Consider the following 230,686-nt stretch of genomic DNA (forward strand, 5'->3'; position numbering starts at 1 on the left):
ATTTACCGCCCAGTCTAGCGAAGGTCATGGGTCGGTAACGCTGGAGTTTGATCCTGGCTTTGATCCGGATACAGCGCTTTCTGATGTACGCGAACGCGTGGATATCGCCCGCAGTAGCTTACCGGATGAAGCGGACGAGCCTCGGGTCATGGAGGTTAACGTCTCTGAGTTTCCAGTGTTGAGCATCGGCCTTTCCGGCGAGTTGGATACTCGAGAACGGGTAACCATTGCGCGTCGCTTAAAAGAGGAAATAGAGGGCATTGCCGACGTTCTAGAGGTCGATATTGCTGGCGACCGCGAGGACTTACTCGAAATTGTCGTTGATCCACTGGTACTGGAAAGTTACGGCGTTGATTTTGATACGCTGTTTAATCAAATCTCACGCAATAATCGCCTAGTTGCTGCGGGCAGCTTGGATACCGGCGCCGGACGGCTAGCACTAAAAGTACCGGGCATTATCGAATCGTTAAACGATGTCATGGACATGCCGGTGAAAGTTGACGGCGACCAGGTGGTTACGTTTGGCGATGTTGCGTGGATTTTACCGACCTACAAAGATCCCGAAGGATTTGCCCGCATCGACGGCCAACCTGCGGTAGTGCTGGAAATTTCCAAGCGCGCTGGGGCAAATATCATCGCCACCATTGACGCCGTCAAAGAGCGCTTTGCCCAGGCAGGCGACCTGCTGCCGGAACAGCTGCGTATTACCACGATTTTGGACGAGTCGGTTACCGTTCAAAACATGCTCTCTGAGCTGTTAAATAACGTGCTCACCGCAGTGGTGCTGGTATTAATTGTTGTCGTAGCCGTGATGGGTTGGCGCATGGCGCTGCTGGTGGGCCTGACCATACCCGGCGCGTTTTTAACCGGCATTCTACTGGTTTGGGCATTTGGTTTTACGCTCAACATTGTGGTGTTATTTGCGCTGATCTTAGTGGCTGGCATGCTAGTGGATGGTGCGATTGTAGTCAGCGAGCTCGCTGACCGAAACCTGCACGAGGGGCAGTCTCCCCACCAGGCTTGGCTGAATGCCGCAACACGCATGAGCTGGCCGGTTATTGCCTCTACCGCGACAACGCTTGCGGTATTTATACCGCTGCTGTTTTGGCCAGGCGTGGTAGGCCAGTTTATGAAGTACCTGCCTGCCACCGTCATCTTGTGCCTTCTTGCGTCGCTAGCCATGGCTCTGGTGTTTTTGCCTACCCTGGGGCGATTGTTTACCCGCACATCCCATACAGCAACTGCGGGTGCTGGCCCGGTCGACGAAAGCACGTCGCTTGGGCGCGCCTATCGCCGCGTACTCGGACGTTTACTGCAGCATCCCACCTGGGTGCTCGTGTTTGCGGTGCTGTTAATTGGGTTGATTTATACCGGCTATGCTCGTTTTAATCATGGCGTTGATTTCTTCCCCAGCGTAGAGCCGGACAGCGCGCAAGTGCTGGTACGTGCCCGAGGCGATTTTTCCGCTGAAGAAACCGACACCATCCTGAAGCGGGTGGAAAGCCGGCTGGGCAGCATGGGAGAAGTCGAAGCCCTTTATGCACGCTCTTTTGCGGTGCCTAACCAGCAAATGGGCAATGATGTGATCGGGATGTTGCAGTTTCAGTTTGTCGACTGGTACCAGCGCCGCCCTGCCCGCACGATTTTGGCTGACATGGCCAAGCGCACTCAAGATCTACCGGGGATAACGCTAGAGTTTCGCGAGCAGGAGATGGGGCCTGGCGGCGGCAAACCTATTGTGCTCGAAATCAGCGCCACAGATCCAGACATCGCAAACGCCGGCGTTGACCAGATTACGGCACTAATGCACGAGCTAGGCGGCTTTACCGACATCCAGGATAATCGCAGCCTGCCCGGGGTCGAATGGCAGGTAAAAGTTAACCGTGAAGCCGCTGCCCGCATGAGCACCGATATCACCACCATTGGTAGTGCTGTACAGCTACTGACCACTGGCCTTCAAGTGGCCAACTACCGTCCCCCCACCGTTACTGATGAGGTGGATATTCGCGTGCGCTTACCGGAACACTGGCGCACGCTCAACCAGCTTGAACGACTGACGATCAACACCCCACGAGGCCAAGTGCCTATTGCTCACTTTGTAGACATTACGCCCGCCCCCAAAGTAGGCACCCTGAATCGTATTGATGGACGCCGTGCGATTACCGTTGAGGCAGATTTAGCACCAGGCTATTTAGCGGACGAGCGATTGCGAGCGCTACTAGATGCAGGCCAAAGCCAACTTGACGATAGTTTGATGGTTAATGTGGCGGGTGAACAAGAAGATCAGCAGGAATCCATGCAGTTCTTGATCAGCGCTTTCTTGATCGCGATTGGGCTAATGGCACTGATTCTGGTGACACAGTTCAATAGCTACTATCAAGCAGCGCTAGTGCTATCGGCCATTGTGTTCTCCACTGCGGGCGTTTTGATGGGGCTGCTCATTACTGGCCAAGCGTTTGGTATTGTCATGGTGGGCATGGGCATTATCGCCCTGGCAGGTATTGTCGTTAACAATAATATCGTTTTGATCGACACTTACAACGAGTTGCGCGGCCAAGGCATGCCCCCAACCGAAGCGGCACTAGAAGCAGGCACCCTGCGCTTACGCCCAGTGCTTCTCACCGCCATTACCACCGTGCTGGGGTTAATGCCGATGGTGCTGGGAATCAACGTTAATCTTTTTGCACCCGCGCTAGGGTTTGACGCCCCTTCCGCCCAATGGTGGACACAAATGTCCAGCGCGATTGCAGGTGGCTTAACCTTTGCCACTGCCCTAACGCTCTTGCTAACGCCTTGCATGTTAGTAATAGGCGGCAAGGTGAGGCGTGAGAAGTAATAGGTGAGGTGTGAGACTGCATAGCAGGGGCGGCTGGGGCACCGTTCGCGGGTGCCTCATTTGCTCGTGCCTCGCAAGATTCGTTACGCCGCGCTACAAAACATACTGAACTCACAGGGGTTGTAGCGCGTGGTAAGCGAAGCGCACCCGCGGGGCAGCGAAAAGCGCTACGCTGGTGACTTCATCTGCTGTGGGCTGTGGGCGGCGTGCAGGCGGGCGATTAGCTGGTCTTCAAGGGCAAAGCGCTCTGCCAACCCTTTCGCTAAGCGGTCAATCCAGGCGGGCAAACGCACTAGATTCTGCTGACAGCGTACCGGTGAGGCGAAGTCTTCATCGAATTCCAGCACCATGGCCGTTGACAATTCTAAGCGCTCAAGAAGCTTTGCCGCGATTTGTAATGCACTCTCATCGTCGAATGCCTTCGCTTCCTCAGCAAGCTGGGGGTAAATCTCGAAGTGCCCAGCGCTGATGTAGTCCATCAACAACTCACTAAAGGTGTCAATGCGCGCTTTACTAATCGCCTCTAATTCGGCGTCACAAGCTTCTTTCAGCTCAATGAAGCTGACTAACAGCGAGCGGCGCTGATCAAGCCAGCGATCAATCAAACTGTGCACGCCCCCCCAGCGCTCCAGGGCATTTTTGCAATCTTCGAGCATGGGGCTTTCTCCTTACAGATAGCCGTCTTCAACTGAGCTAGACTCGCGCGTCCGTGGACACCTGTCAATCCTAGCGGGTACGGTTTACTTAATTAAATGAGGCCAATCAATTAACGTAAACCATACCACTTATTTAACTCTTTTTTACAGACCATGTTTTTACAGACCATGTTTTTAAAGACTATGTTTTTAAAGACCACAGAATACGCAGAGGCGCAATCGCGAGCAATAAAAAGCCGATCAAGGTCCATGCAGGCAGCGACAGGCCTAAGAACATGAAATCGATGTCAGCACACTCACCAGAGCCGGTAAGCACCATGGCAACCACTTCTTGCATCGGCAAGATATCCATCATGTACTCAAGGCCTGGGCCACAGGTTGGCACTTCGTCAGCGGGCAAGCCTTGAAGCCATACATGCCTTCCGGCAACAAAAGCACCGGTACCTACTGCGGCTAAGCTCAGCAAACCGTAGATAGCTTTGCCTACTTTGCCACTTGGGTTATGAAGTGCAGCGATACCTAGCACCAGCCCTGCGGCAATCACCGCGACCCGCTGAAAAATACACAACGGGCAGGGTTCCAACCCCATAATATGCTCAAGCCCCAAGGCTACCGCCATCATCAAAACACAAAAGGCGAAGCCCGCTAACGCGATAGGGCGAACTGCTAATGATGTCATTGACCATCCTCTGGTGAAATAGCAGACAGCGCTCTGGACTCACGCGCTTTGGCAAAGTAAGTGCTTAGGAACTCACTAAAGCTCTCTTGATCGGCTTCTTCAATATCGTGCTGTTGTTGGTGCGAGGTCTCGATCAACTGAGCAAGCAGTGCTTCACGAGAACGTAGCATGGGCGTGGACTTAAGCTTGTCGGCTTGCTCTTGAGCCAATTGCAACAGCGTATCGCTGAGCGAGCCATTACCAGCTTCCAGGCGCGCCAGTAGTTGCGCTGAGGGAGTTAGAGAAGGATCTTTCAGCCGCGGCGATAGCTCAGCGAGTGCCGACGCATGAGGAGTACTCTCTTCTACAGCATCCAATAGGCGTGCCACTTCAGCCATTTCCGCAAAAATCTGCTCGCCCCACTCCTTCACAGTCGTCGTTTTGCCGTTATGGATCAGCTTCAGCGCTGGGTCACGCCCACGCTCAACGACGAAACGGCGATTGTCGTCTAAGCGGTCGCACTCTTCGTCTGAAATCCACGGGCTATCGCTTAATAGACACCACATTAAGAAGGTATCAACAAAACGCATCTGAGCCTCGGTGACACCTAGCGGGTCGAATGGATTAAGATCCAAACAGCGTACTTCGATGTACTCCACCCCACGCGCTTCCAGGGCTTGACTGGGCGTTTCGTTGTGCTTGGCGACTCGTTTAGGGCGAATATCGCTGTAGTATTCGTTTTCAATCTGCAAAATATTGGCGTTTAACTGCTGCCACTCGTCGCCGTTCTTCACGCCCAGCTTTTCGTAGTCTGGCCACGGAGTGGAAATAGCGTGCCGTAGCGTGTTGACGTAGTTGGACAACGAGTTAAAGCAGATTTTAAGCTGCGACTGCACTTTATTCTGATAGCCCAAATCCGACATACGTAGCGTGGTCGCATAGGGGGCGTAATAGGTGTCGTCGCTCAGCGACTGCAGTTTTTCAGGCACTGTACCAGTTGGCAGGAAGCTTTTGTCGATGGCGGGTGATGCGCCAAATAGGTAGAGCAGCAGCCAGCTATGACGACGAAAATGCCGAATCATGCCGAAATAACGCGTAGAGCGATAATCGTTAAAAGGAATATTGGTGGCTTTTTCAAGCTCACGCAGGGCATGCCACATATCATCGGGTAGCGATACGTTGTAATGCACCCCGGCGATAGCCTGCATAATACGCCCGTAGCGCACATCCAACCCTTTACGATAGACATGCTTCATGGTGCCCACATTGGAGCTGCCGTAGTCGGCAATCGGTACGCTATCGTTACCGGAAAGCCGGGACGGCATGCTGCCTGGCCAAATCCACTCATTTTCCAAGTGGTGATAGGTAAACGTGTGCAGGTCTGATAAAAATGCCAACGCCTCTTTTGGCTCTGAATACACCGGTGTGATGTACTCCAATAGCGCTTCGGAGTAGTCAGTGGTGATATGCGGGTGGGTTAGTTTTGAACCCAACGCGTAAGGGTGCGGCGTTTGAGCAATATGGCCATTGGCGTCAACGCGCAGGCCCTCTTTTTCCACCCCGCGACGCAGGCGACCTAGACGCCCTAAACGCGCGCTAGGGAGCAAACGCTCAACCTGGGCGGTCAGTGTGGATGGCACAGTGAGAGGTTCAGACAAGGTGAACACTCCTTGTTAGTAAGGCCTGCTTAAAGCAGGCCTTGTTGAAATCAGCTGGCATCGCCATGCGGTTTATCACGTTTTTTTACCGAGAATAGACAGCAGGATATGGCGGCAACCATTAAATATTCAAGACGCGCGACTATTTGCCCTGCTTTGCTTTAAGCAGTGCTGCGCCGAGCGCGCCCATTGGTGCCGCTGCTTCGCTGGACTTTCCTCCCTGGCGTTGACCACGACCATTCTGTCCAGAACTAGCCGACCGCTGGCTACGTGCAGGCTTACGAGACTCGTCGTTAGTGGAGTTTGCAGCGGCTTGCGCCTGTTCTGGCTCATCATCCAAACGCATTGAAAGCCCTACCCGCTTGCGGGGGATATCCACGCTCATCACCTTAACGGTAACGATATCGCCTGCTTTGACTACACTGCGGGGGTCATCGATAAAGCGGTCAGAGAGCGCTGAAATATGCACGAGCCCGTCTTGATGAACGCCAATATCTACAAAGGCACCGAAGTGGGTCACGTTGGTGACGGTACCTTCCAGCACCATGCCCAGCTTCAGGTCTTTGAGTGTTTCGACGCCTTCACGGAATTCAGCCGCCTTAAACTCAGGGCGCGGGTCGCGTCCTGGCTTATCCAGCTCTTTGAGAATATCGCTGACGGTAGGAACACCAAAACGCTCATCAGCGAAGTCAGCGGGCTTCAGTGCTTTTAGCGTTGCACTATCACCAATCAGGCCTTTTATATCTCGACTATTCTGCTTGGCAATACGCTCTACCAGCGTATAAGCCTCTGGGTGAACAGCACTGGCATCCAGCGGATTTTCGGCGTTGCTAATGCGTAAAAAACCAGCACACTGCTCAAACGTCTTTGGTCCAAGGCGGCTAACTTCTAACAGCTCTTTACGGCTCTTGAAGGCACCTTGAACGTTGCGTTGGGCAACAATATTTTCAGCAATGGCAGCACTTAGCCCAGCAACACGTGAAAGCAATGCGCTAGATGCCGTATTGAGATCCACACCGACGGCGTTAACGCAGTCTTCTATCACGACTTCTAGACTACGTGACAGCTGCACCTGGGAGACATCGTGCTGATACTGACCAACACCGATAGATTTCGGCTCGATTTTCACCAGCTCTGCAAGCGGGTCTTGCAGGCGGCGAGCAATAGAGACAGCACCGCGCACAGTGACATCAAGATCCGGCAGCTCGCGGGAAGCGTATTCCGACGCGGAGTAAACCGACGCACCAGCCTCAGACACCATGACTTTACTTAAACGATGCTCGGGTGCTAACGCCTTCAGCAGATCACCTGCCAGCTTGTCGGTTTCACGACTGGCGGTGCCATTGCCAACGGCAACGAGTTGAACGCCGTGCTGTTTAACCAGCTTAGCGAGCACATTGAGCGATTCGTCCCAGCGATTCTGCGGCGCATGGGGGTAAATCGTCGCTTGGTCGATAAATTGACCGGTAGCATCCACCACCGCAACCTTGCAGCCGGTTCTTAGACCCGGGTCAATCGCGAGAGTCACTTTTTGCCCTGCAGGCGCTGCCAGCAAAAGGTCTTTCAGGTTGGCGGCAAACACCTCGATAGCAGTCAACTCTGCCTGCTCGCGCAGGCGACCCAACAACTCGGTTTCAAGCGCGGTATAGAGCTTCACACGCCACGTCCAACGCACTACTTCGCTCAACCATTTGTCGGCGGGGCGGCCTTCATCGCTAATACCCACTTGTTTGGCAATAGCGACCTGGGCCGGATGAATTGGCGCGTCCTCTTCGCCAGGCAGACGAATCGCCAGACTTAGAATGCCTTCGTTGCGACCACGGAACATAGCCAGCGCACGGTGAGATGGCACCTTGGCAAGTTTCTCGTCATGTTCGAAGTAGTCAGAGAACTTTGCGCCCTCCTGCTGCTTGCCATCTAGCACGCGGGCACTTAGTTCGCCCTCTTGCCATAACCGTTCACGCAATCGGCCAATAAGTTCAGGGTCTTCGGCGAAGCGTTCCATGAGAATTTGCTTAGCACCATCAAGGGCGGCTTTGGCATCTTCAATGGCTGGAATATCGCCTTCTGCAGGGCGCAGGTACTGCGCTGCTTCGCTTTCGGGATTAAGCTGCGGATTGGCCAACAGGGCATCAGCCAGTGGCTCTAGGCCCGCTTCACGGGCAATTTGAGCTTTCGTGCGGCGCTTTTTCTTAAACGGTAGGTATAAGTCTTCTAGGCGCTGCTTCGTCTCAGCTGCCTGAATCGTTGCTTTTAGCGTGGCATCCAGCTTGCCTTGCTCATCGATAGCCGCTAGTACGGCTTCACGGCGCTCTTCCAGCTCGCGCAAATAGCGCAGGCGCTCATCCAGTTGGCGCAGCTGAATATCATCGAGGGCACCCGTTACCTCTTTACGATAACGAGCAATAAACGGCACGGTAGCGCCACCATCCAGAAGCTCTACCGTTGCGGAGACCTGTTCAGGCCGTACGTTTAGCTCAGTGGCTAAGCGTGAAATAATGCGTTGTTTGACATCCATAACGTGCAACTAACTCATGCAGCATTCGAGGTGCCGACAAGGTACCACAATCGCACGATGCTGGCATGAATTGGCCACGATGGGGAAGCTGCCCTCGCGGGTGCGCTTCGCTTACCACGCGCTACAACACCACTGAGTTCAATGGCTGCATCCCTGTAGCGCGGTGTAACGAGTCTTGCGAGGGACGAGCAAACGAGGCACCCGCGACACTCCATGGGCACATGATCAACTCCAGCACCGCTTCGCACTACCCTCGCGGGTGCGCTTCGCTTACCACGCGCTACAATCCCACTGAGCTCAATGTTTGCGTCCCTGTAGCGCGGTGTAACGAGTCTTGCGAGGGACGAGCAAGCGAGGCACCCGCGACACTCCATGGGCACATGATCAACTCCAGCCTTCGCACTACCCTCGCGGGTGCGCTTCGCTTACCACGCGCTACAATCCCACTGAGCTCAATGTTTGCGTCCCTGTAGCGCGGTGTAACGAGTCTTGCGAGGGACGAGCAAGCGAGGCACCCGCGACACTCCATGGGCACATGATCAACTCCAGCCTTCGCACTACCCTCGCGGGTGCGCTTCGCTTACCACGCGCTACAATCCCACTGAGCTCAATGGTTGCATCCCTGTAGCGCGGTGTAACGAGTCTTGCGAGGGACGAGCAAACGAGGCACCCGCGGATAGTGTTTTATGCAGGCACAAACCGCAGTGCTACACCGTTGTTGCACCAGCGCAAGCCGGTAGGCTCTGGACCATCACCAAAGACATGACCTTGATGACCGCCGCAGCGCGCGCAGTGATATTCTGTGCGTGGCCACACCAGTTTGAAATCCAACTTGCTTAACAAATGGCCCTCAACATGCTCGAAAAAACTGGGCCAACCGGTGCCAGAGTCATACTTCATCGCGCTGGTGAAAAGTACAAGATCGCACCCAGCACAGCGGTACTCACCTTCCCCAACCTCTCCGTCCAGTGGGCTTGAAAAGGCGCGCTCAGTTCCCTCTTCGCGGAGCACGTAAAAGGCTTCATCAGTCAGGCGTTCACGCCATTCGTCTTCGCTTAATTCAAGCTTTTCAAGGCCAGGAGCTGCTTTAAGGTCTAATCGCGGAAAGCCAAACGAGACGCCAGGAAGAACACCTGCCAATCCCGTTAGCCCCGCAAGACCCAAAAAGTGACGACGCTTCATTTGCGCACCCCTTTAACACGTCAAGGACATAGACACAAAAACGGGACGGCGCCTTAGCACCGTCCCGTTTTGACTACTTGACTGCCTAAACGTTCGATTAGTTATTCAAACGTTTGACAACCTTTACCCTATCGTACATATCAGGTTAACTGCGGACCTGCCTTGATAATTGCCTCGTTAACACCTTCAAACTTCTTAAAGTTATCAACGAATTTGGTGGCAAGATCTTGCAGGTGACGATCGTAGGCATCTTGGTCAGCCCACGTTTCGCGAGGATTGAGCAGGCTAGAGTCGACACCCGGCACGGCTACAGGCACTTGAAGGTTAAGGCCGTCGATGTGCTGGGTTTCAACATCACGCAGCACGCCGGACTGAATAGCACTGATTATGGCGCGAGTAGTTGGGATAGAGAAACGTGAGCCACCTTCACCGTAGGCACCACCTGTCCAACCGGTGTTGACGAGATAAACCTGAGCATCTTTTTTGTCTACCCGCTTGATCAGCAGGTCGGCGTATTCACGCGCAGGACGCGGGAAGAACGGCGCACCGAAGCAGGTAGAGAATGTGGCAGCCAAGCCTTCAGATGAACCCATTTCGGTAGAGCCCACTTTCGCAGTGTAGCCTGACAAGAAATGGTACGCGGCGGCTTCTTTGGAAAGAATCGATACGGGCGGCAATACGCCAGACATATCGCAGGTCAGGAAGACGATAGCGTTAGGCTCACCAGCCAGGTTCTCCGGTACACGCTTTTCAACGTGCTCTAGCGGATAGGCGGCACGAGAGTTTTGAGTCAGGCTGTCGTCGGCGTAATCCGGCTCGCGACGATCGTCAAGAACAACGTTCTCCAGCACGGTACCAAACTTAATCGCGTTCCAGATAACTGGCTCGTTCTTCTCAGAAAGGTCGATACACTTAGCGTAGCAGCCACCTTCCATGTTGAAGACGATACCGTCGCCCCAGGCGTGCTCATCATCGCCAATCAGGTAGCGCGCTTGGTCAGCGGAAAGCGTGGTTTTACCCGTACCTGAAAGACCGAAGAACAGGCAGGTTTCGCCGTCTTCACCAACGTTTGCAGAACAGTGCATCGGCAGAACGTCAGCTTCTGGCAACAAGTAGTTCTGCACAGAGAACATTGCTTTCTTCATTTCACCGGCATAGCGCATACCAGCAATCAATACTTTGCGCTCGGCAAAGTTAATAATGACACAGCCATCAGAGTTGGTGCCGTCGCGGCTTGGGTCGCACTCAAAGCCCGCAGCGTTCAGAATCGTCCACTCATCTTTAACCGCTGTGTTGTATGCCTGCGGGCGCACAAACATGGTGCGGCCAAACAGGTTTTGCCAAGCCGTTTCTGTGGTAACACGAACGGGTAAGTAGTGTGTGTTATCACTGCCGACATGCAGTTCGGCTACGAAGTGCTCACCGCTACCCAGATAGTCTTCTACACGTGCCCACAGCGCTGAAAATTTCTCAGCATCAAACGGGCGGTTCACGCTTCCCCAGTCGATGCTATCGCGAGTAGAGGGCTCGTCGACGATATAGCGATCTTTCGGTGAACGCCCTGTGCGCAGACCGGTGTTTACCACCAGCGCACCGTTAGCCGACAGGCGGCCTTCACCACGGGCCACGGCGCGCTCGATCAGTTCGGCGCTGCTAAGATTAACGTGGGCTTGGGGAGCGGCTTGAGTCGTGGTCATGTCGATTCCTGGGTCTCGAATTTACCGGGCGTCAACGACGCCTTGAGAAATCATCTCAGCCGCTTATTGTTTCCAATACCATGGGCTGAGTGCGCTGAAGTCCGGCGCATTATGGCAAAAAGAAAGCCCCCAGGAAACGGGGGCTTTCATCAAATATCTTGTAGTTAAACTACTACAATGACACTACATTTTGTGTTGCAGCGCAGTATATTTTCAAACAACCGTTCGGCAGACATCCTATAGGCTTTGCTATGACTAGCGCGGTATCTATACGACTTCAATACTCATGCCATCATCTGCGACTACACAATCAATGAATCACCGGGGGTGGCGCGTCCGGATTTTCTAATAAAATTTCAATATCTGCGGCTGTGTAGTGATATTTCGTGTGGCAAAAGTGGCATTGCGTATCGATTGCGCCTTCTTCACGCAAAATATCGCGCAGTTCCTGTTCGCCAAGCGTGTATAACGCATGACTCATTCGCTCCCGCGAGCAGGTGCAACCAAAGCGTAGTGCTTTCGGCTCGAACACTCTAACCGTCTCTTCGTGATAGAGCCGATACAGCACTTCGCGCTGCTCCAGCCCCAGCAGCTCTTCAGCCTTAATGGTTTCAGCGAGATGAACGCTGCGCTCCCAAGCATCAACATCTTGATTTTGTGAGGCGTCAGGCAGGCGCTGAAGCAGCAGCCCACCTGCACGCTCGCCGTCAGCCGCGAGCCAAAGGCGTGTTGGCAACTGTTCTGATTGGCCAAAGTAGGCTTCTAGGCAGCCCCCCAAGGTAGCGTGATCAAGCGCAACAATACCTTGATATCGATGCCCTTCCCTTGGATCTAGGGTAATCACAATTTGGCCTTCCCCCACCAGTTCTCGGAAACTGGCATGTTCGCTGGGCAGCACAGCGTCTTCCGCGATTCGCGCGATCGCACGCAGCTCACCACCGGGGTTGGACTCGGCCATTAAGAGTGCAAGCGAGCCTCGTCCACGCACTTCAATGCTTAAGGTGCCGTCTAGTTTTACCGTGTCCGTTAGCAAAGCGACCGCCGCCAGCAGCTCACCCAGCAATTCATTAACCGCTGGTGGATAGGCGTGACGGTCTAACACCTCATGATAGGCAGTGCTGAGCGTGACAATTTCACCACGCACGTTGGTTTGGTCAAACATAAAACGTTGGATTTGATCAGACATAAGGAAACCGCCGGAGAAGTAGAGAGAAGGCTTACCGCCATGACGAATAAATGCGTGTTCAATCGCCCTGTTGGCGCTGGAAGCGCTGGATATCACGCCGCTGTTTTTTATCAGGGCGTTTGAGTGGGTGCTGCATGGCTTCATTGGTGAGACGACGAGCTTCAGCTTCTTTGGCTCGACGTTGCACGCTTTCCTCGGTTTCAGCGTAGAGCTTACGCGCTTCTGGCGCGCCGCGACGCTGGTCGGAAAGCGAAATCACTTCCACCTCAAAAATATCCCACCCTTGGGGAACGCGAATAAGCGCCCCCAGCTCGACATTTTTGCTGGTTTTTACGCGGCCACCGTCATAGTGGACCTTACCGCCTTCTATCGCTTTTTTAGCCAGGGCACGGGTTTTGAAAAACCGTGCGGCCCATAGCCACTTATCCAAGCGAACGCTGTCGCTCATTAACGCTCTCCTCGCTGCCCTGGCAGGTTATCTGGCAGCAGTTGGGCAAACCGGTCTAGGGCAATAAACTCCTGCAGTTCTTTTTCAGGCCGCTGGCTATTTGGCTGCTTAATACCCAGTAAGTGTTTAATACCAAACTCACGGGCACTTTCGAGTACGCGTGCGTTATCATCGATAAACAGCGTACGCGCTGAATCAAACGGTTCTCGCTCTTGAAGCGCAAACCAGAAAGCCTGCTCCTCTTTAGCAGCCCCCACATCTTCTGATGAGATGATGGCGTCGAGGTAGTTTTCCAACCCTGTCAGCGGTAATTTTAGCGCGAGGCTGGCACGGTCTGCGTTGGTCGCTAGAATGACACGGGGGTGGGCTTGCTTAAGCCAGGTTAAAAAGTCTAACGCGTCGCTACGCAGGCCTATCAAGTGTTGTACTTCGCGTTTCAGCGCCACGATATCCACACCGAGCTCGCGGCTCCAGTACGCAAGGCTGTACCAGTTCAGCGTGCCCTGTTCACCGATAATTCGCGCACGCAGCGCTTCTTGGCTCGCTGCGTCTAGCTGATGAAGCTCAACATAGCGTTTTGGCAGGTGCTCTAGCCAGAAATGGCTATCGAAGTGCAGATCCAGCAGCGTGCCATCCATATCGAGTAGGACAGTATCAATCTCGCGCCAATCAATCATTGCCGCTCCAGTATGAAAGAGTAAGCATGCTATTGTAGCGTAACCCGTTTTTTGCAGCCACGGAGGCATGATGTCACTCCACGACGCTTCAACAGGCAATACCCCACATGACTACCTGAAAAAGCCGCAAATCTTGGCGCGAACCAACGTCGCCAAAAGCCGTTTATTCCAGATTGAGTCGCTTGACTTGCGCTTTTCTAATGGTGAAGAGCGCCAGTTTGAACGTTTAACCGGCGCAGACCGAGGCGCGGTAATGATTATTGCCATGCCCGATCCAGAGCATGTACTGCTTATTCGTGAATATGCGGCGGGCTTTGAAGATTATGTGCTGACGCTGCCAAAGGGGCTAGTTGATCCCGGCGAAGATATTGTCACTGCAGCCAACCGCGAGCTAATGGAAGAGTGCGGCTTTGGCGCGCATCGCATTGAACCGCTGGTGGAGTTATCGCTTGCGCCTAACTATATGCGCCACCGCATGCAGGTACTCATCGCCACCGATCTTTATCCCAAGCGCCTGCCGGGCGACGAGCCAGAGCCGTTGATTGTCGAAACCCATGCCATTGAAGAACTGCCGGCACTGCTATTACGTGACGACTTCCACGAAGCCCGCGCCATAGCCGCGCTCTATATCGCAAGGGATAAGCTACGCGAAGAGAAGCGCAATAGCGCAATGGATTTACTGTAAAGCGTTAACGGTCAACTCCGTTAGCGCGGTCGCGGGTGCGCTGACGCTTACGCCGCGCTACAAAACCCGTCAACTCAATAAGTTATGTAGCGCGTGGTAACGAATCTCGCGAGGAACGAGCGAATGAGGCACCCGCGGAAGGTAGCGGAACGACGCCCAGAGGCAGCCGTCCCAACTGCTTACAAATGGTGTTTTAGCGGTATCCAGCGGCGTTGGCGGTGGCTGTCTAGGCCAGCTTCCAAGAGCGTCATGCTCCGTAGCGCATCGTCAATATCAACAGGCAGTGGCGTTTTATCGCGGATCGCGACGGCCACGCCTTGATAGTAAGCCAGGTAGTCACCCGCCTGGGTAGCATGCTCATGACGCACTAGCGGTGCTTCTTCTCCGTCGCCCTCGCGAAGGGTCAGCGTACCAGGGGCGTCAGCACCCCAGGCAGGCGTTGGCACCTCTCCCGCTTTTAAGCGATCCTCTTGAGGGTCTAGACCGTATTTAAGGTAGCTACCTTTCGTTCCATTAATGCGGAAGCGCGGTGTTGATTCGGCAACCAGCGTGCCAGCGCTGAGGCTAACGCGACAGCCGTCGTACTCCAGCAGCGCTAAAAAGTCATCATCGGCTTTAGCGTCATCTCTGCGCACACCCAGATCTAGCATGATGGCATTTGGCATCCCAAACAGCTCACAGGCTTGGTCAAGCAAGTGAGGGCCTAGGTCATACCAAATTCCCCCACCTGGTGTGGCTTTTTCGCGCCAGCGGTCACGAACTTCAGGACGAAAACGATCAAAACGCGACTCAAGCCCAGTGACACGGCCTAACGTGCCGGCTTCAAGCAGCGCTTTAATAGTAAGGAAGTCACTATCCCAACGGCGGTTATGAAATACCGACACCAAACGCTCTTTATCAATCGCCAGCGCTTTTAGCTGCTTGGCTTCTGAAAGTGTAACGGTAAACGGCTTATCGACGACTACGTGTTTACCCGCCATCAACGCTGCTTTGGCGAGTGGAAAATGCGTGTCATTAGGTGTCGGGATAACGATGAGGTCAATATCGCTGCGCTGACATAACGCCAGTGCTTGGCGCTCAACCTCAACATCCAAGTCAGCATGCACTTTGGCGGCATCGCTAGAGGATACTGCGACTAAATCCAGGCCTGCCGTTGCCTGAATGAGTGGCGCATGAAACGTTTTACTCGCAAATCCATAGCCAACGAGGCCAACGTTGATAATCGCCTTCATTACATTCCTTAGTCGTTTTGACGGTTTGCATTGGGCATAAAGCAGCTCACATAAAGCAATCCACATAAAACAGCCCGCTTTGCACGGGCTGTTTTACATAGTACCTACACCTAGTCGAGCTTGGAAAGGTCGCGAACCGCACCTTTGTCTGCTGACGTGGCCAGCAATGCGTAGGCTTTCAGTGCGGGAGTTACCTTACGAGGCCGCTGCTCGACGGGCTTCCAGGCGTCTTTGCCTTTAGCTTCCATCGCCTCGCGACGCTTCGCTAATACTGAATCAGGTAGTTGCACGTTAATCGTACGGTTGGGAATATCAATCAGAATGGTATCGCCCTGCTCAACCAAACCAATCGCGCCACCTGCCGCCGCTTCGGGGGAAACATGGCCAATGGAAAGCCCAGAAGTCCCGCCAGAGAAGCGGCCATCCGTCAACAATGCACAGGCCTTACCCAGCCCTTTGGATTTTAAGTACGAGGTCGGATAGAGCATTTCCTGCATGCCAGGACCGCCTTTAGGGCCTTCGTAGCGAATGACCACTACATCGCCCTCTTTGACCTTACCGTCCAATACATTGGCCACTGCTTGATCTTGGGACTCAACGACGTGGGCTTTGCCTTCGAACACGAGAATCGAATCGTCAACGCCTGCCGTTTTAACCACGCAACCATCGAGGGCGATGTTGCCGTAAAGCACAGCCAAACCGCCTTCTGTTGAGAACGCATGCGCTAGGTCGCGAATACAACCGGTAGCACGATCGCCATCTAGGCTTGGCCAGCGGGCGCTTTGTGAGAAAGCGGTTTGGGTTGGAATACCACCAGGGCCTGCTTTAAAGAACTCGACCACCTCAGCGTTTGGCGAGCGCATAATATCCCACTCTTCCAGCGCCGCTTTTAGGCTATCGCCGTAAACAGTTGGCACTGACGTGTCCAGCACTCCCGCACGATCCAGTTCGCCCAGAATAGCCATAATGCCACCCGCACGGTGAACATCTTCGATATGGTATTTCTGGGTATTGGGTGCCACCTTACATAGCTGCGGCACTTCCCTAGAGAGCCGATCAATCTCCGCCATGGAGAAGTCGACTTCCGCTTCTTGGGCCGCCGCCAGCAAATGCAAAATTGTATTCGTAGATCCGCCCATGGCGATATCTAACGTCATGGCATTTTTGAACGCTGCTTTGTTACCAATCGCACGGGGCAGCAGGTGGGCTTCTTCGCCTTCATAGTAGCGCTTGGCCAGCTCTACAATGCGATGGCCAGCGGTTTCAAACAGGCGCCGACGGTCTGAATGGGTCGCCAGCACGGTACCATTACCAGGTAGCGCTAAGCCTAATGCTTCCATTAGACAGTTCATCGAGTTAGCGGTAAACATACCCGAGCAACTGCCGCAGGTGGGGCAAGCACTGCGCTCGACTTCAGCCAGAGTTTCATCATCAACGCTATCGTCAGCCGCCATAACCATGGCGTCGACCAGATCTAGGCCGTGATCTAGCAGCTTGGTTTTGCCCGCTTCCATGGGCCCACCCGAAACAAAAATGACCGGAATATTGAGGCGCATAGCAGCCATCAACATCCCAGGGGTAATTTTGTCGCAGTTGGAAATACACACTAGCGCGTCGGCACAGTGGGCATTACACATGTACTCAACGCTATCAGCGATAATATCGCGGCTGGGCAGCGAATAGAGCATGCCGTCGTGCCCCATAGCGATGCCATCATCTACCGCTATGGTGTTGAACTCTTTAGCCACACCGCCGGCTTTTTCAATTTCACGGGCGACCAATTGGCCCATGTCTTTTAAGTGAACATGGCCCGGTACAAACTGGGTAAACGAGTTCGCAACCGCAATAATAGGCTTATGGAAGTCGTCGTCTTTCATACCTGTAGCGCGCCAAAGGGCGCGGGCGCCGGCCATATTACGGCCGGCGGTGGTCGTACGGGAGCGATACTCGGGCATGGTGTCCTCTTCTACGTCTTTATCGTGGCCTACCGCATTCTTGGCGACAGGCAAGTGAATCCAGCGGCCTTAGATTGTGGCATGAGCGCACCGTGGAGACTAGATGGTGAGAGCAACCTCCCTTGCCAATTTGTCAGAGTTAAAACGTCTCCCACTGTGCAGAGTGATCTTGACTAGCCACTTCTCTTGCCGCAGCGCCTGAAGGCAGTTTCAGTGATGCTTTACGCTGCGCTTGATTAACCTGCTGTAGCTTTTCCCGGGCAGAGTGAATATTTTCTTCCTGGGCGCCTTCCAGACGGAAGGCATCCACTACATTCGCTAGCTCAAACGTCTCTAGCGCTAAATTATCCGCAGAGGCCGCGATGGTTTGTACTTTGGTGGCGTTTTGCTGAGTCACATTATCCATTTCAGCAATCGCGGAATTAATTTGGCCAATACCGCTGCTTTGCTCGCTTGAGGCGGTGCTAATCGACTCCATCAGCTCACTGACACGGCTGACCTGCTGCATCACATTATCGATGGCTCGCTCAGCTTGCTCGACCGCGCCACGGCCGCCACTGACCTCTTGCGTCGTACTTTCAATCATCTTGCGAATTTCTTGGGCCGCATCAGCACTACGGCTCGCCAAGTTACGCACTTCACTAGCTACTACCGCAAAGCCTCGACCATGCTCTCCAGCACGTGCAGCTTCGACCGATGCATTGAGTGCCAGGATATTCGTTTGGAAAGCGATTCCGTCAATGACGCCAATCATCTCCGCCATTTTTTCAGCACTTTGGGCAATACGCTGCATTCTTGCGACCAACTGCTGCATTTGCTCTCGGGTATCGCGGGTGCTTGAGGCATTCTGCACCGCCAGCTCCGTCGCTTGGCGAGCATTCTCAGTATTTTGCTGCACCGTGGACGTCATTTCTTCCATACTAGAGGCCGTTTGCTGCAGTGATGACGCCTGCTGCTCGGTGCGAGAAGCAAGCTCTTCATTTTCAGCGGCAATTTGCTGAACAGCAGGCGTGACAACCGACACTCGATGTTCTACATCACCGACAATACTCGCCAAGCTAAAGCGCATGGTGTCCAACGAATAGAGCAACTCGCCCAGTTCGTCTTTCGTTTCACGACGTTCGCGAGCAGCCAAATTACCTGCTGCAATCTGAAAAGTAATATGTCGCGCCCCTTCTACGCTGCGCAACACTGACCTTAGAATTACGGTACTGAGACCTACCATCAACAGCAAACCAATGACCATCAACACCACTTGAGCAATCAACATTTGCTGGCGTCCCTGCTGAGCCTGACCAACCAGCGCTTCAGCATTTGCTCGCTCATCGCTAACTAACTGGCTACTGCTCTCTCTTAGCTGCTCTGTGGTAGGTTGTACACCGTCGTTAAAGGCTTCGAAAGCGGCAAAGCCATTTGCGTCACTGACCGCCGTCATCGTGGTATCGACACTGTTTACCCAGGTCGCTAATCTTGCACTAAAAGCTTGCAGACGCTCAGAATCGGCATTGCTGTCAGTAAGATACTCGTTCCAAAGCGTTTGTATTGATTGAGAATATTCGCTAATTGATGCGGCAACTGCATCAACATCAACCCGCCGAGGGTTACGAACAGCAGGTTCCAACTGAGTTACAACCTGTCCGATTTGGCGGTCTATTCGCTGAAGATTGGCGACGGCTTCTAGCCCTGAGCGATTTAACGTATCGAGACGCTCACCAGAAACCATTAAGCCGTACATCCCTAGGCCGCCTGCCAATCCCATTAGAATAATGGAGGCTACGACCATACCCGTTAACTTAGCTTTTAGGCTATTAAACTGAAAGCGAGCAAAAAAGCCTCCCACACCACGGCGCCTTAGCGCCCCTTGCGCTAGCGTGTAGCGGCGAGATTTACCTTTTTCGCGTATTTCTTTATAGACGGTTTCTGCCAGCGCAATACTTTGAGCTGGGGCTTTGCGCCGCAACGAGGTATACCCTACGATGCGATCGCCATCCCTGAGCGGTGCTACGCTAGCTGTGACCCAATAATGATCACCATTTTTACGACGATTTTTGACCGTACCCTGCCAGCTCGCACCTGACTTAATCGTCTTCCAGAAATCTGCATAAGCTGCTTCCGGCATATCCGGGTGGCGAATTAGATTGTGAGGGCTTCCCATCAATTCATCACGGGTATAGCCGCTGACCTCGACAAACGCTGCGTTAGCGTAGGTCACATTGCCCTTCAAATCGGAACGTGAAATCAGCACAGTCTCATCGTCAAGCGTGTACTCACGCTGAGTGACGGGTTGGTTGTTGCGCATGCAGAGGCTCCCTAGGGGACTTTTAATTTTGATTTGCCTCTATTATCACTTGCTGCAAGGGAATTTAACCTCTGAATAACCCTAAAAAAACGCCGCACTCTTTGGTGCGGCGGCTTAACTAAACGGTTGTTTAACGATCGATTGAAGCGCCTACGTGAAGACCACATTGGCCACATCACGATAGCGGTTTGCAAAATGCACCGTCATTCCCTCTTTCAAGTAATCGGGAAGCTCTTCGTAATCACGCTTATTAGCTTCTGGTAGTATCACCTCAAAAATATCGCTGCGGCGTGCGGCAATAATTTTCTCTCGAATTCCCCCCACCGGTAAGACTTGCCCGGTTAAGGTCAATTCACCGGTCATTGCCAAGGGTCGGTTAATCGCCTGATGCTTGGCCAGCGAAAGCAACGCCGTAGTCATTGTGACCCCTGCCGACGGGCCGTCTTTGGGTGTCGCCCCTTCGGGCACGTGCAGATGCACAAATGCTGAATCAAAGAAGTCGGCATCGGCACCATACTCTTGCAAGTGACCCAGCGTGTAGCTATAGGCAATATTGGCGGACTCCTTCATCACATCGCCAAGCTTGCCGGTGAGTTTAAAACCGCGATCCAGAGCATGAACTTTGCCCGCCTCAATAGGCAGTGTTGCGCCTCCCATGGAGGTCCAGGCAAGCCCGGTAACAACGCCTTCGCCTTTCAGCACTTTCTCTTTGCGGAATAGCGGTGCTCCCAGGAACTCTTCCAGGTTTTTAACCGATATTTTTACCGTTTCCAGCTGCTCTTCCAGCAGCTTTACGGCTGCCTTGCGAACAATACGATGCAGCTGTTTTTCAAGCTGACGAACACCTGCCTCACGGGCATAGCCGTCAATAACCTGCTTGAGCGCGGCATCCGTTAAGTTGATACGCTTCTTAGGCAGGTTGTCGCGTTTCAACAGCTTCGGCCATAGGTGGTGCTTAGCGATCTGTAGCTTCTCTTCCGCGATATACCCAGAAAGGCGAATCTGCTCCATACGGTCAAGCAACGGCCCTGGGATAGAGTCCAGAGTATTCGCGGTGCACAAGAACAGCACTTTGGATAGGTCCATGCGCACATCGAGATAGTGATCCAGGAAATCGACGTTTTGCTCTGGGTCTAACACTTCAAGCAGCGCTGACGCGGGGTCGCCCTGGAATGATTGGCCCAGCTTATCAATCTCATCGAGCATAATCACAGGGTTCTCGACTTCGACTTCTTTAAAGGCCTGGACTAGTTTGCCGGGCATTGCGCCAACGTAAGTACGACGATGACCTTTAATTTCAGCCTCATCGCGCATCCCGCCCACAGAAAAACGATAAAACTCACGGCCCAGTGCTTCAGCAATAGAGCGCCCAATCGAAGTTTTACCGACCCCGGGAGGGCCGACCAGCAGCACAATCGAGCCACCTACATCGCCTTTGAAAGTACCTTCGGCAAGAAACTCAATAATCCGCTCTTTCACATCTTGTAAGCCGTCGTGATCGCGGTTGAGAACTTCCCTGGCATGAGCCAAGTCAAGCTTGTCCTGGCTGGTAACGCCCCAAGGCAACGAGGTGAGCCAATCAAGATAGTTACGAGTAGTGCCGTACTCTGGCGAGCCGGTTTCTAGCACGCTGAGCTTATTGAGTTCATCGTCAATACGCGCTTGGACGCGTTCTGGCACCACCAGTGACTCTAGGCGGTTCCTAAACGTATCGACGTCGTTTTCACGGTCGTCTTTGGAAATACCCAGTTCACGCTGAATAACCTTAAGCTGCTCACGCAAGAAAAATTCTCGCTGCCGCTCCTGCATCTGAGCATTTACCTGCTCACTGATCTCGCTTTGCAACTGTGCAACATCGATTTCTTTGCGTAGCAGAGGGAGAACTTTATGCATACGCTCAGCCACCGACAGCGTGGCGAGTACATCCTGCAGCTCAGGGCCTTTGGCAGATGTGATAGCGGCTGCAAAGTCAGTTAGCGGACCGGGCTCATGAGGACTAAAGCGATTGAGGTAATGTTTAAGCTCTTCGCCATAAAGTGGGTTAATCGGCAGCAACTCTTTGATGCCGTTAATAATGGCCATCGCATAAGCGCGGGTTTCTTCGTTTTCAGCGTCGACTGGTTCTTTGGGATAACTTACTTCCACCAGATAAGGCGGCTCTTTAGACAGCCAGCGCTGAATTTTAAAACGCCTAACCCCCTGAGCGATAAACTGGATCTGTTGATCTTCGCTCTGGAGTTTATGTACTTTGACCGCCGTGCCAATCTCAGGAAAATCGTTGTGATCCAACGACTCAACACCTTGCTCACCAACAAAGGCAACGCCTATGGTGTGGTGCGGGGTATTACCTACCCGACGCATAGTTTCTTCCCAGCGCTCGCGGTTGATGACCAGCGGCTGTACCTGAGCGGGAAAGAATGGCCGATTATGAATCGGTAATAGATAGATGCGCTCTGGGAGCATATCGCTAGCAGGCACTAACGAATTAACTTTCTCACCGTCTGAACGGTGCTCTTCACTGTTCGAGGTATCGTCTTGCGGTGCATCGGACTCATCGTCCGTCTGCCAATCGAGGTGTTCGTGATCGCGGTCGTAATCCTGGTCGCTCATGCGCCCTCCCATAACAGTGACTAGCGGATTGATCCGCTTAGCAATGTCTAAGGAATGTGGGCACAGGGGGTGAACTTCAACCCTTGGCACCATTTGTAGCAGTGTATTCGAAGAGTGGTAACAGCTTCAGAGCTCGTCGCTGTTTAGTAGAAAGCATTGATGCTCAAAACAGTGATACTCAAAACGATAATGCTCAAAACACTTATGGCCAAAGCTGGGGCATCGGGCGTCCATTAACACGCAACTCGCCACGAACAACATCAAACTCCAACTCTCGCGTACCAAGAGGGAGGCCTAGCCAAAGCGCTGCCACGGTTGGTGCATCGTACCAAGTGAAATCACCATCAACTCGATCCAACCAGCGAGCGCGCTCTTCTGGCTTATCCAGCCTCGTCATCATAAGCTCATCAAGCCCACGCGCATCAAAAAACAGCGCACCATCTGCATTAACATTGATACCTAGCAGCGGACTTTCAATCGCGATCGTTGTAATGTCTAAACGAGGTGAGTCACTCAACACACCTTTTAAATCAGGGGCTAAACGCACCAGCAGCCCTTCTGCCATTGGTAGGCTAGCGTCGCCCCATGAGGCTTCTTGCCGCAAACGCAAGATTGTTGCGCGAACAGCATCCGCATTTAAGCGTGAAAGCTCGGCCTCAATCCGACCACTTAACAAAGGTGTATCGGGCGCTTCGCTTGGGACGCTCACCTCGCCAATGATCAGTTCGCCATTCAAGCGAAGCTCTTGCTCGTCGAGTACCATGTGGCTGTGAACATCAAGCGGCGACACACGAATATCATAGGCAGGATAGTGAAGCGATAACGACTCAACATGCAGATGGTCACGCTGAGCAAAATGATAGGCATCGTCAATGTAGGTATAACGGCTTTCAAGAGACGAAGGCCCCATCGTTAATTGAGCGGGACCATCCGTTAGCGTGAGCTGGTCGAGCAGCGCACGCAACCGCCAATCACCAAATACGCCTTCTAAGCGCATACGGGCACCACGAACCGATAGCTCACGACCATTTTGCTGGATCACAAAAGGGGCAAGTGCCAGACGCAGTTCACTGTGCCCACTTAGCGTATGGTAGCGTCCTTGCCAGCGCGGTATAGACGGGGCAGAGACCTCTCCCACGGCTTTTTGCAAAACGCTATCTAAGCGGGGCAGTAGCGTTCCTTCAACGTCAGTACTTAACGCACCATGACGAGCACGGTAAGTAAGCTCTAACCGCCATGGCCGCCCTAATAAGGGCGATAAAAGCAGTTTTCCCTGAGACGTCAACCACCCTTGGCGGCTCTCCGTCCGACTAACCCGCCACTCCCCTCGCGCTTCCAAATCTTCTAATGCTTGACGAAGGCTGCGTTCAAACAAAATGCTTGATAGCAGTTGTGCCGCCACCCACGCCACCACTAAGGCCGCGAGAATAGGCACGATTAGTCGTTCCTTGCGCATGCGATCTCCTTGAACACCCCCACGATTGGAGCCATTCGCCAACGACATTGCGTGATCAGTTCCCAGTAATTAGCTAAGTCCATTTATTATATAGGTGACCCACCTGCCGGTTTGTGCAGATAGGTTATTAGTGTAGCCAAAACCATAAATGCATCGTACTCCACGCGTAGATGCCCGCCATAACGTCATCAATCATAATGCCAAATCCCCCGGCAACACGCCGGTCTGCCCACCGGATAGGCCACGGTTTGAAGACATCGAAAATACGAAAAACAATGAATCCCCAGAGAGCGGCCTCCCACGAGAAGGGCACTGCCGCCATGGTTATCCAGTAGCCAACAAACTCATCCCAAACAATACCGGAGTGATCATGCACGCCTAAGTCATGGGAAGTTTTGTCACACAACCACACCCCAACCACAAACGCCACAAAAACAATGCTGAGATACCAGACCAAAGGGAGGTCGGCCATCATCCAGTAGAATGGGATTGCTGCTAGCGTCCCGAAGGTGCCAGGCGCCCAGGGCACCGCACCACTGCCTAGGCCAAAGGCAAAAAAATGGGTTGGCCGACGCCAAACGCTCGCTGGTGCTCGGTTCATGGCGCTTCCCCGCTAAAATGCTGCCACCCTTCGTAGTCACTGGCGGCAACGCCAGTGACACCTAGCGTTTCGGTACAGTGACCTATCACCGTCAGCGAGAGACCGAGATCGGCGAGCCGCTGTTGGGCAATAGCGAGACTTTTGGGTGATAGCGTCACCAGCAGCTCATAGTCATCACCACCCGATAGCGCGGCTTTAATCGCGTCATCGTGGCCTAACGTTTCTTGCAATCCTATAGCCAACGGTAGCGCGTCGACGTCTAGTGCACAGCCTATACCAGATGCCTTACGCAAGTGCGACAAATCTGCCAGCAAGCCATCTGAAATATCTAATGCCGCCGTTGCAATGCCGCGCAGTGCAACACCCGCGGCTAAGCGAGGTTGCGGCAACAAATAGCGAGCCAGCAGAGGGTGCGACAATTCGCGTTCGCCCTGACGCCAAAGTGCTAGGCCACCGGCACCACCACCCAAGGCACCGGTCACGGCGATAACATCGCCGACCTGCGCACCTGAGCGAGTTAGCGCTTGGCCAGATGGCACTTCGCCCATCACCGTAACACCGATGGTCAGCATCCCAGAGGTGACATCGCCACCAACCAGCGCGGTGGAGTGCTGCTGGCAAAGCGCGTGAAACCCTTCAGCGTATCCTGCTAACCAGTGTTCAGCAGCTTCGCGGTCATTAAAGATGCTCTTATCCAGCGTCATTGCCATCAGGCACCAACGAGACTTAGCACCCATGGCTGCTAAGTCGCTGAGCGCCACCGCCAGCGCGCGATGTCCTACCGCGTGCGCTGGGGCATCGTGAGGAAAATGCACGTTACTCACCGACGTATCAACGCTGACCACAAGCTGCTGACCTGCTCGGGGCACCAAAAGCGCTGCATCGTCGCCATTTTCAAGCGCTATGCCAGCTGTCGCGTGCGCCTCCTGCGGCGACATGAAGTAGCGCTGAATCAGTTCAAATTCGCCAAGCACAAAGGCCCCTTAAACGCATTATCAGGAGGCTCGCCTTACAGACGGCGAGCGCTGACCTCAGCACTTCGTAAGCGATTTGCTAACTTATCGAGAATGCCGTTCACGTATTTATGGCCGTCGGTGGCACCAAATGATTTGGCCAGCTCAACGCCTTCGTTAATCACTACTCGGTAGGGTACTTCCATCCGCCGAGAAAGCTCATAGGCACCCAAGCGCAGGATGGCTAGCTCAACAGCATCAAGATCTTCGAGGCGTCGGTCGAGCAGCGGCGCAATTTCACGATCTAACTCCGCTTTGAACCGGACCGTGTTATGCAGCAGTTCATGGAAAAGCGCCTTATCAGCGATTTCCATTACTTTCACCCAATTTTCGTAATCTTCCAGGTCATCATCTGCCACCTGGCTACGAAACTCAGCTTCGATAGTGGTGATCGATTTCCCTGTCATTTGCCACTGGTAAATCCCCTGAACCGCTAACTCACGCGCGGCGTGGCGCCCTAGCTGCGCGGCAGAGGGCTTACGCTCACGACGTTCGCTCATTGGTTGTCTCCTAGCGGCAATGCTCGCAGTAATGAGACCATCTCCATCGCTGCCATTGCGGCTTCCGTACCTTTATTACCCGCTTTGGTGCCCGCCCGCTCAATCGCCTGTTCGATAGACTCAACGGTCAACACGCCGTTTGCGACCGGCGTATCGAACTCAAGCTGGAGGTGGTTGATGGCGGTGTTGCAGCCGCCAGCTACATATTCAAAATGCGGCGTGCCACCACGAATAACAGCGCCCAGCGCGATAACAGCGTCGGGCTTCATGACGTTAAGTACACGCTTTACTGCCAGCGGTAGCTCCCAAGCACCAGGTACATGGACAAGATGAATATTGTCCGCATCAACGCCGTGGCGTGTCAGGCTATCAATAGCACCTTCCACCAGGCTATCCACTACATGGTGGTTAAAACGGCCTACAACGATGACATAACGGCCATCGACATCCACAAAAGTGCCTTCAACTTGCGAAAGGGATTGCATCAATTTATTCCTGCTGAGAAGTTGGCTCATACGCCGTGTCATTTGGCCCTAGACGCTCGACAACTTCGAGATCAAAACCGGAGAGCGCCGAGAATTTCCACGGTGAGCTGAGTAGCCGCATTTTGCCCACCCCTAAATGGCGTAGGATTTGCGAGCCAGTACCAATCGTTAAGTAGTTACCTGAACCGTCCGAATCGCTGGTGCGCGGTTGACGCACGCGATCCAGAAAAATATCGAGCTGATCTTTCAAGTCTTGGTGAGGACGACCATCGTCAATCAGCACAAAGACCCCCGCAGACGCATTAGCGATCTCTTTCAGCGCACGATGGGCATCCCAACGGCACTGCTCATCTTTCATTAACCCTACGATATCACGCAGCGTATCCGCCAAGTGAACACGCACCGTTGTCGCCTGCTCTGGCGTCGGTTGCCCCTTAACTAACGCCAAATGATGGGCACCTTGTATACGGTCCCGGAACACATGCAGCGCCAGTTCCCCATGGGCCGTCATCACACTGGTCGTTTCAACCGCATCAACCGTTTGTTCATTGACGATACGGTAGTGAATCAAGTCGGCAATCGTGCCAATTTTAATACCATGCTTTTTAGCAAACACTTCAAGCTCAGGCCGACGCGCCATACTGCCATCATCATTCATGATTTCACAGATGACGCCGCTGGGGTCGCAGCCCGCTAAAGAGGCTAAATCACAGGCTGCTTCAGTATGCCCAGCACGACGTAGAACACCACCAGGTTCAGCCATTAGCGGAAATATATGCCCTGGCTGTACGATATCCGTCGGCTTGGCATTCGCCGCCACTGCCGCTTGAACAGTACGCGCACGATCAGCTGCTGAGATGCCGGTGGTCACACCTTCGGTCGCTTCAATGGAGAGCGTAAACTTAGTGCCAAAACCAGAGCCGTTATCACGCACCATCAGCGGTAGGTTTAGCTGCTCGCAACGCTCGCGAGTCATGGGCATACAAATAAGCCCACAGGCATAACGCGCCATGAAGTTGATATGCTCGGCCTGAACTTTTTCGGCCGCCATGATGATATCACCTTCGTTTTCGCGATCCTCATCATCCATGAGAATCACCATTTTGCCCTGGCGGATATCTTCCACCAGCTCAGCGATAGGGGACAAACCCTCTGAAGAGGAATGCGCCATGGAATCTCCAAAATAAGTGGTCGCAACACATGCGATTTCGCGCGTCAGGGTACCTTGCTCTGGCCCGGCGCGCTAGTCAGTGCACGGTTTAGCGATGATGCGCCAGTCACTCCCAACGGCTCGAATTTCTTTAATAGTTAAACGCTTTTGGTCGGCCATGCGGGTCATCCCGGGCAACGCAAATAGTGGTCGAGCCTCGCCACCCAAAAGCGTGGGAGCAACAAATAACTGCAGTTCATCCACCGCATTTGCATCTAGCAGCGCGCCTGCCAGCGTAGCGCCGGTTTCCACCAGCAGCTCATTTACCAGCTCATGCTCAGCCAACCAGTTCAGCATGTCTGCAAGGTCGATTCGGCCTTCTTGAGCCGCGGGCAGTACCTTAATGTCAGCGCCTGCAGCTTCCAGCTTTTGGCGTTTTTCTTCACTGTGGTGTTCAGTGGTAATAATCAATGTGCGGCCGGGTTCACGAAGACAAGCTGCCGCTAACGGTAACCGCAGACGCGAATCCAAAATAACGCGTAGTGGCTGCCGCTGACTAATTGTATCCGCGTTATCGAGCCCCAACTGGTCTGCGCGCACTGTTAGCCGTGAATCATCCATAATGACGGACTCAACGCCGCTCAAAATAGCGCTTGAACGCGCTCGCAGACGCTGCACTTGGCTACGAGCTTCTGGGCCAGTAATCCATTGCGACTCTCCAGAGCCCATGGCAGTGCGGCCATCCAGGCTCATGGCCATTTTTAAGCGTACAAAGGGACGTTTGTGCTGCATACGGGAAATAAAGCCAGGATTTAACGCACGGGCATCCTCTTCCAACAGTCCAACATCTACCTGAATTCCTGATTCCCGAAGCCGCGTGATACCGCGTCCACTAACGCAAGGGTTAGGGTCAACCATTGCGACCACCACGCGGGCAACGTTGGCATCCGCTAACGCAACGGCACAAGGGCCAGTGCGTCCTGTATGGGAACAAGGTTCCAGCGTGACATAAGCCGTTGCGCCTTCTGCCTTTGCACCAGCGGCGTTAAGCGCGTGGATTTCTGCATGAGGTTCGCCAGCACGGAGGTGAAAGCCCTCGCCAACCACTTGCCCTTCCGCGTGTTGATCGTAGCGGACAATAACACAGCCTACCCGGGGGTTGGGGTCTGTTGTATACAGCCCTTTCGCCGCCAATTGCAGAGCACGCGCCATAAATTGATGATCAGCGCTGGTAAAGCCTCTCTCCATCAACTCGTTCATCAAGCCTCTCCGCGATGTGGATCGCTGTGGGCTGATGCAGGGTGATCGCCAGGATCTTGAGAAAGACGGTCTATCTCAGCGCGAAATTCGTCTAAATCCTGAAACTTACGATATACCGATGCAAAGCGAATATACGCCACCTGATCCAGGTTGCTTAATGCCTTCATAACGGCCTCACCGATATCCCGCGCATTTACTTCGCGGTCCCCGCGGGCACGAAGCGATTGGCGAATACGCTCAACGGCGGCTTCTATTGCCTCGGCACTTACCGGACGCTTCTCCAGCGCTCGCAACATGCCTGCACGCAGCTTGCTCTCGTTAAAGGTTTCGCGTGAGCCGTCGGATTTTACGACCCTCGGCATAATCAGTTCTGCGGTTTCATACGTGGTGAAGCGCTCTTGGCAGCTAGCGCATTGGCGACGACGGCGCACCTGGTCACCGTCGGCTACCAGCCGCGAGTCGGTCACTCGAGTATCATTAGCACCACAAAAAGGGCAATGCATGGCAGTCAACCTGTTGTCAGTACGTGCAGCGTGTCAGCTTGTGCGGATAACGGCACATATAAGCATATTGTGAACTTTTATTAGCAGCGGAGTAGCCACGCGCTACAACGACATGCAGTTTAAGGGCGCTTGCAAGCAAAAATAGTCGCTTCTTTAAACGCGGCGTTAACCTAGCATTGTAACGATTTGGCACACAAGCTGCAGCGTTTGTCGTAGGTTGTTTAAGAGGAAACCCCTATGACCCCATTTGAGCAGACAGTCCACCATTTCCTTTCGCACCTCTACGGCCCCCGCGCCAGCGAGGTACAACGCCGTCTTGGACAACACATTGACCACTTTCGCAGTGCATCACAGGCGCCAGCCATAACAGAAAATACCGCGGCTGAAGGCGATAATGCACCAACGTGGAGCGAAAAAGATCAATGGGTCATTAGCTACGGTGATTCCATTGTGGCAGAGGAAACGCCTCCTCTTGCTGTGCTGAATGAGTTTCTTCAACGCTATTTGGGGGAGCGTATTAGCGGCGTGCATGTGCTGCCTTTTTTTCCTTGGAGTAGCGATGATGGCTTTTCAGTCATTCATTACCGCGAGGTTAATCCAGAGCTAGGTGATTGGCAGCACATCCGTGAGCTAGCAAGCCACTATGACGTGATGGGCGATTTAGTGCTAAACCACGTGTCTCGCGAATCCCTGTGGTTTGTGGATTATTTAACCGGAAGTTTGCCAGGTCGTGATTACTTTATAGAAATAGACCCAGAAACCGATGTTTCTGACGTGGTTCGACCACGTAGCAGCCCATTGCTAGTGCCCATTTCCACGCGCCGGGGCACGCGCCATGTATGGGCAACCTTCTCAGAAGATCAGATCGATTTAAACTTTGAAAACCCTGACGTATTGCTCGAGTTTGTTGGCATCCTGCTGTTTTACCTCCAACAGGGCGTGCGTATCATTCGCCTGGATGCAGTGGCATTTTTATGGAAGCGTCTGGGAACGCCATGCATCCACCTTCCCGAAACCCATACGGTGGTCCGTTTACTGCGCGCCATTGTGGATGAAATAGCGCCGGGCACGCTGATAATTACCGAGACCAATGTCCCTCACGCAGAAAACATCAGTTACTTTGGCCTAGAGCGGTTAGCCAACGGGGCACCAGACGAAGCTCACATGGTCTATCAATTCGCCCTGCCCCCTTTGTTATTGCACACGCTCACCCGCGGTGAAGCCACTACCCTTCAAACATGGCTTTCCAGCCTGCCGATATTGCCCAGACACTGCACCTATTTAAACTTCACCGCGAGCCATGATGGTATTGGCGTGCGCCCTTTAGAAGGGGTGCTACCCGATCATGAGCGAGATGCACTGCTAGAACTGATGCATCGCTTTGGTGGCTTTGTCAGCATGCGCAGCAATCCCGATGGCAGTGACTCGCCCTACGAAATCAATATTACTTGGTTTGAGGCCATGCGCGGCACGCGCAGAGGACCAGACCCCTGGCAAATTGCCCGCTTCCTGTGCAGCCAAGCTATTATGCTGACGCTCCAGGGCATTCCCGCCCTCTATATTCATACATTGACCGGCACGCTTAACGATGTCGAAGGAGTGGAGCGCAGCGGCCGATTGCGCTCAATTAATCGACGCCGCTGGCAGCGTGATGAGCTAGCACTGTTACTCGAAAGCCCCTCAACGCCGACTCACGATGTGTTTCATGCGCTTAGCCGCTTGCTGGAACTTCGGCGCACAGAGCCCTGCTTCCACCCCAACGCCACACAACGCGTACTGACCACGCCGCCTGACGTGTTAGCCATTGAGCGAGGCCCGCTAAGCGACGGCCGCCGCCTGCTTGCCCTGTTTAATGTCACCGATACGCTACTGCCATTAGATAATGTAGGAGAAGCACTTGAGCAGGCACTTAGCCAACATGCTTGGCGTGCTTTAGATCTGCAAAACGCCCTGGAGGAAACCGCGCTTCCTCCCTATGCAATAAGATGGATGGTGACAGACACGTGAAAGGTGCATTGCGGCATAATGTCTCAGCAATTAGGCAATATAATCGTCAAATAATCGACTGCTGAGATACTGCAGCATTCAACATTGACTGAGATAATAGTTAATTATGCTGCAACAAAGCATTGCAATTGGCCCTTTGGGCTTCAGCCTCCATCAGCTAGTTTTAATAGTGACATTTCTGATAGCGCTTTTGGTGGGGGCGTTACTAGGGCGGCGACATAGCGTAGCGGTCAGCGATACGCTTATAACGATATTTTTTATTGCTCTCCTGGCTGCGCGAGTAGTATTTGTAGTGCGTTACTGGGAAGCGTATGACGGTATTATTTCCCGATTAGATATTCGTGACGGTGGCTTTGATTTAGCAGCCGGTCTTATTGCTGGACTCGGTTACGCGAGTTGGGTTCTATGGCGCTCTTCTCGCCAACGCTGGCCTTTAAGCGGTGCTTTACTTGCGGGAATTTTCACATGGGGGATGCTAGTTGGTAGCACTCTATTAATTGAACAACAATCGCGCCCACTACCACACACTGCTTTATTAGATCGGAACGGCCACTCTGCCAACCTGCCACAACTTGCCAAGCAAACGCAGCAGCCTCTTGTTGTTAATCTTTGGGCGAGCTGGTGCCCCCCTTGTATTCGTGAAATGCCTATTTTTGAGGAAGCTCAAAATACCGAGCAGGACATCACATTTGTGTTTGTTAATCAGGGGGAAAGCGCCCAGCACATTGAGACATTTATGAATCAACATGACCTCTCACTCGATAATGTGTGGCTTGACCAAAGCAATGCATTAGGGAGCGCAACGGGTGCTCACGCCATGCCCACTACCCTTTTTTATAACGCAGAAGGAAAACTCGTGAACACGCATTTTGGCGAACTTTCTAGAGCAACTCTTCAACAAGGCTTGGAACGTTTGCGCTGAGACAGCCTCCTACCTTTGCCCATAACATCAACGAATTACAGTGCTCATCTTTTACATATAAGGATTTACTTATGAAACACTTTTCCCTGTCTCGTTTAAGCACTTTGTTACTATTAACGAGCATTGGCAACATCTCCACAAGCTATGCCGAAGAACTGCCTGCACCAGTTCAAGCGCTCACCAACCAGGGGATAACGATTCACGGTCAGTTTGAGGCGCCAGGGGGCATGCGTGGTTACGGTGCTAGCGTACAGGGCCAAGAGTTGGCGATTTATTTAACTCCTGATGGCCAACACACCATTATCGGCACGCTAATGGATGATCAAGGCAACGACCTCACCGAAGCACAGATAGAGGAGCATGTTCGGGTTCCGCTTGAAGCGCAAACCTGGGCGTTACTGGAAGAGAGCCACTGGATTCAAGATGGCGATGAAAACGCGCCGCGGGTTATCTATACCTTTACCGATGCTAACTGCCCCTACTGTCGCCAACTGTGGCAACAAAGTCGCCCTTGGGTAGAGGCTGGAGAGGTACAGCTGCGCCATATTATGGTGGGCATCTTGGCACCGAACAGTCCCGCCCTGGCGGCCACCCTGCTGGGAGCAGACGATCCTGCTGCCGCGCTACATGACCACAGCAACGGCGATTCGCTTTCAGCAAGCGCCCAGCCTCGAGATATTGAAGAACAGGTATATGCCAACAATCAGCTTTTTGAGGAGCTAGGCCTGTACGCTACGCCCACCAGCGCCTTCCAGCGCGAGACAGACAGTGGCAATTTACGTATCGACAGGATTCAAGGCTTACCGAGCGAGGAGCGTTTAATTGAAATGATGGGCGGTGAAGCGCCTTAAAGCAGACAATATAAGCAAGTTTTAAAGCGCCCATCCAGCATCCTCAAACCAATCAGTAGCCCGTGGGGTTATACCACCACGGGCTACTGTTTTTTCCGGATACGTTGGTTGCGATGCTTCTATCGCTGCTCCTTAGCTAGTTACTCGTCTGTCAGATTTTCAAAACGAGGCATACCGACGTTCCATGGTTCGATATCGCCTTTTTCGCCAAAGTTCGCATGGTCACCAAGTACATGGCCGTCATGCTCACGGACCTGCCCATAAAGCGAACGTTTATGGAAAGTAGGGCCAAAGCGCTCTAGTGTCTCAGCAACGTCACCCGTGTAACGGGGGTCTTGCGGTCGCTCTTGGCTACTCATGTAATAGGCAATGTCCCAGGCATCCTGGTCACTTAACGAGCGTGGCTGTCCTAGCGGCATATTGTTGTAAATAAATCCTGCGGCGGTATCGACTCTGACAATGCCTGCGCCCCAGTTATTAGAGCCATCCCCCCAGGGGGCGGGGAACACATACTCGCCGTTCTCATAGTGTCCAGCGCCGTTGTCTTGATGACAAATAGCGCAGTTTTCTTGGTACGCCGCTTCACCACGGGCGTAATCGGGGGATTCATCTGGCTCGTCTGGCGCAGGAAAACCGCGGCCATAAATAGGCTGACTGGGGTACATTGGCGCACCGGTAGCTAGCCATTGGTGGTAAGCGCTGAGTGCGAGCATCTCATCACTGCCATAGGCAGGCGGCGTTCCATTCATCGAGTAAGCAAAGCAGCCAGCAATGCGCTCTTCAAGATTGTTAACGTGCTGATTTTTACCCCTGAAGTCAGGAAGCGTGACCGCCGCTGCCCAGACCGGTGCACTAAACGGTTGACGCCCTTCGCCTAAGTGGCAGCTTGAGCAGTTCATGTCATTGAAAACGTTTTCACCGCGGAGCTGCTGCGTGTTGGTAAATAGGTCGTAGCCATACCGAATGACCTTTTTTAGCTCTGGATGGATATCAGCGTCTTCCAGGTCTGCCATGGTCGGTGGAACATGAACTAGCTCGCCCTCTTGCGGTGCAGGAAAACCAAGTTCCACTAACTGCTGATAGGGCGCTTCGTTAGAGGGATCGGCAACATTGTCAGCAAAAGCGCTGACGGCTAGTCCGGTAGCTAATGAACAGCCTGTTAGTGCTAGCACGAGACGTTTTTTATGCATAATCATTGCGCTGCCTCCTCTTCACTGCCGGTTTGGGCGCTAACGTCCTGGCCGGCATACCATGCTGACACCGCCTGGATATCCTCATCGCTCATACGCTTAGCAATAGCCCCCATCAAATTTTGGGGATCATTACTGCGCTGATCATTTTGCCAAGCATGCAACTGGTTGCTTATATAACCTGCGTGCTGGCTTGCAATACCAGGGAACGTCTCCCCAACGCCAGTGCCGCCCGGGCCATGACAGCTCTTGCATGACACAATGTAGGCATCCCAATCTCCGCGCTCAGCCAACTGTTCGCCACGGGCTAATAGCGCCTCGTCCACGTCATCGCCACCTTGGCCAGGGGTGATAGGCATTTCGCTATAATAGGCGGCAACGTCCACTATTTGCTGGTCATTAAGCATATTAGCAAAGGGCATCATGGTGGCGTTTTGGCGACGTCCCTCTTTAAAATCGTGTAGCTGCTTAACGATATAATCGGCATTAAGCCCAGCCAAACGCGGCCACGATTCGCCTCCAGGTATGTTCATCCCACTGCCGTTAGCTTGATGACACGCTGTACAGGTTGCCGCGGCGGCCTGGCCACGCTCGGCATCGCCTGTTTCGGCAAAGGCCGTGCCTGCGAGCGTGCTGGCCCCTATAAGGCTGGCGCCCATCAACAAGCTGAACTTGCTCCATTGTTTTTTATTCATATATCCCCCTGACTGCTGTTCGTTATTTACTTACCTGCCCGTTATTTACTAGTCGTAGCCCATTTACTGCGATGATGCAGCGAGAGCTATCGAATAGCCTCAGGTCTTTCTCGTTGCTCATCCCCTACCGTAGGAATGGTTAAATGGGCGCTAAACCCGCCGGCCTGGACATTTTCAAAATTTACCCAGCCCCCAAAACGCTCAACAATTGCCGCCACAATCGCTAAGCCCAAACCGCTACCTTGCTGCTTGCTCACGCGCCAGAAACGCTGAGTTAACTGCTTTAGTGTAGCGTCATCGACGCCGCTACCCTGGTCATGCACTGTGAACGTTACGTGACGCTGATCAGGGGTACACTGCACGCTTAGCGCGACAGGCTGCTCACTCGCCCCATGATGCAATGCGTTATCCAGTAAATTACGTAGTGCGGTTATTGCCAGCTCTCTAGGCATGGCAACGCACACTTGGGGTAATTGAGAGGGAAGCTGGCACTGCCCTGCAGTTGCCATGCTATCGGCGATCGCAACATCAACAATCTCACCTACCTGACTTAGCTCGCCATCATCAAAGCGCATGCGCCCTTCAACTCTTGCTAACGTCAGTAACTGGTCTAGCGTATGCGCTAGTCGAACCACCCCCGCCTCTGCGTATCTGAGTGATTCTTTCGCCGTTTCGCCGTCGGCTCGCTGCGCTACTTGAAGATGGGTTTTAATCGCCGTTAAGGGAGTGCGTAACTCATGAGCGGCATCGTTGGTAAAACGCTGTTCACGGACAATGGTTTGTTGGATTCTTACGAGTAACCCATTGAGCGTCTCAATCAACGGTTTAATCTCTTTCGGCACACCATAGGTAGATACGGGTGCCAGCGCTTCCGGATGACGACTGGCAAGCGACGCGCGCAGCCTGGTTAGCGGCGCAAAACCAAGCCAAACAACCACCCAGAGCGCAATTAAACTGCCCGTTAATGCCACCACAAACGGCACGACAGCGACGCGAAACACATCGCTAAGCAATATGTCCCGCTCATCCATCCGGTCGGCGGTGGTAATGACCAGATTGCCACGTTCATAGGTAAAGACACGCCAGGTAGTATCGCCTTCCTGCCGGTAAGCATGACCACGCTCACCCGGTGCCAGTATGGTTTCCATGTTGGCATGAGTACGGGCAATGATATCGCCACGCGGGGAGTGCACCTGGCAGGCCAACCCCTCGATGGGCGGGATAGACAAAGCGCGAGCTTGGCTCTGTTCCCAGACATCTTCAGGCAGTTGAAGCACGAGCCCGGCGACCATGCGTGCCGACTGAGCAAGGCGCTGATCGAGTGTTTCTACGAATTTTTTTTCTAAATCATTGAGCAACCAAGCCGCAGCAACACCCCATAGCAATGCCAATGTCACCCCCAGGGTAAGCAATAGGCGGGCTCGTAAACTCATTGCTGCCCCTTATGAGGCGTGCCTGGAATGTGGACAGCCTCAGGCTTGCCTAACCGATATCCCAACCCACGAACCGTCTCAATGATGCCACTGCCTAGTTTTCGACGTAGATGGTGGATATGCACATTCAGTGCATTGCTCTCTACATCGTCACTCAAACCATAGAGGCTATCTTTTAGCTGGTCGGCAGAAAGCACGCTGCGCGGCGAATGCAGAAAGGCCTCTAAAAGCACCAGTTCTCGGCGCGATAGCGTTACCAACTGACCGGAGACTCTCACTTCACGCGCATGAGGATCCAGCGTTAGCGCCCCATGTACCGTCATACCCTGGCTACGGCCCGATACTCGCCGAAGCAGTGCATGAAGACGGGCCACTAACTCGTCAAGGTCAAAGGGTTTCACCAGATAGTCGTCGGCTCCGCACTGCAGGCCGTCAACACGGTCTCGTACCGCATCCCGCGCTGTTAGCATTAACACTGGGGTAGCGTTACCTTGGTCACGCCACGATTGCAGCAGTTGCAAGCCGTCGCCATCGGGAAGACCGCGATCAAGTATCACAACGTCACTTACCACTGACTGCATGATTTGTCCCGCTGCTTGAATCGTGGACACATGATCGACGACAAAGTCGTACATCATTAAACCGGAGCGTATTCCTGATGCGACCAATGGATCATCTTCAATGAGCAAGACGTGCATGACGGTTTTCCTTTTATTGCTACCAGCATGGCAAACGCACATTAACCCAACATTAAGCTAGCGGGCTGTGCCATAAACTCATTTACCAAAGCTCATTTACCAAAGCTTATTTACAAAAGCTCATTTACAAAAACGCCCTTGCCTAAAGAGACAAGGGCGATAACAGTGGTTTATACATTAACGCTACTGGCTAATACGTTTTGCGATAAACCAGCCTGCCACCATCGCGGCCAACAACGCCAATAACGGCAATGAGATCCCACCGATGGAGGCGATGGCAGGGCCAGGACAGTAGCCAGAAAGCCCCCATCCAATGCCAAATAGCGCTGCCCCCCCAGCAGCTTACCGTCTAACGCTTGCTTAGTTGGAAGCTGAAAATTAGCGCTAAACAGCGGCTCGCCACGTGCAAATACCAACCGATAGCCCACAAACGTTGTGCCTACCGCACTGCCTAGCACGAACATCAGCGTTGGATCCCAAGCGCCGGCTACATCAAGGAAGCCAAGTACACGGGCAGGATCAGTCATACCCGAGATAGCTAACCCAAGCCCGAATAGCAAACCAGCGATATAGCCAGCAGCGGTTTTTACTGTTGCACTATTCATATCACGCGCCTCATACACCACCTCCAATCATATGACGCATCACATAGACCGTGGCCACCGCTGTGAGTAGAAACACCCCAGTGGCGGCCATAGAGCGGGGGGATAAGCGTGCCAAACCGCAAACGCCATGGCCGCTGGTACAGCCGCTGCCAAGCCCAGTGCCTAACCCAACTAACAGACCGGCTATCAACATTAGCGGCACACCGCCAGCTGGCGCACCGATCACCGCCCCGGGAGCATCGGCAACGTTGCCTAGCCCGCCTCCCATTGCCATGACCAATAACGGGCCACTCACCAGCCCGAACAAAAAGGCTATGCGCCAAGCACTGTCGCCTTTAGGTCGCTGGGTTATTAAGTTCCCAATAATGCCGCTAATACCGGCGATGCGCCCCAAGGCTCCCATCAACCACACAGCGGATAAGCCTATCAATACACCACCAACGAGCCCTTGCAGGCTTGCTATCCAGTCCACAGGTGTCTCCTTGCTGTGTTAATGCTTGTTTTTACAGGTTGAGATGCCCAGCAGAGGATACAATGGGCAAAAATTAAACAGCCCAGTGGCGAGTGGTACGACGCCAATCCATCCCCATGCGCCAATGGTGCCGGTAAGCGCCAGTATGATCAGAATAAGACCAACTACGATTCGTGCCACTTTGTCGATACCGCCGACGTTTGCTTTCATTTTCTGCTCCTCGATAATCAATATCAGTTAAAAACGGTTGATAGGGACTTTTAGATAGACAACGCCATTGTCGTCGGCAGGCGGCATCTCGCCCGCGCGCATGTTGACCTGTACAGAGGGAATAATGAGCTTAGGCATGCCTAGCGTGGCATCACGCTCCGTGCGCATTTTCACGAACTCATCTTCTGAAATGCCTTCATGCACATGGACGTTCGCATCACGCTGCTCTGCCACACTGGTCTCGTGCTGATAAACGTCTCGGCCTGGCGCTTTATAGTCATGACACAAAAACAGCCGCGTTTGCGTCGGCAGTGCCAACACCTTTTGGATAGAGCGGTACAGCGTACGTGCATCGCCACCGGGGAAGTCACAGCGTGCGGTGCCGTAATCTGGCATAAACAGTGTGTCGCCAACGAAGGCCGCGTCGCCTATCACATAAGTAAGGCAGGCAGGCGTATGGCCTGGCGTATGAAGCACGCGCGCTTGAAGACTGCCAATGGTGAACGTATCGCCTTCATTAAACAGAGCATCAAATTGGCTACCGTCCCGAGCAAACTCAGTCCCTGCATTGAATGCTTTACCAAAAATTTCCTGTACGTCGACAATGTGCGCGCCAATCCCAGTTTTTCCACCTAGCATTTGGTGTAAATAAGGCGCCGCAGAGAGGTGATCAGCATGTACATGGGTTTCTAAAATCCACGTTACTTCAAGGCGGTTATCGCGAATGAATTCAATGATCTCGTCAGCAGAACGTACATCCGTATGCCCCGCGGCATAATCAAAATCCAGTACCGAATCTAGAATAGCGCAGGCATTACTATCTGGATCCTGCACCACATAGCTAAAGGTGTTAGTGGGCTCATCAAAGAAGTGAGTGACAATCGGGTGTTGCATTCTGTGCCTCCCGCTAATGGCAAGTAATGATGTTGCTATGCAACCATCATAGACCATAAAATGTTATATGTTTATACTTATTTGGAATTTAAAACGATTTCTTGAGCATGATCAATATTGCTCGTCGGCCAATAGCCGCGAAACAAAAAAGCACCTCGCTGCCAACGAGGTGCTGTGAAGAGAATGACATGGTCGGTTAAGCGAAATTCATCAGCTTCTATCGACTTAAAGCCTTATACACTTTGAGACTTGATACGCTTAAAGGCCCGATAAACTCAAAGCACTTATAAACTTAAAGCACTGATAAACTTAAAATTTATAGAAACAAACAAGCATTGAGCGTTAAACCTTACCCTGATTATCAAGCTCTACCGCTTCATGCATACGGGCTAGCACATCAGGCATCGCCGCTTGTACACGGTTCCAACTGGGAATAAAGGGGCGTTCACGAGGGTTATCTAAAAACAGATTGCCAGCTTCTAGCAAATTGCTGGCAAATAGCTCAACTGCCTGTTCTTCACAGTGGCGATCTAAACTTAGTCCATTCATCGTCGCGTCGTGATCATAGGCTTCAATGAGGTCTAAGGCTAAACGGTAGTAGGTTGCTTTGAGCGTCCGGAAATCTTCGCTGCTAAAGCTAACCCCTTGGGTAGCCAGCTTACGATAAAGCGCTTTTGCGATATCCAGACTCATTCGGTTCAAGCCACTGGTCGCATCCTCTTCACTAACGGGCTGATGCTTATGGTCATAGGCGTCGGCAATATCGACCTGACATAGCTGACGGTGTGAGTAGTTGCGCTGCAACTCGGACAGTACGCCGATTTCCAACCCCCAATCAGCGGGAATTCGAATGCCCTCTAGCACATCACTGCGCATGGCAAATTCACCAGATAACGGGTAACGGAAGCTGTCTAGATAATCCAAATAAGGTAACGGACCACAGACAGTTTTCAAGGCACGTAGCAGCGGCGTCACCATCAACCGAGAAACACGCCCATTGAGCTTTCCTTCGGCGATACGCGGGTAATAGCCTTTACAAAAACTGTAATTAAAACGGGGATTCGCGACAGGATACATAAGGCGCGCTAGAAGGCCACGGTCGTAGGTAAGAATATCGCAATCGTGAAGACCAACGGTGGTGGAGCGACCTGAACTAAGCACATAGCCAGCGCAATACCATACGTTTCTTCCTTTTCCTGGCTCTAAAGCCCCTAAACCATGACTTTCTAATTCTTGGTCGATAGCACGTAAACGCGGGCCGTCATTCCATAGAATTCGAGTGTGCTGGGGCAAGCGTGAAAAGAATTCCCGTGCATATAAAAATTGACCGCGGTCTGCTCTGTCCAAACCAACGACAATTTCATTGAGGTAAGGCACTTTCACCAGCTCATCAACAATCGCCGACAGCGCAGGCCCTTCCAGTTCAGAAAAAAGCGAGGGTAAAATTAGTCCCATTGGGCGACGTTTGGCAAACTGGCAAAGCTCTTGTTCAAGGGCTTCAACTGGCCGGCGCGTTAAGTTGTGAAAATCGGTTATCACACCATTTTGATGGAAATCACTCATACGCTAGCCTCCCGTGGCTTGTAATCTGATGCAGCGGCGTCATTCACTGGCGCCATTTCTAGACGCCCGTCATCTCGCCCCCACCAGTGGGCTACCCCCTCAGCCCAGCCAGTTGGCCCAGTTGCATTTGTTCGATATAACGCGCTGTTGTGCGGCTCAACGTTAAGTGCGTGGCAACCTCGAATCACCACAGCTTGATCGACAGTTTCCAGCATAGTGATATCGTTTGGGCCATCGCCCAAGCCCAATGAAAGTGGCGAACTGCCTCGTAATGCAGTAAATCGCCTGATTAGCCACTCTACCGCTCCACCTTTGTCAGATAAGCGCCCAATCACATGCCAAAAGCGCCCCCCTTGCGTAAGTTCAAGGCCATCGCCTTCAAGCGCAATACGAAACGTTTCAAGTGCGGCTGCATTATCTTCCCAAATAAGCGGCTCACTCCCCTCCCGCTGACGCGCTGCTTTCGCACGGGTTTCATCAAGCCCAGTTAACGCCATTACCTGTTGAAGGCTTAAGTCGCCCATTCGAGTAAACCGAATCCCCAGGCGCTTACGCCAAACGTTTAGTCGCGCTTTAATGAAACCACTATCAACTCCGGTGTGTTTAATAACGACGCCATCTCGGCCATTACCAGGGCGATCTAAACGCGCATGACACCAACCTGGCGGCAGACCAATAACAGCACCATTCTCGGCAATAAAGGGGGTCGCCGTTAGCCCAAGGGCTTCTCGTAGGGGAATGAGTTCAGCGCGAGTTTTACTGGTAACCGGAATGACCGGAACCCCTAGCTGTTTAAGGCGGGCAAGCCAGGGCTTGGCAGGTGAGAAATCATAACTGTGGTGATCTAGTAATGAACCGTCCAAGTCGGTGACTACCAAACGCGGTTGAAGCACTGGGTCTAAGTCGCTTGGTGACTGAGCATCACTGGGCAACGCAGTACGCTTGTATTCGGTCATAGCACCACCCTTTTGCAATCTTAAAAGTCGTTACACACGTCCACTTTTAGATGAGCAACCAAGCAGTTTGTATGCCAATACAATTTTATTTTTAATAATCAAAAATTTAACTCATAAAAAGCAGCCACTTTCTTATGAGCCCCAAAACAACGCAACTTCGGCGCACCAAAATAGCGCGCGAATAAATTGAAAAAAATTCGACAAGCCCTTGGAAAAAGCTCATAAATAGCTATACTGAAATTGTACCCACTGGCAACCTTGTACACCCCTCACCTGATGCCAGTGGGCTGCAGTGAGCCAAGCCCTTTCATACCCGCCTCCCCCGGCGGGTTTTTTTTGACTTATCCCCTAGTCCACATGAATAACCACCTCAACGCGACGATTTCGCGCTCGCCCTTCGACAGTATCGTTATCTTCTAGCGGCTGAGTTGCGGCTAGTCCAACGGCTCGCAAACGCTCCGGAGCAACCCCTGCGGCTTCAAGTGCCTCAACGATCGCAATCGCCCGCGCACTTGAAAGCGCCCAGTTGGACGAAAACTCTGGGGTATTGATAGATTGGCTATCGGAGTGTCCCTCTACCCACACTTCCCCCTCGAAGCGCTGGATGGTATCCATCAATGACCCTACTAACGATGAGCCACCTTCTGTCAACTGAGCATCGGCAGAGGGAAATAGCAACCGATCTTGTACACGCAGGCTGATACCTTCAGCGACTCGGGAAACTTCAACGCCTTCCAGGTTAGGTAGGTACGTCGAAGCCTCCACACGCTCAGACAATCTCTCATCAAGTGCTAATGCGCTATTAATCGCCACGTCAGATACTTTTTGTACATTGATAGGTGGACGGTCGGTGAGCACTACCATGTAATCGGCCAACGGCGAAACAGACTGACGCTCATCGGTGGGCAGTAGCAACTGCGGAAGCCTACTATTGGCAGTCAATGGCTGGGTATCTATCGATACTTCTTCAATCCGCGCCAATAAAGGAGGCACCTCCACAACAGCAGTGCGAGCTTTAGGCAACCCTGCCACACCCAACGCAGCGCTAATCGCAAACGGGCTGAGCGTATCACTGCTAGGTGATACGCCGAGTACTGTGCGCTGCTGACGGGCTTCAGCAAGCGCATCCGGCAAGGGTATTTCTCTAGCAGGTGACGACTCATAGCCGTACTCATCGGCTGTTTCTTGCTGAAACAATGATGGGCTTGTCACATTAGCCGCAGCAATAATAATGACGAACAGGGCTACCAGTAGCGTCATGATGTCAATATAGCTAATCATCCAACCGCTATTACTTTCATCTTCTGGATAAGCGGTTAGCAATGAATCATGACGCGGACCAGCGCGGTGGTCTTCAAGCATGGGTGTTTTCACTCATTCAAGTTTTTAACCTCGTGGCCGATCTAGGGTAAGCGTGGCAAACTAGTCTATCAAAAGCCGTTTCGTAGCGAGAAGGAACAATCAGGTGCGCACCCGACCTATGTCATCAAGAGCTCATTTATTAAGAACTGAGCCATCATCGACCCAATCGTCCATTGGCCGACTATTTCGCCCTGTCGGCATTGGACTGGCGAGCCTGATGCTAAGCGGCTGCTTTTATGCCAATACATCGCAGGCTCCCATTGCGACTACCTATCCTTATAGTGAGCAGCAGCGCATGCAAGCGGCCCAGCACTGGGAAGTGCTAGCCCAACACGAAGCGGCTGGCATTCTTCGCAATGAACGGGTTCGCTTTAGGGATCTCCATATCCCAGCACAAGAGCATACGTCAGTTAGCGCCTATTACGGTGGCGAATTTGAACGTGGCTTTCGCACGCTATTAACAAGCGAACTGGTGTCACGCGGGGGAAGCGTGATGACGCAACCCAACACTGGCGGTGCCACCGTTCAAGTGGACGTAGAAGTTGTTGAGCATCGTGACCGCGGCTATATACGCCCACCGTTTGGTGCATACACCGCCCTTGCCGGTGGCGTGACCGTGGCTAGCATGGCACTAGGAAACTGGAGCGAGCCTGCGCTTGCATTAATTCCCGCTGCGATGGTGGCAGATACGACCAGCGGCAGTTGGACTTATGAGGGCAAAGAGGAGGTTATCATCACTACCCAGATCGTTGATAGTGAACGCATTCTCTACTCCTCTTCTAATATTTATTACATAAATGCTGGTGACCGACGTCACTATGCGCCACATCGCGTTCCTCAAGCGCCTGCAACCCCAACTGTTTCTATCACCGATACTTGGTAATTACATGCTTTCACTCTCCCACTCTCTGGCTCCACTGCGCGGCTTAGCAGTTGGTGCACGTCTGCTTATCGTTGCGTTGTTTATGCTGTTTTTGGCTGGCTGCACTGCACTTGGCAATAACAATAGCATGCGAAATGCCGAGCCTCAGCCAGACCTTTCCGAACTAGCCCATGAAGCCGCCGCACAAATGGTGGCCAGCAATCCAGATCTTACACGCCATAGCCCGATGATTGCGGCTACCTTTGTAAGTATTGATAACTTAAGCCAGTCGTCTACGTTTGGCCGTATTAGCTCTGAAATTATGGCGTCCGCCCTCGCACGGCAAGGCATGCAGGTACGCGAAGTCAAAATGCGTGACAGTATGTTTATTGAAGAAACCGTTGGCGAATTAATTTTATCCCGCCAAGTCCAACGTCTTAGCGCCCAGCACAACGCACGCTCGATACTGATGGGTACTTATGCACAAGGCCAGGACTATCTCTATGTGAGTGCACGGGTAGTTCGCGCTGGTGATGCGATGGTGCTTGGCAGCGCTGACTTTAAGCTGCCGCTGGATAATAACACCCGAAGCTTATTGGAAGGCCAAGGCGGTTGGTAATCGATTCACCTCTTGCCGCGACACGAATGAAAAGGATGAACATGCCCACCCGCACAAGCAAACCACTTATCGTGGCCACTAGTCGCTTGATAAAGCTATGCGCAAACATTACCAAGCTGCTTAGCTATATTTTTCATGCCGTGCTGCCGAACAAGCGCTTCACGCTGCCAGCCTATGCCGCGCCTTGGCTGGCACCTAAAAATGATTCGACTATTCCACAGATTATTTGGCAGACCAACTTCACTAATAGAGTGACCCTTCCGGTTTACCTGAACTACTTGTTTAATCGTCTCATGGCTCCTCGTTTCGAATATCGTTTCATGATTACCGAGGCGCGGAGTGACTTCATTAAAGAAAATTTCGACGACACCCTATTCACCAGCTATTCAAAGTTACAAATTGGTGCGGCGCAGGCTGATTTTTGGCGCCTCATGGTGCTTTACAAATACGGCGGCGTCTACCTCGATATTGACGCACATGCCATCTGGCCGCTTTCCCGCGTTGTTCCTGCCAACATTGACGAACTCTATGTCACGACACGCAAGGGTGAGCTGAGCAATTACTTCATCGCCAGCAAACCAGGCAACCCCAACCTACGCAGACTGATTGATCAAGTGCAGCAAAACATTGAAGAGAACACGCTCACCAATGTGTTTGAGCTCACAGGTCCTGGTGTATTTATTCAGCTATTAGATCAACACACTGTACCCACGGTGTCTTACCGCCACGCCTGCAATCAAGGTAATTTCACGAACGAGCACTTCCAATACATTGATAAAAAAGCGGGCAAATGGACCAGAGAGCAGAAAAAAGTCAGCATCATTCGCCAAGAAGAGCCTTGATCTTCAGATCGACTTGATGCCAATAAAAAAGCGCTAACCTATATGGTTAGCGCTTTTTTTATCGCTTCTTGCTTTATCTCTATTTGCCATGCCATGCCACTACTATTCGGCCTGGCAAATTAAGCACATGTTACTTGTAAACAGGGAAGCGGCCACATACTTGGGCCACTTTATCGAGCACTTGGGCTTCGATTGAACTGGTGTCCTCACCTTTAGCAAGTACATCTAAGATGTCACAAATCCAACCGGCCAGTTGACTGCACTCATCTTCACCGAAACCACGGGTAGTAACGGCAGGCGTACCAATACGCAAACCAGAGGTCACGAATGGGCTTTGCGGATCGTTAGGCACCGCGTTTTTGTTCACAGTGATGTGAGCGCGGCCCAGAGCGGCGTCTGCATCTTTACCGGTCACGCCCTGCTTGATCAAAGACAGCAGGAACAGGTGATCTTCAGTACCACCAGACACGATATCGTAACCGCGGTCGATAAACACCTTGGCCATCGCCTGGGCGTTTTTAACCACCTGCTGCTGGTAAGCTTTGAATTCAGGCGCCATGGCTTCTTTGAAGCAGACTGCCTTGGCGGCAATAACATGCATCAACGGGCCGCCCTGGCCACCAGGGAAGACAGCAGACTGCAGCTTTTTCTCGATATCCGCATCGTTTTCAGCGGAGAGAATAACGCCGCTGCGTGGGCCACGCAGGGTTTTGTGAGTGGTAGATGTTACGACGTGAGCATGGGGCAGCGGGCTTGGGTAAACGCCTGCAGCAACCAAGCCAGACACGTGCGCCATATCAACCAGCAAGTAAGCACCTACTTCATCAGCGATCTCACGGAACTTAGCCCAATCGACAATTTGCGAGTAGGCAGAGAAACCAGCAATAATCATTTTGGGCTTGTGCTCGCGAGCAAGCTCAGCCACCTGATCATAATCGATCAAGCCCTGCTCGTTCAGCCCATACTGAATAGCGTTATAGTGCTTGCCAGAGAAGTTAGGCTTGGCACCATGGGTTAAGTGACCACCGGCATCCAGGCTCATCCCCAAGATGGTGTCGCCCGGCTTTACCAGCGCTTGGAAAACCGCGCTGTTGGCCTGGGAACCAGAATGAGGCTGAACATTCACGTAGGTCGCGCCGAACAGCTGCTTGGCATAGTCGATCGCAAGATTTTCAGCGATATCAACAAATTCACAGCCACCATAGTAGCGCTTACCTGGATAGCCTTCGGCGTATTTATTGGTCAGCTGGCTGCCTTGCGCTTCCAGTACGCGGGGGCTGGCGTAGTTTTCAGAAGCAATCAATTCAATGTGAGCTTCCTGGCGTGCAACTTCTTTTTGCATCGCGTCAAAAAGCACATCATCGAATCCGGCAATTGTCATATCGCGGCTGAACATCGGCGGGAACCTCGTTACAAAAGGATCATCATGGGGAAACTAGGGCGCTATCATAACGCAGCCTGACGCGACTTTCATCGCATCCGCGTCAGGTCGTGCATGAGCGTATTTCATGTTGCAGTCGTCATTAAAAAACTGACTAACTGGTCAACCGCGCTACTTTAGCTCAAAGGTGAGCGTAAACCGCTCAGCGCTCCCCATCGGGTTCATCATGAATTGGTTAAAAGTAAACGGATTAGGCAATGCGACATTGACCGTTAAGGCTTGGGAATGGCCAGCCATAATGTCGATCATCCCGGTCATTAATTTGGTTACTTGCGAGCCTAACAAGGGCTCAAGCTGACGAGCCTGCCCCACCGCCATAGAGACTGCTTGCGCTTCGGTAATATTCTCGTGCGCGGCGATCTCGGTAGTTAATCGCGGTAGCAATCCGTCATCGGTATAAGCCACAACGACCTCACCACCATGCAACGTGGCTGATTCAAACAATGCAGGGTTTTGCATTGCCTGCTCAATGGAAACGCTTTTTGGCAAACTGATCGGCAAATCAAGGCTGTATTCAATTCCTGCAGCACTACTCAAGCGCACATAGCCATCAGCGATCAAGCGGTCGGTTTCCCCCCCTTCCTCCCAGCGGGAATGACTGCGCCCGTCAGCCTGTAACTGACCACTTCCCCCTGTGAGTATTTTGTTAAAGGTTTCGAACTCTCGTCGTTGCTCGAGTGGCAATAAAGGCAGCAGCCCTCCAATATCAAAAAATGCGCCTTCGAAGCCTGCATCACCCACATAGGAATTGCCTTCTACCCAGGCGCTATCCAACGCTACGCGCCAACCATCCCCGGACAGATCCATGCCATTCAACGCGGCATGTTCCACGCTCTCTTCCCCAGGCGTATCAATTCCGGTTAGCTGCTCAATGCGCAAATTAGCGAGCGAAAGAACCGAACTAATCCCACTTTCCAAGTCATTAAAATCGGCACTGACGCCCTGCATATCGAACAAGCCAATGGCGCTACTGCTGACCTCTTCAAGCATGAGCGTTTCAATGTGCAACTGCCCCTCAAGCGGGGGAGAGTCTAGCTCACTAAAAAACTCATCCGCTGCCTCACCCTGTAGGTTTAGCGTGATGTCACGCGCATTCAGCGCCTTCCATACCATGCCTGGCGCACTCATTTCATCAATCGACGGCACTGCTTGCGAAGCGTTAGGCAATTCAATGGAGGCAACGCTGAGAAAAGGCAATGAGTTACCTGCCTCGCTAATGGCCATACCGTCAATGACTACATTGTCTGGACGATGATAGTCACCCTCAACGAGGTAACGTTCGATAGTAAACACATCGCCATTGGCATAAGTGATAGCAATATCCTCAGCGACAACAGCGTCAGGCTGCTCATACACTTGGGCAACTGTGAATGCGCTCGACTCACTACCTAGCCGCTCACGAAGCTCTGCTTCAAGCTGCTGAGGTGAAGCATTCACCGTACCGGAAAGTAGCAGCAACAAAACCCCAGCAGTAAGCTGGCGATGACCTACAGACACAGACATGTCATGACCTCCTTGTGAGAAGCGCTAAGCATAGCACTTGGTAAAGTTTTGTTAAGCCTCACCAAGCAACCCCAAGCTCGCCGCAGGCGCTTGACGCCGCAGGCTATAAGAAAGGGCATGTCCGATAATGCCAATCAGTAATGCGCCCCCTAAGGGCAGAACTAGCCATAAGCTCACATGCAGGCGCGGTGTTAAATCAAGCCAATAGAGATAAAGCGCGGCAGTGGCAAACTCTGCAAGGAAAGCCCCCATCAAACCGCTGGCAAAACCGAGCAGCGCATATTCAGCACCTTGTACCCGTGAAATCATTCGGTTACCTGCACCAAATACACGCAGCAAGCCGCTCTCATGGGCGCGTACCGGCCGACTAGCCGTCAGTGCTGCATAAAGCACGCTAACGCCAGCCATCAGAACCAGAATAAGCACTAGCTCTACCGCTCGGGTGACCTGGGTAAGCACCTCGCGCACTTGGCCTAAGATGGCATCCACGTTGAGCAGTGATACGCCTGGAAAATCATTAACTAATTGTCGGATTAAGCTCTGCTCTTGTTCTGGCAAGTGAAACGCGGTGATAAAACTATGGCCAAACGATTCAAGCACGCCCGGTGGAAAAATAACGAAGAAATTTGGGTTAAAACTATCCCAGTTAAGGCTGCGCAGGCTCTCAATACGGGTGGTGATGGTATCACCGCCTACAGAGAACGTTAGCTCGTCCCCTAACCCAAGGCCAAGACGCTCTGCTAGTCCATCTTCCACAGAGATGGGCACAACGTTAGAGGCTTCCTGAGGCGTGGCCTCCACCTCACTCAACCATCCCTGTGGCTCACGCGGTTGTGAAAACCACTCTCCAGCGACGACCTGATTACCTTCGGGCAACGCTGATTGCCAGGTAAGATTCAGTTCACGGCGCAGCGAGTTATCGCCTCTGGCATCAGGAGGAACGGCTTCTATCGGCGGCTGACCGTTAATAGCACTGATTCTTCCGCGCACCATTGGGTATAGAGTGCTTTGAGTCTCCACCCGCGGAGCAACCGCATCTTCGAAAGCATCTCGCTCACTGGGCTGAATATTGATAGCAAAGTAATTAGGGGTATTCGCCGGCAACTGATCTTGCCAGGTGGACAATAAATCCCCCCGCACTAGTACGATCATCGCCATCGCAAAAAACGTGACCGAAAACGCCAGCAGTTGTCCAAGCCCTGCTTGCTTTCGACGGGCCAGCTGCCTGCCGCCCAACCGAAACGCTTGGCCCCACTCACTTCCACCGGAAAGCCGTTGAACAGCTTTCAACAGGCCGTTTAGCAACAGCGTGCTAGCCATCCATAGAAGCCCTAACAGGGCCGCACCGCCAATGAGTAGCGCCAGTGCAAGCGAAAAACTGCCTGAGTAAAGCCACAACAGGCCACCAAACACTAGACTCGCCACTCCCACTACTAACCAAGCAGACGGTGGTAGTGGGTCAAGCTCACGACGCAACACTTTCAGCGCACTAACACGCTTAATGCGTAACAGTGTGGGGCCAGCAAAACCAACCAGCACCGCAAGCGCAGTAAAAATGCCCAGCCAAAGCGGCATAATGCCGGGGGGTGGTAAAGTCATAGGCAGAAAACTTGTTAACAGCCACAGCAGCACAGCCTGACCAATAAGCCCTAACAGCGCGCCAATAATTGCGGCCATCAGTGCGAGTCCCATTAGTTGCAGGGTAAAAATAGTCACCAGTTGATATTGACTAGCGCCGAAGCAGCGCAGCAACGCCGCGGTGTCCAGATGGCGTTCAACGTAACGACGAGTCGACATAGCCACCGCGACGCCCGCTAATAATACCGCCGCCAATCCGGCAAGCCCAAGATAACTCTCAGCGCGTTGAAGCGCGTTGCCTAACTGAGGACGGTCAACACGTACATCACGTACGTCTACCCCATTACGTTTTAGTTCGGCCAGCAAGCCCTGTACTTGCTCCAGTGCTGTAGGAGGCCCAGCAGCAAGCAGTTCAAACTCGAGCCGTGACCCTAACTGCACCAATCCTGTTGCTTCCAAGTCGGCGGTATTAAGCATTAAACGAGGATTAAAATTACTAAAACCAGCCGACTGATCCGCCTCGCGCTCGATAATCCCACTAATAAGCAGTTCTGCTTGGCCTACTTGAACACGGTCGCCTATCGCAATGTCAATCAGCTGCGCTAACCGTGGGTCTGCCCAGGCTTCCCCAGGCGGTGGGCCTGATGCAATCTGCTCAACCCCGTTACCACGATCTACATGAGAAACGCCATAGTGAGGATAGACATCATCCACCGCTTTCAAGCTAGCTGGCTGGAAGCGCTCACCACGACTAATCATTGACACTAGATCAACCTGATCACTCAGCGTAAAACCCGCTTGCTCTAGCGTCGTGCGTAGCTCCTCAGAGAATGGCTCGCGCTGCTCGAGGACTAGATCTCCTCCCAGCATCTGGCCTGCTTGGCGCTCTAACCCACGCTCTAGGCGGTCTAAAAAAAAGGCGATCATGGTAGAAGCGGCAACTGCCAACACCAGCGCGACAAACAGAGCGCGAACATCAGCGGCACGTAGGTCACGTTTCAAACTACGTGCCGCAAGCCGCCAGTTTATATCACTCATCGCCACCCCCGCTGACAGCAGCGGTTGGCTCGAATGGCATCAACTGCCCGTTAGCCAGGCGCAAACACCGGTCGCAGCGGCGGGCAAGTGCGTGGTCGTGGGTCACTAAAATTAGCGTCGTGCCCGCTTCACGGTTCAGCGTGAAAAGCAGGTCAATAATCTGTGCGCCCGTATCGGGATCAAGGTTACCTGTTGGTTCGTCGGCAAAGACTAGTTCAGGGTCGGTAACGAACGCACGTGCTATAGCTACGCGCTGCTGCTCACCTCCCGAAAGCTGCTTAGGCAGATGTTCTGTGCGCTCACCAAGCCCGACTCGCTCAAGCCATTGAGCCGCGGCCTGAGTTTCTCCTGCTCGGGGAGACAGCTCTAACGGCAATAGCACATTTTCCAATGCACTTAACGTCGGTAGCAGCTGAAAGTTTTGAAATACAAAACCGACTCTTCCAGCCCGCAACGCAGCACGCCCATCTTCATCCATTTGGCTTAGCGGCTGGCCAAATAGCGTGAGTTCACCATCACTGGGCGTATCCAACCCTGCCAACAGCCCTAGCAAGGTCGACTTACCAGCACCGCTTTTACCAAGAATGGCAACACTTTCTCCCGCTGCTACGCTAAGCGCAAGGTCGTGTAAGATAGTTAGCGAACGTTCACCGCTTTTCACCTGTTTAGAAAGTTTCTCAGCATGCAGGACTGGCTGGTGAGCTTGCTTGTGAGGAACATTACTAGCGGTGATGGTGTCGGTGGTGGGCTGATGCGAAGAGGCAGCATCGGTTGGCAAATTAGCGGTTGGGTCCAAGTGGGCTTTTGGATCCAAATTGGCTTGTGGATCAGAGGAGTAAGACATGAAGCATGGCATCCCTATAGCGAGGCAAAGACTGAACCGCATGGTAACCGGAGGGTTGCTGGCACTGATAGTCATCTTTAGCGCGCCGGCACTCAACGCCGACCAACCCCCAACACTTTTAGTCATGGGCGATAGTCTTAGTGCCGCCTATGGTATAGAGCAAGAACGGGGCTGGGTCACGTTATTGGCTGAGCGGCTAGAAGGTGAAGCCCAGGTTATAAATGCCAGTATCAGCGGTGAAACGACGTCCGGCGGTGCACAACGATTGGCTAACATCATCGGACAGCGACAGCCTGATATCGTTCTGTTAGAGCTCGGTGGCAACGATGGATTACGTGGCCTTCCGCCTACTCAAATGCGTTCCAATCTAGCTAGTATGATTGAACAAAGCCAACAGGCAGGTGCTGACGTACTGCTTCTCGGCATTGATATTCCGCCCAACTATGGCCAAGCCTACCGTGATGCCTTCACAGGCGTTTTCCATTCGTTAGCTGATGAGTATGACGTGTCTCTCGTCCCTTTCTTGTTGGAAGACGTAGCACTTAACGAACAACTGATGCAAGACGACGGCATTCACCCCACCGCCGAGGCTCAGCCAATTATTTTAGACAACGTTTGGCCAGCACTGGAACCACTGCTCGACAGCGTGTTTCAAGCATCCGCCAAATGAGGTGACGACAGTCCTCCCTCCGCGTTTAAAGCTAGTACTTTCTAATGAGAAGATATTACTGAGGAGATAGTGCACTTCAACGCAGTAGCTTGTAGGCTTAACGCTTATTAACTATTACTCATGGGGTTTATGCCTGCCTCCTCTCGCTCCCAACTTAAGCAACTTTCGCGTCGACAGTTTTTAGCTACTGTCGGCGCTGTTGTGCTGAGCTCAGGATTAGGTTTTCACGCCTCGCCTGCAACAGCCTTCAACCCCCAACGATTACGGCAGAGCATGCAACAACAGTATGGCCAAAGCGGTCTTGCTGTTTTAGAAGAGTGGTTTGCCATGCTGGAGCGTTTGCGTGGGCAAGAGGTGCAAATGCAACTTCGCGAGGTCAACGACTTCTTTAATCGCCGAGTACGTTGGATTGATGATATCCACGTATGGGGACAAGAGGACTACTGGGCGACGCCATTAGAGGCCATGGGTAAAGCACAAGGCGACTGCGAAGATTACTCCATTGCCAAGTACATCACCCTGAAGCAACTAGGTGTTCCCGGTGAACGCCTGCGCATGATTTATGTTCGGGCACGCATTGGCCGCAGCCAGATCACCCAGGCACATATGGTACTTGGCTACTACTCAACGCCCAGTGCCGAGCCGTTAGTACTTGATAATATTGCGCCTTCTATTACCCCTGCTTCTCAGCGCACTGACCTAGACCCAGTATTCAGTTTTAATAGCGATGGGTTATGGGCTGGTAGCACAACGCAATCACGTGCCGACCCGTTAGCGCGACTATCACGCTGGCGCAATGTCGTTGAACGGATGCAATCACAAGGTTTTATTTAAGAGGATTAAGCACTATGTCGCTGATTAAACAGCTCTGGCTGGCCATTATTGCGCTACTGTTGCTTTCGTTTATCGGCAGCCTTGCGATCAGCATCACCTCGAGCCGTGACTATATCGAGCAGGAAGTGCGCATTAAAAACGAAGACAATGCAACGGCATTGGCACTTTCCATGAGCCAGCTCGATAAGGACGTGGTAACACTAGAACTGTTAATCTCCGCACAGTTTGATACTGGCTATTATCGCCGCATTACCCTGCGAGACACCGAAGGCCAGGTGCTCATTGAGCGTTCGGCCAACGAATATAGTGGCGATGTACCCGCCTGGTTCCGCAACGTTATTCACTTTGATGTACCGATTGGCACGGCAACGATTCAAGACGGCTGGCGGCAATTCGGTACGCTTGAACTCGAAAGCCAGCACAGTTTCGCCTATACCTCTTTGTGGCGCATTATGCTTGAGCTTGCAGGCTGGTTCTTGCTGGCCGGCGCTATCAGTCTCGCCATTGCCACCGTTGTGGTGCGCGGTATCAAGCATCCTCTGGTACGGGTTGTCGCCCAGGCAAAAGATATCAGCGCCCGACGCTTTACCACCATTAAAGAACCCCGCACGTTAGAGCTACGCGAAGTGGCCCAAGCAATGAACGTTCTGTCTGCTAGTGTGCACCAAATGCTCAGCCAGGAAAGCCAAAAACTGGATGAGCTACGTCGCCACCTGCAACACGATCGTGTCACAGGGGCGCTCAATCGCGATGTGTTTATGAGCCGTTTATCATCGTTACTGGGGAGTGAAGACGCCCGTGCCACGGGGCTGATGATAATGACCAGAGTGGAGTCGCTTGAAATCCTCAATGAACAGCTAGGCCACCAAGCTACTGATCAGTTACTCAGTGAGTTAGTGACACAACTCTCTCAGTTGGCCCCCACGCCAGAAGAAGCACTGGTTGGGCGATTAAACGGTAGTGACTTTATCCTCATGCTGCCTTTAGAAGCAGAGACTAGCGCACTCATACCGCGTCTTCGTCAAGCACTTGATAGCATCGCGCTCAAGGCGCCCAATATCGGCATGCGTTTACCAACCGCTGTGGTTGCCTACACACCTCATGATGATCGAGGTGGTTTATTGGCTACGTTAGACGACGCCCTTGCCGAAGCCGAAAGTGCGAGCGCCCACACCACAGTTGCTATACGAGAGCATCAGCATAACTCTCTCTTTGGCAATCATGCCGAATGGCGTTCGGCGCTAAATGCCGCGATTGCGCTGGGCCCCCAGCTCGCTTATTTCCCAGTTATTGATGCCCACCACGACGTACTACATTACGAATGTCCTGCTCGCCTAGAGCTTGCCAATCACTGGCAAACAGCTGGCACGTTTATTCCCTGGATCTCGCGCTTTAACTTAGAGCCCGCGCTCGATATTGCCGTGGTTAAGAAAGCCCTTGAGCAACTCGCTTACAATCCAGCGCACGCCATTGGCATTAATCTTTCAATTGCCTCAATTACTAATGCTGAGTTTGTTATTGAGCTAAGAATGTTGCTCGAAAAACAACCGCAACTTGCCAAACAGCTGTGCTTCGAAGTGCCCGCTATGTTGAACAGCCACGCTATTGGTAGCCTTCGCGGCTTATGTGCCGCGCTAAGGCCATTAGGTTGTCAGTTTGGAATTGAACATGTCGGGGCAGAATTCACCAAACTTGCCGATTTACACGACATCGGGCTTGCCTATCTAAAAATAGACAGCAGCTTGATTGGAGGGATTCATACCTCTCACGAACAGCAAACCATCGTGCGAGGTATGGCCACGCTATGCCACTCCCTTGGCATTCAGGTGATCGCAGAAGGGGTGACTGAACAAGCTGAATTGGAAAGCCTCTTCAGCGTAGGCGTTGACGGAGCTACCGGCCCAGGCGTACGCGCATAAGCACCTTCGATAAGGAAGCCATGAACAACAAGGCGTTACAGAGTAACGCCTTGTTAGATAATACCGCCATCATCACTAATCAAATTGACATCATTCTTCGCACGCAACGATTTACGTTCCATGATTTTACTCTGCGCCGCCGAAGGCAAGTCAGTAAAACTAAGCACGCCCTTCTCTAGCAGCACTTCCAGCATATCTTCCACCACCCGCACAAAAGCCAAGTCGGATGCAATAAACTGCGCCGACTGCCCTGTTTGCTCAGCTAAAAAAGCGAACACTTCTGGTGAATCATCATTGATAGTGTCATTACACTCAGGCGATGGCTCTTTGCTGAGCATCACAATCTCCCCTTGGGCGTTGCGTTTGATGTAAAGCATGGATTACTCCCTTACGGATTCACTGGCTACGAAGGATGGTTGGATCGAGTCTTTATTTTTTTGCTGAACGACTATTTATTTCAATTGCTAAATTTTTAAGATAACCTTCGTAGGTTTCATTATGGGTAATTTTTCTTACTTCTTTTCCCACCTGACACGCCCATTTATTTCCTCCACATATTAAAGCAGCCTGCGTAATTAGATCCACGTAGGAGGAACGTAGTATAAATGCAATGCTTTTTTCGTAGTCTTCTCCCTCTCTTTCCAGCTGGGTTGCCACTTGCCAATTAGAGATTGCATTCATTAGCACTGAGTTCAAATGATCAAAATTCTTACGATAAAAGGTATTTCTTGGGAGCTTAATCAGCACATCAAAAAAAAGCTTATTAATAGCATCATCACTGATCACTTTATCTTTATCAATCAAATCATCCCACTTATGGGCAACATCGCAGATAATCTCTATATATTCAACAGCTAATTTATCACCTTTCATCCAACGTAAAAGCTGTATCTCATCAAAATACATACTGCCTCCCTTCACAATTGAAAAACCCCACACATAGCGTATGGGGCATTTCTTTTTTGCTAAAACAGTTCTGATTATTGATCTATCTTAAGTTGGCCATCATCCAGCATGCTTTGAATAAAGTCTGAAGAATTACTACCTTGTGGAATTTCCACACCCTTCAACACGATACGTTGATCCGCATTACTGCCATCTGATGCTAAGCCTCCATCCGATTTGACATGCAATACCGCATCAGCACCCTGCTGCTCCGCCACAATATACTGATCGAGGTTCTCTGCATTTTCTCCCTGCAGAAGGTCAGCAATATCTAGCCGATCCGCAGAGGCATCTGAACCGAACGTTCCTACGTTAAAGTCCATTACCTGATCAACTGCCGGAGAGAGGCTTTCTCCTTGGTCGCCCGACTCCCATACGAAGTTATTTGCGCCACTACCTCCATACATAATGTCATCTCCAGCCCCACCAATTAGCGTGTCATTCCCACCTTGTGCAAACAGAATATCATCGCCATCCCCTCCAGTCAGGATATCGTTACCGCCCGTCCCTGTGGAGTTATTAAACTCCCCATGATTATTGCTAATGTATTGATGGATCTGCTCAGCAGAAATTTGATTAGGATCTGCGATACCCAACTGACCTGCAATGTAAGCCTTAATCGCAGGTAAGCCGTTACCTTCTATCCCTCCGAAGGTAACCTGATCTCCAAACAAGATATCATTGCCATCACCACCGGAAATAATGTCATCACCAGACGGCAGCTCGACATCTTGCCCAAGTATGGCGTCAGCAAGTTGCTCCGGATCGATATTCGACTGGACAATGCCATCAGAGTCATATGCCTGAAGGCTATTTTCATTTAGCTCGTTGCCCAAACCTATTGCATTGACCGACGACATACCGTCTAGCTGTGCAAATGCTTCCTGTGAGTTCTGGACTACCGTTTGTGTGGTGCTACTGCCATTGCCACCAAGAACAGAAATCTCGTATGTGCCGTCTCCTTCGGGTTTTACTTGTCCAACAATTCCATCTTTAGACCAGCCACGACCAATCCAACCCACAATGGGCAACCATATCCCAGAGTTATAGTTCCAATTAGAAACATTACCGTTCACATCGATGACCTCTCTGTCTTGGCCATCAATATTCATCGAATAAGCTTGTCCAGGAACGTAATCAATGTCATCAATAGTCAAGTTCCAAAGACTATTTCCTCTGGAGCCTACAACCACACTCTCCTGTTCGTTGGCTTGATAATACGTCGGTAAACCATCGGTAATAAAGTAGGTCTGGTTGGTACCAGAATTGGCTTGTACGGCGTCTGTATAGAACCAGTTGGCAGTGGTTTTAAATACATCTTCATAGTTGGTGCCCCCACCACGCTGGAATCCATCCAAAACTGCTTGTAGCTTGGGCAGTGCTTGTGGATCCGACAAATCAACACTAACACTTCTTCCTGCCTGAGTATCAAACTCTACCAAGAAGATGTTCACCGTGCCGGCGTTATCCTCACCTACACTCTCTTTAAGTGTATTGAATACTTCAGTCAATGATGCCTTAGCATTGGCGATATCGGCATTCGACATACTGCCCGATGTATCCACCATAAACGCCAGGTTGTAGTTTTCACCTGGTACTAACTGCAGACCAGCGACATCACTAATAATAATGTCGTTTGCACTGGTACCGTCAATGGTGTCGCCACCAGGCGAACCAACCACAATATTGTATTGCTCAACGTCGGTGGTATCAGTGCTGGTTTTACTGTCTGTAACTTGCTGGTCTCCAGCTGCATCCTGGTAGACCTCGCTTGAAGTTACCGTAGCAGTAATATCAAAAGCTCCGGCGTTCACAGGCACTTTCATCGTTAACATCAACTGATCGATGCTATCCCCTGTAGGATTAGTCACCAGCCAACTGCCATCCGACTGGCTAACCACACCCTCTCCGGTCAGCACCACTCCCGCAGGAATGTCTGTCAAGATAACATCCGACAGTACCTCACTGCCGTCAGTGTCGGTTAATAGAGCAGAGAGCTCGACCTCGATAATGTCATAGCCAGTCTGGGTAATAGTGGTAGTAGCATCACTGGGCAACATAGTGGAGCCATCGCCATAGATGATCCCACGAATATTATTAACACTAATAGTCACACCAGTGTCCAAATCGGTGATGGTTCCATCATAGCCCGAGTTTTGATGCTGGTCGCCTAGGTTAAATGCATAGCTTGTTAACGGCTTGTTTAAGTAGATATAGTCTTTGTCATCACCATTGATCGAATTAACTGGCTGGTTACCATTCACCAACTTATTGAAGTCACCGATGAGCGCAATAACATCAACACCGTTGGTATTATTGGCACTCCCAGGGTTTAGGTTGCCATCACTAAACGGTGGTTTGATTACCTCACCGCTGATTCCGGCAGCGCTGATTTCAGTACCCTCAATGGTGATAGTAACGCTGCCATGCTCAACCGTAATGACTGATGCTCGTACCGACTCAAGTGTGTCACCCAGCGATACAGAGATAGTGGGTGCATCGGCAACAGGCTTGATATCGATTTTGAGGGTAGCTTCCACTCCTTCATTGCGAGCATCAGTGGGTACGAACTGCAACTGAGCATAGTCAACTTGCTGGTTACCTACACCCTCACCACCATAGCTATCGAAGCCTGACTCATTAGCTTCTGGCATAAAGCGCAGTTGCCCAGCATCTATTTCCGCTCTGGTGAAGTTTGCATCCACTGCCACGCTCTGCCACTGCCCACTGGCATCTTTGAATTCCAATGTTCCAGAGGAAGGCAAATCGGTAATCACAATTCCCTGTTCAGCAGCAGGTGAATCGTCAGTGATATTAAAATCACTCCATTTCAGTATTAAAGCGGTGTCTTCCTCACCTGTTACTTGTCCACCCGCAGCCTCTGGGGCGGCGTCGACGTTGTATTCCTTCTCGGCGGTGACGTCGCCCACGTTGCCGGCTTCGTCCGTCGCGGCGATCACGCCGTCGATGGTTTGGTCGGCGTCGGCGACCAGGTCACTGCCCTGTACGTTGACGCTCCACTCGCCCGCTGCGTTAACGGTGGTGGTGTAGCTGTCATTGCCGTTGATGGTCAGGGTGACCACGTCGCCTTCCGCGTATTCGCCGGTCACGCGGCCGGTCACGGTCACGTCGCCGTCGGCTTCCTCGGCGTTAACGGTGTTGTCGTCCGTCACGTCGTCGATGATCAGCGTGGTGCTGCTGTCAGTCGGGGCGTCTACGTCGACGTTGTAGACTTTCTCGGCGGTGACGTCGCCCACGTTGCCGGCTTCGTCCGTCGCGGCGATCACGCCGTCGATGGTTTGGTCGGCGTCGGCGACCAGGTCACTGCCCTGTACGTTGACGCTCCACTCGCCCGCTGCGTTAACGGTGGTGGTGTAGCTGTCATTGCCGTTGATGGTCAGGGTGACCACGTCGCCTTCCGCGTATTCGCCGGTCACGCGGCCGGTCACGGTCACGTCGCCGTCGGCTTCCTCGGCGTTAACGGTGTTGTCGTCCGTCACGTCGTCGATGATCAGCGTGGTGCTGCTGTCAGTCGGGGCGTCTACGTCGACGTTGTAGACTTTCTCGGCGGTGACGTCGCCCACGTTGCCGGCTTCGTCCGTCGCGGCGATCACGCCGTCGATGGTTTGGTCGGCGTCGGCGACCAGGTCACTGCCCTGTACGTTGACGCTCCACTCGCCCGCTGCGTTAACGGTGGTGGTGTAGCTGTCATTGCCGTTGATGGTCAGGGTGACCACGTCGCCTTCCGCGTATTCGCCGGTCACGCGACCGGTCACGGTCACGTCGCCGTCGGCTTCCTCGGCGTTGACGGTGTTGTCGTCCGTCACGTCGTCGATGATCAGCGTGGTCGTGTCGCTCGTCGGAGCCTCCGCGTCGACGTTGTAGACTTTCTCGGCGGTGACGTCGCCCACGTTGCCGGCTTCGTCCGTCGCGGCGATCACGCCGTCGATGGTTTGGTCGGCGTCGGCGACCAGGTCACTGCCCTGTACGTTGACGCTCCACTCGCCCGCTGCGTTAACGGTGGTGGTGTAGCTGTCATTGCCGTTGATGGTCAGGGTGACCACGTCGCCTTCCGCGTATTCGCCGGTCACGCGGCCGGTCACGGTCACGTCGCCGTCGGCTTCCTCGGCGTTAACGGTGTTGTCGTCCGTCACGTCGTCGATGATCAGCGTGGTGCTGCTGTCAGTCGGGGCGTCTACGTCGACGTTGTAGACTTTCTCGGCGGTGACGTCGCCCACGTTGCCGGCTTCGTCCGTCGCGGCGATCACGCCGTCGATGGTTTGGTCGGCGTCGGCGACCAGGTCACTGCCCTGTACGTTGACGCTCCACTCGCCCGCTGCGTTAACGGTGGTGGTGTAGCTGTCATTGCCGTTGATGGTCAGGGTGACCACGTCGCCTTCCGCGTATTCGCCGGTCACGCGGCCGGTCACGGTCACGTCGCCGTCGGCTTCCTCGGCGTTAACGGTGTTGTCGTCCGTCACGTCGTCGATGATCAGCGTGGTGCTGCTGTCAGTCGGGGCGTCTACGTCGACGTTGTAGACTTTCTCGGCGGTGACGTCGCCCACGTTGCCGGCTTCGTCCGTCGCGGCGATCACGCCGTCGATGGTTTGGTCGGCGTCGGCGACCAGGTCACTGCCCTGTACGTTGACGCTCCACTCGCCCGCTGCGTTAACGGTGGTGGTGTAGCTGTCATTGCCGTTGATGGTCAGGGTGACCACGTCGCCTTCCGCGTATTCGCCGGTCACGCGGCCGGTCACGGTCACGTCGCCGTCGGCTTCCTCGGCGTTGACGGTGTTGTCGTCCGTCACGTCGTCGATGATCAGCGTGGTGCTGCTGTCAGTCGGGGCGTCTACGTCGACGTTGTAGACTTTCTCGGCGGTGACGTCGCCCACGTTGCCGGCTTCGTCCGTCGCGGCGATCACGCCGTCGATGGTTTGGTCGGCGTCGGCGACCAGGTCACTGCCCTGTACGTTGACGCTCCACTCGCCCGCTGCGTTAACGGTGGTGGTGTAGCTGTCATTGCCGTTGATGGTCAGGGTGACCACGTCGCCTTCCGCGTATTCGCCGGTCACGCGGCCGGTCACGGTCACGTCGCCGTCGGCTTCCTCGGCGTTAACGGTGTTGTCGTCCGTCACGTCGTCGATGATCAGCGTGGTGCTGCTGTCAGTCGGGGCGTCTACGTCGACGTTGTAGACTTTCTCGGCGGTGACGTCGCCCACGTTGCCGGCTTCGTCCGTCGCGGCGATCACGCCGTCGATGGTTTGGTCGGCGTCGGCGACCAGGTCACTGCCCTGTACGTTGACGCTCCACTCGCCCGCTGCGTTAACGGTGGTGGTGTAGCTGTCATTGCCGTTGATGGTCAGGGTGACCACGTCGCCTTCCGCGTATTCGCCGGTCACGCGGCCGGTCACGGTCACGTCGCCGTCGGCTTCCTCGGCGTTAACGGTGTTGTCGTCCGTCACGTCGTCGATGATCAGCGTGGTGCTGCTGTCAGTCGGGGCGTCTACGTCGACGTTGTAGACTTTCTCGGCGGTGACGTCGCCCACGTTGCCGGCTTCGTCCGTCGCGGCGATCACGCCGTCGATGGTTTGGTCGGCGTCGGCGACCAGGTCACTGCCCTGTACGTTGACGCTCCACTCGCCCGCTGCGTTAACGGTGGTGGTGTAGCTGTCATTGCCGTTGATGGTCAGGGTGACCACGTCGCCTTCCGCGTATTCGCCGGTCACGCGACCGGTCACGGTCACGTCGCCGTCGGCTTCCTCGGCGTTAACGGTGTTGTCGTCCGTCACGTCGTCGATGATCAGCGTGGTGCTGCTGTCAGTCGGGGCGTCTACGTCGACGTTGTAGACTTTCTCGGCGGTGACGTCGCCCACGTTGCCGGCTTCGTCCGTCGCGGCGATCACGCCGTCGATGGTTTGGTCGGCGTCGGCGACCAGGTCACTGCCCTGTACGTTGACGCTCCACTCGCCCGCTGCGTTAACGGTGGTGGTGTAGCTGTCATTGCCGTTGATGGTCAGGGTGACCACGTCGCCTTCCGCGTATTCGCCGGTCACGCGGCCGGTCACGGTCACGTCGCCGTCGGCTTCCTCGGCGTTAACGGTGTTGTCGTCCGTCACGTCGTCGATGATCAGCGTGGTGGCTGCTGTCAGTCGGGGCGTCTACGTCGACGTTGTAGACTTTCTCGGCGGTGACGTCGCCCACGTTGCCGGCTTCGTCCGTCGCGGCGATCACGCCGTCGATGGTTTGGTCGGCGTCGGCGACCAGGTCACTGCCCTGTACGTTGACGCTCCACTCGCCCGCTGCGTTAACGGTGGTGGTGTAGCTGTCATTGCCGTTGATGGTCAGGGTGACCACGTCGCCTTCCGCGTATTCGCCGGTCACGCGGCCGGTCCGGTCACGTCGCCGTCGGCTTCCTCGGCGTTAACGGTGTTGTCGTCCGTCACGTCGTCGATGATCAGCGTGGTGCTGCTGTCAGTCGGGGCGTCTACGTCGACGTTGTAGACTTTCTCGGCGGTGACGTCGCCCACGTTGCCGGCTTCGTCCGTCGCGGCGATCACGCCGTCGATGGTTTGGTCGGCGTCGGCGACCAGGTCACTGCCCTGTACGTTGACGCTCCACTCGCCCGCTGCGTTAACGGTGGTGGTGTAGCTGTCATTGCCGTTGATGGTCAGGGTGACCACGTCGCCTTCCGCGTATTCGCCGGTCACGCGGCCGGTCACGGTCACGTCGCCGTCGGCTTCCTCGGCGTTAACGGTGTTGTCGTCCGTCACGTCGTCGATGATCAGCGTGGTGCTGCTGTCAGTCGGGGCGTCTACGTCGACGTTGTAGACTTTCTCGGCGGTGACGTCGCCCACGTTGCCGGCTTCGTCCGTCGCGGCGATCACGCCGTCGATGGTTTGGTCGGCGTCGGCGACCAGGTCACTGCCCTGTACGTTGACGCTCCACTCGCCCGCTGCGTTAACGGTGGTGGTGTAGCTGTCATTGCCGTTGATGGTCAGGGTGACCACGTCGCCTTCCGCGTATTCGCCGGTCACGCGGCCGGTCACGGTCACGTCGCCGTCGGCTTCCTCGGCGTTAACGGTGTTGTCGTCCGTCACGTCGTCGATGATCAGCGTGGTGCTGCTGTCAGTCGGGGCGTCTACGTCGACGTTGTAGACTTTCTCGGCGGTGACGTCGCCCACGTTGCCGGCTTCGTCCGTCGCGGCGATCACGCCGTCGATGGTTTGGTCGGCGTCGGCGACCAGGTCACTGCCCTGTACGTTGACGCTCCACTCGCCCGCTGCGTTAACGGTGGTGGTGTAGCTGTCATTGCCGTTGATGGTCAGGGTGACCACGTCGCCTTCCGCGTATTCGCCGGTCACGCGGCCGGTCACGGTCACGTCGCCGTCGGCTTCCTCGGCGTTAACGGTGTTGTCGTCCGTCACGTCGTCGATGATCAGCGTGGTCGTGCGCTCGTCGGAGCCTCCGCGTCGACGTTGTAGACTTTCTCGGCGGTGACGTCGCCCACGTTGCCGGCTTCGTCCGTCGCGGCGATCACGCCGTCGATGGTTTGGTCGGCGTCGGCGACCAGGTCACTGCCCTGTACGTTGACGCTCCACTCGCCCGCTGCGTTAACGGTGGTGGTGTAGCTGTCATTGCCGTTGATGGTCAGGGTGACCACGTCGCCTTCCGCGTATTCGCCGGTCACGCGGCCGGTCACGGTCACGTCGCCGTCGGCTTCCTCGGCGTTAACGGTGTTGTCGTCCGTCACGTCGTCGATGATCAGCGTGGTGCTGCTGTCAGTCGGGGCGTCTACGTCGACGTTGTAGACTTTCTCGGCGGTGACGTCGCCCACGTTGCCGGCTTCGTCCGTCGCGGCGATCACGCCGTCGATGGTTTGGTCGGCGTCGGCGACCAGGTCACTGCCCTGTACGTTGACGCTCCACTCGCCCGCTGCGTTAACGGTGGTGGTGTAGCTGTCATTGCCGTTGATGGTCAGGGTGACCACGTCGCCTTCCGCGTATTCGCCGGTCACGCGGCCGGTCACGTCACGGTCGACCGCCGTCGGCTTCCTCGGCGTTAACGGTGTTGTCGTCCGTCACGTCGTCGATGATCAGCGTGGTGCTGCTGTCAGTCGGGGCGTCTACGTCGACGTTGTAGACTTTCTCGGCGGTGACGTCGCCCACGTTGCCGGCTTCGTCCGTCGCGGCGATCACGCCGTCGATGGTTTGGTCGGCGTCGGCGACCAGGTCACTGCCCTGTACGTTGACGCTCCACTCGCCCGCTGCGTTAACGGTGGTGGTGTAGCTGTCATTGCCGTTGATGGTCAGGGTGACCACGTCGCCTTCCGCGTATTCGCCGGTCACGCGGCCGGTCACGGTCACGTCGCCGTCGGCTTCCTCGGCGTTAACGGTGTTGTCGTCCGTCACGTCGTCGATGATCAGCGTGGTGCTGCTGTCAGTCGGGGCGTCTACGTCGACGTTGTAGACTTTCTCGGCGGTGACGTCGCCCACGTTGCCGGCTTCGTCCGTCGCGGCGATCACGCCGTCGATGGTTTGGTCGGCGTCGGCGACCAGGTCACTGCCCTGTACGTTGACGCTCCACTCGCCCGCTGCGTTAACGGTGGTGGTGTAGCTGTCATTGCCGTTGATGGTCAGGGTGACCACGTCGCCTTCCGCGTATTCGCCGGTCACGCGGCCGGTCACGGTCACGTCGCCGTCGGCTTCCTCGGCGTTAACGGTGTTGTCGTCCGTCACGTCGTCGATGATCAGCGTGGTGCTGCTGTCAGTCGGGGCGTCTACGTCGACGTTGTAGACTTTCTCGGCGGTGACGTCGCCCACGTTGCCGGCTTCGTCCGTCGCGGCGATCACGCCGTCGATGGTTTGGTCGGCGTCGGCGACCAGGTCACTGCCCTGTACGTTGACGCTCCACTCGCCCGCTGCGTTAACGGTGGTGGTGTAGCTGTCATTGCCGTTGATGGTCAGGGTGACCACGTCGCCTTCCGCGTATTCGCCGGTCACGCGGCCGGTCACGGTCACGTCGCCGTCGGCTTCCTCGGCGTTAACGGTGTTGTCGTCCGTCACGTCGTCGATGATCAGCGTGGTGCTGCTGTCAGTCGGGGCGTCTACGTCGACGTTGTAGACTTTCTCGGCGGTGACGTCGCCCACGTTGCCGGCTTCGTCCGTCGCGGCGATCACGCCGTCGATGGTTTGGTCGGCGTCGGCGACCAGGTCACTGCCCTGTACGTTGACGCTCCACTCGCCCGCTGCGTTAACGGTGGTGGTGTAGCTGTCATTGCCGTTGATGGTCAGGGTGACCACGTCGCCTTCCGCGTATTCGCCGGTCACGCGGCCGGTCACGGTCACGTCGCCGTCGGCTTCCTCGGCGTTAACGGTGTTGTCGTCCGTCACGTCGTCGATGATCAGCGTGGTGCTGCTGTCAGTCGGGGCGTCTACGTCGACGTTGTAGACTTTCTCGGCGGTGACGTCGCCCACGTTGCCGGCTTCGTCCGTCGCGGCGATCACGCCGTCGATGGTTTGGTCGGCGTCGGCGACCAGGTCACTGCCCTGTACGTTGACGCTCCACTCGCCCGCTGCGTTAACGGTGGTGGTGTAGCTGTCATTGCCGTTGATGGTCAGGGTGACCACGTCGCCTTCCGCGTATTCGCCGGTCACGCGGCCGGTCACGGTCACGTCGCCGTCGGCTTCCTCGGCGTTAACGGTGTTGTCGTCCGTCACGTCGTCGATGATCAGCGTGGTGCTGTCGTCGTCGGGGCGTCTACGTCGACGTTGTAGACTTTCTCGGCGGTGACGTCGCCCACGTTGCCGGCTTCGTCCGTCGCGGCGATCACGCCGTCGATGGTTTGGTCGGCGTCGGCGACCAGGTCACTGCCCTGTACGTTGACGCTCCACTCGCCCGCTGCGTTAACGGTGGTGGTGTAGCTGTCATTGCCGTTGATGGTCAGGGTGACCACGTCGCCTTCCGCGTATTCGCCGGTCACGCGGCCGGTCACGGTCACGTCGCCGTCGGCTTCCTCGGCGTTAACGGTGTTGTCGTCCGTCACGTCGTCGATGATCAGCGTGGTGCTGCTGTCAGTCGGGGCGTCTACGTCGACGTTGTAGACTTTCTCGGCGGTGACGTCGCCCACGTTGCCGGCTTCGTCCGTCGCGGCGATCACGCCGTCGATGGTTTGGTCGGCGTCGGCGACCAGGTCACTGCCCTGTACGTTGACGCTCCACTCGCCCGCTGCGTTAACGGTGGTGGTGTAGCTGTCATTGCCGTTGATGGTCAGGGTGACCACGTCGCCTTCCGCGTATTCGCCGGTCACGCGGCCGGTCACGGTCACGTCGCCGTCGGCTTCCTCGGCGTTAACGGTGTTGTCGTCCGTCACGTCGTCGATGATCAGCGTGGTGCTGCGTCAGTCGGGGCGTCTACGTCGACGTTGTAGACTTTCTCGGCGGTGACGTCGCCCACGTTGCCGGCTTCGTCCGTCGCGGCGATCACGCCGTCGATGGTTTGGTCGGCGTCGGCGACCAGGTCACTGCCCTGTACGTTGACGCTCCACTCGCCCGCTGCGTTAACGGTGGTGGTGTAGCTGTCATTGCCGTTGATGGTCAGGGTGACCACGTCGCCTTCCGCGTATTCGCCGGTCACGCGGCCGGTCACGGTCACGTCGCCGTCGGCTTCCTCGGCGTTAACGGTGTTGTCGTCCGTCACGTCGTCGATGATCAGCGTGGTGCTGCTGTCAGTCGGGGCGTCTACGTCGACGTTGTAGACTTTCTCGGCGGTGACGTCGCCCACGTTGCCGGCTTCGTCCGTCGCGGCGATCACGCCGTCGATGGTTTGGTCGGCGTCGGCGACCAGGTCACTGCCCTGTACGTTGACGCTCCACTCGCCCGCTGCGTTAACGGTGGTGGTGTAGCTGTCATTGCCGTTGATGGTCAGGGTGACCACGTCGCCTTCCGCGTATTCGCCGGTCACGCGGCCGGTCACGGTCACGTCGCCGTCGGCTTCCTCGGCGTTAACGGTGTTGTCGTCCGTCACGTCGTCGATGATCAGCGTGGTGCTGCTGTCAGTCGGGGCGTCTACGTCGACGTTGTAGACTTTCTCGGCGGTGACGTCGCCCACGTTGCCGGCTTCGTCCGTCGCGGCGATCACGCCGTCGATGGTTTGGTCGGCGTCGGCGACCAGGTCACTGCCCTGTACGTTGACGCTCCACTCGCCCGCTGCGTTAACGGTGGTGGTGTAGCTGTCATTGCCGTTGATGGTCAGGGTGACCACGTCGCCTTCCGCGTATTCGCCGGTCACGCGGCCGGTCACGGTCACGTCGCCGTCGGCTTCCTCGGCGTTAACGGTGTTGTCGTCCGTCACGTCGTCGATGATCAGCGTGGTGCTGCTGTCAGTCGGGGCGTCTACGTCGACGTTGTAGACTTTCTCGGCGGTGACGTCGCCCACGTTGCCGGCTTCGTCCGTCGCGGCGATCACGCCGTCGATGGTTTGGTCGGCGTCGGCGACCAGGTCACTGCCCTGTACGTTGACGCTCCACTCGCCCGCTGCGTTAACGGTGGTGGTGTAGCTGTCATTGCCGTTGATGGTCAGGGTGACCACGTCGCCTTCCGCGTATTCGCCGGTCACGCGGCCGGTCACGGTCACGTCGCCGTCGGCTTCCTCGGCGTTAACGGTGTTGTCGTCCGTCACGTCGTCGATGATCAGCGTGGTGCTGCTGTCAGTCGGGGCGTCTACGTCGACGTTGTAGACTTTCTCGGCGGTGACGTCGCCCACGTTGCCGGCTTCGTCCGTCGCGGCGATCACGCCGTCGATGGTTTGGTCGGCGTCGGCGACCAGGTCACTGCCCTGTACGTTGACGCTCCACTCGCCCGCTGCGTTAACGGTGGTGGTGTAGCTGTCATTGCCGTTGATGGTCAGGGTGACCACGTCGCCTTCCGCGTATTCGCCGGTCACGCGGCCGGTCACGGTCACGTCGCCGTCGGCTTCCTCGGCGTTAACGGTGTTGTCGTCCGTCACGTCGTCGATGATCAGCGTGGTGCTGCTGTCAGTCGGGGTCTACGTCGACGTTGTAGACTTTCTCGGCGGTGACGTCGCCCACGTTGCCGGCTTCGTCCGTCGCGGCGATCACGCCGTCGATGGTTTGGTCGGCGTCGGCGACCAGGTCACTGCCCTGTACGTTGACGCTCCACTCGCCCGCTGCGTTAACGGTGGTGGTGTAGCTGTCATTGCCGTTGATGGTCAGGGTGACCACGTCGCCTTCCGCGTATTCGCCGGTCACGCGGCCGGTCACGGTCACGTCGCCGTCGGCTTCCTCGGCGTTAACGGTGTTGTCGTCCGTCACGTCGTCGATGATCAGCGTGGTGCTGCTGTCAGTCGGGGCGTCTACGTCGACGTTGTAGACTTTCTCGGCGGTGACGTCGCCCACGTTGCCGGCTTCGTCCGTCGCGGCGATCACGCCGTCGATGGTTTGGTCGGCGTCGGCGACCAGGTCACTGCCCTGTACGTTGACGCTCCACTCGCCCGCTGCGTTAACGGTGGTGGTGTAGCTGTCATTGCCGTTGATGGTCAGGGTGACCACGTCGCCTTCCGCGTATTCGCCGGTCACGCGGCCGGTCACGGTCACGTCGCCGTCGGCTTCCTCGGCGTTAACGGTGTTGTCGTCCGTCACGTCGTCGATGATCAGCGTGGTGCTGCTGTCAGTCGGGGCGTCTACGTCGACGTTGTAGACTTTCTCGGCGGTGACGTCGCCCACGTTGCCGGCTTCGTCCGTCGCGGCGATCACGCCGTCGATGGTTTGGTCGGCGTCGGCGACCAGGTCACTGCCCTGTACGTTGACGCTCCACTCGCCCGCTGCGTTAACGGTGGTGGTGTAGCTGTCATTGCCGTTGATGGTCAGGGTGACCACGTCGCCTTCCGCGTATTCGCCGGTCACGCGGCCGGTCACGGTCACGTCGCCGTCGGCTTCCTCGGCGTTAACGGTGTTGTCGTCCGTCACGTCGTCGATGATCAGCGTGGTGCTGCTGTCAGTCGGGGCGTCTACGTCGACGTTGTAGACTTTCTCGGCGGTGACGTCGCCCACGTTGCCGGCTTCGTCCGTCGCGGCGATCACGCCGTCGATGGTTTGGTCGGCGTCGGCGACCAGGTCACTGCCCTGTACGTTGACGCTCCACTCGCCCGCTGCGTTAACGGTGGTGGTGTAGCTGTCATTGCCGTTGATGGTCAGGGTGACCACGTCGCCTTCCGCGTATTCGCCGGTCACGCGGCCGGTCACGGTCACGTCGCCGTCGGCTTCCTCGGCGTTAACGGTGTTGTCGTCCGTCACGTCGTCGATGATCAGCGTGGTGCTGCTGTCAGTCGGGGCGTCTACGTCGACGTTGTAGACTTTCTCGGCGGTGACGTCGCCCACGTTGCCGGCTTCGTCCGTCGCGGCGATCACGCCGTCGATGGTTTGGTCGGCGTCGGCGACCAGGTCACTGCCCTGTACGTTGACGCTCCACTCGCCCGCTGCGTTAACGGTGGTGGTGTAGCTGTCATTGCCGTTGATGGTCAGGGTGACCACGTCGCCTTCCGCGTATTCGCCGGTCACGCGGCCGGTCACGGTCACGTCGCCGTCGGCTTCCTCGGCGTTAACGGTGTTGTCGTCCGTCACGTCGTCGATGATCAGCGTGGTGCTGCTGTCAGTCGGGGCGTCTACGTCGACGTTGTAGACTTTCTCGGCGGTGACGTCGCCCACGTTGCCGGCTTCGTCCGTCGCGGCGATCACGCCGTCGATGGTTTGGTCGGCGTCGGCGACCAGGTCACTGCCCTGTACGTTGACGCTCCACTCGCCCGCTGCGTTAACGGTGGTGGTGTAGCTGTCATTGCCGTTGATGGTCAGGGTGACCACGTCGCCTTCCGCGTATTCGCCGGTCACGCGGCCGGTCACGGTCACGTCGCCGTCGGCTTCCTCGGCGTTAACGGTGTTGTCGTCCGTCACGTCGTCGATGATCAGCGTGGTGCTGCTGTCAGTCGGGGCGTCTACGTCGACGTTGTAGACTTTCTCGGCGGTGACGTCGCCCACGTTGCCGGCTTCGTCCGTCGCGGCGATCACGCCGTCGATGGTTTGGTCGGCGTCGGCGACCAGGTCACTGCCCTGTACGTTGACGCTCCACTCGCCCGCTGCGTTAACGGTGGTGGTGTAGCTGTCATTGCCGTTGATGGTCAGGGTGACCACGTCGCCTTCCGCGTATTCGCCGGTCACGCGGCCGGTCACGGTCACGTCGCCGTCGGCTTCCTCGGCGTTAACGGTGTTGTCGTCCGTCACGTCGTCGATGATCAGCGTGGTGCTGCTGTCAGTCGGGGCGTCTACGTCGACGTTGTAGACTTTCTCGGCGGTGACGTCGCCCACGTTGCCGGCTTCGTCCGTCGCGGCGATCACGCCGTCGATGGTTTGGTCGGCGTCGGCGACCAGGTCACTGCCCTGTACGTTGACGCTCCACTCGCCCGCTGCGTTAACGGTGGTGGTGTAGCTGTCATTGCCGTTGATGGTCAGGGTGACCACGTCGCCTTCCGCGTATTCGCCGGTCACGCGGCCGGTCACGGTCACGTCGCCGTCGGCTTCCTCGGCGTTAACGGTGTTGTCGTCCGTCACGTCGTCGATGATCAGCGTGGTGCTGCTGTCAGTCGGGGCGTCTACGTCGACGTTGTAGACTTTCTCGGCGGTGACGTCGCCCACGTTGCCGGCTTCGTCCGTCGCGGCGATCACGCCGTCGATGGTTTGGTCGGCGTCGGCGACCAGGTCACTGCCCTGTACGTTGACGCTCCACTCGCCCGCTGCGTTAACGGTGGTGGTGTAGCTGTCATTGCCGTTGATGGTCAGGGTGACCACGTCGCCTTCCGCGTATTCGCCGGTCACGCGGCCGGTCACGGTCACGTCGCCGTCGGCTTCCTCGGCGTTAACGGTGTTGTCGTCCGTCACGTCGTCGATGATCAGCGTGGTGCTGCTGTCAGTCGGGGCGTCTACGTCGACGTTGTAGACTTTCTCGGCGGTGACGTCGCCCACGTTGCCGGCTTCGTCCGTCGCGGCGATCACGCCGTCGATGGTTTGGTCGGCGTCGGCGACCAGGTCACTGCCCTGTACGTTGACGCTCCACTCGCCCGCTGCGTTAACGGTGGTGGTGTAGCTGTCATTGCCGTTGATGGTCAGGGTGACCACGTCGCCTTCCGCGTATTCGCCGGTCACGCGGCCGGTCACGGTCACGTCGCCGTCGGCTTCCTCGGCGTTAACGGTGTTGTCGTCCGTCACGTCGTCGATGATCAGCGTGGTGCTGTCGCTCAGTCGGGGCGTCTACGTCGACGTTGTAGACTTTCTCGGCGGTGACGTCGCCCACGTTGCCGGCTTCGTCCGTCGCGGCGATCACGCCGTCGATGGTTTGGTCGGCGTCGGCGACCAGGTCACTGCCCTGTACGTTGACGCTCCACTCGCCCGCTGCGTTAACGGTGGTGGTGTAGCTGTCATTGCCGTTGATGGTCAGGGTGACCACGTCGCCTTCCGCGTATTCGCCGGTCACGCGGCCGGTCACGGTCACGTCGCCGTCGGCTTCCTCGGCGTTAACGGTGTTGTCGTCCGTCACGTCGTCGATGATCAGCGTGGTGCTGCTGTCAGTCGGGGCGTCTACGTCGACGTTGTAGACTTTCTCGGCGGTGACGTCGCCCACGTTGCCGGCTTCGTCCGTCGCGGCGATCACGCCGTCGATGGTTTGGTCGGCGTCGGCGACCAGGTCACTGCCCTGTACGTTGACGCTCCACTCGCCCGCTGCGTTAACGGTGGTGGTGTAGCTGTCATTGCCGTTGATGGTCAGGGTGACCACGTCGCCTTCCGCGTATTCGCCGGTCACGCGGCCGGTCACGGTCACGTCGCCGTCGGCTTCCTCGGCGTTAACGGTGTTGTCGTCCGTCACGTCGTCGATGATCAGCGTGGTGCTGCTGTCAGTCGGGGCGTCTACGTCGACGTTGTAGACTTTCTCGGCGGTGACGTCGCCCACGTTGCCGGCTTCGTCCGTCGCGGCGATCACGCCGTCGATGGTTTGGTCGGCGTCGGCGACCAGGTCACTGCCCTGTACGTTGACGCTCCACTCGCCCGCTGCGTTAACGGTGGTGGTGTAGCTGTCATTGCCGTTGATGGTCAGGGTGACCACGTCGCCTTCCGCGTATTCGCCGGTCACGCGGCCGGTCACGGTCACGTCGCCGTCGGCTTCCTCGGCGTTAACGGTGTTGTCGTCCGTCACGTCGTCGATGATCAGCGTGGTGCTGCTGTCAGTCGGGGCGTCTACGTCGACGTTGTAGACTTTCTCGGCGGTGACGTCGCCCACGTTGCCGGCTTCGTCCGTCGCGGCGATCACGCCGTCGATGGTTTGGTCGGCGTCGGCGACCAGGTCACTGCCCTGTACGTTGACGCTCCACTCGCCCGCTGCGTTAACGGTGGTGGTGTAGCTGTCATTGCCGTTGATGGTCAGGGTGACCACGTCGCCTTCCGCGTATTCGCCGGTCACGCGGCCGGTCACGGTCACGTCGCCGTCGGCTTCCTCGGCGTTAACGGTGTTGTCGTCCGTCACGTCGTCGATGATCAGCGTGGTGCTGCTGTCAGTCGGGGCGTCTACGTCGACGTTGTAGACTTTCTCGGCGGTGACGTCGCCCACGTTGCCGGCTTCGTCCGTCGCGGCGATCACGCCGTCGATGGTTTGGTCGGCGTCGGCGACCAGGTCACTGCCCTGTACGTTGACGCTCCACTCGCCCGCTGCGTTAACGGTGGTGGTGTAGCTGTCATTGCCGTTGATGGTCAGGGTGACCACGTCGCCTTCCGCGTATTCGCCGGTCACGCGGCCGGTCACGGTCACGTCGCCGTCGGCTTCCTCGGCGTTAACGGTGTTGTCGTCCGTCACGTCGTCGATGATCAGCGTGGTGCTGCTGTCAGTCGGGGCGTCTACGTCGACGTTGTAGACTTTCTCGGCGGTGACGTCGCCCACGTTGCCGGCTTCGTCCGTCGCGGCGATCACGCCGTCGATGGTTTGGTCGGCGTCGGCGACCAGGTCACTGCCCTGTACGTTGACGCTCCACTCGCCCGCTGCGTTAACGGTGGTGGTGTAGCTGTCATTGCCGTTGATGGTCAGGGTGACCACGTCGCCTTCCGCGTATTCGCCGGTCACGCGGCCGGTCACGGTCACGTCGCCGTCGGCTTCCTCGGCGTTAACGGTGTTGTCGTCCGTCACGTCGTCGATGATCAGCGTGGTGCTGCTGTCAGTCGGGGCGTCTACGTCGACGTTGTAGACTTTCTCGGCGGTGACGTCGCCCACGTTGCCGGCTTCGTCCGTCGCGGCGATCACGCCGTCGATGGTTTGGTCGGCGTCGGCGACCAGGTCACTGCCCTGTACGTTGACGCTCCACTCGCCCGCTGCGTTAACGGTGGTGGTGTAGCTGTCATTGCCGTTGATGGTCAGGGTGACCACGTCGCCTTCCGCGTATTCGCCGGTCACGCGGCCGGTCACGGTCACGTCGCCGTCGGCTTCCTCGGCGTTAACGGTGTTGTCGTCCGTCACGTCGTCGATGATCAGCGTGGTGCTGCTGTCAGTCGGGGCGTCTACGTCGACGTTGTAGACTTTCTCGGCGGTGACGTCGCCCACGTTGCCGGCTTCGTCCGTCGCGGCGATCACGCCGTCGATGGTTTGGTCGGCGTCGGCGACCAGGTCACTGCCCTGTACGTTGACGCTCCACTCGCCCGCTGCGTTAACGGTGGTGGTGTAGCTGTCATTGCCGTTGATGGTCAGGGTGACCACGTCGCCTTCCGCGTATTCGCCGGTCACGCGGCCGGTCACGGTCACGTCGCCGTCGGCTTCCTCGGCGTTAACGGTGTTGTCGTCCGTCACGTCGTCGATGATCAGCGTGGTGCTGCTGTCAGTCGGGGCGTCTACGTCGACGTTGTAGACTTTCTCGGCGGTGACGTCGCCCACGTTGCCGGCTTCGTCCGTCGCGGCGATCACGCCGTCGATGGTTTGGTCGGCGTCGGCGACCAGGTCACTGCCCTGTACGTTGACGCTCCACTCGCCCGCTGCGTTAACGGTGGTGGTGTAGCTGTCATTGCCGTTGATGGTCAGGGTGACCACGTCGCCTTCCGCGTATTCGCCGGTCACGCGGCCGGTCACGGTCACGTCGCCGTCGGCTTCCTCGGCGTTAACGGTGTTGTCGTCCGTCACGTCGTCGATGATCAGCGTGGTGCTGCTGTCAGTCGGGGCGTCTACGTCGACGTTGTAGACTTTCTCGGCGGTGACGTCGCCCACGTTGCCGGCTTCGTCCGTCGCGGCGATCACGCCGTCGATGGTTTGGTCGGCGTCGGCGACCAGGTCACTGCCCTGTACGTTGACGCTCCACTCGCCCGCTGCGTTAACGGTGGTGGTGTAGCTGTCATTGCCGTTGATGGTCAGGGTGACCACGTCGCCTTCCGCGTATTCGCCGGTCACGCGGCCGGTCACGGTCACGTCGCCGTCGGCTTCCTCGGCGTTAACGGTGTTGTCGTCCGTCACGTCGTCGATGATCAGCGTGGTGCTGCTGTCAGTCGGGGCGTCTACGTCGACGTTGTAGACTTTCTCGGCGGTGACGTCGCCCACGTTGCCGGCTTCGTCCGTCGCGGCGATCACGCCGTCGATGGTTTGGTCGGCGTCGGCGACCAGGTCACTGCCCTGTACGTTGACGCTCCACTCGCCCGCTGCGTTAACGGTGGTGGTGTAGCTGTCATTGCCGTTGATGGTCAGGGTGACCACGTCGCCTTCCGCGTATTCGCCGGTCACGCGGCCGGTCACGGTCACGTCGCCGTCGGCTTCCTCGGCGTTAACGGTGTTGTCGTCCGTCACGTCGTCGATGATCAGCGTGGTGCTGCTGTCAGTCGGGGCGTCTACGTCGACGTTGTAGACTTTCTCGGCGGTGACGTCGCCCACGTTGCCGGCTTCGTCCGTCGCGGCGATCACGCCGTCGATGGTTTGGTCGGCGTCGGCGACCAGGTCACTGCCCTGTACGTTGACGCTCCACTCGCCCGCTGCGTTAACGGTGGTGGTGTAGCTGTCATTGCCGTTGATGGTCAGGGTGACCACGTCGCCTTCCGCGTATTCGCCGGTCACGCGGCCGGTCACGGTCACGTCGCCGTCGGCTTCCTCGGCGTTAACGGTGTTGTCGTCCGTCACGTCGTCGATGATCAGCGTGGTGCTGCTGTCAGTCGGGGCGTCTACGTCGACGTTGTAGACTTTCTCGGCGGTGACGTCGCCCACGTTGCCGGCTTCGTCCGTCGCGGCGATCACGCCGTCGATGGTTTGGTCGGCGTCGGCGACCAGGTCACTGCCCTGTACGTTGACGCTCCACTCGCCCGCTGCGTTAACGGTGGTGGTGTAGCTGTCATTGCCGTTGATGGTCAGGGTGACCACGTCGCCTTCCGCGTATTCGCCGGTCACGCGGCCGGTCACGGTCACGTCGCCGTCGGCTTCCTCGGCGTTAACGGTGTTGTCGTCCGTCACGTCGTCGATGATCAGCGTGGTGCTGCTGTCAGTCGGGGCGTCTACGTCGACGTTGTAGACTTTCTCGGCGGTGACGTCGCCCACGTTGCCGGCTTCGTCCGTCGCGGCGATCACGCCGTCGATGGTTTGGTCGGCGTCGGCGACCAGGTCACTGCCCTGTACGTTGACGCTCCACTCGCCCGCTGCGTTAACGGTGGTGGTGTAGCTGTCATTGCCGTTGATGGTCAGGGTGACCACGTCGCCTTCCGCGTATTCGCCGGTCACGCGGCCGGTCACGGTCACGTCGCCGTCGGCTTCCTCGGCGTTAACGGTGTTGTCGTCCGTCACGTCGTCGATGATCAGCGTGGTGCTGCTGTCAGTCGGGGCGTCTACGTCGACGTTGTAGACTTTCTCGGCGGTGACGTCGCCCACGTTGCCGGCTTCGTCCGTCGCGGCGATCACGCCGTCGATGGTTTGGTCGGCGTCGGCGACCAGGTCACTGCCCTGTACGTTGACGCTCCACTCGCCCGCTGCGTTAACGGTGGTGGTGTAGCTGTCATTGCCGTTGATGGTCAGGGTGACCACGTCGCCTTCCGCGTATTCGCCGGTCACGCGGCCGGTCACGGTCACGTCGCCGTCGGCTTCCTCGGCGTTAACGGTGTTGTCGTCCGTCACGTCGTCGATGATCAGCGTGGTGCTGCTGTCAGTCGGGGCGTCTACGTCGACGTTGTAGACTTTCTCGGCGGTGACGTCGCCCACGTTGCCGGCTTCGTCCGTCGCGGCGATCACGCCGTCGATGGTTTGGTCGGCGTCGGCGACCAGGTCACTGCCCTGTACGTTGACGCTCCACTCGCCCGCTGCGTTAACGGTGGTGGTGTAGCTGTCATTGCCGTTGATGGTCAGGGTGACCACGTCGCCTTCCGCGTATTCGCCGGTCACGCGGCCGGTCACGGTCACGTCGCCGTCGGCTTCCTCGGCGTTAACGGTGTTGTCGTCCGTCACGTCGTCGATGATCAGCGTGGTGCTGCTGTCAGTCGGGGCGTCTACGTCGACGTTGTAGACTTTCTCGGCGGTGACGTCGCCCACGTTGCCGGCTTCGTCCGTCGCGGCGATCACGCCGTCGATGGTTTGGTCGGCGTCGGCGACCAGGTCACTGCCCTGTACGTTGACGCTCCACTCGCCCGCTGCGTTAACGGTGGTGGTGTAGCTGTCATTGCCGTTGATGGTCAGGGTGACCACGTCGCCTTCCGCGTATTCGCCGGTCACGCGGCCGGTCACGGTCACGTCGCCGTCGGCTTCCTCGGCGTTAACGGTGTTGTCGTCCGTCACGTCGTCGATGATCAGCGTGGTGCTGCTGTCAGTCGGGGCGTCTACGTCGACGTTGTAGACTTTCTCGGCGGTGACGTCGCCCACGTTGCCGGCTTCGTCCGTCGCGGCGATCACGCCGTCGATGGTTTGGTCGGCGTCGGCGACCAGGTCACTGCCCTGTACGTTGACGCTCCACTCGCCCGCTGCGTTAACGGTGGTGGTGTAGCTGTCATTGCCGTTGATGGTCAGGGTGACCACGTCGCCTTCCGCGTATTCGCCGGTCACGCGGCCGGTCACGGTCACGTCGCCGTCGGCTTCCTCGGCGTTAACGGTGTTGTCGTCCGTCACGTCGTCGATGATCAGCGTGGTGCTGCTGTCAGTCGGGGCGTCTACGTCGACGTTGTAGACTTTCTCGGCGGTGACGTCGCCCACGTTGCCGGCTTCGTCCGTCGCGGCGATCACGCCGTCGATGGTTTGGTCGGCGTCGGCGACCAGGTCACTGCCCTGTACGTTGACGCTCCACTCGCCCGCTGCGTTAACGGTGGTGGTGTAGCTGTCATTGCCGTTGATGGTCAGGGTGACCACGTCGCCTTCCGCGTATTCGCCGGTCACGCGGCCGGTCACGGTCACGTCGCCGTCGGCTTCCTCGGCGTTAACGGTGTTGTCGTCCGTCACGTCGTCGATGATCAGCGTGGTGCTGCTGTCAGTCGGGGCGTCTACGTCGACGTTGTAGACTTTCTCGGCGGTGACGTCGCCCACGTTGCCGGCTTCGTCCGTCGCGGCGATCACGCCGTCGATGGTTTGGTCGGCGTCGGCGACCAGGTCACTGCCCTGTACGTTGACGCTCCACTCGCCCGCTGCGTTAACGGTGGTGGTGTAGCTGTCATTGCCGTTGATGGTCAGGGTGACCACGTCGCCTTCCGCGTATTCGCCGGTCACGCGGCCGGTCACGGTCACGTCGCCGTCGGCTTCCTCGGCGTTAACGGTGTTGTCGTCCGTCACGTCGTCGATGATCAGCGTGGTGCTGCTGTCAGTCGGGGCGTCTACGTCGACGTTGTAGACTTTCTCGGCGGTGACGTCGCCCACGTTGCCGGCTTCGTCCGTCGCGGCGATCACGCCGTCGATGGTTTGGTCGGCGTCGGCGACCAGGTCACTGCCCTGTACGTTGACGCTCCACTCGCCCGCTGCGTTAACGGTGGTGGTGTAGCTGTCATTGCCGTTGATGGTCAGGGTGACCACGTCGCCTTCCGCGTATTCGCCGGTCACGCGGCCGGTCACGGTCACGTCGCCGTCGGCTTCCTCGGCGTTAACGGTGTTGTCGTCCGTCACGTCGTCGATGATCAGCGTGGTGCTGCTGTCAGTCGGGGCGTCTACGTCGACGTTGTAGACTTTCTCGGCGGTGACGTCGCCCACGTTGCCGGCTTCGTCCGTCGCGGCGATCACGCCGTCGATGGTTTGGTCGGCGTCGGCGACCAGGTCACTGCCCTGTACGTTGACGCTCCACTCGCCCGCTGCGTTAACGGTGGTGGTGTAGCTGTCATTGCCGTTGATGGTCAGGGTGACCACGTCGCCTTCCGCGTATTCGCCGGTCACGCGGCCGGTCACGGTCACGTCGCCGTCGGCTTCCTCGGCGTTAACGGTGTTGTCGTCCGTCACGTCGTCGATGATCAGCGTGGTGCTGCTGTCAGTCGGGGCGTCTACGTCGACGTTGTAGACTTTCTCGGCGGTGACGTCGCCCACGTTGCCGGCTTCGTCCGTCGCGGCGATCACGCCGTCGATGGTTTGGTCGGCGTCGGCGACCAGGTCACTGCCCTGTACGTTGACGCTCCACTCGCCCGCTGCGTTAACGGTGGTGGTGTAGCTGTCATTGCCGTTGATGGTCAGGGTGACCACGTCGCCTTCCGCGTATTCGCCGGTCACGCGGCCGGTCACGGTCACGTCGCCGTCGGCTTCCTCGGCGTTAACGGTGTTGTCGTCCGTCACGTCGTCGATGATCAGCGTGGTGCTGCTGTCAGTCGGGGCGTCTACGTCGACGTTGTAGACTTTCTCGGCGGTGACGTCGCCCACGTTGCCGGCTTCGTCCGTCGCGGCGATCACGCCGTCGATGGTTTGGTCGGCGTCGGCGACCAGGTCACTGCCCTGTACGTTGACGCTCCACTCGCCCGCTGCGTTAACGGTGGTGGTGTAGCTGTCATTGCCGTTGATGGTCAGGGTGACCACGTCGCCTTCCGCGTATTCGCCGGTCACGCGGCCGGTCACGGTCACGTCGCCGTCGGCTTCCTCGGCGTTAACGGTGTTGTCGTCCGTCACGTCGTCGATGATCAGCGTGGTGCTGCTGTCAGTCGGGGCGTCTACGTCGACGTTGTAGACTTTCTCGGCGGTGACGTCGCCCACGTTGCCGGCTTCGTCCGTCGCGGCGATCACGCCGTCGATGGTTTGGTCGGCGTCGGCGACCAGGTCACTGCCCTGTACGTTGACGCTCCACTCGCCCGCTGCGTTAACGGTGGTGGTGTAGCTGTCATTGCCGTTGATGGTCAGGGTGACCACGTCGCCTTCCGCGTATTCGCCGGTCACGCGGCCGGTCACGGTCACGTCGCCGTCGGCTTCCTCGGCGTTAACGGTGTTGTCGTCCGTCACGTCGTCGATGATCAGCGTGGTGCTGCTGTCAGTCGGGGCGTCTACGTCGACGTTGTAGACTTTCTCGGCGGTGACGTCGCCCACGTTGCCGGCTTCGTCCGTCGCGGCGATCACGCCGTCGATGGTTTGGTCGGCGTCGGCGACCAGGTCACTGCCCTGTACGTTGACGCTCCACTCGCCCGCTGCGTTAACGGTGGTGGTGTAGCTGTCATTGCCGTTGATGGTCAGGGTGACCACGTCGCCTTCCGCGTATTCGCCGGTCACGCGGCCGGTCACGGTCACGTCGCCGTCGGCTTCCTCGGCGTTAACGGTGTTGTCGTCCGTCACGTCGTCGATGATCAGCGTGGTGCTGCTGTCAGTCGGGGCGTCTACGTCGACGTTGTAGACTTTCTCGGCGGTGACGTCGCCCACGTTGCCGGCTTCGTCCGTCGCGGCGATCACGCCGTCGATGGTTTGGTCGGCGTCGGCGACCAGGTCACTGCCCTGTACGTTGACGCTCCACTCGCCCGCTGCGTTAACGGTGGTGGTGTAGCTGTCATTGCCGTTGATGGTCAGGGTGACCACGTCGCCTTCCGCGTATTCGCCGGTCACGCGGCCGGTCACGGTCACGTCGCCGTCGGCTTCCTCGGCGTTAACGGTGTTGTCGTCCGTCACGTCGTCGATGATCAGCGTGGTGCTGCTGTCAGTCGGGGCGTCTACGTCGACGTTGTAGACTTTCTCGGCGGTGACGTCGCCCACGTTGCCGGCTTCGTCCGTCGCGGCGATCACGCCGTCGATGGTTTGGTCGGCGTCGGCGACCAGGTCACTGCCCTGTACGTTGACGCTCCACTCGCCCGCTGCGTTAACGGTGGTGGTGTAGCTGTCATTGCCGTTGATGGTCAGGGTGACCACGTCGCCTTCCGCGTATTCGCCGGTCACGCGGCCGGTCACGGTCACGTCGCCGTCGGCTTCCTCGGCGTTAACGGTGTTGTCGTCCGTCACGTCGTCGATGATCAGCGTGGTGCTGCTGTCAGTCGGGGCGTCTACGTCGACGTTGTAGACTTTCTCGGCGGTGACGTCGCCCACGTTGCCGGCTTCGTCCGTCGCGGCGATCACGCCGTCGATGGTTTGGTCGGCGTCGGCGACCAGGTCACTGCCCTGTACGTTGACGCTCCACTCGCCCGCTGCGTTAACGGTGGTGGTGTAGCTGTCATTGCCGTTGATGGTCAGGGTGACCACGTCGCCTTCCGCGTATTCGCCGGTCACGCGGCCGGTCACGGTCACGTCGCCGTCGGCTTCCTCGGCGTTAACGGTGTTGTCGTCCGTCACGTCGTCGATGATCAGCGTGGTGCTGCTGTCAGTCGGGGCGTCTACGTCGACGTTGTAGACTTTCTCGGCGGTGACGTCGCCCACGTTGCCGGCTTCGTCCGTCGCGGCGATCACGCCGTCGATGGTTTGGTCGGCGTCGGCGACCAGGTCACTGCCCTGTACGTTGACGCTCCACTCGCCCGCTGCGTTAACGGTGGTGGTGTAGCTGTCATTGCCGTTGATGGTCAGGGTGACCACGTCGCCTTCCGCGTATTCGCCGGTCACGCGGCCGGTCACGGTCACGTCGCCGTCGGCTTCCTCGGCGTTAACGGTGTTGTCGTCCGTCACGTCGTCGATGATCAGCGTGGTGCTGCTGTCAGTCGGGGCGTCTACGTCGACGTTGTAGACTTTCTCGGCGGTGACGTCGCCCACGTTGCCGGCTTCGTCCGTCGCGGCGATCACGCCGTCGATGGTTTGGTCGGCGTCGGCGACCAGGTCACTGCCCTGTACGTTGACGCTCCACTCGCCCGCTGCGTTAACGGTGGTGGTGTAGCTGTCATTGCCGTTGATGGTCAGGGTGACCACGTCGCCTTCCGCGTATTCGCCGGTCACGCGGCCGGTCACGGTCACGTCGCCGTCGGCTTCCTCGGCGTTAACGGTGTTGTCGTCCGTCACGTCGTCGATGATCAGCGTGGTGCTGCTGTCAGTCGGGGCGTCTACGTCGACGTTGTAGACTTTCTCGGCGGTGACGTCGCCCACGTTGCCGGCTTCGTCCGTCGCGGCGATCACGCCGTCGATGGTTTGGTCGGCGTCGGCGACCAGGTCACTGCCCTGTACGTTGACGCTCCACTCGCCCGCTGCGTTAACGGTGGTGGTGTAGCTGTCATTGCCGTTGATGGTCAGGGTGACCACGTCGCCTTCCGCGTATTCGCCGGTCACGCGACCGGTCACGGTCACGTCGCCGTCGGCTTCCTCGGCGTTAACGGTGTTGTCGTCCGTCACGTCGTCGATGATCAGCGTGGTGCTGCTGTCAGTCGGGGCGTCTACGTCGACGTTGTAGACTTTCTCGGCGGTGACGTCGCCCACGTTGCCGGCTTCGTCCGTCGCGGCGATCACGCCGTCGATGGTTTGGTCGGCGTCGGCGACCAGGTCACTGCCCTGTACGTTGACGCTCCACTCGCCCGCTGCGTTAACGGTGGTGGTGTAGCTGTCATTGCCGTTGATGGTCAGGGTGACCACGTCGCCTTCCGCGTATTCGCCGGTCACGCGGCCGGTCACGGTCACGTCGCCGTCGGCTTCCTCGGCGTTAACGGTGTTGTCGTCCGTCACGTCGTCGATGATCAGCGTGGTGCTGCTGTCAGTCGGGGCGTCTACGTCGACGTTGTAGACTTTCTCGGCGGTGACGTCGCCCACGTTGCCGGCTTCGTCCGTCGCGGCGATCACGCCGTCGATGGTTTGGTCGGCGTCGGCGGCTAGGTCGCTGCCCTGTACGTTGACGCTCCACTCGCCCGCCGCGTTAACGGTGGTGGTGTAGCTGTCATTGCCGTTGATGGTCAGGGTGACCACGTCGCCTTCCGCGTATTCGCCGGTCACGCGGCCGGTCACGGTCACGTCGCCGTCGGCTTCGTCGGCGTTGACGGTGTTGTCGGCGGTGACGTCGTCGATGATCAGCGTGGTGCTGCCGTCAGTCGGGGCAGTAGCATCGATGCTGCCAGTATCAGTCGCCGTGGCTTCATTGCCGGCCGGATCGGTAATGCTGGCGTCAGCGGTGTAGTCGCCGTCAGCCAGTGGCGTCGTGACGTCAACGCTCCAGTTGCCATCATCACCTACTGTCGCATCAAGCTCTTGGCGATCACCATTGGCATCGGTAACGATCACTGTGACCGTGCCGCCAACTTCATTTGAAGTGCCGGTGATGGTGGGCGTGGTGTCATTGCCGTCCGGTGCGTCTACCGTCAGCGTTGGCGCGGTGGCGTCAATGCTGCCAGTATCAGTCGCCGTGGCTTCATTGCCGGCCGGATCGGTAATGCTGGCGTCAACAGTGTAGTCACCGTCAGCCAGTGGCGTCGTGACGTCAACGCTCCAGTTGCCATCATCACCTACTGTCGCATCAAGCTCTTGGCGATCACCATTGGCATCGGTAACGATCACCGTGACCGTGCCGCCAACTTCATTTGAAGTGCCGGTGATGGTGGGCGTGGTGTCATTACCGTCCGGTGCGTCTACTGTCAGCGTTGGCGCGGTGGCGTCGATGCTGCCAGTATCAGTCGCCGTGGCTTCATTGCCGGCCGGATCGGTAATGCTGGCGTCAACAGTGTAGTCGCCGTCAGCCAGTGGCGTCGTGACGTCAACGCTCCAGTTGCCATCATCACCTACTGTCGCATCAAGCTCTTGGCGATCACCATTGGCATCGGTAACGATCACCGTGACCGTACCGCCAACTTCATTTGAAGTGCCGGTGATGGTGGGCGTGGTGTCATTACCGTCCGGTGCGTCTACCGTCAGCGTTGGCGCGGTGGCGTCGATGCTGCCAGTATCAGTCGCCGTGGCTTCATTGCCGGCCGGATCGGTAATGCTGGCGTCAACAGTGTAGTCGCCGTCAGCCAGCGGCGTCGTGACGTCAACGCTCCAGTTGCCATCATCACCTACTGTCGTATCAAGCTCTTGGCGATCACCATTGGCATCGGTAACGATCACCGTGACCGTGCCGCCAACTTCATTTGAAGTGCCGGTGATGGTGGGCGTGGTGTCATTACCGTCCGGTGCGTCTACTGTCAGCGTTGGCGCGGTGGCGTCGATGCTGCCAGTATCAGTCGCCGTGGCTTCATTGCCGGCCGGATCGGTAATGCTGGCGTCAACAGTGTAGTCGCCGTCAGCCAGTGGCGTCGTGACGTCAACGCTCCAGTTGCCATCATCACCTACTGTCGCATCAAGCTCTTGGCGATCACCATTGGCATCGGTAACGATCACCGTGACCGTGCCGCCAACTTCATTTGAAGTGCCGGTGATGGTGGGCGTGGTGTCATTACCGTCCGGTGCGTCTACCGTCAGCGTTGGCGCGGTGGCGTCGATGCTGCCAGTATCAGTCGCCGTGGCTTCATTGCCAGCTGGATCAGTAATGCTGGCGTCAGCGGTGTAGTCGCCGTCAGCCAGCGGCGTCGTGACGTCAACGCTCCAGTTGCCATCATCATCTACTGTCGCATCAAGCTCTTGGCGATCACCATTGGCATCGGTAACGATCACCGTGACCGTGCCGCCAACTTCATTTGAAGTGCCGGTGATGGTGGGCGTGGTGTCATTACCATCCGTTGCGTCTACCGTCAGCGTCGGCGCGGTAGTATCGACTGGGTCATTCACTGCCGAAACAGCGGCTACGCCACCATCAAACTCGACGAACTCTGCTCCTTCAAGGCCTCCTTCAGTGCTAAAACTAAGCGGGTCGGTTTCTTCGGCGATACGGGCAAGGCGCACAAAGCTGTTACCGCCACCACCACCGCCGCCAGCGCCGCCGGCTGCGGTAGCATCTAGCAATTCAAGTAAATCGCCATCTTCATCATCAAGAGCGGCGAGCAGTGCTTCTAAATCGTCATCTTGGGCGCTAGCATCAGTGGCTACAATCGCGTCAAGGTCAAGCTCAGGAGTAACAGCAACTTCTTGGCCACCTTCGATAACATTGGCACCGCTTCCGTCTGCAAAATCTAGCTCAACACGACCATTGGAAGAGGTAATAAGTGTTTCACCCTCTTGAAGCACATCGCCAATACGCAATTCGCGTAGGTTGCCTGCTTCATCGCGCGCCCAAGCTTGGCCTGAAATTGCAATAACGGTTGCAGTTGCCATGTATGCATCACTCCTAGGATCAATAGGTAGCCGCTGATCTAGCCTGTTTACGCTAGATTAAAATGGCGGCATATACCTTAATCATAGGAGGATGGAAAGTTAAAAAGTATTGTACCGATGGTCAAAAAGTATTTCTTTACACGGTTATTTGCTGGGGTAATCACCTTCCAGCTCGGAAATAGAAGTTAACTTTAGAATTAACTGCAGGCGATCACGAACGGATAACTTCTTAAATATCGCGCTTAGATGAGCTTTTACCGTGCGCTCAGTAATATCTAATTGACGAGCAACTTCTTTGTTGGTTGCACCGCGGGCAACCGCTAGCGCCACGCCTCGCTCGCGCTCTGTGAGCAGGTTCAAATATTCGCCGTGCTGATGACCTTCACTGCTCTGGCGATTTTGCAGAGCCTTAAAGGCCCCACCCATCACTTTGGCAAGCAGCTCTTGACCTACCCATACGCCTTGATTGGTCACCACAAGGGCAACTTGGTTAAGTACATCTGGTGCCGCCAGTGTGTGCGCGTATCCACGCGCCCCAAGATCAAGCGCCTTTAATGCCTCGCGATCATTAGGTGCATAGCTGAGCAACACCGCAATTGCTTTTTTTGCGGCTATCGTCGAAATCAACTCATCCCAGTTTTCGACCATCGTTGTCAGCCATACCACATCACCCGACCGCACCTGATCCAACACTTTATTTGGCGTAGTGGCTACGCTTTTAGGAAAAGCTCTTTCCCAGCGTGCTTTCAGGCTACCATCCGTTGTTACAAACCAATGTTTCATTAGCGCTCCCCCATGGAATCTCGCCACGCCCTTAAAACAGGTTTTAGTAAGAACTGCATGACCGTTCTTTTGCCTGTCACAATATCTACCTGTGCTGTCATCCCTGGAATCACCTGAAGGCGCTCAGCAATACTTTCATCTTGTAAACTGCGAACCCGAACCAAATAAAACGTATTGCCATCATCATCAGTAATCGTATCTGCGCTGATGTGATCAAGCTCAGCCTGCAAGCCACCATAAATGGCATAGTCGTAGGCAGTGAGCTTAATCGTCGCGGGCTGACCGGGGTGGAGAAAAGCAATATCCTGGGGAGCAATGCGCGCTTCAACCAGTAGTTGGTCATCGCTGGGCACGATATCCAACACTTCTTGTCCTGGCTGGAGTACTCCGCCAATCGTATTAACATGAAGACGCTGAATCACACCATCGACAGGCGAGCGTATTTCGGTAAGTCGCACTCTATCTTGAAGGCCCGTACCTGACTGCTGAAGCGCATTTAAGTCGCCTAACGTCTGAGCAAGCTCATTTCGCCACTCACTTCTACGTTCGGCACCTAACTCTAGTAGCTGCCCCTCTGCTTCTTCTACTCCCGCTTCCAGACGTGAGACAGCAGCAGCAGCTTGGTTGCGCTCACCTGTGGCACGCGATACTTCACGCTGTAAGCGCAATACCTCAACTTCTGAAACAGCACCTGAGGCAAGTAGCGGGCGCGTCAAATTAAGCTCTTGCCCTGCCATACTTGCTTCGCGTTGGGCAGTATCAAGTCGAGACTGCGCTTCTCGGAGTTCTTCTTGACGCTGTCGGATACGATCGTTGAGCACATTTTCCTGCTCGCGCAGCTCTTCACGGCGACTTTCGTACACTTCTCGTTCCTGCATTACGATATCGGGCACTTCTTGACGCAACTCTTCAGAAGGCTCAAAAGTAGTGCCAGTGGCCAACGCCCGTAGCCGCTCAGCGCGCGCTTCAAGTGCAAAACGCTGTGCACGGTTTTCGCGAAAATCAGAAACGAACCGCGTTGGGTCAATTTGCATTAACACTTCACCAGCACTGACCACCTGCCCTTCTCGCACCATGATCTGTTCTATCGCACCGCCGTCAAACGATTGAATGCGCTGCAATTGGCTTGCCGGAATAACGCGTCCCGCGCCACGGGTTACTTCGTCGATGGCAGCAACTGATGCCCAAACCACCAGCACGATGATGGTTAATAAAACAGTGTAGAGAAATAGACGCGCACGAATCGGCTCTTGCTGCATACGCGCCCAATCAGTGTCGCTTGCCCAGTCACGATTAAGATGCGCAGAGGTGACACGGCGAGCAAAGAGTCGATCCATAAAAGGACGAAACGGCTTCTTCCCTTTCTCAGAAAATCGCCCAATGGCCTCAAAGCCTTTTTGCTCACTCGTGGAGGTGGTTTTTTTCGCCATTATGACGCCCTCCCGATCTGGCCTTTACGTAATGCCTCTACAACCGTATCGCGAGGACCATCTGCCACCACTTTTCCAGCATCCATAACGATAATGCGGTCAACGAGGGATAGCAGCGATGTACGATGAGTAACAACCAAGATGGTTTTTCCTGGCGCAACACTCGTTAGATTCGCTTTAAACGTTTCCTCACTGGCGTTATCCATTGAGCTGGTTGGCTCATCAAGCAGCAATATTGGTGGATCTTGGACAACGGCCCTTGCGATGGCTACGGCTTGTTTTTGCCCGCCTGAAAGCGCCTGCCCTCGTTCACCTACTTCAAGATCAACGCCTTTGGGGTGGCTATTAACCAGTGAATCAAGACCAGCAATTTCGATTGCTCGGAGTAACGCCTCATCATCAACTCGGTCGTTTCCACCACCAGCAACAATATTATCCCGTAGCGTGCCAGCGAATAGGCTGACGTCCTGAGGCACATAACCAATATGACGACGAAGTTGCAGAGGGTCTAACTGACGAATATCAACGCCATCCACCAGCACCGCGCCGGATGTGGGCTGATAAAAACCAAGTACAAGCTTATTCAGCGATGATTTTCCGCAGCCAATACGGCCGAGCAACGCTACTTTTTCACCGGCTTTGATAGAAATCGAGACATCACGCAATGCCTCTCTTTCTTCATTGGGATAGCGCAAGGTGACTTTCTCTAAGCGGATGCTGCCGGTAAAACTGGGCTTTTCTACGTAAGCCTTGCCTTCATGGCGCTCCACGCTCTTGGCCATCACGCCATTTAAAGATTCCAGGGCAGTTGAGGACTGATGATATTGAGCCAGTAAAGCAGCCGCTTGGCTAACAGGCGCCATCGCTCGAGAAGAAAGCATATAGGCAGCAATCAACCCACCTTGGGTCAAGTTGCCTTCAATAATTTGATAGACCCCGATGATAATGACGCATACAGCTACGCTATGCTGAGCCCACTGAGCAACGCTTGAGACCGATGAACTCACCATTTTGAGCTGAGCACCGGTTCTCGATAAAAAGGCAGATGCTTTTTCCCAGTGACGTTGAATACGGCTTTCCGCCCGCAATGCCTTGACGTTTTCTAATTGGGAGACAGACTCCACCAGTAAAGCGTTACGCTGTGCACCTACCTCCCAAGTCGTTTGTGAAAGCTCATGCAGTTTCCCTTGTGCTGCAAGGGCATATAACAGCACGAAAACGATACCAACGAGCACAGGTAACACAAGCCAAGGATTGATCAACGCAATGATGGCCGCGAAAAGCAGTACAAAGGGTAAATCGACGATACCAAGAATGGTTGCAGAGCCAATAAATGCTCGCACCGATTCGAAAGATTGAAGCGTTGAGGTAAAAGACCCTGTCGATACTGGCCGCTCCTCTAAACGCAACCCTAACGTTCTCGCCATAATAGACGATGAAAGCTTTACGTCTGCCCGGCTGGCTGCTAAATCAACAAAGCTGCTACGCATTAAGCGCAGCGCCAAGTCAAAACACAGCACGATGAAAATACCGATTGCCAGCACCCAAAGCGTTTCAGTGGCCTGATTAGGGACAACACGGTCATAAACGTTCAACACAAACAGCGGCATCGCCAGCGCGAATAAGTTGATCGCTACTGAACCAAGAACGATGTCGCGATAGAGGCGTCGATTTTCACGAATAACGCCCCAAAACCAGTGCTGATCCCGGCGTTTTTTCACACCAGGTTCAGAGGTGCTGTCGGCTCTAAACTTTGGCCGCACATAAATGGCTTCACCGCTGTACCCCGCGTGAAGCTCGTCTAGCGATATTTCCGTATCAGCCTCTGACAGCTCAGGAAAAATTACTTTTGCTTTTTGCTGCTTGAGATCCAGCCCGAGCAACACACAAGCACGCCCTGGTTCCAGCAATAAAATTGCCGGAAACAGTGCAGGATTTAGCGCCGAAAGCTTACTTTTCACAATATGCGCAGTAAGCCCAGCTCGCGAGGCTGCCCGCCCGAAGACAGAAGGAATCAGTTTTCCTTGCTCTAAAGGCAGGCCCGCTTTTAAGGCCTCGGATGACACTTCGTGCTGATAATATGAAGCAACTGCCTTTAAACACTCCAGTAGCTCATCGTGTTCTTCCTGGCCGTTGCTAAGGTCAGTCCGAGATACTTCCAGCTTACGTTGCGTCACTGAGACCTCATTATCCTAATGAATTCGTCGGAAAACCATTCACTGAAGTTTCACCAGTGGGCATGCCTAAGGCGGCGACTTAATAGCCGCCACTCATCAGCAATTAAATGCCACTGGTGAAATCTTCAAGCGTGAAGCCACGCGGCCCATCGACGGCGCACGCCATCTCTGCACGAGACGCAGCATCCTCATAGCCAAGCTCGTCAAGGCTAGGAATATCATCACGGGCTACTTGTAGGGTTTGCATTAGCTGCCCCATCGCCGCCAGGGTTCGTGCTTGGGCCAGCGTTAAGTCGAACTGTGCGTTCGCATAGGCACGACTCGCTTCAAAAAACTCGTTCTCACTATCCAGCACGTCTAAAAGCGTGCGCTGGCCAATATCGAACTGCTGTTGATAAGCACCACGAACACGGTCAATTGACTGCCGGTGTTCGTTTAAATACTCCAACTGTTCGTTGAGACGCTGCGTGTCGTTATAAGCGATTTGTGTCGTTTGTCTAACATTGGTACATGCTGTTTCGCGCTGGCTATCGGCTTCTTCAATTCGCGTGGTTGCCGCATTGAAGGCAGCATAGTCAGAACCACCCCGGTAAAGATTCATACTCGCAACGAGCTGGATACTGTGCTCATCACGACGGCCACCAATGGCATCATCTTGGTTGTTAGTGCCTGTACGTCCTTGAATATCTAGGCGAGGCATAAAGGCAGCGCGGGCACCTTCACGCTCAGCGCGTTGCACTGCGATATTCTCAATTGCCGCATGAAACTCAGGATTCCCCTGAAACGCCAGCTCAATGGCTTGGCTGACATCTGCGGGAAGTTCAGTGGCAAGAGACGGCGCGGGCGCCATAGTTTGTGCTGGCAGCGCACCAACAATTCGTTGGAAGCGAGCAGTAACATCGTGAAGGTTTGACGCTTCAGACATTAGGTTTGATTCGGCTAAAGCTAAGCGGCCACTGATCTGTTCAAGGTCAACACCCCGCCCTGCACCAGAAAGCGCACGCTCTTCAATCTGAGCAAATACTCGCTGGTGTTCACGATAGTTATCCTGCGCTAAACGCACCAACTCGCGATAGCGCAATACATCGAGGTAACTACGAAAAGCCTCAAGCGCAACTTCTTCGCTGACACCCAAAAGTTCGAAATAGGCGACTAACCGAGCACGATCCAAGCGCTCAACCTCACTGCGCGTTGCAAAACCATCAAAAACCATTTGGGTTAAGGTCAGCTCAGCAAAATCGCTATCGTAGCTGCCACGCCCATCATTTTGCTGGTCTTGCCTACCGATACCCGCGCTGACATCAATCGTAGGCAAATAACCACCTTGAGCAACCCGGATATCACTTCCAGAGGCGCTAAAATTGGCCCAAGATGCATTTACCTGAGGATTGGTAACGATAGCCTGCTGAATGGTGCTCGATAGATCGGTGGTACCCGGCGCGTAAAGCGTCGCTGGTAACGACTGAGCCAAAACAGAGAGGGGAAGACAAGCCAGAGTAGTCACCGTAAGCGGTCGAATAGCGCGCTGTAAAAACAAAGTTTTTAGTGTCGTTTTAATACCGTCTTTCATCGCCATAGATCCCTAATGAATATTTACGCTGCTGAAGAAATAGCTGCTAAACGCCACCCACCCTGGGGCACCCTTGACTCTCTTGCTTCGCCCTCTGGTCAACACCTCATACTAATTAGTATTGATACGACTCAGTGATACGAATTAGCGCATTTACTTAGCTTAATTTAACAGCATTAGCCGCTAGGCCGATGCTATGAAGCCAAGAGTCACAAAATTTTACAATAAAAATCCTAAAAAAACATTACAAAGCAGTTTTTTGCTTTGCTTAACGTGCTGGATTTTAAGAACTAGGTTTTAAGAACTAGGTTTTAAGAACTAGGTTTTAAGAACTAGGTTTTAAGAACCAGGTTTTAAGAACTGGACTTTAAGCACCAAGCCCTAAGAGCTAGGCTTTCGAAGATTGCAGCTGCTGCAGCGCCAGCCCTGAAAGGATCAGCATCAATCCTACCAACGTGGATGCCAACAATGGCTCATTGACAACCAGGTAGAGCAGCAGCAGCGAAACGGGGGGGGATAGAAAGATCAGATTAGACACCTTGGCCGTACGCGAGACCTTGCGCACCGCCATCTGCCAAAGAATAAAAGCGACTCCCATTTCGAAAAGACCGACGTAGACACCCGCGCCTAAGGCTTGCCAGCCATGCCAACTGAACCCCGGCCCCACAATCAATAGCAGCGTTAAAACAGGCAAGCCGACGCTGAAGTTCTGCCATTGTGCGACTAAAGGCGCTCTTTGATCCCGCGCGTTGAGTAACCAGTAGAGAGCCCATAACAGCGTCGACACAAGTGCAAACACGACACCAAGAGGGTCTGCGAAATCAACATTGAAAACATTACCGCGGGTTGCTATCACCCAGACACCCGCGTAGGCAATAAGCCCCGCAACCACATCCATACGCGTGAGCCGTTGCCCTAAGATCGGTACCGCCAGAAGCGCCATTGCCAGCGCCCAGGTATAATTGAGCGCCATTGCCTCTTGCCCAGGCAGCCTATCGTAAGCAGCAAACAGCACTAGATAGTAGGCAACAGGATTCATCAACCCAGCCCATGCAGCGGTTCGCCAACCATAGCGAAGGGCTTCTGTTAAATGCCCTTGCTTTACTACCAACACAAACATAAACGCCCAAGATACAAGGGCCGCGAGCCACATCAATTCTAGCGGACTCATCCAGGCAAGAGCGACCTTAAAAGCCGTAGCAACTGTCGACCATAGCGCCACCGCTCCAAGACCATACAGTATCGCTTGACGATCTTGATTCATCGGTCGATATGCCCCAAATCCCGGACTGGCTCGATCTTATCCCGCACGCGTTGCTTTAGGACCTTGATATCTGGAAAGCCACCATCGCGTTTTCTTTCCCATAGCAACGCCTCGTCGCACCATATCTCAAAGGTGCCACCATGGGAGGGAGACAATGCAACCTCTGCAAGACTTTCGCCAAAGGTTGAAAGCAGCTCTTGGGCATACCAAGCACTGCGCAACAACCACTGGCACTGCGTGCAGTAACGTATTTGAATGCGTGACATACAGAGGTTCCTAAACGTTTTAATGTGGCATCCTTGTTTTTCATTCTGTCACCTTACATTAGCAACTGCCAAGGAAACGTAATGAACAAGCAACATGTTTCTCAAACCCGAGTGTACGAGTGGCTAACAGGTGATGATGACAGCCGAATGTGCGATGACATTCCCGATGAGGCATGCCATGAGCAACCGCATAACTTTTTTCTGCATCTTTGCGCCTCGTTAGGCAATAAACTCGCTGACGAGCTCTCCAGCGCCCGCTTGGTATTGCCTTGGTTAATGGGCATTATTGGTGCTCCGGTATGGATGGTTGGTCTACTGGTACCTATACGCGAAGCAGGCGCCCTGTTACCACAGCTGTTTGTGGCTGGCTTTATTCGCTTAAAACCAACGCGTAAGTGGGCATGGGTAGCAGGCGCGTTGATACAGGCATTGGCGGCATTAGCGTTAGCACTGCTAGCACTCGTGGGCAGCGGATCTTTAGGGGGTGCGATGGTGCTAGGAGCACTAGTGTTGCTATCGCTGGCCAGAGGACTCTCATCCATAGCAACGAAAGATGTGTTGGGTAAAACCATCGCTAAGCGACGCCGTGGAACCTTAATGGGGTGGAGTGGCAGCGTAGCAGGCGCCGCAACCCTGGTAGCTGGCGGCGTTCTGATGTGGTTTAGTGATCAACTCGGCAACGTAGCACTCGCTATTTTACTGGTTGTTGCCGCCGCAGGATGGCTACTAAATGCCGTGAGTGCGGCGCGCATAGCGGAAGTGCCCGGCGCTGTGGAAGGCGGGGAAAATGCATGGGACAGCATTAAGCTAGGGTTTTCTTTACTCAAAGAAGATCGCAATTTTCTAAACTTCAATCTGGCTCGTGCTCTACTCCTCTCCAGCGCACTGGCACTCCCCTACTTAGCCCTACTCGGCCAACAACAAAGCGGTACTAACTTAGGTGGCCTTGGCCTGCTGGTAGTGGTATCAGGCATTGCAGCGATGGTGGCAAGCCCTGTATGGGGAAAGCGAGCAGACCAATCGAGTCGCCGTGTGATGAGAGATGCAGCCATCGGCACTGCCATTTGCTGTCTGCTGGGCGCAAGCCTGGCATGGCTCCCCAGCCAGTGGAGTGAAAGCGTTTGGCCTTATGCGATTATTTACGCCTTTCTAGTTATCGTTCATCACGGCGTACGACTAGGCCGTAAAACCTACTTAGTCGACATTGCTACCCAGGAGAATCGCGCGCTATATGTGGCACTATCTAACACCTTGACTGGGGTGTTGATGCTGGTGGTAGGCGGGATAATCGGTGGGTTGGCTCAGTGGCTTGGTAGCGCTCCGCTGTTGTTAATACTCGCTGGGACAGCATTCGGTGCCATGTTATCAGCCCAACAATTACCTGAGGCAGAATAGCGCTGCCGATTGCAATGCAACACAACGCTCGCCATGATGGTAGGTAATTAGCGGTGATTAGCTGGGTTTTTGCTATTCTACCTTTATTGAGCAATATGAAATGCCGCTTAGCTCCGCGTTGATGGACAGCGCATAGCTTCGGAAGAACGAGAGCAGCAACAGGAACCCATTGATGAAACGATCTCCTTTGATCAGCCCTGAGTTACTCGAACGCATTATTGACGCTTCCGAGGATGGCATCGTCGTTGCAGAGCAAGAAGGCGATGAAAACATTCTCATTTACGTCAACCAAGGCTTCGAACGCCTCACCGGCTACAGTGCAGATGAAATTCTTTATCGCGACTGCCGTTTTTTGCAAAACGAAGACCGTGACCAAGATGCACTGACCTCTATCCGAGAAGCGCTGAAAGAGGGTCGCCCTTCTCGTGAAGTACTGCGCAATTATCGCAAAGACGGCACCATGTTCTGGAACGAGCTCTCCATTACACCCGTTTTTGACGAAGCTGATAACTTGATGTACTACATCGGCGTACAGAAAGACGTGACGGAGCGCGTAGAAGCACAGCAAGCATTGGCCGCCCTTCAGAAGCGCCAAGAACTGACAGAATAAATAAAAACGACAATAAAGTAGCCTCAGGGGCTTGAACTTCAACCTAAGTGGCGGTATATAGCGGCTAAGCGCATAAAAGCGCTAGGCGCTTCTTGTTTCATCTATCGATTGAAAGAAGAAGCCGTTGTGATGCCGGTGCGCCGGCTTGGGTTGGAGGGCATACCATGAGCCGTGACCCCTTAAATCGTGAATCTTATACCAGTGATGCAATCGATGCCGATGAGTTCGATAACTTAGACGCTGTGAACGATGACCATTACGGCAAAAGCAAACCCAGCAAAGCAGATACGCTTCGCGCCCGCCGCCAAGTAGAAGCATGGCTTGAAGAGCGCCGTTTGCAGCGCGCTATTGAAGATGATTGGGATGAAGAGGAATAACCTGATCGCCTCAATCACTTTCATTGATTGGCAGCTTAGTTACGATGTCTAGTTACTCACCGTAATTGTCGCGCACGGAGCCTTCACTAGGCTGCTGATCAACGTATCAAAACGACTTATCTTCTGTGCTTCTGGCCTTTGCCCGCGCGGAGCACTATCATCTTAGCCCTACGCCAGCACACAGCTGCGACTCTTTTCTCCAACAACCTAACGGATTTCCATGGCGCAATACGTATTCACCATGAACCGGGTTGGCAAAGTTGTGCCGCCCAAAAAGCAAATTCTCAAGGATATTTCGCTATCGTTCTTCCCTGGCGCCAAAATTGGCGTACTTGGCTTGAACGGTTCCGGTAAATCCACACTGCTACGCATTATGGCCGGTGTCGATAAAGAGTTTGAAGGTGAAGCTCGTCCGATGCCTGGTATTAATGTGGGCTACCTTCCCCAGGAGCCACAGCTTGATGACGAAAAGAACGTCCGCGATACGGTAGAAGAGGCGTTAGGCGCCATTAAAGAAGCACAGGAAAAACTAGATGCGGTGTATGCTGCGTATGCTGAGCCTGATGCAGATTTTGATGCCCTAGCGAGCGAACAAGCACGCCTTGAAAATATTATCGAAGCCGCCGATGCGCATAACCTTGAGCGTAAGCTGGAAGTTGCAGCTGAAGCGCTGCGCCTGCCACCTTGGGATGCCAAAGTAGGCAATCTTTCTGGGGGCGAGCGCCGCCGTGTAGCACTGTGCCGCCTGCTGCTTTCCAGCCCCGACATGCTCTTACTTGACGAGCCTACCAACCACTTGGATGCTGAATCCGTTGCTTGGTTAGAGCGCTTCTTGCACGACTATAACGGCACTGTCGTGGCCATCACCCACGACCGTTACTTCCTGGACAACGTTGCCGGATGGATTCTGGAACTTGACCGCGGCCAGGGCATTCCTTTTGAAGGCAACTACTCTCAGTGGCTGGAGCAGAAAGAGCAGCGCCTGAACCAAGAAGCCAAACAGGAAGTATCGCGCCAGAAAGCTATCAAGCAAGAGCTTGAGTGGGTGCGCAGCAACACTAAAGGACGCCAAGCGAAGAGTAAGGCACGCCTTAATCGCTTTGAAGAGATGCAGTCTGGCGACTTTCAAAAGCGTAATGAAACAAATGAGATCTATATTCCGCCTGGCCCGCGCCTGGGTGATAAGGTCATCGAGTTCCATAACGTGACCAAGCGGTTTGATGACAAACTGCTCTACCAGGATCTCTCTTTTACCATCCCTCAAGGGGCGATTGTCGGGATTGTAGGTGGTAACGGGGCCGGTAAATCGACACTGTTCAAGCTAGTCACCGGCCAAGAACAGCCGGATGCTGGCGAAGTAGTGATTGGTGAGACTGTCGATATTGCCTACGTTGAGCAGTTGCGTGACGCACTAGACGACAAGCAAACTGTTTGGGAAGCCGTCTCTGACGGACAGGATATTCTCAACATTAACGGCTACGAAGTTTCTTCGCGCGCCTACGTTGGCCGCTTTAACTTTAAGGGCAACGATCAGCAGAAGCGTCTAGATGAGCTTTCTGGTGGTGAACGCGGCCGCCTTCAGCTTGCCCAAACGCTCAAACAAGGCGCGAACGTACTGCTGTTAGATGAACCTTCAAACGATCTGGACATCGAGACCCTACGCGCCCTGGAAGAAGCGCTGCTGGCGTTCCCAGGCTGCGCGATGGTGATCTCTCACGATCGTTGGTTCTTAGACCGTATCGCTACGCACATCCTCGCCTTTGAAGGCGATTCTGAAGTCGTCTTCTTCGATGGTAACTACACCGAATATGAAGAAGACCACAAGAAGCGCGTGGGTAACGACACACCTAAGCGGATGAAGTATAAGCGCATCGACGCCTAACGATTTGTTGCTATACCGCTAGTACGTAAAAAGCCCCTTGTACGCTAAAACGCACAGGGGCTTTTTACTTTTGTTGGGCTATAAAATAAACAGAACCTGCTATCAGCCTGCCGGCCAAGTAAACTGCCGACCTCCCAATAAATGCATATGGATGTGGTAAACCGTCTGACCACCCATTTCATTGCAATTCATCACAACACGATATCCATCTTCCGCGAAGCCTTGTTGCTTGGCCAGCTGTGCGGCAGTGTGCTGCAAACGCCCAACCAAGGCTAGGTCTTCAGGGGCAATATCGTTAAGCGTAGCAATATGCTTTTTAGGAATAATCAACTGATGCGTTGGCGCCTGAGGACTAATGTCATTGAACGCTAGCACATGCTCATCTTCAAACACGATATCTGCGGGAATTTCGCGGTTTATGATTTTGCAAAACAGGCAATCCATACGGCCTCCTTCATTTTTGTAAGTGCCGAAAACTAACGAGCGAAAACAGCCTTAGCGAAAACGGCGCTGAGACAGCAAATGGCGAACCAGCGGCGCTAAAATCAGCTCCATCGCTAACGACATACGCGCCCCAGGCACCACTAACGTGTGCGGGCGTGTCATAAATGAATCTTTGATCATCGCCAATAGCCAAGGAAAATCCACCGTTGAGGGATCCCTAAAGCGAATCACCACAAACGATTCTGCATCGGTCGGAATATCCTGAACCTCAAAGGGGTTCGACGTATCGACAGTGGGCACACGCTGGAAATTAATATGGGTACGCGAGAACTGCGGCTGAATGTAGCGCACGTAATCATCCATGCGCCCTAATATGGTATCGATGACCGCTTCCTGGGAATAACCGCGCAGCTTGGTATCACGATCAATTTTTTGAATCCATTCAAGATTCATGGTCGGTGCAACGCCGACTAACAAATCTACGTGACGAGCAATATCATACTCTTGTGTCACCAAGCCGCCATGCAGTCCTTCGTAAAAGAGCAGATCAGTACCACAAGGCAGTGACTGCCACTCAGTGAACGTCCCTACCCTATAACCTGCCTCAATTTTTTGCTTATCTTCTGCATGAATGTAGTGACGGAACGTACCCGCTCCATGCTCACCGTACTCAACAAAAAGCCCTTCAAGCCGATCAAGCAGATTAGCTTCTACTGCAAAGTGAGAAAGCTCATCTTTGCGTTCGGGCTCGTCACGAAAAATCCGCTGGAGATCATCACGGGTATAGCGGTGAAAGGCATCGCCGTCCACCATGGCAGCGTGCACATCTTCACGCAGGAACATGCGCTCAAAGCTGCGACGCACCGTCGTAGTACCCGCGCCTGAAGAGCCCGTGATGGCAATGATTGGATATTCCCGCGACATTAAGCACCTCTCTCCTGAGCAGTCGCGCGAGCAATCGCCTGCGCAACTTCATCAGGCACTTTGACAGGCCGCCCAGAAGAAAGGTCTAAAAGAAGCTGGTTAATCCGAGCAGTTGCCACCACCTTATCGGTTTCTGCATGACAAATGCGCTGATAAACCGTCAACGCTTTGCCTTGTGGTTCAGGGACAGCGGTTTCAATTACCAAAGCATCTGGCCAGCGCGCCTCACTCTGGTACTGAACGGCTAGGTCAGCAACAATGCTCGGGTAGCCTTTCATATCCCACTCAGGCAAACCTAGCGCAGCGAACGCATGCACGCGAGCTTCATGTAGCAGCGATACTAAAGCGTCATGCCCCAAGTGGCGACCGTAATTCATATCCGTGACGCGCACCGTTAAAGGATGCCGATGAATAATCGCTGCCGTGGGGAAATCTAGCGTGACACGCTCCATGCTTAGCTCCTTGTCAGTGGTGGTTTAGCTCCGGCGAGATCATCGCTGATCGCTATTTTTCTCGGGCGATAGCACGGAATGCGATATCACGGCGGAATTCAGCACCCTCCCAGTGAATCGCTTTAACCCCTTGGTAAGCTTGCTGTTGAGCAGCAGATACTGTGTTGCCTAATGCGGTTACGCATAGCACTCGCCCGCCTGCGGTTACGATACTGCCGTCAGCAGCCTGAGTAGTGCCTGCATGGAATACTTTGCACTGCGCCTGGCCTGCCTGCTCCAAGCCATGAATGACATCGCCTTTGCGGTAACTGCCGGGATAGCCACCTGCCGCTATCACAACACCCACGGCTGCGCGGGAGTCCCACTCACACTGCTTATCGGCAAGCTCGCCCTTAGCGCCAGCCAAGCAAAGCGCGGCTAAATCTGACGTTAACCGCATCATGATTGGCTGAGTTTCGGGGTCACCAAAACGGCAGTTATATTCGATTACTTTTGGGTTGCCTTCAGCATCAATCATTAGGCCCGCATATAAGAAGCCGGTATATGCATTCCCCTCTTCCGCCATGCCCCGCACGGTGGGAAGTATAACCTGCTCCATGATGCGCTCGTCGATCTCTGGGGTTACCACCGGCGCCGGAGAGTAAGCTCCCATGCCGCCTGTATTGGGGCCGGTATCGCCGTCATAGGCACGCTTATGGTCTTGGCTAGTGGCCATCGGCACCACATTCTCACCATCAACCATGACGATAAAGCTGGCTTCTTCGCCTTCCAGAAATTCTTCGATAACAACGCGCGCACCCGCATCGCCAAATGCATTCGCCTCTAACATATCGCGAATAGCCGCTTCAGCTTCGGCTTCACTCATCGCTACAATGACACCCTTACCCGCCGCCAAGCCATCAGCTTTGATGACAATAGGCGCGCCCATCTCAGCTAAGTAAGCCAAGGCTGGCTCTACCGCTGTAAAGGTTTGATACGCGGCAGAAGGAATCTGGTGGCGTGCCAGAAAATCTTTAGTAAACGACTTAGAGCCTTCCAACTGTGCGGCGCGTTGTGAAGGCCCAAAAATTGTCAGGCCAGCCGCCTGAAAACGATCAACCACCCCTTCAACTAACGGCGCTTCTGGCCCTACGACTGTTAGCGCTACCTGCTCGCGCTGGGCAAACGCCACCAACGCGTCTAAATCTGTTGCTTCAATAGCTACGTTGATCAATTTAGGCTCAGTGGCAGTACCTGCATTACCTGGTGCTACAAACACCTGCTCGACGTCACTAGACTGCGCTAGTTTCCACGCCAGTGCATGCTCGCGACCACCGCCACCTATCATTAAAACGTTCATCATCATCCTTCTCAAACGGGAGTGCCTAGCTGAGATTAGCTGAAAGCGTAACTACGTTAATCGGCATATTATGCCACAACGACTCAACCAGCGGCGTCAGGAGCTTTTATCCGGCGTATCGTCATCGTCTGTTTGATTAGGCTGATTAAGCGTTTTTTGCCAAAAACGCATATTTTCTTCGGCCAGCTCACGCATGAACTCCATAGGAGAGTGGCGTATCGCTTGTTGCCACTGACTCTGCATCCGCTTTTGTTGCTCCAGCATGAGCTGGGTGCCCTGCTCTAAATAACGTGCTAGCGGTAAAGGCGATGACATATCGTACACACGGATCAACTGAGCCAGCAGGTCATTTGAGAAAACTTCGGCTTCACTATCAGCCTGCTCTTGCTCGATAATGATCGACAGCAAAATGGTCCGCGTCAGGTCTTCACCGCTTTTTGCATCCTCGACGCGGAAGGGTTCTTCTTCAATAATCAAACGCCGCAGATCCTCAAGCGTCACGTAACGACTTTGTTGAGTATCGTACAACCTACGGTTGGCATATTTGCGAATTACGCGCACAGCGCATCTCCTTAAACGCGGTAGAGGCTTTGTCGCCGTTGCTGCTATTGTGCCTGCAACATGCGCCTATGCAAGCCAGCTTAACGGATTAGTACCGTTAGGCGTGCCTTCCTTATGACCAATAGACGACAATCATGAATCTTATTCTGCTTGATCCGAGCGAAGTGAAGGGAGCTTATGCTTACCTTACTGACACACGACGTATCACCCATTTACGCGAGGTGCACCGCGCTTGTGTAGGGGACTACTACACAGTCGGCCTACAGGGTGGCAAGATGGGGAAAGCGCAGTTAACTGAACTGCTCGATACTCAGGCAACCTTTACGCTGGACAACCTGAATGAGCCTCCCCCGCCGCCCCTACCAGTACACTTAGTATTAGCGCTTCCTCGCCCCAGAATGCTGGCACGTACCTTAGAGCATGTCACGGCTCTTGGCGTAAAAAATATTACACTGCTACACAGTAAACGGGTGGAAAAAAGCTACTGGCAGTCCCCAGAACTCCGTACAGAAAAAATTCATCACCACTTAGTGCTTGGCCTGGAACAAGCGCGAGACACACAGTTGCCTAATGTGACGTTGTGCAAAGGCTTTCGCCCCTTTTTAGAAGAACAACTGTCCGAGCTACTCAAAGATCGACGCGGGCTGGTGGCACACCCTGGCATGCCGAATGCCTGCCCACGAAATATTGATGGAGAAGTACTGCTTTTCGTTGGGCCGGAAGGCGGCTTTATACCATGGGAAGTTGAAAAACTACTTGAGGCAGGCTGCGAGGGCATGCACCTAGGCCCTCGCATTTTACGGGTAGAAACTGCCGTGACCGCGCTTTTATCACGACTTTTTTAATCGCTGATTAGCCCCGTATGCAGCATAACGAGACTGATATGCTCAGAGAGCCCTGATCAGGACTGCTCATCTTCTGGGTCGTGGGGAACATAGGCCGCATCGTCCCCACATTCAGGGTCTTGAAGGAAGGTATCGCGCACATCTAATAACCCTAGGTGGCTAATTGTGCGACGCCCCAAGAGCAGTGGGTAGATCATCTCTTCACGATCTCGCAGACTAAACTGCTCTTCATATACCGTATTGCCCATGCAAACATCCATTAGCACCACTGGACGTTCATCACGGCCACCTGCGCCACGCACCGCTAACTCTCGATAGAGGGGACGCTCAATTCGATCGCTAAACGTTTCACCGCTTTCCTGATCTTCGAGCTTCAGGCGGAAGCGAACCCACTCCTCCCCGTCTTTCTCGAACATCTCAATATTACGCGCGTCTAACGAAGAGGTTAGCGCGCCACTGTCTAGCTTCGCTTTTACAGCGATACCCCACGGTTCAATTGAGGCATTTTCAACCCAACCAAACACTTTATCTTCTGCTTGGATGGCTGTGCTCACTGACAATGTACTGACCATTACACTGGCAGCCAGCACACCTAAAAAAGTTTTTCCCATTAGCTTTCGTCCTTGGTGAGAAGTTTGCCTAGCGTGAGACATTTGACTCGCTAAAGAGACTCATCGAAACGAAACATTAACGCAGCCGTTCTAACAGCGCCTGAGTGGCAAAACCATCGGGCGTAAGCCCTTGGTCACGCTGAAAAGCACGTAGGCCCTCACGCGTATTAGGCCCCATGATGCCGTCCGCAGTACCCACCGAATATCCAGCATTATTTAGGCGTTGCTGTAAGGTACGCACATCATCACGTGTCAGTGGTGCCTGATCTCTGGGCCAGGACTGGGCTATGCCGTCACGCCCAGCAATAGCATCCGCCAAGGTAGACACGGCTAACGCATAACTAGTTGCGTTGTTATAGCGCAAAATTGCCCGAAAATTAGGCCCTACTAAAAATGCTGGGCCATTTGCTCCTGCTGGGACAATGACCGCAGCGCTATCGAACGCGGGCAGCTCACCACTCAATGCGCGAACGCCTTGTGCTGCCCATTCAGCACTGCTACGACGTTGCGTTTGTGAGTAATCGAAGGAGTCAGGCAAGTTCACTTCAACGCCCCAAGGCTGACCAGCTTGCCACCCTGCCCTCGCAAGGTAGTTAGCCGTAGAAGCCATAACATCAGGAATACTGCCCCAAATGTCTCGGCGGCCGTCATTGTCGCCATCCACGGCATAGGCTTCAAAACTGCTAGGTATAAACTGCGTGTGCCCCATGGCACCAGCCCAAGAGCCTTTCATTTGATCGGCAGCAATATCACCTTGGTCGATAATACGTAACGCAGCTAACAGCTCACCTCGTGCGAAATCACGCCGACGACCGTCGTAGGCAAGTGTTGCCAGTGACTCAAGTGTCGAGAAATCGCCAAAATTACTGCCGTAGTTACTTTCGATACCCCAAATAGCGACGATGACTTCCGCGGGAACACCATAACGTTGCTGCATTTGTTGCGCGGTATCGCGGTGAGCCGCAAGCTTCTCTAGACCGTTATTAATCCGTGTGCTGGAAACCGCTGTATCTAGGTATTGCCAAATGGGACGAACAAACTCTGGCTGATACTGATCAAGCTCAATGACGCGTTCACGATAGCGAAGACCATCGAAAGCAGAGGCAAGGGTTGCCTCACTGATACCCTGCTGAGCAGCATAGCGACGAAAATCAGCCAACCACTGGTTAAAGTTGGCATAGCTAACTTGTTCTGCCGCCTGTGCATCCACCTCGCTCATCAGTTGCTGATTAGCGACTGCATTTGTGCTTAATGCCCCACTGCCTGCTGCGAGTGCAAACGATAAATACAATGCAGGGCGAATACTCACTGAACCTTTAACTTTCAAAGACATAGCATTAATCTCTTGGCAATCCTTGGCGTGCGTCCGATAATGGCTCAGAAATAGCTTAGATACTAGCCCTACCTACCTAGCCGCAGCAAAACAATCAGATGAAACACCACCACGACGCCAGTCAGTACACAACGAAGCTTAAGATACCAACGTGGAAATCCTTCTCGGCCATCACGACTGAGATCATAGCCACCGATTAGAACAAATCCTGCCAGTAATACCCATAGCCCAGTCATGACGTTGAACATTAACGCAGGCCAAGCGATTAAGCTGGGCACCATTGCAATGATCAAACGTCGGGTATTACCTGGGCGAGGCACTTGAAGAGCACTCCCCCAATGAACGCCACCCAAAAAAGACAGAATAACTGCACTGTAATAGCTAAACGCGTATACCGCCGTTACCTGCCATACAGGAGGTGCCCACCAGGCTAGGAGCCCTCCAGCAATAAAGGGTACTAAACCCGCAAGGCCTAGAAACCAAGCAACGCGGCGGTCACTACTTATCTCACTCATATTGCACAACCTATCTTTTGGGCTCTATCGTCCGTGTTTGAGTGAAATCTTACTCATCCGTTTCTTGAAGCTCTGTTTTAGCCACTAGCCAACGCTCCCACTCAGCGGGCTCTACGCAAGGTGCATCAAACTTAGAAGACGCTACTCGCCAGGGTTGGTGTCGCTCCATTCCTAACGGAAGCGAATCCAGCTCAGGCAGCCAATAGGCAACGTAAAGCCCGTTTGGATCATAATGCCCTGCTTGCTTCAGCACATTAAAGTAACGGTCTTGGCGGGGATCACGACCAACACCGGCAATATAACGCCAGTTGCCCCAGTTACTCGCCACATCGTAATCAATCAGGCAGCGCTCAAACCACGATGCACCAAGGCGCCAATCGACGTTTAGATCTTTCACTAGAAAACTGGCGACATTTTGGCGTGCTCGATTAGATATCCACCCGGTAACTTTCAGTTCTAGCATGGCAGCGTCTATAAATGGCACGCCGGTTGTAGCGTTGCGCCACGCATCAAAAGCACTGTTAGCGGGCGGTAACTCTTCATGACCAAATAATGCAGCACCTTCCAGTTGAGCCGCTCGATGGAAATAATCTCGCCACATTAATTCAAAAATAATCCAATAACTTGATTCACAGCTTCCGTGAACGGCCTCCCAGTTTTTTACTTCTTGGTACGCTTGGCGAGCGGATAAACAACCTCGCGCCAGCCACGGTGAAAAACGTGTGGAAAAATTAGCCCCCAATAAGCCATTGCGAGTTTTCTTGTAAGATTCCGCGCCGTTTTGCCGCCAGAGATACTGTTGTAAACGATCACTAGCCGCCGACTCACCTCCCACAAATACAAAGCCCTGGCGATTATCAGGCTGCCAGACAGCACTCTCTTCGCATACTGCCTTGAGCGGGGGAAACCCTCGGGGAGCAGATTCTGGCCAGGGTGGTAGTGTCACTGGCGCTGGCAAGGGCGCTAAAAACGTACAATGCTTTTCAACACGTCGCCGAAATGCCGAAAAGCTGGGCGGCAACTCATTCAATGCAAAGGGAAGCTCGTCTTCGTCAATTAAATAACCGCTATCAGCACAAAATAACTGACAGGCCGGCGGGAGCTGGTCAGCGACCCGCGCAATATGCTGTGACTCTTCATACCCAGAATGCGCTGCCACACGTACTTCTCTTGCACCAAGCATGGCAGCAGTCTCTAGCACGATGCTGGCAGGATCACCGATGCGGACTAGCAAATCACTGCCACGCTGCAGCAGCTCACCACGTAACTCCATCAAACTTTGCCATAAAAAGCGTATCCGAGCAGGCCCCAGCCTGGGAGAAGCATCACCTGCAATCGAACTTTCAAACCATCTCTGGTCTAGCACATAGAGACAAAGCATCTGCTCAGGAGGGGAGTCAAAATTCAACAAGGGATTATCAGCTATCCGCAAATTATCCTGAAGCCATACAATATCAGTTGTGCTGCTCATGCATTTGCCTCCTTGGTGCGTTGGACTGCTTAGCTTCGCGACGGCAGCGTTCACTGCAATGGCGCACTTCATCCCAGCAACGCGCCCACTTTTTCCGCCAAGTAAAAGGACGCTGGCATTGCACACAGTATTTTTGCGGTAAATCCTGCTTACGTCGCATACACTCCATCTCGCTGCCTAACACTTACACGGCACGCATCAAAAACATAGACACATTATCCTTCACGGTATAACTATTGTACATAGATAAACATGCGTGTTTTTAACGTCATGTTTTTTCCTGAGCCCCCTTTCCTAATGTTTACCCGATTTTTTTCACGCTTATCTCTGCAACTTTTCCCCAAAGCACTGCAAATAAAAAAAGCCATCCTGGCTGGATGGCTTTTCGAACAGGTACTGGAGCAGCAATTAATAACTATGAAAAAGAGTGTGATACGAGATAAAGCACCGCAAGTCCTGGTCAATCAGGGTCTGTGGCGCGAGGATGCCGTTTGGCATTTTCATGGGTTTCTAGGCCACTTTTAAGCTCATGAGTAAGCGGGTCATAATTGGGTCTCAGCTCATCCTTAACGGTACCGCTCCAGAGGCGCGAGCCAACAAAGTAACCAGCCCTGCCAATCACATGGGCAGCAATCGGTGCCGTTATTAAAATAAACACAATAATCGCGAACGAGCGCGCAACCACACCAACTTCGGCAAAATGCATGGCCGATGCCAGCATAATTAAAATAACGCCAAGCGCTGCAGCCTTAGTGGTCGCGTGCATGCGGGTCAGCAGATCCGGCAGCCGCAACAAACCGATAGCCGCCAGCAACATAAAGCTTGACCCCGTTATCAATAGCGCGCCTTTGATAAATTCAATCATCTCGCGGTCCTCCACGTTCCAGAAAGCGTGCAAACCCAATCGCGGCTAAAAAACCCATCAGAGCGATCACGATTGCCGCATCTAGGAAACTCGCCACACCCGATTGAATAGCATAAACACCCACCAGCCCCACCACGGTAGTGGAAAACAATTCAAGCGCAACAACACGATCAGGTAAACTAGGGCCACGAACGACACGTACGAAAGTAAGTACAAGCGTCAGCCCCATAATTATCTGGCTTATCAGAATAACGGTATCCATTAACGAAATAACTCCAATGCACGGTGCTCCATCTCTTTTAAGTTATTTCGAAGCTCTTCTTCATCATCTAAAAACATCGCGTGAATATAGAGCACCTTTCGATCGTCAGAGACATCAAGGCTCAACGTGCCAGGCGTTAGCGAAATCAGGTTAGCGACGATAGTAATTTCCATTTCCGTGCGCGCCGAGAGAGGCAGCGCAATAACACCGGGCTTCATGTGCCAGGGAGGGGTCAATATATCGAAGGCGACGCGCAGATTTGCCCGCACCAACTCCTTAATAAAAAAACCAATAAAACCAATAATTCGTGGCACACGAGCGGGGTAGCCTTTTAACGCGTCGACTTGAGGTTCGATTAACAGCAACGCAATATAGCCAAAAATCATTCCGACCAGCAGATTAAGTCCGGAAAAATCGCCACTTAGTAGTACCCAGGCTAACCCGAGCAGAAGGTTCCAAATCGCACCAGTCATGGGGCACCCTCCGCACGGTCACCTATAATCTCCGCCTGCAACTCACCCCGGTCAAGCAGCGCATCTTCAGCACTAGCAGAGACTCCCAGCACAGCTTCAATATAACCTGATGGGGACATTAGCTGATCACCAATAAGCATCATCACCTGCATGATAGCTTCTGCGAAAACACCGATTAACAATGACATCATGGCCAGCACAGCGACGGGTGTATACATCATCCACAGGCTTGGTTTTAGTAATCGACCATCATCACCGACGGAGGTTTGTGAGGCGGGCACTTTATTTTCTTCTGGCAACGCTTTCCAAAACACGTCATTCCAAATTTTCACCATGGAATAAAGTGTCATGAGCCCTACTGCCAACGCAAAACCTGTTGCTACATACGCCTCCGCCTCTAGGCCAGCACGAACCAGCACAAACTTGGCAAAGAAACCTGATAGTGGAGGAATGCCCGCCAGCGAAAATGCTGAGATAAAAAACGCCACGGCTAACCAAGGGCGTTCTCGGTAAAGCCCACCCATCTTCTTAAGCTGATAAGTGCCTTGCAAACGGTGGGTAATACCGCTGATTAGGAACAGGTTCGTTTTAACAATAATGTTATGCACGATAGCAAATACACCGCCTGCAATCGCCAGCGGTGTATACAGCGCCAAACCAAGGATCATGTAGCCAATCTGGCTCACAATGTGAAATGAGAGGATCCGTCGGAACTCATACTGAGCGGCAGCGCCAAGCACGCCTGTAACCATCGTCAACACAGCGCCCCAAAGCATAATGTCCTGCAGATACCCCATCGTTTGGTCAAAAATAAGAGTGAACACGCGGAACAACGAATACACCCCCACCTTTGTCAGCAGACCAGCAAACAACGCCGATACCGCTACTGGCGGCGTGTGATAAGAAGCAGGCAGCCAGAAAAAGAGCGGAAAAGCGGCTGCTTTAATACCAAAAGCTACCATAAACATAACGGCAAGCACTTCGACCATTCCGCTGTGCTCAGCCTCGTCCATACGCAGCGCAATGTCGGCCATGTTTAGCGTGCCTACCGTGCCATACAATAGCCCCACAGCCGTTAAAAAAATCACCGAAGCCAACAGGTTCAACGTGACGTATTTAATTGCGCCTTCCATCTGCGCCCGTTCACCGCCCAGAATCAATAGCGCAAACGAAGCAACCAGCATAACCTCAAACCAAACATATAAATTGAAGATATCACCGGTTAAAAAGGCCCCTGCCACACCTGCTAACAACAAATGCATCAGCGGGTAATAGCCAAATTTTTCATGCCCCCGCCCTGTGGTGGCCAGCGAATAAATCCCCATTGCCAAACCAATGATCCCCGTCATTAAAATCATAACGGCACTCAACATATCGGCAATGAGCGTAATCCCAAACGGAGCTGGCCAGCTGCCCATCTGCATAGTGATGTAACCATCAGCTAGCACGGCGACAAACAGCCATACACTCACCAGTAGCAGCGCGACATTACCTGCTACCGCAATGAAACGTTGAACGGGTCGAGAACGCCAAAAAAGTAATGAAAGTGCGCCAGAAAGCAGTGGCAATAGGACGGGCAGTGCAACTTCAGGCCTCACGTGTCGGTATCCTTCATTTTGTCCAGATCATCTGCTTTTACAATTTCGTAGGCGCGGCGAATTAACACAACAGCAAATGCCAGCACCCCAAATGCAATGACAATCGCCGTCAATACAACAGCTTGAGGCAGCGGGTCGGCTACTTCACCTAACGGCTGTAGCATACCTTCCGGTATTAATGGTGGGGCGCCGCGCGTCATGCCTGCGGTAGTGAAAATCAGCAAATTAGCAGCGTTCGACAGCAGCAGTAGACCAATCACCAATTTCACAATAGAGCGACGTAACATCATAAAGATTGCGGCAGCGTAGAGTAGCCCAATTGCTAGTGCCATTAGCGGTTCCATACGGAGCCTCCTGATGCATTAGGGTTCATCCTTATCCACCTCCATCAGCGCCATCACCATGCCCATCACCGAGCCAAGAACGGCAAAGTACACCCCTACATCGAAAATGAGCGGTGTAGATGCTTTAAAATCGATCACGGGGATAGTCCACCACTGAGCGGTTAAAAACGGCTGGCCCATGAACCAAGCAGGCACCACCGAAATCATCCCCAACAATAGCCCTGCCCCAATTAAGTCGCGTGGGTCGACCATACGCAGCACCTCTTTGGTGGCACTGACACCAAAGGCAAACAGATAGAGAGTGAAAGCCCCTGCTGCTACTAGCCCAGCAATAAATCCACCACCGGGCTCATCGTGCCCACGCAGCAATAGGAAAATTGAAAACATCAGTTGTAGCGGCATCAAAAACCGCGCCGCAGTGTTGAGAATAATGGTGCCGGATTTAACCATCGTACGGCTCCTTAACACTGGCTTTCTCGCCGTTTTCGCCTTCTACTGATTTGCTTTCATTTTCGCCGTGGCGCAGTTTAAGCATGGCGATAACCCCTATAGCGGCAAGTGCAAGCACAAACATCTCGCCTAACGTGTCGAGTGCTCGATAGTCCACCAAAATGACGTTAACGATGTTGCGACCATAAGCCAGGGGCGCACTGTTCTCTACCATGTACATTGAAATAGGCTCAAACTGATTAATACTCCAAGCGGTCATAATCAGTAGAAAAATCAATATTCCCATCATTGCGGCCACTGCGCCGTCACGAATACGCTCCAAGGTTGTGGAAAGGTTTGAAAAACGCGGCAGCCTGAAGAGCACTAAGACCAACAAGATAACGGTCATGGTCTCAACCAACAGTTGGGTAATGCCTAAATCAGGTGCACTAAAGAGAATAAAAATCAGCGCAATCGAGAACCCCATAATGCCGACCGATACCACAGCACCAAGGCGTGAACGAGAAATAGTGGCAAACAAAGCCCCCATCACCATGGTGCCAGCGACAATTACCTCATGGAAGCGCACGTCCAGCGTCAGCGCCAGTTGAGGCGCATGGCGCACAAGTATTGAGTTGCCAATCAAGGCAATCAGCACCACCAGCATGACGAGAATATAGTTGCGCATATAGCCGTTTTGCAGCAGGCGTGTTTGCCATTCAGAAAAGCGCACAATACCGTTCATTAAACCTTCGTAACCCGCTTCGGGGCCATGCCGCATCGCTGGTGCCAGCATTGCCAGCTTGCTACGCACACCATCCCAGCGCTTAAACAGTAAAAAGCCTAGCCCAAGACTGGCAATCGACATGATCAGCGCCATATTGATGCCATACCAAAGCGATAATGACACTTGCAGCGGCTCACCTACCACCGCTGTCGCCGCTGACGTAAGCAGCGCATCAGCACCAAGCATGGCTGGCGCCAGCCCTAACACAAGTGAACCAAGCGCCAATACAGCGGGCCCAATCAACATACTAACAGGCGCTTCATGGGGTGTTTTGGGTGTTTCAATTTGCCGACCATAGAAGGGGCGGAAGGCGATAATGGCAGCCACTGCAATCGTCAAAATAGCGGCCAGGAAAGCAAACAGGACTAACAACATATCGAAGCGCTCCGCCCCCAGCGCTGCCTCTAGCATTAGCTCTTTACCAATGAAGCCAAATAGCGGTGGCACGCCTGCCAACGACAGTGCCGCGACAAAAGCAATCACCGCAGTGATTGGCATGGCAGACCTCAAGCCGCCCATTGCGGTGACATCTTTGGTGCCTGTCTCATGGTCCAGAATACCGGCGACCATAAACAGTGCCCCTTTGTACATTGAGTGGGCAAGCAAGAACGTTACAAATGCCGTCATGGCGTACTCAGAACCAATGCCCAGCAACATAGTTAGCGTGCCAAGCGCCATAATGGTGGAATAAGCCAACAGCTTTTTAATATTGGTGTGATGAATCGCTAAGAAGGCGCCTGTCAGCATGGTAATCGCACCGACGACCGACAGTATTCCGATCCATAGCGCTGTGCCACCCAATTCAGGGTGTAAGCGCGCCAGCAAGTAAATACCCGCTTTGACCATGGTGGCCGAGTGGAGGTATGCCGACACTGGCGTTGGCGCCGCCATGGCGCTGGGTAACCAAAAATGAAAAGGAAACTGGGCTGATTTTGTGAATGCCCCCAGCAGCAAGCAAATGAGCATCGGGGTATAAAGCGAATGTTCACGCAGATCGCTTTCCATTTGGCCAATCTCATAAAACGACCAGCTTCCGCTTGCCCCCCCTAACAGCACCAGACCTGCCATCAGCGCCAAACCACCGGCAACCGTTACAAAAAGCCCCTGACGTGCGGATTTTCTTGCCTCCATATCGGTATGGTTAAAGCCAATCAGCAAATAAGAGGTGATGCTGGTAAGTTCCCAGAATACGAAAAGCGTAAGCAATCCATCGGCAAGCACTAGCCCCAACATAGAGGCCATAAACGCAACAAGCGCTAAATGAAAGCGTGCAATATCCGTATGGCCTTTGAGATAACCACCAGCATAGATCAACACGAAAGTGCCGATAACGGTAATCAACAGCCCAAATAACAGTGACAGCCCATCAAGCAGGAAGCTCAGGCTAATGCCTAAGGATGGCACCCAAGACCACTCCAACAGAAGTGACCCTTCACTCATAACAATAGGTGCCTGACTGAACAGCCAGATAGCCATTAAGGCAGGAAACAGCGCCAGTACGAGGCTCGTCCGTTCTCCAAACCAGCGGTTGAGCATAGGCGACGACGCTGCCAGCACAAAGCCCATTAATACAGCGAATTGCATCCGGTGGTTTCTCCCTATAAGAACGTGTCAGTTAACCCCAAGGCAGTAGCAAGACCAAAACGGCCCTAAGCGTTGAATAAATGTGATTATTAATGCACAAACCTTATACCAAGGTTGATTACGTTTCTATAAAACTAGTCACCCATAAAAAAAGCCGCCTTAGTTGAGCACTTTTGGGGTGCAGTTCACTTTGGCGGCTTTTGACAAAACGCGCTATTAAGAAGCGGACAACCACCCCGCCAACTCGTTGTTAACAACCGCTAGCAGGGCATCAATGTGATCGTCTCGATCATTCAGGCAAGGAATATAACTAAACGTCTCCCCTCCTGCTTCCATAAAGCTATCGTGAATCTCTTCTTTGATCTCTTCCAGCGTTTCAACACAATCGGAAGAGAAAGCAGGCGACATAATCGCAATATGCTTGTGCCCTTGCTTGGCAAGTTCAGCCACATGATCGACGGTTTGCGGGCCAACCCACTTTTCTGGGCCAAACTGAGACTGAAAGGCGGTGTCTACTTCCTCTTTGCTTAGCCCCAGTTTTTCACGCATCAAACGCGTCGTTTTCTGACATTGGCAATGGTAGGGGTCACCTTCTAATAAGTAACGTTCGGGGACGCCGTGGTAGCTTGCTACCAGTTTCGTCGGACGCGTTTCAAAACCTTCATAAGCTTCCTGAACTGAATTCGCCAGCGCCTGAATATAGGCGGGATGCTCAAAATAAGCGGGCACCGTACGAATATAGGGCTGCCATTTCATTTTCATCAACGTACGAAATGCCTGATCATTTGCCGTTGCGGTCGTAGGCGAGCCGTACTGGGGATAAAGCGGGAAGAAAACAATCCGCTCACACCCCTTCTCTTTCATGCGGTTGAGAACACTTTCAGTCGACGGATTGCCATAGCGCATACAGAAATCAACTTCGACGCTATCGCCGTAGAGCGCTTTCAAACGTGCAGCCATTTTTTCAGTTTGGGCACGCGTCGTCGTTAACAACGGACTCTCGTTCTTCTCGTTGTTCCAAATACTTTTATAAGCGTTACCAGAAGAAAAAGGACGTTTGGTCAAAATAATTAGTTGTAAAAGCGGCTGCCACTTCCAATTAGCGTAATCAACAACACGCTTATCGGACAAAAACTCACTAAGGTAGCGCCGCATAGACCAATAGTCGGTTGCGTCCGGGGTGCCCAAGTTAGCCAACACCACGCCGACTTTTGCAGGGGGAACGGCAGGATGATCACTTGGCGCATGGACCAAGCGCCCTTCTCCCGGCTGATCTTTCACAACGCTATCGACCATGTCGCTAACTCCTCGGATACTTTAAATAGTTGGCAAAATCTTAACACTTTTCGGCAAAGTTGCGGCATAAAGTTATACTATCAACATTATTTGTATAACTGCAGGCCAACTCATGTCGAAGCCTTTACTGTTAGTCCTTGGTGATCAGCTTTCGCTTTCATTGGCAACCCTGCGCAATGCGCCAACTGACGCAGTCATCGCTCTTTGCGAGGTCGCCGAAGAAGCGCGCTATGTGCCTCACCATATACATAAAGTCGGCTTGTTTATGGCCGCCATGCGGCACTTTGCTCAAGCGCTGCGCGATAAAGGCTACAACGTTCACTACAGCCGCATTGATGATGCTGACAATACCCAGTCACTCATCACGGAAGCTGAACGTATTGCCACTCAGTACGGTTGCCATGAAGTGCGTGTAGCAAGACCTGGTGAATGGCGACTTTGGGATGCCATGCAACAGCGCCAAGCAGCCGCCCTACCCTGGAAAGTGATCGAAGATGATCGCTTTTTCAGCTCGCCTGATGACTTTGCCAACTGGGCTAAAGGACGTAAACAGCTGCGTCTGGAGTATTTCTATCGGGAGCAGCGCAAACGAACTGGGCTACTGATGGAGGGCGATACACCTGCTGGAGGAAAATGGAACTTTGATCACGACAACCGTGAGCCGATTCAAGCAACGCTCAGCTTTCCATCGCCTCCCACCCATCGCCAAGATGCACTGACCCAGGAAGCGCTCAATGATGCCAAGCAGCATTTTAGCGAACACATGGGATCCCTGGATAACTTCAACCTCCCCGTCACCCGCCGACAGGCGCTGGTGGATTTAAACCACTTCCTTGACCATGGGTTGGCCGACTTTGGGCGCTACCAAGATGCGATTAGCGATAAAGAACCGTTCCTTTTTCACTCCAGACTATCGGCGGCGCTCAATATCGGCCTGCTTACACCTCATGAAGTCTGTGAAGCCGCTGAGCAGCGCTACCTAACAGGTCATGCGCCTATCAATGCAGTCGAAGGATTCATTCGTCAAATACTGGGTTGGCGAGAGTATGTTCGAGGGCTTTATTGGACACAAATGCCGACTTACAAGCGAGAGAATCGGCTTGGCTTTGAGCGAGAATTGCCAGCATTTTACTGGGATGGCAATACCGATATGCGCTGTTTACAGCGCGCCATTCAAATGACCATCGATAACAGCTACGCCCACCATATTCAGCGTTTGATGGTAACCGGCAACTTTGCCCTACTGTGCGGTGTTAAGCCTGAAGCACTCTGTGACTGGTATCTAGCGGTGTATGCCGATGCCTGCGAATGGGTAGAGCTGCCCAACACCTTAGGCATGGTACTGCACGCTGACGGCGGCTTAATGGGCTCCAAACCTTACTGCGCTTCAGGTAAATATATCGACAAAATGTCTGACCACTGCCAGCACTGCCGCTACTCTCCAAAACAGGTAACAGGTCCAAAGGCGTGTCCGTTTAACAGCCTTTACTGGCACTTTCTGGAAACCAACGCTGAACAGCTGAACCGCAATCCGCGCATGAAGTTGATCTATGGCTCACTCTCTCGCATGAAAGACGAAAAGCGTGACGCGATGCGTCAGCAGGCTGAACAGTTTCTTGCTTCACTACCCACCAGTCCAGGCTACGGCCAGACCTCCCACACACAAGGCTATCTATCAAAGGGTACTCAATGAGCCGTTTCTCTACGCTTCACGCAACGTCACCTGTCACGCTATATCACGATGGCCACTGCCCTTTTTGCCGCGTGGAAGTCGCCTGGCTTGCAAAGCATCGCCATCAAGAACGTGTCACGCTAGTGGATATTCAGAGCAGTGATTTCAATGCAGCCGATGTAGGACGCAGATTTGACGACATGATGGGGCTGCTGCATGTTAAAGATAGCCAGGGAAATTGGTATATCGGGATGGATGCCAGCCGGGCCCTCTATGCGGTACTGGGCTACCGGTGGCTAGTATGGCTTTCTTGCTTACCAGGCCTGCGAGGAGTAATGGATGCAGGCTATCGTTTTTTTGCCCGTCGCCGTGTACGGCTAGGGCGATGGTGGGAGAAGCGTCACGCAAACAAGTGAGGACGCCATAGGATGTTGCAATGCTTGTAGTGTTAAAACACTAGCGGCATACGTGATGTTAACGGCGAACTGTAATGAGCATCGCGTCCAATCACTTCATCCTGGGGTACATGCTGTACTAAGTAAGCACGGTGAATGCCTGCACGCTTTAGCTCAAGATAAACATCATCTAGCGAGCGAAACAGCATTGGCTTACCGCGCTGGGTCAACATATGCCGCTCGCCCTCTACATCTTCAAGCTCTAGTTGATAAAAGCGGCTGCCCGAATGCGTGATAACGCGTATTTCAAAATTATCGTGACCCGCAACAAATTGCTTCAGTTCTTTAAGTTCCATGGTTCCCTCCTGTGATTGTTCATCATCATGGGGCACAGCATGACGATACCCCATGACAATTTTATTACCTTGGCACTAACTGCCTACGACGGCAACATCACAAAAGAGTTCCTGACCAAAACGTCAACTTATTCGTCGAATTATTGATACTCAGAGGGGTCGATTGCTTTACCTAACGAGTTGCGGTCTATCCAGTTGCCGCCTTTAGTTTCCTTGTAACGGAAAACTACTTTATCGCCCACCGTTACCGGTAGTTCTGAATCTTCAGTTTGGTAGCTATATTTTTCCCCTTCCACTACCAGGAAGTAACGGTAGAGGTCAGGCATTCCCAACCACTCTTTAAATGGCCCTTCTCGCTCTAGTGACTGCAGTTCCCCACGGCCTTCCAGCTTAGGAAGACGTTTACGGTTACCACGTCTAAAACCACCTGCCATTTGCTACTCCTGTCTATCTGCTTGGTCGGGGAGGAGCATTATACGTTCTCCCCCCTAACGCTCAAGTTAATCGCCGAACGCTTCGCCATAGCTATCGGGCGCAAGGTCTTCGAAGCGTGTGTATTTACCAATAAAGGCCATATGTACCGTACCGATAGGCCCGTTACGCTGTTTACCTATAATCAGCTCGGCAATCCCTTGGTTGTCAGGATTGTCAGGGTTATACACCTCATCTCGGTAAACAAACGCAATGACGTCGGCATCCTGCTCAATCGCGCCGGATTCACGCAGATCCGACATGACAGGACGCTTGTTGGGGCGCTGCTCCAACGAACGGTTAAGCTGTGAAAGTGCTACAACAGGGCATTGAAACTCTTTTGCCAGCCCTTTCAGCGAGCGGGAAATCTCCGATATCTCACCGGTACGGTTTTCAGAGAAGCCAGGAATTTGCATTAGCTGCAGATAGTCAATCATGATCAGCGCCATATTGCCGTGCTCACGCACCACTCTGCGCAGGCGTGAGCGCATTTCATTAGGCGAAAGCGCCGCAGTATCATCGATAAATAGCTGCTTGTCTTTGAGCAGGTTGACCGCTGACGTCAGTCGCGGCCAATCTTCATCTTCCAACTGCCCCGAACGCACACGGGTTTGATCAATCCGACCCAACGAAGAGAGCATACGCAGCATCAGAGATTCTGCCGGCATCTCCATGGAAAACACCATCACCGGCTTATCGCTAGCAATAACCGCGTGCTCCACCAAGTTCATGGCAAACGTGGTTTTACCCATTGACGGGCGGCCCGCGATAATTACCAAATCTGAGGGCTGTAAGCCTGAAGTCATTTCATCGAGGTCACGAAACCCCGAGGAGAGACCTGTCATTTCACCCTTTAGGTTGAACAGCTCATCAATGCGATCAACGGCTTTGGTTAGCAGTTCACTCATGCCGATAGGACCGCCCGTTTTCGGCCGCTCTTCGGCAATCTGAAAGACTAGTCGCTCAGCTTCGTTAAGCAGCTCATCAGCAGGACGGCCCTGGGGCGAAAACGCCCCGTCAGCAATTTGATTGGCCGCACGGATTAATTTACGCAGCGTTGCCCGCTCGCGAACGATATCCGCATAAGCACGAATATTACTGGCAGAAGGCGTGTTGCGGGCCAGCTCAGCTAAGAATGCCAAACCACCCACCGTATCCAACTGATCACGCGCTTCTAATGCCTCTGACAGCGTTATAACGTCAAGCGGCTGCCCGGATTCGGCCAAATGAATCATCACATTGAATACCAAGCGATGCTCATAGCGGTAAAAATCATCCGCCACCAACCGTTCCGAGACATTGTCCCAGGCTTGGTTATCCAACATTAGCCCACCTAGCACCGACTGCTCCGCCTCAAGAGAGTGCGGCGGCAGCTTTATCGCTGCCGTTTCCTGATCAGCAGAAGGCTGGTCCTGCATAGTGAGCTCCTTAATCATAAAGCGTAGCCAATAACGATGACTATCTTAGCGGGACAATCTCAAACCCACCATAAGCGACCTATCTACGCCAAGCGACGTTCAAAAAAATTCGACCCACACCTCAAACGTTTTTGACCGCGCTTAGGACGGTTTAGATTAAAAAGACAAAGGGCGCGGGAAGACCCGCGCCCTTTGAGGCGTCAGCGTTGGCGAGAGCGTTTACTCTGCGACAACAACCACGCGAACAACAGCATCTACTTCTGCATGCAGGTGTAGAGCGATGTCGTATTCGCCAGTTTGGCGAATCGGACCTTGCGGCATACGTACTTCGCTCTTGGCAACTTCGATGCCAGCAGAGGAAATAGCGTCGGCCAAGTCACGAGGACCGATAGAACCGAACAGTTTGCCTTCATCGCCTGCTTTAGAAACCAACGACAATTCGATGTCGTTAAGCTGCTCAGCACGCGCTTCAGCTTCTGCTTTACGCTCAGCGGCTTGGGCTTCAAGCTCAGCACGCTGGGCTTTGAATGCTTCAACGTTATCTTTGGTTGCCGGCACGGCTAGGCCGTAAGGAACCAAATAGTTACGACCATAACCGGGCTTTACAGTGACTTTGTCACCCAGGCCGCCCAGCTTACCAATGTTGTCGAGCAGAATGACTTCCATCTCGTAAACCTCTTGTCAGTTGCTGCGGGCAAGGCGTGCGCGAACGTTCGCGAATGTATCAATCAGCCCCAACAGCAGCACAATGAGAATCGTGGGCCAGGTCGTGATCAGTAGCACATAAAATGCCACCAGCCACAGCCCGTTCATCCCCTTTATTCCAATAAACCCATGCACTAGCGCAATGCCAGCTACCAGCAGTGGAATCCAACCAAGCATTGCCAGAGCGTGCGCTCCCAACACCATACCCCCCACACCAAGCACGACTAAAACAGCCAGCTCTTTGGGCGATAGGCGCAGTGCGTGAAACTCTTCGCGGAAGCCGCCTGGGTTATAAAGCCCAGCTTGCCAGCTTCGCGCCAAAGCCAAACACGCAATAGCGGCCAACAATACCACCAAGCCTGTTACACCACCGATCACCATAGCGGCGAGCGTGGGTGCATCAATACCTTGGTTAGCAAACTCTGTCAGCATGCGATCAATCTCAGTAGAGCTTGCTCGCAGTTGCTCCAGCATCAACTCTGTTCCACCTGGCGGTATAAAGATGCCGAGTTGAACCATAACCGCTGCCGCCAATGTGCCAACGATTAACGCTTCACTCCAACGCATCCTCTCACGCAGGATAACCGCCATCAGCGTTACTAGCAGTACGCTAGCAAGTGGAATGACGTCACCTTGAGACCACCAGAAACCCGCAGGTAGTGCAGCAGCGATAATTACCGGAAGCGCAGGTGCAAAACCTTTGCGTAAGGTAACTAGCGCGGCGATGGCTGCCCCTAACCAGAACAGCCAAGGCACTAGCGTCGCTAACGCCGCCCCGCCAATGGCATAGGGCGTGCTCCGCATGAGCCATCTCGCCAGTGCCAGCATCACGTTAAACGCTTACTGATGGCTATCGGAGTAGGGCAGCAGTGCCAGGTAACGCGAACGCTTGATAGCAGTCGCCAACTGACGCTGATAGCGTGCTTTGGTGCCGGTAATACGGCTCGGAACGATCTTGCCGGTTTCGGTGATGTAAGCCTTCAGCGTATCGAGATCTTTGTAGTCGATCTGCTTGACGCCTTCAGCAGTGAAGCGGCAAAACTTACGGCGACGGAAAAAACGTGCCATGGACTAGCTCCTTAAAACGTGCGGTGGATGAAATTAGGCAGTTTCTTCTTCAGCTTCTTCTGCGCGCGGTTTATCTTCGCGACGCGGACGCTTTTCTTCTGCCGGCTTCATCATCGGAGAAGCTTCGGTGATCGCTTCTTTGCAGCGAACAACCAAGCTGCGGATGATGGCGTCGTTGAAACGGAAGATGTTCTCGATTTCTTCGAGAGTCTCGCCGGTGCACTCAACGTTCATCAGCACGTAGTGGGCTTTGTGGATCTTGTTGATCGGGTAAGCCAGGTGACGACGGCCCCAATCTTCCAAGCGATGCACAGTGCCACCGTTTTCGGTAACAATGCTGGTGTAGCGCTCGACCATAGCCGGCACTTGCTCGCTCTGATCCGGGTGGACCATAAACACGATTTCATAATGACGCATGGAATCTCCTTGCGGTTTGACAGCTTCCGGTGTGTATTGACACAGCTGTATCAATGACGACAGGGAAGCAAGGAGTTAACTGAAATGCCCGTTGCTCACCGCGAACGATGTCATTTGGGGCATCAAGCAGAACTGTTTTTCGTATTAACTGTTAACCAATACGAGCGCCCGCTTAAAGTTAAACGGGCGCAAGCATTCTAGTGGGCTAGTGCTTAACTTGCAAGCCGCCTCTGCCGAACAGCTTCAAACAAACAAATGCCTGTCGCGACCGATACGTTCAGGCTGGACACCTGTCCGGCCATAGGCAACTTTGCCAAGTTATCGCAGGCTTCCCTGGTTAACCGGCGCATGCCCTTCCCTTCAGCGCCCATCACTAATGCAGTCGGGCCAGTCATATCAATCTCAAACAGGCTAGCCTCAGCTTCACCAGCAGTACCAGTAATCCATACACCGGCATCTTTTAGCTTAGCCAATGTACGCGATAGGTTAGTAACCTGATAAACAGGCACCACCTCGGCTGCGCCGCAAGCCACTTTCCGCACCGTCGCGTTCAGCGGCGCGGCTTTATCCTTAGCCACAATCACACCGTGAGCACCGGCGGCATCCGCGCTGCGCAGGCACGCACCAAAGTTATGGACATCGGTAACACCATCCAGCACTAACAATAGCGGAGGTGCAGACGCTTGCCATGCGCGTAGCTTCAACCACAACGACTCTTCCCCTTCGGGAACCAGCGGCGGGCAAAATGCCACAACTCCTTGGTGGGCCGCACCCTGCGTAAGCTGATCCAGCAAGTCGCGAGACTGCTCTTTAATCCGCGCACCACGAGCCTGAGCGCTCGCAACCACTTCCTTCAAGCGGTTACCCGCTCCTTGCTGCACCCACAACTCAAGGGGCGTTTCGCCCCGTTCCAGCAGACTTTCCAGGGCGTGAACGCCATACACTTGGTCTAGCCCATCCGGAGTACGAACAGCCGGACGCGAGCTACGTCGAGACGACGATTTCATGCTCAACCCTTATTCGGTGATGGTTTACGCGGGCCATTACGCGTGCGTCTTGGCCCACGGCGCGTCGGCTGCTTATCAGCTGATGCTGCTTTGCTAGCTCCCCCTTCTACTCCAGCACCACCTTCTCCACCGCGGCGTTTGCGCGGCTGGCGGCGTGGCCGGGGTTTCTCGTCAGCTAAACCAAAGTCGATCTTACGATCATCCATATCTACCCGCGCAACCTGAACCGTAAGCCCGTCACCCAAGCGGTAGGTCGTGCCTGTGCGCTCACCTTTGAGGCGATGCTTCTCTGCCTCATAGTGGTAGTAGTCAGAGGGCAGCGAGGTGACATGCACCAACCCTTCGACATAGAAGTCATCCAGTCGCACAAACAAGCCAAACTGAGTCACTGAGGCGATAGTACCTTCGAACGTTTCGCCCAGCTTGTCGGACATAAACTCACACTTAAGCCAACTTTCAACATCACGGGTTGCTTCATCAGCCCGCCGCTCGGTCATTGAGCAGTGCTCACCCAACTCAAGCATTTGCTCGAAGGTATAAGGGCACCACTTGCTTGGCGGATCAACCGGCGCGCCTTCTACCCGAACAACCGTATTGGTTTGCCGTGGCCCGCGAATGACTGAGCGAATGGCGCGATGCACCAATAGATCAGGGTAACGACGAATCGGTGAAGTGAAGTGCGCATAGGCCTGGTAAGCCAAGCCAAAATGGCCCTCATTCTGGGGCGAATAAACCGCCTGGTTCATTGAGCGCAGCATGACAGTTTGGATGATGTCAGCATCTGGGCGATCAATAATCGCCTCACGTAACGCTTGATAGTCTTGAGGCGTCGGCATGTCGCCACCACCAACGGAAAGCCCCAGCTCACTCAAGAACAGACGCAGTTTATCAAGACGTTCCGGGGTCGGGCGCTCGTGAATACGGTAAAGAGCGGGCAAGTCATGCTTATCCAGGAAGCGCGCGGTAGCCACATTGGCCGCCAGCATACACTCCTCAATTAGCTTATGAGCATCGTTGCGAGTACGCGGGACAATTTTTTCAATCTTGCGCTCATCATTGAAGATAATCGCTGTTTCGGTGGTGTCAAAATCAATCGCACCACGCTCTTCTCGGGCACTACGCAGCAGGCCATAAAGCTCGTGCAAATTTTGCAACGGCTTCACTAGCGCCTTGTGCTCATTGCGCAGCGCTTCCCCTTCATCACTCTCTTTATCGAGGATGGCCGCCACTTTATTGTAGGTCAGGCGAGCGTGGGAGTTCATTACCGCCTCATAGAATGAGTAGCGGCTAATAGCGCCCGTCTTGGAGATATTCATCTCGCAAACCATCACAAGGCGATCTACTTGGGGATTTAACGAACACAAGCCATTTGAGAGCAGCTCAGGCAGCATCGGCACAACCTGGCCTGGGAAGTACACCGAGTTCCCCCGCGTACGCGCCTCATCATCAAGCGCAGTCCCCGGGCGCACGTAGTGCGATACATCAGCAATCGCTACCAGCAGCTTCCAACTGCCCGACTTGGTCTTCCAAGCGCATACCGCATCGTCAAAGTCTTTGGCGGACTCATCGTCAATGGTGACCAACGGAATCTCACGCAGATCGACACGGTGTTGCTTATCTTCCTCTAATACTTCTGCTGAAATACCGCTGGTTTGGTCAAGCACTTCTGGCGGAAACTCAGCGGGTATATCGTAGCTACGAATCGCGATATCTATTTCCATGCCAGGATCCATCCGTTCACCCAGCACTTCGATAACTTCACCAACTGGCTGAACTCGCGTAGCCGGCTGCTGAACGATTTTCGCTGATATCACCTGCCCATCTTTCGCGCCAGCGCTTGCCGTATGAGGAATGATAACTTCCTGGGTAATGCGGGGATTCTCAGGAATCAGCACACCAAACTCAGGTGAATTACTACGGTATACACCCACAATCGTTTGGGTATTTCTCGCAATCACATCGGCAATAGTCGCCTCATCACGACCGCGGCGGTCGCGGCCACTAACACGCGCCAGCACATAATCGCCGTGGAAAACACGGCGCATCTGACGAGGGGGCAATACTAAGTCTGGCTTTTTACCATCATCACGCAGTAGGAAGCCAAAACCATCTCGGTGGCCCAGTACCTTCCCTTTAATAAGGTCAAGTTTATCAATTAGTGCATAAGCGCCGCGTCGATCGCGCAGCACCTGACCATCACGCTCCATGGCAGCCATACGACGGCGAATAGCTTCAAGATGATCTTCATCTTCAATGCCGAGCATGCGGCTCATATTTTCGTGGGTTATTGGCTTGCCGTACGTTTCCAGGGCAGCTAATAAATATTCGCGGCTGGGCGCAGGATTATCATACTTTTGCGCCTCGCGCTCGGCGTGCGGATCATCACTCAACGTCCAGTACTTCATGCGATCAACATCCTTGATTGCGTTTGCGGGAGGCAGACAGTTTGCGCAGGCGCAGTGCGCTGCGGGCGGGGGGATTCAGCCATTGATCGACTGAAAAACATCATGTTTGGTTTGGTCATAACTGCATTATAGCGCTGCCCGCTCAATCACCCAACCACCTAGCACGGCAATTGTACGATTTTAATGATAAAAAACAGTTACCGGGTCTTGCATTTAAGCGTGGCCTCGGTATCATACGCGCCACTTGCCCAGATGGCGGAATTGGTAGACGCGCTAGCTTCAGGTGCTAGTGTCCGTATGGACGTGGAGGTTCAAGTCCTCTTCTGGGCACCACCTTATGTCATGTTATCCCCTTTTCATGGTGTAAAATGGTGTAGCGGCAAGCAGTACTATTTAGAAATAGTATTGATAAAGTATTAGCAAAACGTTTGTATTCGCCCAGGTGGCGGAATTGGTAGACGCGCTAGCTTCAGGTGCTAGTGTCCGTATGGACGTGGAGGTTCAAGTCCTCTCCTGGGCACCATACGAATACAAACAGCAGTAAGATCAGTAGCGAAATATGATATGCCCAGGTGGCGGAATTGGTAGACGCGCTAGCTTCAGGTGCTAGTGACCGTATGGTCGTGGAGGTTCAAGTCCTCTCCTGGGCACCATTTCATAGATTCAGTTTACATCAGCGCTGATCAACACTTCACCACTCGCCGTTCAGCAACTAACTTCAACGCTTCCTGCTTGATGCTCCCACTATCTATCTAGACTATTTGTTTAGCCCCTCCCTATTCAGAAAATACTATTCAGAAAATCCTGCCTAGAAAGATCCGCTCAAAAAAACACCGCTCAAGCGACCGTCTTCGCCATCGCGGTATTTTTGCATTATTGGAAACGCCCAGGACGACGCGATACTTCTTCTAGTGCCCAGCCTTGAGTACGCAATTGCCCTTCCAATACAGCTTCACGCTCTGCCGCTAAATCAGGGAAGAAGTTTAGCCCTGTGCGCGACTCGATCTCATCGATAGTTACCAGATAATCATCTAACGGTTCATTACCACGAACGTCTTGCGGCATGATAAAGGCAAGCGCCAACGGAGCCTCTTCATCCGGCACAACAATGATCTTATAGAACGCTTCTGGCACTTCCACAAAACCAACGCGATTAAACACATTGTCCATGTAGCGCTCAGGAAAAATAGGCCCAGTAATCACCTGCAAGCGATCAAAGCGCGGTGCAAAATGATCCATCACCGACTCTTCAAGACGCTGCCAAAGCTGGCGATTCAGATTAGGTCGCTGAGGCGTCATGTTACTCATCAAGAAGGTATCGACCTGAGCGTTACGACCATGCACCGCTGCAATGGCATAGTTAGGTGCCAAGTGTCCGCGATCATAGCCACTGCCGGAATAGCTATCCGTACCTATTGGCCATAACGTTCGCCAGTCGGCCTTAAAATTAGGCCGTGGGCCAATACGAGTATCATCGGACACCGCTTCAACTTGATAACTGACCCAAAGTGGGTTTACCCGCACATCAGACCATCCCGCTAAGAAGCCATCGTTTCTCAGCACACGGTGAAACGTTGTTAGCTGAAACCCATCCCAGGTAGGCACACCCATCCAGGTATAGTCATCCTGATGCTGACGCTCCTGAAACTCCCAAAGCCCCGTTCCTACTATGACAAAAAGCACAGCGATACCCAGGCGTTTTCCCTGACGACGCCAGCGCGAAAGCGATTTCCCCAACAGACTTACTCCCTACAATAATGATTCTGCATCCTGCTTTTTATGTCAGGTAATTTATTGGTTACCAGCCCAGGGAAAACATCGTTTCTAGGTCGTGACGGGAGTGCACCTGCATGGCATTCAGCGTTTCGGTATCGCTAATACCCTCGACAGCGTTTAGACGTTCCGTGACCAGTTCTGCAAGGCTTTCAAAATCAGGGGTCCGGGCAATGGCGACCAAATCATAGCGACCACACGTCGAATAGACTTCACTAATACCGTCTACATCAGCAAGGCGCTCGGCGACTGCTTTTACCTGGCCTTTCTCAGTATTGATTAAAATCACAGCGTTTTGCATAGCACCCCCAACAATAGCGTTAACAACAATCTAATCAGCAATCAGAGGCGAGTATAACAGGCTGCTTGATAAGACCAAGCACCACTCAGTGACGTGGTTAATTGTCGCGCTTTTCATAAGGTTATTCGCACTAATTTTGAGCATGCGCTAGCATGGCTTAGAGAACTCCGGCTTATTAGCTCTGTCGGAGTATTAGAGGTGGTTCACCACCCAATAACATAAGCAAAAAAACGTCAAACCGTGACGCTAAGGAGACACCATGGCCAATCAGAGCCGTCGTAAGTTCATGCGTAATAGCGTAATGGGTCTAGCCGCCCTGCCATTTGGTGCTGGCATCCTGTCAAAGACTGCTTTTGCCCAGGAACTGCCTCGCCTTGACCCATCTAACTCTACTGCCCAGGCACTTAATTACGTAGAAGTAGCCAGTGACGCAAGCGACCACCCGGCCTACGAGGAAGGGGAGCTGTGCTCAAACTGCATGTTCTTTAATGCAGAAACCGCAGGTTGCCAGCTGTTCCCGCAAAATAGCGTTGAAGCAGGCGGCTGGTGTCAGTCCTGGACTGCCAAAGGCTAATATTAGTAGCCAACTGATCTTGGTGAAACAACCAAGCTTGACCACTACCCCGCGCTTGCCGCGGGGTAGTTATTTAACCTTAACTCACCTCTTTGTTTTCCTCCTCAATCGGCCACTGGTAACGGCGCGTCACACGCCCCTCTTCCATTGAGACCAAATGCACCGGAAATCCCCATAGCTGCTGCAAATGGCGAATCACCGGATATACGCTGCGACCAAGGGGCCGACGGCTATCTTGTACATGGTGTAACGTCAACGAACGATCCCCGCGTATAGCCGCTTCGACAACTTGAATATTGGGCTCACGCACCGATAGCGCATATTGAGTTGACAGCGCCTCACGCACTCGCCGATAGCCTCGCTCATTATGAATTGCTGCGACTTCCAGTGTTTCCATCTGATCATCATCAACAATTAAGAACAGCTTGAGATCGCGTATTACCTTGGGGGATAAAAACTGCTGTATAAACGACTCATCCTTAAAGTTCCGCATTGCAAACTCAACGGTATCGCGCCACGGGCTACCCGCAATATCGGGAAACCACTCCCGATCTTCATCCGTTGGCGCATCACAAATCCGCTTAATGTCCATAAAGATCGCAAACCCTAACGCGTAGGGATTAAGGCCGCTGTAGTGTGGGCTATCAAAGCCTGGCTGATTGATAACCGCGGCATGGGATTGCAAAAACTCCAGCATCAAGCCTTCATCGACTTTCCCTTCATCGTATAAACGATTCATCAGCGTATAGTGCCAGAAACAAGCCCATCCTTCGTTCATCACCTGGGTTTGTCTCTGGGGGTAAAAGTACTGCGCCAGTTTACGTACGATACGCACAATTTCGCGCTGCCAGGGAGCTAGAAGCGGCGCATTTTTCTCAATAAAGTAGAGCAAGTTTTCCTGTGGCTCTGAGGGATAAATACCGCCTCTGTGCAGGCCAAGTGGATCTGCCTCGCTGTGCAGGCTACCCGGCAGTGGAGAAACGCCATCGGGCGCGCCAGGGATCGTGCGCCACAACATATTGACCTGGGTCTGCAGGTAGGCTTCGCGCTCTTCTTGACGCCTTACCTCTTCTTCAGCAGAAATGGGTGAGGGGCGCTTGTAACGGTCTACACCGTAGTTTTGGAGAGCGTGACAGGCATCTAACAATTGCTCTACAGCATGGACACCGTGGCGCTCTTCGCACTGAGCAATATACTTACGAGCAAATACTAGGTAATCAACGATGGAGTCGGCATCGGTCCAGGCACGGAACAAGTAATTGCCTTTAAAGAAAGAGTTATGCCCATAGCAGGCATGCGCAATGACCAATACCTGCATCATTAACGTATTCTCTTCCATTAGATAGGCAATACATGGGTTGGAGTTAATCACCAATTCATAGGCAAGCCCCATCTGGCCGCGCTTGTAGGCTTGTTCAACGGCAAGAAACTGCTTACCAAACGACCAGTGGTGATAACCTACCGGCATCCCCACGCTCGCGTAGGCATCCATCATCTGTTCAGTGGTAATCACTTCTATCTGATTGGGATAAGTATCTAGGCGGTACTCATCGGCGAGCCTAGCGAGCTCCTCGTCGAAGCGCTCCAACACACTAAAATTCCAGTCGGAACCAGTCGCTATTGGCTTACGGGCTACACTCATGGCGTACTCCTCGGTTCGCGTTACTGCTCTTGACTCAACCGACGTTTAAACAGCTCACGGAAGACCGGGTAGATATCCCCAGCATCGACAATTTGGCGCATCGCAAACCGTTCGGGAAATTGCGCGGCGACCGTTTCGTATTCATGCCATAGCGACTGATGCTCATGGGGAGTAATTTCCACATAAGCGTAGTACTGCAACTGCGGCATGAGCTGTTTAACCAGTAAGTCTCGGCAAATATTCGAATCATCATCCCAGTTATCGCCGTCCGATGCCTGAGCGATATACAGATTCCACTGACCAGCGGGATAGCGTTTTTCGATGATTTTATTTACCAGGGTGAGCGCGCTGGAAACGATGGTGCCACCAGTTTCACGGGAATAGAAAAACTCCTCCTCGTTTACCTCCCGCGCAGCCGTGTGGTGGCGCACAAATACCAGCTCTACTTTCTCGTAATGCTTTTCCAAAAATAGATAAAGTAATAGGAAAAACCGCTTAGCAATGTCCTTATGGTTTTGGGTCATGGAACCAGAAACGTCCATGACACAGAACATCACCGCCTGACTGGAAGGCTGAGGCTGCGCTGCCAACTGGTGGTAACGCAGATCATAGGTGTCAATAAATGGCACCGCCTCAATGCGCTTTTCCAAGCGGTCTATTTCTGCCTTTAGCTCAACTATTCTCGCCGGATTGCGCAGCACCGGATCCTTGCGTTCTTCTGCGGCGAGCGCCTCTTGAGCCTCTTTCAACGCTCGCTTAATGGGGGCACGCATGGCAATGCGACGTGCGTAAGCTTCCCGCATTGATCGGGTGATGCTAATTCGCGACGGCACCCCGTCACGCGCGAGCCCCGCACGCACCATTTTTATCTCTTCGAGTGACTTCAATGGCTTGCGCTGCAAATTAGGCAACTCAAGACCATCAAATACAAACTCCAAAAACTCCTCGCGGCTCAGGGTAAAAGCAAACTCGTCGTCACCCTCGCCTTGATTGGAAGCACCACCTTCGCCCGCGCCATCTCCGCCGCCCTGGCCACCAGGGCGGCGAATTTTATCTCCTTCTAAAAACTCCTTGTTGCCGGGCGATACGATATTGCGCGCACCGCCCGGGCCATGTTGAAACACCGGTTCAGAGATATCCTTGGTAGGAATGGATACCTTTTCCCCTCGCTCCATATCGGTAATGGAGCGGCGGTTAACCGCCTCCTCCACCGAACGCTTGATATGTTTGCGATAACGTTCCAAAAAGCGCTGCCGATTGACCGCGCTTTTATGCTTAGCGTTAGGCCTTCGATCAATAAAGTAGGTCATACGACCTCCCGATTATCCGCTACTGGGACTTGCGCACGCGTAGGTACCACTCGGAAAGCAACCGAACCTGTTTCTCGGTATAGCCACGATCCACCATGCGCGCCACAAAGTCCTCGTGCTTCTTCTGATCCGACTTCGACGCCTTCGCATTAAACGAAATAACCGGTAATAGCTCTTCAGTGTTCGCAAACATCTTATGCTCGATAACGCCTTTGAGCTTTTCATAAGACTGCCAGCTGGGGTTCATGCCATTGTTTTGTGCACGCGCCCGCAATACGAAATTAACCACTTCGTGACGGAAGTCTTTCGGGTTAGAGATGCCTGCTGGTTTCTCAATTTTTTCGAGCTCGTCATTCAGTGACTGACGGTTCAACAATTCGCCCGTTTCGGGGTCGCGATACTCCTGATCTTGAATCCAAAAATCCGCGTAGGTTACGTAGCGATCAAAGATGTTCTGCCCATACTCGCTGTAAGACTCCAGGTACGCTGTTTGGATTTCCTTACCAATGAAATCGACATAGCGCGGTGCCAGAAACTCTTTGATAAAGCCGATATAGCGCTCAAATACTTCTGAAGGCAGTTGCTCGCGCTCTAATGCTTGCTCTAGCACATACAGCAAATGCACAGGGTTCGCGGCGACTTCAGTGCCATCGAAGTTAAACACTTTAGAAAGTATCTTGAAGGCGAAACGGGTAGACAACCCCTGCATGCCCTCATCCACCCCCGCCGCATCACGATACTCCTGGATCGACTTTGCTCGAGGATCGGTGTCTTTCAGGTTTTCGCCGTCATAAACGCGCATCTTGGAGTAGATGCTGGAGTTTTCTGGCACTTTTAGCCGCGAAAGCACTGAAAACTGCGCCAACATACGCAGCGTATCAGGGGCGCAAGGGGCTGCGTTAAGCGAGGAGTCTTCGAGCAGCTTTTGGTAAATCTTGATCTCTTCGGAGACCCGCAGACAGTAAGGCACTTTGACGATATAGACACGATCCAAAAATGCCTCGTTGTTGCGGTTATTGCGAAACGCCTGCCATTCCGATTCGTTTGAGTGGGCTAAAATCACACCGTCAAAGGGAATTGCCCCCATGCCTTCGGTAGGGTTGTAGTTACCTTCTTGGGTGGCGGTAAGTAATGGATGCAGCACCTTAATCGGCGCTTTAAACATCTCAACGAACTCCATCAACCCTTGGTTAGCGCGGCAGAGCCCACCAGAGAAGCTATAGGCATCGGGGTCATCTTGCGAGTAAAGCTCCAACTGACGAATATCGACTTTACCCACTAACGACGAGATATCCTGGTTATTTTCATCGCCAGGCTCAGTTTTGGAGATGGCAATTTGATTTAACCGCGAGGGATAAAGACGCACCACCCGGAACTGAGAAATATCGCCGCCCGCTTCTTTTAAGCGCTTCGCCGCCCATGGCGACATAACACTGCGCAGATAGCGCTGGGGAATGCCGTACTCTTGCTCCAGAAGCTCACCATCTTCTTCCGGCGAAAAAAGCCCTAGCGGTGACTCATACACGGGTGAATCTTTAATGGCATAGAACGGGATACGTTCCATCAACAGCTTCAAGCGTTCAGCCAGCGACGATTTACCACCACCTACTGGCCCTAGTAAATAGAGGATTTGCTTACGCTCCTCTAATCCCTGCGCGGCATGACGGAAGTACGACACAATTTGCTCGATAGCTTCTTCCATGCCATGGAATTCAGCAAAAGCAGGATAGCGGCGAATCACCTTGTTCGAGAAAATGCGTGATAGACGCGGGTCTTTCGCCGTGTCGATCACTTCAGGCTCGCCAATGGCTTCCAGCATACGCTCCGAGGCGCTGGCATAAACCTTTGGATCACGGCGACAAAGCGCCAAATACTCCTCTAGGCTCATGTCTTCTTGCTGAACGCGGGCAAATCGGTCTTGAACGTGATCAAAGATGCTCATGGAACTCTCCTGTGGCCCATCCCCCAGCAGCTACCGCCAAGCCCAAACATCAAGCGGTGCGCAATACGAGGTGTTGCTCTATCAGCGTAGTCAGCATTAGCAAAAAGTGATGACTAAACCTTCAACGCACAATGTTTAATAATTTGAGCACGGTAGGAGAGATTAAGTTGCGTTGAATGTGCGATGGCCCTAAAAACAGTGTTCAGAACGCATAGCGCCGCCTGAAAGGCGGCGCTATGGCGGGTAACAACGCGTCGAGAAGGCACCGTTTAGGCAGTATTATCCCAGCACTTCTTTTACATCTGCCAACAGTTGATCCAGCAATTCAACGGTAGTGTTCCAAGCGCAAACAAAACGCGCACCACCCGCTCCAATAAAGGTATAGAAGGTCCAGCCTTTGGCTTTCAACGCCTCGATAGCATGAGGAGGAAACTCAACGAAAACACTATTCGCCTGAGTCGGAAACATCAGTGAAACGCCAGGGAGTGCTTGCAGTCCTTCGGATAAATACCGTGCCATGGCATTGGCATGCTCAGCGTTGGTTAACCACGCGCCGCTTTCCAACAACCCTAGCCATGGGGCAGAAACGTAGCGCATTTTCGAAGCCAGTTGACCTGCCTGTTTGCAACGGTAGGAAAAGTCCTCAGCCAAATCACGGTTGAAAAAAAGAATCGCCTCACCAAACGCTAGCCCGTTCTTGGTTCCTGAAAAGCACAACGCATCGACGCCTACCTGCCACGTTAGCTCAGCGGGGCTTGCATTAAGACCAGCGCAGGCATTGGCGAACCGCGCGCCGTCCATATGTAAGCGTAAATCGTGCTTGTCTGCCATGGCACGTATTGCCAGTAACTCTTCCCGAGAGTAGACCGTGCCAACTTCTGTCGCTTGGGTAAGCGACACTACTTTAGGCTTGGGATAGTGAATATCACTACGCTTAGTGACCAGCGCTTCAATGCCCTGTGGCGTTAGCTTACCGTTAGCCCCTGGCGAGGTCAGCAGCTTCGCGCCGTTAGAAAAGAACTCAGGGCCACCACACTCATCGGTTTCAATATGGGCCAGTTCATGACAAATAACGCTGTGGTAGCTGCGCCCCATTGCAGAAAGTGCCAGTGAGTTTGCTGCAGTACCGTTAAACACAAAAAAAACATCGCAATCGTAGTCAAACATTTCACGAAAACGATCTGCGGCACGGGCAGTCCAACGGTCATTGCCGTAGGCCAAATCATCAGCTTGATTGGCTTCAAGCAGGTATTCCATAGCCTCTGGGCAGATACCTGAGGTGTTGTCACTGGCTAAAAATCGTGGGGTACACTCCGAGGTCATGACGATAGTCCTTTTATCTGACGATCTTACGGCGCGAGCTGGGTGCCACTCGCGCCTTAATTTGTTAACTGTGGTTAACAGCCACCTTGATCGACCAGTCTATCGCCATTGCAGCGCTTACGTCACCCGCCTGACTCGCTTGGCCCTATCGCTACAGGGAAGCGGCAAGACGCGTGCCTTGATCGATGGCTCGTTTAGCGTCTAGCTCCGCAGCTTCATCGGCACCGCCAATCACATGAAAGCATGTTCCCGCCTGGCTTAAGGGCGCGATAAGCTCGCGAACCGACTCCTGCCCAGCACATACCACGACAGTGTCCACCGCCAGCACCTGCTCCTCGCCATCGCGGCGAATGTGAAGACCGGCATCATCGATTTTCAAATACTCGCAGCCAGTCAGGGTTTTAACTCCCCGCTGTTTTAGTGATGCACGATGTACCCAGCCCGAGGTTTTGCCCAGGTTCTTACCTGGCTTAGAGCTTTTACGCTGAAGCATAATAATGTCACGGGGAGACGCTGGCGGCATTGGCGGCTTTAGACCGCCACGATCGCCCACGGCAAGGTCAACGCCCCACTCATCACACCAGGCTGCCACATCCATTTCAGGATGTCCCTGGTCAGCGAGCAGCTCTGATACATCAAAGCCAATACCACCAGCGCCAATCACCGCTACACGTTGGCCCACACGTTCAGGGTGCTCAATAGCTTCAGCGTAGCTAAGCACACTGGCATGATCGGCCCCCGGTAGCGCAAGCTCACGGGGGGTAACGCCGGTGGCAATCACCACCTCGTCAAATTCAGCTAGTGTATCGAGGGTAGCCGCCGTATTTAGGCGAACATCTACCGCGTGTTTTTCTAACATCACCCGGAAGTAGCGCAACGTTTCGTTGAACTCCTCTTTACCGGGAATTTTACGGGCGTAATTAAACTGCCCACCCAACTCGCTACGTCGCTCAAACAACACCACATGATGCCCCCGGCTAGCAGCGGCCACGGCGGTGGCAAGCCCCGCGGGACCGCCGCCGACAACCGCTACCCGCTTGGGTGTTTGCGTGGGTTCGAGGGTCAGCTCGGTTTCATGGCACGCTCTGGGGTTAACCAAACACGATGTGAGCTTGCCCATAAAGGTGTGGTCTAAGCAGGCTTGGTTACAGGCAATACAGGTATTAATTTCGTCTGAAAGACCCGCCTTGGCTTTACGCACCCATTCAGGGTCAGCCAAAAACGGGCGTGCCATCGACACCATATCCGCATGCCCATCAGCCAACACACGCTCCGCCACCTCGGGCATATTGATACGGTTGGTGGTAATCAGCGGGATGGATAGTGCCGATCTAATGCGTTTAGTAACTTCGGTAAACGCTGCACGAGGCACGCTGGTTACAATGGTTGGCACCCGAGCTTCGTGCCAGCCAATACCAGTGTTGATCACATTCGCGCCCGCAGCTTCAATGGCTTGGCCAAGTTGCACCACTTCTTCCCACGTGCTGCCTTCTTCCACCAGATCAATCATCGATAGGCGAAAGATCATCAAAAAACGCTCGCCCACTGCCGCGCGAATGCGTTTCACAATTTCGATCGGGAAGCGAATACGTCGCTCAAAATCACCGCCCCACGCATCATCACGCTGATTGGTGCGACGACAAATAAACTGGTTGATCAAGTAACCTTCAGAGCCCATTACCTCAATACCGTCATAGCCCGCCTGCTGGGCAAGCTGCGCACAGCGCACATAGTCGTCTATCTGCTGCTCAACCTCGTCACTTGAAAGTTCCCGAGGCATAAACGGGTTGATCGGCGCCTGCAGCGCAGAGGGAGCTACCAGTTCAGGTGAATAGGCATAGCGCCCGGCATGGAGAATCTGCATACACAAATGCCCGCCCGCGTCGTGCACAGCGTCAACCACGCACTTATGCTCAGCTAGCTGAGACTCGTCGGTAAGGGCATTAGCCCCTTGGAACACAGCGCCTTCAGCATTCGGAGCAATACCGCCCGTCACAATCAGGCTGACACCCGCACGAGCGCGTTCAGCATAGAAGGCTGCTAGACGCTCAAAGCCGTTGGGAGCTTCTTCTAAATTGGTGTGCATTGACCCCATCAACACACGATTAGGCAGCGTTAAATGGCCAACGGTCAGTGGTCGAAACAGATGCGGGTATGCGGGCGTATGGTTCATCACGGTACTCCTTTATATTATTAAGCACATTCAAACAAGCGTATGACATACACCGCCTCACGTACAGTCCTTTACACCCCTTAATCTGTCACCCTTTAGCCGCCTTGCGAAACCATCAACCTTTGTGGCAAAGCACTTGCTCCTCTTGCGAAAGCACGTCACATTACCAGGCTAACGATAAGGGAACGCGCTATGCCATTGATTTACTTTTTACCGCCACTGGCCACTGTGTTGATTTGGTCAGGGAATATGACAATTAACCAATTAACAGTGGGTGCCATTGCGCCCAGCAGTATCGCTTTTCTACGTTGGTTGCTGGCACTGGCGGTAATGACACCGTTTGTGCTTCCTGCGGCATTACGTCATCGCGATGAAATACGCCGCCACTGGCCGAAACTGGCGTTGCTGGGGCTACTTGGCATGGGGCTGTGGCAAGGGTTGGCGTATATGGCGGCGGAAACAACGACTGCTACTAATATGGGCATTTTGGCTGCTATGGTGCCGCTTCTCACCGTACTATTAAGCGCTCTTATTTTGCGCGAGCCGCCTACGTTAGGCGGTATTGCCGGGGGCGTTCTGGCATTCATTGGCGTCACGGTACTGCTTGGGCGAGGCAACCCTTTGTCTCTGCTGCAACTGCAGGTAGCCGCCGGCGACGCATTGATGGTGATTGCTGCCACCTGCTACGCCCTATACGGTGTAATGCTGAAGCGCTGGGCGATGAACTTACCTCCTTGGGTAATGCTCTATGCCCAGGTCTGCTTTGCGGTTTTATTCCTATTGCCGCCCTATTTAATGGGCCCGATGACACCGGTAGATAGCCACAATATATGGCTGATCCTTTACGCAGGCATTCCCGCATCCATCATTACCACTTTTTTATGGATGCGCGCGGTGCGCCAAATCGGCGCGAACCAGTCGAGTATATTTATCAATTTGATGCCGCTATTTAGTGCCCTGATTGCCATGGCGTTTTTAGGCGAGCAGATCGCAGGGTTCCACTTTATGGGTGGGCTACTCATCCTTGCGGGGGTCATCATGGCGCAAACGCTGACACGCCCCCTGGTGCGCACTCCCGCGACGGATAAAACGAGCAGCGCTCAGCAATGATACAATAGGCTAACTTCATTCGACGGCTGGGAACCCCTGAATATGTCCCTAGAAGAACTGCACCTTAATCTTCGCAACCTCACCAGCGATGACTACGACCAGCTCAAAACGCTGATGGATGCGGTATATCACGACATCGGCGGTGCGTGGCCAAAGCACACTATTGACAAGCTCATTCAGGAATTTCCTGATGGCCAAATTGCCATTGAGGACGATGGTACGCTGGTGGGCGTTGCGCTAACGGTACAGGTCGATTACGACGAGTTTTCTAACCCGCATAAATATGACGACCTGATCGGCCATCGTGAAACCATCCTTAACGACCAAGATGGTGATGCCATGTACGGGCTGGATGTGTTGATCCACCCCGACTACCGTGGCTACCGCCTGGGTCGGCGTTTATATGAAGCCCGCAAAGAGTTGTGCCGCTCGCATAACCTGCGTGCCATTCTGGCAGGTGGACGCATTCCCGAGTACCACCAGCACGCCCAAGAACTCACCCCAGCAGAGTACATCGAAAAAGTCTCTCGTAAAGAGATTTACGATCCGATTTTGTCGTTCCAATTGGCTAACGACTTCCAAGTAAAACGCTTACTACGTAAGTACCTGCCAGAAGATGAGCAGTCTCGCGGCTATGCCACTCTGTTGGAGTGGAACAACATCCTGTTCGAGCCTGCTGAGAGCGTGCTAGATACCCGCCCGACTCAGGTACGAGTGGGAGCAGTGCAGTGGCAAATGCGTGAATTCGCTTCAGTGGAAGCAGCCCTTCAACAAATTGAATACTTTGTTGACGCATTATCAGATTATCAAAGTGACTTTGCGGTATTTCCGGAGTTGTTCAATGCGCCACTGATGGGCCTACAAGACCGCTCGGCCCAGCAGGATCAAATGGGCGCGATTCGTTTTTTAGCAGGCTTCACTGAGCGTTTTAAAAGCGAGCTTTCGCGGATGGCGGTGTCGTATAACATCAACATCGTTGGTGGCTCGATGATTGAAGTCGGTGACGATGACCGACTATACAATATTGCCTATTTGTTCCACCGGGATGGCGAAATCGAAAAGCAGTCGAAGCTGCATATCACCCCCCAAGAACGCCGCGACTGGGTGATCGAAGGGGGTGATAACCTGCAGGTCTTTGACACCGACGCAGGTCGCGTGGGCATTTTGATTTGCTACGACGTTGAGTTCCCGGAGCTTGGCCGTCTGCTAGCCGATCAGGATATGGATATACTGTTTGTACCGTTCTGGACAGATACCAAAAACGGCTATCTGCGGGTACGCCACTGCGCCCAAGCAAGAGCCATTGAAAATGAGTGCTACGTAGTACTGTGTGGCAGCGTCGGCAACCTACCTTCGATTGAAAACCTGGATATCCAGTATGCCCAATCAGCCGTGTTTTCACCGTCTGACTTCGCTTTCCCACACGATGCAGTGCTAGCGGAAACCACGCCTAACACCGAAATGATCTTCTTCTCGGACCTAGACCTGACTCGCCTTACTGTTGTGCGTGCCGAAGGCTCAGTAACCAACTTGAAAGACCGCCGCAAAGATCTATTTGACCTGCGCTGGCGCGACTGGTCCTGGAAGTCTGGGGCTAATCTGGAAGAGTAAGAGGTGTGAGATAATAAAATAGCCAAGTGCACGGCCTCCCACAATATTATTGTGGGAGGCCGATTTATCGGTGGTCCGACATCTCGGCGATGGCGGCGTAGCCGCCCTTGGCAAACATAAGCAGCAAAGCCTGAATCATCGCAAACTGAAACTCTCTCTTACAGCGTTGGCTCAATCAGGCCAGACAAGATGGGCAGGCACACGCCCTTTGCTATCAAACATAACGCCTTCATCGCGCAGTTTCTGATGCTGGCGGTCAGCACCGCCGTGGTCGGCTAGCGTTAGCGACGCAGCAATGACGCGATGCCAGGGTAGCTGATGCCCTTCTGGTAAGTGGCGCATCGCCGAGCCAACCATGCGCGGCGTGGCGCCTTCCGTCATCGCCGCGATACGCCCGTAGGTGGTTACCCGCCCAGCAGGAATCTGATCAACAATGGTATAAATCTGTTCGAGCAGTTCAGGGCGTGGCATTACCACCTCTTGTAAATCAACGTGTTACTAGAGTGTTTCGACTAGTTGATCGATCGCTTGAAACGCTTCTTTTAGCGCAGCATCACGCTTAGCGTCACCCATATTCAAGCCTTCCGCAAAGACAACATCCACATCGCTAATGCCCATTAAACCGAGCATGGCTTTAAGATGTGGCGTTTGGCTGTCTAATTCAGTCCCTGCGTACTGGCCACCGCGAGCAGCTAAAATAATCGCACGCTTACCTTCAAGCAAACCCTGCGGGCCATTTTCAGTGTAGCGGAAGGTTTCACCAGCGCGCAGTACGCGGTCAAACCACGCTTTCAGCTGGGACGGGATACCTAAATTATACAGCGGAACCGCCAGTACCAGGACATCACTCGCCCATAGCTCTGCCAACAATTCGTCAGAGTGAGCTGCTAGTGCCTGCTGATCGGCGTTGCGCTCGTTTGCTGGCGTCTGCCATGCACCGAGCTCTTCGATCGCAAGGTGCGGTAACGCGTTAGCCACTACATCGCGATGAGTAACCACTACATCGTGGGCTTCCGTTTTGGTTTCAAAATGGTTGGCCAACGCATTGGACTGGCCGTTTTCGCCTAAAATAGAAGAAGTTACAAGCAGTGCACGTGTGGACATGGATAATTTCCTAACGTATTAGTGGGAACTCTGGTTACTATTTTACGGCGCTTTTCGATTAAAAAAAGCGCAACGTTTCCCCTATCTCATTCGAAAAAATCGAATTTATAAACAACAAAAAGCCCCGCCCTGCTGTGCTCGCAGTAACGGGGCTTTCGTCTATCGCGTCAACAAATAGCGTTTATTTCCGCTTTGGCCACGCGCTAGGATCTACTTTATTTACCAATTTAGGGAATTTACTGGGATCAAACACAGGCTCTTGACCTGCTTTCAACTGAGCGTCGTAATCACGGAACAGTGCGAAGGCAATCGGCGACAGCAGCAAAATAGCCACTAAGTTAATCACTGCCATCATACCCATGGAAAGATCGGCAAAATTCCAGATAGCACCTAAGCTCGCAACCGAGCCTATCATCACCATGCCGAGTACCGCCAAGCGATAAATCAGCACCGCAATAGGCGCGCGACGGCCTGCCAAGTACTCAATATTAGATTCACCGTATGAGTAGTTAGCGATCACCGAGGTGAATGCAAACAGCAAGATCGCCACGGCAATAAACATACCGCCCCAATCACCCACATGGCTAGAGAGCGCTATTTGGGTAAGCTGAATGCCGTTGTTTTCTTCGCCAGCCAGCAGTTCAGGCCCAGCCATAATGATGATGGCCGCAGTGGCAGTACAAATGACCAAGGTGTCTAAGAACACGCCCAGCATTTGAATAAAGCCCTGTGCAGCGGGATGGTCTGGCCGAGTGCTTGCGGTCGCGGCAGCATTGGGCGCCGACCCCATACCCGCCTCGTTAGAAAACAGACCACGCTGAATACCGTTCATAATGGCTTGAGAAATGGCATACCCCATTGCGCCACCAGCCGCTTGCTCTAAACCAAACGCACTTTTAATAATGGTCATAAAGGCAGCGGGCAAATCGCTGATATTGAGCGCTACCACCGTGAGAGCCAGCAGCAAATACAACAGTGCCATCAGCGGCACCACTAACTCAGCTACTTTAGCAATCGACTTCAGGCCGCCAAATATAATGGGCGCAACCACCGCCATCAGAACTAACCCCATGGCCCAGGTGGGAATGGCAAATGCCTGTTCCATGGCCTGGGCGATGGAGTTGGCCTGTACGCTGTTAAACGCCAACCCGAACGCGATAATCAAGCAGATTGAAAACAGCACTGCCAGCCAGCGAAGCCCCAGGCCACGTTCAATATAGCGAGCCGGGCCACCACGGAAGGTGTTATCACCGTGATCAACTTTATAGGCCTGGGCTAGAGTGGACTCCACAAAACTGGTCGCCATACCCACCATGGCGGTCATCCACATCCAAAAGATCGCGCCGGGACCACCAAAATAAATCGCTACCGCCACACCAGCTAGGTTACCGGTACCTACCCGTGCCGCCAGACTGGTGGAAAGTGCCTGAAAAGAAGAGATACCGCCGTTAGATTGACGTGAACTGCGCAGCAGTTTGAACATGTGCCCGAAATAACGTACTTGGATACCGCGGGTCATGATAGTGAAGTAGAGGCCAGCACCGATCAGCAGGTAGATCAGCACACTGCCCCATAGCAGTCCGTTGCCGCGATCAACCATCGCCGTCAACAGAGGAGGAAGAGTAAAATCCATATATAACGCGCCTTTTGTATAACAGTGGAGGCGCCTCATTCTTCACGGCTGCACCAAAATGGCAAGAAAAATGGAAAAATTCCTATCAGACAGCAATTACCACTAACTAAATTGGTCTCATTAGCCGCGCTTAAACGCCGAATATGATTTCATCCTGTTACGCCTCTAACGTATGCTGTCGCTTTTTAGTACCAGCGACGAGGAAACAGATGTCACGCACGTTACTAAAAGGCATTGGGCTAGTCGTTGTAGTAGTAATGCTGGGTATCATGTGGCGCTGGCTTCAGCAGCAAGGCTTACTCACCGAAACCCACCTGACCGAGCTAGCGTCCACCATCAGTCAATGGAAGCAAGCTCCCTGGATGTTTGTCGCCGTGATAGCCGTTTATACCGGCTCGCTACTGATCATGTTTCCATTAAGCCTGCTAGTCGTATTGACCGGCCTACTGTTTGGACCGCTTTGGGGACTGGCTTATGCCACGCTGGGTACGCTTAGTTCTTCGGTAGCGTCTTACTGGGTAGGCCATTGGATGGGGCGCGATGCACTAATGCGCTATGGCGGACGCCATTTGCGTGGGCTTTCCGGCTACTTATCCAGGCGCGGCATTCGCACCATGACGGTGATCAATCTGTTGCCCTTAGCCCCTTTCACGCTCACCAATATGCTGGCCGGCGCGTTTCATCTTAATTTTCGCGACTACATGATCGGTTCGACCTTGGGAATTGTGCCTGGGCTCGCGGCAGTAATACTGCTAGGAAGCCAATTGGGCGCACTATTCACCGCGGCGTCTCATCAAGAATTAGCGTGGGCGGTAATAGGCCTTGGCGCTGGCGTGGGGCTGCTATGGTCGCTAAAGCGCGTAGCGACCTCTCGGTCTAGCAAAAACAACAACGACACAGCCTGAAGTGTGGGCTATTTCGCGTAATACTTGGCCAGTACCTCGGCATAGAAATGCGCGACCGCCCCTGCAAACTTAGCGATATCATAGTCGTTAGCAAATATTTTTGCCTGCTTGCCCAGGGTAACCCGCAACGCGTTATCCTCGGCTAACGCCATCACCCGCTGACCCCACTTTTGCCGATTTTGCGGCGTTTTATAGCCATTAAAGCCATCACGCACTACGTCATCAATACCACTAGAGCGTACCGCAACAACTGGCAAGCCTGCGGCCATGGCTTCTAAAATCACCATGCCTTGAGTTTCAGAAGTAGATGCAAACACAAAGATGTCACCTAAGTGGTAATAGCGTGCCATATCCTCCGGCGGCACAGCGCCCACCAAGGTCACTTGCTCCTGCAACGCCAACGCTTCTATATGCTGCTGAATGGTTTGTCGATCTGGGCCATCACCAATTAACAACAAGCGCAACGACTGGCTCCCCTGGCTTTTCAACTCCGCCAATGCCTCCAGCATAAAACCAATATTTTTTTCTTGGCTAATTCTCGAGACACTCACCAACACCGTATCGGCTGGGTCGATGGAAAGCTGATGGCGCAGCTCTTCCAACGCATCACGATCTGTGTCGGCGAATCGCGCCGCATCAATGCCCGTAGGCTGTATCAGCGTCGGTGTTTTCACCCCAATCATGCGCAGATACTCTTCTGCCGAGTAGGTGGGCACGATGACGCCTTGGCAACGGTTAGAGAAGTGTTTGATCAACGAATGGGAAATCAAATTACGAAACAGAGCCCCAGGAAGCGGCACAAAGTGTGCGTAATGCTCTAACCGCGTGTGATAGGTATAGACAACCGGCACACGTAGCCGGCGCCCCATCCATAGCCCCATCGACCCCAGCCAAAAAGGATGATGGACATGGATAATATCCGGTTTAAAGCGGTGCAGGCAGCGGCGAAAACGTGCACTAAACGGATTGGTCAAACGGAACTCACGCTTTTCACCAAAGGCCATCATAGTGGGTACACGCAAGATCGTATCATCGTCTTGCCACGCTTCCCGATAACGGGGCACCAACAACTGCACCTGATGTTTTAACTCGCTAAGCCCCTGACGAAGTCGCTCCACGGAAACCGACACACCGGATACGAACGGGAAATAGTTATTCGATATCATCGCCACCCGCAGGGGCTTCTCTAGATACGGTGTTGGATCGATATCAAAATCTGGGTAATAGTGGCGCTCTTCAAAAATCAGTCGGTACAAGCGCATCGCCAGTAGTGACAACACTCCGACAATGAGCAGGAAGCGAGGGTAGCTGACGTAAAAAAACGCATAAACCGTTGAGGCAACGCTGCTTAGCATACGCCACCAGCCTGGACTATCCACATTCAGCCGAACGGGCGTTATTGTCACATTTTCGCCATTTACCTCGACCACCACATAGTGATGAAACCTGTCATTTGCATCCATCAAAATGCCGCCAGCACCACCCGTGGTGACGTAATCCACCCCATTTACCGTTTGGTGTGAATAAAGCGACAGGTTTGCCGAAAACACGCTGTCCACCGCATACTGCTCCGACAGGCGCATAATACCTTCACTCAACCGTGGATCATTGAGGTAATTATCGGCTTCAAATAAGGGCGCATCGCTAATCACGTTATGCAGTGGCAAGCCAATGAACAAAAACCGATGCTGCGCTTCCGAGGCAGCCAGCTCGCGCTCTAACCAATCTAGCTGCCATGAGGTAGACGACTTACCCGTGCCATCCAAAAAGATGAAATGGCTGTTACCCGCAACAAAGGAATAAAAATGCGGGCCAAAGTATTCATAGAAAAGATAACTGCCAAAATCATTGCTTTCATGGTCACCGTAAGTCAGCACATACGGCACGTTTAACTGCTCTAAGCTTTGGTAAATCGCCTTGTAACTCTCCTGCTGCCCCCCACTCACTGCGTTCCCCGCTGACACCATAAAATCAATATCGCTTTGGTTCAGCCTGGGAATAATTTCATCCTGAAACACATTCACTGAATTATTGATATTACCTACCACCGCAAAACGGTAGGTGTTTCGTCCAGCGAGTTGCTCACGGATATCCGCTACTTCTCTAGTGTGCAATGCCTCAAATTTAGGCTCAGCCACATAGAGCCATATTTGGTGAATAACCAGCCCCGCCACCAGCGCGAGGTTGAGCACAAACAGAAGTCTCAGCCAGCGCTGACGAGTCAGGCGAAAAGAGCGTCGAAGCATGTAGAGGCGCTTATTGAATAGAAGACGTTAGAAAAGAAAGAGATCGGATGTTCAATTCGCTTCACGACCGTTTATCGTTGCCAACAAACGGCGCGAACCTCCTTGCTCTCGATGCTCACCTAACCACAACCCCTGCCAGGTGCCCAGCGCCAAGCGGCCATCACGTATGGCTAGCGTCAGCTGAGTACCCAGTAAGCTAGAGGCGACATGAGCAGGCATATCGTCGGGGCCTTCAAGAGTGTGGCGAAAATAGCTTAGTCCTTCAGGTACTAAGCGGCGGATAAAGGCATCCAGGTCGTGACGGACATCAGGATCGGAGTTTTCATTTAGCGTAAGTGAGGCAGAGGTATGCATTAACTGCAGGTGCAGTAGCCCTTGACTGCACTCGGCCAAGCACGGCAGTGCCCTGGCGATTTCATCCGTAATTAGATGAAAGCCCCTAGGCATTTCGGGTAAGTGAATCTCTTGTTGATGCCACATAAACACTCCTTTGTTGTAGGTATTGTAAGGGCTTACTCGGTACAGAAATACCATAGCCTATTTTCACTTCCTTCCGGCAATAGCACCTCCAAAAGAAACCGTTAATAGCGCTTATTTCGCCATACTGATAGATTTAACACTTATATACCATGCAGTCATTAGGAGCGTGTAATGCTCATTTCCGCCCAAACACCAAAGAAGAAAGTGGGGAAAATTGCTGGGCTTATGGCCTTCAGTAGCCTTGTATTAACTGGCTGCACCGGCATTCCTGACGGCACCGAGCCTGTCACAGGCTTTGAACTTAACCGCTATTTAGGTCAGTGGTATGAAATCGCCCGCCTGGATCACTCCTTTGAACGAGACTTAGACTGCGTAACGGCTAGCTACAGCCTACGTGACGATGGCGGCGTGCGCGTTATCAACCGGGGCTACAATCTCACAGAGCAAGAATGGAATGAAGCTGAAGGCCGCGCCTACTTTATTGACGAAGAAAACATCGGGCGGTTAAAAGTCAGCTTCTTTGGCCCTTTTTATGGCGGCTATAACGTTTTAGAACTGGATGAAGACTATCAGTGGGCGCTGGTATCAGGCCCCAACCGCGATTACCTATGGATTCTCTCGCGTACGCCAGTCATGGAAAGCGCGGTGGAAGAGCAACTACGCCAGCGCGCCGCCGAGCTTAATTTCCCCACTAATGAATTGATTGACGTCGTACAAGATCATACCTGTCCCGAACGCTAACCACAGAAGGAGCCACTATGGCCCACCGCATTGCAGTCATCGCTGGTGACGGTATTGGCACCGAAGTCATGCCCGAAGGCATTCGCGCCCTGGAAGCTGCCGCAAAGCGTTTCAACATTGACCTAGCATTCACAACGTTTGAATTTGGCAGCTGTGACTACTATCTAGAGCACGGTAAAATGCTGCCCGACGACTGGTTCGAGCAGCTCAAGGATTTTGATGCGCTGTTTTACGGTGCCGTCGGCTGGCCCGACAAAGTGCCCGACCATATTTCACTGTGGGGCTCGTTGCTACAGTTTCGTCGCCAGTTTGACCAGTACATCAACTTACGCCCCTGCAAACTGATGCCGGGCATCAAAAGTCCATTAGCAGGCCGCGAGCCAGGCGATATCGACTTTTACGTAGTGCGCGAAAACACCGAAGGCGAGTATTCAAGTGTCGGCGGCAAAATGTTCGAAGGCACCGAGCGTGAAATTGTTCTTCAAGAGACGGTGATGAGCCGCGTCGGCGTCGACCGAGTGCTGAAGTATGCGTTTGAGCTTGCGCAAACCCGTCCGCGTAAAAAGCTCACCTCGGCCACCAAGTCCAACGGCATCTCAATCACCATGCCCTACTGGGATGAGCGGGTAGCCGAAATGGCCAAGCAGTATCCCGACATTGCGGTGGATAAATTCCACATCGATATTCTGACCGCTAATTTTGTACTGCACCCAGACTGGTTTGATGTGGTGGTCGGCAGCAACCTGTTTGGCGATATTCTTTCAGACCTTGGCCCCGCCTGCACCGGCACTATCGGCATTGCGCCCTCTGCTAATATCAACCCGGAAGGCACGTTACCCAGCCTGTTTGAACCGGTTCACGGCAGCGCACCAGACATCGCTGGCAAAGGTATTGCTAACCCTATTGGCCAAATCTGGTCCGGTGCCATGATGCTAGAGCACCTGGGCTATCAAGAAGCCGCTGATACGATGGTGAAAGCCATTGAAGACGTGTTGAACGAAGGCAACAGCCAAGTACTCACACGAGATATTGGCGGGCTAGGCAATACGCTAAGTCTGGGTCAAGCGATTGCTGAACGCATTAGCGGCTAACCAAAAATGCCTCACTGTAAAAACAGTGAGGCATTGCGTTTCAAGCGTGTTGGCAAACGGGCGTTAGCTCGCCAGCTTCGCAGCAATTTCCGCGACATGCTTACCTTGGAAATGGGCAATTTTTAGCTCACGATCATCCGGCTGACGTGAGCCGTCGCCGCCGGCAAGCGTGGATGCGCCATAGGGTGTTCCACCGCTCACTTTGGAAATATCGAACTGCTCTTCAATACCATAGCCAATCGGCACAATCACCATGCCGTGATGGGCCAACGTTGTCCAGGTGGAGGTAATGGTCATTTCATCACCACCGCCGGTCCCGGTAGAGGTAAACACACTAGCCACCTTGCCGCGCAGCGAGCCCTTGGCCCACAACCCACCGGTTTGATCTAAGAAGGTACGCATCTGGCCAGCCATATTGCCGAACCGCGTTGGCGTGCCAAAAATGATTGCGTCGTAGTCAGCAAGCTCTTGTGGCGTCGCTTCTGGCGTCGTGAAGTCCTGCTTACCGCCAGCGTTCTTGAAGGCTTCTTCTGGCATAGTCTCGGGCACACGTTTAACGGTAACGTCAACACCATCAACGCTTTCAGCGCCCTCTGCCACCGCAGCAGCTAGCGTATCAATATGTCCGTACATGGAATAATAAAGAACTAATACCTTTGTCATTACTCACTCCTTGTAGTGTTTTCTGGTAGTGCTGTGTCTTGCCCCTCTCAGGTTTATGAAAAGGGTTTATGAAAAAGGCTTATGAAAATCTCTTAATAAAATAGCTCAGCCTAGCGTAGAAAAAAGCGAATGTTTTCGATGCTCTCCTTCGATTTTATCGATTAGCACCCTTTAATATACATCAATGAGCATGGATACTTTTTGCGCTTAATTTTCATGTTCGCACCTGCGTTTTTCATGCTATCGACGTCCCCCCTTGTGGTTAAGCTTCAGCGTGTTAAAGGTACAACATTACAAAAAGCTGACGCTCCCTGCTCAAGGAAAACTTCATGCTTGGCCAATGGCTTGATTGGACTCTCGATGACAAACACCCTTCTCCGCGGTCCGGCCGCTTTGGCAGCGGCACCTACCAATTACATGCACCGGGGATTTTAGAGATAACCCCGGCGACCGTTCGCCCAGCGGCTCACGCTTGCGTGTTTTCTGCTGCGATACACGGTAACGAAACGGCCCCCGTGGAACTGTTGGGTAACTGGCTATCTGCGATAGAGGCCGGCACGGTCACCATTGGTGCTCCCGTACTAGTGATTTTAGGCAACCTACCTGCCTTAAAGGCCCAGCAGCGGTTTATTAAGACGAACCTCAACCGCTTATTTCAGCGCGAACTCGCCGAAACAGGCGAAGAACCTGATCGGGCTCGCGAGTTAATGTCAGCGGTAGACGGTTTTTATAATCGTCATCAGGCACTCCCTAAACTCCACTACGATTTACACACGGCTATTCGCGGTAGCCTATATACTCGCTTTGTCGTAGAGCCGTTCGCAGAAACCATGATCAATCCAGAGCAGTGGGAATGGCTTGCGGCGGCGGATATGCAAGCGGTGCTACACCAACACCAGCACAGTTGGACGTTTTCTCACTACAGTAAGCACTACCATGCTGCCCAAGCCTTCACTTTCGAATTAGGCCGCGTTGCGCCCTTTGGAGAAAACGATATGGCTGCATTAGCGCCGATGTTAACGCTTATTAGCGCGCTTAGCGCTGGGGAGCAGCCACCTAAAAAGCCCGCTGACACGATGAGGTTTTTCCAAGTTCAACATGAGCTAATGCGTCAGGCAGAAACCTTTTGTCTCTGTTTCGATGAAGATGTCCCCAATTTCAGCCGCTTTGAGCCGGGCACTTGTCTCGCCAAAGATAGCGTAGCGGGTGATTTTATTGTTGGGGACACGCCTTTGCATGTGGTATTTCCCAATGCAAAGGTAGAGATTGGTGCACGGGCAGCACTACTAGTTGTCCCCTCTCACGCCAGCTAACGACCTACGCATCATATCAAGAAAATTTGTTAAAAAACGCTTTAACAACAATAACGTAGAGGCTTTTCAAGGCTTATCAATGTATGTTGAAACGAACGTTTTTCTTATTAATCGCATAAGGAAAGCACGCAATATGCACAAGGCCTGATAGAATCGCCCCTTTTTTCGCGCCAGCCGTCTATCAAGCACGTGTTTTAAACCTGTTGCTGATGCGGCAACCCTGTACTGGAGCCACTGTTATGGCTGATACGCCTACCCCTCTTGAAGTGCGCAATATAAAAAAGCGCTTTGGCGATACAGAAGTTCTCAAAGGCCTCTCTCTCGAAGCTCAAAAGGGTGATGTCATCACTCTCATTGGTGCATCAGGGTCTGGCAAAAGTACCTTCTTGCGCTGTATGAACCTCCTGGAACAACCTGACGAGGGTGAATTGTTCGTTCATGGCGAGCAGATTCGCTTTAAAACGACCAGACATGGCCGCGAACCTGCCGATTGGAAACAAGTCGTGCAAATGCGTGCCAAGCTGTCGATGGTTTTCCAGAGCTTCAACCTATGGGCCCACATGACGTTGCTTGAGAACATTATCGAAGCACCTATTCATGTCTTGGGAAAACCCAAAAAAGAAGCTATCGAACACGCACGTGCACTGCTCGAGCGCGTTGGGCTAAGCGCACGCGCTGATGCCTACCCGGCGCAAATGTCGGGTGGACAGCAACAGCGCGGTGCAATTGCCCGAGCGCTCGCGATGGATCCCGAAGTAATGCTGTTTGATGAGCCAACGTCGGCGCTTGACCCAGAACTGGTCGGCGACGTTTTGAAAGTAATGCACGGCTTAGCCGATGAAGGGCGCACCATGGTGGTGGTCACTCACGAAATGAGCTTTGCCCGCGATGTATCCAGCAAAGTAATTTACCTACACCAAGGCTTGGTAGAAGAAGCTGGCGCGCCTGCTGATGTGCTGGGCAACCCACAATCACCGCGCTTAAAGCAATTTCTGGCCCCCAAATATTGATCAGCGAGGCACACCATGCTTGATTTGCAAGGTTATGGCCCCCGCCTGATCGAAGGGGCGGGTGTTACCATTCAATTAGCGGTTCTGTCGCTTATTCTAGCCATTTTACTTGGCTTGTTAACGGCGACTGCCAAAATGTCACGCAACTGGTTCCTGCACCGCACTGCGACGGTATACACCACCGTTATTCGCGGCGTACCGGACTTGGTGCTGATGATGCTGCTGTTCTTTGGTGGTCAGATCGGTGTTAACGCCATTAGCGATATGCTTTATGACCATTATGACATTGATATCTATATTAATTTCAATGCGTTCGCGGCGGGTGTTCTCACTATTGGGTTCATTTTTGGTGCTTACATGGGTGAAACTTTCCGCGGCGCTTTCATGGCAGTGGATAACGGCCAGATTGAAGCGGGAAAAGCGTACGGCATGAGCAGCGCTTTGGTATTTCGGCGTATTCGCTTTCCGCAAATGATGCGCCACGCACTCCCTGGCTTATCTAACAACTGGATGGTGCTGCTTAAAACAACGGCACTGGTATCAGTGATCGGTTTGACGGATATGGTTCGCGTCGCTGCGGAGGCTTCCCGAGCCACCCATGAACCCTTTACTTTCTTACTTCCCGTCGCAGCGGCTTACTTGCTGATTGCTAGCGTATCCGAGTGGATCTTCGTGCGGCTACAAAAACGTTACGACATTGGCTTTGGGGGGCAATGAGATGCTGGATATTTCTGCGTGGTTCAACGACCTGCTAGCTGGCAACGTAATTTTCACCCCAGATACGTTAGGCTACTACTGGGAAGGGCTAGTTACGACAACCCAACTGGTATTCCTTTCTTTGGTAGCGGGCTTAATACTGGCAGTGCCACTTGCCGTTATGCGCAGCTCAAAGCATAAATGGATTAGTTTACCCATCTATTTTTACACCTATGTCTTTCGTGGCACGCCACTGCTGATTCAGCTATACATCATCTACTATGGCGTGGTGTTTGTTGACGGTATCCAAGAAACATTTTTGTGGCCAATCCTGCGGGAAGCTTTCTACCCCGCGCTGATTGCCTTCACGCTTAACACGGCGGCCTATACGACTGAGATTTTCCGAGGGGCTATCAAAGCGACATCCAAAGGGGAAATTGAAGCTGCCAGGGCTTACGGCATGTCACAAAACCTCATGATGCGGCGTATTATTCTGCCCAGCGCTTTCCGACGTGCCCTGCCCGCCTATGGCAACGAAGTTATCTTTATGCTGCATGCCAGCGCCATTGCCAGCGTCGTCACGCTAATGGATCTGACTGGGGCTGCACGCTTCGTTTATGCCCGCTTCTACGCACCGTTTGATGCTTTCTTATTTGTAGCAGTGATCTATCTTTGCCTCACATTTGCCATTTTGTACTTCTTCCGTTTCCTGGAGAAAAAGCTGTTGGCCCACTTAAGGCCGCAAAACACTTAGTACCAAGAGCACCGTATCAACAACACCGTATCAAGAGCACCGTACCAAGAGCACTTAACAACAAAAGCATCGAGTAATAAAAACAGCCTCGTTTGTTGTACCGTCAAACAAACGTTGGTTCATAGCAACGCTCCCTCTTTTCGTTCGCCCTAACCTAGGGTACGTTAAAGGGGATCACCTCTAGTGAACCTGCTTTCTACGGAGTATAAGAATGAAGAAACTACTAACAGTATCTGTGCTTGGTTTAGCCATTGCTGCCGCCTCTTCTGCCCAAGCGCGGGATTACGATCATGTGCGCATTGGTGTTGACGTCCCCTACGAACCAATGGAATACCGCACAGCCGATGGTGAACTGACCGGTTTTGATATCGACCTTGGCAACGCCCTTTGTGATCAGATGGGCGTGACCTGTGAGTGGGTCGAGCAAGAATGGGATGGCATTGTTCCTGGCCTTCTATCGCGCAACTACGATGCCATCATGTCGTCGATGACCATCAACGAAGAGCGGCGCCAGACACTGCTCTTCTCCGACCCCTATATCACCATGCCCGGCGCCTGGTTCGCTCCAGCAGACAGCGACCTTGAAGAGGCTACAGTGGAAACCCTTGAGGGTTTATCCATCGGCGTACAGCGCGGCACCACCTATGACAACTTCGCCACCGATACCTTTGGCGATACCGCTACTATCAACCGCTACTCCACCGCCGATGACATGGTGCTGGATATGGATGCAGAGCGCCTGGACGCTGTCTTCCTGGAGTTTTCAGTGGGCAAATCTACCCTGCTTGAAAACGAAGATAGCGACTACAAAGTGGTCGGAGAGATGGTTACCGAGCCCAAGGAAGTTTTCGGTGAAGGTTTTGGTATCGCCTTCCGTCAGCGTGACGAAGCCCTTGCTGAGAAATTCAACGAAGCCCTTGCTGAGTTGAAAGAAGACGGCACTTACGACGAAATTTTCGCTCGCTACTTTGGCGAAGAGTAAGCGCTAGCAGCATGTGTATGCCTCCCCCTATCGGGGAGGCTTATACCGCGAGAAGCTATCATGCACACTTACTCTTCTTTCAGTGCCATTATGGTTGCAAATACCAGTTCTAGGCACTCTCCTCCCAGGCACTAGCGGTGATATCGCCTGCTTTTAGCTGAGCGAACGGTTCGACGAATAGCCTTCCCCTCTTGGCACGCCCGTGCCATCCCACGCACCTGCGCGTGATTCTTTAATGCACAATTTTACAGACAAAAGCTGAGATTTAATTGCTAAAAGTCGGCTCATCCCGCTGCTAGCGTGGCCAACTTTTGTAGCGCCGTTCTCATATGGTCAGTTCGACCCTCCCCTGTGCCCGTGCCACGGCTTCGGCACGTGCGAGCGCCTGGCGGGCGATGTCGAGGCGGCCTGCCTCTTGGGCCAGCCCAGCACGCAGTCGGTGAAGCTCGGCGAGGTACCAGCGCTCGCCGCTCGCCCGGACTATTGCGAAAGCCTGACGCAAGGCGTGCATCCCTGCGACTGGATCACCCATGTTCCCCGCAACCTCTGCGGCGAGTCCGTGGCAGAAGGGTAGCGTGATCCTGACGCCCATCGCACTGAAGGCCGAGAGCCCCTTCGCAATCCGCGAGGCCCCGGTTGTGTCGCCGGACATTGCCTGCGCCCAGCCTGCCAGCATCTCGCCTGCATCGCCCCAAACGGGCACTGCCTCAGTCCGGCACAGAGCGACTAACGCTTCTGCCCGGTCACGGGTTAGCTCAATATCGCTACGTAGACGTGCGCAAACCGCTCCGCACCAGAGCATCTGGGCGCGCCCGAAGGCGGCGCCCAATCGGTCAGCACGCGCACTGCCAGCGGCGAGGTGCCGCTCTGCCTCTGCCGAGGCGCCGGTTAATTCGGCGACACAGGCCGCGTACTGGCGACATACAACCTCTGGGTCCTCACCGAAGAGGACATTACCGTCCTGCTCGGCATATCGCGGCGCGATCTCCAGCACAGCGGCAATTTCCACGGTGCAGGCCGGTAGGGCGCCGGTGAAAAACCGGGTCTGTCCGACGGCATTATGGGCTACCATCGCCATATGGGCCGGTGCCTGCCCCGCGAGTGCCTGCAGCCCTAGCGCGAGATCTTCGGCACGGGTCAGTTCAGCCCTCGTCAGATGATCGTTCCAGAGCCCTGCGAGAACTGGGATCGTCGTGGCGGGATCGCCGACTTCGGCGGCTAGTTGACCCGCGCGGCGGTAGACCTCCCGAAGCTCTTCCGCAGTAAATCCATCTGAGGCGATGAGCGCCGCCCCGAGCCCGAGCAGGGCGTCGAGTTCGGTCGCTTGGTCGGCCTCAGGCTTCGCCGTACCGGTCCCGCTGCCTCGAGTCAGCAGATCCCGTGCACGGCGGAACTGTTCTGCTGCATCCATGGGGGCGCCGCGCGCCTGCGCACGCCGCCCGGACAGCACGCGATAGTGTGCGGCGCGCGGCCAGTCGGCGCCACGTTCAAAGTGATCGGCCAGCATGGGGGCGATCTCGCCCGCTGTGTGACCGTGGCTGATCTCCAGCCGGAGACCGACCCTTCGGTGCGTACCTTGCCTGTTTGCTGCCGGCAGCCCATCGTAGAGCGCTTCGTGATGTAGCGCGTGCCGGAAGGCGTAGCGCGTGGCTACCGTTCCGTCAGGCCGATGGCTGAGTCCCGCGCGGGTGATAAACCGTCGGTTCCGCGCGAGGTGCTCCAGCTGCCGCTCCGCCGCTTCCACCCCGTCGCGGTTATCGGCTAGATCGATGGCGGAAAAGGTCGGTCCCGCCACGCTGGCGGTTTCAAGCAAGCTGCGTTCCTCGGCCAGCAGGCGGCTGGTGCGTTCGGTCTCGATCAGGGTGCGGACACTTGGAGCGATGGCTGCGACCAGCGCTTCGGGTGTGGAAGAAAGCTGCCAGCCGGCCTCGCTGCGCCACACAAGGCCTTGCGCCTGCCAAAAGTCTGCCGCAGCATCAACGAGCATGGCATGGCCCTCGGTTCGGTGGGCGAGGGCCTGCGCCAAATCGGGAGGAAAGGAGTTGCCCTGGAACCGTTCTGCAAGGTATCCAGACACTGCCGACTCATCGAGACCGCCAAGGGTGATCAACCTGCAGTCTGGCTGCCGACTTAGCTGACTCAGTGTTGTCGCAAGTGTCCCAGCTCGATCTAGTTCGTCATCCCTATAGCTACCCAGAACCAGTAATCGCGCCGGTGTGCGTTGTAGCCCCCAAGCCGCTAGCCAGGCTAGCGTGCTGGGGTCTGCCCAGTGCAGATCCTCTAGCACGAGAACGCCAGGGCGGCCACGGGTCAGCCGCTCCATCAGCTCCGAGAACTCCCGCAGCATTGAGTCGCGGTGAGTACGATCCAACGCTTCCGCCTCCAAGCGACGCCCGGGTTGTTGCTTGACCCAAGAGGGAGCGACGAGTGGCAGAAGTCGCGCCAGCGTGGCCCCCTCAGGCCCGACCATGAGTTGCGTCAACATATCCATCAGCAGCCCGTAGGGTTCGCGTGCGCCAGGGTGAGCGATGGCCTGACCCCGGGCGATCCACAGCGGCGTGCGCTGGGATAAACTAGCCTCAAATGCTTCCAGAAGGCGTGTCTTGCCGGCCCCTGCTTCGCCCGCAATAAAAGCCAGCGCTCGTCGACCGCGCTTGGCGGCGGCGGCCCTTTCATTCAAGGCTTCCAGCTCTTTATCCCGCCCGAGGCAGAGCGTTTTTGGCGCCACCACGAGATCCTCCGACGCAGCGCCGATCAGCGGGATCGGACGCGTCAGCCGGTAGCCCCGACGGCCCACTGTCTCGATCAGGCCGATGGCCTGGGCGTTGTCGTCCAGCATCCGGCGCAATTCGCGGATGCATTGTTTGGGCCCCGCCTCGTTGCCATGGCTGTTGCCCCATATCATGCGCCGCAAATCAGCCGTGCTGACCACTTCGCCCTGCTGCTCTACCAGTGCCACTAGAACGGACAAAGTCTTGGGGCGCAGGCGCATCTGCACTTCGCCGCACAGCAGGATGCCTTCGCATAGGTTGACCTTGATATCTTCCGAAATCATGCCGTAGGGGGCCTCAAGGCTAACTGCCGCAGGCCATGGCGCGAGAATGGAGGCAGCGGCAGCAGCTAAGTAAATGGCTTAATAAAGCGCAAATTATACCCATATTGCACCTTAATTGAACTTTACATTTCTTTGTTTGCAATCATAAATGGGCTATCTTCGCTTTCGAAGCAATCCAAGCAGCAAGTGCATAACAGACGAGGGACAGGCACATGACAGCGATCAGACTCCATCACAGAACGGCCCGCCAGTTTCGGCCTGGCCTCTCGGTCTGCGCCATGGCTTTTGCCCTCGCTGCCCCCGTTACAGCGCAGTCTCAGGATCAGGCGCAGCAGTTCTGCGTGGCCGACCCGGCGGCAGTAACGGCCCGTGCGGCCATCACGCCACCCGACGCGCCACTGCCTGAGGCGCTGATCCGCGCCCTCGATGCGGCCGTACGTGGGGCGTTGGACGAAGCCGCTGCGCCGGGGGTTATTGCCGGCGTTGTCACACCCGAGGGCCGATGGAGCGGTGCTTGGGGCGTCGCAGACCCCGAAACCGATGCTGCGATGGAAGTCGGCATGCATACACGGATCGGATCGGTCACCAAGACCTTCACCGGCACCGCCCTGATGCAGTTGGCCGAGGCTGGCAAGCTATCGCTCGACGATACGATCGACCAGTATGTGCCTGGCGTTCCCAACGGCGACATCATCACCCTGCGCCACCTGGCAAGCATGACCAGCGGCTTGCTGAGCTATACTCAGGCGGATCCCTTCCTTGATCTTTTTTTCTCAGATCCTAGCTTGCACTATACTCCGCAAGACCTGCTTGATTTTGCCTTCCCCGGCTCGCCGATCTTTGCACCAGGTGAGAAGTTCAATTATTCGAACACCAATACTGTGCTGCTGGGCCTCGTGATCGAACAGGTGACCGAGCAAGATATCGACACTGTCTTTACTTCGATGATCCTGAACCCACTGGGCCTGACAGAGACCACCGGCCCTGACGGTGCTGCCCTCATGCCAGAACCTTATCCGCAGGGATTTACTCTACAAGGTGATGCTGCCACGCCGGCTGCGCCCTCGAACGCGACGCATTGGGACCCGTCCTGGGGATGGACAGCAGGCGGAATGATCTCAACCCTCGATGACCTGCTGGTTTATGGACGCTCCCTTGGTACAGGCAAGGGCCTGCTGGGCGCTGAGGCGCAGCAGGAGCGTCTGCGGTCCTTCCCAGAGCCGGCGGGCTACGGCATCGCCATGGGGTGCGTTGACGGCTGGGTCGGCCACACGGGTGAGCTGCCCGGTTACAACACGACAGTGTTCTACGACACGACGACGGATACAACGGTAGTCGTACAGGCCAACAGCGACATCCCTTCGGGGGATTGCGGGGACGAGGACGTGCTACCGGACAACCCCGAAGACCTTGCGTGCAGCTCGCCCGCGAGTCGCGTGTTTGAAGCGCTATCCGTTGCCCTCGGGCATCCGTTTTCTATGACACCGACGGCCTCAGCAGAGTGAGCGCGCTGACATTGCTGTTCCAGCACAGCCGTTCCTCAGCTCTCCGCTTGGGTGCTGCTGCTCTGCTTTGTGCCTGTTATGCGGGCCCAGCATTGTCGCAGGGCTTGCCAGACGTCAACCGCATCCTATCTGGGCAAACTGTCATCCTACAACGCTACGAACCGCCGCCTCAGGTGGGCCGTGTCGCCATCGGCGTGCAGGACGAGCGCGACAGGATCGACTTAGAGCGCGCCAAAAGCATCCGTATTCGCCTGGCTTCGGTGCGCGTTGATGGGGCGCGGACCCTACCTTTGTCGACGTTGACACCGATCTGGCAGGGCCGAATCGGTGCCGAAATTACGCTGGCTGATCTTTACCGCATGGCAGATGCTGTTGACGCGGCCTATCTCGCTGCGGGCTATTTTTCCAAGACAGTGGTGCCGGTGCAGGATTTTTCTGACGGACAGATCCGGCTGCAGGTATTTGAAGGCTATGTCGACCGCATCGAGATCAACAGTCATATTCCTGGCATCGAGACACGGTTGGCACCCTACCTGCAACGTATTCTCGACATGCATCCGATTCGGGTAAAGGCGGCCGAGCGTGAATTGTTGTTGATGAGTGATCTTGCCGGACTTTCGATTGAAGGGACTTTTGTGCGCCCCGAAGGCGCGACGGGCGGCGGGGTGCTGCGCCTGGAGATCGGACAATATCGCAGCTCAGGAATGATCGGACTCGACAATCTGGGATCCGACACCGTTGGCCCATTACAAATGGCCGGTGTGGTGACCTTTAACGATGTCCTGAACCAGTTCGAGACCACCAATTTGACCGGTGTCATCACACCGCAACACCCTGACCGGATGACCTTGCTTCAAATGATGCAAAGCTATCCGCTCGGATCGAACGGCCTTAACGCGGGCTACAGTTTTGTTTACCTGCGCCAACACCCCGACGGGGGAGCCGGCGCGCCGGACATCGATGTAACATCCGCTATGGGCACGGCGTTTATGTCCTACCCGTTTCTGAGGACGCTGGACCGCTCGCTCTGGGGGCAGGCTGAACTGACGGTGCGTAACGATGACGTCGACGTTCTTGGCTCGGCCGCTGCCCGTAGCCGGATCCGCTGGGTGACGAACTCACTGCAATATAGTCAGAGCTTTGAGACATCCGAGATCAACCTCGAAGGAGCGGTGAATCTCGGCACGAACTCGGATATTGATATGGGCGCGGTGCCGGATGATTTCCACTTTGTTACCGCCGAACTGGACTACACACAGGCTTTCAGCGAGACGACGACAATGACATTACTGGCTCGCGGCCAATACGCTGGCAGGCCCCTGCCGGGCGCTGTTCAGTTCGGTATCGGCGGCGAGACTTATGGCAGAGCCTTCGATAGCGGCACTATCTCTGGCGACAAAGGTGCAGCGGCCTCGGCCCAGGTAAGCCACGAGGTCGATATCGGGCTGGCATTCCTGCCCACGCTTTCAACCTCGGCCTTCGTGGATTACGGCGCAGCCTGGTCCGACGACGTCACCGGACACATGTATCTTGGCTCCTATGGAGTAGGCCTTGGTGGAACGTTAGAGGAACGGCTGAATTTCCAGGTTATCGGTGCGCTTCCCTGGACCCGTTCTGACATAGTGGAGGACAAGGGGGGCAAGCTAATTTTCCAGCTGGCAATGCCATTCTAATCCGGTAGGAGGCATCGCCTCGCCCGTCGCGCTATCCATCCCACAGGAGACCCTGATATGACCACACCGAAAGCCGCACGCCCCCTTCTGAGGTCGGCCTTGGGCGTTCTAAGCGCTGCCGCAGCGTTGCTTGCACTCAATGCCCCGCTCCATGCGGGGACGCTGCCGACCATTGCCTTGCCGGACCCGGCAGTCTCTCCTGCGCGGGCGAACCTGTTGCCGGTGCCGCAGGCGCGGATCGACGAAGCAGTCGCCTCGCTGGATGAGCTGGTGCAGGATATGTTGGAGCGGACCGGAGTACCGGGTCTCGCCGTTGCCGTGGTGCATGGGGAAGAGACACTGCTGATGCGCGGCTGGGGGCTGCGGGCGGAGGGCGCGGAGGAACAAGTTGATGCGGATACAGTCTTTATGCTCGCTTCGTTGTCCAAATCTGTCGGAGCCACAGTGGTGGCCACGCAGGTCACAGATGGGATCGTCAGTTGGGACGATCCGGTGCGCAACCACTTGCCCTGGTTCGACCTGGGCGATCCGTGGGTCAGCAGTCATGTCACCATCGGGGATCTCTATGCGCACCGCTCGGGCCTGCCGGATCACGCTGGTGATGATCTCGAGGATGTAGGCTATGACCGTCGCGCGGTGCTGGAGCGGCTGACGCAGCTTCCCATGGGGCAGTTCAGGGCCGATTACGCCTATACGAACTTCGGCTTGACCGCTGCGGCAGAGGCGGTAGCCACCGCAACCGGCAAGGACTGGTCAACGCTCTCGGAAGAGGCACTCTATGGTCCGCTCGGCATGGAGGTGACCAGTTCGCGCCACTCGGATTACATGGCGCGCGATAATCGCGCGGCAAGCCATGTGCCGGATGCCAACGGCTTCAGAGTGGCAGATCTGCGCCAGCCCGATGCGCAAAGTCCAGCGGGCGGGGTGAGTTCCAGCGCTCGAGACATGGCGAAATGGATGAAACTGGTGCTCTCCAGCGGGCGTTTTGAAGGGCAGCAACTGATTGCGCCCGAAGCTCTCGTGCCCGCGCTTTCGCCGCATGCCATCAGCGGCCACCCCAGTGACGCGGCCGATAGGGCTGGCGCCTATGGCTACGGCTTTGGTGTCGGCGTGCGCCCCACCGGGCGCGTTGTGCTGAGCCATTCGGGGGCCTTCGCCCTTGGTGCGGCGACCTCCTATTCGATGCTGCCAGACCTAGGGCTTGGGATCATCGTGCTGACCAATGCCAGCCCCACCGGCCTCCCCGAGGCATTGACTGCCAGCTTTCTTGATCGCGCAGAGTTTGGTGTGGAACAACGCGACTGGCTAGCGGCCTACGGGCCGCGCATCGCACCGCTCTCGGCCCCGGTCGGGGATCTGGTGGGCGTGACACCTCCGGCTGAGCCCACCGAAGCCCGGCCTGCCGAAGCTTATACTGGGGACTATGACAATGCCTATTTCGGGGCGGCTGAGGTACGTGAGACCGCTGACGGCTTGGTGCTCGAGGTTGGCCCCGCACCACAGCGCCTGCGGTTGACCCACTGGGACGGCGACCGCTTTGTCGCCTTCCCGGTGACAGAGAACCAACCAGAGGGCTCGGTTTCGCAGGTCGAATTCACCATGGGCGTGGACGGGAAGGCAGAAACGATAACCGTAGAACATCTGAACGAGGCGGGCCTTGGAGAGTTTCACCGGCCATTTAGCTGAAACGCTCTGCCACCCCAGTACTTAAACGAGTACTTAAACTAGTACCGAACTTGCTCAGCCAAATCGAGTCTGTAATCCAGTAAGGAAACTCACAAGGAAGTCTCATGGCTGAACAAACCAATGCAAACGTCTCCACCGAGGCGGCTTACAATGCGCGCCCCTCTTCTCATTGGACCGCCTGGGGGCAATGGCTGGCGCTATTCACCATGACCGTGGATCACCTTACTCGCTATGTGTTGCCGGGTGACTGGGATTTAAGTTGGGCAGGCTCGTCCATTGGCCGTATCGCCTTTCCCCTGTTTGCGGCAATGGTAGCCTGGCACGGGCTGTTTAATACCCGCAACCCACTACGCTACTCGCGCCGCATACTGATCATTGGTTTAGTGGCTCAGTTGCCTTATATGCTGATGCCACGCGCGTCTGACGATTTTATTCTTAACGTCTGCTTCACGCTTGCTTGTGGACTAGCGCTGGGGGCGCTGGTTCGCCAAGGTTGGCAGCACTATCAACAGCAGACGCTAGGGTTAGCATGGCTAATGCTTGGAGCAGCGGTAGGCGTAACCGTTTGGTATTTGTTGGGCTTCTGGGTGGAGTACGGCCATAACGGTTTGCTACTGATTCCGCTATTAATGTTCGCCATGCAGGCACTTAACGAAACCCGCGACGCACTAAAATCGCGCTTGTGGGCAGGTTTAGCCGCGTTTCCCGCACTTTGGATAGCTGGTCAAATGAATGCTTCAGACATGGCAAAGTCGTTTACCGTTGGCACTTGCGTGGTGGTATTGATGCTGGCAGCAGGCGTTGCCCAACGCGTACCACCCGTAGCCCTGGCCATGCCACGCCGTCTATGGCTTGCTTGGTATCCAGGACACTTTGCTTTAATTGCGCTGTGGCTATTGCTTAGCGGCCAACTGGCGGGGTAATCAACAACGAAGCCGCCCTAATCAGGCGGCTTCGTAGTGATAATCCATCAACTTTACAGTGAGCGTTCGAAACTCCACGCCACCGGTGGTGCATCAGGTAGTAATGCCTGGCAAGCACGCACTTTTTCAAGCAGCTCGGCATGCGTGTCAGCGACGACATTGACATGCGCCAGCTTACGCCCTGCACGCTCTTCTTTGTCATAGCGATGCAGGTGAGTATTGCCAATCGCCAACATCGCGGCATTGTCACCTTCCTGGCCAATGACGTTCACCATGCAAGTAGGCGCAATAGCTTGGGTGCTGCCGAGCGGTAGGCCTTGCACAGCGCGTAGATGGTTTTCAAACTGGCTAGTGACCGCACCGTCCATGGTCCAGTGGCCAGAATTATGCACGCGTGGAGCCATCTCGTTAGCCAACAGGCTACCATCCCGCGTTTGGAACAGTTCCAACGCCATCACGCCAACATAATCAAGCTCATCTAACAGCATGCGAATGTAGCTGTCGGCTGTCTCTTGAACGCTGGCAGCCAAATCCGGTAGCGGCGCAACGGAATAGCGCAAAATGCCGTCTACATGCTGATTTTCCGCCATGGGATAAAACACCACATCCCCATCACGACCGCGCACGGCAATCATCGAGACTTCCCGTACAAAATCGACAAACGCTTCAACGATCAGCTGACGGTGACCAATGCTCTTCCAGGCCGCTTCAGCTTGCTCTGGCGCTTTCAGCACCGCCTGCCCTTTACCGTCATACCCCTCTGTCACTGACTTGGCGACCACCGGGCAGCCCAATTCATTCGCTGCCGCTTCAAGCTGTTCGGCACTCTCAACGACGCGGTAAGCCGGTGTAGGAATACCTAAGCGGTCGAATAAGGCTTTCTCTTCAACACGGTTTTGGCACACCGCAATTGCGCGGCTTCCTGGGTAAACGGGCTTGTGCTGCTCAATTTGCTCAACCAGCGCTACGGGCAGATGCTCAAATTCATAGGTTACTACATCGACCTTATCGAGAAATTCTGCCAAATGCTGGTTGTTGGGATCGATAACCACGTCGCCAATGCCCGCACTCGGGTTGCCGGTCGTGTCTAAAAAGGTGAAGCGATTACCTAGCGGGTAGCCAGCCAATGCCAGCATGCGACCAAGCTGGCCTGCACCTAGCACACCGATGTTCTTTGAGATACCAGAATTCATGGCCGGGATTCCTTATTTCGCTTCCGCATCGGGGCGAGGGTCTGGGTTATCCAGCACCATTTGAGTTTGCTCAGCGCGGAAAGCCTCGACCGCTTCACGCACGGTGGTGTCTTGCAAACCGACAATCTGTGCTGCCAACAGGCCTGCATTGGTCGCCCCTGCTTTACCAATCGCCAGTGTGCCAACAGCGATTCCACCAGGCATCTGCGCAATTGAAAGCAATGAATCCAAGCCTTTAAGCGCTTTGGATTCTACTGGCACGCCCAGAACCGGCAACGCCGTTTGGGAAGCCACCATGCCGGGCAAATGGGCGGCACCGCCCGCTCCTGCTACAATTACTTGCAGGCCACGTTCAGCGGCGCTTTTAGCATAATCAAACAACAAGTCAGGGGTACGATGAGCGGAGACGACGCGAGTCTCATAAGGGACGCCCAGCCGCTCTAACATCGCCACCGCGTGTTCCATGACGGGCCAATCAGATTTTGACCCCATGATCACGCCCACTTTGGGTGCGCTGTTTGACATGCAAAAACTCCTCGGCCAAAGGGCCTACTAAAGCAATCAAGCGTTTAATGTGCCGTGTGCCGCAAGCGGCTCACCAGGAAATTAGAAGGCGCATAGTCTACCAGAGCTAGTCGCTTAGAGCGCGTTTGTAAATAGATCGAATTTTTAATCAAAGTAGCATTGAAATGCGCGCGACTTGGCGGCATTGTGTGTTTGTCATTTCAGACTGATGGAGTCCCATGAGTACGGCATACTCAACTGCTCACGCAGAAACGCTAGATCCTCCGCGAAGCAGCCCTGACCTCGATGTCAGGGATTTAGAAAAACGTACGCGCCTCATGCGTATCATTACCCGCCTGATCGCCGTATCAGATCTGGGAAGCCGCGAAATAGCCCGCCGGGCTGGGCTTCCAGTACAAAAGATCAGCGACCTGCTCGCCGGAAGGCTAGAGCACCTAGATGTTGATGAACTCAATGTCTTGCGTCGCACGTTAGAGCTGGAGACGCCATAGCAATAGTTGCTACCTAACGTAATCATTCATCCCTTTTGTTTGCTAACAGGCTTGCCCGCTGGGCAGGCCTGTTTTTGTTTTAAAACAGCCAATTAGCGTTTCAAGATTAAGGGAGCATTAAGAAACCATCACTAACTCATTGACACGTATCAACTTTTTATAATACCAAAGGCGTAACCTTAGCGTATCCAGATCATTCGCTGTGAAACAACGGCTTGTTTCTATCAGCGACATCTTTATCAGCTAAGGAGGCGTTATGGACGCCGTACGTCGGTCGTTGCTAGGCCAGTTGGCCCGACTAAGCGCGGGCGCTGCGCTAGTCCCGCTATCCAGCCTTGCCCCAGCCAGCCTTGCCCAAGCAGGCATTAATCAGCAGCCTGACCGCCGCGAGGGCGACCCTAGCAAACGCTACGGCATGCTAATCGACCTTCGCCAATGCATCGGCTGCCAGGCCTGCACGGTGTCGTGTCATATCGAGAATGCTGCACCGCTTGGCCAATTTCGAACCACCGTCTCTCAGTACGAAGTGCACCACCAAGAAAGTGGTGAACTGGCGACGTTTATGCTGCCGCGGCTATGCAACCACTGCGAAAATCCACCCTGTGTGCCGGTTTGTCCCGTTGAGGCGACCTATCAACAGCAAGATGGCATCGTTGTCGTAGATAGCGACCGCTGTGTCGGCTGTGCTTACTGCGTCAATGCCTGCCCCTACGATGCCCGCTTTATTAATGAGCGCACTCAAACTGCCGACAAATGCACCTTCTGTGCTCACCGTTTAGAAGCAGGGCTACTGCCTGCCTGCGTTGAAAGCTGCGTGGGCGGCGCCCGCATTATTGGCGATATGCGCAATCCAGACAGCCAAATCAGCCGTCTGATCAACGAGCACCGCGACGCACTCATGGTGCTTCAGCCAGAAAAAAATACGTTCCCACAGGTGTTCTACCTCGGCATGGATGAGCGCTTCACCACGCGCCCCGTGGCAGAACCCGTGGCGCTTGAAGTGCTCGACCCCCACGGCCAGGAGATGGGCTATGAATTCCACCATTGAACTACTCGCCCCACGCTATGACATCGCCTGGTATCCCTGGGCAGTTCAGTACTTTTTTATGATCGCGGTCTCCTATGCAAGCCTTTGGCTGGCGGCGCCCGCACTAGTGTTTGGCAAGCAATCCTGGTTGCCTACAGCACGTCTAGCGCTCATCGCCTGCGTCAGCACAACGTTAGTCGCACCGGTGGCCTTATTGGCAGATCTACACCAGCCACTGCGCTTTTGGCATTTCTACGCCTACGCCAATACGCATTCGTGGATGTCGATTGGCAGTGTGGTACTGCCGCTGTATCTGATCAGCGTTTTAGGCTTCGCCTGGCTGGCTTGGCGTCCCGCACTGCAAGCTCGGCAACAGGCAGCGGGGTTCAGCGGGTTGATCGCCAAGTGGCTGAGCATGGGCAGTGGTGCAACACCCAAAGCACTGGTTGCCCTGGTGGGGTTGGCCGCGCTGATGCTCTCAAGCGGCATTATGCTCTACACCGGAGCGGAGTTAGCTATCGTCAAAGCTCGCCCCTTATGGAACACAATTTGGCTACCGCCCATGCTGGTAGCGAGCGGATTTATTGCCGCCGCTGGGTTAATACTGGTCCTCAACCGCGTAAGCAGAATCTGCGCGCCCGACGCCACCCGGCAGATGCTCTATGTCCTGCTAGCCTTCTGTGCGCTAGCGGGGCTTATCGCGCTCAGTTGGTTGTTAGATGGCTTGAATGCCCACGTTGGCTCAGTGGCGGCGGCATTGGAATCTGTCCGTTTCAGCCCCTCTTGGCGCAGTACCGCACTTTGGGGTGGCCTTACCGGCGTTGCGCTATTTGCCAGCGTGGTATTTCTGTTAACGCGTTCGGCTCAACGCCAACCAGAACTGTTTGCCTGGGCATGGTTGCTAGGCCTGGTGGCTATCCACATGGGCTGGATGTTCCGTTGGGTAGTGCTGATGGATGTTCAACATGTAGCCCGTAACAGCGCAGGTTTCCATCACTACGGTATCCCTGCTGGCTCTTCCGGCATCTTAGGCATTGTCGGCACTTTCGGGCTGTGGCTGGCGGCCATTTTACTGATCGAGCTATTTATTCCATGGCGACAGGCCCAACAAGGCAGTCAGCTACCAGGCAACGACCAAGCTGCATCTCGCGCCCCACTCACTGCTAACAAAGGAGCGCCTAGTCATGGCTAAGTCTGCTCAAGATCCCTCACGCCGTCGCTTTCTAAAAGGTGCAGCTGCCGCTGGTGGTGCTGCTACCTTTGCCGTGGGCTACGCCGACCCGTTGGCTAAAATGGCCAAAGGCATTACCGGCAGCGCAGGTGAAAAACCGCAGCATAATATTCATGGCAATTCGCTAACGCCTGAATATCGTGTCGATTTAGCGACCGGCGAACTAAAGCTCACCCCCGATCAACGGGTCGCTTTCACTATTTGCTACGGCTGCACCACCCAGTGCGGTGTGCGCGTGCGGGTCGATGACACTCGCGGCGAAGTGCTGCGAGTAGCTGGCAACCCCTATCATCCACTTTCTGCCGATGACCATTTGCCAATGCGCACATCGGTGGCAGATGCATTACGCAGCGTGAGTGCTTACCAAGAACAAGGGCAAGTTAACCGCTCTACCGCATGTGCCCGTGGCAACGCAATGATGAGCCAGATCACCAACCCGTTCCGTATTGATCACTGCCTTAAACGGGTCGGTGAACGAGGCAGTCGCGAGTGGCAAAAAATATCGTTTGAGCAACTTATCGAGGAAATTTGCGAAGGAGGCGATCTGTTCGGTGAAGGTCAGGTAGACGGCCTACGTGACATTCGCGACCACGACACGCTGATTGCCCCCGACAACCCTGAGTACGGCCCCAAGGCTAATCAACTGATGGTCATGGAAGCCACCGACTACGGGCGCTCGGATTTACTTAAACGCTTCACCTTGAACGCTTTTGCGACCCGCAACTATGGCCACCATGGCGCTTACTGTGGCCTAGCGTTCCGCATGGGTTCTGGGGCAGTGATGAACAACATTGTCACTAACGCTCACGTAAAGCCAGATATACAGAACGCACGCTTTATCATGTATATCGGCTGCGCGCCCAGCCAGGCAGGCAACCCGTTTAAACGCCAGGGCCGCTTGCTTGCACAGGCACGCGCCGCCGGCACGCTGGAATATGTGGTGGTGGACCCCGCGCTTAATGCTGCTACTTCCCATGCCGCGGACAACAACCGCTGGGTACCGATCCGCCCTGGCACCGATAGCGCCTTTGCCATGGCGCTTATTCAGTGGCTACTGGATAACGACGGCTATGCGCAGGAATTTCTTGAATTACCCGGTCAAGCCGCCGCCGATGCAGCGGGCGAAACCACCCACTCCAATGCCACCCATTTAGTGATTGATACCTTCGAGCACCCGCGCCGAGGCTACTTTTTGCGCGCCAGCGACCTTGGTTTTGCCGAGCCAGGTAGCGATGCCGACCTACCCGTCGTGGTGTCAGGGGGCGACCTTGCACTAAGCGAAGAGGTAATGACCGCCGACCTGTTTGCCGAACGCCCAGTGGAGCTTGCCGACGGCACCACCGTCACCGTCAAAACCAGCCTTGCGCTACTGCGTGAATCCGCCAATGAGTACGACCTAGAAACGTACGCTGAACATTGCGGTATTCCCAAGGCAACGATTATCGAGCTTGCCCAACGTTATGCTAGCCATGGCAGAAAAGCCGCCGTTAACTGCCACGGTGGCATGATGTCAGGCAATGGCTTTTACGCCGCCTTTGGCGTGCAAATGCTTAACCTGCTGGCTGGCAACTACAATATGAAAGGTGGCAGTGCAGTGGGCGGCGGCACCTACAGCGGCACCGGCGAAGGCCCCCGCTACGACCTCGCCAACTTCCCTGGCAAACGTGGGCCCCAAGGCGTATTCCTCTCTCGCTCACGTTTCCCCTATGAGAAATCATCGGAGTACCAGCGCAAAGTCGCGACAGGCGAAAATCCCTATCCCGCGAAAGCCCCCTGGCGCTCTTTGGCACCGCCAACGCTTACCGAGCATTTACCTTCCGCGCTGGATGGCTACCCCTATCCGATCAAAGCGGTGATTGGCTGTATGGCTAACCCAATTTATGGCCAAGCGGGCCTGAAAGGGGTAATTGTCGATAAGCTGAAAGACCCCAAACGGTTAGGGCTATTTGTTGCAATCGATGGGTTTATCAACGAAACCAACCGCTATGCCGACTACATTGTGCCTGATTCGGTGATGTACGAGGTATGGGGCTTTGCAGGCTCCTGGAAAGGCACGCTGGGTAAACTCTCCACCGCCTGCTGGCCAGTGGTAGAACCCCGCCAGCAAAAAACCGCCGAAGGTGAGCCTGTCTCTATGGACAGCTTCTTTATCGCCGTTGCTAAACGGCTAGGGCTGCCGGGCTTCGGCGACAACGCTATTCCCGATGCAGACGGCAATCTTCACCCGCTCAACCGCGCTGAAGATTATTACCTACGGGCGGCCGCCAATATTGCCTTTCAAGATGAACCGCTGCCAGAAGCGAATGCCGAGGACATTGCCCATGGCGGAATTACCCCACTGCTGCCCAAACTCGAACGTACACTTAAAGCTGATGAGCGCGGCCGCGTTGCCTACCTTTACGCCCGGGGTGGGCGTTTCGAAGAGGCAAGCGAACACTTTGTCGGCGAACACCTGAAACATCAGTGGAAAAAAACGCTGTGTATTTACAACGAAGCAGTGGGCACCAGTATTGATACCACTAACGGGCTTCCCAACAGCGGCGTGCCCTGTCACAAGTTGCCCCAGCTCGCCAACAAGCAACCCATGCGTGAGGTATTTTCAGAGCAGGAGTGGCCGCTGCTAGCGTTTTCATTCAAGTCCAACCTGATGAACTCTTACGCCATTGGTAACGAGCGGCTAAGAATGATCAAGCCGTATAACCCGGTGCAAATGCACCGCCAAGATGCCGAGCGCTTCGGCATCCAGCATGGCGACACCATCCGCATTGAAAGCCCAGGCGGAAGCGTGGTGGGGCTTGCGCTGGTTAGCGAAAGCGTTGTGCCCGGTGCATTGGGTATTGAACACGGCTACGGGCACAAAGATTTAGGTGCCACGCCACACATCATTGACGGTCAATCCCAGCCAGATATGCCCTGGATGCGCGCAGGTATCAACATCAACGACCTGGGCTTTCAAGACCCTACACGGGAGGTAGGCGGCACGTGGCTTGAACCGATTAGCGGCGCCAGCGTGCGCCAAGGCCTACCGGTGAGAGTAAGCCGCATTTAAACCGGTTGGGGTAGTGACACTACAGCGTGATCACTACCCCACCCAAGGCGATTACGATCACCACAATCCACGCCGGTAGTTTCCAGACGGTCAGCAGTAAAAAACCCGTCAGCGCCAGAACAAATTCATAAGGCCCAATAATCGCGCTGGTCCATACCGGCTGATACAGCGCCGCGCCTAAAATACCCACCACTGCCGCGTTAGCCCCGCGCATCAACGCCTGAGCGCTCTGCCAACGGCGAAAATGATTCCAAAAGGGCAACACCCCCACCAACAGCAAAAAGCCAGGAATAAAGATCGCCAACAATGCCAGCAGCGCGCCAACCACGCCATTCATACCGGGCAACAGCGCTCCTAAATACGCTGCAAAGGTGAATAGCGGCCCTGGCACCGCCTGGGCAGCCCCATAGCCTGCCAAAAACTCATCTGCGGTAATCCAGCCGGATTGCACCACTTCCGCTTCCAGCAGCGGCAGCACCACATGCCCACCGCCAAATACCAGCGCGCCAGAACGATAAAACGCATCGGCCACCGCTAGCCACGCAGCGCTGCCTGCCAACAGCGGCAGTAATATCAGCAGCGCAGCGAACAGCCCCAACGCCACAGTGCCTGCACGGCGAGATACTGGAAACTGCAGTGGCTCGCTGGACGTAGCCGCGGCAACCATGCGACACAGTGCCAACCCGGCGATACCGCCTAGCACAATAGCAGCGACCTGCCCCAGCGGCCCGCTGACCATCACCACAATAAACACTGCCGCCAGCGCAATCCCCACCCGGGTTTGATCGGGACATAGGTTACGCGCCATGCCCCACACCGCGTGGGCCACAATAGCCACCGCGACAACTTTTAAGCCATGAATAATGCCGCTGGCAATCGGACCATCCAGTACCGCCGCGCCAAATGCGAACAGCACCAGTACTATGGCGGAAGGCAGCGTGAATGCCAGCCACGCCATGGCCGCCCCCCAAGGCCCGGCGCGCATTAATCCCAAAGCAAAGCCCACTTGGCTACTGGCTGGCCCCGGCAAAAATTGGCACAGCGCCACAAGATCCGCGTAGGCGCTTTCGCTTAACCACTGTCGGCGCTCCACGAAGGCCGTACGAAAATAGCCCAGGTGCGCCACCGGCCCACCAAATGAGGTCAAGCCCAAGGCCAAAAACGCCCAAAACACCTCGCTTACCCGCCCGTTCAGATGGTGCTTTTCAGCCATGGCGTAAGCTTCCCCGTGTGGACAAAAGACCTAATCTACTGATTAAAGCTGACACAGTGATGACAGTGTGCACGATCATTCGCTGGGGCTTCATCAACGCGGGTGCGCTGACACTTACACCGCGCTACAAAATCTTCCTATTCAATGATTTAAGTAGCGCGTGGTAATGAATCTCGCGAGGCACGAGCGAATGAGGCACCCGCGGGCTGATCCAGGCACCTTCACGTATTGATATGCAGGTTAATCGGTTACCGCACCGGTACTGGCAGAACTGACCAACTTGGCATACTTCGCCAACACGCCTTTGCGGTAGCGCGGTTCTGGCTGCTGCCAGGCGGCGCGGCGGCGCATCATCTCTTCATCGCTGATGTCCACTTCAATGGTGTCGGCTTCCGCATCAATGGTGATGGCATCGCCATCCTGTACCAGCGCCAGCGGGCCACCATCGAAAGCTTCCGGCGATACGTGCCCGACAACAAAGCCATGGCTGCCACCGGAGAAGCGCCCATCGGTAATCAACGCCACATCATTACCCAGGCCACGCCCCATAATCGCAGACGTTGGCGTAAGCATTTCGCGCATGCCGGGGCCGCCTTTCGGGCCTTCATAGCGAATCACCACGACATCGCCCGCCACCACGGTACCGTCGTTAATGCGCGCCTGGGCCTCTTCTTCAGAGCCAAACACCCGCGCCGAACCGCTAAAGCGCGTCCCTTCCTTACCGGTAATTTTGGCCACTGCACCTTCCGGCGCCAGGTTGCCAAACAGAATACGCAGATGGCTTTCGGCTTTAAGCGGGTTACCCAGCGGCGCAATAATCTGCTGATCCATAGGATAAGTCTCAACATCTTCCAGGTTTTCGGCCAGAGTTTTACCGGTCACTGTTAAGCAGTCGCCGTGCAGCAACCCAGCATCCAGCAGAATTTTCATCAGCGGCTGAATGCCACCAATCGCCACCAGCTCGCTCATCATATAGTGGCCACTGGGACGCAGGTCAGCGACCACCGGCACGCGCTTGCCGATCTCGGTGAAATCGGCAAGCGTCAGTTCCACGCCAATGGTGCGCGCCATGCCAATCAAATGCAGCACCGCATTGGTAGAGCCACCCAGCGCAATCACCACGGTAATCGCATTCTCAAACGCTTCGCGGGTCATGATGTCAGAAGGCTTGATGTCACTGGCCAGCAGTGCCAGCACGGCCTCACCTGCCGCTTTACAGTCATCGCGCTTGTCTTGGGAAATAGCGTTCTGCGCCGAGCTACCTGGCAGGCTCATACCCAATGCTTCAATGGCAGATGCCATCGTATTGGCCGTGTACATACCGCCACAGGACCCCGGGCCAGGAATCGCGGTTTCTTCGATGTTTTTCAGTTCGATCAGGTCAATATCACCACGGGAGTGCGCGCCCATCGCCTCAAATACCGACACGATATCGGTATGGCCCTTACCGGGCATAATGGTGCCGCCATACACAAACACGCTGGGGCGATTCAACCGCGCCAAACCCATCACGCAACCCGGCATATTTTTATCGCAACCGCCGATAGTCACCAGCCCATCAAAGCCTTCACAACCCGCTACGGTTTCAATGGAATCGGCGATCACCTCGCGGGAAACCAGCGAGTACTTCATGCCTTCAGTGCCGTTAGCAATGCCATCGGAAATAGTGATGGTATTAAAGATCACCCCTTTACCACCCGCCGCGTCGGCACCGTCACGGGCGAACTCTGCCAACTCACCAATATGGCTATTGCACGGGGTCACCATGCTCCAGGTAGACGCAACGCCCACCTGAGGCTTGGTAAAGTCATCATCGTTAAACCCCACCGCCCGCAGCATTGCGCGGCTGGCTGCCTTGCCAGGGCCATCCACCACCTGGGCTGAATGGCGGCGGGTATTCGTAGTAGGCTCGGTCATGGGGAATTCCTCTTTGCTTGACTCACATCGCGTTACGCACGGTATCTACATAGCTTGGCGATGCCATGGCGTTCACGCAAGCAAAGATGAAAAACCCAAGTGACTCACTTATGGCGTACTATTTACGTTAAATAGCGGTTTTATGTCGCTGAGCCTGAACAGACAGCTCAAACCCGCAGGCATCCGCATAGCGTTGCAGCGTTTTCCAACCGGGATTGCTATCTCCACGTTCTAGCCTACTGATGTTACTTTTCTGGGTATGCAAGCGTTTGGCTAACTCCTCCTGAGTTAAGCCAGCATGCTGGCGCATAGAAATAAGCGTTGTCGCCAGCTCAAACTCTGGCGCCAAACGTTCATACTCTGCTTTCACCTCAGGGTTTTGAAGCGCCTGCTCTTTCAATGCTTTTAAGTTAATCACGACTGCACCTCGCGCTGTCTTGATCGAGCCAGCATCAGCGCCTGACGAGGCGTTTTTTGGCTCTTTTTGACAAATGCATAAAGAATCACGACCTGTCGTCCATGCACATAGCAAAACAAAGAACGCCCGATGCCCTCTTTCGCCTTTGCTCTAATTTCGAAAAGACCATCGCCCATCGACTCTGTATGCGGTGGCCCCAAGTTCGCGCCATGCTCCTCTACCATTTCCAGCAACCGGAGCATTCTAGCTTGTATTTTTGGCGGCATGCCGAGAATCTCTTTCTCCACGCCGGGGTAAAAACTAACCTGCCATTCCATTGCCAAGCTCCGATCAAGTTATCCTTTATGATAACTCAGCTTCTGTAAAAGTTCCTAACTCTGATGCACGCGAGTTCCTTTAACTTATGGCACCATAGCGCTACGCGCTATTCCCAATGCCTAATGCCGCGAAGGAACATCACCGCATGTCTGCCAATTCACACTGCTCACCAACACCGTTCTCGCCAACGTCGCTTACCCCTGGCTTTATGGTGGTGCACGCTAACCGCCTGGAAGACTTGCGCGGGCTGGCGGTGCAGTGGATGCGCTTGCACCCATTGGGGCCGCTGGAAAACGAGACCATTCTGGTGCAGAGCAACGGCATTGGGCAGTGGTTAAAGCTGGCACTGGCGGAAGACCCGGAAAACGGCGGTGCGGGCATCGCCGCCGCGCTGGATGTCATGCTGCCTGCGCGGTTTTTATGGCAGGCCTACCGCACGGTGCTCACCCACGTTGATCAAGATGGCGACGCGGTGCCTGAAACCTCGCCGTTTGATAAATCGCGCTTGGTGTGGCGGCTACTGCGCCTGCTGCCCACGCTAGCGGGGCAAGAAGTGTTCGCGCCGCTGGCGCAGTTCTTGGAAGTCGACCGCGACCAGCGCAAGCACTACCAATTGGCCGAGCGGCTGGCGGATTTGTTCGACCAGTATCAGGTCTACCGCGCCGACTGGTTGGATGCCTGGGCCAACGGTGACGACGTGCTAATTACCGCTCGGGGCGAGCCCCGCCCGCTGGAAGAGCACCAGCGCTGGCAGCCTGCGCTATGGCGCATTCTGCGCGAGGATGTCGCCGCCACCCAAGGCGATGCAGGCCTTAACAGTAGCCGTGCCCAGGTGCATCGGCGCTTTTTGAAAGCGACAGAACAGCTGGAAGGCCAGCCCTGCCCGCGCGGCTTGCCTCGGCGGCTGATTATTTTTGGTATTTCATCGCTGCCCCAACAAACCTTGGAAGCGCTGGCGGCGCTCTCTCGCTGCTGCCAAATCGTGCTGTGTGTGCACAACCCCTGCCAGTTCTACTGGGCAGATATCATCGAGCACAAAGATTTACTGCGCGCCAAACGCTACCGCCAGCGGCGCAAAACCGGCATGCCCGAAGCGTTGGATGTACTGGGCACTGGCGACGCCGACGATGCCCTGCATCTGCACGCTCAACCGCTACTCGCCGCTTGGGGCAAGCAGGGCCGCGACTACCTGCGCCTGCTGGATGAACACGACGATTCGGGCAATTATCAAACTTTGTTTGAGCAGCAGGCGCTGCGCATTGATATGTTCGAGCCGTTTAACGGCGTTGATCGCGACTGCCTGCTCAGCCAACTGCAAGATGATATTCGCGAACTGCGCCCCGTAGCGGAAACCCAAACTCACTGGCCAGCGCTAAACGCGGCAGATGACTCCATTGTGTTTCATATTGCCCATGGCCCCCAGCGGGAAGTTGAGATTCTTCACGACCAGCTGCTGGCCGCCTTCAGTGCCGACCCCAACCTGCGCCCGCGGGATATCATCGTCATGGTGCCAGATATCGACCGCTACGCGCCGCATATCGCCGCGGTGTTTGGCCAGCTACAAAATGACGACCCGCGGCATATACCCTATACGCTTTCCGACCAAGCCAGCCGCCACCGCCTGCCACTAATGATTGCCCTGGAAAAGCTGCTGCGCCTGCCAGAGCTGCGTCTTTCGGTCAGCGACTTACTGGATCTGCTCGATGTGCCCGCTCTGCGCCAGCGCTTTGGGCTGGAAGAGCGTGACCTGCCGGTACTAGAGCGCTGGATGGAAGGCGCAGGTATCCGCTGGGGGCTAAATGCCAAGCAGCGCCAGACTCTCGAACTTCCCGGCGGGCTAAGCCAAAATACCTGGGCGTTTGGCCTGCGCCGCTTGCTGCTGGGCTACACCGTGGGTGAAGGCCACGCATGGCAAGGAATCGAGCCGTTTGACGACATCGGCGGGCTGGAAGCGGGCCTTGCCGGGCCGTTAGCCACCTTACTGGAAAAGCTCGAAGAGACCTGGGAAACCTTCTGCCAGCCCACCGATGCCGCTAACTGGGTAGCGCGCCTACGCACGCTGCTGGAAACCTTCTTTCTGACCGACAACGCCCAAGAAAGCGTGATGCTCACCAAGCTGGAAAACGGCTTGCAGCAAACGCTGGAAAGCAGCGAGGAAGCCCAGTTAAACGAACCGCTGCCGCTCTCCATGGTGCGCGAACATTGGCTGGCACAGATTGATGAACACAGCCTTTCCCAGCGTTTTCTAGCCGGTGCCGTTAACTTCGCTACGCTAATGCCCATGCGCGCCATTCCGTTTAAGCGCGTGTGCCTGCTGGGCATGAACGACGGTGAGTACCCCCGCTCTCAGCCACCGCTAGATTTTGATTTAATGGGCAGTGACTACCGCCCCGGTGACCGTTCCCGCCGGGAAGACGACCGCTACCTGTTTTTGGAAGCGCTGCTCTCTGCCCGCGACCAGCTCTACATAAGCTGGGTAGGCAGAAGCCAAATCGACAACACCCCGCTACCGCCTTCGGTACTGGTCGGCCAACTGCGTGACCATCTGGAAACAGGCTGGCAGATCGAGAACGGCACGCCGCTGCTGGAAGCGCTAACCACCGAGCATCCGCTGCAGCCGTTTAGCCGCGCTTATTTTGATGCCAACACGCAAGTCACTCGACTGTTTACCTATGCACATGAATGGCGCGAGGTACACGCACCGCGCACGCCTCAAGCTGCCCAATCCACACTTCCCCCACCGGAAAACATCCCAACCAGCCTAACGCTTGGCCAGTTAGGCCAATTCCTACGCGAGCCAGTACGCGCCTTCTTCAATACCCGGCTGGGAGTATATTTCGAGCAGGAAGCGATTGCCGAGCTAGACGAAGAACCGTTCGCCCTGGATGGCCTGCAAAACTGGCAGCTACAAGACCAACTTATCGCCGCCCAGCGCCACGCCATTGACCGCGGCGAGCCACGCATTGAAGCACTGCACGCAGCCCTTGAGCGTTTTCAGGGCCAAGGTGTACTGGCCATGGGTGCCTTTGGCGAGCGCATGCGCAATGCCTTAGCAGAACCCATGGAAGCTCTGTTCAGCGACTACGAAGAAGCCCTGGGCGCTTGGCCGATTGCGCTAGGTGACCCAGCAGCCATTCACCTGGCAGGCAGTAACGGTATTACGTTGGAAGATTGGCTGGGCGAGCTACGCCAGGATGACGCGGGCAACCGCTGCCGCCTGTTATTACTCAGCAGCAGCCTGATCAAGAACAGCAAGTATCAGTGGCATCTGCTGCTACGCCACTGGGTTGCCCACCTAGCGGGTAACCTCAGCGGTCCGATGACCACCCAGCTGCTTTCCAAGGCCGGCAACATCACCCTGGAACCTATCGCTGCCGACATCGCCCGCGCCCACCTGGAAACCCAACTAAGCGCCTGGCAACACGGCCTGGAAGTACCGCTTCCGCTAGCCCCCCAGGCCGCCTTTGCTTGGCTAACAAAACTGGGCACACCTGACCTTGCTATTGAAAAAGGCAGGGAAAGCGACGCCTACGCCGCGGCCGAAAAAGTCTATGAAAGCGGATTTAAAACTACTGGCGAAGCCGACCAAAGCCCCTATCTCGGCCACCAATGGCCCCGCTTCGAGCGGCTGTTTTTCGACCGCACCGCCAACGAAAAGCACACCTTTGCCGAACTCACGGAAGCGCTGTACGCCCCGCTGTTTTACGCCGTGAAAGGTAATGCGAAGAAAGATAATGGGAACAAAGATAACGCGAAGAAAGCGGCATCGTAATGCGTTAAGCGCTTCTTCTAGCCCCTATTCAAGCTCAACCGTGTCCATGGGGTGATAAGGGTTTATTCCCTTTCTGCTTGGCACGGCTGTTTTTCTGCGTAAGGCGCTTTTTTTGCTCAGGCCTTCGCCCAGTCTGGCGAGCCAATGCGATGCGCATTAGACGCTGAAACGTCGGGCACTCCAGATGACTCGGCGCAGAGCAGGTCGCCACATGACGCAAACCGTCACGAAGGGCTGTCAGTTCGTTAATGTGGCGGTCGAGAAGATCTGCCTTAGCACTCACCGCTTCACGGTCGATTTCCGGCTGCCGTTGCGTGCCGAGCATGTCGCGCATCTCGGCCAGTGAAAAACCCGCGACCTGCCCCAACGCAATCAGCGACAAGCGTGTTAAAACGCTGGTCTCAAAAACCCGCCGCAGACCATTACGTCCCACCGACCTAATCAGGCCAACTTCCTCGTAATAGCGCAATTTCGAGGCAGGAACACCACTTTTTCGAGACAGTTCGGAAATATCGAGCATGGCACTTGACTTAAAGTTGACTTGAAGTAATAGGCTACAACGCTTCTCCCCTACGTATCCATCCACGCTTCTAGCCACACGTCTATCCACACTGTCAGGAGTCTAACAAACATGCCTGTTTTCAATACGCACAGCCGCCCATACGCCGTTGCTAAACCGTTAACAAGAGCAAAGATAACAAGCACAGAGATGACCGGCGCAAAAATGCCAGGAGTGCAACAATGAGTGGGCTGCTGACCGATGCGCTACTGCTCGGCCTGGGAGCAACCGCTTTTATGGACATAGTCGCACTGCTGCAGAAGCGGCTGCTGGGTATTCCCTCGCTGAATTACGCCATGGTCGGGCGTTGGCTAGGGCATTTGCCGAAGGGCAGATTCATCCACCGGCCGATTGGTGAAAGCGCCCCGATTCGAGCAGAAATGGCGCTAGGATGGCTGGCGCACTACCTGATTGGCATCGCTTTCGCGATCATATTCTTAGTGCTGGTTGGGCCAAACTGGCTGGCACGCCCCACACTCATAGCTGCGTTAGGCTTCGGTGTGATAACGGTAATTGCGCCGTTTCTATTTCTGCAGCCGGGTATGGGCGCAGGGGTTGCCGCCCGCAAGACGCCGCAGCCAACCACCGCCAGGCTGCGTAGCATTTTTGCGCACGCCAGTTTTGGCGCTGGCCTATGGCTGACAGGCGTCATAGTGATGCGGGTTCTGTAGGCCAGCATAAAACCGACTTAAATACTCGTCTCGCTTAACGAGAGTATCCGTTTTGCTAACGAAATCATCTCCGGGTCGCCGGTATGCTTATCCGGCACGTCGGAGAGTTTGATCACCGGTAGCCAGCCCTGCCCTTCAGGGCGCGCCTCGACCATTTTGATCACCATATTCATCGGCTCAACGCCGACATCGTTAGTGAAGTTGGTGCCGATGCCAAACGCCATCCCAATCCGGTTCTGACAAAACGCTTGAATGCGCTCGACCTTTTCCGGCGTTAAGGCATCCGAAAAAATAATGGTTTTGCTCAGCGGGTTAATACCCAGGCGTTCATAGTGAGCGATGGTTTGGGAGGCAAACTCAATCGGGTCGCCGCTATCGTGGCGTACGCCATCGAACAGCTTGGCGAATTTTTTATCGAAGCTGTCGAAGAAAGCGGACGATGTGAAGGTGTCCGTTAGGGCAATCCCCAAATCGCCACGATACACATCCACCCAGTGCTCTAGGGCAAGACTGTTGGCCATTTTGAAGCCAAAGCGGGCACCATGGAACATAAACCACTCGTGAGCGTGGGTGCCTATCGGCTTCACGTCGTGGCGCATGGCCAGCAGTACATTGCTAGTGCCGCTAAAGGCTTCACCGCCGTAGTGACGCAGCGCTTCCACCACTCGATCATGAACCTCAAATGAGAAACGGCGACGCGTGCCGAACTCGGCAATTTTCAGCCCTAAGCGGCGATAAAGCTCGATCTTCTCCTGGGTGCGTTGCTCGATCAGTGCATCGTCATCATGGGTCACCGAGACGCCGCGTAGCCGATACCAAAGTTCGCTGATCAACGCCATCAGCGGCACTTCCCATAAAATAGTGCGGTACCAAGGCCCCTCGATGACCACCGACAGCTCACTGCCCTGCTGCTCGATGATTACCTCGGAGGGTTCGTAACGGAAGCCGGCCAGAAAATCGAGATAGGTCGGGTCAAGATAAGGGCAGGTAACTTCCAGGTAGCGCTTTTCCTGGTCGGTCAGGCGAAGCGTCGCCATTTTATCGACCTCGTGACGAAGCGCAGCGCCAAAGCCTTCAGGAAACGCGTGCTGGCCACGATTGATAAATGCGTAGCGTGCATGTGCATAGGGAAAGCGTTTGATCACGGCGTTCTGCATCGTGATCTTGTAGAAGTCATTGTCCAGAAGCGAGGTCAGCATGAGATCCCTTCGTGTGAGTGAACCGAAGCCGCTGGTAGCGTAAACTGAGCGTCCTAAGAGTGGCTTGGCGACAAGATTATCAGGTGGCGGGGCACTCATACAGTCTAGGCCCCGCGCTGGGGCGCTTTACTTTCGGAGACCCGTGATGAGTCAGCCCGCCCCGCTTAACCCACTTACGCTACCGCTTCACGGCAGCCGCCTGATTGAAGCCAGCGCGGGCACGGGCAAAACCTTCACCATCGCGCTGCTCTACGTGCGCCTGGTGCTGGGCGGGCAGCACAGCGAAGACCACAGCGCCTTTGTGCGCCCGCTCACCCCGCCGGAAATTCTGGTAGTCACCTTCACCAATGCCGCCACCCAGGAACTGCGTGAACGTATCCGCCACCGGCTGGTAGAAGCCGCTGCGGTGTTTAGGGCCACTGATGATACTGGTTCAGACTCTCTGCTACTCCAGCTCCGCGAGCAATATGCAGAGGCCACTTGGCCCGCCTGCGCCCGCCGCCTGGAGCTAGCCGCCGAATGGATGGACGAAGCCGCCGTTTCCACCATCCACAGCTGGTGCTACCGCATGCTGCGCGAACACGCCTTCGATAGCGGCAGCCTGTTCTCGCTCAACCTAGAAAACGACCAGCGCGAACTGGAGCAAGAAGTGGTGCGCGACTACTGGCGTACCTTCTACTACCCGCTGGATGCCGATGCCCTGGGCAGCATTACCCGCTACTGGAAATCGCCGGATAAACTCCACGAAGATGTACGCAAGCTGCTCCACGAAAGCGACGCCCTCGGCAGCCAACGCCCCGCGCCAGCCGACACATTAAGCGCTGCCGAAGCCGAACGCAGCGCCACGCTCAGCACACTAAAAGCCCCCTGGCACGCTTGGCTAGATGAACTGGTGCCCGCAATGGAAGAGGCCGCCAAACGCAAAGCCTTCAAAGGCCAAAGCTTCAACGCCAAAAGCCGCGCCAGCTGGCTTGGCGCACTGCGCGAATGGTGCGAAAGCGACCTTGAGCGCCCCGCGTTGACGCCCGCCGCCTGGAAACGCCTGACCCCAGACGGCATGGCCGAGATATGGAAAGAGGGCGCCCCCCCCTGCCCAGCCGCCTGGGAAGCGCTGGCGGATATGCCCGCCGCCCTCAACGCCTTACCGGAACCGCGCAACGACTTGCTGATTCACGCCGTGCAGTGGTGCAAAGTACGTATGGAGCGCGAGCAGGAACGCCGCGCAGAAATGGGCCCCAACGACCTGCTCACCCATTTAGACCGCGCCCTGCAAGGCCCCAACAAAGATGCCCTGGCCGCGCAGATTCTGCGCCAGTTCCCCGTGGCACTGATTGACGAGTTCCAGGACACCGACCCGATTCAGTACCGCATTTTTAACGCGGTCTATGACGTCGCCAACCCCCGCCGCGATGCCGCTATGCTATTGATCGGCGACCCCAAGCAGGCCATCTACGCCTTTCGCGGTGCGGATATTTTCACCTATCTGCAAGCCCGCCAAGACACCGCAGGCCGCCACGTCACGCTGGGCACCAACTTCCGTTCCAGCCGCGCCATGGTGGAAGCCGTCAATCACTGCTTCCACTACGCCGATCAGCACTCGGCTGGGGCGTTTCTATTTCGCGAAGAAGGCGGTGAGAACCCGCTGCCGTTCTTATCGGTAGATGCCAAAGGCCGCGACGAACAATTGGTGCACCAAGGCAAGCCGCTGCCCGCCATGACGCTCTGGCCGTTAACAAGCGAAGAGCCACTTTCCAAAACCGCCTACCAGACCGAGATGGCCGAGCGTTGCGCCTCTTATATGGTGGAGCTGCTCGCGGCAGGCCAAAGTGGCAATAAACAAGGCAAAAGCGGCTTCCAAAAAGGCGATGACCTAAGCCCGCTAAAACCTTCCGATATGGCAGTGCTGGTCAACGGCCTGCAGGAAGCCCGCGCCATTCGCTTAGCGCTGGCCAGCCGCGGGGTGAAGAGTGTCTACCTTTCCGACCACGACAAGGTGTTCAGCTCGCCCATGGCGAAGCAGGTAGAACGCTGGCTGCGCGCCTGCGCCGAGCCACTGGCTAGCTCCCGCCAGGCCGAAGCCCACCTGCGCGCCGCTTTGGCAACGCCAGTGCTGGGGCTCAGTTTGGCCGACCTTGATCACCTGCAACAAAACGAACTGGCCTGGGAAGCGCGGGTGGAGCAATTCAGCCACTATCATCGCCTATGGCAGCGCCAGGGTGTGCTGCCGCTGGTACGCCGTATGATGGTGGATTTCGATATTCCCGCCCGCCTACTGGGGGAATTCGAAGAGGGTGAGCGCTTGCTCACCGACCTGCTGCACTTAGGCGAACTGCTGCAGCAAGCCAGCGCAGAACTGGATGGCGAACACGCGCTGATTCGCTTTCTGTATGAAGCCATTGCCGACCCGGAAAGCCACGGCGACAGCCACAAACTGCGCCTGGAAAGCGATGCGGATTTGGTCAAAGTGGTCACCATCCACAAATCCAAAGGCCTTGAGTACCCGCTGGTATTCCTGCCGTTTATCGCCAACCACCGCCCGGTGAGCGATAAAGACATACCGCTGCGCTGGCACGACGCCCAAGGCAACCTTCAGCTCAGCCTAAGCGCCGATGAAGAAACGCTGGCCACCGCCGACCGCGAACGTTTAGGGGAAGACCTACGCAAGCTTTATGTGGCGCTAACCCGCGCCCGCCACGCGACTTGGCTGGGGCTAGCCCCGCTGCAAGGGTTGGAAAATAGCGCCCTCGGCTACCTGATTAGTGGCGGAAGAACCATTGCACCGGCAGAGCTAACCAGCGCGCTGGAAGCGCTGGCTCAAGGCAGCGAGATTGCTGTCAGCGAGCCACCGGCACCCACTGCCCAGCACCTTGGGCTCTCTGCACAAAGCGCCGAACAAAACGCCGCGCTTGGCCACGCCCGCACGCCCACGCGCCCAGCCAAGGAACACTGGTGGATTGCCAGCTACTCGGCGCTGCGCCTTTCCGGCACGCTCACCGCCCCCACGGCAACGCCCCTGGAACCCACCACCGCCCAGGAAGCCACAACATTTGAAGTACTGGATGAACCACAAGATATTTCGCTAATGCCTGATGACATGGAAAGTCTTCGAGCGAAGGCCAGTCTAGGCAATCTTTCGCGAGAAAGCGGAGTTTACGAGGGGTTAAATGAGCATTTCGAGCGAACGATTAACAACGAATGGGCGAGCGCAGACACTTTCCACCTGCATAAATTTCCCAGGGGACCAGGGCCGGGCACTTTCCTGCACGGGCTATTGGAATGGGCAGGCAGACAAGGCTTTGCAGCCGCTGCCAACGACCACGATTCACTCAACGATATGCTATGGCGGCGCGTTCAGCTACGCGGCTGGCAAGCATGGCAGGAACCGCTGGCTGGCTGGCTTTCAGCGCTACTCAACACGCCATTACCGCTGGCCGCGCCAAACCAACAAAGCGTCGCGCTCACCGAACTCACCAGCTACCAAGTAGAGCTAGAGTTCTGGTTGGCCGCCCAACGGGTCAACACCCAAGCGATTGATGCCCTGGTAAGCAAGCACTTACTGCCAGGGGTTGAGCGCCCAGCCCTGGACACTGACACCCTAAACGGCATGCTCAAAGGCTTTATCGATTTAGCCTTCGAGCACCAAGGGCGCTTTTACGTACTGGACTGGAAATCGAACTATTTAGGGCCCAATGACAGCGATTACGAACCGGAAGCCTTGCGCCATGCGCTACTGGCCAAGCGCTACGATCTCCAGGCCGCGTTTTACCTACTGGCTATGCATCGGCTGCTAAAAGCGCGCCTGCCCGACTACGACCCGCACCAGCACTTGGGCGGTTCAATGACGGTATTTCTGCGCGGCAGCCGCAGCCCTGGGCGCGGGGTATTTTCCGAGCCCGCCCCGGTTGAACTGATCGAAGCACTGGACAGCCTGTTTGCAGGCGCATCGTTTTCAAGCCCCGCACAGGAAGCGACGGTATGAGTAAGCCCAAAGACACCCACACCTTCGACCTGTTTGGCGATGCCATCGAGACACAGGATGCCCAGCCCTCCACAGCTTCCACGCCAGTGAGCGCTCACCCTGCGTTAAGCGATACCGCTGAATTGTTAACCCTATGCGAGCGCTGGGTAGCAAGAGGCTGGCTGCGTGATTTAGACCGCGCTCTGGTGCGCTTTTTAGCGGCAGAAGCACCGGATGCCCCCGCACTGCTACTGTTAGCCGCCGCGCTGGCCAGCCACCAGCTAGGCCGAGGCCATGTGTGTCTAGATTTAAACGCCACGCTTAACGCACCGGATTTCGCCCTTTCGCTACCGCCAGAAGGGGATGATTTAAGCGACCCGCCACCGCTGCCCAGCGACGTGCTGGCAACGCTCACGCTAAGCGAATGGCAAGCTGCGCTGCATCACCCACTGCTCACCAGCGAAGGCCCTGGCAATACACCGCTGGTGGTAGTAACGACTCACTCAGGCGCCGGTGATAAGAGCCACACGCGGCTCTACCTACGCCGCTATTGGCAGTATGAGCAAACCCTGCACCAGCAAATCGCCAGCCGCCTAGAAGATGAAAACACCACGCACACACAGGCGGTGAATGATAACGCCACGACGGCAACTGATAACCGTTGTAGGAGGCCAATTTATTGGGCGATGGGTGACGATAGTCACCCTGGCCTTCTCCCCCAGGCCCTGCATATTCTGTTCAAGCCAAGCGACGGCCTCGACTGGCAAAAAACCGCCTGCGCCCTGGCCGCCCGCAACCGTTTCGGCATTATTACCGGCGGCCCCGGCACCGGCAAAACCACCACCGTGGTGCGCCTGCTCGCCCTGCTGCAAACGCTGCAACTGGCTCACTCACCCAGCCAACCGCTGCGCATTCGCCTAGCCGCCCCCACCGGCAAAGCCGCCGCCCGCCTAAATGAATCCATCGCCGGGCAGGTAAGCAGTTTGCCATTGGCACAGTTAGAAAAACTCTTAACGAATTGCGTTATGAGCGAAGATGAGACAAGGCGAAGCGCGACGAAAACGCGGAGTTTACATCCTGTAAATGAGCAGTTTGAGGAGCGCTTCAACACAGTATCATCAAGCGCAATAGCAATTCCCACTGAAGTGACAACACTGCACCGCCTTCTGGGTGCCCGCCCCGACACCCGCCACTTCCGCCACAACGCCGCCAACCCGCTAGCGCTGGACGTACTGGTGATCGACGAAGCCTCCATGGTGGATATCGAAATGATGGCCGCCGTGCTGAGTGCCCTGCCCGCCAATGCCCAGTGTGTGCTGCTGGGGGATAAAGACCAGTTGGCATCGGTAGAGGCTGGCTCAGTACTTGGTGATTTATGCCGCCGCGCCGAAGCCGCCCACTACACCCAAGAAACCGCCCAATGGCTGGAAAGCGCCACCGGCCAGCCGCTGCCGCCAGAGTACCTGGATGCTGACGGCCAGCCGCTCGACCAAGCCATTACCATGCTGCGAGTAAGCCACCGCTTTAACGAGCACAGCGGCATCGGCCAGTTGGCCCAGGCGATTAACCAGCCCAGCCATGCCCAAACTGACCGGGAAAAACAGCAGGCCGTTAGCGCCGTGCTGCGCCATGGCTACCCAGACTTACACCACCTAACGCTTGCTGATGACACCGCGCTAGATAAGTTGGTAATTCATGGCAGCGCGGATAAGTTTCTCAATAGTGGTGAAGGCCGCACCAACCATAAAAGTGAACCTATCGCCCCGCCCACTGGCTACCGCCATTACATAAAGGTGTTAAACGCACAGCGCCCGCGCGGGGAGTCGTTTGAGGACAACCCAGCGGCCTATAACGCCTGGGCCTCTGAGGTGCTAAGCGCCTACAGTCACTTTCAACTGCTATGCGCGCTGCGCAAAGGCCCCTGGGGGGTAGAAGGCTTAAACCTGCATATCGCCAAAACCCTGCGCAGCGAAAAGCTGCTGTTTGGCAGTGATTACACGTTAGAGAAAGGCTGGTATGAAGGCCGTCCGGTGCTGGTCACCCAAAACGACTATGGCCTAAAACTAATGAACGGCGATATCGGCATCACCCTGGCGGTGCCGGATCCCCGCAATCCGCAACAGAAACTGTTGAGAGTTGCCTTTCCTTCATCAAGTGCCACGAGCGAGGCCGATAACCCCATCCGCTGGGTGCTGCCCTCCCGCCTGCACTCGGTAGAAACCGTGTTCGCGATGACGGTACACAAATCCCAAGGCTCGGAGTTCCTGCACACCGCCCTGCTGCTACCGCCCACTATCAACCCGATTCTCACTCGCGAGCTGGTCTATACCGGCATCACCCGCGCCCGCGACTGGCTCACGCTAGTGGAAGCTAAACGCGGGGTGTTGAATGAGGCGGTGACTAGAGAGGTGATGAGGGTGAGTGGGATGTAAAAGGTTGTAATCAAAACCGACATTAGCGGCGGTGGTAATGTCGGTCTTCGGCCATGAGCGGACGTTGAGGCAATGCTGATTAACGTCTAAGCTAGGTTACGAGGCGTTAGCCGCCTCCGGTGGAGCGCAAAGCGCGGAACAAACTTGAGCGCCTAGTTAGCCTCATGACCTGGCTCCTTTGTTCCAGGTCGCTACCACTCTTCCTCTATAAAAACCTGCCGCAAAAGCGTTCTATCAACGGATTGCGGCTTTTCGAACCACTCCCCCTTTGGGTTCGCAAAATCCGAGTATATCGTCGTCATTAACGCATCAGGGCTAGTCTTACGCCCATGAATTTGCTCAAGCGACCGACTTCGCGGCTCCCAAAGGTATAGTTCGCCAGGGAGTTCCCTGAATTGGTCACCATCGTTGCCAAACATCACTACACCACTGGTCTGCATTTCGACCACTCCATTTCGTAACCGCAGATCATTTCGTGTTCGAAACTCGACTGTTTCGCTCTCAAACGCACCCCATCCGCTATTTACTTCACTGTATGGCTTGTCTAAAGCCAAGTGCACGCCACCGTCATCAAGCGCATAGACTTTAACTGACTCGCCGAGTGTTCCTGTCCCTGTGATTGATATATATCTCACCATTACCAGAGAATGCGGAGACCCGCCCGTGTCTTCAATGAACTTTATATCACGCACACCTAACGGATATTCCGAGTCTGCTAACACTACCCCGCCGCTCGCTGAATCAATGAAAATCACAAACCCTTCGATATTATACTGGTCGACGGTTGATATAACCGTGATTCCACCGACTGTTTTCGCAAGCAGATTGGCGTCAAAATCCATCGGTCTCAGAATATACTGGAAATCTTCACTCTTATTTCTGAGGTACTCGCGCAATGCCTCATATGCCGCTTTAGATTCACCCGTCTTTTGTTTTGATATCACCTGAACCACTGTAGCGAGGTCACTCCCCCCAAATACTGGCTTGGCGAATGAATAGACAGACTTTCCAAATAGAGTCAATTTCTCAATGGCTTGGGTCACATTAGCTAAGGCAATGATAACCACTCCCACAACAACCACAAACGACAAAGCTTTGTGGTTCTTCAGTTGGCTCAGAATAAAATCTACTTTGCTTTTATCGCTCAAGCTTCGCACCTTTTCTCAATTACAATGCCGCCCACGTGAGATGCTAGCGGCTCATATAGGATGGGCATTCTGGTGTTCTATTCGATGCATGGCTAACGCCGCCAACACGTGAAGCTTTGAAGTGGAGACGAAGCCGCAACGGAAAAGCTGTCGCTGTGCTTGGCTTTGTTAGCGCCAGTATCCGGCTCAAAAAACATTAATAATCAACTATATTAAATATTTTCATAAAACTAAACTGGCGAAATAGCAAACGTTTTAATTGGCTCCGAAGCGTGAGCAAAATCACGCCTGTCAACACAAGTCATCTCGGCAATGAGGTAGTAGTTGCCACCAGTGTGTGCCTTGAACTTTTCAAAAAATTCTTTGGAAACTGTAAAATACGTTCCGAAAGAGTTTCCTACACCTCCGTGATGGACTGGATACCATTGGTTTACCCAGTATCTCCAAGCACCATTACTTATGCTGCCGCCGAAATACTCTACGCTAGATTCGCTTTGGTTTACTGTGTTGATTGGTAAGTCTCCTACGGAATAGGTAGGTCGAAAATAGCCTCTCGATAGCCAATCAGTTTCCCACCTACCAAAGGAGGAAGGCCAGGTCCATTTGGCTAAAGGAAATATGCCTCGCTCAGAATTCCGCGTATGATCTATTGAATCAAAAATTAACTTAGGGTCGTCAATTTCAGGACTTTGAAGAGCGAACAGAATGACCTTTAGATCAAGACATACGCCAGTGTGGTTTCTTAATATGGGACCGTTGGCATGAAGCAATATTTCATTAGGATCAGCGGCAAAATCTGCTAAATATCGCTCAAGTTCATTCTGTCCAGGCAAAGAATCATCTTTGCTCAAATTACCAACTACGGGCCAGCTGTAGGGTGGATGGGAAGGAGATAGATTTACAGCAATAGAGCCAAATGGTAGTGCCTCTAGTGCATATGAATAGCAAACCTCGGAAGGGATTGAGTGCTTGTGCATAGCATAAGCTAATGTACGAAGGAATGCAGACACTATGGAGGTCTCTGCACGCCATGAGAAGCTTATTTGGATTTTATCCTGACGGTAAAACTGATCGCCGCAAAAATCATATGGGTCGAACATGTAGCATGGTCTTCTTTCCCATACTTTCTCCCATTCAAGAAGGAAATGCTTCTCAAGCGGTACATTGTGCTCCTTTTCAAGCTCTTGAATAATAGCTATAAATCTCAAGGGAACGCCGTTGGCAAACTTGTCATACTTGGCTTTGTTTGGAGTTAAGTTATCGGAGAACATAGAATAGAGAATTGATAAGTCATCTCGGTCCCCACCCATCAGATCTAATGACGTCAATAGTGTATCGGAAATAGTTGAAGGGTATTGAATTGCTTTTGTAACCTCTTCTTCGGTAAAGGGGGGAGTTTCGACTAGCAACAATACAGATAAAAAATCTACGATATCAGCCTCGTAGGGTTGCTGATTCAAATAGTGTAAATATAAGGCGCGAAATTCGATATTTGAGTCATCTTGCAAGAGGGCTGCTATTTGCTTGGCTGTTAGGAGTCGGGCGTATCTATCGGGCCACTTGAAGTGCAATAGAGTTAGATGGAATGGAACATTCTGGATTGATACAGGGTCGTCATACCAATACAGTTTGGTCAAAGGAAGATGCGCTATATCACCTTCAAGGCTAGTTACCATAGTTTCAGTGATCTCGGCCGCTAGGACAATCTGTCCTGCTGAGACCAAATAAGTAACAAGCTGAGTAGAAGGAACGACTATATTTTCATCCCTCTGTAGGCTGGAAGAGCCTGGTGCCATCGTGTCGCGAAGGAGGTTTTCCCAATGCCTGCTGTAAGTATTGCCATACTCCCTTAATGCCTCTTCTGATCCAGAAGAAAAATAAGGGCTCCAGCAATTGTTTAGTTTGATATTCCTGACAGCCCACTTATAAGCAGCCTTCTTTCCCTCGGTATTTTTGCTTAGCAAGAAAATATGATGTAAGCACCTATTCAGCTCGTAATCTGATTTGCTTTGGTCATAGTAGTCGCTGAATGTAGTGAGAATGGAACTCGCTTGGCCTTGAACAGCCCAATAGTTAATCCAGTCCGAAACAAACTTTTCACGGATCTGGTATGAAACAGAATGTAAGGCCGCTGCCAAATCAGTGAGGTTGGTGGGGTGTATAGTAGATGCTTCAGGACATTCTGTTTTGACATCTTCGTTAGTGGAAGAGCGCTCTCTTGGCGATGGAGGCATGCCTCCAAGAACGTGGCACTGGTCTTCGAAAATACCTCTAAGAATATCATTATCTGTGCTTCTTTCATCTAATGCTGTCATTGCATCAAATGTTGTAATGCATCTTAAAAAAGAGTGCTCTGGCTGCGTAGAAAGTGGAAATGACTTTACGAAACTTTCAAGTATTAGATGTGTTATATGCCAATTTTCTTCTGATAGATGATACTCAAATTCGTCTACAAGGCGTTCTGGGTTGTGCTTTGCCAATAATTTAGTGAACCATCCTGGAATATGTCGAATTTCTCGCTCTGAAAAATCAAAGACATCAGTTGTGAACGTTGTTACTCGTTCTAGCCAATCAGAAACTTGGGGGCAGTTTGAATCAGAGCATTCCTGTATCGCCTCAAACACCTCATGTAATGTAATGTCTTTTCTATGGCCATAACCGACTGTATTGAGCGCGGTACGTTCTAGAAATTTCGCGGCTTCATCGTAAAGGCCAAGGTTGACTGCCAACTTTGCCAGATCAAGACTGTCATTTGCCAATGTTGCAGTATCATCTCTACGGAGTATCTCGGCATCAAACAATTTGGAGAATTCTAGAGATGCAGCTTCTTTAGGGAAATTGAAGATTGAGTTTTGAGTGGCAACATCGAAAAATACGCGAGAATCCCACCAAATACTTTTGGACAGGGCGCCTAGCTGATCTTGATTGAGGTTTCCGAATTCATCAAGAGAGTTGTATAAAATATTTAGATGAATCGATATTTTGGCTAATACCTTTCTAATGCTGAATAGGACTGCGGTGATTTTATAGCCCATTAAAAAATCATCTGGGCGCTCTAGAATGGCAAAAGAGTCATACAAATCAGACATCTTTAAATCTTTGCCTTGCTTTAGGGTTTTAGCAGTATTCAATGATGCAAAACGGAAGGTTAACCATGCGTTTTTGAGAAACTCCTGAAGATTCGTTGGATTGGTGAACTTCGGAGTTTCAATGTCTGGGCAATTATTGAAGTTTGATACGAGTGTGCTAAAAAAGTATTCATAAAACGGAAGATGGCGGGTGTCTTCATACTCAACAGGGCATTCAATTTCTTCAAGTGCGACTATTTTAGGTTCGTTTCCAGCTAAAAGTTGATAGAGCAAATATATGCTGGACTTCGCGTCTCCAACTTTAGGGTTAGTGGCTTCGAGTGCGGCGCCTTCAACACTTGCCGCTAAAACTATTTCATCGTAGATGATCGGAGCAATATCTTCTGGAATTTCAAAGCGGGATAAATCAAGGAGTAAGTGCCTATGCCCATATTGAACAAGTAGTTCAACGATTTTCAGGAAGGAAGAAGCCTTATCATTCAGCCTGCTATAGAAATCGTTTATGCGCTCTAAATCAGGATTGTTATAGCTAGTCAGCGTATGAAGATAGTCATCGACTAGAGCGTTTAGAGTCTGGTAATGATTTGAGTCTTCTTGGCGGGCATAAAAACGAATTCTTCGATAGATTTCCTGGGCACAGGCATCAACGACCCTTTCGTCTTTGTCTTGGAAATGTTTGGCTACGATTGCGATTTCATTGTCTGAAATAATTCTTAGATTGTCGGCTCGCCAAAGAAGACCGAAATTGTCTCGCGAGATACTAAGTGAGCAATCGAGAAAATCACTGAAGTCCTGAATCTGAAACTGCGGTCCATTCAGCAGTCTCATTTTTAATATCCGTAGTCTTAATAGTTCTGGATATAGACTTCTTTCAAAAGCGATGCGTTCGGCGATGTTAAAAATGTGCTCTATGTGCTCTAAGGGGTAGCCCTTACAAAGCGATTGTACCAGCCAGTCTCTAGTGGTTCCTTGTAATAGCGGGGCTTCATTCCCTAGATTGGCTTCAATAATCCACTCCCAGCCCCACTTCCAATACTCAGGCGCATGCGTATTGATCCACGTTTGAGAGATTCTATTTAGCCTATCTCTTGATTGAGTGAAAACATCCTTACGCTTTAAATATACGAATAGACTGCTATGAAAAGGGTTTATACCACTTAGTCTCTGCTCAACGAGGTGTTGAATTTCAGAAAAGCTGTTTTGAAAAATAAGGCTGTCGTGTAAGCAGTAGCCTAGGTGGGTTTTGTCTGGCCAGGAAAAATCGGCATTCGCTATAAGAAGAAGAATTTCTTTTGCGCTCTCAGAAAGCTTCACCCATAAATGCTCGTAGTACGCATGTATGTCTCCGTCTGGGCAGGTCGGAAGTTTCTCCACATCATATTTATTTATTTTGTCATTTTTTAGCTGCAGGCTATTCAGGGAATAAAGAATATGGAGAGGGTATCCATGAGAAATGTCCAACAACGCTTGTGATATTTCTACAATTTCACTACGTTGATGCTCATCATCACCAATTACATTAAGTTCTTCGCTAGACACTAGGAAGTCAATTCTTGACTTAATTGCTTCAAGACCCATGGAGGGGATGTCTAGCCAGGATTTATCCCTTGGTGCTGAGCGTAACAGTGAATTGGGAAGATGCGAGTCGCTTATCGGCTGCGTTCCGAATAGCAAAGAAACCTTATCTTTGAAGGGGATAATCCGATTAACTAAGTGTTCGAGTTGGCTTATATCTGATCTTGCACGATAAACATGATCTAGCCCATCAATAATGATAACTAGGGTTTTGTTGTCTTCCGCAGCTGTATCTGCCGCCTTACTTATCCAGGCCTCAAGCTGCTGGGGGTCAAATTTTTCACTATCGAAGTCGTTGGGATAAAGGGTTTTGATCTGACTTTGTAAAGACTGAGCTGCATTATTAAAAGCAATCCTGTCGCCTATAAATTGGGGTGATAAATAGTAGTGGTGTCTAATTACAGGTGTCTTCTTCTCAATTAGTTCGTCAGTTAAGAATGATAAATATGTGCTCTTTCCCATGCCCGGAAGGCCTGAGATAACTGAACTACCTTGCTTGGCTGTTCTATTCAATATTTCGGTATGAAAATCGTCTGTGGGAGGTGTATAACCGCCTGGAATTTCAAAAAACTGGGAAATTGTTTTTCTAGTTCCCAGAGATAAGATTTCGTTTATATGTCTAAGATAAATTTTGCCATCTGGTGATGGTTCGTTTTTTCTTGTAGCCCAGCGTTCAATAGCTTTCAATAATTGAAGCCAGCTTTCATTGCTAGCATGGTCTGGTACAAGTGAATCATGTAGTTTAATTTCTAAGTCATCAATTTCCTTTTGGCTATGTTCAAAAATTAGTGTTGCGAAAAAATCCCTAGCCTTTTGTTCTGTTCCTAGCTGGCCAGATATTTTGGACTTAATATCATCTGGTATGAGTGAGTAATCTACTTTGTCTTCTTTTAGACAATTTGAAACAATCTGATCAGGTATTCTGTTTGTAATAAGCTTGGCAATAGATATTGTGCTGGAAGTACCAAACTTCTCGATGTCGGCAGACCATTTTTCTATAAGAGATGTGCCATTGCTCTTCTTCTTGAGTAGCCAGTCAAAATCTAAACGCAAATCTTCACGTTCAGAATCAATTGTGAATTTGACTTGGTAGAGCTCATATTCTCCATTGGCTGTACAGCAAATAACATCATCAAGGCTCTTGACATGGCCAAGCCCTTGATTACCCTCTATGCTCATCCATTGATACTTCTCTGGTTCGTGAAACCAATTTATCAGTGTGCGAATACACATAAGGTCTTGGTATGTGTATCCAACGCGAGTTAGTTGTGATGGTTTAATTTTAGAGGATGTGACCAAAAGAAAAATCCTACTTATGACTTCGGCTCGCTAACAGTGTATTAGACGGCGCGTTTTATGATTGGATGGACGGGCTGGCACTTTTTTGCGGAATGTCCGCTCAGGGCCGAAAGGCATCATTCGCTCAATTCCTCATAAAACGCCACCTTCCCTGCTATCGCCTCTATGCCTTCAATCGGCTTCTTATAGCTCCAAGCGACATCCTGACTTTCACCCAACGAAAAATACACCGCATGCCCTTTGAACGGGCAATAAGTGGTGGTTTCTGAAACGCTGAGTAAGTCCATCCGCACGTCTTCACGTGGAAAGTAGTGACGTGCCGGGTAGCCTCGTTCATGGAGTTCGATGGTGTTAATGGAGTCGGCGATTAACGTGCCATCAACATGCGCCTGCACGCGTTGGCTAATAGGGTGAAGCTCAATGCGTGGGAAATTTGGCATTAGGTTGTTCCCTGCGGCGTTATTCGCTCTAATGCTTCGATCCTAGCAGTTAAATTATATTTAGCCCACTTTGCAGACTTAGTTTTTAGTCGATATTGGTCACTTCATGACCTAGATCACTCATCACTTCCACGCCGCCGCCCGGCCTACTCCTCCAGTGGGAAAAGGTGGGCATCGGTCAAGGTACGTGGCCGGTACTCGCACGTGGTATCGGCCCAGCGCTTCCAGACACTCTCATCGACTGAAATATTCACCGCAGGCAGCCCCTGCATGCCCTGCGAATATTGTCGGTAAAACCGACCGTCGCCCTTGTACCTAAGACGTGCATACTTGGCATAGAGCCCTTTCAGAAAATCAGCAAACGAATCTTTGGGTGCCATTTTCCAAGCATCCTCAGCAACATCAAAGGGCGCCACTTTTAGGCCTGCCTGTTGCGCTTTGGTTAACATCCAGCTCAGCGGTATGTCGGCCAGCGTGTCGTCAGCGCCATAGCCGCCGCCTACATTGGCGTGGGCGCCGATAAACCAGCGCTGTTCTACGTTGCGATTACCTGTTTTCTGCTTGCCATCCTTGCTCGTCCAGAGCGATACGTTATACGCCGACCTGTGTTCGTCCAGCGCGACCGCTTGATAGGCATGATCGACAATGCTGGAAAGCTCGGTATCGTGCCAGTCGTATTCGCTTTTGAACAGGTTGGTTCCGGGCACGCCCAGTGCGCCAACGGTATCCCACACGCCAATAAAATGAATCCTGGGCTGGCGACTGAAGCGCTCCTTGAATTCTTTGCACACCTCAGAATCGGGGTGACAATCACGGTTTCGATAAATACGTTCGGCCTTATCGAGCAGCCCTGGCGTGACGACATGCACTAGCCCGCATTTACGAATCATCCCTACTAGGCTTCTGGCGGTGTAGGCACCGCGGCTAAATCCGAATATCCAGATTTCATCGCTTTCACTGTAATGCCTTGCCAGCCAGTCATAGCCTTCCCGTAGGTTTTTGCTCAGCCCGTAACCGAAGGCTCCGCCGAAAAAGCGCTGAAATTTGGATGTCCCTACGCCGGGGTCGTAATAGAACCGTTGCCTGATACCGTCATCGTCATCATGGAGCAGCCGGGTAATACGATAAACATTGGTTTGATCTTCAGGGTCGTTCCAGGTGCCATCGAATAGCAGAATCAATTTTTGTTTCGTCATTGTGCCCCCATGATGATGCACGCCTTTGAACAGTGCTCATGATCACTAAATGAGGGGCAGACGATGCGCGATGCGCTCTTGGGCAACGCGTACCTGCGACCTCCACATTATTTAATGAAGGTTAGTCGACAATTCATCCCGCCACCTGTTGATAGTCAACTAGAAGCAGCGCCCCCGATGTGGGCGCTCTTACTATCTCGCTTTTGGATAAACCAAGCCGTGCCGAAGTAACGAAAAGGTGTTGGTCTATAGCATCAAAGGCACAGCTGGTTGGGCGTGGAACGGGGAGCGCTGTGTTTATACCTCAAGGAGGAAAGCATCAGCTTCTATCGGATGCGGAGACGTCATTTCAGAGCATCGACACATTCGATGCTGCCCCTGCGCTATACCACGGAGCTGCGGATGCGTCTTGCCAGTCAATGGCTAACCCACGAAAGAGTGTCCATCGATGTTCTACTTGCTGTGCTTGTTATGGATTGTCGCCATGCTCAAAACTCCCATTTTTTAGGTAGTTAACAACTTGAGCGATGACTCTATCGTTCTTCATCATAAAAGGGTGCGTAACAGGCATTTCGATATGGTCATTCATGCCGTCTAGTTTCGTGCTTTCTATCGAGACCTTTCCATCATCTGTGCCCGGTATCAGCGAGGACAGTATCCAATTGATGCTGCTTGTCCCAGCAATAATACCCACGTCGAAGTTAGCCTTGCCTAGGGTACTGGGAATGCTTAACTCATCTGTTCCAAGCTGCATACCTGCATCACCGTTGATGAAGTGGAAGCCAGGGACATCTCGGAGTTCATCGACGACTTCGCTGCCTTGGTTTGGAGGGCCAAGCATCACTACACGGTTTAAGTTGGCTACATCATGCCTGCTCAGATACTGCCTTACCAAAATTCCGCCAAGGGAATGAGTCACAAAATTGACTTTTTCACCCTTTGGGCACTTTTCAAGGGCAGGTATTATCGCTATTTCTGCAAGCTGCTCAATTGGGTATTCCCTTGATGGATACCCTTCATTAATAGGCAAGAAGCCTTCTTCTTTCAGCGCATTCTCTAGTGGCTCCATTGCGCTGTGTGTTCGTGCTAAGCCGTGAAGGAGAATCACGCATGACGCTTGGACACTGTTGGAGAAAACCAGCAAGAAAGCTAACAATATAAGCTTCATACGTAATATCCATGATGCGCGCTATAAATGGCGCGAGAAACGAGCGTCCGGCGACCGTAGGGAGCAAATTTAACTTCCTGGTTAGGCATTTACTACTAACCTTGGCCAGATTTCCAGCCACCTCTTAGTCGTCAATCGCTCATTAAAATCCTGTGGCTTTGGCCTTTTGGAATTCATAGTTACAGTATAATTAAACAGAGAGTCGAAACCAAAAGGTGGCACTAGTATAACGTCTCCAGAGCTGTTCAAAGCGGCTCCGAGCGCCGTTTCGACTTCAACCCAGTAGCTCATAGCTTCTGAAATTGACTTCTAAGGTCTATCCTAGTTCCGCTTATGCTAAGACCATGCTATTACCTACTTAGCACACTGCTGTGAGGCTGAAAACACACAACCACTAATGCCAGCTTTAACTAAAAATACCAAATGTTTGAAATTCTTCTTAAACAGGGTGTTAGGAGAGCTCTTTAGCCATGCAGAAAAACCTATCGTCTTCTGCAACCACTCTGAAACCAAGCCGCTTATAAAGATGATGCGCTGGACTAATTTTAAACGCCCTTAGCCGGAGCTGTATTGCCTCGGACTCTATCGCCAGCCTTAAAGACTCGCCCAGGGCAGATGCACCAATGCCTTTATTTTGAAATTTGTCACGAACTTGAAGATCTCGTAAATAACAGCTCTCATGGTCGAATTCTAGGCGAATTACACCAACCATTTCACCATTCAGCAAAATGTCCCAGTTTTTCAGCTTGAGAATCTGTTCCAATATTCTGGCTTGATCCCAATCAACAGAGTAATGCTCATAGTACGAACGCATATTGTCGTATGTCATCTCTGCTGACTTCGCAAAATCAGTAGTTGGTTGATATGAGATCACTATAAATCTCCTAACAGATATTGGGTGGTACGTTCTATGGTGGAGTGAGTACGCCAGCATATGGATCAACCACATGCAGCCTAGTTAATGCCCTCTCCAATATCTTAATTTCCAATAAAAACAATTATTATGAACGCTTTGTGCTAACACAAACTGCCGTATATTCAGGCTTTTTTGACAAACTGGGCGGTGACCATCATGTCGCCAGCGCCATCGACCTTGCAGTCGAGCTGGTGGTCTTTGCCTTCCTTAAGCCGCTTGATAACGGCCTTGGTGCCAATCTTAAGCACGATTGAACTGCCTTTGACTTTGAGGTCTTTGATAAGCGTTACCTTATCGCCTTCAGCAAGCAGGGTGCCATTGGCATCTTTCACCGTGACGGTGTCTTCCGCTTCAACCTCGGAAGGGTTCCATTCGTGGGCACATTCTGGGCAAATAAACAGGCTTTGATCCTGGTAAACGAATTCAGATTGGCAATTGGGGCAAGGTGGGCATGACATGGGGGGAGACTTCTGTGGTTGGGTTGACTGCTTATGATACTGAGCCTTTGCAGCCTTGGCGAATGCATCCCGATAAGGTGTTCATAATCGAATAGCGCCGTTACGAAGTCAGTTTCCCCCTGCCGTGAAGCTTCAGGACTACGCCATCTTCTGCCAGTGCTGGATACTAGAGAGATCCTCGTGCTCTAGCTGCTCTGCTTTGAAGAGATCCCAGCGCATTTGTAAATTCAGCCAAAAATCTGCTGAAACATCAAAAAATCGTGCCAGCCTTAGTGCCGTGCTGGGCGTAACACCCCGTTTTTTATTCACCAGCTCATTGATCCGCTGGTAAGGAACGTGGATAGCAGCGGCCAGCTCACGCTGGGTAATGTCCATGGGCTGCAAAAACTCTTCCAGTAACATTTCGCCGGGGTGCGTCGGTTCGCGATGTGTGGGAACACGAATCATACCTTTCTCCTTTTAGTCTCCTGTTAGTGGTAATCGACTAACTCGACCTCATCAGGCCCAGCCTCTGTCCACCTAAAACAGAGACGATACTGTCCATTGATGCGAATACTATGCTGTCCGGCTCTGTCGCCTGATAACGCTTCAAGCCGATTACCAGGCGGTACCCTCAGTTCATCCAGCTTTTGTGCCGAATCCAGTAGATCGAGTTTTCGTGATGCAATTTTCCATAGAGATAGAGGACATAGCTTGCGAGCAGCCTTGGTATGCTCGCCATTGAATAAGTCTTCTACCGCTTTGTCTTTGAAATTTACGATCATAAATACACGATAGCACGGAATCCGTGCTATTCAAGCCTATTTGAGTTTTTACTCTACACCAGCCAGTGCTTATTGAAGGTCGAAAAAGTCAGAGTTATTCATAAAACCGGCTCCAAGTGCCAGCCTTGTTTGGTTGCTAGCAGGCGGTCTGTCAGGGCTAGGTTTTCCAGAAAGGTATCGTCGTGGGATACCACCACTAACGCGCCTTGGTAACTGCGCAGCATGGTTTCCAGTGCTTGTGCTGAAGGCAAATCAAGGTGGTTATTTGGCTCGTCCAGGAGCAATAGTCGCGGTGGGGAATCGGCGAAGAGAATGCAGGCCAGCGCTCCTTTCAGGCGCTCTAACAGAATCTTAGCCTGGTTGGCTTCCTTGCCCAGCCGATTGCCGCGAGCCTGTCGTTTCTCCTGACGTTCACGCTGCTTGCGCATCGCGCGCTCTTCGCGTTGGCGTTCGAGCTTTTACTGGCTGAGCTGATCAAGGGCAGCCTGCTGCTCGTGCGCCTTCGCTTGAGCATAAAACGTGTAGTTGCCGCCGTAGCTGTGCAGCCCTAAGGGCGACAGTTCCACGATACGTTCCATGGCTTCCAGCAGTTGCCGGTCATGGCTGGCCACTATTAGCCCACGCGGCCAGCGCTGCAGCTGTTCGATGAGTGCCTGCCGATTTAGTCGATCGAGATGGTTGTTTGGCTCATCAAGAATCAGGCAATCCGCCCCAGAGAGCATGGCGCCCATCAAGATTAAGAAGATTTTAGCTCACCGTTCCCTAGCACAATGCCGAGCCCCCATCACTAGGCAAAAGATAATTGTCTGAGCTATCGCTATACAGGCAATTACCCCTTTCCAGGCCCATATCGCAAAGGCATACGCCGCAAGGCTTGCGCCCGTTGCGCCACCTAAATAGTAGCAAGAGAGGTAGATGCCAGCGGCAACACCGGCGGGTACGCGGCGCGTGCTGCTTAATAACTGGGTCGTCACTGTTTGGAACATATAGGTTCCTATGGCAAACAGCGCAACGCTCAGCATGATAGACATGCGTGTTGTGCTAATCAGCCACAGCGCTGCCCAAATCAACGCTATGAGTGATATGGCAATCGCTACTTCGCTTAGGTAGCGCCGCAATACGCTGGCAGTTAGCACGCAGAAAAGTGCGGGCAGACACGCCAGATAGATCGTGCCGATCTGCTGTGAATCCCAATGATAAGGCTCTTGGGCAAGCCATAGACCCAGTGCCGTAAACACCGCGCTTTGCGTGAAGAGCAGTGCAAAACCTGCGAGATAAGCAATGATCAGCGTATTGTCAGTCAGCGCGCGCCTTGTATATGTCACCGACGTTTGATGCCGTTCCGTACGCTGCATTAGTTCAGCGCCAGTCGCTTTCGAAAGAAGACAAATCGCCACCGCCGATAGCACCATCAAGCATGCGGAGCTTAAGAACCCCAGTTCCCACCCCATGGCATCAACTGACCAAGCAGGATAAAACCGGCTGAGTGTGCTGCCAACTATGGTACCGGTCACGTACAGCGGCACAAAACTGCTTGGTCGCTGAGAGACCAAATTCATCGTCGCGGTTAATAGGAAGGGAATGACAATGCCTTGGCCTAGCCGCAGTACAAAAAGCACGTCTTGGCTAGTCGTCAATGCCATTGAAGCGTTAATCGCGGCCAATGCGAAAAAGCCAACGACTAATAAGTGCGAAGGGTTGGCATGTTTTGTTACAGCGCCAGTCAGTGGCGCGGTAACCATCATTCCTAGCAACGAGGCCATCGTTAACCAGCCAGCGCCAGTGGCTGTTGTTCCGAACCGCTCTACTAACGCTGGAAACAGCGCCTGAAGCTGGTACAAATTAAAAAAAGCGCCGAGCGATCCAATTATTAAGGCCGTACGCATGGCTTATTCCTGTTTAGACAGGCATTACCATACGTACGCTCAAGGCTCGAATGAAGGTCGGAATCGCTATCTCAGTGATAGCTGTTTCGACAGAGTGCAGCATCAGAAATCAGCGTATGTTGTGGTCACCGGAGGAGCGACGAGATGGTCGAACTGAAACAGATTAAGCACTTTGTTGCCGTTGCTGAGGAGCTTAACTTCAGGCGCGCTGCCGAGCGATTGCATATTACCCAGCCACCGCTGAGCCAGAGCATTAAGTCATTAGAAGAAACCGTGGGTGTGAAGCTGTTTGAGCGCAACACCCGAGGTGTCCATCTCACCAAAGCAGGCGAGGCCTTTCTTGGTGAAAGCTTGGAGATGCTCAGCGCTGCACAACGAAGCATCAGCGTTGCCAGGCAGGCAGCCCAGGGTGAAGTCGGTACGCTGCGCCTTGGTTATTCGGCCAGCGCGATTTTCTCTAAACCCCTCACCTCTGCCCTGGCTAAACTGCTCACCGAGCGCCCGCTGATCGAACTGCAGCTGTGCGAAGGGAATGCCCTCTTACATATCGCATCGCTGAAAGCGGGTAAGCTTGACGCTGCGGTATTACGAGCCGACCTGGACGAGAACACCCTAGCGGGTTTATCGGTTTCCAGGCTGGGAGATGAACCGCTGCTCGTGTTACTCCCCCCAGGCCATCGGCTGCAGGCAAAGCCTTCCATCAATTTTGGCGAAATAGCCAACGAGCGGCTTTTACTACAGCCCGCCACGCAAAGAACATTTCTGAGGCGCCAACTGGAGACATTGGCCGATAAAGCAGGGGTTTCTCTCAGCCATGTTGTGGAAGTACCCGATATCGGCAGTATGCTGTGCTTCGTTGTCGCCGGTATTGGCATTACCATCCTGCCCGCCAGCGCCGCGTCGATGGCTCACGGCCTGATGGCCATACCGCTTGCTGACGGGGACTCTTCCCCGCCGCTACTGTTAGCCTGCAAGCAAGGCAACCCTCTGAGTGAGCAGCTTAGGGATCTCGTTGAGGCGCATCTCTCATAAGCTTGGAGAATGGCGTGATAGTAAGCCCCAACACTTACGCTGTTTTTGCCCAACCAGACAGAAATTAAGGTAGATGTGTTTGGCTTATCGCGGCATTGGCTCCTAGACTGAAGTCTCGTTTCTTTTGAGATACCCGACCTATGCGTGTGTTTTCTAATCCGGTCGGTGCCGGTTCACTTTGGTTTGATAATTTGGTGACTGCAGACGGTGTGCCTGTGGCTTACGACCCGCAAGCACGTGCCTTTCTGCCGATGCCGCCCTTCTGCGCCAACCGCGAAGTCATTGGTTGCAACTGGATTGCGCCTAAGCAAGGTGAATTCTGCCGCGCCTGCGCGATGACAGCCCTAGCACCCGATCCTTCCATTTCAGATGCCATGCCCAACTGGGCGCAAACGGAGGCTGCTAAACGCTGGGTAATCGACAACCTTGGCCGTTGGAACTGGTTTCGCCCGGAAGACCCTGGCGCGCCACCAGTGTTTCATATGCTGGCCGAAGGGGGAACGCCGGTGCCCATGGGGCATGTGGGCGGTGTGGTTACCATCAGTGTCGCAGAGGCTGATGCGGTGTTACGCACAACTCGCAAAGAAGCACTGGCAGAGCCTTATCGCACGATGATTGGCCATATGCGCCATGAAATCGCCCATATGCTGTGGTGGCGGCTAAGCTTACGGGATGACTTTCTTGATGCGTTTCGTGAGATGTTTGGCGATGAGCGCGAAGATTATCCAGCAGCGTTACAGCACTATTATCACAATGGCCCGCCTGCGGATTGGCGGCAGCGGTTTCTGTCTACCTATGCGTCCTCACACCCTCATGAGGATTGGGCGGAAACCACCTCGCACCTGCTGCACCTGACCGATATCACCGATAGCTTTGTGTCGGCGGGCATGACCTCTCCGGCCTTGCCCAACACCTATGGTTGGGATGCTTACGCCGAACCGGATGCTGAGCGCTTGATTCACATCGCGGCATCATTAGTCGCCGGGGTTAATCATGTAAACCGCTCGATGGGGCTTTCGGATCTTTATCCGTTTGTGCTTTCAGATCCGGCGATGCGCAAGCTAGCCTTCGTGCATAATTGGCTACGGCGCGGCGCTCAAGGGCTTTAATCCGCATCTGCAACAGGCCCTGGGGAAGTCAGCGCTTTAGCCAGGGCCTGCCATCGATAAACGCGTTAGCTTAGTTGCAAAGCGTCAATCGCCGCCGCCACCCTTTTCCGCGCATCGCCTTGCAGCGTTTGTAGCGGCTGGGGCAAACAGGGTTGGCTTACTGTTCCGGTAAGTTCTGCAATGGTAGCGACTACCCTCAGGCTGCCGCCGAAATCACGGTAGAGCGCCCATAACGGTTCAAGCGCAGCGGAAAGCGCGTTGGCGTCTTTTGCGTCTCCCGCTTGGGCGGCACGGGTTAGCACCAGCGCAGTTTCAGGGTATAGCCCACCAATTACCGAGTACCAAGCATCGCAGCCAGCAAGCATGCCCGTGGCGGCCGCTGGGTCGCCGCTAATGCCAATGGTTACGTCGCTGGGAATTAACCCACGCAGCCGTGCCACGCGCTCCTGTGCGGCGGCTATATCATTCTGCACTGGAGGAATTTTAATCGAGCGAACCTGGGGCAGTTGGGCGATGCGACCATGCAGTTCATCACTGAATTCAAAGTGCGTTGTACCTGGGTTGTCATAGACACATAACGGCACGCTCAGCGAACGACAAACCGTCTCGAAAAGGCCAAATACCTCATCCTCGGTCAGCTTTTGATAAGACACTGGCGCCAACAGCACGCCACTAGCGCCTGCTTGCTGGGCGCTTTCTGCATTGGCCAGTACATCACGGGTGCGGAGCGAACCTATGCCTACCACCACTGGCACGCTGGCGGCATGCTCAACGCACAGCTTGGCGACGCGGGCGCGTTCTTCACTACTTAAATAAGCGTAGCTGCCCGTCGACCCCAGCACGCCGATAGAATCCACCCGCGCCTCCACCAAGCGTTCCACTAAACGAGCAAACTCATGCTCATGTATGCCCTGCTCGTTCATGGGGGTTAGCGGAAATGCACTCAGGCCGGTGAACATGGTGAATGATCCTTTTACGATGGTAGATAAGAAGCTATTAACATACGTGATGCTGCATGATGAGGCTAGAGAGTCTCTCAAGGTTAGTTAGCAATTATGTACAAGCATTTGATATCCAGGAGCGCATAAGCTAGGTGGTGTGACTCATCAGGAGGATTTGGCATGGCGAATACAAGTCGGTTTCAATTCATCAAAAGTCAGCATGTGCCAACACTAACGGTGCTTCAGGCAGCGATTGAAGACTTCAGCTATGACCGCCACGCCCATGAGGAATTTGCCTTCGGCGTAACGCTGTCTGGGCGTCAGGATTTTTTTAGCGGCGGGCAGTTCCACAAAAGCCCGCCGGGCAATGTGATTCTGTTCAATCCAGAGGAGGTTCACGATGGCCAACCGGGCGGTAAGCACGCACTGGACTACCTGATGGTTTATGCTCACCCGGACCAGGTCAAGCCGCTATTCGCTGATGCGCTTGGGTGCGAACATGCCACGGATTTTCGTTCCAACCAAACGCTGATTCAGGATGTTCAACTGCGCCATGCCATTTTGGAACTGGCGCGCTTGGTCACATCCCAAGCAGGTAGCTGTATTGATCAGGAAAATGCGCTTTATCGGGTTATAGAGAGAACCGTTCAACTCGGCGGTACTTCACAGCCCAGCCCCGTCACAAGTCGACCTGATGCCCTGCTACGTCTGGCTAAGGAGTATATCCATGCTCACCTGGAAAGAGATATGTTGCTGGATGATATTTGCCAGGCAGCGCATTTATCCAAGTACCATTTCTTGCGCCTGTTTCGCCAGCATTACGGCATTACCCCCCATCAGTACGTGATTAATTGCCGTATCAATGCGGCGCGTACTGCACTAGACGCCGGTGCCCCACTTAACGATGTGGCGCTACGCTTTGGCTTTGCCGACCTTAGCCATTTTAATCGACGCTTTAAGCGCATTTATGGCATGACTCCCCACCAGTACCAACGCGATATCGCGCGTTAATCCCCAGTTTTAGAACTGCCATTAAACAAACGAGGCTTCACCATGCTAGGAATCGTCGCCTATGCCCTGGGCGCTATGTATACGCCTGGGCCTGTGAATCTGCTGGGCTTAAACTTTGGCATCAATGGCCAAGCCAAAAAATCGCTAGGTTTTTGTCTGGGGGTAGGCACCGCAATGTTTACTTACTTATTACTATTGGGCTGGGCAGGCGCCGCTTGGATCGACGATGAGGCACTGATCGTCGTGAGTGCGTTGGGGTGTAGCTATATTGTTTATCTCGCAATAAAAATTGCCCGCTCAAGCGCTGATTTAAGTAGCGACTTAAACACCCAGTTAAACAACCATGACCACACCGCACATCTGCTGCGTTTTCGCGATGGGCTGGTGATGCAACTGCTTAACCCAAAAGCCATTATTGCCACCCTACCCCTTGCTACACTGCAATTTCCTGCGGCGGGTATTGAAGGGCTTAGCTTGGTGGTTTGGGCATTCGGGCTGGCAATATTAGCCGCTGGCGCACCCGGCAGTTATGTCTTGATGGGCAGCTTGGTTGGCCAGCGTATTCAAAGCGCAGGGATCATTAAGGGCTTCAACTGGGTAATGGCGGGGCTGCTGGTCGCCGTGGCGTTATCGATTGGCTATGAGCATGTTTGGCTGCCGCTTAATGCTAGCTAGCCTGATGACACAGGTAGCGAGCACTCTAACCATTGATTGCTCGCTACATTTGCGGTGTGTCACACACCCTCTTGCGCTCTGGCAATAGCGGCAGAAATAGCTGATTTTGCCTGCGGGCTGTTTTTCCAGCAGGTTGTGTGCAGCATGGCGGCCACCATTTCTGCTATCTCATCCGCTTGGCGGGCGGCCAGCTCAGTAAATGAGTCGATACCAATCTCTTCAAAACGCTTGAGGACGGTAGGGCCAACGCCTTTGACACTCAAAAGCGCATCTCTTTCTGCATCAGAAAAGGCCACTCATGTACTCCTCTTTAAAAGATCTATGAGGTTAAAAGACCTCTGGGGTTAAAAGAGCTCTGGGGCGTTAGCGTTTTAAGTGCGCGCCTCTGACCAAACCGCAAACTCATTGCCACTGGGTTCTAGGAAGTGAAAGCGAAAGCCGCCTGGGAATTCGAAAATAGGCTGAATGACGTCACCGCCGCTTTGCTCTACCTTATCGAGCGTTGCGTTAATATCCGCGCTATAGAAAACCAGCAGTGCGCCACCGTTAGCGGTTCGACTACAGGCATCTGAATGATAAAAACCGCCATCTAGCCCCTGGTTGGAAAATGCACTGTATTCAGGGCCATAATCGACGAATTCCCAGCCGAACACCGCCGTGAAAAACGTTTTTGTCGCCGCTAAATCTTTCGCTGCAAACTCGACGTAATTAAGTTTTTCATGCGTGTGCATTGGCTTGTTCCTTTAAGCTTAATCTAGCGTGATTGCTTTATAACCAGTTCAATCGTTTGCTTAACGTACGCGTACATTACCGGGCAAGTGCTGGCACGAGGGCCTGCAACATTAAGTGCAGTAATGTGGCGGTCGTGCACAAAGTCGGCCAGCAACATCGCCGCGTGCAATGGATCTATCAGCTCAATATCAATCAGCTTGTAGGGCTTTGATTGCTGAATACAGAACAGAACTGTGGCTTCTGTTCCCCCTTGAAGATAAGACGCATAGAAGATAGCGGTGCCATCTGCATCTTGTACATTTTTCTTGGTACGTTGACGATACCCTCCGCCAATTTCATCAAGGTTGTAGACGCTGCTAATCGGCCCGTCTTCAGCCATTCTGCCGACGGGACAACATCCACCTATGGGGAAATCCAGTGCTAATGCGGCATCTAGTGCCGCTCGGTCAGCGCCGGTTTGGCCGCCACTTATAATTTTGGAAAGCATAAATTAGCCACGCCACGTGTCTTTAGTTGAGCGGCAAACGCGTTTGCCACGCGGTGTAAAAAAGTGCAAGCGAACGTTGTAAAACCTACTGCCCGAAGCCTATCCCCAAGCTCAGTGCTTGAAGACCATCGAACTCAACACTAACGTCGTCTGAAAACACCGGGTGCCCTTGCACCACCATGTTCACTGCTGCCTGAGAACCGCGATAAGTAACGGTTACTGTCAGTTCTGCAGAGGTGTTAACCGGTGCAAACAGGCCATACTCAACGTTATCAACACTCACCGAAGACAGTCCGCGATCATCCAATTGCTGCTGCACTTCTTGTTTTACGGCGACACCGTAATAGATATAGATGCCCACGTAGCCAATTGCCAGTAGTACGATCAGTGAAAAGAGCTTCCTCATTATTTCCCCTCAGTGCGACGAAATCCTTATGGTTGCCGCCTTCGGCCAGCAATCACGAGCGCTGATAATGCCTGCGGTAGTAAGTAGCTACAAGCACTGAAAAATGAACATTATTTACAAACAAGCGAGAAGGATTCTAATGGTGAGGTGTCGGGAGTAAGTGGCATGTTGTTCACTGCGAACATTGCCCGCAGCGACGCTTCCCCTTTGGCACTGAAAACGATAACGCGGGAGTCCTCCTCCCGTTTCGCCCAGCCAAGCGCCTGCATTCGCGCAAGCAGCGCCGCCCCGAGCGCGCCGGCAAGATGATTCCTACGCTCGCTCCAATCCAAACACGCTCGACAAAATGATCGCTTCGAAGAAGCCAGCGCATCTGCATCGATGCCATGTTTCTGGAACCACAGCCGTCCCTGTTTAGTCAGCTGTAGTCCGCCTGGAAGCTGCTGAAGGATATCTGTCTCGAGCATCTGCTCGTACACAAAAACCCCCAGCTCCCCTGCAAGGTGGTCGTAACAAACTCGGGCCTTGCGCAGCGCGGGGTCGCGTGGGCCGATGGACAGATGCCTATCGTCGCCTCGGAAAGCGAGGCCCATCAGCGACTCCAAAAGCTCAGCAACATGTGGCCCCGCCAGCCTAAAATAGCGGTGGCGCCCCTGCTTCTCGACCGCAAGCAGTCCTTCCTCTCGCAGCTTGGCGAGGTGGAAGCTCATGGTTTGCTTAGTCACACCGGCCATATTTGCCAGTTCAGTTGCCGTTAGCGCGCGATCAGACATTAAGGCACAGAGCGCTTCCGCCCGAGCGTTATCTCCGATCAGTGCGGCAACGCGCACAATGTTAGGGGCTTCATTCATGGTTCGATCTTAGTCGAACCATTTGGGTGCGGCAATTAGGTATCGTCTCCGTTGCCTTTCAACGGAGATAATCAGATGAGCATTACCTGCATCATTCGCTACGAGATCGACCCTTTCCAGCGCGACGCTTTCAAGCAATACGCGGAAAACTGGGGAAAAATCATCCCCTGGTGTGGCGGCCATCTTATTGGCTACTTCCTGCCTTTAGAGGGCACCAACAATATCGCCTGGGGCCTAATTGCCTTCGATAGCCTAGCTTCCTATGAAGCCTATCGCGCTCGGCTGAGATCTGATGAAGGAGGGCACGCGAACTTCACAATGGCCCAAGAGCAACGATTCATCCTCAAAGAGGAGCGCAGTTTTGTAGAAGTGGTAGACGGCACCTTGGGCATTGAGGCTGTCGATGTAATGAACATATCAACGTAACGACGCTGTAAATATAAAGAACCTGCGAATATAAAAAACTAATGAATATAAAGAACTTATGAATACAAGGAATCTGCCATGATCGCTGTGATATTCGAAGTGCTTCCACATACTGACCGTTATCAAGACTATTTGGATACTGCCAGCGCATTACGCCAAGATTTGGAAGCTATCGACGGTTTTCTATCGATTGAACGTTTCGAGAGCCTAACGCAGCCCGGCAAAGTTCTTTCGCTCTCTTATTGGCGGGATGAAGATGCCGTGAAGCAGTGGCGTTCGCTTGAATCTCACCGAGCAGCTCAGAAAGCTGGTCGACAGGATATCTTTGCCGACTACCGTCTGCGTGTCGCTTCCGTCATCCGAGACTACGGAATGAATGACCGGCGCGAGGCTCCTGAGGATTCGCGTCACGCGCACCACTCGTAGAACGGCTGTGCTCGGTGGTCTAGCGTATTTAAACAGCGAGTCTTAACGCTTACTCTTTTTTAGCCAGCAACAGTCCTACCCCTGCGCTGGCTAATAGAGTTGCGCAACTGCGGTTAAATAAGCGCCGCATAGTGGGGCGTGAAAACCACTGGCTCAAAAAACTACCTGCATAGGCGTAACCAGCAATCGCTACCCATTCCAATAGTAAAAACAGCACACCTAGCACCAAAAACTGCAGACCGACATTGCCGCTAGGTTCCACGAACTGCGGTAGGAAAGCGGTAAAAATCAGTATGGCTTTAGGGTTACCAGCAGCAAGCAAGAACTCTTGTCGCGCCAGCTCAAATAAGCTCATGTGTTGAGTTTCAGCACTATCACTTGCGGTAGTGTCGGCGCCCCATAGCTGATATGCCAGCCATAATAAGTAGAGCCCACCAACCACCTTAATAACGAGGAAGATTTTTTCAGAAGTGTAAAGCAGTGTCGCCAAGCCAGTCGCTGCCAGCGTAATCATGCCGACGAATGCTATTAGCCGCCCAATACCCGCTAAACAAGCTGTCCGAACGCCATAGCGTTTAGCATTGGTTAATGAAAGCAGGTTATTAGGGCCAGGCGCCATATTAAGGGCGAAGCAGGCAGGGATAAAAAACAGCAGTGTTGTAAGGTTCATAAAAGCCCGTTCCTATTAGCCCGCGTGAGCTTCCACTCATTATTTCACCATCGATCCAGCTAGATTAACCTTTAATTAGGATTTTGCTCAACGTTAAAAAGAGCAGGCGCTGCTGGCCTGCTCTCTTAACATATCGTTTTTTTACTCTTCTTGTATCAATCTGCTGGTATCAACAGACTTGTGGCTCGCTTGCTGTACGACATGCCCTGACGCTTTCTGCCAACTCACTGACTAAGCCGTGCACTCGCTCCACTGCTTCATCAGGCGTGCTGGCATGTTCGATGCAGTCAACAAGCGCGGAGCCAACCACCACCGCATCGCTAAAGCGTCCAATGGTAGCGGCTTGCTCAGCGGTGCGTATTCCAAAGCCAACGGCAATGGGTTGCTCGGTGTATTCGCGGAGCTGAGCGACCGACGCCTCTAACCGTTCTGGTGTTGGCGCACTACCGCCAGTAACCCCCGCCACCGATACGTAGTAGATAAACCCAGAGGTGTTGCTGAGTACTTTGGGCAACCGTTTAGCATCGGTGGTCGGGGTGGCTAAGCGGATAAAATCAATGCCGTGCTGGGCTGCTGGCTGGCAGAGCTCTTCATCATGTTCAGGGGGTAAGTCCACCACAATCAGGCCATCAACCCCAGCGCTGGCAGCATCAGAAAGAAAGCGCTCAACGCCATAGCAGTAAATCGGGTTGTAGTAGCCCATCAGTACGATAGGCGTGGTGCTATTCTGCTCGCGGAAACGGCGCACCATTTCCAACGTTTTAACTTGGGTTTGGCCGCCTTCAAGTGCACGCAGCGCGGCTTTTTGAATCGCGGGACCATCAGCCATGGGGTCACTGAACGGCATGCCGAGTTCAATGATATCCACCCCTGCTTCAGGTAACCCATGTAGCAGGCGGCGCGAAGTCTCCGCGTCTGGATCACCTGCGGTGAGGTAGCTAACCAGCGCTGGGCGGTTCTGCTGCTTGAGCGCGGCAAAGCAGTCTTTAAGACGAGTGGGGGTATTCATAACAGTCTCCTGGTTCGCACTCATTGGAATTTATCACCTAGATGATGGGCGACGCTCATCATGTCTTTGTCGCCACGACCGCTAAGGTTGACCACCATTAAGTGCTCACGGGGAAGCCGGGGCGCACGCTTAGCCACTTCCGCCAAGGCGTGGGCAGTTTCCAGGGCAGGAATGATGCCTTCCTGACGGCAGCAGATCTGGAAGGCTTCCAGCGCTTCATCGTCAGTGGCGGAAACATACTCAACCCGCCCCTGCTCGTGGAGCCATGCGTGCTCTGGGCCGATACCGGGATAATCCAGCCCCGCTGATATTGAGTGGGCGTCGATAATCTGGCCATCTTCGTTTTGCAGCAGATAGGTGCGGTTACCATGCAGTACGCCAGGCGTTCCGCCGTTCAAGCTGGCGGCATGCAGGCCGCTTTTAACGCCTTTGCCGCCCGCTTCTACGCCAATCATCTGCACATCTGGGTCGTTTAAGAACGGATGGAACAGCCCCATAGCGTTTGATCCGCCGCCAATACAGGCCACCAGCGAATCCGGCAAACGCCCCTGCTTTTCGAGCATTTGGCTGCGAGTTTCATGGCCAATCACCGCTTGGAAGTCGCGCACCATCGCAGGGTACGGGTGCGGCCCAGCCACGGTTCCAATAATGTAGAAGGTGTCGTCGACATTGGTCACCCAGTCGCGCAGCGCTTCGTTCATGGCATCTTTGAGTGTGCCGGTGCCGGAGGTGACGGGAATCACCTCAGCCCCCAGTAGTTTCATGCGGAACACGTTAGGCTGCTGGCGTTCGATGTCGGTTGCGCCCATATAGATGACACAAGGCAGGCCAAAACGCGCTGCTACCGTGGCGGTGGCCACTCCATGCATACCGGCGCCAGTTTCAGCAATAATGCGCTTTTTGCCCATCTGCTTGGCTAGCAGTACCTGGCCAATGCAGTTGTTAATCTTGTGCGCGCCGGTGTGGTTTAGCTCTTCGCGCTTGAGGTAAATACTCGCCCCACCGAAGTGTTCGGTCAGTCTTTCAGCGAAATAAAGCGGGCTTGGCCGCCCGATGTAATCTCCTTGAAAGTAGGCTAACTGGCGCTGGAATTCGGGGTCATTTTTAGCAGCAGCGTATTCATCTTGCAGCTCTAAAATGAGTGGCATGAGTGTTTCAGCGACAAAGCGGCCGCCGAAGCTGCCAAACAGTCCGTTGGTATCGGGCAGGTTCACGAATTGGTTCATCACGACCTCTGAGTGCAACGTGGAAATTGGGAATAGACTCAAGGTAGCGCAGGCAGACGGGGATAAAAATCGATAAGATGTCACTAATAGGTGAGTTTTAATCAACTATTAAAGCAGAACTATCATTATGGGATAAGCAATGCAGAACAGCATGCCGCCACTTAGCGCCCTGCGCGCCTTTGAAGCCACTGCCCGATTGGGTAGCGTGACCGCTGCCGCCGATGAGCTAAGCGTTACCCATGGCGCGGTTAGCCGCCAACTTAAAAGCCTGGATGAGCATTTTGGTGTAGCGCTATTTGCAAAAGCAGGGCGTGGGCTGGTGCTGACTCACCATGGTGAGCAACTGCAAAGCGGCGTAGGCGAGGCATTTAGCAAACTGCGCAATAGTTGCGCAGCACTCAAGCGTGATGTGGAAGAAGCGCCCTTTACTCTGGCCTGCCCTGGCAGCCTGCTAGCGCGCTGGCTAATTCCCCGCCTGGATCGCCTGAACCAAGAGCTGCCGCAACTGAAGCTAAAAGTCGTGGTAAGTGACAGCGAACTGCCCGGTCAACAGGTAGATACCAGCGCCACCCTGGCGTTTATTGAACCTCCCTGGCCCGCGGATGTGGAGGTTATCGAGCTACTTCCCGAGCAGATTTGCCCAGTAGCAAGCCCACTCCTAGCAGCACACATCGACCCAGCCAAGCCAGAATCGTTATTTGCCAACAAGCTGTTAGTGACCGCTTCACGTCCCCAGGCGTGGCCACAGTGGGCGAGCGCCAAAGGGCTGGCGCAACGTGCATTGGAGGACGCCCTTCAACAGGGCCAAGGGTTTGCCCATCTTTATTATCTGATTGAAGCAGCGGTGGCGGGCTTAGGCATAGCAATAGCACCCAAGCTACTGGTGGAAGACGATTTACGCAGCGGGCGGCTTGTGGCCCCTTGGGGAAGTATCGAAACGCCCGCCCGCCTCTGCCTATGGCTGCCGAAACAAACCAACAGCCGCCGCAGCGAGCCACTGGCAGAGTGGCTTAAGCAGGCACTCAACGAGTGATCCCCAACCTTACCGGGAGGCTCCGCCTCCGTTCGCGGGTGCCTCATTTGCTCGTCCCTCGCAAGATTCGTTACACCGCGCTACATAACCTAAACGATTGAATTTTCGTATTTTGTAGCGCGGTGTAAGCGTCAGCGCACCCGCAGGAGGCTACACAAATGCAGTCTGCTGAAAACTATCCCTGGCAATTACTGCGGCATGCCACGCTTTGAGCTGTGGGTACGCTTCCTTCCAGCGCACTTCTGGCAACCTGAAGGCCAAGTAATCTAGCGCAACAGCGCAAGCGATTTCACCAAGAGTAATCGACGACGCCAGCTGACTTTCGTAGAGTTCACTATCCAGTTGTTCCACTATTCGTTGCATGGCTCGCTGGCGCCTTCGCCCAAGCTCACTGTGATCAATCTCAGCGCCATAGTGCTTTCTGGCAATAACGGTCGTAAACGCAACATCCATAAGATTCTGACCAAGTCCGGCCAGATGCAGTACATTCGCTAATCGGGCTTGAGGAATCATAGGCGAACTAGCACTGACGCTATCAAGATAAACAGCAATCAACATTGACTCGCTAAGTGTCGTGCCTTCGTCAGTCACTAGCGCTGGAATTCGCCCGGCGGGATTAACCTCTAGCAGCGCTTTGTCATCTGCCCAAGGGTCGCACCAGCGCAATGTCACGTCATCCACCAGATCCTTCTCAAGTAAGATGATCCGCGCTAGGCGCGCATAGGGTGACGTTGCGTTAAGAAAAAGCTGCATTATGGCCTCCGTTTCTTATTGGAGTGAGGAACAGTAGAGAGAGGGGCATGACGCTGCTGCTGGCCTCGGCTAAGCAACACCAGTACAAAGCCGCCTACCAACACCAGGCTGCTAATCGCAAATAGCGGTGAATAAGTGCCCCAGGCTACATAGAGCGCTGACATCGCGTAGCCAGAAAACGCTTGAGCTGCAGCGAAAGCGGCAGTCGCTTGCCCCCAGAGCTTTTTGTGGGCGGTGGGGCCGACTAATTCAGCCAGTCGCCCAGACGTCAGCGCAACAATACCTGGGATCATCGCGCCCACCACAAACGAGGAAACTGACTGACTAAGCAATGCTAGTGAAAATACTGGCAGGGACACAGCGGCAGCCTTGGCTAAAAAAGCGAGGGTTAAGCCATGGTGCCAGCCCACTTTTCGCGCCAACGTTCCTACTATCAGTGGCCCGCACACGGCGCCCAAGCCGAAAATGCCCCACTGTAGAGAAGCCGCTTGATGCCCTAAGGCATTTTCTCTGGCGAGATAATCCACCCAAAATACGGTATGCGGAACAAACCCGACGGCGTCCAGGGCATACGCACCTATCACCAGTAGCACAGCGGCATTTATTCCTGCATACCCTGTCTCACTTGTTCGCCTTTCCTGACTAACCACCGGCGGTGAGGACAGCCGAGTAACGCCCCAGTCACATACAAGAGCCGCAGCAATACAGAGCAGACCCAGCGTTCCCCAGGTAACCGTTAGGCTTAACTCCAGAAGCACTGGCACCACCGATGCTGAAAGCAGTGCACCAAAGCCAATGCCAGTGAATACCAGGGCACCGACACTAGTCCGCCTTTCCGGAGACGTGGTCGACAGAGCCAACGATGGGCCAACCACCATGAGAATGGCGCCAGCAATACCTGAGACTAATCGCCAAAAGAAAAACCAGCTAAAACTGCCTGCCCCCGCACAGAGGAAGAAGCTCAGTGCGATCGCTACGAAACTTGCCCCCATCACCGCGCGGACAGAAAAACGCTCACTCAGAGCGTGAGCAGACAACGCACCAATAAAGTAACCGAGAAGATTAGCAGCCCCTAGATAAGCTCCTTGGCTGGCACTGAACCACCCCTCTTGAATCAGTGCCGGTAATAGTGGTGTGTAGGCAAAACGGGCAATGCCTATTCCTGCCAAGGTGGCCATCACGCCGGTCATCAGAGCAGGCAAGTCTTTGCTATTGATCATGTCGTATCCTTACTAAATCGCTGTGCGGCAAGATTGGCAACAGGCGTATTTACCAGTAGCTTACGCACACCAACAATTCTTTAGAAACGATTTATAGTGATAGTCTCTATCTTTTTTTGAGATAGCTCTTAAGATAGTTTTTGAGATGGATTTGAGACGGTGGTCGCTTATGGGAGATGTGAATGCAGTTTAAATCATTGCGGCTGTTTATGGCGGTGGCAGAAACCGGCAGCTTTATGGCTGCCGCAAAGCAGCTGCATACGGTGCAATCTAACGTGACCACGCATATCAAAAAACTTGAGGAGGAATTAGGCGTGCAGCTGGTTCATCGTGCTGGTGGCGTGCGTCTTACCTCTGCGGGGCTAGCGTTATTGGATTATGCGGAACGGTTGCTGGCGGTACATGACGAAGCGTTAGCGCTATTTCAAAGCGCCGAGAACGCAGCTGGCCAACTACGCTTAGGATCGATGGAAACTACCATGGCGCTGCGCCTCCCCCCAATACTGGCGGCCTACCATGCTAACTTCCCAGAGGTTGATATGACGCTGGCGACTGGCCCCACCGCCAGTTTGATCGAGAAGCTAATGGACGGTCAGGCGGATGGCGTGTTTGTGGCCGGCGCTATCGATCATCATCGCTATCATTCGCTCAAAGTTTTCAGCGAACAGCTTGTGCTGGTAAGTTCAGCCCCCATGACGAGCGTGCCCAGCTCTGAAGAACTACTGACAGCAACGTTTCTCGCATTTCGCCAGGGATGTAGTTACCGGCAACGTATCGAATTACTGCTGGCATCTCAGGGAATAAATGCCGTGCGTGTTTTTGAGTTTGGCACGCTAGACGCCATGCTTGGCTGCGTAGCAGCCGGGATGGGGTACACCGTACTGCCACGTATTATCATTGAAGCACACCGACACCGCTTCGGCATTCACGCGATGGAACTGCCCTCTGCCATTGCCAATATCGACACCTATTTTGTTACCTCAGAACCCACTACCTGGTCGCCCGCATTAGCCCGTTTTGTCGATACGTTACACCAGCAAGCCAGGCTATAGACTCTTCATCCCTTCTGAGCAATCAAGTACGCGTGCAGTTCAGGATGTTGGTCATACTCTAGGTGCTTGCATACTGCGCCAAGCTTTATCAGCAGGGATAAAAAGCCGTTAGTACCGAGCGATGAGTAGTAAACCTGTGGCCCCATGAAGCTGTCGGTGTGATCACCGGGTTCATCGGTGCCTCCGAAGGAGAAGATAAATACGCCACCTTCGCTCAGGCTATTAATAATCCTGGTTATCACAGCTTCCTGCTGAGCCAGTGGAATATGCCAGATGCTATCCCACGCAGTAATGACATCGTATTTGCCCGACGGTTGCCACTGACAAATATCCTGGTGGTGAAAGGTCACGTCTGGATGTTTCTGTTTAGCCAGCCGCACCATTTCAGCAGAAATATCCACCCCCTCTGGTGTAAAGCCTTCCTGCTGTAGCAGGTCAATAAAACGTCCCGTGCAACCACAGCCAATATCTAGCGCCCTGCCTCGATTCTTCACAAACGCTAGCGCTCTTTTGTGCGCGTCTACACCGTTCGTGAGATTAAATTTTTCGCTCTGCCAGAGATGAGTGATCTGATTGTATGCACGGCCAATATCGGTGGGGGACATAGGTGCTTCCATATTATTAATTTCCATCAAGATGAACGTTACGCGTCAGCGTCATCATCAGTCGCCAAAGATTCTGTTTCAGCAATTTCGATCAGCCGGCGTACCGCCGACAGCCCTGAATCCCTGCGCCATACCAGCATCAAAGGCAAAGCCAGCTTGAGATCCTCCAGGCGATGACTTACTACGCCTTCTGGTGCCCCTGCCATGGTCATGGCCGGCAAAATACTGCAGCCCATGCCAGCAGCTACCAAACACAACATTGTAGCGTTGTCAGTTCCCTCCTGAACCACATGGGGCGTGAAACCCTCTCGCTGAAAAGCGTGGATCAGCTTGTCGTGATAGACCGGGGTGGCACTACGATCAAACCAGATAAAATTTTCGTCATTGAGTTCGGCTAGGTATCGCGGCGGTTGTCGCGCTAGGCGTGAGGTGGCACTGGTAACCAATACGAGGTGATCCTCATACAAGCAATGGCTACAGAGGCTGTCATCATCTTCTGGAGGGAAAAACAACATGCCAGCATCCAGCCTCCCACGGCGGATTGCATCGACCTGAGGCCCCGAAAGCACTGACTCTACTTTCAGCGTGACCTCGGGATATTGCTCGCGGAAACGGTTGAGCAAACCGATTATCTGCGGTACCCATAAATGCATCACCGTCACCCCTAGTCGCAACTCACCGAATTGGCCATCGGCGATGCGCCGTGCATTGCGCTTGGCCTGTTCGAATTCGCCAAGCAAACGCCGGGTATCACGGTAGAACGATTCGCCTGCGGCGGTCAGGCGAACGCCATGCCGTGAACGAGTTAGCAACGTGGTACCGACCTCATCTTCAAGCAGCAGCAATTGACGCGACAGGGCTGGCTGAGCAAGTGGTATTCGTCTTGCTGCTGAGGAGATAGCTCCCTCCTCTACGACGGTCTGAAAATATTTTAAGCGTTTGAAGTCCATCTCATTCCCATTGAATGACACGCCGTGGCTCTTTCCATCCAATATAAGCATGGAAAGCTAATAAAAAAACTATTTTCTCTATGCCACCGAAACAACCAAGATGAATTGGTCCATCCAACAACTATGCGAATCGACTATGACAGAACTCATCAACGCAAATTTCTTCGAGCGTCACCACGCCGAGCTGACCCAAATGCGGCACGAGCTGCACCGTCACCCAGAGCTAGGGTTTCAGGAACATGCCACGGCTAAGCGCATCGCTGAAGAACTAGAACGTCTCGGTTTGACCTTTGAAACTGGCATCGGCAAAACCGGTATCGTTGCAACTATCACCGGTGATCAGCCCGACAATGGACGCCAGATTGGTCTACGCGCCGATATGGACGCTCTACCGATCCAAGAGCTTAGCGAGCACAACCACACATCCGAAGTGCCCGGTCGCATGCATGCCTGCGGCCATGATGGTCACACGACCCTGCTGCTTGGCGTCGCCCGCTACCTGGCTGAACACCGCGACTTCGCTGGCACCATTCACCTAGTCTTTCAGCCCGCAGAAGAAGGTTTAGGTGGTGGCCGGGCAATGGTTGAAGAGGGGTTGTTCGAGCGCTTTCCTATGCAGGCCATCTACGCCCTGCACAACTGGCCTTCTCTGCCTGCTGGCCAAGTGGCCGTCCGCTCAGGTGCCATCATGGCAGCCACCGATCGGCTCGATATCCGGGTACGCGGAAAAGGGGGCCATGGAGGCGTCAACCCACACCTATCGACAGATCCTGTACGTATGGCGGGTGCCCTGATTCAAAATCTACACTCCGTGGTCGCCCGTGATATTAATCCTCTCTCCCCCGCGGCCCTCAGCCTGTGTGGATTGCAGGGGGGCGATATTGACGGTTTCGCCATTATTCCCGATGAAGTACGCATCAGCGGTACAGCACGAAGCCTTGATGCCGACACTCAGGATCGTATTGAGCATGCTGTTCGCCGTGTTTGTGAAGGGGTGGCCATTGCCCATGGCGGCGACATTGAGGTCGACTACCAACGCATATTCCCAGCGACGGTCAATAGCGAGGCGGAAACCCGCCACGTGGAATCCTGCGTAGTGCAAACACTCGGCGAAGCTGCCCTGGTGCGCGACGTCGACCCTAGCCTTGGCGGCGAAGATTTCTCCTTCATGCTGCAGCGCTGTCCAGGAGCCTACTTCTTCCTCGGTGCAGCCAAGGATGAAGCCACCGCACCATTACACAACGCTCGTTACGACTTTAACGACGACATTATTCCCACTGGTTGCCAACTACTGTTGGCCATCGGCCTCGGCGCACTCGCTGCCGCCTAAACGAGGCCTGCTCTACTACCGATAACACCACAATAATGAGGTATGCATATGAAATCCCGCCCCTCGCTTCCCCCTAGGGGATTGCTGATTTACTTCACTATCTGTGCGCTGGCGATGATCTGGCCTGGCGCATTAGTAGCCAACCGCATCGAACCGATGGTGATTGGCTTGCCCTTCTTCATGTTCTGGTACGTCGCTTGGGTCTTTGTCCTATTTGTGGGACTAGTGATTGCCTATCGCCATGATGCCGCACAGGAGGTGAACGATGAGTGATTCACTGCTGATCACTACCATCACCCTAGCCTACCTGCTGATCGTTCTAGCGGTGGGCCTGCGAGCAAGGCATAACCAGAGTTCGTCTTTGGAAGGCTACGTCGCTGGTGGGCGCCACATGGGGCTGCTGGTGCTGTTTTTCATTCTCGGAGCGGAGATATTCTCTGCTTTCGCCTTTCTTGGAGCTCCCGGCTGGGCCTACAGTAAAGGGGCGCCGGCACTCTATATCATCGCCTACCTGGCGCTCGCTGTGATTGTATGGTGGTTAATCGCGCCACACATTTCGCGGCTTGGCCGTCGCCATGGTTTTCTGACCCAGGCGGAGTTCCTCTCTGCCTGTTATCCAACTCGGGGGAATCTGCTGGGGCTGTTCATCGGTGTGGTCAGCGTACTGGCGATGATCCCCTACCTAACTATTCAGATCGCGGGTGCGGGACTGCTCTTCGAGGCGGCAACCTCAGGCACCATTCCGTTCTGGCTCGGCAGCTTACTGGCCTGTGGCGTGGTGGCGGCTTATGTCTATGCGAGCGGCTTACAAGGCATCGGCTGGACCAACTTGCTCCAGGGCGTGATGATGGTGGGTGTCGCGTGGTTTCTAGGCTTGGCAACGGCTGACCAGTTCTTTGGTGGAGTCGGTGAAATGTTCCGCGAACTGCAGCGCGAAGCGCCGGAATATCTAACCATGCCCGGTGCTGGCGGTATGGGCTGGGGAGCCTTCTCGACAGCCATCCTAGTAAGTGCTCTAGGTTGCGTAATGTGGCCGCACATTTTCATGAAGTTTTATAGTGCGCGCAGTGAGCGAACCCTGAAACAGGTGTTCGTACTCTATCCACTTTATAGCTACTTGCTGGTGCCATTGCTGGTTATCGGCTTCGCAGGAGTATTACTACTCGAAGATAGCCCGCTCGACTCTGCTGATCGCGTGCTGTTGACGTTAGTGGTCGAACTAGCTGACTTCCCTGCGTGGCTAATCGGTATAGCCCTCTCCGGCGCGCTGGCCGCGGCAATGTCTACGGCTGCCAACTTGGCTCATACCTCCGCCACTATTCTGGTAAGAGACGTGGGGCAGCACCTGCCCGTGCTGCGTGGTATATCTGATGACAAGGCACTCAGGCTGACTCGCTACGGTGTGGTGGTAATCTCCTTAGCAGCCTACTTGCTAGCCCTAGCCAACCCTGGCTCATTGGTTGGCTTGTTACTCGGCGCCTATGGCATCGTGGTGCAGTTGCTGCCGATGCTGCTTGGCGCACTATTCTGGCGGCGAGCATCACGCTCTGGTGCCTTTGCAGGTTTAGCAGTAGGCGCGGCCCTAACCCTATTGTTCCAGTTTGGGGTCAGTACTCCATTCGGCTGGCACGCTGGCTTCTGTGGCCTAGTCGTCAATACCGTAGTATTCATCGGCGTGAGTCTCGTGACACACAGTGCATCATCGTACTCACCGGCTCAGGCTCTCAGCTCCAAAGGCTGACGCTTGGCTTTAACGCTCTCTCCTGGCTACGGGAATCCTGGCTACCGAGACCCTGGCTACGGAGAGGGCGTTGATGGCATCAATTAGAGCCATATCCCCATTTTTCAGCCCATGCTCAAGCGAGCATGGTTACTGGCGACCAGTTCAATAAGAAAGTCCGCCACAGCACGGGTTCGGCGTGACTGTGTCAGGTCTGTTTGGATAACGAGGTAAATAGGCTGATCCACGCCAAGATCAGAAGCAATACAGACTAATCCCGCTTCCTGAGCCAAAAAGTGCGGTAGTACTGCAATACCTAGCCCTGCTTTAGCTGCGGCGACTTGAGTTGCCAAAGAGGTAGTGGTTAACGCTGGCTCTCGCCCTTGTAGAACGCGCTCGACCCACTGTGCTGCAGGCAAATGGGCCTGCGCCTCCCCCCAGGTGATAAAAGCATCCATATCGTAGTCGCCAGTATCAAGCGCTGTTTTACGCTGCGCCGCATAGGCTGAGCTAGCGTAAAGCCCATAGCCTAAGGAACCCAAGCGGCGAAGGGTGACATTACCGCGCTCGGGTTTGACCATTCTGAGGGCTAAATCAGCATCACGACGGTGTAGATTGGCCGTCGAGATATCCGTCACTAGCTCAAGCGTAATACCAGGGTACTGACGCTGAAATTGCGCAAGCGCAGGTAGAATCAATGCCGTTGCCAAATTCTCTGCGGTAGCCAAACGCACTCTACCAGTCAGCTGTGAGTGGCGGGAAACATCGGTGGTAAACGCCACCGCAGCCGCTTCCAGTGCTTCCGCTTTCTCGACCAGCCCTGCGCCCTCCTCGGTCAGTTGGTAGCCCGACTGTTGGCGCACAAATAGCGGTAGCTGCAGCGCTTTTTCCAGCCGTTCAATACGTCGGGAGAGCGTCGCAATGCCCAAATGCAGTTCCGCGGCGGCACCACTCAGCGTGCCGTGACGAGCCACAGCCAAAAAGGCGCGGGTGTCATCCCACACCCACCCACGGGGCATCTGCTTTTCAAAACCGGAAAACGGCTTATCGAACTCGTTCATTTTTTTCATTATGGGATAGTGCCACGCTGTCACTCCGCTACTCAAGAACGGTTCACGGAGAGACAGCATGCAACAACGTACACTTGGCACCGACCTTTCTATTTCCGCCATTGGCCTGGGCTGCATGGGCATGAGCGAATTCTACGGCCCCCGGGATGACAGTGAATCGCTACGCGTATTAGCGCAGGCAGTGGAGCTGGGCATCAACTTTTTTGATACGGCAGATATGTACGGGCCGCACCATAACGAAGAGCTTATTGGCCGCTTTCTGGCCAAGCATAAGCCGCAAGTGCGTATCGCAACCAAGTTTGGCATTGTGCGCAAGCCCGGTGAGTATCAACGACGCCTGGACAACAGCGCCGAGTATGCGCGCAAGGCCTGCGAGGCATCGCTGCGACGGTTAGGGGTCGAGCAAATCGATCTCTACTACGTCCATCGCGTAACCCCGGATGTGCCTATTGAAGAGACCATGGAAGGACTCACCCAGCTAGTCAAAGAGGGAAAAATTGCCCATATCGGCCTGTGCGAGGTCAGCGCTGACACCTTGCGCCGCGCCCATGCAGTGCATCCGATTACCGCCGTCCAAACCGAGTATTCGCTTTGGACACGCGACGTAGAGCAAGCGGTGCTCCCTACCTGCCAAGAGCTAGGCATCGGTTTTGTGCCCTACTCGCCATTAGGCCGGGGGTTTTTAACGGGAAGATTTCAGGACACGACGGATTTCGAAGAAGGTGATTTCCGTCCTAACTTGCCGCGCTTTTCAGATCAAGCCATAAGTACCAACCGCCGAATCGCCGACGTGATTGGTCAAGTGGCCGCCGACAAAGGCTGCACACCCGCACAGCTTTCGCTCGCCTGGCTACTGTCTAAAGGCCCCAATATCGTGCCAATTCCAGGAACTAAGCGGCTGCGTTATCTTGAAGAGAATGCAGCTGCAACGGCTATCACTCTGACCCCAGATGAACAACGCCAGTTGGAAGCAGCCACTGCTCGCATTCCGGTCATCGGTGAGCGCTACACGCCGGAAGGCATGAAAGGGGTTAATGCATGAGTCAACTAACGCCTAATCGCCGCATTATTGGCAGCGGGCGCGGACTTGAGGTGTATAGCCAAACTCCGTTTTGAAGGCAGCCACAAAACTGCTGACGCTTTTATAGCCTACCGTATAGGCCACTGCGGTTGAGCTTTCGCCTCTATCCAGGGCTTCAAGCGCATTCATCAACTTGAAGCGGGTACGCCATTGGCGAAAGGTCAGCCCGGTGTCGGACTTAAATAGTCTTTCTAGCGTTCGTACACTCGCCCCGGCAAGGCCCGCCAGCTCAGCTAATGTGTGGCGATTATCCGGGTGGTTGACCATGTGGCTGATGATACGTCGCAACCGCGGGTCAGCCCCAGCAGGTAGCGACAAATTCTCAGCGGGTAGACTATTTAGTTCATCAATAGCGACTAGACCTAGGCGCGTCGTGCTGGCATCGCCGTCGCGACACTTTAGGGAATCGTTTAGCCTTAGCACAATCTCGCGCATCAACGTGCTCATCGCCACCATCACCACCTGGGTGTCCTGATCACGTGCCCTGCAAGTAGGATCAATGTAGAGGTTGCGGGTTTCCACCAGCGTTTCACAACTCACTTGGTGGAGACAGCCACTGGGTATCCACACGCCGTGAGTAGAGGGTACAACCCACACCGCTTGTTCACTGGTAACACGCAGCACGCCGTGTTTAGCCCATAGCAATTGCCCGCGTGGGTGAGCGTGCGGCAATACCCCGGTTTCAGCCTGCATACTGCGAGCGCGAGTCAATACAGGGCGACTAGGATCGAGGACAAACGCTATATCACTGGGTGGCGACATTGTCGCCTTATCGCTATTTATTGTCATATCTTGCCCTCAACACGTCAGCATGCAGGCGCTATTGTAGGTCCAGCTGCGCGCACCGCGCAATTGAGTTCATCGCCACCAGGACCCCCTTCATGCTCCGTTCACTTCGCTTTTCCCACGCAATAACAGCAGCGGCTTTATTGGTGGCTTTGTTATTGGCATTTTTTCCCTTAGCGGGCAACCCAGCGGCATTTTCTTACAGCGCTGGCATGGTACTGCTCACGCTGGTGCTGTGGAGTACCGGGGTACTCCCCCCATTTCTGACTGGCCTGATCTTTTTCGCGCTGGTTAGTGTCTTTGGTCTGCCAGCGCCGGAGCAACTATTCGCCGGGTTTGGCTCAACAGCCGTGTGGATGGTTATCTCCGGATTTGTAATTGGTTCTGCCATTACATCAAGCAAACTTGGCGATCGACTAGCGGCCGTATTAGCACCACTGCTAACGGCAAGCTATCCACGGCTGATTGGAGGGTTAGTGTTAACCGCCGTAGCATTAGGCTTTGTGATGCCCTCTTCAGCGGGTCGAGCAGTGGTATTGATTCCTATTGGTTTAGCATTGGCTGAACGAGTGGGCTTTGAGCCGGGCAGCGCTGGCCGACTGGGCGTAGCCACTGCTCTTGCTGCCGCTTGTAACATGCCAAGTTTTGCGGTGCTTCCATCCAACCTCCCTAATATGATTTTGGCAGGTGCAAGTGAAAGTCTATATGGCATTCATTTTGGCTATGCGGAGTATCTATTTCTGCACTTTCCCATTTTGGGAATGCTAAAAGCGCTATTAATCGTAGCGCTGGTAATAGTGGTATTTCCAGCCCGCATTGACCCACAGTTTAAGCAAGTCGTCGCTGAAACCAAATTTTCCGGCGATGCGACACAGCAAAAAAAAGTGGCTGTCATACTGGGCATTACGTTGATGTTTTGGGTTACCGATACGCTACACGGCGTAAACCCGGCGTGGGTAGGGCTAGTGGCAGCGGTGGTGCTAATGATGCCAAAAGTCGGTGTCATGGCCCCGAAATCATTCAATGGAGCGACAGATTTTGGCACCGTGGTATTTGTAGCCGCCGCGTTGGGGGTGGGAACACTGGTAAATGTCTCAGGCATTGGCAGTGTTATGGGAAGAGAGTTTAGTCAACTGCTGGAGACGAGCAATAGTATCCCCTTCTGGGACTTTATGTCGCTTTCATTGATGGCCACCTTGACTGGGGTAGTCGCCACCACACCCAATGTAGCTACCATACTAACTCCCATGGCCACCGAATTCGCCGCTGCTTCAGGACTCCCACTTTCCACGGTGCTAATGACTCAAGTGGTAGGTTTTTCCACCGTCATCTTTCCTTATCAGGTGGCGCCCTTGATTATGGCCATGCAGCTATCTAAAGAGCCTTTGAGCCAATTGTTGAAGATTATCATCCCATTAGCGCTAATAACGATCTTACTATTGATGCCATTAGACTACCTTTGGTGGCGACTGTTGGGTTGGGTGGGTTAGAGACACCCAGTAACGATTGCTCTAGCCCAACGACGGAGCAATTTCCTCAAACAATTTCCTCAAACAATCTCATCAATTGAGCGCCTTCCATCCAGCAGCAGATACTCCTGGTTAGTCATACTGGGAGTTTGCACCGATTACTAGCGTCGTCATCATTGCTCCTCTTGATTTGTGCAATTCAACCTTTACAGAGGAGCTATTTGTTGACGCTGCGTTGGCTTAGCATCTACCGATGGGGATAGACGACAAACGCCAGCTTGTTGCCGTCTGGATCTCGTACGTAGGCGGCGAAAAAACCTTCACCATACTGGGGGCGGTAACCTGGCGGACCTTCATCGCTGCCCCCGTTCTGCATCGCTAATTGATAGAGCGTATCGACTTCTTTAGGATCAGCAAATTGAAACGCTGTCATGGTGCCGTTGCCAGCGCTAGCGGGATAACCATTAAAGGGAAAACCAACAAAGAACCTTGGCACATTGACATCATCTGGGTCGCCGAAAGAAACGCAGGCATCATCTTGCCAGCACACATCCAGCCCCATACTGTTAAACAACGGCGCATAAAAGCGAAGTGCACGTTCCAGGTTATGCGTTCCTACCATTGTATAAGCAATCATTGTGGCTACCTCTTATCGCCTATCTCCCTGTTTATCTGCTTATTTCATCTACTTATTTCATCTACTTCTGCCAGAAAACCTCCGATCGCAAGGCAATCAGTGGGAAGATTAACAGCCGTTCCCCCCCTGCTCTGGCACCAGAAAGCCACTCTTTTAGCTCGCCTAGATAAAGGGCAATTGCTAAGTAAGCAATGAGTAGCGTCCACTTAAGAATAGCTGATGCTGTGTTAGACCAAGCGTTTAATGGCAAGAGCACCTACCAAAGCAGGCTTTTCTTTAACAAACACAAACAAGTTACCTATTTGGTATTTTCACAAGGAGACCTGTAGGATAATTGAACATCTGTTCAACGAAGGAATTTCTATGCAACGTCATCCGCTGATTACTGCCGTGTCACTGGGTCTTTTTGCTGGTGCTGCTACGTCCACTGCACTCGCAGAGGCAACGCCACTAGAGCAGCAGCTAAAGGATCTGGAGTCGTTTCAGGTAATCGCTCATCGCGGTGCCAGCGGACATGCGCCGGAAAGTACCATGGCAGCCTATGAACTGGCCCATGAGTGGGGAGCTGATTACCTGGAACTGGACGTTCAGATCACCTCCGATGGTGAGTTAGTGGTATTCCATGATGATGCCATCGATCGCACCAGTGACGGCGAAGGCAATATTCATGATTACACGCTAGAAGAGCTAAAGGCGCTTGATACCGGCACCTGGTTCAACGACGCCAATGTCGATAAGGCAGATACGGCCTTTGAAGGAGCGCAAATACTCACACTGGAAGAGCTATTTGAGCGCTTTGGTCACGATGCTCGTTACTACATTGAAACCAAGTCCCCTCTGTTGAACCCTGGTTTAGAAGAAGCCTTGGTTGAGGCACTTGAAGATCATGAAATGATTGAAAATGGTCGGGTGCTGGTGCAATCGTTTGAGCAGGGTAGTCTCCTCAAACTACGTGAGCTTAATCAGCATATCCCCCTCATCCAGTTGGTATGGTACTCGCCCAGCGAGGAAGATAATGATCGTTTAGTGGAGTGGACAGGTGTTACTCCAGCGCCAGCAGACATCACTGACGAAGACTTTCAGGCTATCAAAGAGTACGCGGTGGGTATCGGCACGAATGTGACGTATAACGGCGAAGACGTTATTGATGCTGATTTTATTCGCCAAGCTCAAGAGAATGGCCTTCCAGTTCATGTTTACACCATCAATGAAGTTGATGAGATGAAGCGTTTACAGGACTGGGGCGTCAACGGTTTGTTTACCGATTACGCTGATCGGCTTCTTGAACTCGCGGACTAACCCATCGTTGGCTCGTCATTGTACGCTCGGCTTTGGCCGAGCGTTTTAGTTGATCGGGGTGAATCCGAGCATCCCCTCTCAGCCTTGATAGCAATTAGCATCAGCTTAACTATCAAGAAGTAGATCTATTGAACGCGTGTATTTAGCGCTTCAAGCACTGCCCTCGTGTGTCATCGTCAATCAACCTTGCGAGCGGTATTTCCAGACGATACATACTTTCGTCGCAGGTCGTTTCGTTGATTGTGATGTAGGTAAGATCAACAAAATTGATGTAGGGTTTAAAAATTGTGCAGTTTCGACTTACCGCTGCCGAGCCGAGGTTCAAAAATTTATCTTCCATCACACAAAATATTTATACAAAAACAGTTTGCCTCTAGAGGCTGAAGAGGAGTAAGCGTCATCATTTCACACACATATAGCGTGCTAGCACGAATGGTATGCTGCATGGGCTTGGCGTTCAGCAGGCGATGGACAAGACTCGCGCTATGCCGTCTCTTTACTTGATACGTATCGCTTGCCAACAAATCACACGGGGCCTTATTGGGTTAGTGCTGGCTTTTCTTCTTGCCGAACAAACCCATGCACAATCCGTTGATCAAGACGCAACCATACTTCTAGTGGCGCACCCAGCGGTAGCCACGCAATGGCTAAACCGTGACACAACGCGGGCGATATTTGCCATGCGGCAACGTACATGGCCTGACGGCGAAGCCGTACAGGTGTTTGTGCTGCCAAACCGAGATCCTGTACATGCGCGTTTCACCAAAGAGCAGCTCGCCGTTTATCCACATCAGCTACAACTGGCATGGGATCGCATGGTGTTTTCTGGCATGGGGCAAGCGCCTAATCGCGTTGCTGATCAGCTCGAAATGCGCGAGAAGATTGCGAATACTCCTGGCGCGCTGGGATATCTTGAAAGGGAGTATCTGGATGAAAATGTCCAAGTTATTTCAATGGAATGAACATTTTTCCGTTATCCGCAGGCCCACTATAGCCATACTCACAAGTTTGCTCGCACTGCCTGTTTGCTCGTCTGCCTGGGCAAACGAAAGCGTGCTCGACACTCTGCAAGTACATGGTTTCCTGAGCCAGGCGCTTATCATCACCGACGATAACGATTTCTTCGGTCGCAGCAGTGAGAATGCAGGAAGCCTGGAGTATACCGAAATAGGTGTTAACGCTTCTATTCGCCCTCACCGCAATGTGCTGGTGGCCGCTCAGGTGCTTAGCCGTCGCGCCGGTGGTGAAACTAGCGATGCCATCCCAACGCTAGATTATGGCGTGGTGGATTATCAGATGGTTTCCAACCAGCAACGTACGCTTGGTCTTCAGGTAGGTAGATTTAAAAATCCCTTCGGTATTTATAACCAAACGCGTGACGTCGCTTTCACGCGCCCCAGCATCTTGTTGCCGCAATCAATCTATTTTGATCGAACTCGATCGTTGGGAATGGCTGGCGATGGCGCCAGTATTTATCATGAAGAGCGAACCCAATCAGGCGTTTTTCGCTTTCAAGCAGGCGTTGGTAAAACACGCATAGAAGACGATGTAGATCAAGCGCTTGGGCTGAAGCGTTTTCCAGGATCGTTACAAGCGGGCTCTTCTGCGATTGGCCAAATTCGCTATGAAGACAACGGTGGACACTTCCTAATGGCACTCAGCACCGCGAGTGCTAACGCCAACTATGAAGACGCTCAACCGCCACTAAATAATGGCAGCTTCCAGTTTCAGCCTTGGGTATTTTCATTGCAATACAATGACGAACTGTGGAGCTTAACCTCTGAGTATGCGCTGAGAACAATTGAACTGGATGGCTTTAATCCCGCCATCGACCAAAAGAAAACCGGTGAAAGCTGGTATGTGCAATATACGCGTCGTATGAACAATGATTGGCAGTGGTTAATTCGCTTTGATCGTTTGGTAAACGACAGAAATGACCGTTCAGGTACTCGCTACGAACAAAGTGGCTTGGGCCCTGCCCATTCCCAATTTGCTGATGACATTACCTTTGGCGTTCAGTGGACCCCCAGACCCAACCTAATGTTAGCAGGTGAATATCATCATGTGGATGGTACTGGTTGGCTACCCTTACATAAAGATGCGGATGCGTCTGAAACAAGCCGACATTGGAATATGCTGCTCTTCCAGCTTTCACTGCGCTTTTAGCATTACCTGAACGGGATACGCAGATGACCACACGTTCGTCCTCTAAAGCGCGCTACCGGCTTAGCTTGACTTGGCGTGTTATCGCGCTGAGCAGTCTATTACTGCTAGCGCTTGTGGCACTCTTTATCTGGCTAGGCCAATACCATCTCACGCAACAGTTAGAAAGTAGTCGGATGGAAAGCCATGAGCGGCAGCAGCGTGAGATAAGCTTGGCGATGCAACGCTCATCGGATAACTTACGTCAGTTGGCGGGCTTAACCGCTGCGGCGCCGGAGCTTGGAAGCGCGCTACAAGAGAATAACCAGGATGAGCTAGCTGAGGTGCTCAGAGCACAGTGGCCTTCTCTGCAATTAGAAGCGGGGATTGATGAAATCTTTGTTTTTAATACTCAAGGAACAAGAGTGGGTTACTCAGGTACCAACGACCCGCTCATTGATCTGCCCATTCAAGGCTGGATAGGTAGTGTACTGACCACAGAGTCACCCATTACCACATTACGTTGCGCCATGACATGCCAGCAGTTTGCTGCGGTTCCCGTTCTTATGGAAGGCGCTAGCATTGGAATGGTGGTGTTATCGCGCTCGCTTGCGGATGTTACGCGACAAGCTAAAGAAGTCTCCAATAGCGAAATAGCGCTGATGGTGACAGGGCGTATTACTGGTTCTCCTCCCCCCGAGGCGCTTCTACTGGAAGACTGGAACAGCCATATTCTAGCGCTTACAAACCGTGACCAGACACTCTCTTTACTTCAACGAGCATCTCAAGACGTCGTTCTGAATCAATTGGTTCACATGCCTTTTAGCCTTGAATACATGAACCGGTATTTTGAATTAAGTGCCGTGTATATGGAGGAAGACGCCGACTGGCGCAGCACTGGGTATTTCCTGCTTATTTCCGATATCACTCCTCAGATCACCGCTATTCGTACAGCAACGAAGACACTACTTGTAGTGGGCTTAGTTGGCTGGTTAGCTGCCGAGCTATTACTGTTGATTATCCTATTGGGCCCAATGGCTCGACTACGGCGAGTCGCCGGCCTATTGCCTGCGCTGGCGAGTGGTGAGTTTCGTCGTGTAAGAGATAAACTACCATTGCCTCGGCGGCATTTTTCTAACGAAATTGATAGGCTGGAAGATTCAACCCGTGAGCTTTCCCACCAGCTAGAAGCACTGGAACAGAGTGTCCAAGAACATAGCGGACAGCTAGCCGAACGCGTTGATGAGCTAGCCAAAGAGCGTGATTTTGTTAATAGCCTACTCGACGCTGCACAGGTCTTTATTGTTGTTCAAAATAGTACAGGGCGTATCCAACTGATTAATGGCTACACGCTAGAAAGGTTAGGGCTAAAAGACGCAGATGTCATTGGGCGCCATTTCTCTGACATCTTTGATCAAAATGCTCACTTGGCATTGCCTAGTAACAATGCGGATGAAGCCAACAGCGAAAGTAATGCTAATGGCAGCACCGTGACTCATCCCAGTGCTTCCAACCAGGAAGAAAAGACATTTCAAACTCTGGATAGACACTCTTTTACCGTCGTTTGGTACCACGCTTTTTTGGCGAACAGTAACAACCACGATGCCTCGAAGATATCCGTTGGGCTAGACATCACCGAACGTAAAGCTGCTGAGGCACGTTTAACGTGGCTTGCGGAACATGATCCATTAACGGAACTCTATAATCGTCGCTATTTCCAAGATGCTTTGAAGCGCACTATCGCTAATCAAGCCAAAGGCGCTGTTTTACTACTAGATCTAGACCAGTTTAAAGAGATCAATGAACTCAGTGGCCACCATGTAGGCGACCGTCTATTACGAGAAGTTGCTGATACGCTTTTTTTAAATCTCAGTCAGCGAAGCATTATTGCCCGCCTCGGTGGTGATGAATTTGCCCTGCTACTGGAAGATATTAGCAGCGAACAAGCGATCAACGTGGCGGAGTATATTTCTCAGCTGCTTGACGGTCTTGGCTTTACAGCTGCTGGACGGAAGCACCATGTTTCCGCCAGCATTGGTATTGCGCTGTTCCCTGTTAATGGGCAGACACCGGCTGACCTGTTAGCTAGCGCCGATATGGCCATGTATAAAGCAAAAGAGAGTGGTAATCAGCATTGGTACCTTCTCAATCAGGCGGAAAATGCTAAAGATGAGCTTCAAGAACGCGTCTATTGGGTAGAACGGCTACACAAAGCACTAGAAAACGACGAATTTGAACTGTGGGCGCAGCCCATTGTGCGGCTGAAGGATCGCGATATTAAGCATTACGAAGTACTGCTACGTATGCGCAATGACGATGGAAGCTTAGTCTCTCCGGCACAGTTTATACCTATTGCAGAACAAAGCGGTTTAATTGTTCAAGTTGACCGCTGGGTGCTGCGCCATAGCTTAGCAGCACTGGCAACGCTACAAAAAGAGGGCTTGTCGTTAGCTGTAAATTTATCAGGCCAGTCTTTACATGATTTAGGTTTAAAACAGTTTCTGGCAGATCAATTAAAAACCAGTGGTGCTGATCCCCATCATCTCATTTTAGAGGTAACAGAGACCGCTGCTATCACAGATTTCTCAACAGCGCGCAACGTGCTGCAAACCGTGAGGGATTTAGGTTGCCGAACAGCACTCGATGACTTTGGGATTGGTTTTAGCAGCTTTCACTATCTTAGTCAGCTCCCTGTGGACTATATTAAAATCGACGGCTCTTTTATTCGCAGCTTACTTATCGATACGGATAGCCACACGCTTGTCAAAGCGATTGCCGATATAGCAAGAGGCTTCGGTAAGCAGACTATTGCTGAATTTGTAGATCAAGAAGCACTGATACCTGTTCTTCTTTCATATGGCATTCAGTATGGACAGGGCTATCATCTAGGGAAACCTGAAAAAATTCGACTTTGGTAAGTGCCGCACTCAGAAGGAAGCAACAGATGCTAGCAGGGAAATCCACCCAAGAGAGTGAGTTTGACGATAAAAGCAACCATAAGGGAATGATTGACAAATTTATCGATGAATATCATTTTTTTATTGCTAACACCGACGACCAAAAACGGCGCGCCTTTCGACTACGGCATGATGTTTTCTTAAAAGAGTTCAACTATGAGATGCATGAAGATGAGGCACGTTTGTACGAGTCCGATGAGTACGATAATTACTCGATTCATTGCCTTATAGAACACAAACGTAGTGGCATTCTTGCAGGGTGCGTACGATTAGTCATGCCCTTTTCCAGCAACACTAACCCTCCTGATCATTTGCCTGTTCAAAACCAAGGGAAGCAGCTACTAAACCATCCTAAATTAACGCCATTTAAGCTACCGACCCTTGAAACGTGTGAAGTATCACGGTTAGCCATTTCTAAAAATTTCAGAACGCGAAAATCCAGCACCCCAGAAGAAATAGCAGGTAAAGAAGTCGTTTTATTTTCACAAGATGAGGCAAAGACATTTTCACTCGTCGCCCTGGGTCTTTTTTTATGCACCTACTCTATCGTTGGTTTAACTAATCGACGACATGTTTTTGCAATGATGGAACCTCGTCTTCCCCGTTTATTGGCGATATCAGGTTTTCAGTTTACCAAAGTGAGTGAGCCGATTGTGTATCACGGTACTCGCCATGCTTACTACATCGACTATCATGTGGCGAAACAAGAGATGAGTGAGCGTCTGATCCCGTTATACGAATATATCGTAAAAACATTAAAGCCTCAGATCGCTCACACATTTATCTCTTAACGCATTTTTAAAATCCGGCTTGTTCAACGATTTAAGAAAGCGCCGTTTGCCGAAAATCATGAACTGAAATGCTGGCGAATTTTTCTAGAAAAAACACCAGTGTTTCAGGATACTGAAAGTAGCGTTCAAATGTCTCTTGCCCGTTTTTACCACGCCGCGTCACTTTGGCATGATATTGACTGCCTACCTTAGTAACGTTAACGCTATTTTCTTGTTCACCTTCGTAATGAACAGCAGATAAAGGCGAAGCGCTATCAAGCATTTTTGCAAGTTGCTTTGCAGCATCTGCCTCTACAGGCGTTGCCCATAGTGGCTGATCACGTTTTCCATAGTGAAACAGCACTATGACCAGCATTACGGAGAAGATACTGCTTGTTAGCATCCACGTAAGTGCAATGCTGGAAACGGGGAGGATGAAGATCACCAGCATCTGACCTACTGCCATGACTGCCAGCACCATGGCTAAGGGCTGCCACATACGGGGGTTCATAAACCCACGTTTGAGTACGTAGCCCCACAGCCCTATCACGGCGAGTACTCCCAACGCGAGGTGAGCCACAGCAAACGGAGTTCCCCCGCCTGAGAAAATGGCCATTAGCCCGATAAGTGGAAACAGGCTGTAAAAAGCTGCTAGCAGGTAATAAGCGCGCTGAAGATTCATCAATAGCTCCTTTTATTGTTATCGGCACTACTTTTGGCATGCAACCAGTATAGATGAACGCAATTATCGTGCAGCGCAAGAAACCTGCTCTTTTAAACGCCTTACCACATGGTGATGAGCTGCTTCACGCTCAGCTCGTTCGTTACTTCATTTCAAAACCACGCTTAACTAAAAAGTCACGCATGTGGGGACGCAGTTTTGAATCGAAGAGCGGCGTTAGATTATGCGACCAGTCAGTCGTTTTGTTACCCGTGCTGCGTGTTTGGTAGTAAGCCTGCATAGTGCTGTCAAACGCTTCGACTTGCTCAGTATCTTCACGGTAAGTATCTTCCTTGAGAATAGCCTCTACCGGTAGACGCGGCTTAACCTCAGGGTCATGGGCCGGATAGCCAAGGCACATACCAAACACCGGATAAACATGGTCAGGCAAATGCAAAAGTTCGCTGATCGCCTGAGGATTATTGCGAATACCACCGATATAACAAATGCCAAGCCCTTCAGACTCGGCGGCCACTGCAACGTTTTGTGCCACTAGAGCAGTATCAACAGTGGCGACCAATAGCTGTTCTGTCATACCTCGTTCAACGTTGGCACCTGTCCGCTCAGACGCCTCTGTCGGGCGCTTCATATCCGCACAAAACACTAAAAAAACCGCGCTACTTGCGACATAGCCTTGACCACCGGCGTATTCAGCGATTTTTTCGCGATTCGCTGAGTCAGTGACATTAATAATGGTGTAGGCCTGCACATGGCTTGATGTGGCAGCGGCCTGGCCCGCTTTGATGAGCTCTAACAGCAGCCCACGCGAAATCTTCTGATCGGTAAATTTGCGGATGGAGCGGTGGGATTGAAGCAGTTTGATAACATCATTCATTTCGTCTCGCCTCTTAATACTTGATATAACGGATATGACAACTAAAGTGCCCTGGTTCCATGCGTTTACTCCTGAATTCAGACTTAACGCATGCTATTGATCGCAAGCTATACTAAATGAAGCCATTGGGTCCCCCCTAAGATAAATAACGCCGCTAGGAAGCCGATAATGTCTAACATCCCTCTGACACCGCAAGGGCAGGAATGGAACGCCAGCCACTACGCGGAACACGCCAATTTTGTTCCCACGTTGGGAAGCGATGTAATGAAGCTTTTAGCGCCACAGCCCGGACAGCGCATCCTGGACCTTGGCTGTGGTGATGGCGCGCTCACCGAGCGTATTATGCAATTAGGTGCCGATGTACTGGGTGTCGATGCCTCCGCAGAGATGGTCGCCGCTGCCCAACAGCGCGGAGTCACCGCTAGGGTTGTCGATGGGCACCAGTTACCCTTTGACCAAGAATTTGATGCGGTCTTCAGCAACGCGGCGTTGCACTGGATGCTGGACCCGCAAACGGTATTGGCCGGCATA

191 protein-coding genes, 3 tRNA genes and 2 pseudogenes (2 of these 196 cut by a window edge) are annotated in these 230,686 nt (G+C 53.8%); 63 read left to right on the forward strand and 133 right to left on the reverse strand.

Annotated features, from left to right (window positions below; genetic code table 11):
• On the forward strand, positions 1-2,836 hold the 3' portion of the coding sequence (locus J4377_RS11925) for an efflux RND transporter permease subunit (protein ID WP_253485738.1). The gene continues 239 nt to the left of window position 1, outside the view; only the last 2,836 of its 3,075 coding nucleotides appear in the window; the start codon falls outside the window, past its left edge; the stop codon is at positions 2,834-2,836.
• Positions 2,837-3,003: 167 nt separating this feature from the next.
• Here the strand turns inward: J4377_RS11925 and rsd are convergent, their stop codons facing one another.
• The 9 genes from rsd to yrfG all read right to left on the reverse strand — a co-directional run bounded on the left by rsd (position 3,004) and on the right by yrfG (position 13,516).
• Positions 3,004-3,492, reverse strand: coding sequence for a sigma D regulator (gene rsd, locus J4377_RS11930; RefSeq protein ID WP_038486042.1), 489 nt, complete (start codon positions 3,490-3,492; stop codon positions 3,004-3,006).
• 181 nt (positions 3,493-3,673) lie between these two features.
• The gene (locus tag J4377_RS11935; RefSeq protein WP_038486044.1) at positions 3,674-4,171 is read right to left on the reverse strand and encodes a disulfide bond formation protein B; all 498 of its coding nucleotides are present in this window, start codon (positions 4,169-4,171) and stop codon (positions 3,674-3,676) included.
• Positions 4,168-5,808, reverse strand: coding sequence for a glutamate--cysteine ligase (gene gshA / locus J4377_RS11940; RefSeq protein ID WP_253485741.1), 1,641 nt, complete (start codon positions 5,806-5,808; stop codon positions 4,168-4,170). The genes J4377_RS11935 and gshA overlap by 4 nt, the downstream gene beginning before the upstream one ends.
• A 142-nt stretch (positions 5,809-5,950) precedes the next feature.
• Positions 5,951-8,326, reverse strand: a complete 2,376-nt coding sequence (locus J4377_RS11945; RefSeq protein WP_253485743.1) for a Tex family protein — start codon at positions 8,324-8,326, stop codon at positions 5,951-5,953.
• 684 nt (positions 8,327-9,010) lie between these two features.
• A complete protein-coding gene (gene msrB / locus J4377_RS11950; protein ID WP_038486050.1) occupies positions 9,011-9,508 on the reverse strand; it encodes a peptide-methionine (R)-S-oxide reductase MsrB in 498 nt (165 codons plus the stop codon).
• 140 nt (positions 9,509-9,648) lie between these two features.
• Entirely contained in the window at positions 9,649-11,205 is a 1,557-nt protein-coding gene (locus J4377_RS11955; protein WP_038486052.1) for a phosphoenolpyruvate carboxykinase, read from the reverse strand.
• 310 nt (positions 11,206-11,515) lie between these two features.
• Entirely contained in the window at positions 11,516-12,391 is an 876-nt protein-coding gene (gene hslO, locus J4377_RS11960) for an Hsp33 family molecular chaperone HslO (protein ID WP_038486054.1), read from the reverse strand.
• A gap of 58 nt (positions 12,392-12,449) precedes the next feature.
• On the reverse strand, positions 12,450-12,839 hold the full coding sequence (hslR, locus tag J4377_RS11965) for a ribosome-associated heat shock protein Hsp15 (RefSeq protein ID WP_038486056.1): 390 nt from the start codon (positions 12,837-12,839) through the stop codon (positions 12,450-12,452).
• Positions 12,839-13,516: a GMP/IMP nucleotidase gene (yrfG, locus tag J4377_RS11970; RefSeq protein WP_038486058.1), complete on the reverse strand. Its 678-nt coding sequence runs from the start codon at positions 13,514-13,516 to the stop codon at positions 12,839-12,841. The genes hslR and yrfG overlap by 1 nt, the downstream gene beginning before the upstream one ends.
• A gap of 70 nt (positions 13,517-13,586) precedes the next feature.
• Here yrfG and nudE point away from each other — a divergent pair, with 70 nt between their 5' ends.
• Positions 13,587-14,201 (forward strand): ADP compounds hydrolase NudE, encoded by a 615-nt coding sequence (gene nudE, locus J4377_RS11975; protein WP_038486060.1) that lies wholly within the window; start codon positions 13,587-13,589, stop codon positions 14,199-14,201.
• A 179-nt stretch (positions 14,202-14,380) separates the two neighbouring features.
• On the opposite strand, the gene J4377_RS11980 is transcribed toward nudE, so the two are convergent.
• The 12 genes from J4377_RS11980 to nrdR all read right to left on the reverse strand — a co-directional run bounded on the left by J4377_RS11980 (position 14,381) and on the right by nrdR (position 29,265).
• Positions 14,381-15,433 (reverse strand): oxidoreductase, encoded by a 1,053-nt coding sequence (locus J4377_RS11980; protein ID WP_253485744.1) that lies wholly within the window; start codon positions 15,431-15,433, stop codon positions 14,381-14,383.
• A gap of 110 nt (positions 15,434-15,543) precedes the next feature.
• Positions 15,544-17,388: a dihydroxy-acid dehydratase gene (gene ilvD / locus J4377_RS11985; protein ID WP_253488150.1), complete on the reverse strand. Its 1,845-nt coding sequence runs from the start codon at positions 17,386-17,388 to the stop codon at positions 15,544-15,546.
• A 139-nt stretch (positions 17,389-17,527) separates the two neighbouring features.
• Positions 17,528-19,687 (reverse strand): methyl-accepting chemotaxis protein, encoded by a 2,160-nt coding sequence (locus J4377_RS11990; RefSeq protein WP_198350154.1) that lies wholly within the window; start codon positions 19,685-19,687, stop codon positions 17,528-17,530.
• A 150-nt stretch (positions 19,688-19,837) separates the two neighbouring features.
• A complete protein-coding gene (lon, locus tag J4377_RS11995; protein WP_253485746.1) occupies positions 19,838-22,297 on the reverse strand; it encodes an endopeptidase La in 2,460 nt (819 codons plus the stop codon).
• A 202-nt stretch (positions 22,298-22,499) separates the two neighbouring features.
• A complete protein-coding gene (locus J4377_RS12000) occupies positions 22,500-23,753 on the reverse strand; it encodes a DUF945 family protein (protein WP_038486070.1) in 1,254 nt (417 codons plus the stop codon).
• A gap of 127 nt (positions 23,754-23,880) precedes the next feature.
• Positions 23,881-24,354 carry a phosphatidylglycerophosphatase A gene (locus J4377_RS12005; protein ID WP_038486072.1) on the reverse strand — a complete coding sequence of 158 codons (474 nt, stop codon included), beginning with the start codon at positions 24,352-24,354 and terminating at the stop codon, positions 23,881-23,883.
• A complete protein-coding gene (thiL, locus tag J4377_RS12010) occupies positions 24,351-25,328 on the reverse strand; it encodes a thiamine-phosphate kinase (RefSeq protein ID WP_038486074.1) in 978 nt (325 codons plus the stop codon). The genes J4377_RS12005 and thiL overlap by 4 nt, the downstream gene beginning before the upstream one ends.
• A gap of 35 nt (positions 25,329-25,363) precedes the next feature.
• A complete protein-coding gene (gene nusB / locus J4377_RS12015; RefSeq protein WP_009721754.1) occupies positions 25,364-25,867 on the reverse strand; it encodes a transcription antitermination factor NusB in 504 nt (167 codons plus the stop codon).
• Entirely contained in the window at positions 25,864-26,352 is a 489-nt protein-coding gene (gene ribE / locus J4377_RS12020) for a 6,7-dimethyl-8-ribityllumazine synthase (protein ID WP_009721753.1), read from the reverse strand. The genes nusB and ribE overlap by 4 nt, the downstream gene beginning before the upstream one ends.
• Before the next feature lie 4 nt (positions 26,353-26,356).
• Positions 26,357-27,523 carry a bifunctional 3,4-dihydroxy-2-butanone-4-phosphate synthase/GTP cyclohydrolase II gene (gene ribBA / locus J4377_RS12025; RefSeq protein ID WP_038486076.1) on the reverse strand — a complete coding sequence of 389 codons (1,167 nt, stop codon included), beginning with the start codon at positions 27,521-27,523 and terminating at the stop codon, positions 26,357-26,359.
• A gap of 72 nt (positions 27,524-27,595) precedes the next feature.
• Positions 27,596-28,762 carry a bifunctional diaminohydroxyphosphoribosylaminopyrimidine deaminase/5-amino-6-(5-phosphoribosylamino)uracil reductase RibD gene (gene ribD, locus J4377_RS12030; RefSeq protein WP_253485747.1) on the reverse strand — a complete coding sequence of 389 codons (1,167 nt, stop codon included), beginning with the start codon at positions 28,760-28,762 and terminating at the stop codon, positions 27,596-27,598.
• A complete protein-coding gene (gene nrdR / locus J4377_RS12035; RefSeq protein ID WP_038486078.1) occupies positions 28,762-29,265 on the reverse strand; it encodes a transcriptional regulator NrdR in 504 nt (167 codons plus the stop codon). Before nrdR ends, ribD begins: the two co-directional genes overlap by 1 nt.
• 237 nt (positions 29,266-29,502) lie before the next feature.
• On the opposite strand from nrdR, the gene J4377_RS12040 reads away from it, so the two are divergent.
• From J4377_RS12040 to dsbG, 3 genes are all read left to right on the forward strand, one after another.
• Positions 29,503-31,272, forward strand: a complete 1,770-nt coding sequence (locus J4377_RS12040) for a sugar phosphorylase (protein WP_038486080.1) — start codon at positions 29,503-29,505, stop codon at positions 31,270-31,272.
• A gap of 106 nt (positions 31,273-31,378) precedes the next feature.
• The gene (locus tag J4377_RS12045; protein WP_095604548.1) at positions 31,379-32,194 is read left to right on the forward strand and encodes a TlpA disulfide reductase family protein; all 816 of its coding nucleotides are present in this window, start codon (positions 31,379-31,381) and stop codon (positions 32,192-32,194) included.
• A 71-nt stretch (positions 32,195-32,265) separates the two neighbouring features.
• A complete protein-coding gene (gene dsbG / locus J4377_RS12050; RefSeq protein WP_038486086.1) occupies positions 32,266-33,045 on the forward strand; it encodes a thiol:disulfide interchange protein DsbG in 780 nt (259 codons plus the stop codon).
• Between the two features lie 140 nt (positions 33,046-33,185).
• Here the strand turns inward: dsbG and J4377_RS12055 are convergent, their stop codons facing one another.
• The 11 genes and pseudogenes from J4377_RS12055 to J4377_RS12105 all read right to left on the reverse strand — a co-directional run bounded on the left by J4377_RS12055 (position 33,186) and on the right by J4377_RS12105 (position 43,123).
• Positions 33,186-34,241 carry a c-type cytochrome gene (locus tag J4377_RS12055; protein ID WP_253485748.1) on the reverse strand — a complete coding sequence of 352 codons (1,056 nt, stop codon included), beginning with the start codon at positions 34,239-34,241 and terminating at the stop codon, positions 33,186-33,188.
• Positions 34,238-34,930, reverse strand: coding sequence for a cytochrome c (locus J4377_RS12060; protein ID WP_253485749.1), 693 nt, complete (start codon positions 34,928-34,930; stop codon positions 34,238-34,240). The genes J4377_RS12055 and J4377_RS12060 overlap by 4 nt, the downstream gene beginning before the upstream one ends.
• An 86-nt stretch (positions 34,931-35,016) precedes the next feature.
• Positions 35,017-36,363 carry an ATP-binding protein gene (locus tag J4377_RS12065; protein WP_038486091.1) on the reverse strand — a complete coding sequence of 449 codons (1,347 nt, stop codon included), beginning with the start codon at positions 36,361-36,363 and terminating at the stop codon, positions 35,017-35,019.
• Positions 36,360-37,061, reverse strand: a complete 702-nt coding sequence (locus J4377_RS12070; RefSeq protein WP_038486094.1) for a response regulator transcription factor — start codon at positions 37,059-37,061, stop codon at positions 36,360-36,362. The genes J4377_RS12065 and J4377_RS12070 overlap by 4 nt, the downstream gene beginning before the upstream one ends.
• Positions 37,062-37,244: 183 nt before the next feature.
• Positions 37,245-37,666: pseudogene (locus J4377_RS12075) on the reverse strand (DUF6691 family protein).
• A 10-nt stretch (positions 37,667-37,676) separates the two neighbouring features.
• Positions 37,677-38,138: a YeeE/YedE family protein gene (locus tag J4377_RS12080; RefSeq protein WP_038486097.1), complete on the reverse strand. Its 462-nt coding sequence runs from the start codon at positions 38,136-38,138 to the stop codon at positions 37,677-37,679.
• Between the two features lie 18 nt (positions 38,139-38,156).
• Positions 38,157-38,348, reverse strand: coding sequence for a DUF2892 domain-containing protein (locus tag J4377_RS12085; RefSeq protein WP_038486099.1), 192 nt, complete (start codon positions 38,346-38,348; stop codon positions 38,157-38,159).
• Between the two features lie 27 nt (positions 38,349-38,375).
• The gene (locus tag J4377_RS12090; protein WP_038486102.1) at positions 38,376-39,242 is read right to left on the reverse strand and encodes an MBL fold metallo-hydrolase; all 867 of its coding nucleotides are present in this window, start codon (positions 39,240-39,242) and stop codon (positions 38,376-38,378) included.
• A 342-nt stretch (positions 39,243-39,584) separates the two neighbouring features.
• Positions 39,585-40,805, reverse strand: a complete 1,221-nt coding sequence (locus J4377_RS12095) for a glycosyl transferase (protein WP_253485750.1) — start codon at positions 40,803-40,805, stop codon at positions 39,585-39,587.
• Positions 40,802-41,761: a mannosyl-3-phosphoglycerate phosphatase gene (locus tag J4377_RS12100; protein ID WP_253485751.1), complete on the reverse strand. Its 960-nt coding sequence runs from the start codon at positions 41,759-41,761 to the stop codon at positions 40,802-40,804. The genes J4377_RS12095 and J4377_RS12100 overlap by 4 nt, the downstream gene beginning before the upstream one ends.
• Positions 41,762-42,109: 348 nt before the next feature.
• A complete protein-coding gene (locus tag J4377_RS12105; RefSeq protein WP_253485753.1) occupies positions 42,110-43,123 on the reverse strand; it encodes an OmpA family protein in 1,014 nt (337 codons plus the stop codon).
• Positions 43,124-43,340: 217 nt separating this feature from the next.
• Here J4377_RS12105 and J4377_RS12110 point away from each other — a divergent pair, with 217 nt between their 5' ends.
• From J4377_RS12110 to J4377_RS12120, 3 genes are read left to right on the forward strand one after another with little or no spacing between them, the layout of a single operon-like run.
• Positions 43,341-44,006, forward strand: coding sequence for a hypothetical protein (locus tag J4377_RS12110; RefSeq protein WP_051626520.1), 666 nt, complete (start codon positions 43,341-43,343; stop codon positions 44,004-44,006).
• 4 nt (positions 44,007-44,010) lie between these two features.
• The gene (locus J4377_RS12115) at positions 44,011-44,604 is read left to right on the forward strand and encodes a FlgO family outer membrane protein (protein ID WP_253485755.1); all 594 of its coding nucleotides are present in this window, start codon (positions 44,011-44,013) and stop codon (positions 44,602-44,604) included.
• 41 nt (positions 44,605-44,645) lie between these two features.
• Complete coding sequence (locus tag J4377_RS12120) at positions 44,646-45,446, forward strand: glycosyltransferase family 32 protein (protein WP_095604540.1); 801 nt, start codon at positions 44,646-44,648, stop codon at positions 45,444-45,446.
• A 130-nt stretch (positions 45,447-45,576) separates the two neighbouring features.
• Here the strand turns inward: J4377_RS12120 and glyA are convergent, their stop codons facing one another.
• The 4 genes from glyA to J4377_RS12140 form a co-directional block, all read right to left on the reverse strand.
• Positions 45,577-46,842 (reverse strand): serine hydroxymethyltransferase, encoded by a 1,266-nt coding sequence (gene glyA / locus J4377_RS12125; protein WP_095604539.1) that lies wholly within the window; start codon positions 46,840-46,842, stop codon positions 45,577-45,579.
• A gap of 156 nt (positions 46,843-46,998) precedes the next feature.
• Positions 46,999-48,390 (reverse strand): hypothetical protein, encoded by a 1,392-nt coding sequence (locus J4377_RS12130; RefSeq protein ID WP_253485757.1) that lies wholly within the window; start codon positions 48,388-48,390, stop codon positions 46,999-47,001.
• A 51-nt stretch (positions 48,391-48,441) separates the two neighbouring features.
• The gene (locus tag J4377_RS12135) at positions 48,442-51,006 is read right to left on the reverse strand and encodes an ABC transporter permease (protein ID WP_253485758.1); all 2,565 of its coding nucleotides are present in this window, start codon (positions 51,004-51,006) and stop codon (positions 48,442-48,444) included.
• Positions 50,999-51,850, reverse strand: coding sequence for an ABC transporter ATP-binding protein (locus J4377_RS12140; protein WP_253485759.1), 852 nt, complete (start codon positions 51,848-51,850; stop codon positions 50,999-51,001). Before J4377_RS12140 ends, J4377_RS12135 begins: the two co-directional genes overlap by 8 nt.
• On the opposite strand from J4377_RS12140, the gene J4377_RS12145 reads away from it, so the two are divergent.
• From J4377_RS12145 to J4377_RS12155, 3 genes are all read left to right on the forward strand, one after another.
• The gene (locus J4377_RS12145) at positions 51,849-52,520 is read left to right on the forward strand and encodes an arylesterase (protein ID WP_253485760.1); all 672 of its coding nucleotides are present in this window, start codon (positions 51,849-51,851) and stop codon (positions 52,518-52,520) included. The two genes, J4377_RS12140 and J4377_RS12145, sit on opposite strands and share 2 nt — an antisense overlap.
• 120 nt (positions 52,521-52,640) lie before the next feature.
• On the forward strand, positions 52,641-53,354 hold the full coding sequence (locus J4377_RS12150; RefSeq protein ID WP_253485761.1) for a transglutaminase-like cysteine peptidase: 714 nt from the start codon (positions 52,641-52,643) through the stop codon (positions 53,352-53,354).
• A gap of 14 nt (positions 53,355-53,368) precedes the next feature.
• Positions 53,369-55,273, forward strand: a complete 1,905-nt coding sequence (locus J4377_RS12155) for an EAL domain-containing protein (protein ID WP_253485762.1) — start codon at positions 53,369-53,371, stop codon at positions 55,271-55,273.
• A gap of 53 nt (positions 55,274-55,326) precedes the next feature.
• On the opposite strand, the gene J4377_RS12160 is transcribed toward J4377_RS12155, so the two are convergent.
• The 17 genes and pseudogenes from J4377_RS12160 to J4377_RS12240 all read right to left on the reverse strand — a co-directional run bounded on the left by J4377_RS12160 (position 55,327) and on the right by J4377_RS12240 (position 92,282).
• Positions 55,327-55,650, reverse strand: coding sequence for a hypothetical protein (locus J4377_RS12160; protein ID WP_038476863.1), 324 nt, complete (start codon positions 55,648-55,650; stop codon positions 55,327-55,329).
• 52 nt (positions 55,651-55,702) lie between these two features.
• Positions 55,703-56,179 carry a hypothetical protein gene (locus J4377_RS12165; protein WP_253485763.1) on the reverse strand — a complete coding sequence of 159 codons (477 nt, stop codon included), beginning with the start codon at positions 56,177-56,179 and terminating at the stop codon, positions 55,703-55,705.
• Positions 56,180-56,253: 74 nt separating this feature from the next.
• Entirely contained in the window at positions 56,254-62,334 is a 6,081-nt protein-coding gene (locus tag J4377_RS12170) for an Ig-like domain-containing protein (RefSeq protein WP_253485764.1), read from the reverse strand.
• Positions 62,312-62,599, reverse strand: a complete 288-nt coding sequence (locus J4377_RS12175) for a hypothetical protein (protein ID WP_253485765.1) — start codon at positions 62,597-62,599, stop codon at positions 62,312-62,314. The genes J4377_RS12170 and J4377_RS12175 overlap by 23 nt, the downstream gene beginning before the upstream one ends.
• The gene (locus J4377_RS12180) at positions 62,596-63,642 is read right to left on the reverse strand and encodes an Ig-like domain-containing protein (protein WP_253485766.1); all 1,047 of its coding nucleotides are present in this window, start codon (positions 63,640-63,642) and stop codon (positions 62,596-62,598) included. Before J4377_RS12180 ends, J4377_RS12175 begins: the two co-directional genes overlap by 4 nt.
• Before the next feature lie 11 nt (positions 63,643-63,653).
• Positions 63,654-64,244, reverse strand: coding sequence for an Ig-like domain-containing protein (locus J4377_RS12185; protein WP_253485767.1), 591 nt, complete (start codon positions 64,242-64,244; stop codon positions 63,654-63,656).
• Between the two features lies 1 nt (position 64,245).
• On the reverse strand, positions 64,246-65,934 hold the full coding sequence (locus J4377_RS12190; protein WP_253485768.1) for an Ig-like domain-containing protein: 1,689 nt from the start codon (positions 65,932-65,934) through the stop codon (positions 64,246-64,248).
• An 11-nt stretch (positions 65,935-65,945) separates the two neighbouring features.
• Positions 65,946-66,587 (reverse strand): Ig-like domain-containing protein, encoded by a 642-nt coding sequence (locus tag J4377_RS12195; RefSeq protein ID WP_253485769.1) that lies wholly within the window; start codon positions 66,585-66,587, stop codon positions 65,946-65,948.
• Positions 66,588-66,598: 11 nt separating this feature from the next.
• Positions 66,599-68,239 (reverse strand): annotated as a pseudogene (locus J4377_RS12200) (Ig-like domain-containing protein); the annotation flags it as partial.
• 10 nt (positions 68,240-68,249) lie between these two features.
• Positions 68,250-71,489: an Ig-like domain-containing protein gene (locus tag J4377_RS12205; protein ID WP_253485771.1), complete on the reverse strand. Its 3,240-nt coding sequence runs from the start codon at positions 71,487-71,489 to the stop codon at positions 68,250-68,252.
• The gene (locus tag J4377_RS12210; RefSeq protein ID WP_253485772.1) at positions 71,467-84,792 is read right to left on the reverse strand and encodes an Ig-like domain-containing protein; all 13,326 of its coding nucleotides are present in this window, start codon (positions 84,790-84,792) and stop codon (positions 71,467-71,469) included. Before J4377_RS12210 ends, J4377_RS12205 begins: the two co-directional genes overlap by 23 nt.
• Before the next feature lie 144 nt (positions 84,793-84,936).
• Positions 84,937-85,575, reverse strand: a complete 639-nt coding sequence (locus J4377_RS12215; RefSeq protein WP_253485773.1) for a response regulator transcription factor — start codon at positions 85,573-85,575, stop codon at positions 84,937-84,939.
• Complete coding sequence (locus J4377_RS12220; RefSeq protein WP_038476875.1) at positions 85,575-87,005, reverse strand: HlyD family type I secretion periplasmic adaptor subunit; 1,431 nt, start codon at positions 87,003-87,005, stop codon at positions 85,575-85,577. Before J4377_RS12220 ends, J4377_RS12215 begins: the two co-directional genes overlap by 1 nt.
• Positions 87,005-89,182, reverse strand: a complete 2,178-nt coding sequence (locus J4377_RS12225) for a type I secretion system permease/ATPase (protein WP_253485774.1) — start codon at positions 89,180-89,182, stop codon at positions 87,005-87,007. Before J4377_RS12225 ends, J4377_RS12220 begins: the two co-directional genes overlap by 1 nt.
• A gap of 103 nt (positions 89,183-89,285) precedes the next feature.
• Complete coding sequence (locus tag J4377_RS12230) at positions 89,286-90,752, reverse strand: TolC family outer membrane protein (RefSeq protein ID WP_253485775.1); 1,467 nt, start codon at positions 90,750-90,752, stop codon at positions 89,286-89,288.
• A 388-nt stretch (positions 90,753-91,140) separates the two neighbouring features.
• Positions 91,141-92,016 (reverse strand): DMT family transporter, encoded by an 876-nt coding sequence (locus J4377_RS12235; RefSeq protein WP_038476884.1) that lies wholly within the window; start codon positions 92,014-92,016, stop codon positions 91,141-91,143.
• The gene (locus J4377_RS12240; RefSeq protein WP_120386614.1) at positions 92,013-92,282 is read right to left on the reverse strand and encodes a SelT/SelW/SelH family protein; all 270 of its coding nucleotides are present in this window, start codon (positions 92,280-92,282) and stop codon (positions 92,013-92,015) included. Before J4377_RS12240 ends, J4377_RS12235 begins: the two co-directional genes overlap by 4 nt.
• A gap of 81 nt (positions 92,283-92,363) precedes the next feature.
• Here J4377_RS12240 and J4377_RS12245 point away from each other — a divergent pair, with 81 nt between their 5' ends.
• The 4 genes from J4377_RS12245 (at position 92,364) to ettA (ending at position 96,546) form a co-directional block, all read left to right on the forward strand.
• Complete coding sequence (locus tag J4377_RS12245) at positions 92,364-93,677, forward strand: MFS transporter (protein ID WP_253485777.1); 1,314 nt, start codon at positions 92,364-92,366, stop codon at positions 93,675-93,677.
• 172 nt (positions 93,678-93,849) lie between these two features.
• Positions 93,850-94,287 (forward strand): PAS domain S-box protein, encoded by a 438-nt coding sequence (locus tag J4377_RS12250; protein ID WP_038476893.1) that lies wholly within the window; start codon positions 93,850-93,852, stop codon positions 94,285-94,287.
• Positions 94,288-94,451: 164 nt separating this feature from the next.
• Positions 94,452-94,664 (forward strand): PA3496 family putative envelope integrity protein, encoded by a 213-nt coding sequence (locus tag J4377_RS12255; RefSeq protein ID WP_038476896.1) that lies wholly within the window; start codon positions 94,452-94,454, stop codon positions 94,662-94,664.
• 220 nt (positions 94,665-94,884) lie between these two features.
• Positions 94,885-96,546 carry an energy-dependent translational throttle protein EttA gene (ettA, locus tag J4377_RS12260; RefSeq protein WP_038476899.1) on the forward strand — a complete coding sequence of 554 codons (1,662 nt, stop codon included), beginning with the start codon at positions 94,885-94,887 and terminating at the stop codon, positions 96,544-96,546.
• A gap of 102 nt (positions 96,547-96,648) precedes the next feature.
• Here ettA and J4377_RS12265 read toward each other — a convergent pair whose 3' ends face one another.
• The 5 genes from J4377_RS12265 to phaR form a co-directional block, all read right to left on the reverse strand.
• Complete coding sequence (locus J4377_RS12265; RefSeq protein WP_038476902.1) at positions 96,649-96,990, reverse strand: histidine triad nucleotide-binding protein; 342 nt, start codon at positions 96,988-96,990, stop codon at positions 96,649-96,651.
• A 51-nt stretch (positions 96,991-97,041) separates the two neighbouring features.
• Positions 97,042-97,914 carry a phosphoribulokinase gene (locus J4377_RS12270; RefSeq protein ID WP_038476906.1) on the reverse strand — a complete coding sequence of 291 codons (873 nt, stop codon included), beginning with the start codon at positions 97,912-97,914 and terminating at the stop codon, positions 97,042-97,044.
• On the reverse strand, positions 97,914-98,366 hold the full coding sequence (locus J4377_RS12275) for a thioesterase family protein (RefSeq protein ID WP_038476909.1): 453 nt from the start codon (positions 98,364-98,366) through the stop codon (positions 97,914-97,916). Before J4377_RS12275 ends, J4377_RS12270 begins: the two co-directional genes overlap by 1 nt.
• 52 nt (positions 98,367-98,418) lie before the next feature.
• Entirely contained in the window at positions 98,419-99,705 is a 1,287-nt protein-coding gene (gene purD, locus J4377_RS12280) for a phosphoribosylamine--glycine ligase (RefSeq protein ID WP_120386612.1), read from the reverse strand.
• 96 nt (positions 99,706-99,801) lie between these two features.
• Entirely contained in the window at positions 99,802-100,266 is a 465-nt protein-coding gene (phaR, locus tag J4377_RS12285; RefSeq protein WP_038476915.1) for a polyhydroxyalkanoate synthesis repressor PhaR, read from the reverse strand.
• Positions 100,267-100,400: 134 nt separating this feature from the next.
• On the opposite strand from phaR, the gene J4377_RS12290 reads away from it, so the two are divergent.
• The gene (locus tag J4377_RS12290) at positions 100,401-101,111 is read left to right on the forward strand and encodes a 16S rRNA (uracil(1498)-N(3))-methyltransferase (RefSeq protein WP_095603810.1); all 711 of its coding nucleotides are present in this window, start codon (positions 100,401-100,403) and stop codon (positions 101,109-101,111) included.
• 56 nt (positions 101,112-101,167) lie between these two features.
• Here J4377_RS12290 and J4377_RS12295 read toward each other — a convergent pair whose 3' ends face one another.
• The 13 genes from J4377_RS12295 to hemH form a co-directional block, all read right to left on the reverse strand.
• On the reverse strand, positions 101,168-101,722 hold the full coding sequence (locus J4377_RS12295; RefSeq protein WP_038476921.1) for an ATP-dependent zinc protease: 555 nt from the start codon (positions 101,720-101,722) through the stop codon (positions 101,168-101,170).
• Positions 101,723-101,798: 76 nt separating this feature from the next.
• On the reverse strand, positions 101,799-103,055 hold the full coding sequence (locus J4377_RS12300) for a lytic murein transglycosylase (protein ID WP_253485779.1): 1,257 nt from the start codon (positions 103,053-103,055) through the stop codon (positions 101,799-101,801).
• Positions 103,056-103,123: 68 nt separating this feature from the next.
• Entirely contained in the window at positions 103,124-103,570 is a 447-nt protein-coding gene (locus J4377_RS12305) for a DUF3429 domain-containing protein (RefSeq protein ID WP_083006341.1), read from the reverse strand.
• A gap of 49 nt (positions 103,571-103,619) precedes the next feature.
• Complete coding sequence (locus J4377_RS12310; RefSeq protein WP_120386611.1) at positions 103,620-105,041, reverse strand: DASH family cryptochrome; 1,422 nt, start codon at positions 105,039-105,041, stop codon at positions 103,620-103,622.
• Positions 105,025-105,210, reverse strand: a complete 186-nt coding sequence (locus J4377_RS12315) for a DUF2256 domain-containing protein (protein WP_319618649.1) — start codon at positions 105,208-105,210, stop codon at positions 105,025-105,027. Before J4377_RS12315 ends, J4377_RS12310 begins: the two co-directional genes overlap by 17 nt.
• 291 nt (positions 105,211-105,501) lie before the next feature.
• Positions 105,502-105,906, reverse strand: a complete 405-nt coding sequence (gene mnhG, locus J4377_RS12320; protein WP_038476932.1) for a monovalent cation/H(+) antiporter subunit G — start codon at positions 105,904-105,906, stop codon at positions 105,502-105,504.
• Positions 105,899-106,168 (reverse strand): monovalent cation/H+ antiporter complex subunit F, encoded by a 270-nt coding sequence (locus tag J4377_RS12325; protein WP_120386609.1) that lies wholly within the window; start codon positions 106,166-106,168, stop codon positions 105,899-105,901. The genes mnhG and J4377_RS12325 overlap by 8 nt, the downstream gene beginning before the upstream one ends.
• Positions 106,168-106,641 (reverse strand): Na+/H+ antiporter subunit E, encoded by a 474-nt coding sequence (locus tag J4377_RS12330; RefSeq protein WP_038476938.1) that lies wholly within the window; start codon positions 106,639-106,641, stop codon positions 106,168-106,170. The genes J4377_RS12325 and J4377_RS12330 overlap by 1 nt, the downstream gene beginning before the upstream one ends.
• On the reverse strand, positions 106,638-108,239 hold the full coding sequence (locus J4377_RS12335; RefSeq protein WP_253485781.1) for a Na+/H+ antiporter subunit D: 1,602 nt from the start codon (positions 108,237-108,239) through the stop codon (positions 106,638-106,640). The genes J4377_RS12330 and J4377_RS12335 overlap by 4 nt, the downstream gene beginning before the upstream one ends.
• Positions 108,236-108,583: a Na+/H+ antiporter subunit C gene (locus J4377_RS12340; RefSeq protein WP_009721692.1), complete on the reverse strand. Its 348-nt coding sequence runs from the start codon at positions 108,581-108,583 to the stop codon at positions 108,236-108,238. Before J4377_RS12340 ends, J4377_RS12335 begins: the two co-directional genes overlap by 4 nt.
• Positions 108,584-108,601: 18 nt before the next feature.
• Complete coding sequence (locus J4377_RS12345) at positions 108,602-109,033, reverse strand: Na+/H+ antiporter subunit B (RefSeq protein ID WP_038476947.1); 432 nt, start codon at positions 109,031-109,033, stop codon at positions 108,602-108,604.
• Entirely contained in the window at positions 109,026-111,383 is a 2,358-nt protein-coding gene (locus tag J4377_RS12350; RefSeq protein ID WP_253485783.1) for a putative monovalent cation/H+ antiporter subunit A, read from the reverse strand. Before J4377_RS12350 ends, J4377_RS12345 begins: the two co-directional genes overlap by 8 nt.
• Positions 111,384-111,599: 216 nt before the next feature.
• A complete protein-coding gene (gene hemH, locus J4377_RS12355; RefSeq protein WP_038476953.1) occupies positions 111,600-112,679 on the reverse strand; it encodes a ferrochelatase in 1,080 nt (359 codons plus the stop codon).
• 112 nt (positions 112,680-112,791) lie between these two features.
• On the opposite strand from hemH, the gene J4377_RS12360 reads away from it, so the two are divergent.
• A complete protein-coding gene (locus tag J4377_RS12360; RefSeq protein WP_038476956.1) occupies positions 112,792-114,372 on the forward strand; it encodes a cryptochrome/photolyase family protein in 1,581 nt (526 codons plus the stop codon).
• The gene (locus J4377_RS12365) at positions 114,369-114,767 is read left to right on the forward strand and encodes a thiol-disulfide oxidoreductase DCC family protein (protein ID WP_038476959.1); all 399 of its coding nucleotides are present in this window, start codon (positions 114,369-114,371) and stop codon (positions 114,765-114,767) included. Before J4377_RS12360 ends, J4377_RS12365 begins: the two co-directional genes overlap by 4 nt.
• Positions 114,768-114,799: 32 nt before the next feature.
• Here J4377_RS12365 and J4377_RS12370 read toward each other — a convergent pair whose 3' ends face one another.
• The 9 genes from J4377_RS12370 to rnr form a co-directional block, all read right to left on the reverse strand.
• Positions 114,800-115,102, reverse strand: coding sequence for a DUF6482 family protein (locus tag J4377_RS12370; RefSeq protein WP_038476962.1), 303 nt, complete (start codon positions 115,100-115,102; stop codon positions 114,800-114,802).
• A 140-nt stretch (positions 115,103-115,242) separates the two neighbouring features.
• Positions 115,243-115,536 carry a hypothetical protein gene (locus J4377_RS12375; protein WP_009721685.1) on the reverse strand — a complete coding sequence of 98 codons (294 nt, stop codon included), beginning with the start codon at positions 115,534-115,536 and terminating at the stop codon, positions 115,243-115,245.
• A 66-nt stretch (positions 115,537-115,602) separates the two neighbouring features.
• Positions 115,603-116,991 (reverse strand): replicative DNA helicase, encoded by a 1,389-nt coding sequence (dnaB, locus tag J4377_RS12380; protein ID WP_009721684.1) that lies wholly within the window; start codon positions 116,989-116,991, stop codon positions 115,603-115,605.
• Positions 116,992-117,210: 219 nt separating this feature from the next.
• Positions 117,211-117,657, reverse strand: a complete 447-nt coding sequence (gene rplI / locus J4377_RS12385; RefSeq protein WP_038476968.1) for a 50S ribosomal protein L9 — start codon at positions 117,655-117,657, stop codon at positions 117,211-117,213.
• Positions 117,658-117,672: 15 nt separating this feature from the next.
• A complete protein-coding gene (locus J4377_RS12390) occupies positions 117,673-118,524 on the reverse strand; it encodes a hypothetical protein (RefSeq protein WP_038476971.1) in 852 nt (283 codons plus the stop codon).
• Positions 118,525-118,536: 12 nt separating this feature from the next.
• Entirely contained in the window at positions 118,537-118,764 is a 228-nt protein-coding gene (rpsR, locus tag J4377_RS12395; protein WP_009097135.1) for a 30S ribosomal protein S18, read from the reverse strand.
• A 33-nt stretch (positions 118,765-118,797) separates the two neighbouring features.
• Positions 118,798-119,181 carry a 30S ribosomal protein S6 gene (gene rpsF, locus J4377_RS12400; RefSeq protein WP_009721681.1) on the reverse strand — a complete coding sequence of 128 codons (384 nt, stop codon included), beginning with the start codon at positions 119,179-119,181 and terminating at the stop codon, positions 118,798-118,800.
• Between the two features lie 212 nt (positions 119,182-119,393).
• Positions 119,394-120,188: a 23S rRNA (guanosine(2251)-2'-O)-methyltransferase RlmB gene (rlmB, locus tag J4377_RS12405; protein ID WP_038476977.1), complete on the reverse strand. Its 795-nt coding sequence runs from the start codon at positions 120,186-120,188 to the stop codon at positions 119,394-119,396.
• A 2-nt stretch (positions 120,189-120,190) separates the two neighbouring features.
• Positions 120,191-122,593, reverse strand: a complete 2,403-nt coding sequence (gene rnr, locus J4377_RS12410; RefSeq protein WP_038476979.1) for a ribonuclease R — start codon at positions 122,591-122,593, stop codon at positions 120,191-120,193.
• A 246-nt stretch (positions 122,594-122,839) separates the two neighbouring features.
• On the opposite strand from rnr, the gene J4377_RS12415 reads away from it, so the two are divergent.
• The 3 genes from J4377_RS12415 (at position 122,840) to J4377_RS12425 (ending at position 123,246) form a co-directional block, all read left to right on the forward strand.
• Positions 122,840-122,926 (forward strand) — tRNA-Leu (locus J4377_RS12415).
• A 103-nt stretch (positions 122,927-123,029) separates the two neighbouring features.
• Positions 123,030-123,116: transfer RNA gene (locus J4377_RS12420), tRNA-Leu, on the forward strand.
• Between the two features lie 43 nt (positions 123,117-123,159).
• A tRNA-Leu gene (locus tag J4377_RS12425) sits at positions 123,160-123,246 on the forward strand.
• A gap of 220 nt (positions 123,247-123,466) precedes the next feature.
• Here the strand turns inward: J4377_RS12425 and J4377_RS12430 are convergent.
• The gene (locus J4377_RS12430) at positions 123,467-124,330 is read right to left on the reverse strand and encodes a DNA/RNA non-specific endonuclease (protein ID WP_038476982.1); all 864 of its coding nucleotides are present in this window, start codon (positions 124,328-124,330) and stop codon (positions 123,467-123,469) included.
• A 61-nt stretch (positions 124,331-124,391) separates the two neighbouring features.
• Entirely contained in the window at positions 124,392-124,667 is a 276-nt protein-coding gene (locus J4377_RS12435) for an Lrp/AsnC family transcriptional regulator (protein WP_009721675.1), read from the reverse strand.
• A gap of 259 nt (positions 124,668-124,926) precedes the next feature.
• On the opposite strand from J4377_RS12435, the gene J4377_RS12440 reads away from it, so the two are divergent.
• Positions 124,927-125,241 (forward strand): high-potential iron-sulfur protein, encoded by a 315-nt coding sequence (locus J4377_RS12440; protein ID WP_038476986.1) that lies wholly within the window; start codon positions 124,927-124,929, stop codon positions 125,239-125,241.
• A gap of 79 nt (positions 125,242-125,320) precedes the next feature.
• Here the strand turns inward: J4377_RS12440 and J4377_RS12445 are convergent, their stop codons facing one another.
• The 5 genes from J4377_RS12445 to J4377_RS12465 form a co-directional block, all read right to left on the reverse strand.
• On the reverse strand, positions 125,321-126,883 hold the full coding sequence (locus J4377_RS12445) for a SpoVR family protein (protein WP_038476989.1): 1,563 nt from the start codon (positions 126,881-126,883) through the stop codon (positions 125,321-125,323).
• A 20-nt stretch (positions 126,884-126,903) separates the two neighbouring features.
• Positions 126,904-128,193 (reverse strand): YeaH/YhbH family protein, encoded by a 1,290-nt coding sequence (locus J4377_RS12450; protein WP_038476992.1) that lies wholly within the window; start codon positions 128,191-128,193, stop codon positions 126,904-126,906.
• Between the two features lie 19 nt (positions 128,194-128,212).
• Positions 128,213-130,135: a PrkA family serine protein kinase gene (locus tag J4377_RS12455; RefSeq protein ID WP_038476995.1), complete on the reverse strand. Its 1,923-nt coding sequence runs from the start codon at positions 130,133-130,135 to the stop codon at positions 128,213-128,215.
• A 279-nt stretch (positions 130,136-130,414) separates the two neighbouring features.
• Positions 130,415-131,458 (reverse strand): low specificity L-threonine aldolase, encoded by a 1,044-nt coding sequence (locus J4377_RS12460; protein WP_038476998.1) that lies wholly within the window; start codon positions 131,456-131,458, stop codon positions 130,415-130,417.
• Positions 131,459-131,609: 151 nt separating this feature from the next.
• A complete protein-coding gene (locus tag J4377_RS12465) occupies positions 131,610-133,631 on the reverse strand; it encodes an NADPH-dependent 2,4-dienoyl-CoA reductase (RefSeq protein WP_253485784.1) in 2,022 nt (673 codons plus the stop codon).
• A gap of 192 nt (positions 133,632-133,823) precedes the next feature.
• On the opposite strand from J4377_RS12465, the gene J4377_RS12470 reads away from it, so the two are divergent.
• On the forward strand, positions 133,824-134,741 hold the full coding sequence (locus tag J4377_RS12470; RefSeq protein WP_253485785.1) for a DMT family transporter: 918 nt from the start codon (positions 133,824-133,826) through the stop codon (positions 134,739-134,741).
• Between the two features lie 42 nt (positions 134,742-134,783).
• Positions 134,784-136,352 (forward strand): carbon-nitrogen hydrolase family protein, encoded by a 1,569-nt coding sequence (locus J4377_RS12475; RefSeq protein ID WP_038477009.1) that lies wholly within the window; start codon positions 134,784-134,786, stop codon positions 136,350-136,352.
• Between the two features lie 171 nt (positions 136,353-136,523).
• Here J4377_RS12475 and J4377_RS12480 read toward each other — a convergent pair whose 3' ends face one another.
• From J4377_RS12480 to J4377_RS12490, 3 genes are all read right to left on the reverse strand, one after another.
• A complete protein-coding gene (locus J4377_RS12480; RefSeq protein ID WP_038477012.1) occupies positions 136,524-136,823 on the reverse strand; it encodes an MGMT family protein in 300 nt (99 codons plus the stop codon).
• Positions 136,824-136,850: 27 nt separating this feature from the next.
• Entirely contained in the window at positions 136,851-137,456 is a 606-nt protein-coding gene (locus tag J4377_RS12485) for an FMN-dependent NADH-azoreductase (RefSeq protein WP_253485786.1), read from the reverse strand.
• A gap of 181 nt (positions 137,457-137,637) precedes the next feature.
• Entirely contained in the window at positions 137,638-139,089 is a 1,452-nt protein-coding gene (locus tag J4377_RS12490) for a sodium:alanine symporter family protein (RefSeq protein ID WP_038477018.1), read from the reverse strand.
• A 209-nt stretch (positions 139,090-139,298) separates the two neighbouring features.
• Here J4377_RS12490 and J4377_RS12495 point away from each other — a divergent pair, with 209 nt between their 5' ends.
• On the forward strand, positions 139,299-139,994 hold the full coding sequence (locus J4377_RS12495) for a TVP38/TMEM64 family protein (RefSeq protein ID WP_253485787.1): 696 nt from the start codon (positions 139,299-139,301) through the stop codon (positions 139,992-139,994).
• A gap of 8 nt (positions 139,995-140,002) precedes the next feature.
• Here the strand turns inward: J4377_RS12495 and J4377_RS12500 are convergent, their stop codons facing one another.
• Complete coding sequence (locus tag J4377_RS12500) at positions 140,003-142,240, reverse strand: glycosyltransferase (protein WP_051626342.1); 2,238 nt, start codon at positions 142,238-142,240, stop codon at positions 140,003-140,005.
• Positions 142,241-142,291: 51 nt separating this feature from the next.
• Positions 142,292-142,720 carry a secondary thiamine-phosphate synthase enzyme YjbQ gene (locus J4377_RS12505; RefSeq protein WP_038477024.1) on the reverse strand — a complete coding sequence of 143 codons (429 nt, stop codon included), beginning with the start codon at positions 142,718-142,720 and terminating at the stop codon, positions 142,292-142,294.
• 225 nt (positions 142,721-142,945) lie between these two features.
• Here J4377_RS12505 and J4377_RS12510 point away from each other — a divergent pair, with 225 nt between their 5' ends.
• Together J4377_RS12510 and J4377_RS12515 are read left to right on the forward strand one after the other, a co-directional pair.
• The gene (locus tag J4377_RS12510) at positions 142,946-143,461 is read left to right on the forward strand and encodes a lipocalin family protein (protein WP_120387348.1); all 516 of its coding nucleotides are present in this window, start codon (positions 142,946-142,948) and stop codon (positions 143,459-143,461) included.
• Positions 143,462-143,478: 17 nt separating this feature from the next.
• Entirely contained in the window at positions 143,479-144,552 is a 1,074-nt protein-coding gene (locus tag J4377_RS12515; RefSeq protein WP_253485788.1) for a tartrate dehydrogenase, read from the forward strand.
• Between the two features lie 63 nt (positions 144,553-144,615).
• On the opposite strand, the gene wrbA is transcribed toward J4377_RS12515, so the two are convergent.
• Positions 144,616-145,215: an NAD(P)H:quinone oxidoreductase gene (gene wrbA, locus J4377_RS12520; protein ID WP_038477030.1), complete on the reverse strand. Its 600-nt coding sequence runs from the start codon at positions 145,213-145,215 to the stop codon at positions 144,616-144,618.
• 329 nt (positions 145,216-145,544) lie between these two features.
• Between wrbA and J4377_RS12525 the strand changes: the two genes are divergently transcribed.
• The 5 genes from J4377_RS12525 to J4377_RS12545 all read left to right on the forward strand — a co-directional run bounded on the left by J4377_RS12525 (position 145,545) and on the right by J4377_RS12545 (position 149,970).
• Positions 145,545-146,528, forward strand: a complete 984-nt coding sequence (locus tag J4377_RS12525) for a succinylglutamate desuccinylase (RefSeq protein WP_038477034.1) — start codon at positions 145,545-145,547, stop codon at positions 146,526-146,528.
• A gap of 239 nt (positions 146,529-146,767) precedes the next feature.
• Positions 146,768-147,538 (forward strand): ABC transporter ATP-binding protein, encoded by a 771-nt coding sequence (locus tag J4377_RS12530; RefSeq protein ID WP_038477037.1) that lies wholly within the window; start codon positions 146,768-146,770, stop codon positions 147,536-147,538.
• Positions 147,539-147,553: 15 nt separating this feature from the next.
• Positions 147,554-148,255, forward strand: a complete 702-nt coding sequence (locus J4377_RS12535) for an ABC transporter permease (RefSeq protein WP_038477040.1) — start codon at positions 147,554-147,556, stop codon at positions 148,253-148,255.
• A 1-nt stretch (position 148,256) separates the two neighbouring features.
• A complete protein-coding gene (locus tag J4377_RS12540) occupies positions 148,257-148,988 on the forward strand; it encodes an ABC transporter permease (RefSeq protein WP_038477043.1) in 732 nt (243 codons plus the stop codon).
• A 211-nt stretch (positions 148,989-149,199) separates the two neighbouring features.
• Positions 149,200-149,970, forward strand: coding sequence for a transporter substrate-binding domain-containing protein (locus J4377_RS12545; RefSeq protein WP_038477046.1), 771 nt, complete (start codon positions 149,200-149,202; stop codon positions 149,968-149,970).
• A 325-nt stretch (positions 149,971-150,295) separates the two neighbouring features.
• Here J4377_RS12545 and J4377_RS12550 read toward each other — a convergent pair whose 3' ends face one another.
• Positions 150,296-153,025 (reverse strand): AAA family ATPase, encoded by a 2,730-nt coding sequence (locus tag J4377_RS12550; protein ID WP_253485789.1) that lies wholly within the window; start codon positions 153,023-153,025, stop codon positions 150,296-150,298.
• A 278-nt stretch (positions 153,026-153,303) separates the two neighbouring features.
• Here J4377_RS12550 and J4377_RS12555 point away from each other — a divergent pair, with 278 nt between their 5' ends.
• The 4 genes from J4377_RS12555 (at position 153,304) to J4377_RS12570 (ending at position 158,812) form a co-directional block, all read left to right on the forward strand.
• Complete coding sequence (locus J4377_RS12555) at positions 153,304-154,530, forward strand: serine hydrolase (RefSeq protein WP_253485790.1); 1,227 nt, start codon at positions 153,304-153,306, stop codon at positions 154,528-154,530.
• The gene (locus J4377_RS12560) at positions 154,527-156,203 is read left to right on the forward strand and encodes a ShlB/FhaC/HecB family hemolysin secretion/activation protein (RefSeq protein ID WP_198349063.1); all 1,677 of its coding nucleotides are present in this window, start codon (positions 154,527-154,529) and stop codon (positions 156,201-156,203) included. Before J4377_RS12555 ends, J4377_RS12560 begins: the two co-directional genes overlap by 4 nt.
• A 57-nt stretch (positions 156,204-156,260) precedes the next feature.
• Positions 156,261-157,889: a serine hydrolase gene (locus tag J4377_RS12565; RefSeq protein ID WP_253485792.1), complete on the forward strand. Its 1,629-nt coding sequence runs from the start codon at positions 156,261-156,263 to the stop codon at positions 157,887-157,889.
• Positions 157,890-157,993: 104 nt separating this feature from the next.
• Entirely contained in the window at positions 157,994-158,812 is an 819-nt protein-coding gene (locus tag J4377_RS12570; RefSeq protein WP_095603842.1) for a TraX family protein, read from the forward strand.
• Positions 158,813-158,865: 53 nt separating this feature from the next.
• Here the strand turns inward: J4377_RS12570 and J4377_RS12575 are convergent, their stop codons facing one another.
• Both J4377_RS12575 and purE read right to left on the reverse strand, forming a co-directional pair.
• The gene (locus J4377_RS12575; RefSeq protein WP_253485793.1) at positions 158,866-160,005 is read right to left on the reverse strand and encodes a 5-(carboxyamino)imidazole ribonucleotide synthase; all 1,140 of its coding nucleotides are present in this window, start codon (positions 160,003-160,005) and stop codon (positions 158,866-158,868) included.
• Positions 160,006-160,017: 12 nt separating this feature from the next.
• Positions 160,018-160,530 carry a 5-(carboxyamino)imidazole ribonucleotide mutase gene (gene purE, locus J4377_RS12580; protein ID WP_198349060.1) on the reverse strand — a complete coding sequence of 171 codons (513 nt, stop codon included), beginning with the start codon at positions 160,528-160,530 and terminating at the stop codon, positions 160,018-160,020.
• A 218-nt stretch (positions 160,531-160,748) separates the two neighbouring features.
• Between purE and J4377_RS12585 the strand changes: the two genes are divergently transcribed.
• From J4377_RS12585 to J4377_RS12600, 4 genes are all read left to right on the forward strand, one after another.
• Positions 160,749-161,021: an XRE family transcriptional regulator gene (locus J4377_RS12585; RefSeq protein WP_038477068.1), complete on the forward strand. Its 273-nt coding sequence runs from the start codon at positions 160,749-160,751 to the stop codon at positions 161,019-161,021.
• 256 nt (positions 161,022-161,277) lie between these two features.
• Positions 161,278-162,069: a sulfate reduction electron transfer complex DsrMKJOP subunit DsrO gene (dsrO, locus tag J4377_RS12590; protein ID WP_253485795.1), complete on the forward strand. Its 792-nt coding sequence runs from the start codon at positions 161,278-161,280 to the stop codon at positions 162,067-162,069.
• On the forward strand, positions 162,053-163,240 hold the full coding sequence (gene nrfD, locus J4377_RS12595; protein WP_038477075.1) for an NrfD/PsrC family molybdoenzyme membrane anchor subunit: 1,188 nt from the start codon (positions 162,053-162,055) through the stop codon (positions 163,238-163,240). The genes dsrO and nrfD overlap by 17 nt, the downstream gene beginning before the upstream one ends.
• Positions 163,233-166,328, forward strand: a complete 3,096-nt coding sequence (locus J4377_RS12600) for a molybdopterin dinucleotide binding domain-containing protein (RefSeq protein ID WP_253485797.1) — start codon at positions 163,233-163,235, stop codon at positions 166,326-166,328. Before nrfD ends, J4377_RS12600 begins: the two co-directional genes overlap by 8 nt.
• A 19-nt stretch (positions 166,329-166,347) precedes the next feature.
• Here J4377_RS12600 and chrA read toward each other — a convergent pair whose 3' ends face one another.
• The 4 genes from chrA to J4377_RS12620 form a co-directional block, all read right to left on the reverse strand.
• A complete protein-coding gene (gene chrA / locus J4377_RS12605) occupies positions 166,348-167,541 on the reverse strand; it encodes a chromate efflux transporter (protein WP_253485799.1) in 1,194 nt (397 codons plus the stop codon).
• 240 nt (positions 167,542-167,781) lie between these two features.
• The gene (gene ilvD, locus J4377_RS12610; protein WP_253485801.1) at positions 167,782-169,458 is read right to left on the reverse strand and encodes a dihydroxy-acid dehydratase; all 1,677 of its coding nucleotides are present in this window, start codon (positions 169,456-169,458) and stop codon (positions 167,782-167,784) included.
• 127 nt (positions 169,459-169,585) lie between these two features.
• Complete coding sequence (locus tag J4377_RS12615; protein ID WP_233437200.1) at positions 169,586-169,876, reverse strand: helix-turn-helix domain-containing protein; 291 nt, start codon at positions 169,874-169,876, stop codon at positions 169,586-169,588.
• Positions 169,873-170,193 (reverse strand): type II toxin-antitoxin system RelE/ParE family toxin, encoded by a 321-nt coding sequence (locus J4377_RS12620; protein ID WP_038477087.1) that lies wholly within the window; start codon positions 170,191-170,193, stop codon positions 169,873-169,875. Before J4377_RS12620 ends, J4377_RS12615 begins: the two co-directional genes overlap by 4 nt.
• Positions 170,194-170,339: 146 nt before the next feature.
• Here J4377_RS12620 and recC point away from each other — a divergent pair, with 146 nt between their 5' ends.
• Positions 170,340-173,966: an exodeoxyribonuclease V subunit gamma gene (gene recC, locus J4377_RS12625; protein ID WP_253485802.1), complete on the forward strand. Its 3,627-nt coding sequence runs from the start codon at positions 170,340-170,342 to the stop codon at positions 173,964-173,966.
• Between the two features lie 34 nt (positions 173,967-174,000).
• Here the strand turns inward: recC and J4377_RS12630 are convergent, their stop codons facing one another.
• Entirely contained in the window at positions 174,001-174,486 is a 486-nt protein-coding gene (locus J4377_RS12630; RefSeq protein ID WP_253485803.1) for a helix-turn-helix domain-containing protein, read from the reverse strand.
• A gap of 221 nt (positions 174,487-174,707) precedes the next feature.
• Here J4377_RS12630 and J4377_RS12635 point away from each other — a divergent pair, with 221 nt between their 5' ends.
• Positions 174,708-175,196 (forward strand): DUF2938 domain-containing protein, encoded by a 489-nt coding sequence (locus tag J4377_RS12635; RefSeq protein ID WP_038477096.1) that lies wholly within the window; start codon positions 174,708-174,710, stop codon positions 175,194-175,196.
• Between the two features lie 17 nt (positions 175,197-175,213).
• Here J4377_RS12635 and pncB read toward each other — a convergent pair whose 3' ends face one another.
• Positions 175,214-176,395 carry a nicotinate phosphoribosyltransferase gene (gene pncB / locus J4377_RS12640; protein WP_038477099.1) on the reverse strand — a complete coding sequence of 394 codons (1,182 nt, stop codon included), beginning with the start codon at positions 176,393-176,395 and terminating at the stop codon, positions 175,214-175,216.
• A 145-nt stretch (positions 176,396-176,540) separates the two neighbouring features.
• Here pncB and recB point away from each other — a divergent pair, with 145 nt between their 5' ends.
• A complete protein-coding gene (recB, locus tag J4377_RS12645) occupies positions 176,541-180,374 on the forward strand; it encodes an exodeoxyribonuclease V subunit beta (RefSeq protein WP_253485804.1) in 3,834 nt (1,277 codons plus the stop codon).
• The gene (gene recD / locus J4377_RS12650) at positions 180,371-182,785 is read left to right on the forward strand and encodes an exodeoxyribonuclease V subunit alpha (protein WP_253485805.1); all 2,415 of its coding nucleotides are present in this window, start codon (positions 180,371-180,373) and stop codon (positions 182,783-182,785) included. Before recB ends, recD begins: the two co-directional genes overlap by 4 nt.
• Positions 182,786-182,976: 191 nt before the next feature.
• On the opposite strand, the gene J4377_RS12655 is transcribed toward recD, so the two are convergent.
• The 13 genes from J4377_RS12655 to J4377_RS12710 all read right to left on the reverse strand — a co-directional run bounded on the left by J4377_RS12655 (position 182,977) and on the right by J4377_RS12710 (position 196,724).
• A complete protein-coding gene (locus J4377_RS12655) occupies positions 182,977-183,933 on the reverse strand; it encodes a hypothetical protein (RefSeq protein ID WP_253485806.1) in 957 nt (318 codons plus the stop codon).
• A 230-nt stretch (positions 183,934-184,163) separates the two neighbouring features.
• On the reverse strand, positions 184,164-189,896 hold the full coding sequence (locus tag J4377_RS12660; protein WP_253485807.1) for an ATP-binding protein: 5,733 nt from the start codon (positions 189,894-189,896) through the stop codon (positions 184,164-184,166).
• A gap of 116 nt (positions 189,897-190,012) precedes the next feature.
• A complete protein-coding gene (locus J4377_RS12665) occupies positions 190,013-190,336 on the reverse strand; it encodes a DUF427 domain-containing protein (protein ID WP_253485808.1) in 324 nt (107 codons plus the stop codon).
• A 146-nt stretch (positions 190,337-190,482) separates the two neighbouring features.
• Positions 190,483-191,532 (reverse strand): DUF2235 domain-containing protein, encoded by a 1,050-nt coding sequence (locus tag J4377_RS12670; RefSeq protein ID WP_253485809.1) that lies wholly within the window; start codon positions 191,530-191,532, stop codon positions 190,483-190,485.
• A gap of 469 nt (positions 191,533-192,001) precedes the next feature.
• Positions 192,002-192,700 carry a triacylglycerol lipase gene (locus J4377_RS12675; RefSeq protein WP_253485810.1) on the reverse strand — a complete coding sequence of 233 codons (699 nt, stop codon included), beginning with the start codon at positions 192,698-192,700 and terminating at the stop codon, positions 192,002-192,004.
• An 81-nt stretch (positions 192,701-192,781) separates the two neighbouring features.
• Positions 192,782-193,003 carry a nucleotidyltransferase family protein gene (locus J4377_RS18905; protein WP_370687203.1) on the reverse strand — a complete coding sequence of 74 codons (222 nt, stop codon included), beginning with the start codon at positions 193,001-193,003 and terminating at the stop codon, positions 192,782-192,784.
• Between the two features lie 148 nt (positions 193,004-193,151).
• Entirely contained in the window at positions 193,152-193,574 is a 423-nt protein-coding gene (locus tag J4377_RS12680) for a GNAT family N-acetyltransferase (RefSeq protein WP_253485811.1), read from the reverse strand.
• Positions 193,575-193,738: 164 nt separating this feature from the next.
• Positions 193,739-194,074, reverse strand: coding sequence for a zinc ribbon domain-containing protein YjdM (locus tag J4377_RS12685; RefSeq protein WP_038477126.1), 336 nt, complete (start codon positions 194,072-194,074; stop codon positions 193,739-193,741).
• Positions 194,075-194,212: 138 nt separating this feature from the next.
• Positions 194,213-194,521, reverse strand: a complete 309-nt coding sequence (locus J4377_RS12690; protein WP_125750333.1) for a HigA family addiction module antitoxin — start codon at positions 194,519-194,521, stop codon at positions 194,213-194,215.
• A gap of 23 nt (positions 194,522-194,544) precedes the next feature.
• Positions 194,545-194,838, reverse strand: a complete 294-nt coding sequence (locus J4377_RS12695) for a type II toxin-antitoxin system RelE/ParE family toxin (RefSeq protein ID WP_253485812.1) — start codon at positions 194,836-194,838, stop codon at positions 194,545-194,547.
• A gap of 98 nt (positions 194,839-194,936) precedes the next feature.
• Positions 194,937-195,266: a hypothetical protein gene (locus J4377_RS12700; protein WP_253485813.1), complete on the reverse strand. Its 330-nt coding sequence runs from the start codon at positions 195,264-195,266 to the stop codon at positions 194,937-194,939.
• A gap of 30 nt (positions 195,267-195,296) precedes the next feature.
• On the reverse strand, positions 195,297-195,560 hold the full coding sequence (locus tag J4377_RS12705) for a hypothetical protein (RefSeq protein ID WP_253485814.1): 264 nt from the start codon (positions 195,558-195,560) through the stop codon (positions 195,297-195,299).
• 30 nt (positions 195,561-195,590) lie between these two features.
• Positions 195,591-196,724 carry an MFS transporter gene (locus tag J4377_RS12710; RefSeq protein WP_253485815.1) on the reverse strand — a complete coding sequence of 378 codons (1,134 nt, stop codon included), beginning with the start codon at positions 196,722-196,724 and terminating at the stop codon, positions 195,591-195,593.
• Positions 196,725-196,868: 144 nt separating this feature from the next.
• On the opposite strand from J4377_RS12710, the gene J4377_RS12715 reads away from it, so the two are divergent.
• Both J4377_RS12715 and J4377_RS12720 read left to right on the forward strand, forming a co-directional pair.
• Entirely contained in the window at positions 196,869-197,756 is an 888-nt protein-coding gene (locus J4377_RS12715) for a LysR family transcriptional regulator (protein ID WP_253485816.1), read from the forward strand.
• Positions 197,757-197,896: 140 nt separating this feature from the next.
• Positions 197,897-198,865 carry a putative zinc-binding metallopeptidase gene (locus J4377_RS12720; RefSeq protein WP_038477135.1) on the forward strand — a complete coding sequence of 323 codons (969 nt, stop codon included), beginning with the start codon at positions 197,897-197,899 and terminating at the stop codon, positions 198,863-198,865.
• A gap of 65 nt (positions 198,866-198,930) precedes the next feature.
• Here the strand turns inward: J4377_RS12720 and J4377_RS12725 are convergent, their stop codons facing one another.
• Positions 198,931-199,824: a dihydrodipicolinate synthase family protein gene (locus J4377_RS12725; protein ID WP_253485818.1), complete on the reverse strand. Its 894-nt coding sequence runs from the start codon at positions 199,822-199,824 to the stop codon at positions 198,931-198,933.
• 162 nt (positions 199,825-199,986) lie between these two features.
• Here J4377_RS12725 and J4377_RS12730 point away from each other — a divergent pair, with 162 nt between their 5' ends.
• Positions 199,987-200,817, forward strand: a complete 831-nt coding sequence (locus tag J4377_RS12730; protein WP_253485819.1) for an AraC family transcriptional regulator — start codon at positions 199,987-199,989, stop codon at positions 200,815-200,817.
• Positions 200,818-200,859: 42 nt separating this feature from the next.
• A complete protein-coding gene (locus J4377_RS12735) occupies positions 200,860-201,492 on the forward strand; it encodes a LysE family translocator (RefSeq protein ID WP_253485821.1) in 633 nt (210 codons plus the stop codon).
• Positions 201,493-201,551: 59 nt separating this feature from the next.
• Here the strand turns inward: J4377_RS12735 and J4377_RS12740 are convergent, their stop codons facing one another.
• The 5 genes from J4377_RS12740 to J4377_RS12760 form a co-directional block, all read right to left on the reverse strand.
• Positions 201,552-201,788, reverse strand: a complete 237-nt coding sequence (locus tag J4377_RS12740) for a helix-hairpin-helix domain-containing protein (RefSeq protein ID WP_038477147.1) — start codon at positions 201,786-201,788, stop codon at positions 201,552-201,554.
• Between the two features lie 75 nt (positions 201,789-201,863).
• Complete coding sequence (locus tag J4377_RS12745) at positions 201,864-202,223, reverse strand: VOC family protein (protein WP_095603874.1); 360 nt, start codon at positions 202,221-202,223, stop codon at positions 201,864-201,866.
• Positions 202,224-202,246: 23 nt separating this feature from the next.
• The gene (locus J4377_RS12750) at positions 202,247-202,711 is read right to left on the reverse strand and encodes a YpsA SLOG family protein (RefSeq protein WP_038477152.1); all 465 of its coding nucleotides are present in this window, start codon (positions 202,709-202,711) and stop codon (positions 202,247-202,249) included.
• Positions 202,712-202,796: 85 nt separating this feature from the next.
• Positions 202,797-203,117 carry a hypothetical protein gene (locus J4377_RS12755; RefSeq protein WP_038477155.1) on the reverse strand — a complete coding sequence of 107 codons (321 nt, stop codon included), beginning with the start codon at positions 203,115-203,117 and terminating at the stop codon, positions 202,797-202,799.
• Positions 203,118-203,227: 110 nt separating this feature from the next.
• Entirely contained in the window at positions 203,228-203,968 is a 741-nt protein-coding gene (locus J4377_RS12760; RefSeq protein ID WP_038477158.1) for a helix-turn-helix transcriptional regulator, read from the reverse strand.
• Positions 203,969-204,043: 75 nt separating this feature from the next.
• Here J4377_RS12760 and J4377_RS12765 point away from each other — a divergent pair, with 75 nt between their 5' ends.
• Both J4377_RS12765 and J4377_RS12770 read left to right on the forward strand, forming a co-directional pair.
• On the forward strand, positions 204,044-204,394 hold the full coding sequence (locus J4377_RS12765; RefSeq protein WP_038477161.1) for an NIPSNAP family protein: 351 nt from the start codon (positions 204,044-204,046) through the stop codon (positions 204,392-204,394).
• Between the two features lie 78 nt (positions 204,395-204,472).
• Positions 204,473-204,820 carry an antibiotic biosynthesis monooxygenase gene (locus J4377_RS12770; protein WP_038477163.1) on the forward strand — a complete coding sequence of 116 codons (348 nt, stop codon included), beginning with the start codon at positions 204,473-204,475 and terminating at the stop codon, positions 204,818-204,820.
• 49 nt (positions 204,821-204,869) lie between these two features.
• Here the strand turns inward: J4377_RS12770 and J4377_RS12775 are convergent, their stop codons facing one another.
• The 3 genes from J4377_RS12775 to trpB form a co-directional block, all read right to left on the reverse strand.
• Positions 204,870-205,490, reverse strand: coding sequence for a LysE family translocator (locus J4377_RS12775; RefSeq protein WP_253485823.1), 621 nt, complete (start codon positions 205,488-205,490; stop codon positions 204,870-204,872).
• 169 nt (positions 205,491-205,659) lie between these two features.
• Positions 205,660-206,499 (reverse strand): tryptophan synthase subunit alpha, encoded by an 840-nt coding sequence (gene trpA / locus J4377_RS12780; protein WP_231657529.1) that lies wholly within the window; start codon positions 206,497-206,499, stop codon positions 205,660-205,662.
• A 20-nt stretch (positions 206,500-206,519) separates the two neighbouring features.
• Positions 206,520-207,725: a tryptophan synthase subunit beta gene (trpB, locus tag J4377_RS12785; RefSeq protein WP_253485824.1), complete on the reverse strand. Its 1,206-nt coding sequence runs from the start codon at positions 207,723-207,725 to the stop codon at positions 206,520-206,522.
• Between the two features lie 139 nt (positions 207,726-207,864).
• Between trpB and J4377_RS12790 the strand changes: the two genes are divergently transcribed.
• Positions 207,865-208,758, forward strand: coding sequence for a LysR family transcriptional regulator (locus tag J4377_RS12790; RefSeq protein WP_038477173.1), 894 nt, complete (start codon positions 207,865-207,867; stop codon positions 208,756-208,758).
• A gap of 150 nt (positions 208,759-208,908) precedes the next feature.
• Here the strand turns inward: J4377_RS12790 and J4377_RS12795 are convergent, their stop codons facing one another.
• Positions 208,909-209,511 (reverse strand): glutathione S-transferase N-terminal domain-containing protein, encoded by a 603-nt coding sequence (locus J4377_RS12795; protein WP_038477176.1) that lies wholly within the window; start codon positions 209,509-209,511, stop codon positions 208,909-208,911.
• Complete coding sequence (locus J4377_RS12800) at positions 209,511-210,731, reverse strand: YbfB/YjiJ family MFS transporter (RefSeq protein WP_253485825.1); 1,221 nt, start codon at positions 210,729-210,731, stop codon at positions 209,511-209,513. Before J4377_RS12800 ends, J4377_RS12795 begins: the two co-directional genes overlap by 1 nt.
• Positions 210,732-210,913: 182 nt before the next feature.
• Here J4377_RS12800 and J4377_RS12805 point away from each other — a divergent pair, with 182 nt between their 5' ends.
• Positions 210,914-211,783, forward strand: coding sequence for a LysR family transcriptional regulator (locus J4377_RS12805; protein WP_038477180.1), 870 nt, complete (start codon positions 210,914-210,916; stop codon positions 211,781-211,783).
• A gap of 5 nt (positions 211,784-211,788) precedes the next feature.
• On the opposite strand, the gene J4377_RS12810 is transcribed toward J4377_RS12805, so the two are convergent.
• Both J4377_RS12810 and J4377_RS12815 read right to left on the reverse strand, forming a co-directional pair.
• Entirely contained in the window at positions 211,789-212,388 is a 600-nt protein-coding gene (locus tag J4377_RS12810; protein ID WP_253485826.1) for a trans-aconitate 2-methyltransferase, read from the reverse strand.
• Positions 212,389-212,426: 38 nt separating this feature from the next.
• Positions 212,427-213,359, reverse strand: coding sequence for a LysR family transcriptional regulator (locus J4377_RS12815; RefSeq protein ID WP_164517106.1), 933 nt, complete (start codon positions 213,357-213,359; stop codon positions 212,427-212,429).
• Positions 213,360-213,474: 115 nt separating this feature from the next.
• Between J4377_RS12815 and J4377_RS12820 the strand changes: the two genes are divergently transcribed.
• The 3 genes from J4377_RS12820 to J4377_RS12830 are packed head-to-tail and all read left to right on the forward strand — an operon-like array spanning position 213,475 to position 216,409.
• Entirely contained in the window at positions 213,475-214,668 is a 1,194-nt protein-coding gene (locus tag J4377_RS12820) for a M20 aminoacylase family protein (RefSeq protein WP_253485827.1), read from the forward strand.
• A 48-nt stretch (positions 214,669-214,716) separates the two neighbouring features.
• Positions 214,717-214,941 (forward strand): DUF3311 domain-containing protein, encoded by a 225-nt coding sequence (locus J4377_RS12825; RefSeq protein ID WP_054641024.1) that lies wholly within the window; start codon positions 214,717-214,719, stop codon positions 214,939-214,941.
• Entirely contained in the window at positions 214,934-216,409 is a 1,476-nt protein-coding gene (locus J4377_RS12830) for a sodium:solute symporter (RefSeq protein WP_062363614.1), read from the forward strand. The genes J4377_RS12825 and J4377_RS12830 overlap by 8 nt, the downstream gene beginning before the upstream one ends.
• A gap of 104 nt (positions 216,410-216,513) precedes the next feature.
• On the opposite strand, the gene J4377_RS12835 is transcribed toward J4377_RS12830, so the two are convergent.
• Complete coding sequence (locus tag J4377_RS12835) at positions 216,514-217,449, reverse strand: LysR family transcriptional regulator (RefSeq protein WP_370687187.1); 936 nt, start codon at positions 217,447-217,449, stop codon at positions 216,514-216,516.
• Positions 217,450-217,516: 67 nt separating this feature from the next.
• On the opposite strand from J4377_RS12835, the gene J4377_RS12840 reads away from it, so the two are divergent.
• Positions 217,517-218,500, forward strand: coding sequence for an aldo/keto reductase (locus J4377_RS12840; RefSeq protein WP_253485834.1), 984 nt, complete (start codon positions 217,517-217,519; stop codon positions 218,498-218,500).
• A 24-nt stretch (positions 218,501-218,524) separates the two neighbouring features.
• On the opposite strand, the gene J4377_RS12845 is transcribed toward J4377_RS12840, so the two are convergent.
• Positions 218,525-219,328: a helix-turn-helix domain-containing protein gene (locus J4377_RS12845; RefSeq protein WP_206047948.1), complete on the reverse strand. Its 804-nt coding sequence runs from the start codon at positions 219,326-219,328 to the stop codon at positions 218,525-218,527.
• A gap of 92 nt (positions 219,329-219,420) precedes the next feature.
• Here J4377_RS12845 and J4377_RS12850 point away from each other — a divergent pair, with 92 nt between their 5' ends.
• Positions 219,421-220,815: an SLC13 family permease gene (locus tag J4377_RS12850; protein ID WP_253485835.1), complete on the forward strand. Its 1,395-nt coding sequence runs from the start codon at positions 219,421-219,423 to the stop codon at positions 220,813-220,815.
• A 226-nt stretch (positions 220,816-221,041) separates the two neighbouring features.
• On the opposite strand, the gene J4377_RS12855 is transcribed toward J4377_RS12850, so the two are convergent.
• On the reverse strand, positions 221,042-221,431 hold the full coding sequence (locus J4377_RS12855; RefSeq protein WP_253485836.1) for a VOC family protein: 390 nt from the start codon (positions 221,429-221,431) through the stop codon (positions 221,042-221,044).
• Positions 221,432-221,794: 363 nt separating this feature from the next.
• Here J4377_RS12855 and J4377_RS12860 point away from each other — a divergent pair, with 363 nt between their 5' ends.
• From J4377_RS12860 to J4377_RS12880, 5 genes are all read left to right on the forward strand, one after another.
• Positions 221,795-222,730: a glycerophosphodiester phosphodiesterase gene (locus tag J4377_RS12860; RefSeq protein WP_253485837.1), complete on the forward strand. Its 936-nt coding sequence runs from the start codon at positions 221,795-221,797 to the stop codon at positions 222,728-222,730.
• Positions 222,731-223,167: 437 nt separating this feature from the next.
• The gene (locus J4377_RS12865; protein ID WP_231657534.1) at positions 223,168-223,692 is read left to right on the forward strand and encodes a hypothetical protein; all 525 of its coding nucleotides are present in this window, start codon (positions 223,168-223,170) and stop codon (positions 223,690-223,692) included.
• Positions 223,661-224,896, forward strand: coding sequence for a hypothetical protein (locus tag J4377_RS12870; RefSeq protein WP_253485838.1), 1,236 nt, complete (start codon positions 223,661-223,663; stop codon positions 224,894-224,896). Before J4377_RS12865 ends, J4377_RS12870 begins: the two co-directional genes overlap by 32 nt.
• Positions 224,897-224,919: 23 nt before the next feature.
• Positions 224,920-227,790: an EAL domain-containing protein gene (locus J4377_RS12875; protein WP_253485839.1), complete on the forward strand. Its 2,871-nt coding sequence runs from the start codon at positions 224,920-224,922 to the stop codon at positions 227,788-227,790.
• Positions 227,791-227,816: 26 nt separating this feature from the next.
• Positions 227,817-228,620 carry a PEP-CTERM/exosortase system-associated acyltransferase gene (locus J4377_RS12880; protein ID WP_051626346.1) on the forward strand — a complete coding sequence of 268 codons (804 nt, stop codon included), beginning with the start codon at positions 227,817-227,819 and terminating at the stop codon, positions 228,618-228,620.
• A 31-nt stretch (positions 228,621-228,651) separates the two neighbouring features.
• Here J4377_RS12880 and J4377_RS12885 read toward each other — a convergent pair whose 3' ends face one another.
• Complete coding sequence (locus tag J4377_RS12885; protein ID WP_198349028.1) at positions 228,652-229,281, reverse strand: hypothetical protein; 630 nt, start codon at positions 229,279-229,281, stop codon at positions 228,652-228,654.
• 142 nt (positions 229,282-229,423) lie between these two features.
• Complete coding sequence (nfsA, locus tag J4377_RS12890; RefSeq protein ID WP_038477210.1) at positions 229,424-230,155, reverse strand: oxygen-insensitive NADPH nitroreductase; 732 nt, start codon at positions 230,153-230,155, stop codon at positions 229,424-229,426.
• Between the two features lie 168 nt (positions 230,156-230,323).
• Between nfsA and J4377_RS12895 the strand changes: the two genes are divergently transcribed.
• On the forward strand, positions 230,324-230,686 hold the start of the coding sequence (locus J4377_RS12895) for a class I SAM-dependent methyltransferase (RefSeq protein WP_038477213.1). Its footprint extends 405 nt past the window's final position; only the first 363 of its 768 coding nucleotides appear in the window; the start codon lies at positions 230,324-230,326; the stop codon falls past the right edge of the window.

This window comes from Halomonas sp. XH26 (genome assembly GCF_024138895.1).
GTDB lineage: Bacteria > Pseudomonadota > Gammaproteobacteria > Pseudomonadales > Halomonadaceae > Vreelandella > Vreelandella alkaliphila.

What these genes read in the sequence shown, in the direction of transcription:
- J4377_RS12690 (WP_125750333.1), bottom strand. Translation starts at nt 194,521, where the DNA reads ATGATTCGTGTTCCCACACATCGCGAACCGACGCACCCCGGCGAAATG.
- J4377_RS12455 (WP_038476995.1), bottom strand. Translation starts at nt 130,135, where the DNA reads ATGAGCATCTTTGATCACGTTCAAGACCGATTTGCCCGCGTTCAGCAA.
- J4377_RS12880 (WP_051626346.1), top strand. Translation starts at nt 227,817, where the DNA reads ATGCTAGCAGGGAAATCCACCCAAGAGAGTGAGTTTGACGATAAAAGC.
- nrfD (WP_038477075.1), top strand. Translation starts at nt 162,053, where the DNA reads ATGAATTCCACCATTGAACTACTCGCCCCACGCTATGACATCGCCTGG.
- J4377_RS12460 (WP_038476998.1), bottom strand. Translation starts at nt 131,458, where the DNA reads ATGACCTCGGAGTGTACCCCACGATTTTTAGCCAGTGACAACACCTCA.
- J4377_RS11945 (WP_253485743.1), bottom strand. Translation starts at nt 8,326, where the DNA reads ATGGATGTCAAACAACGCATTATTTCACGCTTAGCCACTGAGCTAAAC.
- J4377_RS11980 (WP_253485744.1), bottom strand. Translation starts at nt 15,433, where the DNA reads ATGAAGGCGATTATCAACGTTGGCCTCGTTGGCTATGGATTTGCGAGT.
- J4377_RS12570 (WP_095603842.1), top strand. Translation starts at nt 157,994, where the DNA reads ATGGCTGAACAAACCAATGCAAACGTCTCCACCGAGGCGGCTTACAAT.
- J4377_RS12870 (WP_253485838.1), top strand. Translation starts at nt 223,661, where the DNA reads ATGAAAATGTCCAAGTTATTTCAATGGAATGAACATTTTTCCGTTATC.
- J4377_RS12485 (WP_253485786.1), bottom strand. Translation starts at nt 137,456, where the DNA reads ATGTCCACACGTGCACTGCTTGTAACTTCTTCTATTTTAGGCGAAAAC.
- J4377_RS12800 (WP_253485825.1), bottom strand. Translation starts at nt 210,731, where the DNA reads ATGATCAATAGCAAAGACTTGCCTGCTCTGATGACCGGCGTGATGGCC.
- J4377_RS12715 (WP_253485816.1), top strand. Translation starts at nt 196,869, where the DNA reads ATGGTCGAACTGAAACAGATTAAGCACTTTGTTGCCGTTGCTGAGGAG.
- J4377_RS12245 (WP_253485777.1), top strand. Translation starts at nt 92,364, where the DNA reads ATGAACAAGCAACATGTTTCTCAAACCCGAGTGTACGAGTGGCTAACA.
- J4377_RS12230 (WP_253485775.1), bottom strand. Translation starts at nt 90,752, where the DNA reads ATGAAAGACGGTATTAAAACGACACTAAAAACTTTGTTTTTACAGCGC.
- J4377_RS12235 (WP_038476884.1), bottom strand. Translation starts at nt 92,016, where the DNA reads ATGAATCAAGATCGTCAAGCGATACTGTATGGTCTTGGAGCGGTGGCG.
- purE (WP_198349060.1), bottom strand. Translation starts at nt 160,530, where the DNA reads ATGTCAAACAGCGCACCCAAAGTGGGCGTGATCATGGGGTCAAAATCT.
- J4377_RS12820 (WP_253485827.1), top strand. Translation starts at nt 213,475, where the DNA reads ATGACAGAACTCATCAACGCAAATTTCTTCGAGCGTCACCACGCCGAG.
- J4377_RS12040 (WP_038486080.1), top strand. Translation starts at nt 29,503, where the DNA reads ATGACCCCATTTGAGCAGACAGTCCACCATTTCCTTTCGCACCTCTAC.
- J4377_RS12675 (WP_253485810.1), bottom strand. Translation starts at nt 192,700, where the DNA reads ATGAAGCTTATATTGTTAGCTTTCTTGCTGGTTTTCTCCAACAGTGTC.
- J4377_RS12745 (WP_095603874.1), bottom strand. Translation starts at nt 202,223, where the DNA reads ATGCACACGCATGAAAAACTTAATTACGTCGAGTTTGCAGCGAAAGAT.
- J4377_RS12705 (WP_253485814.1), bottom strand. Translation starts at nt 195,560, where the DNA reads ATGCTCTCTGGGGCGGATTGCCTGATTCTTGATGAGCCAAACAACCAT.
- J4377_RS12710 (WP_253485815.1), bottom strand. Translation starts at nt 196,724, where the DNA reads ATGCGTACGGCCTTAATAATTGGATCGCTCGGCGCTTTTTTTAATTTG.
- J4377_RS12070 (WP_038486094.1), bottom strand. Translation starts at nt 37,061, where the DNA reads ATGCACGTCTTGCTCATTGAAGATGATCCATTGGTCGCATCAGGAATA.
- J4377_RS12065 (WP_038486091.1), bottom strand. Translation starts at nt 36,363, where the DNA reads ATGAGTTTACGAGCCCGCCTATTGCTTACCCTGGGGGTGACATTGGCA.
- rplI (WP_038476968.1), bottom strand. Translation starts at nt 117,657, where the DNA reads ATGGAAGTCATTCTGCTCGACAACATTGGTAAGCTGGGCGGCCTGGGT.
- dsbG (WP_038486086.1), top strand. Translation starts at nt 32,266, where the DNA reads ATGAAACACTTTTCCCTGTCTCGTTTAAGCACTTTGTTACTATTAACG.
- J4377_RS12440 (WP_038476986.1), top strand. Translation starts at nt 124,927, where the DNA reads ATGGCCAATCAGAGCCGTCGTAAGTTCATGCGTAATAGCGTAATGGGT.
- J4377_RS12240 (WP_120386614.1), bottom strand. Translation starts at nt 92,282, where the DNA reads ATGTCACGCATTCAAATACGTTACTGCACGCAGTGCCAGTGGTTGTTG.
- J4377_RS12450 (WP_038476992.1), bottom strand. Translation starts at nt 128,193, where the DNA reads ATGACCTACTTTATTGATCGAAGGCCTAACGCTAAGCATAAAAGCGCG.
- J4377_RS12165 (WP_253485763.1), bottom strand. Translation starts at nt 56,179, where the DNA reads ATGTATTTTGATGAGATACAGCTTTTACGTTGGATGAAAGGTGATAAA.
- J4377_RS12135 (WP_253485758.1), bottom strand. Translation starts at nt 51,006, where the DNA reads ATGAGTGATATAAACTGGCGGCTTGCGGCACGTAGTTTGAAACGTGAC.
- J4377_RS12835 (WP_370687187.1), bottom strand. Translation starts at nt 217,449, where the DNA reads ATGAACGAGTTCGATAAGCCGTTTTCCGGTTTTGAAAAGCAGATGCCC.
- J4377_RS12480 (WP_038477012.1), bottom strand. Translation starts at nt 136,823, where the DNA reads ATGCCACGCCCTGAACTGCTCGAACAGATTTATACCATTGTTGATCAG.
- trpA (WP_231657529.1), bottom strand. Translation starts at nt 206,499, where the DNA reads ATGAATACCCCCACTCGTCTTAAAGACTGCTTTGCCGCGCTCAAGCAG.
- J4377_RS12600 (WP_253485797.1), top strand. Translation starts at nt 163,233, where the DNA reads ATGGCTAAGTCTGCTCAAGATCCCTCACGCCGTCGCTTTCTAAAAGGT.
- J4377_RS12115 (WP_253485755.1), top strand. Translation starts at nt 44,011, where the DNA reads ATGCTTTCACTCTCCCACTCTCTGGCTCCACTGCGCGGCTTAGCAGTT.
- J4377_RS12530 (WP_038477037.1), top strand. Translation starts at nt 146,768, where the DNA reads ATGGCTGATACGCCTACCCCTCTTGAAGTGCGCAATATAAAAAAGCGC.
- J4377_RS12635 (WP_038477096.1), top strand. Translation starts at nt 174,708, where the DNA reads ATGAGTGGGCTGCTGACCGATGCGCTACTGCTCGGCCTGGGAGCAACC.
- ettA (WP_038476899.1), top strand. Translation starts at nt 94,885, where the DNA reads ATGGCGCAATACGTATTCACCATGAACCGGGTTGGCAAAGTTGTGCCG.
- J4377_RS12885 (WP_198349028.1), bottom strand. Translation starts at nt 229,281, where the DNA reads ATGAATCTTCAGCGCGCTTATTACCTGCTAGCAGCTTTTTACAGCCTG.
- J4377_RS12140 (WP_253485759.1), bottom strand. Translation starts at nt 51,850, where the DNA reads ATGTCTTACTCCTCTGATCCACAAGCCAATTTGGATCCAAAAGCCCAC.
- J4377_RS12060 (WP_253485749.1), bottom strand. Translation starts at nt 34,930, where the DNA reads ATGAATAAAAAACAATGGAGCAAGTTCAGCTTGTTGATGGGCGCCAGC.
- J4377_RS12525 (WP_038477034.1), top strand. Translation starts at nt 145,545, where the DNA reads ATGCTTGGCCAATGGCTTGATTGGACTCTCGATGACAAACACCCTTCT.
- J4377_RS12665 (WP_253485808.1), bottom strand. Translation starts at nt 190,336, where the DNA reads ATGCCAAATTTCCCACGCATTGAGCTTCACCCTATTAGCCAACGCGTG.
- J4377_RS12365 (WP_038476959.1), top strand. Translation starts at nt 114,369, where the DNA reads ATGAGCCGTTTCTCTACGCTTCACGCAACGTCACCTGTCACGCTATAT.
- rsd (WP_038486042.1), bottom strand. Translation starts at nt 3,492, where the DNA reads ATGCTCGAAGATTGCAAAAATGCCCTGGAGCGCTGGGGGGGCGTGCAC.
- mnhG (WP_038476932.1), bottom strand. Translation starts at nt 105,906, where the DNA reads ATGATTGAATTTATCAAAGGCGCGCTATTGATAACGGGGTCAAGCTTT.
- J4377_RS12105 (WP_253485753.1), bottom strand. Translation starts at nt 43,123, where the DNA reads ATGCTTGAAGACCACCGCGCTGGTCCGCGTCATGATTCATTGCTAACC.
- J4377_RS12325 (WP_120386609.1), bottom strand. Translation starts at nt 106,168, where the DNA reads ATGGATACCGTTATTCTGATAAGCCAGATAATTATGGGGCTGACGCTT.
- hslO (WP_038486054.1), bottom strand. Translation starts at nt 12,391, where the DNA reads ATGTCTGATCAAATCCAACGTTTTATGTTTGACCAAACCAACGTGCGT.
- ilvD (WP_253485801.1), bottom strand. Translation starts at nt 169,458, where the DNA reads ATGACCGAGCCTACTACGAATACCCGCCGCCATTCAGCCCAGGTGGTG.
- J4377_RS12670 (WP_253485809.1), bottom strand. Translation starts at nt 191,532, where the DNA reads ATGACGAAACAAAAATTGATTCTGCTATTCGATGGCACCTGGAACGAC.
- J4377_RS12855 (WP_253485836.1), bottom strand. Translation starts at nt 221,431, where the DNA reads ATGATTGCTTATACAATGGTAGGAACGCATAACCTGGAACGTGCACTT.
- J4377_RS12535 (WP_038477040.1), top strand. Translation starts at nt 147,554, where the DNA reads ATGCTTGATTTGCAAGGTTATGGCCCCCGCCTGATCGAAGGGGCGGGT.
- J4377_RS11955 (WP_038486052.1), bottom strand. Translation starts at nt 11,205, where the DNA reads ATGACCACGACTCAAGCCGCTCCCCAAGCCCACGTTAATCTTAGCAGC.
- ribBA (WP_038486076.1), bottom strand. Translation starts at nt 27,523, where the DNA reads ATGGCGCATTCCTCTTCAGAGGGTTTGTCCCCTATCGCTGAGCTGGTG.
- J4377_RS12700 (WP_253485813.1), bottom strand. Translation starts at nt 195,266, where the DNA reads ATGCGCAAGCAGCGTGAACGTCAGGAGAAACGACAGGCTCGCGGCAAT.
- J4377_RS12315 (WP_319618649.1), bottom strand. Translation starts at nt 105,210, where the DNA reads ATGGAGTGTATGCGACGTAAGCAGGATTTACCGCAAAAATACTGTGTG.
- J4377_RS12810 (WP_253485826.1), bottom strand. Translation starts at nt 212,388, where the DNA reads ATGTCCCCCACCGATATTGGCCGTGCATACAATCAGATCACTCATCTC.
- J4377_RS12575 (WP_253485793.1), bottom strand. Translation starts at nt 160,005, where the DNA reads ATGAATTCTGGTATCTCAAAGAACATCGGTGTGCTAGGTGCAGGCCAG.
- J4377_RS12255 (WP_038476896.1), top strand. Translation starts at nt 94,452, where the DNA reads ATGAGCCGTGACCCCTTAAATCGTGAATCTTATACCAGTGATGCAATC.
- dsrO (WP_253485795.1), top strand. Translation starts at nt 161,278, where the DNA reads ATGGACGCCGTACGTCGGTCGTTGCTAGGCCAGTTGGCCCGACTAAGC.
- J4377_RS12300 (WP_253485779.1), bottom strand. Translation starts at nt 103,055, where the DNA reads ATGTCTTTGAAAGTTAAAGGTTCAGTGAGTATTCGCCCTGCATTGTAT.
- J4377_RS12565 (WP_253485792.1), top strand. Translation starts at nt 156,261, where the DNA reads ATGACCACACCGAAAGCCGCACGCCCCCTTCTGAGGTCGGCCTTGGGC.
- J4377_RS12585 (WP_038477068.1), top strand. Translation starts at nt 160,749, where the DNA reads ATGAGTACGGCATACTCAACTGCTCACGCAGAAACGCTAGATCCTCCG.
- J4377_RS12620 (WP_038477087.1), bottom strand. Translation starts at nt 170,193, where the DNA reads ATGGAATGGCAGGTTAGTTTTTACCCCGGCGTGGAGAAAGAGATTCTC.
- J4377_RS12100 (WP_253485751.1), bottom strand. Translation starts at nt 41,761, where the DNA reads ATGACCGAATACAAGCGTACTGCGTTGCCCAGTGATGCTCAGTCACCA.
- J4377_RS12725 (WP_253485818.1), bottom strand. Translation starts at nt 199,824, where the DNA reads ATGTTCACCGGCCTGAGTGCATTTCCGCTAACCCCCATGAACGAGCAG.
- recC (WP_253485802.1), top strand. Translation starts at nt 170,340, where the DNA reads ATGTCTGCCAATTCACACTGCTCACCAACACCGTTCTCGCCAACGTCG.
- J4377_RS12085 (WP_038486099.1), bottom strand. Translation starts at nt 38,348, where the DNA reads ATGAAAGCAAACGTCGGCGGTATCGACAAAGTGGCACGAATCGTAGTT.
- recD (WP_253485805.1), top strand. Translation starts at nt 180,371, where the DNA reads ATGAGTAAGCCCAAAGACACCCACACCTTCGACCTGTTTGGCGATGCC.
- J4377_RS12510 (WP_120387348.1), top strand. Translation starts at nt 142,946, where the DNA reads ATGGCCTTCAGTAGCCTTGTATTAACTGGCTGCACCGGCATTCCTGAC.
- J4377_RS12720 (WP_038477135.1), top strand. Translation starts at nt 197,897, where the DNA reads ATGCGTGTGTTTTCTAATCCGGTCGGTGCCGGTTCACTTTGGTTTGAT.
- J4377_RS12695 (WP_253485812.1), bottom strand. Translation starts at nt 194,838, where the DNA reads ATGATCGTAAATTTCAAAGACAAAGCGGTAGAAGACTTATTCAATGGC.
- rnr (WP_038476979.1), bottom strand. Translation starts at nt 122,593, where the DNA reads ATGAAGTACTGGACGTTGAGTGATGATCCGCACGCCGAGCGCGAGGCG.
- J4377_RS12845 (WP_206047948.1), bottom strand. Translation starts at nt 219,328, where the DNA reads ATGACAATAAATAGCGATAAGGCGACAATGTCGCCACCCAGTGATATA.
- J4377_RS12470 (WP_253485785.1), top strand. Translation starts at nt 133,824, where the DNA reads ATGCCATTGATTTACTTTTTACCGCCACTGGCCACTGTGTTGATTTGG.
- J4377_RS12055 (WP_253485748.1), bottom strand. Translation starts at nt 34,241, where the DNA reads ATGATTATGCATAAAAAACGTCTCGTGCTAGCACTAACAGGCTGTTCA.
- lon (WP_253485746.1), bottom strand. Translation starts at nt 22,297, where the DNA reads ATGAGCGACCAGGATTACGACCGCGATCACGAACACCTCGATTGGCAG.
- J4377_RS12145 (WP_253485760.1), top strand. Translation starts at nt 51,849, where the DNA reads ATGAAGCATGGCATCCCTATAGCGAGGCAAAGACTGAACCGCATGGTA.
- J4377_RS12265 (WP_038476902.1), bottom strand. Translation starts at nt 96,990, where the DNA reads ATGGATTGCCTGTTTTGCAAAATCATAAACCGCGAAATTCCCGCAGAT.
- rlmB (WP_038476977.1), bottom strand. Translation starts at nt 120,188, where the DNA reads ATGAAATCGTCGTCTCGACGTAGCTCGCGTCCGGCTGTTCGTACTCCG.
- J4377_RS12555 (WP_253485790.1), top strand. Translation starts at nt 153,304, where the DNA reads ATGGCTTTTGCCCTCGCTGCCCCCGTTACAGCGCAGTCTCAGGATCAG.
- J4377_RS12750 (WP_038477152.1), bottom strand. Translation starts at nt 202,711, where the DNA reads ATGCTTTCCAAAATTATAAGTGGCGGCCAAACCGGCGCTGACCGAGCG.
- J4377_RS12290 (WP_095603810.1), top strand. Translation starts at nt 100,401, where the DNA reads ATGAATCTTATTCTGCTTGATCCGAGCGAAGTGAAGGGAGCTTATGCT.
- ribD (WP_253485747.1), bottom strand. Translation starts at nt 28,762, where the DNA reads ATGAACGAGTTGATGGAGAGAGGCTTTACCAGCGCTGATCATCAATTT.
- J4377_RS12730 (WP_253485819.1), top strand. Translation starts at nt 199,987, where the DNA reads ATGGCGAATACAAGTCGGTTTCAATTCATCAAAAGTCAGCATGTGCCA.
- purD (WP_120386612.1), bottom strand. Translation starts at nt 99,705, where the DNA reads ATGAACGTTTTAATGATAGGTGGCGGTGGTCGCGAGCATGCACTGGCG.
- ribE (WP_009721753.1), bottom strand. Translation starts at nt 26,352, where the DNA reads ATGCAATCCCTTTCGCAAGTTGAAGGCACTTTTGTGGATGTCGATGGC.
- J4377_RS12275 (WP_038476909.1), bottom strand. Translation starts at nt 98,366, where the DNA reads ATGGAGCGTGTCACGCTAGATTTCCCCACGGCAGCGATTATTCATCGG.
- J4377_RS12045 (WP_095604548.1), top strand. Translation starts at nt 31,379, where the DNA reads ATGCTGCAACAAAGCATTGCAATTGGCCCTTTGGGCTTCAGCCTCCAT.
- J4377_RS12515 (WP_253485788.1), top strand. Translation starts at nt 143,479, where the DNA reads ATGGCCCACCGCATTGCAGTCATCGCTGGTGACGGTATTGGCACCGAA.
- J4377_RS12110 (WP_051626520.1), top strand. Translation starts at nt 43,341, where the DNA reads ATGCTAAGCGGCTGCTTTTATGCCAATACATCGCAGGCTCCCATTGCG.
- J4377_RS12875 (WP_253485839.1), top strand. Translation starts at nt 224,920, where the DNA reads ATGACCACACGTTCGTCCTCTAAAGCGCGCTACCGGCTTAGCTTGACT.
- J4377_RS12770 (WP_038477163.1), top strand. Translation starts at nt 204,473, where the DNA reads ATGATCGCTGTGATATTCGAAGTGCTTCCACATACTGACCGTTATCAA.
- J4377_RS12375 (WP_009721685.1), bottom strand. Translation starts at nt 115,536, where the DNA reads ATGGCAGGTGGTTTTAGACGTGGTAACCGTAAACGTCTTCCTAAGCTG.
- nudE (WP_038486060.1), top strand. Translation starts at nt 13,587, where the DNA reads ATGTCACTCCACGACGCTTCAACAGGCAATACCCCACATGACTACCTG.
- J4377_RS12550 (WP_253485789.1), bottom strand. Translation starts at nt 153,025, where the DNA reads ATGATTTCGGAAGATATCAAGGTCAACCTATGCGAAGGCATCCTGCTG.
- J4377_RS12360 (WP_038476956.1), top strand. Translation starts at nt 112,792, where the DNA reads ATGTCGAAGCCTTTACTGTTAGTCCTTGGTGATCAGCTTTCGCTTTCA.
- ilvD (WP_253488150.1), bottom strand. Translation starts at nt 17,388, where the DNA reads ATGCCCGAGTATCGCTCCCGTACGACCACCGCCGGCCGTAATATGGCC.
- J4377_RS12685 (WP_038477126.1), bottom strand. Translation starts at nt 194,074, where the DNA reads ATGTCATGCCCACCTTGCCCCAATTGCCAATCTGAATTCGTTTACCAG.
- J4377_RS12865 (WP_231657534.1), top strand. Translation starts at nt 223,168, where the DNA reads ATGCTGCATGGGCTTGGCGTTCAGCAGGCGATGGACAAGACTCGCGCT.
- recB (WP_253485804.1), top strand. Translation starts at nt 176,541, where the DNA reads ATGAGTCAGCCCGCCCCGCTTAACCCACTTACGCTACCGCTTCACGGC.
- J4377_RS12840 (WP_253485834.1), top strand. Translation starts at nt 217,517, where the DNA reads ATGCAACAACGTACACTTGGCACCGACCTTTCTATTTCCGCCATTGGC.
- yrfG (WP_038486058.1), bottom strand. Translation starts at nt 13,516, where the DNA reads ATGATTGATTGGCGCGAGATTGATACTGTCCTACTCGATATGGATGGC.
- J4377_RS12860 (WP_253485837.1), top strand. Translation starts at nt 221,795, where the DNA reads ATGCAACGTCATCCGCTGATTACTGCCGTGTCACTGGGTCTTTTTGCT.
- pncB (WP_038477099.1), bottom strand. Translation starts at nt 176,395, where the DNA reads ATGCTGACCTCGCTTCTGGACAATGACTTCTACAAGATCACGATGCAG.
- J4377_RS12000 (WP_038486070.1), bottom strand. Translation starts at nt 23,753, where the DNA reads ATGCGCAAGGAACGACTAATCGTGCCTATTCTCGCGGCCTTAGTGGTG.
- J4377_RS12500 (WP_051626342.1), bottom strand. Translation starts at nt 142,240, where the DNA reads ATGCTTCGACGCTCTTTTCGCCTGACTCGTCAGCGCTGGCTGAGACTT.
- J4377_RS12790 (WP_038477173.1), top strand. Translation starts at nt 207,865, where the DNA reads ATGCAGAACAGCATGCCGCCACTTAGCGCCCTGCGCGCCTTTGAAGCC.
- J4377_RS12830 (WP_062363614.1), top strand. Translation starts at nt 214,934, where the DNA reads ATGAGTGATTCACTGCTGATCACTACCATCACCCTAGCCTACCTGCTG.
- nusB (WP_009721754.1), bottom strand. Translation starts at nt 25,867, where the DNA reads ATGAGCGAACGTCGTGAGCGTAAGCCCTCTGCCGCGCAGCTAGGGCGC.
- nrdR (WP_038486078.1), bottom strand. Translation starts at nt 29,265, where the DNA reads ATGCATTGCCCTTTTTGTGGTGCTAATGATACTCGAGTGACCGACTCG.
- hslR (WP_038486056.1), bottom strand. Translation starts at nt 12,839, where the DNA reads ATGAGCGACAGCGTTCGCTTGGATAAGTGGCTATGGGCCGCACGGTTT.
- J4377_RS12795 (WP_038477176.1), bottom strand. Translation starts at nt 209,511, where the DNA reads ATGCAGCTTTTTCTTAACGCAACGTCACCCTATGCGCGCCTAGCGCGG.
- J4377_RS12390 (WP_038476971.1), bottom strand. Translation starts at nt 118,524, where the DNA reads ATGCTGGCACTGGCGAGATGGCTCATGCGGAGCACGCCCTATGCCATT.
- J4377_RS12340 (WP_009721692.1), bottom strand. Translation starts at nt 108,583, where the DNA reads ATGGAACCGCTAATGGCACTAGCAATTGGGCTACTCTACGCTGCCGCA.
- J4377_RS12250 (WP_038476893.1), top strand. Translation starts at nt 93,850, where the DNA reads ATGAAACGATCTCCTTTGATCAGCCCTGAGTTACTCGAACGCATTATT.
- J4377_RS12445 (WP_038476989.1), bottom strand. Translation starts at nt 126,883, where the DNA reads ATGAGTGTAGCCCGTAAGCCAATAGCGACTGGTTCCGACTGGAATTTT.
- J4377_RS12735 (WP_253485821.1), top strand. Translation starts at nt 200,860, where the DNA reads ATGCTAGGAATCGTCGCCTATGCCCTGGGCGCTATGTATACGCCTGGG.
- J4377_RS12120 (WP_095604540.1), top strand. Translation starts at nt 44,646, where the DNA reads ATGCCCACCCGCACAAGCAAACCACTTATCGTGGCCACTAGTCGCTTG.
- glyA (WP_095604539.1), bottom strand. Translation starts at nt 46,842, where the DNA reads ATGTTCAGCCGCGATATGACAATTGCCGGATTCGATGATGTGCTTTTT.
- J4377_RS12210 (WP_253485772.1), bottom strand. Translation starts at nt 84,792, where the DNA reads ATGGCAACTGCAACCGTTATTGCAATTTCAGGCCAAGCTTGGGCGCGC.
- msrB (WP_038486050.1), bottom strand. Translation starts at nt 9,508, where the DNA reads ATGAAGCGTCGTCACTTTTTGGGTCTTGCGGGGCTAACGGGATTGGCA.
- J4377_RS12540 (WP_038477043.1), top strand. Translation starts at nt 148,257, where the DNA reads ATGCTGGATATTTCTGCGTGGTTCAACGACCTGCTAGCTGGCAACGTA.
- J4377_RS12345 (WP_038476947.1), bottom strand. Translation starts at nt 109,033, where the DNA reads ATGGTTAAATCCGGCACCATTATTCTCAACACTGCGGCGCGGTTTTTG.
- J4377_RS12005 (WP_038486072.1), bottom strand. Translation starts at nt 24,354, where the DNA reads ATGAACCGAGCACCAGCGAGCGTTTGGCGTCGGCCAACCCATTTTTTT.
- dnaB (WP_009721684.1), bottom strand. Translation starts at nt 116,991, where the DNA reads ATGCAGGACCAGCCTTCTGCTGATCAGGAAACGGCAGCGATAAAGCTG.
- J4377_RS12215 (WP_253485773.1), bottom strand. Translation starts at nt 85,575, where the DNA reads ATGAAACATTGGTTTGTAACAACGGATGGTAGCCTGAAAGCACGCTGG.
- J4377_RS12465 (WP_253485784.1), bottom strand. Translation starts at nt 133,631, where the DNA reads ATGAACCATACGCCCGCATACCCGCATCTGTTTCGACCACTGACCGTT.
- nfsA (WP_038477210.1), bottom strand. Translation starts at nt 230,155, where the DNA reads ATGAATGATGTTATCAAACTGCTTCAATCCCACCGCTCCATCCGCAAA.
- J4377_RS12270 (WP_038476906.1), bottom strand. Translation starts at nt 97,914, where the DNA reads ATGTCGCGGGAATATCCAATCATTGCCATCACGGGCTCTTCAGGCGCG.
- J4377_RS12755 (WP_038477155.1), bottom strand. Translation starts at nt 203,117, where the DNA reads ATGAGGAAGCTCTTTTCACTGATCGTACTACTGGCAATTGGCTACGTG.
- J4377_RS12760 (WP_038477158.1), bottom strand. Translation starts at nt 203,968, where the DNA reads ATGAATGAAGCCCCTAACATTGTGCGCGTTGCCGCACTGATCGGAGAT.
- J4377_RS12220 (WP_038476875.1), bottom strand. Translation starts at nt 87,005, where the DNA reads ATGGCGAAAAAAACCACCTCCACGAGTGAGCAAAAAGGCTTTGAGGCC.
- rpsR (WP_009097135.1), bottom strand. Translation starts at nt 118,764, where the DNA reads ATGGCACGTTTTTTCCGTCGCCGTAAGTTTTGCCGCTTCACTGCTGAA.
- J4377_RS12370 (WP_038476962.1), bottom strand. Translation starts at nt 115,102, where the DNA reads ATGGAACTTAAAGAACTGAAGCAATTTGTTGCGGGTCACGATAATTTT.
- J4377_RS12435 (WP_009721675.1), bottom strand. Translation starts at nt 124,667, where the DNA reads ATGCAAAACGCTGTGATTTTAATCAATACTGAGAAAGGCCAGGTAAAA.
- J4377_RS12490 (WP_038477018.1), bottom strand. Translation starts at nt 139,089, where the DNA reads ATGGATTTTACTCTTCCTCCTCTGTTGACGGCGATGGTTGATCGCGGC.
- J4377_RS12495 (WP_253485787.1), top strand. Translation starts at nt 139,299, where the DNA reads ATGTCACGCACGTTACTAAAAGGCATTGGGCTAGTCGTTGTAGTAGTA.
- J4377_RS12545 (WP_038477046.1), top strand. Translation starts at nt 149,200, where the DNA reads ATGAAGAAACTACTAACAGTATCTGTGCTTGGTTTAGCCATTGCTGCC.
- J4377_RS12775 (WP_253485823.1), bottom strand. Translation starts at nt 205,490, where the DNA reads ATGAACCTTACAACACTGCTGTTTTTTATCCCTGCCTGCTTCGCCCTT.
- trpB (WP_253485824.1), bottom strand. Translation starts at nt 207,725, where the DNA reads ATGAACCAATTCGTGAACCTGCCCGATACCAACGGACTGTTTGGCAGC.
- chrA (WP_253485799.1), bottom strand. Translation starts at nt 167,541, where the DNA reads ATGGCTGAAAAGCACCATCTGAACGGGCGGGTAAGCGAGGTGTTTTGG.
- J4377_RS12305 (WP_083006341.1), bottom strand. Translation starts at nt 103,570, where the DNA reads ATGAGTGAGATAAGTAGTGACCGCCGCGTTGCTTGGTTTCTAGGCCTT.
- J4377_RS11935 (WP_038486044.1), bottom strand. Translation starts at nt 4,171, where the DNA reads ATGACATCATTAGCAGTTCGCCCTATCGCGTTAGCGGGCTTCGCCTTT.
- J4377_RS12765 (WP_038477161.1), top strand. Translation starts at nt 204,044, where the DNA reads ATGAGCATTACCTGCATCATTCGCTACGAGATCGACCCTTTCCAGCGC.
- wrbA (WP_038477030.1), bottom strand. Translation starts at nt 145,215, where the DNA reads ATGACAAAGGTATTAGTTCTTTATTATTCCATGTACGGACATATTGAT.
- hemH (WP_038476953.1), bottom strand. Translation starts at nt 112,679, where the DNA reads ATGGTCGATAGCGTTGTGAAAGATCAGCCGGGAGAAGGGCGCTTGGTC.
- J4377_RS12310 (WP_120386611.1), bottom strand. Translation starts at nt 105,041, where the DNA reads ATGAGCAGCACAACTGATATTGTATGGCTTCAGGATAATTTGCGGATA.
- J4377_RS12825 (WP_054641024.1), top strand. Translation starts at nt 214,717, where the DNA reads ATGAAATCCCGCCCCTCGCTTCCCCCTAGGGGATTGCTGATTTACTTC.
- J4377_RS12805 (WP_038477180.1), top strand. Translation starts at nt 210,914, where the DNA reads ATGCAGTTTAAATCATTGCGGCTGTTTATGGCGGTGGCAGAAACCGGC.
- J4377_RS12090 (WP_038486102.1), bottom strand. Translation starts at nt 39,242, where the DNA reads ATGCAACACCCGATTGTCACTCACTTCTTTGATGAGCCCACTAACACC.
- J4377_RS12330 (WP_038476938.1), bottom strand. Translation starts at nt 106,641, where the DNA reads ATGACTGGTGCGATTTGGAACCTTCTGCTCGGGTTAGCCTGGGTACTA.
- J4377_RS12630 (WP_253485803.1), bottom strand. Translation starts at nt 174,486, where the DNA reads ATGCTCGATATTTCCGAACTGTCTCGAAAAAGTGGTGTTCCTGCCTCG.
- J4377_RS12850 (WP_253485835.1), top strand. Translation starts at nt 219,421, where the DNA reads ATGCTCCGTTCACTTCGCTTTTCCCACGCAATAACAGCAGCGGCTTTA.
- J4377_RS12475 (WP_038477009.1), top strand. Translation starts at nt 134,784, where the DNA reads ATGTCCCTAGAAGAACTGCACCTTAATCTTCGCAACCTCACCAGCGAT.
- J4377_RS12130 (WP_253485757.1), bottom strand. Translation starts at nt 48,390, where the DNA reads ATGTCTGTGTCTGTAGGTCATCGCCAGCTTACTGCTGGGGTTTTGTTG.
- J4377_RS12155 (WP_253485762.1), top strand. Translation starts at nt 53,369, where the DNA reads ATGTCGCTGATTAAACAGCTCTGGCTGGCCATTATTGCGCTACTGTTG.
- J4377_RS12160 (WP_038476863.1), bottom strand. Translation starts at nt 55,650, where the DNA reads ATGCTTTACATCAAACGCAACGCCCAAGGGGAGATTGTGATGCTCAGC.
- J4377_RS12505 (WP_038477024.1), bottom strand. Translation starts at nt 142,720, where the DNA reads ATGTGGCATCAACAAGAGATTCACTTACCCGAAATGCCTAGGGGCTTT.
- J4377_RS12095 (WP_253485750.1), bottom strand. Translation starts at nt 40,805, where the DNA reads ATGAGTGATTTCCATCAAAATGGTGTGATAACCGATTTTCACAACTTA.
- J4377_RS12350 (WP_253485783.1), bottom strand. Translation starts at nt 111,383, where the DNA reads ATGCAATTCGCTGTATTAATGGGCTTTGTGCTGGCAGCGTCGTCGCCT.
- J4377_RS11990 (WP_198350154.1), bottom strand. Translation starts at nt 19,687, where the DNA reads ATGCGCAACAACCAACCCGTCACTCAGCGTGAGTACACGCTTGACGAT.
- J4377_RS12150 (WP_253485761.1), top strand. Translation starts at nt 52,641, where the DNA reads ATGGGGTTTATGCCTGCCTCCTCTCGCTCCCAACTTAAGCAACTTTCG.
- rpsF (WP_009721681.1), bottom strand. Translation starts at nt 119,181, where the DNA reads ATGCGTCATTATGAAATCGTGTTTATGGTCCACCCGGATCAGAGCGAG.
- J4377_RS12295 (WP_038476921.1), bottom strand. Translation starts at nt 101,722, where the DNA reads ATGGGAAAAACTTTTTTAGGTGTGCTGGCTGCCAGTGTAATGGTCAGT.